Here is a 226,792-nt window from a genome sequence, read left to right on the forward strand (position 1 = left end):
CCCCAAAGACATGGTGAGGCAGGCCGGATATTCCAGAAGGTATGGGGGAGATGGGTATATTATTGCTGTGTGCGCTGCAAGATCATGGCAGGCATGGCCTACTTACGTCGTAGACTGATCGTTAAGCCGGCCAAGGCTCTCCTGGCGTCCCAGCACGTCCAAAACCTCGAATATACCAGGCGACGTCGTCCGCCCCGTCAGCGCGGCCCGCAACGGCTGCGCGACCGCACCGAGCTTGAGACTATTTTCCTCGGCGAAAGCACGTAGCGCGGCTTCGGTGGCGGCGCCGCTCCACGTCTCGACTTTCTCCAGCGCGGAATGAAGCTGGCCGATCAGCTTGCGGTTTTCCGACGTCAGCAGCGCCGCAGCCTTGGGATCGAGCTCCAGAGGGCGGTCGGCGAAGATGAAATAGGCGCTGTCGATCAGCTCGATCAGCGTCTTGGCGCGCTCCTTCAGGGCCGGCATCGCCTTGAGAAGCTGAGCCCGCGTGCCGTCGTTTAACTTGGCCTTAATCTCGTCGCGGCTCGGCACCACATGGTCGAGCACGTCCTCGAACATCTTCACGAGTGATTGATCGTCGGCGTGGCGGATGTAGTGACCGTTGAGGTTTTCCAGCTTGGCGAAATCGAAGCGGGCGGCGGCGCGGCCGACGGAGGCAAGGTCGAACGCGGCGATCATCTCCTCGGTCGAGAAGATCTCCTGGTCGCCATGGCTCCATCCGAGACGGACGAGGTAGTTGCGGAGCGCAGCCGGGAGGTACCCCATGGCGCGGTAGGCATCGACGCCGAGCGCGCCGTGCCGCTTGGAGAGCTTCGAGCCGTCCGGGCCGTGGATCAGGGGGATGTGGGACATGCTCGGCAGCGCCCAGCCCATCGCGTCGTAGATCTGCTTCTGGCGGGCGGCGTTGATCAGATGGTCGTCGCCGCGAATGACATGGGTGACGCCCATGTCGTGGTCGTCCACCACCACCGCGAGCATGTAGGTCGGGTTGCCATCGCCGCGCAGCAGGACGAGGTCGTCGAGGTTCTCGTTCTGCCAGACCACGCGGCCCTGGACCTGGTCCTCGATCACGGTCTCGCCGGTCTGCGGTGCGCGCAGGCGGATGGTCGGCTTGACGTCGGACGGCGCGGTGGCCGGATCGCGGTCGCGCCACAGGCCGTCATAGAGGCGGGTGCGGCCTTCCGCGCGCGCCTTCTCGCGCATCGCGGTGAGTTCCTCGGCGGTGGCATAGCAACGGTAGGCCTTGCCGTCGGCCAGCAGCTGCTCGGCGACCTCGCGGTGACGGGCGGCGCGGCTGAACTGGTAGATGACGTCGCCATCCCAGCCGAGCTCCAGCCATTTCAGCCCGTCGAGGATGGCGCCGATCGCGGCCTCCGTGGAGCGCTCCCGGTCGGTGTCCTCGATCCGAAGCAGCATCTTGCCGCCGTGCTTCTTCGCATAGAGCCAGTTGAACAGCGCCGTACGGGCGCCCCCGATGTGGAGGAAGCCGGTCGGGGAGGGAGCAAAGCGGGTGACGACGGGAGAGGTCATTCTTGGCAGGGCCTATGCATTGGAGGCGGTGGTATATAACAGGACCGGAGCATAACTAAAGCCCGGCAGCGGACCGCCAAAGCCTTGCTTAAGCCCTTGGCTCAGCCACGCGGATTTGGCAGAAGGACCGCTGATTTCCCTACAGGATTCCAGGATGAGCACAGAACCGGTGGCGACTGAGGTTGGGCGCGATTTCATTCGCGACATCATCCAGGCAGACCTCGATCAGGCCAAATACAAGGAGATCGTGACCCGGTTCCCGCCGGAGCCGAACGGCTACCTGCATATTGGTCACGCCAAGTCGATCGCGCTCAATTTCGGCATCGCCCAGGAGTTTCCGGGCCGCTGCCATCTGCGCTTCGACGATACCAACCCGGTCAAGGAAGAGCAGGAATATATCGATTCCATCCAGGCCGACGTGCGCTGGCTCGGCTTCGACTGGGGCAAGAACCTGTTCTTCGCCTCGGACTATTTCGATCGTCTGTACGAATGGGCCGAGAAGCTGATCCGCGACGGGCTCGCATATGTCGACGACCAGACCCAGGAGGAGATCCGCACTTCGCGCGGCACGCTGACCGAGCCCGGCAAGAACTCGCCGTTCCGCGACCGCTCCGTGGACGAGAATCTCGACCTGTTCCGCCGCATGAAGGCCGGCGAATTTCCCAACGGCGCGCGCGTGCTGCGGGCGAAGATCGACATGGGTGCGGGCAACATCAATCTGCGAGACCCCGTGCTGTACCGCATCCTGCATGCGCACCATCCGCGCACCGGGACCAAGTGGAGCATCTATCCGAGCTACGATTACGCGCACGGCCAGTCGGACGCCATTGAAGGCATCACGCACTCGATCTGCACGCTGGAGTTCGAGGACCATCGGCCGCTCTACGACTGGTTCATCGAAAAACTGCCGGTGCCGTCGAAGCCACATCAGTACGAATTCGCGCGGCTGAACCTGACCTACACGCTGCTGTCCAAGCGCGTGCTGACCCAGCTCGTGCGCGACGGCCATGTCGCCGGCTGGGATGATCCGCGGATGCCGACCATGGCGGGCATGCGCCGCCGCGGCGTGCCGCCGGCCGCCTTGCGCGAATTCGTCAAGCGCATCGGCGTCGCCAAGGCAAACAGCGTGGTCGATGTCGGCATGCTCGAGTTCTGCATCCGCGAGGAACTGAACCGCACCTCGCAGCGGCGCATGGGCGTGCTGCGGCCGCTCAAGGTGGTGATCGAGAACTATCCGGAAGGGCAGACCGAGGAGCTCGAGGCGATCAACCATCCCGACGATTCCAGTGCGGGCACGCGCAAGATCACCTTCGGCCGAGAACTCTATATCGAGCAGGACGACTTCATGGAGAACCCGCCCAAGAAGTTCTTCCGCCTGTCGCCGGGGAACGAGGTACGGCTGCGCTACGCCTACTTCGTCAAGTGCACCGGCGTGATCAAGAACGATGCGGGCGAGGTGGTGGAGCTGCGCTGCACCTATGATCCCGCGACCAGGGGCGGCAACGCGCCCGACGGCCGCAAGGTCAAGGCGACCATGCACTGGCTGCCGGCGGCAACGTCCAGGCCGGCGGAGATCCGCATCTACAACCAGCTGTTCGCCAATCCGAGCCCGGACGCCTCGAATTTCGCAGCCGACCTCAATCCGCAGTCGCTGGAGATTTTGGCGGACGCCCGGATCGAGGCATCGGTTGCGGAAAGCAATTCGATGGAGCCGATGCAGTTCGAGCGCCAGGGCTATTTCGTGCGCGACAAGGACTCGACGCCGGGCAAGCCGGTGTTCTCGCGCACCATCGGCCTGCGCGACACGTTCGCGAAGGAAGTCGCCAAGGGCTGAGAAGGGCTGAGGGACGACAATGGGCAGTGAAGCCGACGCCATCGTTTCCGCCATCATCGCGAAATGGTGCGCCGGCTTCGCTACGCTCGACGCCGCCGCGCTGTCGTCGCTCTATGCCAAGAATGCCTTCTTCTTCGGCTCCAACCCAAAGCTCTACAGGGGCAAGGAAGGCGTCGCCGACTATTTCAACGGCCTGCCGCGCTGGCGCAAGCCGGGCGCTTTGTTTTCCGAGGTGCAGGCCGCGCAGGCCGGCCCTGATCTGATCAACATGGGCGCGACCATCTCGTTCGATCTTGCCGGCGAACGCCCCGATCTCGTCGTCAAGATGAGCTGGGTCATCATCCGCGAGGACGGCGACTGGAAGATCGTCAATCACCACGCCTCGGCGAAGGCGCCGCTGATCTAGTCGCAACTCCATCGGCATCGTCATTCCGGGATGGCCCGAAGGGCCAGGCCCGGAATCCATAACCCCAGCTGGTGGTTATGGATTCCGGGCTCGCGCCAAGTGGCGCGCCCCGGAATGACAATAGCAGGCAACGAACGCCGCTCCCGTGCGTTGTGTGGGTCCAGAAGAGGATCCCACCATGCAGAACATCGCAGAGCATATGGAAGTCATCGGCGCCGATGGCGTCCACGTCGGCACCGTCGACAAGGTCGAAGGCAACCGCATCAAGCTGACCAAGAAGGACAGCGGCGAGGGCAGCCACAAGGGCCACCATCACTTCATCGACAAGGGCCTCGTCGCCGGTGTCGAGGGCAACAAGGTGCGGCTGTCCGCCAAGGCTGACGTCGCCGTGACGATGGAAGAGGAAAAGTAGGGCTCGCGCCGGCTCGTTCCTGATCCGTACCGCTATTCGCGCGCCTGCACGTTCCGGTAGCCTCTGGCCCCGTCGCGTATCGCAAGGTGCAGGGAATGGCGGAGCCGGGCCGGCCAGTGCGGTCCCAGAGTGTGGCGGGGACTTGGCCCGCCGGCCGACCTGCGTCGGTTGGCGGCCTCGCGCCGGCAGGGTCTGGGCTTTGGCCGGCCATCGTCGAGACGCTGCGCGAATGGGGGCGCGCCGAGGCCGGCGCCGGGCGGCTGTTGCCGTGGGTCCCCATCGCCTTCGGCGGCGGCATTGCGCTGTACTTTGCCGCCGATCATGAGCCCGTGCTTTGGGTCGTTGCCGCGACGGCCATCGCGCTCACGCTTGGGGCGGTTCTGCTGCGACGAAGCCGGCTGTTTGCGCCCGCGATCATGATCGCGGCGGTCGCGGCCGGCTTTGCCGTGGCGACCTGGAAGACGGCGCGCATCGCGCACACCGTGCTGGCGAAACCGCTCTATTCGGTGGCGCTGTCAGGCTTCGTCGAGACCCGCGACATCCGCGAGCGCACCGATCGTTTCGTGCTGCGCGTGACGTCGATGGAGGCGCAGCGGAGCGACGTCAGGCTGGAGCGGGTGCGTCTCTCGGTGCGCAAGGGGACTGCGCCCGAGGTCGGCAGCTTCGTGCAGCTGAAGGCGCGGTTGATGCCGCCGATTTCGCCGGTGCGCCCGGGCAGCTACGATTTCTCCCGCGACATGTTTTTTCAGGGCATAGGCGCGTCCGGCTTCGTGATGGGCGCGATCGCGACCTCGGTGCCGCCGGATGCCGGCGGACTGCGGCTGCGCTATGCCGCGATCATGCAGGGCCTGCGCGACGCGATCGATGCGCGCATTCGGGCCACGCTCGACGGCGACAACCGCGCGATCGCGACCGCGCTGCTGACAGGTCGGCGCGATGCGATCACCACGCCCGTAAACGATGCGATGTTCATCTCGGGGCTCGGTCACGTGCTCTCGATCTCCGGCTACCACATGGCCGTCGTCGCCGGCGTCGTCTTCTTCGCGGTGCGCGCACTGCTCGCGCTCATTCCGGGGCTGGCGGTCGGCTTCGCCATCAAGAAATGGTCGGCGGCAGCCGCACTGGTCGCAGCAGCGTTCTACCTGCTGCTGTCGGGCGCGGAGGTCGCGACGCAGCGCTCGTTCTTCATGACGGCGGTGGTGCTGATCGCGGTGATGGTCGATCGCCGCGCCATCACTTTCCGCACGCTGGCGGTGGCCGCATTGATCGTGCTGGCCGTTGCGCCGGAGGCGCTGGTGCATCCGAGCTTCCAGATGTCGTTCGCGGCAACGCTCGGGCTCGTGGCGCTGGTGCAGATCGGCATGCCGAACCTGTTTGCCTCGCCCGATCATTCGACGACCGCACGCATCGCGATGTGGGGCGGCCGCGAGATCGCGATGCTGTTCCTGGCCTCGCTGATCGCGGGGCTTGCAACCACGCCCTATGCGGCCTTCCACTTCCACCGCGTCACGCCCTACGGCGTGCTCGCCAATCTCGGGGCGATGCCGGTGGTCTCGGCGCTGGTGATGCCGGCGGGACTGCTCGGATTGCTCGCGGCGCCCTTCGGGCTCGACAGCCTGTTCTGGTGGCTGATGGGGATCGGCATCGACTGGATGATCGCGGTGTCGCGCTGGGTGGCGGCGTTGCCGGGCGCGATCGGCCGCATCCCGGCTTTCGGCATCGCGCCGCTGATCGCGGCCAGCCTCGGGATCATTGTGATGGGCCTGCTGCGCACGCCGCTGCGCTGGTCGGGCGGGCTGCTGCTGTTGGCCGCGATCGCCTGGGGGCTATCCGCCCGGCAACCCGACATTCTCATCGCTGGTGACGGCCAGAGCGTTGCTGTGCGGGGCAGGGACGGGCAGCTGCATCTGATGAGAACCAGCAAGGACAGTTTTCTGCTGAAGGAGTGGCTGGCGGCCGACGCCGATCCGCGCGGCGCCGGCAGCGCCTCGCTTGGCGACGGCGCGTCCTGCGACGAGTCGGGTTGCGTGACGCCGCTTGCCGACGGGCGCCTGGTCGCGCTGGCTTTGCGCATCGATGCACTGGCGGACGATTGCAGCCGCGCCGCGCTGGTGGTGACGGCGCGGCGGGCGCCGCCGGATTGCGCGGCGATGGTGGTCGACCGGCAGCGTCTTTCGGCCCAGGGCGCGCTTGCACTGACACAGCGAGGGGATGGTTTTGCGGTTCAGGCGATGAAGGCGAGGGGCACTGACCGCCCGTGGTCGCCGGCGACCGCCGGTGAGGCTGATTTCGGCGCGAGCCTCGCACCGCAGGCGGCCGCTCCCCGCAACCGGGACGCGACACCGTCCGAGGCGGACATGCAGGCCGAGGATTGAGCGGGCCGGCTAGAGGTACCAGGCCAGCACGGCTTCGAGCCCGGCGTTCCCGATCACCGGCAGGGCCACCAACTGGCTCAATCCGGCTGCGCGAGCTTGAGCTGCCGCGATCGAGCCGTCATGCGCCAGATCATCGTTGAGCGCGGGCATGCCGGTGGCCCAGGCGCCGCCGATGCTGCCGTCGCCCCTGGCGATGGGTTTATCTGCATAGAGCGCGGCGAGGTCGGTCTGCGCGCTGCAATCGCCGGCGCGAAACACCAGCGCCGAGCGGGCCTCGTTCGGGACCCAGATCTCGAAGCGTCGCGCGATTGGCGTGGCCTGCGCCGAGAGGAAGGTCAGGACCCAGGTGTGGCCGGTGCCGGTCCGGTAGGGCACGCCGACGCCGAGATTGATCCCGACCTTGGCGGCGTCATCCCAGCGCAGGAAGCTCCTGGCGTCGTGCAGATCCTTGATGATCAGCGGCAGGCCGGCTTTCCAGGTGCGGCCGGGCAGGCCGAAGCCGCGCGGAAACTTGGTGTGGCGCGAGTTGAATTCGAACATCTCCGCCGCGCCGTAATAGCCGTCGACCAGCCCCATCTCGTGGGACACCTCGGCATCGTTGTGCCAAAGCTCGATCGCGCCGACATGCGCCTCGTCGTCGCCGCAGAACAGCACCATCACCGCTTGCAGGAATTCGCCGGCGTATACCGGCACCGCCACGCCGCAGGTCAGGCCGGCCGCCAGCGCCTGATCGGTCCGCTTGAAATAGGAGTTGGCGAATTTGGTGAGGATCACGGGATGGCCGCAGGCCCAGGCCTTGCCGGGAAGGCCCTCGTCATATCCGAAGCGCAAATCTTCGCTGGCGGCCTTGAACGCTGACAGCCCCTCGCTGTAGAGGCCGCCGCCGAATTCCAGCCGCGTCCGCGTCCGGTCGGGCACCCAGAGTTCAACGACGCGAATGAAGGTCTTCATCGAACGTGTCCGCCGCCAAGAGCCAAGACACCAGCCAAGACGCCAACCGGGACAGCATCGGCCATTTGCTTGCGGAACGGACGTTCAAAATTCAGGCAGGACCGCGCAAACTTCGTGCGGCGGGGAGGGATGGTGGGCTGGCTTCGCCGCCTCGGGTTTTGGAGACACAAACCATTCTGTGTCGCCGGCCTCGGCCGGCGATGGGAATTTCCATCCTGTGTCCCGACCCGAAGGGAAGGCCGGGGATCGCTGCGTCAGCCGATCGGCAAGCGGGTGATGCTCTGTCGGCCGTCGGCGCTGGACTGCGGCCTGCCCTCGCCAAGGGGCTGTGTCACCGGCAGTTGCAGCACGGTCGCGTGCTGGCCTTCGACGAGCTGTGTCACCAGCACGTATTTGCCGTCGGGGAATTCGATCGCGTCATGATGACGGTCGGGAATGTGCGGATCGATCTTGCCGAACTTGCCGACGCGGGAGTTGACGCTACGCGTCCAGATCCAGCGATTGTCGTAGCGGACGTTGTCGGCGAAGGCGAGCTCCGTTCCCGGCAACAGGCAGACCGCAACGGCCGGATCTGCTGCGGAGGCAAAGCCGCGCGTCGAGGTGCCGCGGAAGGTTGTCGAGACGATCGTCTCGCCGACTTCCGCGGGACGCGATGCGACGGCATGCAGGCTGTAGTCACACATCGGGGGGCTCCTCATGCGAGATAGCGGCCCGCGCCTCTTCTGAGGCACAGGCCTCTATCAGAGTGGAAGCACCAAGCGTCTGCCCGGTTGTAGGCAAATCTGCGGCTCGCCGCCGCAGTCTGCGATCACATTATCTTTTTCCGGATGCACCGGACCAATGCCTGCTTCCGTGCATAAGGGCCGCGCGTGTCAGCGGCCAGCAGGTGCCGACCAGCCGGAATATTGCCAGCCCGGTTGCGAGGGCTGCTCGACCGCGTTGTGGGCATTGCGGATTGGCTGGCTGGCCACCGTCTCCTTGCGGATCGGGTGCTGTGCCTGTGCGGCAAAGGCCTGCGACGCTGATGCTGCGATCAGCGCCGCCGCGATCGTGCTTGAGATGATCTTGCGCATGGCTTCTCCTCGAACCTGAGGCCGCAAAGCAACGTTGCTTCGTGCGGCGTGTCGAGGATGTAGCGCTGGAAGAGGGGCCGGATAATCTGCGCGAAACCAGAAAGACTATCCAGCGGGAGCGGACAATCGTCCGCTCCAATCGTTCAACGCGCGGCCGTCGATCGGCAGTCGCGCGACAGGCTCAGGACTCGCTCAGTACTTGCGATAGAGCCCGATCAGCTTGCCCTGGATCTTCACCCGGTTGGGCGGCAGGATGCGCACTTCATAGGCCGCATTGGCGGGCTCGAGAGCGATCGAGGCGCCGCGGCGGCGGAAGCGCTTGAGCGTCGCTTCCTCGTCGTCGATCAATGCCACGACGATATCGCCGGTGTCGGCGCTCTCGTTGCGCTGGATCAGCGCCATGTCGCCGTCGAGGATGCCAGCCTCGACCATGGAATCGCCGCGCACTTCCAGCGCGTAATGTTCGCCCGAGCCGAGCATGTCAGGCGGTACGCTGATGGTGTGGCTGCGCGTCTGCAAAGCCTCGATCGGCGTGCCGGCTGCAATCCGGCCCATCACGGGCACGGCGACGGGGCGCTCGCCCTCATCCGCGGATGCGCTTGAGGTGGTGCGCACCTTGCCGAGATTGCCCTCGATGACGCTCGGCGTGAAGCCGCGGCGGCTGCCGGCGGCGGCCTGAAGCTCGGGCAGCTTGATCACCTCGATGGCGCGGGCGCGGTTCGGCAGCCGGCGGATGAAGCCGCGCTCCTCGAGCGCGGTGATCAGGCGATGGATGCCTGATTTCGAGCGCAGATCGAGCGCGTCCTTCATCTCGTCGAAGGAGGGCGGCACGCCGCTTTCCTTCAGCCGTTCGCTGATGAATCGCAGAAGCTCGTATTGTTTGCGCGTTAACATCTCGACCAAAATCCCCCGGTTGATGTCGTCCGATTCCGAGACGCTGAATTCAGCAGTAAGTCGCTACATGCTCGAAACAAATCATGAACGGACACTATATGTTCGATACATGTTCCGCAACTGCTTAATTTACCGTGAACGCTGCAAAGTTCGCGGAACGCATGCGAACGAGGCGGTCAGACGGGCAGTCGCAGCACCTCGCAAGGCGTGCCGGATTCGGCCTTCGCCGCGAACGGCGCTCGCACGAGAAGTGCCTGTGCCGCAGCGAGATTCGAAAGCAGCGAGGAATCCTGGTGATTGACGGGAATGGCAGCGAGCGTGCCGTCGTCACGCAACTCGAGGCGTGCGCGCAGATAATCCTCGCGCTGGTCATTGGCGCCGATGTCGCGGCCGAGCACCGCGCGCTCGCGGCGATGATGAATCACCGAACGGCCCGACAGCGCACGAATCAGCGGCACCATGAACAGGAAGCCGCAAACGTAGGATGACACGGGATTGCCGGGCAGGCCGATCACGCGCATCGACCCGAGCCGCCCGTTCATCATCGGCTTGCCCGGCCGCATCGCGATCTTCCAGAACGCCATCGAGACGCCTTCGTCCCGCAGCGCCTGCTGGACCAGATCATGGTCGCCGACCGAGGCACCGCCGGTCGTGATCAGGATATCGGCGCCACTCTCGCGGGCACGCCGGATGCCGGCTGTGGTTGCTGCAAGCGTGTCGGCGGCAATACCGAGGTCGATGGTGTCGGCGCCCTCGCTGCGGGCGAGCGCGTGCAGGGCGTAGCCGTTGGAATAGACGATCTGGCCGGGACCCGGCGTGCTGCCCGGCATCACCAGCTCGTCGCCGGTGGCGAGGATGGCGACCTTCGGACGGCGGCGGACGGGCAAATGCGGGTGATTCATGCCGGCGGCGAGCGCGAGGTCGCGCTCGGTGAGGCGGGCTCCCTGGTGCAACAGCACGTCGCCTTCCGAGAAGTCGACGCCAGCGGGCCGGATGTGACGCCCGATCATGGCTGCTTCCTTGATCGTGACGCGCTTGCCCTCGGCAACCGTATCCTCCTGGATCACGACGGCGTCGGCGCCATCAGGAACGACGCCCCCGGTGAATATCCGCACCGCTTCGCCGGCGCTGACCGTTCCTGCAAACGGGCGGCCCGCCGCGACCTCGCCGATCACGGTCAGTTGGGAATCGATCCCGGCCGCATCGGCCGCGCGCACCGCATAGCCGTCCATCGCCGACATCGCCTGCGGCGGCTGCGTCCGCCGCGCCGCGACATCGCGCGCGAGCACACGGTGAAAGGCCTGGTCGAGCGCGATCGTTTCTTCAGGCAGCGGCTCTGTACCCGCGAGCACCGCGGCAAGCGCGTCAGAAACCGGCATGAGGGCCACGAGTGAAAACTCCAGCTACGCCCGCTTGGGCAAATCAGCGGCGAGAGTTCTAACCGAGCGCGGGCGCGGAGGCAAAGTAGCGACGAGCAGGATGAAATATCCTGCTTCAGCATTTACTGTTAGCGAGGAAGCGTCAGATCCGCCTCGGCATGATCCCGAAGGCGAGACAGACCGGCACGGGAATAGCCGCGGCAAGGACGAGAACGACGAGCGCCACGGCCAGCATCGGTCACGTCCCCGGCTGCTTGACCGGACTGACATCCGGCGCTGCGGCGCCCTGGTCCCTGTCGGGCATCGGATCGGCCTGGGATTTCAGGTCGGCGGCTTTGCTGATCAGTTTTGCGGAAAGGTCAGAATCCGAGGTGGTTCTGGCGAATTTCATCAGCAGGGAGGCCTGCTTGGTGAGGTAGGTTTTGCCCAGCACGATGATACGTCCGATGTAGAATTCCCAACGGAGTCATGAGTCCGGAAGCGGGCATTCGTTCCCGGAACTGCGTATAAAATTGCACAAAGTGTTTTGGTTCCTCATGCCCGGCCAAAATTGTTCCGGGACTTGGCCGTTGGTCCAGCTGTCAGATGCCGAGTGCCCTCAGCGCATTCCCGACATCGGTCGGCGAGGTCACGTGCACGGCGGTCAGGCCGCATGCCCGCGCTCCCTCGATGTTCTCGGCAAGATCGTCGAAGAACACGATCCGGTTCGCCGGCACGCCCATCGCCGCCACGACATGGTCGAAGGCCTCCGCATCCGGCTTGCGCAGGCCGATACTGGACGACAGGTACACATCGCGGAAGTGGTCGAGCAGGCCGGCATACTCTTTCGAGAAATAGTCCACATGCGGCCGGTTGGTATTGGAGAAGGCGTAGAGCGGCATCCGCTTCGCCGCGCGCGGCAACAGCTCGGCGATGTCAGGCATCTCGCCCGCGAAGATCGCGTTCCAGCCCTCCAGGAACTGCGCATCGGAGATGCCGATCCCGAGCGAGGTGCGCAGCGAGGCGAAGTAGTCCTCGTCGCTGATCTTGCCGACCTCGTGCAGCCGGTAGGCCTCGTCGCGCACATAGCGCGCGACGATGGCTTCGGGCCGACAGCCGGCATGTCCCGCCCAGCAGGCGATCGCCTTGGAGAAGTCGATGTCGAGCACCACGCGCCCGAGGTCGAACAGAAGCGCGTCCGCGCTGCCGGGAGAGAGCGAGCTCACCTGCATCCTTTCTTCAGTAGCGATACGGGTCGTGGTCGAACAGCGGGAACGCGCTGAACACGCTCGGTGCATTGGTTGCGGTGGCCTGGTGCAGGCAGGACTTGTCGACTTCGGCGAACGAGGTGGCGCCGAGCAGGCCGAGGCAGCGCAGCACCTCGTCCTCCAGCAGCTCCAGCATCCGCGTCACGCCGGCCTCGCCCGCCGCGGCCAGCGCCCAGCATTGCAGCCGGCCGATGCCCACCATGTCGGCGCCGGCGGCGATCGCCTTGACGATGTCGGTGCCACGGCAGAAGCCGCCGTCGACCATGATTTTGGCGCGGCCCTTCACGGCATCGACGATCTCGGGGAGCACGTGCATGGCGCCGCGGCCGTGATCGAGCTGGCGGCCGCCATGGTTGGAGACGTAGATCCACTCGACGCCATGATCGACCGCGATCTGTGCGTCCTCGGCGGTCGCGATGCCCTTGAGGATCAGCGGTATTTTGAATTTGTCCTTGACCATCTTCACGGTCCACCACTCCAGGCCCTTCTGGTAGTCGCCGCCGGTGGCGCGCAGGCGGCTTTCGCGAACATAGCGCTTGGCGATGTCACGTTCGCGACGGCTGTAATGGGCGGTGTCAACGGTGAGGCAGAAGGCGGCGTAGCCGTTCTTCTCGCTCCGGCTGACCACATCGGCAACGAAGGCGTCGTCGCCGCGCACATAGAGCTGGTAGAGCCGCAGCGCGTCGGGGGCGGCTTCGGCGGTCTTCTCGAGGCCGGGCTCGGACACCGAGCTCAGCATGTGCGCCGCACCGAAGGTGCCGGCGGCGCGCGCAACGCTTGCCGCGCCGTCCGGATCGAAGATCTCGAGCGCGCCGACGGGGGCGAGTACCACCGGCAGCCGCATCCTGCGGCCGAACTGTTCGACCGAGCCGTCGACCTTGCGGACGTCGCGCAGCACGCGCGGTCGGAAGGCGATCTCGTCCAGCGCCATGCGATTGCGGCGCATCGTGGTCTCGGTCTCGGCGGCGCCGACGATATAGTCCCAGGCATTCTGGTTGAGGTTGGCGCGCGCCTTGCGGATGAATTCGTGCAGGTTCTGGAACGGCTCGTTGCTGGAGCCGAGCTCGACGTTCCTCTCCTGCCGGATGCGGGGCGCGTCATTCATTTGTTGTCCTCCCGAGAATTTGAAGTCTTATTGTCATCGCCTATCGTGTCCGGCCTTCCAAAACCATCCTAAAATCGCATAGCTGCGAGGCGCGGCCGGCCGATTCCCGCTTTGCGCGAAACAGCCTGCAAATGTTGCCAAAAGTTTAGGTCCGGGCGAAGGGATTTTTGCGCTGTACTGGCCTGCGTGTCGGGCCGGCCTTGAAGAAACCAGAATGGTATTGTGAGAGACGGGTTGGATCGCCATTTGCATGGCGGCTTAACAGCCCCAAGTGAACTGCCCCAGAACCGCGAAGCAAAAAGGCTACCTGACCCATGCGGAAATCCCTGCTGTTCCCCCTGGGGGCGCTCACCGGAGCGTGCCTGACCCTTCTGGTAGCCAGCCCGCACGGCGGCGTCTGGGCGGCACGGGCGGCGGCAAGCGCGGATGATGCCTATTCCCAGCTGAATCTGTTCGGCGAGGTGTTCGAGCGGGTGAAGGCGAGCTACGTCGAGAAGCCCGACAATGCCAAGCTGATCGAGGGCGCCATCACCGGCATGGTGACCTCGCTCGATCCGCATTCGCGCTACATGAACGACAAGGCCTGGACCGAGATGCAGGAGACCACCTCCGGCGAATTCGGCGGGCTCGGCATCGAGGTCACGATGGAAGAGGGCTTGGTCAAGGTCGTCTCGCCGATCGACGACACGCCGGCCTCCAAGGCCGGCATCATGTCCGGCGACCTCATCAGCAAGATCGACGGCGATGCCGTGCAGGGCATGACGCTCGAGCAAGCGGTCAACAAGATGAAGGGTCCGGTCGACACCCAGACCAAGCTCACCATCGTGCGCAAGGGCGCCGACGCCCCGCTCGATGTCGCGATCAAGCGCGAGATCATCCATGTGCGTCCGGTCCGCTTCCACGTCGAGAACGGCGACATCGGCTATATCCGTGTCAGCTCGTTCAACGAGCAGACCACCGACGGCCTGAAGAAGGCGATCGCCGCGATCTCCAAGGACATTCCGCAAGAGAAGCTGGTCGGCTACGTGATGGACCTGCGCAACAATCCGGGCGGGCTGCTCGATCAGGCCGTGTCGGTGTCGAGCGCGTTCCTGCAGCGCGGCGAGGTCGTCTCGACCCGCGGCCGCAATCCGGAAGAGACCCAGCGCTTTACCGCGCATGGCGGCGATCTCATCAAGGGCAAGCCGCTGGTGGTGCTGGTCAATGGCGGCTCGGCCTCGGCTTCGGAGATCGTGGCCGGCGCGCTGCATGATCACAAGCGCGCCACCATCATCGGCACGCGCTCGTTCGGCAAGGGCTCGGTGCAGACCATCATTCCGCTCGGCACCGGCAACGGCGCGCTGGCGCTGACCACGGCGCGCTATTACACGCCGTCGGGCCGTTCGATCCAGGCCCAGGGCATCGCGCCCGACATCGAGATCCTCCAGGACGTGCCGCCCGAGCTGAAGGGCCGGATGGACACGATGGCGGAGTCGCAGATGCGCGGCCACCTGCAGGCCGCCGACGGCACCGAGCAGACCGGATCGCAGTCTTACGTCCCGCCGGAAGAGAAGGACGACAAGGCCTTGCACGCGGCTTACGACTTCCTGAACGGCGTCACCGCGAACGCGGTCGCGGCGAAGCCAGCGCCGAAGGCGGCTGTGCCGAACTAGCTGATCGCCTGTCGTAGGGTGGGCAAAGGCGCGTAAGCGGCGTGCCCACCATTCGACACGGGCGACGAGAAAGCCGGTGGGCACGCCTTCGCTTTGCCCACCCTACGAACCATCCACTTGCGAACAAGTGAGCTTGCTAACCCGCCTCGCGGCGGCGGCTTTCCGCGCCGTCGCGCTGGGCGAGGCGGCTGCGATGCAGCGCGAACAGCTCCATCACCTTGTCGGCCGGCTTTGCGGCGCTGAACAGATAGCCCTGCATCTCCGAGCAGCCGAGCGTCCGCAACAGGCGCTGCTGCTCCTCGGTCTCGACACCCTCGGCCGTGGTGGTCATGCGGCGGGCGGCCGCGAGGTTGACGACGGCCTGCACGATGCTGGCGGAGCCGTCGGGGCCGGCGATGTCGTTGACGAAGCAGCGGTCGATCTTGATCTTGTCGAACGGGAAGCGGTGCAGATAGCTCAGCGAGGAGTAGCCGGTGCCGAAATCGTCGAGCGCGATGCGCACGCCGATGGCGCGGAGCTGATGCAGGATCGCAAGCGCGGTGTCGTCGTCGCGGATCAGCACGGCTTCGGTGATCTCGAGCTCGAGCCGGCTCGCGGGCAGATTGGAGCAGGCCAGCGCCGACATGATCTTCAGGGCCAGCGTGCCGCTCTTGAACTGCACCGGCGAGACGTTGACGGCGAGGCGGATGTCGTCGGGCCAGGCGGCCGCATCGCGGCAGGCGGTTGCCAGCACCCACTCGCCGATCTCGTTGATCAGGCCGGTGTCTTCGGCGATCGGGATGAATTCCGCGGGCGAGACCATGCCGCGCTCGGGATGGCGCCAGCGCACCAGCGCCTCGCAGCCGGTGATGCGGTCGTCCTTCAGGCTGAGGCAGGGCTGGTAGTAGACTTCGAGGCCGCCTTCGAGCCCGCCTTGGGCGATGGCGTGGCGCAGGTCGATCTCCAGCTGCCGCCGCTCGCGGACCTTGGCGTCCATCTCCGGCTCGAAGAACCGGTAGGTGCGGCGTCCGGCGGCTTTGGCGGCATACATCGCCATGTCAGCGTTCTTCAGGATCTGGTCCAGCGCCGTCCCGTGGCCCGGCGCCAGCGCGATGCCGATGCTGGCATCGGTGGTGAGATGATGGCCCATGCAGTCGAACGGCGTACGGATCGCCTCGAACACCCGCGCAACGAGATCGTTGACCCGGTCCAGTGATGTCACCGCGCCCTGGACGATGGCGAATTCGTCGCCGCCGAGCCGCGCCACGAAATCCGCCGGGCCTGCGCACCGGCTCAGGCTCATTGCGACCGACTTCAGGAGCTCGTCGCCGACGAGGTGGCCGAGCGCGTCGTTGACGCCCTTGAATTCGTCGATGTCGATGTAGTGCACCGCGAGCTCTTCGCCGTCGACGAGGGTGGCGAGCTCCTCGCGCAGATGTTCGTGGAACATGGTGCGGTTGGGCAGGTCGGTCAGCGCATCGTAATGGGCCAGATGGGTGATGCGCTCCTCGATGCGCCGGCGCTCGGTGATGTCCTCATGCGTCGCCACCCAGCCGCCGTCCGCGAGCGGCTCGTTGAGGATATGGATCGAACGGCCGTCGGCGGTGTCCACCACCATGGAGTTGCGCACATGGATGTCGCGCAGCACGCGGGCGACGTAGTCGTCGGTGTCTCCGGTGAACGAGCCGGTCGCCTTGCGATGGGCGATGATGTCGTGGAAGCTGCAGCCGGGCTTCACCACGTCGGCCGACAGGCCGTACATTTCGATGTAGCGCTGGTTGCACACCACGAGCCGCTGCTCGGCGTCGAACAGCAGCAGGCCCTGGGTCATGTTGTTGACGGCGCGGTCGAGACGCAGCTTTTCCAGCGTCAGCCGTTCGCGGGAGGCGCGATGCTGCTCCAGCAGCTTGCGGACGACCGCGATCAGCACGCCTGCGATGGCGAGCGCGGATGCGCCGGCAACCGAGATCAGGATGCCGATCTGTTCACGCCAGTCCATCAGCGCCGCGGCGCGCGTCGTCGTGGCCATCATCAGGATCGGGAAATGGGGCAGGGCGCGGGCCGAGATCAGCCGGTCCTCGCCATCGACGGGGCTCATGAAGCGGCCGGCGAAATGGTCGAGGCCGAAAACCCGCTGCTGCTCGAACGGACCGTTCCTGAAATTGCGCCCCATCAGCTCGCTGGAATGGGGATAGCGTGCAAGCAGCGTACCGTCACGATGCAGCATCGAGATCGTGGCGCCTTCGCCGAGCATGACGGACTCGAAGAATTTCTCGAAATTCGCCGGCTCGATTCCGCGCCCGACGACGCCCATGAATTCGCCGCCCGGTCCCACGATCTTGCGGACGATCAGGATCGTCCAAGCCCCGGAAATGCGGCTGTGCACCGGCTCGATCAGGACGTCGGGCGCATTGGGGTCATAGCGAAAGGTGCGGAAGTAGGCGCGGTCGGCGACGTTGACCTTCGGCGCCGGCCATGTCGTCGACGAGTTGACCACGTTGCCTTCGGCATCGACGACATTGACGCCGCCCATGTAGGGCAGCGCCTCGATCTTCGCGCGCAGCATCCGGTGGATGTCCTGACCGGCGAGACGCTTGCGATAATCCTCCGCGGTGCTGATGCCGGCGGCGCGGACGTGGTCGACGAAATCCTTCTGGATGACCGCGAAATCCTGCAATTGCTGATCGAAATGATGAGCAAGCAGCAGCACGGTGTTCTCGAGCTCGCGCTCGCTGTTGCGCAGAGCGCGCTCGCGGAAATTCTGCGCCATCAGGACCGAGCCGATGGCGATGGCCGCGATCAGCAGCGTGCCGCCCACCACAAGCCAGCGGATCGGGCCGCTGCGCGCGAAGGCCTGGTCAAAAAGGCGGCTGCCGTAGTTCGTCATGATAAGGATCGCTGCCGTGCACACGTCAGGATCAGTTCTTGATCCCCGGAACATCCGTTGGTTTACGGACACGATGTGGAGGCGAAGTTAGCAAGTGCGGTTAACGCGACATGAAATGCCGTGCGCAAATGCGATCGATGCGCGGGACGTCGCTGCAACGACTGCGCTGTTCAGGCGCGGTAGTGGCCGGACTTGCCGCCGAGCTTCTCGACGAGGTGGATGCCCTCGATACGCACGCCGCGCTCCACCGCCTTGATCATGTCGTAGATGGTGAGGCAGGCGACCGTAACGGCCGTGAGTGCCTCCATCTCGACGCCGGTCGGTCCGCTCACCTTCACGCTGGCGCGGACGAGGCAGCCCGGCAGCCTTGCGTCCGGCTCGATATCGACCGTGACCTTCGACAGTGCGAGCGGATGGCAGAGCGGGATCAGCTCCGAGGTGCGCTTGGCGGCCATGATGCCGGCGATGCGTGCCGTGCCGAGCACGTCGCCCTTCTTGGCATTGCCCGACACGATGAGGTCAAGCGTCGCCCTGGTCATGACGACGCGGCCTTCGGCGACCGCAAGCCGCTCGGTCGCCGGCTTGTCCGAAACGTCCACCATACGCGCCTCTCCGGAGGCGCCGATATGGGTGAGCGCAGGGCCGGCCTTTGTCTTCGGCTTTGTTGTTCTGGCCTTTACCGGCTTGCGCGCCATGTCAGCGCGTGCCAGTGGCGCGAGCGGTCTCGCGCGTAAGCAGCGTGCGCGTGGCGGCAGTGACGTCGGCCTGCCGCATCAGGCTTTCGCCGACCAGGAAGGTCGACATGCCGACGCGCTCGAGCCGGGCGAGGTCGGCGGGCGTGAAGATGCCGCTCTCGCCGACCATCAGCCGTTCCGCGGGGATCAGCGGCGCCAGCGCTTCACTGGTCGCGAGCGTAGTCTCGAAGGTGCGCAGATTGCGGTTGTTGACGCCGATCATCGGTGAACGCAGTTTGAGCGCGCGGTCGAGCTCGGCGCGGTCGTGGATCTCGATCAGGACGTCCATGCCGTAGGCCAGCGCGGCGTCCTCGAGATCTTTGGCAACTGCATCGTCGAGCGCGGCCATGATGATCAGGATGCAGTCCGCGCCATGTGCGCGCGCCTCGACCACCTGATAGGTGTCGAACATGAAATCCTTGCGCAGCACCGGCAGCGACGTCGCCGCGCGCGCCGCCACCATGAAGTCGAGATGCCCCTGGAACGAGGGCGTGTCGGTCAGCACCGACAGACATGCTGCACCGCCGGCCTCATAGGCCTTGGCAAGCAGAGGCGGATCGAAATCGGCGCGGATCAGCCCCTTCGACGGTGAGGCCTTCTTCACCTCTGCGATCAGGGCGTAATCACCGTTGGCGTGCTTGGCCCTGATCGCGCGCACGAAGCCGCGCGGCGCGGCTTGCGCCTTGGCCTTCGCCTCGACCGCCGACAGCGGCAGCGCACGCTTGGCGGCGGCGATTTCCTCGCGCTTGTACGCTTCGATCTTGGTCAGGATGTCCGACATGTCAGGCTCAGCCGTTCGAGACCGCGATCAGATGTTTCAGCCGTGCACTCGCCGCGCCGCTGTCGAGTGACTTCGTGCCGATGGCGACGCCTTCCTTGAGGTCCTTGGCGCGTCCCGCCACGATCAGTGCGGCGGCCGCGTTGATCAGCGCCACATCGCGATAGGGGCTCGGCTTGCCGTCGAGCACGCCCTGCAGTGCGATCGCGTTGGCGTCGGCGTCGCCGCCCTTCAGTGCGCCGGGCTCGCAGCGCGGCAGCCCCGCTTCCTCGGGGGTCACCTCGAAATTCCGGATCTCGCCATTGTGGAGCGCGGAGACGAAGGTCGGGCCGGTGAGGGTAATCTCGTCGAGCCCGTCGGAGCCGTGCACCACCCAGGCGGATTCCGAGCCGAGGTTCTTGAGCACTTGGGCCAGCGGCTGAACCCATTGCCGCGAGAACACGCCGACCATCTGCCGCTTCACGCCGGCAGGGTTCGACAGCGGGCCGAGCAGGTTGAAGATGGTCCGCGTCGCGAGCTCGACCCGGGTCGGGCCGACGTTCTTCATGGCGGGATGGTGGGCGGGGGCGAACATGAAGCCGATGCCGCATTCGCGCACGCAGCGGCCGACCTGATCGGGCCTGAGGTCGATCTTGACCCCGAGCGACGCCAGCACGTCGGCGGCGCCCGAGCGCGACGACAGCGCGCGGTTGCCGTGCTTGGCCACCGGCACGCCGGCGCCCGAGACGATGAAGGAGGCGCAGGTCGAGACGTTGACCGAGCCGGAGCCGTCGCCGCCGGTGCCGACGATGTCGACGGCATCGGGCGGCGCCGTCACCGTCAGCATCTTGGAGCGCATCGCCGAGACCGCGCCGGTGATCTCCTCCACGGTCTCGCCGCGCACCCGCAGCGCCATCAGGAGGCCGCCCATCTGCGAGGGGGTGGCCTCGCCGGACATCATGGCGTCGAAGGCGGAGGCCGCTTCGTCACGCGACAGGCTGGCGCCGGTCGCCACTTTTCCAATGATCGATTTCAGGTCGTCCATCGCGTGCTTTCAACTCACTGGTTCGCGCCGGTCACCTGCGCGAAGGCGGCCTGATTAATGGTGGTCCCGATGTCGGTTTGAAGCTTGTTGACATAGGAAGCGACCTGCTCGTCGGTGAGCGCCCGGTCGAGGCTGTCCTTCAGCTTCTTCGCCGCCTCGGAAGCGGCATCGGCCGCGGGATCGACGATGTCGGTGACGCGGAAGACGACGACTTCGCCGCCGCCCGCGGCGGTCTGTCCAACGCCGTCCTTGGCGGTGCGGAACGCGGCCGACACGACGGTCGCGGGCACGCCGGCGGGCGAGTCGTCACGCTTGAAGCCGCTGGCGGTCTCGACCTTGGCGCCGACCGCGGCGGCTTCGTCGGCGAGCTTGCCGCCCTGTTCGAGCTTCTGCACCATCTCGGTCGCCTTGGCCTTCAGCTTGGCGGCGATCTGGTCCTGGCGCCAGCGCGCCTCGACCTGGTCGCGGACCTCGTCGAGGTTGCGATCGCGCGAGGGCGTGATGGCGAGCACGTCGTACCAGACGTAGCCGCCCTTGAACGAGATCGAGTCGTTGTCGACGCCGACATCGGTGTTGAAGGCCTGCGACACCACATCGAGGCCCTGCGGGATGTTGGCGACCGGCTGGCCGTTCGGCGCGCGGCCGGAGCGGTCGACGGCATCGAGGGTCACGGCGGTAAGGCCAAGCTTCTGCGCCGCGTCGATCACGCTGGAGCCGCCGCCGCGCTCGTCTTCCATCTTGTCGCGGAGATCGGCGACCTTGACGCGCGCCCGTTCGGTGGCGATCTCGCGCTTGATGTCACCGGCAAGGCTCGCATAGTTCGCCTCATTGCCCGGCTCGATCTTGTCGACCTTGACGATGGACGTGCCGAGGCGGCCCTGGATCGGTTGGCTGATCTCGCCGGCGGGGAGCGCGAAAGCCGCATCGCCGACCGCGGGGTCGAGCGAGGATTTGGTCACCAGCCCAAGGTCGACGTCGGAGGCAGTCAGCCCGCGCTCCTTGCCGAGGTCCTCGAACGAGGTGCCACCGGCGAGGCGCTCGCGTGCTGTCGCAGCTTCAGCGGGGGTGGGGAACACGATCTGGTGGATCTGGCGCTTCTCCGGCGTGCCGAGCCGGTCCTTGCGCTGCTCGAACACCTTCTTGGCGTCCTCGTCCGAGACGTCGCTCCATTTGCCGATCTCTTCCGGCGAGACCACGACGAAGGAGATCTTGCGATATTCGGGCGCGCGGAACTGGACCTTATGATCCTCGAAGTAAGCGGCGAGCGCCTCGGGCGAGGGGGCGTCGATGGCGCCGGCCTGCGCGGCGTCGAGCTTGACGAATTCGACCGCGCGCTGCTCGTTCTGGAAGCGCGTCAGCACGTCCAGCATGGCCTTCGGCGGCTCGAGGCCGGCGCCGATCGTGCCGGTGATCTGGCGGCGCAGCGACACCTTCCGCTGCTCGGAGACGTAGCGCTGCTCGGTGTAGCCGAAATTGCGGATCACCGCCTGGAATCGGTTCGCATCGAAATTGCCGCTGACACCCTTGAAGTTGGGGTCGCTCATGATGAACTGGCGGATCTGCTCGTCGGACTGGCCGAGCCCGAGCCGGCGCGCTTCTTCATCGAGCGCGGCTTCCGCGATGGTCTGCTGCAGCACCTGACGGTCGAGGCCGAAGGAACGGGCCTGGTCGGGCGTCAGCGGCCGGCCGACCTGGCGGCTGATCTGCTGCAGGCGGTCGGTGTAGATCTGGCGGAACTCGTTCAGCGAAATCTCGGTGCCGCCCACCTTGGCCACCGTGGACTGCCCGAACCCCTTGAAGATGTCGGCGATGCCCCAAACGCCGAAACTGATGATCAACACGCCCATCACGATGGCCATGATGGTCTTGCCGACCCAGTTTGATGAGGCCTTGCGCATTCCTCGAAGCATTTGGTCCAACTTGTTTGGCAGAAAGGGGAACGGGAGCGCGTCTTAATGCAGATTCCGCAAAAGCGCGTCACCAAATTGATCAATCATCATAAAGTGGCGGCTTTCCCCCCGCAACCTCAGGTCACGTGGCCGCTTTAAGCTGCGGTAAAAGGCCCCAAAGCGTTTTTCAGCGAAGTGGACCCCGGTTCGCGACAGGAAAACGCGTCAAAACAAGAATCTGGAACTGCCGCGGCAGCTCTGCTAGCGCATGCACAAACCTCATTTCGCTGGAAATTGACATGACCGACGCCATCCGACCGCTGATTGCCGGCAATTGGAAAATGAACGGCCTGAAGGGCTCGGCTGCCGAATTTGACGCCATGCTCAACGGTGCGGCAGACGTGGCCGGGAAGGCCGATCTCCTGGTCTGCCCGCCGGCGACCCTGATCGCGGCCTTCGCCGACCGGGCACATGGCCGAAAGGTCGCGGTGGGCGCGCAGGATTGCCATCCCAAAGCCTCCGGCGCCCATACCGGCGATGTCGCCGCCGAAATGCTGGTGGATGCGGGCGCGACCGCCATCATCGTCGGCCATTCCGAGCGCCGCGCCGACCATGGCGAGGGCGATGCCCTTGTCAGGCAGAAGGCCGAGGCCGCCTGGCGCGCCGGGGTCATTGCGATCGTCTGCATCGGCGAGACGCAGGGCCAGCGCGATGCCGGCCAGACCCTGGACATCCTGCGGGGCCAGCTCGACGGCTCGCTACCGGACGGCTCGACCGCCGCCAACCTGGTCGTGGCCTATGAGCCGGTTTGGGCGATCGGTACGGGTCTCACCCCCACGGCCCAGGATGTTGAGCAAATTCATGGCTTTATACGGGAGTTCCTGACCTCCCGGTTCAAGGCCGACGGCGCCAGGATGCGAATCCTTTATGGCGGCTCGGTCAAGCCCTCCAATGCGGCCGAGCTGATGGCGGTCAAGAACGTCAACGGCGCCCTGGTCGGTGGCGCCAGCCTGAAGGCGGCCGATTTCCTTGCGATTGCGAAGGGCTGCCCCTAGCTAATTCAAACCGTTGGTTATTCGAAGCGGGGTGTTGGCCGATCGGGGGTGGCAATGCCGTTTCCGATCGTGTAACACCGCGCAACTTCAGGAAAACCCGCGAAGCGCGATCGGCCGCCGTCAGGCGCCGCCCGCTTGTGACGGAAGGGCACTATGCAGACTGTTGTCATCGTCATCCACCTCATGATCGTCGCCGTCATGATCGGCGCCGTCCTGCTCCAGAAGTCGGAAGGCGGCGGCCTCGGCATGGGCGGAGGCGCGGGCTTCATGTCGAGCCGAGGTACTGCGAACCTCTTGTCGCGAACCACCGCGATCCTCGCCGCGGGCTTCTTCCTCACCAGCCTGTTCCTGTCCTGGCACGCCGGGTATAGCCGCGCGCCGTCGTCGATCATCGGCGCGCCTGCGTCGCAGACCCAGCCGGCCGGTGGCGGGCCGATCGCGCCGCCGACGTCGGGCGGCATCCTCGATTCGCTGAAGAAGGCCGATGAGCAGCAGCAGGCCCCGGCACCGAGCGGCCCGCAAGTGCCCCGTTCGCAATAAAGCAGGGGGCCATGCAGGGCGACTGCTACCGTCCTGCATCAACAATCCCCATCAAGGCTCTGTCACCACTCTTAGTTCTGGCTCACCCACAGGCCCGCAGAATCTTTCGGGCGGAATACGAATCGCTTTGGCGAATCGAATTCGAGGGATTAGAGGTTAAGCCCCATGGCGCGGTACATATTCATCACCGGCGGCGTGGTTTCTTCGCTCGGCAAGGGTTTGGCTTCAGCGGCACTCGGTGCCCTGCTGCAGGCCCGGGGCTACAAGGTCCGCCTCCGCAAGCTCGACCCCTATCTCAACCTCGATCCCGGGACGATGTCGCCGTATCAGCACGGCGAAGTGTTCGTGACCGATGACGGCGCGGAGACCGATCTCGATCTCGGTCACTACGAGCGCTTCACCGGGCGGCCTGCGACCAAGCAGGACAACATCACCACGGGACGCATCTACCAGGACATCATCTCCAAGGAGCGCCGCGGCGATTATCTCGGCGCGACCATCCAGGTGGTTCCGCACGTCACCAACGCCATCAAGGAATTCGTCCTCTCCGGCAATGACGATTACGACTTCGTGCTGGTCGAGATCGGCGGCACCGTCGGCGATATCGAGGGCCTGCCGTTCTTCGAGGCGATCCGCCAGCTCAAGAACGAGCTGCCGCGCGACCACGCCATCTACATCCATCTCACGCTGCTGCCGTACATCCCGAGCGCCGGCGAGCTGAAGACGAAGCCGACGCAGCACTCGGTGAAGGAGCTGCGCTCGATCGGCATCCAGCCGGACATCCTGCTTTGCCGCACCGATCGCGAGATTCCAAAGGAAGAGCGGCGCAAGCTGGGGCTGTTCTGCAACGTGCGCGAGAGCGCCGTGATCGAAGCGCGCGATGCCGACAGCATCTACGCGGTGCCGGAAGCCTATCACGTCGCGGGTCTGGATGACGAAGTGCTCGCGGCCTTCGGCATCGAATCGCGAATCCCGCCGGTGCTCAAGAGCTGGCAGCAGATCAACGAGCGCATTCGCAATCCCGAGGGCGACGTCACCATCGCCATCGTCGGCAAGTACACCGGCATGAAGGATGCGTACAAGTCGTTGATCGAGGCGCTCTCGCATGGCGGCATCGCCAACAAGGTGAAGGTCAATCTCGACTGGATCGAGAGCGAGATCTTCGAGAAGGAAGATCCAGCTCCGTTCCTCGAGCACGTCAACGGCATCCTGGTGCCCGGCGGCTTTGGCCAGCGCGGTGCGGAAGGCAAGATCCGCGCGGCGCAATTCGCCCGTGAGCGCGACGTGCCGTATTTCGGCATCTGCTTCGGCATGCAGATGGCGGTGATCGAGGCCGCGCGAAATCTCGTCGGCATCGAGGAGGCCAACTCGACCGAATTCGGCCCGACCAAGGAGCCCTTGGTCGGCCTGATGACGGAGTGGCTCCGCGGCAACGAACTCGAGAAGCGCTCGCAGGCCGGCGATCTCGGCGGCACGATGCGCCTCGGCGCGTATCCCGCGGCGCTGAGCCGCGGCAGCCGCGTTTCCGAGGTCTATGGCGGCGCGACCGAGATTTCCGAGCGTCACCGCCACCGCTACGAGGTCAACACCGCCTACAAGGACCGCCTCGAGCAGCACGGGCTGAAGTTCTCCGGCCTGTCGCCCGACGGCGTCCTGCCTGAAATCGTCGAGTACGAGGATCACCCCTGGTTCATCGGCGTCCAGTTCCACCCCGAGCTGAAGTCGCGCCCCTTCGAGCCGCATCCGCTGTTCGCCTCGTTCATCCAGGCGGCGATGGTGCAGAGCCGGCTGGTGTAAGGCCCCAGTGCACTGTTCAGGCTAGACCCGCGAAAGCATCGGCTCTGGCTCGATCGGCGTTGAGGCATCGGGCGCCGGCGATCTGGTGGCGAGCTTCATCTGTGGCCGTCGCGTCAACTTGTAGACGGCAGCAGGCGGCACATTGAGAATGGCGCGGTCCACGAGCGTTGCGCGCAGGCCCAGCCGGTCGAGTACGGGCCGCGGGACTGGGCAGCTCATGCCGTAGGTGAACTGGTAGAAGGCGCCGCCGGGGCGGACATAGCTGAACGCGCCACCGATAATCGAGACGACCTTGCGCGTCGACATGTTCAGCAGCGGCAGGCCGCTGACGACGGCGCCAACGGGTGCGCCGTCGTAGAGGCGCTCCGTCGTCAACCGCCCCGCATCCATCCACAAGACGCGCGCATTGGGAAAGCGCATCTGCAGGATTTTCATGAAGTCGGAGCCGTATTCGATCAGCGTGAGGTCCTGCTGGCGGACGCCGCGCTTGAGGAGCTTGTAGGTAAAGGCGCCGGTGCCGGGGCCGAGCTCGAGAATTGGGCCGGTCGACGCGGTGATCTCGCGGGTGATGAGATCGGCCAGCGCCGCGCCCGACGGAGCGATCGCGCCGACCCGGCGCGGGGCCGACATCCAGGACAGGAAGAAGGACAGGAAATCGTTGGGCATGTGCACTCCGGCATCTTGGTTGCGCCTCGCGGATCAGAGGTGAGGCGGTCGAAGAGTCGCCGGAGTGCATTGCGACAGCATTGCGCTTGGGATGCCGAGGTGGAATTGAATCAACTGTGCCGGATTGGCGGCAGAGAGATCCTGAAGCACGTGCCGCCGCCTGGACCGTCCGCAACCGAGACGTAGCCGCCATGCAGCAGCACGATCTCGCGCACCATGTTGAGGCCGAGGCCGGCGCCGCGATCGAGCGGCGCGAGCCGATAGAACGGCTCGAAGATCGCCTCGCGCTGATCGGCCGGAATGCCGGCGCCTTCGTCCGTGACTTCGATGCTTGCGGGTCCAGCCACACAAATCCCGATCGTGCCGCGACGAGGGCCGTGCTGAATCGCATTCTGCACGAGGTTGGTCAGCGCGCGCTCCAGTGCGGCTGCATCGCCGGTCGTCTCGACCGGCGTGGCTGGCGCATCGAGCGCCAGCTCGTAGCCGGCGGCAATCGCGAGCGGCGCGAGGTCGGCAGCCACGCCTTGCGCGATCTGAACGAGATCGACGCGCGCGAACGGATGGCCGCAGCGGTCGAGCCGCTGGATGTCCAGCAATTGCTCGGCGAGCGTGGCCAGCCGCGCGGCATCCTCCAGCAAGCGGGTCTTGTCCGGCCCGGGGGCAAGCGATTCCAGCCGCGTGTTCAAGATTGCGATCGGCGTGCGCAGCTCGTGCGCGGCATCAGCGACGAACCGCTTGTGGCGGGCATAGCCCTGGTCGAGCCGTGCAAGCGCGTCGTTGACTGCAGTCACGAGCGGCACGACCTCCAGCGGAATCCGGTCCACCGACAGCCTGGCGCCGCGCTGATGGATATCGATCCGCCGTGCCTGCTCCGCCGTGGTATCGAGCCCCCTGAATGCGCGCTGCAGGATCATCGGTGTCGCGATGAAGGTTGCCGTTCCCATCAGGAGAAGTCCGGGCAGGGCGATGCCGAGAAACGCAAGCGAAGTCATGACCAGCGCCTTGGCGCCGGTCAGCCGTCCTTGCGTCGCGGTGATGATCTGCACGTTGCCGGCCTCGGTGTCGACGCGCTTCAGCCGTGCCGCCGGCTTGCGCGGATCGTCCTCGAAAAGCTGCCAGCCGAGCCGCGCCTGGCTGATCTGGTCGAGGCCGCCGCCGATCGCCGCGAATTCGGCGGGCACGGCACCTTCGGCAAGCGAATGTCCCTGGCGGTCGCGGACCAGAAACCAGAGATCGGGAGCTTCGCTACGCAATTGTTTCAGGTCCGACGTCGGCCGCAGGGTCAGGCTCCCTTGCGTGTCCCGCGCGAGCGCGCGCTGAACCGCCTCGATCACGCGATCCTCGTCGCGCTCGGCGAGCACGAAGCCCGACGCGCACAATGCTCCGACGACGACGGCAACGAGCGCGAGCAGCAGCGCGGCCTGGAGCGAGAGCAGGCGCCAGCTCAGCCGCGAGCGCAGGCAATAGGCATCGTCGTGCTTGCTCATGGCACCTTCTTCAGCAGATAGCCGACGCCGCGAATGCCGTGGATCTCGACGCCGGCATCCGCCTCGGCGAGCTTGCGGCGCAACCGCGAGATGTGCGTGTCCAGCGCGTTCGACTGGACTTCGTCGTCGAAATTGTAGACGGCCTCTTCCAGTGCCGAGCGCAGCACGGTTCGGCCCAGGCGGCGGATCAAGGCCTCCAGCACCAGCAGCTCCCGGCGCGGCAGCTCGAATGGCTGACCGTCGATGCTGGCTTCGCGATGGCCGATTTCGAAGGCGAGGCGGCCGGCACGGATGATGTCAGGAGAAAGGCCGGCAGGCCGCCGCAGCACGGCGCGCAGCCGTGCCAGCAATTCCTCGACCGCGAAGGGCTTTGCCAGATAGTCGTCGGCGCCGCCGTCGAGCCCGGCGACGCGGTCGGCGAGTTCACCACGTGCGGTCAGGACGATGATCGGCACGCCGCCGGCACGCGCGCGAAGCTTTGGGATCAGGGCGAGCCCGTCTCCGTCGGGGAGCTGGCGGTCGAGCAGGACGGCGGCATGGACATCGGCGGAAATGGCCTCTTCTGCTTCCGCAAGCGTGGGGGCGTGGTCCACCACCATGTCGTAGCGCTTCAGCGCAGACGCCAGCGCACGGGCCATCTCGGCCTCGTCCTCGACAAGCAGAATCCGCATGATCCGGTACCTCGGCCTTGATGGAGGCATTCTACCGGCCGTAACATTGCGGCAGCATTGCGGGAACCGGCTGCGACCAGGTGGAACGCAGCCATGGACTTGCAGACCGATATCGTCGACCAATCCTAGGAGACGTTGCCCGCCGCAACCGCAAAGCTCCGCGGTGGCTCGCCGCGCTGGGCAATCTCCCACATCTGCAAGTAGGCCGCCTCGATGTGGTGGCGGAAGCGATCGGTGTCGAACAGCGGCTGGGTCAGGCGGTTGGCGGCGAGCCGGTCGCGGAGCTCGCCGAGACGCGCGGGGGTCGTGGCAAGCTGCAAAGCGAGCGTCTCGTAGTCCGCAGTGCTCTGCGTCACCAGCTCCGGCAGTCCGGCGGCGTTCAGCAGGCTTGCGCCGACGCGGCCGGCAAAGCCTTCGCCGAGCTGCGTCACCACGGGCAGCCCGGCCCAGAGCGCATCGCTGGCGGTGGTGTGGGCGTTGTAGGGCAGCGTATCGAGAAACAGGTCGGCGAGACAGTGCCGTGCCAGATGATCCTCCGGCGGCAAGGGCGACGCGAAGACGAGACGCGTCGGAAGGACGCCGCGCTTTTCGGCCTCCCGACGCAGGTTCTGTATCGTCGGCGCATGATCGCCGAGCAGCCACAATACGCTGCCCTCGACAGTGCTGAGCAGCCGCATCCAGACGTCGAATGTCTCAGGGCCGAGTTTCCAGCTCTGATTGAAACAGCAGAACACAAAGCCCTGTTCGGGCAGTCCGGCGTCCTGGCGCCTCAGTGTCTGCGCCGCGATGCGCCGCGCGCTGTCGTTGACCTGGTAGGAATGGGGCAGGTGGACCAGCTTCTCCGTATAGAACCCCTGGTGCGCGAACGGCGCGACCGTCGCGTCGGCGATGACATAGTCGATGAACGCTGCGCCGGTGGTGCCGGGATAGCCGAGATAGCTGACCTGAACCGGGGCAGGGCGGTGTGCCAGGATCTCGAGCCGGGCATCCTTGGTATGCCCCTTGAGGTCGACGAGGATATCGATCTCCATCTCATGCAGCATGCGCGCGACCGCGTCATCGCTCATCGCCCGGATATCGCAGAAGCGATCGAAGGCCGCGACCAGACGCTGTCGATAGGCGCTGCCGTCATCCGGCCCCGACGAGACCGCGATGATCTCGAACCGCGAACGGTCGTGCCGTTCGAACAATCCCGCCATCAGATGCGCCGTGGCGTGGTTGTGGAAGTCGGCTGAGAGGTACGCGACACGGATGCGATCGTGCCGGCGGATCGCGCCGGTCCAGAGCGGCGGCGCCGGCGGCATAAGGTTTCGGGTGCTGCGAAGTTGCAGGTCCATGTCGCCGGTATAGCCGAGCAGGGTGAAGGGCATCACGCCAGGCTTGCTCTCCCTGATCCGCTCGATTGCGGCACCGGCGAGCTCGCTCCTGCGGTCCCAGTCGCAGAGCGCGCCGGCGCATAGCATCATGCCGCTGAGTGCATTCGGGTGATCCGGCGCGAGCGCATGCGCGCGCGAGAAACTGTCCAGCGCCTGTTCGAACTGCTTCAGCTCCTGAAGCGCGACGCCGCGGCTGTTGAGCGCATCGACATAGTCGGGCTTGAGCGCGACGGCCCTGTCGAGGCTCGCCAGCGCCTGCCTGAACTTCCTCTGTTCCATCAGCACGCAGCCGATGTTGTGATGGGCCTCGACGAAGTCGGGCGCAATCGTCACCGCACAAGCGAGGCTCTTCAGCACCTCCTCGTGCCGCTTCATCTCAAGCAGCGCGATGGCGCGGTTGTTGTGGGTATCGGCATGATCGGGGCGGAGCGCCAGCGCGGCATCGAAGCTTGCCAGTGCGTCGTCGAGCCGGCGCAGGCGCTGAAGCACCACGCCGCGATAATTGTGGGCCTCGGCAAAGTCGGGCGCGAGCGCCAACGCCTGGTCGTAGGCGGCGAGGGCCTCGTCGAGCCGCCCCAATTCCTGAAGCGTGATGCCGCGGTTGAAAAACGCCTCGGCGTAAGACGGCTTGAGCGCCAAGGCCCGGTCGAAGCTCGCGATGGCGCGATCGAACTGCTGCATCTGCTGCTGGAGGACGCCGCAATTGTTCCAGGCCTCGGCGAAGTCGGGCTCGAGCGCCAGCGCGCTTTCAAGACTGGCGAGTGCGTCGTCGAACCGGCCGAGAGCTTTCAGGACCAGGCCACGATTGTAGAAGATGTCCGCATGCTCCGGGAGCAGCGCCAGCGCCCTGTCGTAGCTCGCCAGCGCCTCGTCATATCGCTCCAGCTCCTGCAGCGTGGTCGCGTAATAGAGGAAGTAGAGCGGATCGGTGCGCTTGAGCTTGATGGACTTGCCGAGCAGATCGAGCGCGACGTCGGCGCGTCCGGCCTGGCGCGCGAGCAGGGCCAGATGATAGAGCGCGTCCGGATGATTGGGCTGCGCGGCGAGCGTCTGCCGATAGCAGGCTTCCGCCTCCGTCAGCCGGCCCGCCTGATGATGCCAGATTCCGGCTTCGAACTGTTCGGCGGCGCTCGTGCTGAGCGCGCGCGTGAAGCTCGTTGCCTGACCGGGCGAAATCTGCCCGCGCTTGGCCGCAGACCGGCGCTCACTGCGATTCATCCGCGGTCCCCCTGACGGAATTTGCGATTGCCGGCGTTTGGCGCCGACCTCTCCGCATGGTGAAGACCTCCCAAGCCGAGCCTCTTGAGAATATTTCCGATGCATGTCACGACGGTGACTGGTTGGCGTTCAGGCGCTCGCGTTCACTCACCCGGCCGCGCCAGATGGCCGCACGACAAAATCAGGGAGACCACCGATGATCTACGAGATGCGCATCTACCGCTGCGTGCCCGGCCGCCTGCCGGCGCTGTTGAAGCGGTTCGAGGCGGTGACGCTCAAGCTGTGGGAAAAGCACGGCATCAAGCAGGCCGGCTTCTTCACCACGCTGATCGGTGAATCCAACCAGGAGCTGACCTATTTCCTCGCCTGGGACTCGCTCGCCGACCGCGAGAAGAAGTGGACGGCGTTCCAGAGCGATCCGGACTGGATTTCCGCACGGGCGAAGACCGAGGAAGACGGCCAGATCGTCGCCAACATCGTCAGCCAGATCCTGGCGCCGACCGCTTTCTCGTCGGTCAAGTAGTCGCTTTCCTGCACAGGGCGCGCCGGGATCCCCCGGCGCAACCCTGATATTCTGACGGCCCGGGCCGAATGGGGTTGATCCACCCCTCATCGCAGCTATGGTCGCGGCGAAACGAGGGAATTTGCCTTGAGCTCTTCGCATTCAGCGGCGCCGGTCGTCACCATTGGTTCGGTCAAATTCGGCAATGATCTGCCGATTTCGATCATCGCAGGACCCTGCCAGCTCGAAAGCCGCCAGCACGCGCTGGAGGTGGCCTCCGCGCTGAAGGAGATCGCCGCGCGGCTGAAGGTCGGGCTCGTCTACAAGACCTCGTTCGACAAGGCCAACCGCACCAGCGCATCCGCGGCGCGCGGCCTCGGCCTTGCGCAGTCGCTGCCGATCTTCGCCGAGATCCGTTCCTCGCTCGGCCTGCCGGTGCTGACCGACGTGCACGATGCCGCGCAGTGCGCCGAGGTGGCGCAGGCGGTGGACATCCTGCAGATCCCGGCCTTCCTGTGCCGGCAGACCGACCTGCTGCTCGCGGCCGCCGCGACGGGCAAGGTCGTCAACGTCAAGAAGGGCCAGTTCCTCGCGCCTTGGGACATGGCGAATGTCGTGGCCAAGATCACCAGCGCGAACAATCCCAATGTGCTCGTCACCGAGCGCGGCGTCTCCTTTGGCTACAACACGCTGGTCTCCGACATGCGCGCGCTGCCGATCATGGCGCGCACCACCGGCGCGCCCGTGATCTTCGACGCCACCCATTCGGTGCAGCAGCCGGGCGGGAAGGGAGCGTCTTCCGGCGGCGAGCGTGAATTCGTGCCGGTGCTGGCGCGTGCGGCCGTCGCGGTCGGCGTCGCCGGCGTCTTCATCGAAACCCATCCGGATCCCGATCGCGCGCCGTCGGACGGGCCCAATATGGTGCCGCTGCGCGAGTTCGAAGCACTGATCCGCAACCTGATGGCTTTCGACGCGCTGGCCAAAAGCACCACGCGCTGATGCAGCAGCCTGTGGTCAGGCCGTCCTCCGAGCAGAAGTTTCCGCCCGCGATCAATATCATCGCGCTCGCCGGCTTCTCGGCGGCGTTGTCGACCCGGGCGCTCGATCCGGTCCTGCCGCATGTCGCGGAGGATTTTTCGATCAGCATCACGACAGCCGCGAGCATCGCGGCCGGCTTCGCCTTGATCTACGCGCTGGTTCAGCCCGCGATCGGCGCGGCGGCCGATCTGTTCGGCAAGGCGCGATTGATGACGTTGTGCCTGGCGCTACTCGGCGTCGCCTGCATCCTGGGCGCGCTCACGACCACGTTCTCCGGCCTGTTTGCGACCCGCATCCTCGCCGGTATCGCCTCAGGCGGCGTGTTTCCGGTGGCGCTTGGTCTGACCGCCGATCTGGTAGCGCCCGCCAAACGACAGGTCGCGATCGGGCGCACGATGGCGGGTTCGATGACCGGCAACCTGCTCGGCGCATCCGCCAGCGGGATCATTGGTGATTTCATCGGCTGGCGCGGCGTGCTCGTCATCCTCGGGGCGCTCGGCCTGATTGCCGCCGTCGCGGTTGCGGCAGGTTTTCGCGGAGCCGCGCTGACGCCGCCGCCGAAGACCGACCTGAAAACCCTGCGGCAGGGCTACCGCACCATCTTCGCCAATCCCAACACGCGCTATTGCTATTCGGCCGTGTTCGTCGAAGGCTGCTGCGTGTTCGGCTTGTTTCCCTTCATCGCCGCGTTCCTGTTCGATCTCGGCGAGAAATCATTGTCGATCGCGGGCATCGTGATTGCCGGTTTTGCGGTCGGCGGGTTGCTCTACACCTTCACCGTCTCGCGCATGCTGCCGCGGCTCGGCGTCAAGGGCATGATGATCGCCGGCGGATGCCTCGTGGCATTGCAGCTCGGTGCGCTCGCATTTGGTCCGGGCTGGAAGCTGCAATTCGCCAGCATGCTGGCGATGGGCTGGGGCTTCTACATGATCCATGGCTGCTTGCAGGTGTTCGCCAGCGAGCTGTCGATCGGCGCAAGGGCGACGGCGATGTCGCTGCACTCGTTCTTCTTCTTCATGGGACAAACCGTCGGGCCGCTCGCCTATGGCCTCGGCCTCCAGCATGGCGGCAAGACGCCGACGCTGCTCGCAAGTGCGGCGATCATGGTTGTCCTGGGCCTTGTCTGCGCGCGGCTGCTCCGGCAGAGGGCGCCTTTGGACGCGCGGGCCTGAGGTGAGTATCGAATTGCCGGTCTCCGTATTTCTTCGGGATAAATCGGTAACCGGGTCCCGTCGACATTAAATCAAATCTCACCGTTCGTTCCGTAGATTGCCGGAAACCGCTAACCGGCGGCAACATCTGTGGATCAGTCGATGCAAAAGCAGCGTTCGGTCGCCCGTATCCTCGGGGCGGTGGTTGGATCTCTCGGTCTCGTCCTCATCGTCATCTGCGCCTATGCGCTGAAGCTGGCGGTCACGCGCTATTCGGACAGCAACCGCATCGTCTCGCTCGCGATCGCCAGCCGCGACCTGACCAGCACGCTGGTGATCTTTCGGCTGGAGCGCGGCGACACGCTGAGCTATCTGGCGGCGGCCGCACCCGCGCCCGACAGCGTCATGAGCAGCCTCGCCGGGCAGCGCGCCACTGTGCAGAAGAATTACGCGCAGGCCTTGCAGAGCCTCGCCTCCGTCGAAGCACCCGGTCTTGCCGACAAGCTCGACAAGCTCCGTGGCATCTGGGCCCAGCTCGAGGAGCTGCGGCCGCGCGCGATTATCGCTCTGAAGCAGGAGAAGGGGGCGCGTGAAGCCAGCCTGACGCCGAGCTGGGCCAAGATCAGCGATGCCTATATGGACGCGATCGGCGACGTCACCGCCCATGTCGACAACGCGATGACGCTGATCGACCCCGTGGTCGATCGCCTCCTGATCGCCAAGCAGGCGTCCTGGCAGGCCCGCGCCAATGCCGGCCAGAGCATCCTGGTCCAGTTCTCCTCCATCCTCGCCAACAAGACCTGGACCGCGGCTGATGGCGTTCTGTTCGCCGATCTGCGCGGCCGCATCCAGCAGTCCTGGCTGGTGGTGCGCGACCTCAGCCCGGACGTCGCCTCGCCGGAGCTGCTGCAGGCGATCCGCAACGCCGAGCCGGAAATCTCCGGCGCCCTCAGCGACGAGCGCAACGCGATCGCGACCAAGCTGCTCGCCGGTGAGCCCGCCGGCGTCGCCGGCATCGACTACCGCGATCGCCAGCTGGTCGGCGCCAACAATGTCGTCATCGTCACGCAGACCGCGCTCGCCAACATGATCTCGCGGGCCGAGGAGGGCGCCTCGCGCGCCCGCTTCAGCCTGATCCTGTTCGGCCTGCTGGTGCCGGCTTCGCTCGCGCTGACTGTCGGCGGACTGATGCTGATGCGCAACCGCGTCACCCGGCCGCTGACCGCGATCACCGGCGTGATGACCCGCTTCGCCGCGCATGATTTCGCCGGCGAGGTACCGGGCCTCGACCGCAACGACGAGATCGGCCGCATGGCCGCGGCTCTTCAGGTGTTCAAGGAGGCCATGATCAACGCCGAACGCCTGTCCGGCGACCAGGCCGCCGAGCGCGCCGACAAGGAGAAGCGCGCGTCCGAATTGTCCGGCCTCGTGCGGCAGTTCGAGGGCCGGATCGGCCAGATGGTGCAGGCGCTGTCGAGCGCCACGGGCGAGCTGGAGACGACGGCGCGCTCGATGTCGGGCACCGCAGCCGAAGCCCAGACCCAGGCCGGCTCGGCCTCGACCCTTGCCGAACAGGTCGGCGGCGGCGTGCAGACCGTCGCGGCTGCGGCGGAGGAGCTCAACGCCTCGATCCGCGAGATCAACCGCCAGGTCGAGCAGGCGACGCGCGCCACCGAGCAGGCGGTCGTCACCGTCAAGGAGACCGACAGCACGATGCGCGCGCTCGCCGACGGTGCCGGTCGCATCGGCGAGGTCATCGGCCTCATCACATCGATCGCCGGTCAGACCAACCTGCTGGCGCTGAACGCAACCATCGAAGCGGCGCGCGCCGGCGAATCCGGAAGGGGCTTTGCGGTCGTGGCGAGTGAGGTGAAGAACCTCGCCTCGCAGACGGCGAAAGCCACCGATGAGATCAGCACCCAGATCACGGAAATCCAGGGTGCGACACAGAAGGCGGTCGCGGCGATCGACGGCATCGTCAAGACCATCGAGGAAGTCTCCAGCATCAACCGCGTCATTGCCGCCGCCATCGAGGAGCAGAACAAGGCGACCGCCGAGATCGCAAACACCGTGCAGCACACGGCGGAGGCGACCTCGACCGTGACGCGCAACATCGCAACGGTATCGTCGGCCGCGAACGAGACCGGCCGCGCCGCATCCGGCGTGCTGAAGGCCGCCGCGAACCTGTCCGGCCAGTCGACCTCGCTGACCTCGGAGGTGGACGGATTCATCAGCAAGGTGCGTGCGGTGGCGTGACGCGCTGGCAACACGGCCCAATCCGACCGGCCGTCGCGGCCTCCGGCTGCGGCGGCCGTCGTCTTTTCGTGGCATCGTGCCGCGGCGCCCTGCGGTATACATGGCACAAGGATTGCTTTGATTTTGGGCAAACCGAGGTGCGAGATCGTGGACGCCCAGACCAGCCGTTCGCCCAGCCCAGCCAGCGCGCTACGATCCACCGGATATCCCACCAAGCCGCCGCTGCGGCGTTTCCTGACCGATTGCTATGAGGAATTTCGCGTCGACAATTCCGGCGAGCTGGCCGACTACATCCCCGAGCTGAAGCGCGCCAATCCCCGACCATTTCGGCATCGCGCTCGTCACCATCGACGGCCATGTCTACGAGGTCGGCGACAGCGCAGTCCCGTTCACGATCCAGTCGGTCTCGAAAGCCTTCGTCTTCGCACTGGCGCTGGAGATGGTGGGCGAGGAGCGGGTGGCGGCCACCATCGGCGTCGAGCCGAGCGGCGAGGCTTTCAATTCGATCCGGCTCACCAACGACAACCGGCCTTTCAACCCCATGGTCAACGCCGGCGCCATTGCCTGTTCGGGCCTGATCTACGCGGTGGACGGGAAGGGCGCCTTCGAGCGCGTCCGCTCAAAGCTCGGCCAGTTCGCCGGCCGCGAGCTCGGCGTCGACGAGGCCGTTCATGCCTCGGAGACCGCGACCGGCAACCGCAACCGCGCCATCGCCTGGCTGCTGCGGAATTATGCGGTGCTGCCTGACGACGTCGATGCCGTGCTCGACGTCTATTTCCGCCAATGCGCGATCCTGGTCACCGCGCGCGACCTCGCGGTGATGGCGGCCACGCTCGCCAATCGCGGCATCAATCCGGTGACGGGCGTGCAGGTGATCACGCCGCACGTCGTCGCGCGCACGCTGTCGGTGATGACGAGTTCGGGCATGTACGATTATGCCGGCGAGTGGACCTATCGGGTCGGCATTCCCGCCAAGAGCGCCGTCGGCGGCGGTATCGTGGCGGCGCTGCCCTCGCAGCTCGGGCTCGGCAACTTCTCGCCGCTGCTCGACAATCATTTCAACAGCGCGCGCGGCCTGAAGGTCTGCGAGGCGCTGTCGGCCCGGTTCGACCTGCACATGCTCAACCGCAATGCCGACGTCCGCTCCAGCATCATGGCGGACTACGACATCTACGGCATCTCGTCGCGCCGCAGCCGCCAGCCGCGCGAGCAGCAGACCCTCGACGAGCGCCACAGCGACATTCGCGTGCTCGAATTGGTCGGCGCGATGAACTTCGGCACCATCGACTACGTCACGCGAAGGCTCGCCAGCGAGCCGCCGAATGCGCCGCTCCTGATCATCGATTTCCGCCGTGTCCCTGATATCACCGCGGCCGGCGCCGAGCTGCTGGGCGAAACTCTGACTGCGCTCGGCAATGCCGACATCACCACGATCCTGTCAGGATTCGAGGAGACCTCGGCGGTGTGGGCGGCGATCTCGGCGCGGACGGCCGATCCGCGACGGCTGCTGCGCTTCGCGCTGCTCGATGATGCCATCGAATGGGCCGAGGACCAGGTGATCTACCGCTTCGGCGGCTTCACCGACGTGAAGGAGAGTTCGCATCTCGGCGAGCAGGCACTGCTGGCCGAGCTCGACACGGGGGAGATCGCCGCCATCATCAGTCTGTCGACCACGCGCCGTTATGCCGCCGGCCAGCGCATCATCGCCGCCGGCGAGCCCGCCAATTCGCTGTTCTTCCTCCAGAGCGGCATGGTCAGCGTGAAGCTGCGGAGCGGCGTGCGGCTGGCGTCGCTTGGCCCCGGCATGGCGTTCGGCGAGATGGCGATGCTCGAGCAAAGCCGCAGCGCCGACGTCTTTGCCGATACGCCTGTGGCCTGCCTCGAACTGCCGCTCGACAGCTTTGCCGACTACCGCCGCGTGCATCCCGAGGCCTCGCTGAAGATCATGCGCAACCTCGCCGCGATTTTGGCGCGGCGGCTGGTGCTCGCGAATGCGAAGGTCGATTTGCTCAGCGCTTACTGATCTGAAGCTGACACAATCAACGAGACCGATGCGCGCGTGCTGCGATCGCTTGCGCGCGTTCGAGCAGCGCTTCGGCCCGCTGAACGATCGGGATGTCGATCATCTTGCCGTCGATGGCGAAGGATGCGCGCCCCTCGGCAGCCGCTTGCTTGTTCAGGGCAACGACGCGCTCGGCGTCCGCCACCTCCTTGTCGGATGGGCTGAAACCCGCGTTGAGGATCGGCACCAGTGACGGGTGGATACAGGCCGAGCCGACGAAGCCAAAGTCCGCCGAGCGCCTGACGATCCGGGTGTATCCTTCCAGATCGGAGAAATCGGCAACCGAGCCGATGGTGCCCAGCGGCATGATGCCGGCGGCTCGCGCGGCCTGCACAATCTGCTGCTTCGGCATCAGCAGGGTCTCCTCGGTCGGCTTGGCGCCGATGGCGGTGGCGTAATCTTCGGCACCCAGCGAAATGCCGGCCAGCCGCGGGATCGAACGTGCGATGTCGTGGGCTCGCGCCAGCGGACCAGGCGCCTCGATCAGGCCGACAAACCAGATCTTGCCGACGGGCAATCCGCGATCAATCTCCAGTCTCGTCACCATCTCGTCGAGCAGGCGCAGATGTTCGGCGCCTTCGACCTTGGTGATCTTGATCGCGTCCACGCCGGCGATGACCGCGGCTTCGAGGTCAGGCACCGCCAATTCGAGCGGCTGGTTGATCCGCACCATGACGTCCGAATTTCCGGTGTCGCGAAACCGTTTCACGATGCCCGGGATCAACTTTCGGGCGGTCGCTTTTTCAGCAAGCGGCACGCTATCCTCGAGATCGATGATCAGTGCGTCCGCGCCGCGCTCGACGGCTTTGGCGACGAACCGCTCGACGTTCGCGGGGACGAACAGCGCAGAGCGCCAGACCGGGAATGTTCGCTGAAGTGTCATTTGCTGGTTTCCTTCACAACGCCCGAGGCGAGGGCGGCATCGATATCGTCAGGGCTGAGGCCGGCTTCGGCCAGGATGGTGCGGCTGTGTTGTCCGAGGCGAGGCGCGGGCGTCCGGATGCTTCCTGGCGTCTCGGACAGGCGCACAGGAACGGCGTGCATGGGGAACGTTCCCATGTCCTCGTCGGGATAGTCGGCCAGCAATTCCCGGGCCTGCACGTGGCGATCGCTCATCAACCGGACGGTGTCGTTGACCGGGCCGATGGTGACCTCGGCAGCTTCGAAGAACGTCACGTTGTCGTCGACAGTCCGGGTCGCAATGAAGTCGCCGATGATCTTGTCCAGTTCGGTGACGTGGACGAGCCGCTGTTCGTTGGTCTTGAACCGCGGATCATCGCAAAGCTCGGGGCGGCCGATCGAGCGCAGCACCCGCATGGCCATGCCTTGCGTGGAAGCCGACAGGCAAACCCAGCCGCCATCGAGTGTGCGGTAGACATTGCGCGGGACGGAGCCGCTCGAGCGGCTTCCGCTGCGCGGCTTCACCGCGCCGGTCAAACGATAGTTTGCCGCCTGAGGCCCCAGCGAGTTTACGATGGGATCGAGCAGCGGCAGGTCGATGACCTGTCCTTTGCCGCCGTTGATCTCGACCTCCCGTAGTGCCGCCATGGCCGCGAACGCGCCGGTGAGGCCGGACAAGGCGTCGGCCAGATACATGGGCGGCAGAACCGGCTCGCGATCAGGGAATCCGTTCATCTCGGCAAAGCCGGAAAAGCCTTCCACCAGCGTCCCGAAGCCGGGCCGGCGATGATAGGGGCCGGTCTGTCCCCATCCCGAGATGCGCACGATCACGAGCCTGGGCTCGAGCTTGAGCAGTTCTTCCGGCGAAAGCCCCATCTGCTCGAGCGTCCCCGGACGAAAGCTCTCGATCAGCATCGCCGCGCCGGGAATGAGCTTGCGGATCAGCGGCACCGCCTCTTCGTGACGAAATTCCAGGCAGATGCTGCGCTTGTTGCGCGAATGGATCTTCCAGTTCGTCTCGACGCCCTTGGTGCGCCAGCCGCGCAGCGTATCGCCTTCGCGCGGCTCGACCTTGATGACGTCGGCGCCGAAGTCGGCAAGGTGTTGCGTGAGAAGATTGCCCGCGACCAGCCTCGAAAGGTCGATGACGCGGAGTCCTGTCAGCGGGCCGCGGACGCCGGGCGTATAGTCAGCCCGGTGCAGTCCGCTTTCGGGAGTGGCGGCGTCAGTGGGATTTGCCATGGTTCCGTTCCGTAAACAGGATGCCGCCGGTCACGGGCAGCCACAGACGCAACTGGCGGTCAGTTGTTGCATCCTGGGTTTCGATGCGGATCTGGTTTCCGCCGACGCTCAATCCAATTTGCCAACGGCCGCCAACGTAGGAGTGACTGACCACATCGGCATCGACGATCGAACCTCCGACGGCCTGATCGTTGGCCGCGGCGAGGCGCATCTGCTCGGGACGATAGGCAAACGTGACCTTGTCGCCGAGTGATGGACGTTTGTCGGACTTGATCAGGATGCGCTGGCCGTCGGCGAGACTGACCAGCGTCTGTCCGTCGCCGTCGGGCGCCCCGACCACGTCGCCGTTCAGGAAATTCGTCGTTCCGATGAAGTCGGCCACGAAACTGTCCGCTGGCCGCGTGTAGATCTCCTGGGGAGAGCCGATCTGGCTGATGCGGCCGCCGTTCATGACCACGATGCGGTCGGATAGGGCCAGGGCTTCGACCTGGTCGTGCGTCACGTAGATCGTCGTCAGGCCGAGACGCGTGCGCAGTTCGGCAAGCCAGGTCCGGGCGCGGTCGCGCAGCTTTGCGTCGAGATTCGACAAGGGTTCGTCGAGCAAGAGGATTTCAGGCTGGTACACCAATGTTCGCGCGAGCGCGACACGTTGCTGCTGGCCGCCCGAGAGTTGGTGCGGATAACGATCCTGAAAGTGCTCCATCTCGACGAGAGCAAGACTCTCCTCGACGCGACGCCTGCAATCGGCCTTCGACACTTTGCGCAGCTTGAGCGGAAACACGACGTTGTCGTACACGGTCATGTGCGGCCACAATGCGTAGCTCTGGAACACGAGCCCGCAATGGCGGGCTTCCGGCGGCAGAAAGATCCCCTTTTCGCCGTCGAAATAGATCTTGTCGCCGACGCGAATGCGTCCGCTCGTCGGCTGATCCAGTCCGGCAATGGCGCCGAGCGTCGTTGACTTGCCGCACCCCGACGGTCCCAGCAGTGTGACGAACTCGCCATCCGCAACATGGATGTTGACGTCGTCGATCGCTTTGACCGGCCCGTACCGCTTGTGCAGGTTCTCGATCAGCAACTCAGCCATAAAGCTTTACTCCGAGAAAAGCGCGTGCCGCCGTGACACAGACTCCAATCACCAGGATCTGCACGGTCGCCAGCGCGGACACCAGGCCGACCTCGCCCTGCGTCCATGCCTGGAGCAGTGTGGTCCCGATCACTTCGCTGCCGGGAGCGAACAGGAAGATCGCGGTCGTATACTCCTTGAAGAACGTGATGAAGAGGATGATGAAGCAGGCAACCAGCGCCGGCCTCAGCAAGGGCAAGACGATGTGCCGGCTCGTCGTCCACCAGTCCGCGCCTTGCGTGCGGGCGGCGCGATCGAAATCCGGGCTCATCTGCAACAACATCGGCGCGATCGCACCGAGCCCCACGGGGATGAAGTGCATCGTGAAGGCGGCAACCAGAATCCAGATCGTGTTTCGAACGCCCCCCAGGCCCGGAACGAGTGCAAACGCATAGAAGAACCCGATGCCGGCGACGACGCCCGGGACCGCGCGGGGAAACAGTGCGATGTAGTGCAGTGGCCCGCGCCAGCGGAAGTCGGAGCGCAGCACGATGATCGCGATCAGGGCGACCATCGCAGTGGCAATGACGCCGCCGACCGAACTGACGACGAGCGAGTTCCAGATCGAGCGCGGGTAGACCGGGTATTCGAGCATGTTCGCGAAATTGCCGAGCGTCAGCACCTCGCTGATCGGCACCATCGGCGACAGCAGGCTGGTGAAGGCGCGCAGCAACAGAGCGCCGATCGGCATCACGACCGTTGCGACGATGTAGATCGCCGAGAGGATACAAAGCGGCCAGCGCAGATTGTTCAGGCGGAAAGGGCGTGGACGCGTGGCCTTGCCGCCGAGGGTGACGAAACGTCTTGTGTTGCCAAGCAAACGTCCTTGCAGCCAGACCAGCACGCAGACGACGGCAAGCATCACGACGGCGGCTGTCGCCACCAGGCCGTGATCGGGGCGGGCCGACGCCACGCCGTTGTTGTAGAGGAACGTCGTCAGCACGGTGATGCCGGCGGGATCTCCGAACACCAGTGGAATGGCGAGCAGCTCCAATCCCACCGTGAAGTTCAGCACGGCACTGTAGGCGATCGCCGGCATCAGCAGAGGCAGCGTGATCCGCCACAATGTCCTCAAGGTGCCGGCGCCAGCGACGCGCGCGGCTTCCTCCAGTGTCGGATCGGTGATCGAGGCCGATGACATGCAGTAGATGTAGGCGACCGGCGCCTGCGAAACGCCGGCGATCATCGCCATTCCCGGCAGAGAGTAGAGATTCCACGGTGCGCCGTCGAAGATCGACTGAACCAGAAGCGTCAAGTAGCCGGCCGGTCCGTAGATCGTGTACCAGCCGAACGAGAGCACCAGCGCCGAGAGATAGATCGGCCACAGGAAGAGTTCACCGAACAACCGCGCGAACGGCATGTCGGTGCGGCCGAACAGCACTGCCGCCAGCGTGCCGAGCGCCTGCGATATCACGGTGGTGAGGGTGGCGAACACGAACGTGTTCCAGATGACCAGCGCGAAGCCGTCGGTGCGAAGCAGGCGGCCGAAATTGGCCAGCGTCAGCTGCTGACCGGAATCGTAGAGCGCGCGATCCAGGAAAGACTGATAGAGAACCGGGAGGAGAGGCGCTGCGATCAGGACAAGTGTAAGCAGGGCCATGCCGTACTGGATGACGGTATCGCGGCCGGGCAGTGGCTTCGGCAGCTCGTCCGCGGCCGTCGCCCCCAGAGCGCGGCTTGCGTCAAGCGACATTGAAGGTCTTTTTCCAGCGTGCCACGAAGCTGTCGTAGTCCCGCAAGGCGTCCCGATCGTAGCCGATGTAACAGATGTTCTGCTCGCCGACGGCTTCCACGATCGACGAGTAGGTGTGGCGGATTCCGTCGCCCGGCTTCACACCGGGACGCGCCGGCGTCAGGCCGCCCCGTCCGAATGCGCGCTGGCCGTCCTCCGAGACGACGTAGTCGAGCATCAGCTTGGCGGCGTTGACGTTCTTGGATCCCTTCGGAATGGCGATGCCGCGCAGCACGACCGGTTGACCATCGCCGATGAAGCTCCAGCCGAGGATCTTGGCCCGCGCCGGATCGTTCAGGCGCGGCCAGAAGGTGATGGCAGAAACGAAGAAGCCCATGGTGTATTCGCCGGAGGTCACCTTCTCGGTCATCGGGCCGCCGGAGCGCTCGAAGCGGGGCGAAAGCTTTGCAAGCTGTGCGAACTGCTCCCAGGCTTTCTCGCCGTGCTTTTTCACGTAGGCGTAGGCGATGCCGTAGCCGAAGGTCGTTTGATGCACGCCGTAACTGGTGATGCGGTTGCGCCAGGCCTTCTCGTTTGCCATCGCAAGCTCGATGAACTCCGCAAGTGTCTTGGGACGCTTGCCGTCCGGCACCAGCGTGTTGTTCCAGATCAGCGCCATCGGGTCGGACGAGACGGTGTAGACGCCGGGAATTGGTTTTGACCAATCCGGCCAGGCCTTCGCTTCGGGCGAGGCATAGTCGAGGATTTCGCCGCGCTCCTGGAAGTCGATCCATCCGCCCGGATCGGCCGTCGCGATGAGGTCGCAGGTGCGGCTGTTGGTGCTCCGCTCGGCCAGATAGCGCTCGAAGCTCTCGCGCGAGGCGGGGAGATCCAGGGTCTCGACCTTGATTTTCGGGTAGAGCTTGTTGAAGCCCTCGATCACAGGCCGCCAGTTTTCCGGCGACATGATCGAATAGATCAGCAGGCTGCCCTCGTTATGGGCGTCGTCGATGATCTTCTGATAATTCTCGGGATATCCGGTCGGCGCAGCCTGGGCGGTGCCGCGCAGCCCCACCGTGGCGCCGAGAACCGACATCACCATTAAGCTTCTACGATCGATGCCGGACATCTAGTGTTCCTCCCGTCGATGCGATTTGTTATGCGTATTTATTGGCGCCAATTTGTGCGCAATAATTTTGACAAGTCAAGCGGTCCAAACGAGGAAGCAGCCATGAAAGTACGGAAGGAGCAGAAGCGGTTGTTGGCGGCCGAAATCGGTGCTGCCATCCTCCAGGGCGACTATCGGCCCGGCGAATGGTTGCGCCAGATCGATCTGGAGGAGGCTTTCGCTGCGAAACGGTTCGATGTCCGGAGTGCGCTGACACAGCTCGCCGCGAGCGGGATGGTGAGCCATGTCGAAAATCGCGGATACCGGGTCGCGCAGCCAGACTTGACTGTCGTGCGCGAGATATTGGCGATCCGCATGTTGCTGGAGGTTGAAGCGGCCACGCAGGCGCTACCGAATATCGGTCCGGGCGAACTCGAGAAGATCAAGCAAACCCAGAAAATCTTTGAAGATGCCGTGGCGCGCGGCAGCAAGGCGGACCAGGCGAATACCAACGCGGCCTTTCACGACGAGATCTATCGCCATGCGGCGAACCAATCGCTCGCCAGGCTCATCGTCGAGATCCGCAACCGCGCCAGACCCGGACCGATCGCGCTGTGGCCGTCGAATGCCGAGCTGCAGAGGAGCGCCGCGCACCACGTCGAGATCGTCGACGCGATCGAGTCTCGCGATCTCGCCGCGCTCGTTGCAGCGGTGCGGCGACACATCGTCGAGTCCGGCGCCAACTATCCGGCGCGCTGAGACAGTCGTGCCTGAGAGAAACTAACCCCGCCCGCGATAGGGCGCGACGCCTTGCTCCGGCACCCACAGGCCCTTCGGCACCCGGCCGGTCTGCCAGAACACGTCGATCGGGATGCCGCCGCGCGGATACCAGTAGCCGCCGATGCGCAGCCATTTCGGCTTGATCTCGGACGCGATGCGCTTGCCGATCATCACGGTGCAATCCTCGTGGAAGGCGCCGTGGTTGCGGAAGCTCGCGATGTAGAGCTTCAGCGATTTCGACTCCAGCAGCCACGGGCCGGGCGCGTAGTCGATCATCAGATGCGCGAAATCCGGCTGGCCCGTCACCGGGCAGAGCGAGGTAAACTCGGGCACCGTGAAACGGACCAGATAATCGGTGCCGCCTTGCGGATTTGGCACGCGGTCGAGCTTCGCCTTCTCGGGCGTCTCCGGCCATTCCACGGCGCGGCCGAGCTGCAGAGCAGGGGAGTTGTTCGATTTGCTGGGTTTTTTCGACATCAGGCCGCCTCCGTGTCGCCCTCTTAGCCAATCATGCGAGGGCCGTCACCCGGCCTTTTCCGCTTCGATGCATTGCGGTAGAAGCACCGCCAACTGCCCCCTTTGTTCCCCGAAAAGAGGCCCTCATGACCGCCATCATCGACATCATCGGACGCGAAATCCTGGATAGCCGCGGCAATCCCACCGTCGAGGTCGATGTCGTGCTGGAAGATGGCGCGCTCGGCCGGGCCGCCGTGCCCTCCGGCGCCTCCACCGGCGCCCATGAAGCCGTGGAACTGCGCGACGGCGACAAGGCCCGCTATCTCGGCAAGGGTGTCACCAAGGCGGTCGGCGCCGTCAACGGCGAGATCTTCGAGGCCCTGAGCGGCCTCGATGCCGAGCAGCAGGCCCAGATCGACCAGATCATGATCGACCTCGACGGCACGGCGAACAAGAGCCGGCTCGGTGCCAACGCCATCCTCGGCGTCTCGCTCGCCGTCGCCAAGGCGGCCGCGAACTCGCTCGACATGCCGCTCTATCGTTACGTCGGCGGCACCTCGGCGCGGCTGCTGCCGGTGCCGATGATGAACATCATCAATGGCGGCGTGCATGCCGACAACCCGATCGACTTCCAGGAATTCATGATCCTCCCCGTCGGCGCATCGTCCTTCGCCGAGGGCCTGCGCTACGGCGCGGAGGTTTTCCACACCCTGAAGTCCGAGCTGAAAAAAGCCGGCCACAACACCAATGTCGGCGACGAGGGCGGCTTTGCCCCGAATCTGCCATCGGCCGACGCCGCGCTGGAGTTCGTCATGAACGCGATCGGCAAGGCCGGCTACAAGGCGGGCACCGACATCGTGATCGGCCTCGACTGTGCCTCGACCGAGTTCTTCAAGGACGGCAAGTACGTCTATGAAGGCGAGGGCAAGACCCGCTCGATCTCCGAGCAGGCCAAATATCTCGCCGACCTCGTCGGCCGCTACCCGATCGTCACCATCGAGGACGGCATGTCGGAAGACGACATGGACGGCTGGAAGGAGCTCACCGACCTCATCGGCAAGAAGTGCCAGCTGGTCGGCGACGATCTCTTCGTCACCAACGTCAAGCGCCTCGCCGAAGGCATCAAGGCGGGCCGCGCCAACTCCATCCTGATCAAGGTCAACCAGATCGGCACGCTGACCGAAACGCTCGCCGCCGTCGAGATGGCGCACAAGTCCGGCTACACCTCGGTGATGTCGCACCGTTCCGGCGAGACCGAGGATTCCACCATCGCCGACCTCGCGGTCGCCACCAATTGCGGTCAGATCAAGACCGGCTCCCTTGCGCGATCCGACCGCACCGCCAAATACAACCAGCTCCTGCGCATCGAGCAGCAGCTCGGCAAGCAGGCGCTCTACGGTGGCAAGGCGGCACTGAAGGCGCTGGCATAAGCCGGCGCCTGGCAAGGACAAGGGAGGATCGACATGAGCGATGGCACAACCGGCCTGCAACTGCGTTCGCTGATCAAGAAGAGCGGTGAGCTCGAGATCTCGCTGCTCGACGTGCCGACCCCCGAACCCGGCCCGGACGAGGTCGTCGTCCGCGTTGAGGCGGCCCCGATCAACCCGTCCGACCTCGGGCTCCTGATCGGCGCAGCCGACATGAGCACGGCGAAGGCATCCGGCACGAAGGAAGCCCCTGTCATCACCGCGAAGGTGCCTGAGGGCGCGATGCGTGCGATGGCCGGTCGGCTCGACGAATCCATGCCGGTCGGCAACGAAGGCGCGGGCGTGGTCATCAAGACCGGCTCGTCCGATGCCGCCAAGGCGCTGATGGGCAAGACCGTTGCGATGATCGGCGGCGCGATGTACGCGCAGTACCGCACCCTGAAAGTGCGCGAGTGCCTGCCGCTGCCCGAAGGCACCACGCCTGCCGAAGGCGCCTCCTGCTTCGTCAATCCGCTGACTGCGCTCGGCATGACCGAGACCATGCGGCGCGAGGGCCACAAGGCGCTGGTGCACACCGCCGCCGCCTCCAATCTCGGCCAGATGCTGAACAAGATCTGCATCAAGGACGGCATCCCGCTGGTCAACATCGTGCGCAGCAAGGAGCAGGCCGACATCCTGCACAAGATCGGCGCCAAATACGTCGTCGATTCCACCGCGCCGAGCTTCCTTGCCGATCTCACCAATGCGCTGGTCGAGACCGGCGCCACCATCGCCTTCGACGCCATCGGCGGCGGCAAGCTCGCCGGCGACATCCTCAACTGCATGGAAATCGCGATCAACAAGACCGCGAAGGAATACAGCCGCTACGGCTCCAACGTGCACAAGCAGGTCTATGTCTACGGCGGGCTCGATGTCCGCCCGATCGAGCTGCCGCGCGGCTTCGGCATGGCCTGGGGCGTCGGCGGCTGGCTGCTGTTTCCGTTCCTGATGAAGATCGGGCCGGCGGACGGCGCCAGGCTGCGCCAGCGCGTGGTTGACGAATTGAAGACCACCTTCGCCAGCCACTACACCAAGGTGGTGTCGCTTCAGGAAGCACTCGATCCCGCCAATATCGCGGTCTACGCCAAACGGGCCACCGGCGAAAAATTCCTCATCGCCCCAAATAAATAATCGTGATGTGCGACGGCACGTCACCCAAAGGAGGTCTTGCCTTCTGAGCGAAGCGGGAGATTATTCCGCCGCCATTCGCAAGCGGAGAAACCGCAGGCGCTCAGAAGGGGACATCTGCATGACCGATCTCAATCGCCGCCATTTGCTCGCAGGCGCCGCTGCCGTCGGTGCGGCCGCCATGGCCGGCCTCCGGCCGACCGCCTCCAGCGGCGCAGTGCCGCAAGCCGGGGCGCAGGCACCGGGCTTCTACCGCTACAAGGTCGGCGCTTACGAGTGCACCTCGATCAATGACGGCGCGCGCACCTTCCCGATGCCGGACAAGTTCGTCGCCAACGTGCCAAAGGACGAGGCGCTGGCCGCCGGCGAGGCGTCCTACATGCCCAAGGGCATGGTGACGGTGCCGTTCAATCCGCAGCTCATCAACACCGGCTCCAAGCTCGTGCTGATCGATGCCGGCAACGGCGTCGCCAATCTCGAGCCGAGCAAGGGCGCGGTCGGCCGCACCCTGCAGAACCTCGCCGCCGCCGGCGTCGACCCGAAGAGCATCGACGTCGTGCTGCTGTCGCATCTGCATCCCGACCACACCAACGGCATTCGTCTCGCCGACGGCGCGCTCGCGTTCCCGAACGCGGAGATCATGGTGCCGGGCAAGGATTGGGAGTTCTGGACCAGCGAGGACAACGCCGCCAAGGCCGAGTCCAACGGCATGATGAAGAACTACTTTGCCAACGTGAAGAAGACCTTTGCCGGCCTCGAGTCCAAGGTGACGAAGTTCGAGTGGGGCAAGGAAGTCGCGCCCGGCATCACCTCGATCGCGACGCCCGGCCATACCCCGGGTCACACGTCCTTCGCTGTCGCCTCGGGCGATGCCAAGGTGCTGATCCAGTCCGACGTCACCAACATTCCGGAATTCTTCCTGCGCAATCCGGACTGGCACGTGGCTTACGATGCCGATCCCGCACTGGCCCAGGAGACCCGCCACAAATTCTACGACATGGCGGCCGCCGAAAAGGCGACCGTCATCGGCTTCCATTTCACTTTCCCCTCTGTCGGCTATGTCGAAAAGGACGGCGCGAAGTACCGCCTGATCCCGAAGGCGTGGAATCCGACGATCTGAGCCGTTTTGCAGAATCGCACGAAACATCAGGCCGCCGCTCGGCGGCCTGATTGTTTTGGGAGACCATCTGCTTTCGTGAAACTCAGCGTTTCCAAACCGGGCCGGTTCATGCACTTGCATCCATCGGCCCGGACCGCTTAAGTGCCGGTCCGGCACTCCCGCTCAAGCCCTCAAGGACAATTCATGGCCTACAACATCGTCACGATCGCCGGCAGCCTGCGCAAGGACAGCTTCTCTCTGAAGATCGGCAATGCGCTCGCCAAGCTCGCGCCTGACACGCTCAAGCTCGAGGTCATCACGCCCGCGGGGATCTCGTTCTTCAACCAGGACCTCGAGGGTGCGCCGCCGGCCGACTGGCTCGCTTTCCGCGAAAAGCTCCAGAAGTCGGACGGCGTCCTGTTCATCACGCCTGAGTATAACCGCGCGATCCCGGGCGTGCTGAAGAACGCTATCGACGTCGCCTCGCGGCCGTATGGCAAGAGCTCGTTCAACGGCAAGCCGGTCGGCATCATCTCCAACTCGCCGGGCCCGCAGGGTGGCGTCAGCGCCGCCAAGTCGTTGCAGAACATCCTGCCCGGCATTGCCGGTCCGATCCTGCAGCAGCCGGAGACATACCTGAACGCCGTTGGCGACGCCTTCGATGCGGATGGCAATCTGGTGAAGGACTCCCTGAAGACCGTGCTCCAGGCCTATATCGACGCCTTCGCGGCGCACGTGGCCAAGCACCACGGCTGAGGCCCTTGATCGTCATGCGCGGGGCAGGCCCGGGCATGACGATCGACGCAGCGGGCAGGGGAAATTAGCGCGCTCTTAACCAACCTGTCCCATCTTGCCAGGATGGTCTCCCGCGCCCGCCTGAAATCGATCCTGACCGGCCTTGCCCTCTATGCGATGGCGGCCGCGATCGTCGGCTATTTCGGCGTCAACGCCTATACCGGCAAATACGGCCTCAACGCGCGCCAGGAGCTCGATCAGGAGATCATCGCGCTGACCAGCGAGCTGGCGCAGCTCAAGCGCGAGCGCGCCAGGAACGAGCAGCGCGTCTCGCTGCTGCGCACCGCGAAGATCGACCCCGACATGCTGGACGAGCGGGCGCGATTCCAGCTCGACTATGTCAATCCGCGCGATCTTGTTCGGATGATCCCGGCCAAGTGATGCGCCGACGCAGGCTGCTGCCTGCGCGTGCACGGCGACCCGTCACTGATTCCATCGATCCGTCACGACCGAGACATGCGCAAGGCGCGTTGCCGTCGTGCTGTTGACGCCGGCATGTCCGCGATCCGGCATTCCACACACCTTGGCGTGAGCACGCGGAGCTAATGTTGCCCGATCAGAGCCAAACATTGTGCAATATTTCGACCACGTTGCAGTGCGGCATAACGAAACTTGCGCCGCGTCGCCGCGGTGCTTTCGCGCGCGTTTGAACTGGGTTAGAGAGGTCGAAAGTTTTCTCTGACCCGGAATTCCCATGGCCGCACCCAAGAAAGCCGCCGCAAGCACTCCACAAGACAAGACCAACGGCGGTTCGCCTCCGGAATTCACCAGGGAGCAGGAGCTCAAGGCGCTCCGCGACATGCTCCTGATCCGGCGGTTCGAGGAAAAGGCCGGCCAGCTCTACGGCATGGGCGCGATCGGCGGCTTCTGCCATCTGTATATCGGCCAGGAGGCCGTGGTGGTCGGCATGCAGATGGCCCTGAAGCAGGGCGATCAGGTCATCACCGGCTATCGCGATCACGGCCATATGCTTGCCACCGGCATGGAGGCCAACGGCGTCATGGCCGAGCTCACGGGCCGCCGCGGCGGCTATTCCAAGGGCAAGGGCGGCTCCATGCACATGTTCAGCAAGGAGAAGCACTTCTACGGCGGCCACGGCATCGTCGGCGCCCAGGTCTCGCTCGGCACTGGTCTCGCCTTCGCCAACAATTATCGCGGCAACGACAATGTCAGCGTCACCTATTTCGGCGATGGCGCGGCCAACCAGGGCCAGGTCTATGAGAGCTTCAACATGGCGGAGCTCTGGAAGCTGCCGGTGATCTACGTGATCGAGAACAACCGCTACGCCATGGGCACCGCGGTCTCGCGCGCCTCGGCGCAGCAGGATTTCTCCAAGCGCGGTGCGTCCTTCAACATCCCCGGCCTGCAGGTCGACGGCATGGACGTGCGCGCCGTGAAGGCCGCCGGCGACGAAGCCGCGGCCTGGTGCCGCGGTGGCAACGGGCCGATGATCCTGGAAATGCAGACCTACCGCTATCGCGGCCACTCGATGTCCGACCCTGCAAAATACCGCACGCGCGAGGAGGTCGAGAAGGTCCGCCACGACCAGGATCCGATCGAGCAGGTGCGCAATCGCCTGCTGGCGGCCAAGGTCAGCGAGGCCGATCTCAAGGCGATCGACGCCGAGGTGCGCGACATCGTCAACGCGTCTGCCGACTTTGCCCAGCATGATCCCGAGCCGGATGCCGCCGAGCTCTGGACCGACATTTACCGCTGAACGCGCGCAAGCTTTCTCTTGGAGACGATATGCCAATTCAAGTGCTGATGCCCGCGTTGTCGCCCACGATGGAAAAGGGCAACCTTTCCAAATGGCTGAAAAAAGAAGGCGAGACGATCAAGTCGGGCGATGTGATCGCCGAGATCGAGACCGACAAGGCGACCATGGAGGTCGAGGCGACCGATGAGGGCACGCTCGGCAAGATCCTGATCCCCGAAGGCACCGCCGACGTCGCCGTGAACACGCCGATCGCGACCATTCTCGCCGATGGCGAGAGCGCCGCCGATCTCGCCAAGGCGCCTGCGCCGGCGAAGCCGGCAGCTGAAGCAGCTCCGCCCGCCGCTGCAAGGGCCGAAGCGCCTGCGCCCAAGGCCGCTGCGGCACCGCAGGCCGTTGCTGAACCCGATCCGGAAGTGCCCGCCGGCACCGAGATGGTGACGCAGACCATCCGCGAAGCGCTGCGCGACGCCATGGCCGAAGAGATGCGCCGCGACGCGGATGTCTTCGTGATGGGCGAGGAAGTCGCCGAATATCAGGGCGCCTACAAGGTCACGCAGGGCCTGCTGCAGGAATTCGGACCCAAGCGCGTGATCGACACGCCGATCACCGAGCACGGCTTTGCCGGCGTCGGCGTCGGCGCCGCCATGACGGGCCTGAAGCCGATCGTCGAGTTCATGACCTTCAACTTCGCCATGCAGGCGATCGACCAGATCATCAACTCCGCGGCCAAGACGCTCTACATGTCCGGCGGCCAGATGGGCTGCTCGATCGTGTTCCGCGGGCCCAACGGCGCCGCCGCCCGCGTCGCCGCCCAGCACAGCCAGGACTACTCGGCCTGGTACTCGAGCGTTCCGGGCCTCAAGGTCGTCGCACCGTTCTCGGCTGCCGATTACAAGGGCCTGCTCAAGGCTGCGATCCGCGATCCCAATCCGGTGATCTTCCTCGAGAACGAGGTGCTCTACGGTCACACCGGCGAGGTGCCCAAGCTCGACGATTTCGTGATTCCGATCGGCAAGGCGCGCATCGCGCGCAGCGGCAGCCACGTCACGATCATCTCCTGGTCGAACGGCATGACCTACGCGCTGAAGGCGGCCGACGAGCTCGCCAAGGACGGCATAGAGGCCGAGGTGATCGACCTGCGCACGCTGCGACCGATGGACACCGAAACCATCATCGCCTCGGTCAAGAAGACCGGGCGCGCCGTCACGGTGGAAGAGGGCTGGGCCCAGAGCGGTGTCGGCGCCGAGATCGCCGCGCGCATCATGGAGAACGCCTTCGACTATCTGGACGCGCCTGTCACGCGCGTCTCGGGCAAGGACGTGCCGATGCCCTATGCCGCGAACCTGGAGAAGCTCGCGCTGCCCTCCGTGGCCGAAGTGGTCGAAGCCGCCAAAGCCGTCTGCTACAGGTAGATCATGGCGGGCCCGAAGGAGCAGCCATTGCCGCCCGACGTCCTCGCCCGCGATGACGCGGTCGAGATCCTGCGCGTCTTCGTGCTGGACGGCGGGCTGTCGATGGCGTTCCAGCGCGCCTTCGAGGAACCCGACATGTGGGGCCTGCTGCTGGTCGATCTCGCCCGCCACGCCGCGCGCGCCTATGCGCGTGAGAGCGAGTATACCGAGGAAGACGCCATGAACCGGATCCTGGAGATGTTCCAGGCCGAGATCGAGCGTCCCACGGACACCGGCACGACGACACCGCGCGGGAAGGGACACTGACCGTGGCGATCGAAGCCCACCATTTCGATTTCATGCTGGAGGCGATCCGCGAGGCGGAGGCCTCGATCGCGCAAGGCGGCCTGCCGATCGGCGCCGTGCTGACGCGCGACGACAAGATCATCGCCCGCGGCCACAACAACCGCGTGCAGGAGAACAACGTGATCCTGCATGGCGAGATGAGCTGCCTGCGCGAGGCCGGCGCGATCTCGTTTCACGACACAATCATGTACACCACGCTGTCGCCATGCTCGATGTGTGCCGGCGCGCTCGCTCTGTTCAAGGTCAAGCTGGTGGTGATCGGGGAATCCGTCACCTTCGAGGGATCCAAGGACATTCTCGACAAGTTCGGCATCCCCTGGATCGATCTTGCCGACGACCGCTCCATCACCATGATGAAGAACTGGCGTTCCATCCCGGCCAATGAGCGCCTGTGGCAAGGCGACATCGGCAACTAAATCTTACGTCCTGTTCGTCCTCGCTTCCGGGGGCGAATTTTTGAAAAGTTTGTCTTGAGGTCAGCATGCCCATCAACATCCTGATGCCCGCTCTCTCGCCGACGATGGAGAAGGGCAACCTCGCCAAGTGGCTGAAGAAGGAAGGCGACAAGGTCAAATCCGGCGACGTCATCGCCGAGATCGAGACCGACAAGGCGACCATGGAGGTCGAGGCCATCGACGAGGGCACGATCGCCAAAATCCTCGTACCCGAGGGCACGCAGGACGTCCCGGTCAACGACGTGATCGCGGTGCTCGCCGGCGAGGGCGAGGACGTGAAGGCCGCAGGTAGCGCGAAACCCAGCGCGTCGGCTGCACCGCCGAAAGCCACCGAGAAAGCTGCAGAGGCTCCCGCTGCCGCGCCGGCTCCGGCCGCTGCGCCTGCCGCCCCCAAGGCTGCACCGCCGCCCGCTGCTGCGGCACCGCAGGCCGCTGCTCCCGCCGCGCAGAGCAACGGCCATGGCGGCCGCGTGTTCTCGTCGCCGCTCGCCCGCCGTCTCGCCAAGGACGCCGGCATCGACGTGTCGATGGTGTCAGGCACGGGCCCGCACGGCCGCGTGGTCGCCCGCGACGTCGAGCAGGCCAAGTCCGGCAAGGGCCTCAAGGCGCCCGCGGCGGCACCGTCCGGCGGTGCGCCCTCGATCGCGCCGACCATGTCGGACAAGCAGATCCTGTCGCTGTTCGAGCCAGGTTCCTACGAGATCATCCCCCACGACGGCATGCGCCGGACCATTGCGCAGCGCCTGACCGCGTCGATCCAGAACGTCCCGCACTTCTACCTCACCATCGACTGCGACATCGGCAAGCTGCTCGCCGCGCGCGAGGAGATCAACGCCGCTGCACCGAAGGACAAGGAGAAGAAGCCGCTCTACAAGATCTCGGTCAACGACTTCGTCATCAAGGCGATGGCGGTGGCGCTGCAGAAGATCCCGAACTGCAACGTCAGCTGGACCGAAAGCGGCATGGTCAAGCATCACCATTCCGACGTCGGTGTTGCCGTGGCGATGCCCGGCGGCCTGATCACGCCGATCATCCGCAAGGCCGAGACCAAGACGCTCTCGACCATCTCCAACGAGATGAAGGATTTTGCCGCGCGCGCGCGTTCCCGCAAATTGAAGCCTGAGGAATACCAGGGCGGCACCACCGCCGTCTCGAACCTCGGCATGTACGGCATCAGCCATTTCACCGCCGTGATCAACCCGCCGCATGCAACCATCCTGGCGGTCGGTACCAGCGAGGAGCGTCCCGTCGTGCGCGGCGGCAAGATCGAGATCGCGCACATGATGAGCGTGACCCTGTCCTGCGATCACCGCGCCATCGACGGCGCGCTCGGCGCCGAGCTGATCGGCGCCTTCAAGCAGCTGATCGAAAATCCCGTCATGATGATGGTGTGAGCCGGGAACGGTGAATTCGTAGGGTGGGCAAAGGCGCGAAGCGCGCCGTGCCCACCTTATTTCATAGCGTTGGAAGGCGGTGGGCACGCTTCGCTTTGCCCACCCTGCGAAGTTCAGTTGAATGGGAGCCGCAATGGCCGACACATCCTTCGACGTCATCATCATCGGCTCCGGCCCCGGCGGCTACGTCGCCGCGATCCGCGCCGCGCAGCTCGGTCTCAAGACCGCGATCGTCGAGAAATCCTATCTCGGCGGCATTTGCCTGAACTGGGGCTGCATCCCGACCAAGGCGCTGCTGCGCTCCGCCGAGATCTACCACTACATGCAGCACGCCAAGGATTACGGCCTGTCGGCGGACAACATCTCGTTCGATCCGAAGGCGGTGGTGCAGCGCTCGCGCGGCGTCTCCAAGCGGCTGAACGACGGCGTCGGCTTCCTGATGAAGAAGAACAAGGTCAGCGTGATCTGGGGCGCCGCCTCGATCGACGCGCCCGGCAAGGTCACCGTGAAGAAATCCGACGCCGAGGCGCCGAAGGGCGTGCTCGGCGAGGGGAGCTACCAGGCCAAGCATATCATCGTCGCGACCGGCGCGCGGCCGCGCGTGCTGCCGGGGCTCGAGCCCGACAAGAAGCTGATCTGGACCTATTTCGAGGCGATGGTGCCGGAGAAGATGCCGAAGTCGCTGCTGGTGGTCGGCTCCGGCGCGATCGGCATCGAGTTCGCCTCGTTCTTCCGCACGATGGGCTCCGACGTGACCGTGGTCGAGGTGCTGCCGCAGATACTCCCGGTCGAGGACGCCGAGATCGCGGGCCTCGCGCGCAAGCGGCTGGAGAAGCAGGGCATCAAGATCATGTCCTCGACCAAGGTGACCAAGCTCGAGAAGAAGGCCGACAGCGTCGTCGCCACCATCGACGACGGCAAGGGCAAGCCCGTCACCACCGAGTTCGAGCGCGTGATCTCGGCGGTCGGCGTGGTCGGCAACATCGAGAATCTCGGCCTCGAAAAACTGGGTGTGAAGACTGACCGCGGCTGCATCGTGATCGATGGCTACGGCAAGACCAACATTCCCGGCATCTACGCCATCGGCGACGTCGCGGGACCGCCCATGCTGGCTCACAAGGCCGAGCATGAGGGCGTGATCTGCGTCGAGGCCATCAAGGGCCTGCATCCGCATGCCATGGACAAGCTCCTGATCCCCGGCTGCACCTATTGCAATCCGCAGGTCGCCTCGGTCGGTCTGACCGAAGCCAAGGCCAAGGAGGGGGGCCGCGAGATCCGCGTCGGCCGCTTCCCCTTCGTCGGTAACGGCAAGGCGATCGCGCTCGGCGAGGACCAAGGCCTGGTCAAGGTGATCTTCGACAAGAAGACCGGTCAGCTGCTCGGGGCGCACATGGTCGGTGCCGAAGTCACCGAGCTGATCCAGGGTTACGTCGTCGCCATGAATCTGGAGACGACGGAAGAAGAGCTGATGCACACGATATTCCCGCATCCGACCCTGTCGGAGATGATGAAGGAAGCCGTGCTGGACGCCTATGGGCGGGTGCTGAATATTTGATGCCAAAGCCGTCATCCCTTCGCAAACGGCAAAGCCGTTTGTCGCTGGAGTTGCGAGCCTTGCGGCGCAATTGCGCCGCTGGGCGAGCCTCGAAGGATGCACGGCCGAGATGTAGCAGTCGGGCTCGTCGCCCTTCGAGGCCTCCGCTTCGCTTCGGCACCTCAGGGTGACGAGTTCAACAGCAACCAAGTAGAACAAAAATCGGGAAACACCCCATGCACGACAACGACAATCTCACCATCGAACGCCCGACCTTCGTCACCCATCTTGAATGCGCGATGGAGGGCGATCATTACGCCGCTGATCAGGTCCACAATCTCTCCAAGGCCGGCAAGCCGCTCTTGGTGCGCTACGACCTCGCCGGCGTGAAGACCGCGCTGACCAAGGACGCGCTGGCACAGCGTCCCGCCGACATGTGGCGCTACCGCGAACTGCTGCCGGTGCGCAAATGCCAGGACATCGTCTCGCTCGGTGAAGTCACCACGCCGCTGATCCGGCTGCCCAAGCTCGGCAAGAAGCTCGGCGGCGGTGAGATCATCGTCAAGGACGAGGGACGGCTGCCGACCGGCTCGTTCAAGGCACGCGGCCTCGTGATGGCGGTGTCGATGGGCAAGGCGCTCGGCATCAAGCATATGGCGATGCCGACCAACGGCAATGCCGGCGCGGCGCTCGCGGCCTACGCGACCTCGTGCGGCATCAAGACCACGATCTTCTGCCCGGCGGATACGCCTGAGGTGAATGTCAGCGAGATCGAGCTGCAGGGCGCGACCGTCTACCGCGTCAACGGCTATATCGACGATTGCGGCAAGATCGTCGGCGAGGGCAAGGCCAAGGTCGGCTGGTTCGACACATCGACGCTGAAGGAGCCGTATCGCATCGAAGGCAAGAAGACGATGGGCCTGGAGCTCGCCGAGCAGCTCGGCTGGGACGTGCCCGACGTGATCTTCTATCCGACCGGCGGCGGCACCGGCCTGATCGGCATGTGGAAGGCTTTCGACGAGCTGGAGAAGATCGGCTTCATCGGCAGCAAGCGTCCGCGCATGGTTGCGGTGCAGGCCTCCGGTTGCGCGCCGATGGTGCGCGCCTATGAGGCCGGCACCGAGCATGCGACGCGCTGGGAAGACGCTCACACCATCGCGTCGGGCATCCGCGTGCCGCAGGCGATCGGCGACTTTCTGATTTTGCGCGCGGTGCGGCAGAGCAAGGGCTTTGCGATAGCGGTCGACGACGACAAGATCTCGGCCGCGCTGAACGAGGTGGCGCGCGAGGAGGGGCTGCTGCTGTGCCCCGAGGGCGCCGCGACCTACGCCGCCTACAAGGACAGCCTCGCCGACGGCCGCGTCAGCAAGACCGATCGCGTGATGCTGTTCAACTGTGCCATCGGCCTGAAATATCCGCTGCCGCCGGTCACCCGTACCCTCGATCGCCACAAGCCGATCGACTACGCGCAGTTCTGACTTGCTTCCCCCTCGCCCCGTTCTTACGGGGGCGCGACGAGCTTCGCTCGCGCTGGGAGGGTGGGGTGAGGGGCCTCTCTCCACGAATGAGATATTCGTGAGACCTGTACCCCTCACCCGAATTGCTTCGCAATTCGACCTCTCCCCGCAAGCGGGGCGAGGTAAAGAAAAACAAAAATGACATCGCTGGGAGAAAACAATGAAGAAGGCCGCCTGGGCTGCGCTGATCGGCATTGTCGTGTTCACCGGCGCCGCGCGCGCCGACGACTATCCCTCACATCCCATCACCGTCATCGTGCCGTTCGCGGCCGGTGGTCCGTCCGATGCGATGGCGCGCGTGCTGGCCGAGCGGATGCGGACGTCGCTCGGCCAGCCGCTGGTGATCGAAAACGTTACCGGCGCGGGCGGCTCCATCGGCGTCGGCCGCGCCGTGCAGTCGGCGCCGGACGGCTACACTGTCTCGTTCGGCCATCTCGGCACCCACGTTGCCAACGGCGCCGTCTACAAGCTCAAATACGATCTCGTCGCCGATCTCGAACCGGTGGTGCTGCTGCCCAGCAACCCCATGATCGTCGTCAGCAAGACCGCAGTGCCCGCGACCTCGCTGAAAGAGTTGATCGAATGGCTGAAGTCGCGGCCGTCGCCGCCGACCGCGGGCACGGCCGGCGCAGGCTCCGGCAGCCACATCGCCGGCGTCTATTTCGAGAGCGTGTCCGGCATCAAGCTGCAATACGTGCCGTACCGTGGCACTGCGCCCGCGCTGAACGATCTCATCGCAGGCCAGATCGACGTCATCGTCGACCAGACCTCGAACTCCATCACCCAGGTCCGCGCCGGCACCATCCGCGCCTACGCCATCACCGACGACAAGCGCCTCGCCTCGGCGCCCGAGATTCCGACCGCGGGGGAGGCGGGGCTCAAGGGCTTCAACATGACGCTGTGGTCTGGCCTGTGGGTGCCGAAGGGCACGCCGAAGGAGATCGTCACCAGGCTCAACGCCGCAGCCGTGGAGGCGCTGAACGATCCCGCCGTGAGGAAGCAGCTCGAAAGCCAGGGCCTCGAGATGACGCCGCAGGATCAACTCACGCCCGAAGCGCTCGGTGCGCGCCAGAAGGCCGAGATCGCCAAATGGTGGCCGATCATCAAGGCGGCGAACATCAAGGTGGAGTGAGCGGGGACGTCGCTGCGTAGGGTGGATTAGCGAAGCGTAATCCACCACCTTCTTTGCTGCACGAGAAGAGGTGGATTACGCCTTGGGCTAGTCCACCCTACGAATCCGGTGTTTATTCTACGGGCGCCGCCACCGCAGCGGCATCCTTCGTCACCACGCGCTGGTCGCTCTTGCCGGCGACCGCGCCGCTGCCCTCGAACCGCGCGCGGTAGACCAGCACGTTCTCGATCACGCGCTGGACGTAGTTGCGCGTCTCCGACAGTGGAATCCGCTCGACCCAGTCGACCGGATCGATTTTGGGATCACGTGGGTCGCCTCGCGCCTGCACCCATTCGCGGACACGTCCGCGGCCGGCATTGTAGCCGGCGAAGGTCATGATCTGGTTGCCGCGATATTCCGACAGCAGCGCGCTGAGCTCGGCCGCGCCCATCTGCGTGTTGTAGACGGGATCGGAGACCATCTTGTCCCAGTCATAGGTCAGGCCGAAGCGCTTCGCGGTGTCGCGGCCCGCTTCCGGCGTCACCTGCATCAGGCCGACGGCGTTGGCGGGCGACTTGTCGCGCTGGTCGAACGAGCTCTCGGTGCGCGCTACCGAATAGATCACGCTGGTCTCGATCGCGGGCGCGACCTGCTTGTGCTCGGGGATGCCGATGGTCGGGAAGGCGTAGTGGTCGAGCGCGAGCCCGCGCGCCAGCGCCGACTTGCCGACCTCCAGCATCACGCGCGCATCGTTGCGACGGCTGGCGAGTTCGCCGAGCGCCTCCAGCGCCGCAACGTCGGTGCTCTCCCTGGCGAAGTCCTCGGCGTAGGTGAACACCATGTCGCGCTCGCCGATGCCGTAGAGCATCTCGGCGGCGCGCACGCGCTCGTCCGAGGGCGGGGTGTCGGCTGCGGCCAGCACGGGCGAGGGCGGACGAAGCTCGATGCGGTCGAGGCCGAGCTTCGCGCGGGCCAGCTGGCCGTAATAGGCGGTCGGATAGCGCGCCGCGGCCTGATAGCTCTGGCGCGCGTCTGCCGCTGCATTCATCGCCTCGGCGGCGCGGCCGCGCCAGTAATGCGCACGCGACAGCGCGAGCGGATTGGTGGAGCCTTCGTCGATGGCGGCGAAGTGAGCCAGCGCCGTCCTGGGATCGTCGAGATAGCGCAGCGCGATCCAGCCGCACATGAAATGATGGTCGACCCGGTAGACTTCCATGGCCGGGACGGCCGCCGTGCGAACCACGTCGTAGGCGGTTTTCGACTTGCCCTGGTCGAGCAACTTGCGCGCGAGCAGGCGCCGCTCGCGCCACCAGGCGTCGGTGTCCTGCGCCGCCATCGTGTCGGGCGCGGCGGCCAAAATCACCTCGGCTGCGTCGTCGATGCGGTCGTTCTGGAGATGCCATTGCGCGCGGCAGAGAACATAGCCGAGATCGCGGCGCGCTTCGGTCGAGACGTCCTCGAGATAGTCCTTGGCTTTGCTGGCCTTGCCGGTGACAGCGGCGCAGGCCTTCACGATCGCAAGCGCATCCTCGCCGAGGCGCTTGGCGGCGCGCCGCGCACCGGCATAGTCCTTGGCGCCAAGGCGCTTGTCCATGCGGGCGCGATGGTCGTCTGCAGTCAGCAGATCGCGGAACGCTTCGTAAGAATCCTCCTCGCTGCGTTCCGACAACTCGTCGGTGCGCCAGGCCTCGCGGACGAGACGCGCGGCTCTGTCGCTGTCGCCTTCAGCGAGTAGCACGCGGGCGAGCGCGAACTTGCCCTTGGCGCTGGTCGGCCGGTCCATGGTGAATTTGTGCACGATGGCCGCATCGCTCTTCTCCTGCCACAGCCGCGCCTCGGCGCGGCGGCGGAGCAGGGCGCGGCTCGGCCAGTCCGGATTGGCGGCGAGGAAGGCGGCGTAGCGCTTGAAATTCGCGGTGCTCTCGGAATGGCGCAGCATGAACCAGTCGGCCAGCTTCTGCCCGGCGGGATCGGCAATGCGCTCGCGCGCCGCGCTCGCCTCATCGGTCTTGCCCTTGCGCGCTAGATCGATCGCGTCCTTCAGCGCGGCGAGATCGCCGGTGAGCGGCGGCGCCGCCGGCTTGTCCGAGGCCTCGTCGTCGCTCTTCGACTTGCGTTTGGCTTCGGCGTGCTTGCCGTGGCGCGACTTCGCCGCAGCGTGACGCTGCTTGCCTGCTTTCGCCTCATGCGTCTTCTTCGACGCGGACGATTTGTGACTGCTCTTAGCCGCCAGCTCGGCGGGAAGGAGGGCCATCGCGGCCACGGCAACGACACACGCGAGCGAGCGTAGGCACTGGTTCATTGCGTGGTCCCCCTGCGAAACCAGTACAAACCAAAGTCCGCGACGACATGCGGCTCGAGAATCAAAGACGACAACCAGACGATGTCGCGACATCGTTTCGCATTTCTCACGCTCCCGCAACAATGCGGCAAAATACAGATGGGAACTCTGGAACTTCCGAAATCGGAAAAGACAGCGATTTTAACCTTTGTTAACGAATGGGGCTCGCGCGACGGTTGCGCACGGCCCACGGCGCCGTGAACGGACAGATTGCGCGTGTTCCCGCGGCGAAATCCGGTGTAATGAGTTCCCTGAACCTCCTTTCAGCGTTTGCCCAGCCCCCATGCCGCTTTTCAACCAGTCGATCCGGCGCAAAATCGTCGGCATCGCCCTCGGATTGATCGTCCTGATGCTCGTCACCTCGATCCTGTCGATGGTGATGTCGAGCCAGGTCGGCGTCCTCCTCGGCGAGCTGACCGATCGCTACATCCCGGCCTATAGCCATCTGGCGCGGGCCAATATCCGCTCTCTGGAGCGGGCGCTGTCGCTACGGCGGATGGTCATGACCCGGATGGAGTCGCCGTCGGACGAGGACGCCTATGCGGCGCGGCTTCGCGACTTCAATGCCTTGGACCGCAAGTTCGAGGAGGAGGCCGAAACGGCGCGTAAGCTCATCAACGCCATCATTGAGGATCCCAGAACCTATTCCGACAATGCCGCGCTGGCCCGGCTCGACGTCCGCATCGAGAACGCCGTCACCGAGCTGCGCCGCGATCTTGACGAGGGCAATGCGAGACTTCTCAAGCAGGTGGAGGCCAAGGAGAGGACCGAGGCCCGGGTCACGCTGGAACAGCTTGACACGATGCGCGATGCGTTCAACCGGAAGGTCGATGCGATCCGCGCCGATATGCTGACGCAGGTCTTCTTCTCGACCTCGCAGGTGATCAGCCGGCAATATCAGGCGATCATCGTGTCGGGAGCCGTGACCCTGCTCGCAGCAATTGTCGGATTTGCCTTCGCGCTGCTCGTCTCCAGCGGCATCACGCGGCCCGTGCGCCTCTTGCTCGCCGGCACCCGCGAGGTCGAGGCGGGCCGCTTCGACAAGACCATCACGGTCTCGACCCAGGACGAGATCGGCGAGCTCGCCGCCGCCTTCAACCGTATGACCGAGCAGTTGCGGCACAACGAGCGCATCCGCGAGACCTTCGGCCGCTACGTCGATCCCAAGGTAGTGCAGGGTCTGATAGACCGGCCCGAAGTCGCCATTGATGGCCAGCGCCGGGTGATGACCATCATGTTCTCCGACATGAGCGGCTTCACCTCGATGAGCGAGGGCATGACCCCGCGCGGCCTCGTCAAGGTGATGAACCACTACTTCACGGTGATGTCTGCTCCGATCAGGATGCACCGCGGCGTGATCGACAAATATATCGGCGACGCCATCATGGCCTATTGGGGCCCGCCCTTCATCGAGGAGGACGAGCCGGCGCTGCTCGCCTGTTTCGCCGCCATCGACATGGCCGACCAGGTGCCCGCGCTGCAGAAGCAATTGCCCGACCTGCTCGGCATCCGCGCCATGCCGGCGCCGTGCGACTTGCGGATCGGCATTGCCACCGGCGAGGTCCTGACCGGCAGCATCGGCTCCGAGCTGATGATGAGCTTTACCGTGATGGGCGACGCCGTGAACCTCGCCTCGCGCCTGGAAGCCGTCAACAAGACCTACGGCACCCGCATCCTGATCGCGCAGGCGACGGCGGCTGCGATCGGATCGAACCTCGAATTGCGCGAGATCGACCATGTCGTGGTCGCCGGCCAGAGTGTGCCGCAGCCGATCTTCGAGGTGATGGGCAGGGCAGGCGATCTCAGCACGGCGCAAGCGAGCCTGCGCGCGCGCTATGCCGAAGGCCTCGCTGCCTATCGCGCCCGCCGCTTCGACGAGGCCCGCGTCGCCTTCAACGCCGCGCTCGAAGCCGTCCCCGGCGACGGTCCCTCACGCACGCTGCTCGCCCGCATCGCGCAGTTCGAGGCCAGCCCGCCGGACGAAGGGTGGGACGGTGCCTGGCGGCTGGAGCAGAAGTAAGCGGCCGCGGCGGTGTCTCCACGCCGCCTGCGCCGACGAAAATTGATTCTACTCCATAACGATGTTCGCCGTGACCTATTTCCCGGGCTTAGGTTTGCTGTCCTTGAGGCGTTTGATGGGGATACGCCGATGACAGATCTTGAGGACAGGCTGGAACGGTTCGAGACGCTCACCGCCGAATGCGAGTTGATCACCCAGCTCGCCACCGACAGCACCAAGCGCGAGTTCTATCTGAAGCTGGCGGAGCAGTGTCGCCAATTGGCGGTCGATCTGCGGCAGGAGATTGCCACCAAGGCCGACGCGACCAAGACTGCTGCGACCAAGGCTGCGGCTTGAGGTCGATCCTGACATAAGCGCCGGACATGCAAAGCGCGGCATGAAGCGTGGAACCATTGCGGTGCCGCGCAGTCGAAATCCGTTTTTAACGTTTGTCACGCATCCTTGACGCGTGGAGATGTTTGCCGGGTTGCTCCGCTGCGGGAATGCCGGGGGCTCGTTGCAATGCAGCGCGACTCGCGGATGTCGTTTGATCGTGCCTCACAGGGCCCTCCCATGCGTCTGCTTGCGGTGATCGTGCTCGCGCTGATGACAGCAGCCTGCAACCAGGAGCAGGACATCACCGGCTCGACCCCGGTCTGCGCGTTGCGGACCTACAGCCCGTACAATCCCCGCGACATCAGTCAGTGCGTTGCGGCCTGCAAGGCGTGCGACCACGGCAACACCGTGACCTGCTCGACGTCCTGCACGCTCAAGGGCGCGCGCTGAGCGGCGCCCGTTCCCCCGTGACTGGACTGACGGTGCCCCGGCACCGGAACGATTGCGTCGGATCATCATTAGAACAGGCAGGCAGGTCACGGAGTCCAATGGAATGGGGATGCTTGATCCCGGTCGGTTTCTGGTGTCGTGCTCGCATTGCGAGGCCTGGCCGATGGCCGCCAATGTGAAACGCGCGAGCTGGTCGGCGTCCCCGCACGAAGTCCGCTTCATGTGCCCGCGCTGCCGCCGCGAGGAGACCGCCATCATTTCCGCGTCCGGTCAACTGATGCCGATCAAGCGCGCTGACATCCCGACGCACGACGTGGCCGCGGCCCAGGCCCAGCGGTCAAGAGGGCGAGCGTAGCTTGCCCGTATGCCGGCGAGCGGGCGGTGGTGCGGACGCGCTTCGGAATGGAACCTGCCTGATTGCGCCAGCTCAATCTTCGGTGCGGGGCTTCGGCGCTCATGCAACCGGCCGATTGACTCCCTGCTTGCCCGGCTCGTAGATTGCTCGGTGACGGTTCTCCTCACGGAGATCAAAAGGGAACGTGGTGCGCGAATGTCCCAACTCCGGGATTTTTCTCAATGCCATGGCTGCCCCCGCAACTGTAAGCGGTGAATCTCTCGTCATATGCCACTGGGAATCTCGGTCCCGGGAAGGCGACGCAGAGGTAACGACCCGCGAGCCAGGAGACCTGCCGTCAGCCGTGGTCACACGCGAAGATGTCGGTCGGGGAGTACAGACATTGGTTTCACCGGAGCAGTCCATCGCTCCGACCTGAAACCTCGTTCGCTGTGACGTGCCACTGACGTCACACCGAGGTTACAATTGTGTCCCGTATTGTCTCTGCCGCCAGGCGCCTCAGCGCCGGCCTGTTCGCGACCACGTCCCTTTATTCGCTTGATCCATCGATCGCCCGCGCGCAGCAAGCCGTCGCCGAGCAGCTGCCGCCGATCGAAGTGACGAGGCCCGACGATCCGAACCGCACGCGCGCCCGGGCCACTGGCGACGGCGATACGACGAGCCGGCGCGCGCCCGCGAATGTCGCCCGGAGCGGAGCGCCGGCGGCCGGCTCCTCCGGCGCCGCCAGTGAAGCCGTCGCCGGCAACGGCGGCATTGTCGGGGCCGCCACGACCGTGATCACGGCCGCGGACATCGCACATGCGCCGTCGCAGACGCTCGCCGAGATCATCGCGGTGCAAGTCCCGGGCGCTCAGATCACGACGCTCTATGGCGGGCCGGTCGCCGCGAAGACCGGCGTCGATTTGCGCGGCTTCGGCGCCTTCGCCACCGCCAACACGCTGGTGCTGGTCAACGGCCGGCGGCTGAACGACATCGACATGGCGCAGGTGGACCTCTCCACCATCCCGCTCAATTCGATCGAGCGCATCGAGGTCACGCGCGGCAATTCCGGCGCGGTGCTCTACGGCGACAATGCGGTCGGCGGCGTGATCAACATCGTCACCAGGAACGGCGTCGGCGCACCGCCCGTGGCCGCGCGCATCGAGGCCGGCTTCGGCTCGTTCAACACCAGGCTTGCCAACGTCTCGACGTCGCTCAATTCCGGGCCGTGGTCGACCTCGTTCTACGGCAATGCCGTCAGTACCGACGGCTACCGCGACAACAATCGCTATGTTCAGAAGAACGGTGTCGGCAATCTCAACTACACGACATCGGGCCTGACCGCTTTCCTGACCGTGACAGGCGACGATCAGGAACTGCGGTTGCCGGGCGGCCGCACCGTCGATCCCTCCATCGGCCTCGACGAACTCGCAACCGCCCGAAGGGGGACCAGCACGCCCTTCAACTACGCCAACCAGCAAGGCTTCAGCGCCACCGCGGGCTTCACCAAGACCCTGGTCAACGGCGTCGATCTCATCGTCGATGGCGGCGTGCGCGACAAGAAGCAGCAGAGCGCGTTCTTTGCGAGCCCGATTCCGGTGCCCGCGTTGTTCACGTCGACCTATGTGGGCGCGGATCTGACGACCTGGTCGATCACGCCGCGGCTCAGCGTGAAGAGCCTGCTGCTGGGACTGCCGTCGCAACTGTTGACCGGCATCGACTATTACGATGCGAGCTTTCGGCAGAACCGCGGTGCCGGGCAGGGGCTCGCGCCCTGGCACACTTACGACCTCAGGCAGCAGACGGTTGCGGGCTATTTTCAGCACACACTGGGCGTCGCGCCGGCCACTGACGTCTCCTACGGCGCGCGGGTGCAGACCATCAGCCTTTCGGCACGCGACAAGTTCGATCCGGCAGCCCCGTTCAACGCCGATATCGGCGCGCTTCCGCTCAGCAGCAACGAGACCCAATACGCGCTGCATCTCGGGGCCGAGCATCGCCTCAATGACACGGTCTCGTTGTTCGGCCGTGCCGCGCGCGCCTTCCGCACGCCCGACGTCGACGAGCGCGTGTCTTCAGGTCCGTCGTTCGACCCCTTCACCTTTGCAGCGATCCCGCAGACGTTCCAGCTCAAGACCCAGACCTCGCAGGACGCCGAGGGCGGGCTGCGCATCAAGGCGGGCGGGCTGCAATTGCAGAGCAGCCTCTATCTGATGGATCTCAGCAACGAGATCCATTTCAACCCGATCCTGTTCTACAACACCAATCTCGATCCGACCCGCCGTTACGGTTCGGAGACCAGTCTGTCCTACCGCGTCAACGATACGCTGCTGCTGCGTTCCGGCATGGCCGTGACGCGGGCCGTCTTCCGCGAAGGCGTCTGGACCGGCAACGACGTGCCGCTGGTGTCGCGCTACACCGCCAGCGCGGGTGTCACCTGGAACATCTGGCAGAACTATGTGGTGCTCGATGCCACCGCCCGATTCTGGAGCGAGCGGCGGATGGACAACGACCAGGCGGGAACCCAGAAGCCGATCCCTGCCAACGGCACGATCGACCTCAAGCTCAGCGGCCGGGTCGAGCGCTATTTCTGGTCGCTGAGCGTCAACAATGTGCTGAACGCGCTCTACTACGACTATGCGATCGCAAGCACCTTCACTGACGGCCGCTTCAGCGCCTATCCGCTGCCCGGCCGCACCTGGCTGCTCAAGGCCGGCGCCACGTTCTGACCTCGGGTGGGGCTGTCATACGCCCTCAAATGGACTAGAATTCAAACAGAAGGAGATTATCCATGGCTCTCGACATCCTGCCGTCTCATGGCGACCGTCTGCGGCTCCATCCGGTCGCGCCGCGGCTTGCGCCGATGTTCGGCTTCGTGCTGCTGACATTGTCATGCGCGCTCGCAAGTTTTGCGTTCGCTTGTGCCACGCCGTTCGCGGCTTTCGCCGTCGTCGCCGCGGCGATGCTCCCGCTGCGTCCGGCGCTGCTCGTCGTCACCGGCGCCTGGCTCGTGAACCAGAGCATCGGCTTTGGTGTGCTGCACTATCCCATCGATGGCAGCACCATCACCTGGGGCCTTGTCATCGGAGCCGCTGCGCTTCTCGCGACCATTGCTGCGTCGGGCATCCTGCGCATGCTGCCGCAGGGCCGCACGCCGCTGATGCTGGCGATCACGCTCGTCGCCGCCTATGCGGTCTACGAGCTCGCACTGTTTGCCGTGACGCCGTTGCTCGGCGGCGGGGGCGCCTTCACCGCCGCCATCGTGACGCGCATTGGCCTGACCAGCGCTGCCTGGCTCGCCGGCCTCGTCGCTACCTGCGAGATCGTCCGCCTGGTCGATCCGTTCGGGCGCAAGGGCGCGATGTCGACCTGAGTAGCGCTCCATCCGGGCTTCTGTAACGGGCCCTGGTTAGTCAATCCCTTTTTGCGTCGTCCACTCGCCGGGAACCTGCTTCTGTACGGGATCGGCGCGGTGGCCGTCGCCTGATGGGGTTCTAGAGAGGAGCAGGTCGGCCAATCTACGGAAGCGTGATCGCATCGACGGATGCGTCGACAACCCGGATGACGGCCTGGCCTGATCCATCGTCCCGGCGAAGGGACTTCGCTTCGGGGAGGCTGGTGTGATGCCCGCCCGAATCTGTGTGCTCTTGCTTTAAGCCATGGCAGTCGTCCTGAACGGTGCGTTGTCCTTGAGCATGCGCAGCATGATCACGGCGAGCTTGCGTGCTAACGCTACCTTGGCCTTGTTCATGCCGGCGCGCTTGGCGATCCGCATGGCCCAGCTCTTGAGCGGCGCGCAGCCCTTGATCGGCTTGGTCAGGATGATGTGGGCGGCTTCATAGAGCGCCTCGCGCACGGAGGCGTCGCCATTTTTACTGATGCGGCCGCAGTAGTCGGTCTCGCCTGACTGGTACTTCTTCGGCGTCAAGCCGAACAACGGTCCCGCGCGCTTCGCCGAGTTGAAGCGCGAGGGGTCATCGATGGCGCTGGCAAAGGTCAGCGAGATGATCGGTCCCACGGCCGGTGTCGACATCAGCAGCTTGGCTTTGGCATCCAAAAGCGACATCGCCCGCACCCGCTTCTCAAAGCCGTTGAACTCGCGCAGTAGCACTGCATGAACCGCCAGCGTCGCAGTAGCGATCGTCTCGAGGGCCGGATGGCCGGCCACCAGCTCACGGATGCGTGCCGCAAAACTGCGCTTCGTCGTTTTGCCAACCTTCAATCCGAAGCCGCGCAGGATCCCGCGCAGGCTGTTCTCGATGTCCTGAAGCTTGGCCTGGATCAGCTTGCGCGCCGTCAGCATCGCACGGGTCTCCTGGGCACTCATCGACTTGCAATGCACCGGCCGGAACCAGCCGAGCCGCATCAATTGCGCGATGTTGCGGGCGTCGTTACGGTCCGACTTCACCGGCATCGCCTTGAAGGCATCGCTCACGTGCCGCGTTTCCAGGAGCTCGACCGCGAGGCCCTCGTGCTTCATGGCTGTATAAAGCCACTGAGACAGCGGTCCGGCCTCCAGCCCGATCCTGGCGAGTTCGAACCCGAGCGAGCGGAACCAGCCAATCAGCGCCACAGGCTCGCTGGCAACCTTGACCTCCCGAACGATCTTTCCGCTCGCGTCGACAATGCACACGCTGGAGCATTCCAATGACACGTCGATTCCGGCATAGTAGTCCATGGTCGTTCCTCCTTGATGCTTGGAGCGAAGCTTAGGCCTCGACTCCGCTACACCATCAATGTGAGGGACGACCGCAAACCTTCCAGTCAAGCCGGGCGACGCGCGCAATCAAAATAGCGCCGTAGCTAGCGCGGCTTGACTGGAAGGCCTCCGGGGCCCGTTACCCCATCTACCGAACCTTGCTCCACCGCCGCAAGGCGACCGCTGTCCAGACCGTCTCGACAAGCCCGAACGGCCAGGCGCCCTGGAGAAAGCCGTAGATCCCGCTCAGCGCGCACGCCGCCGCGAAGGCCAGCACATAGTGCGGCCCGCGCGGCTCGAGCGCGTAAAACAGCAGCATGGCGCTGACCGACAGCAGCCCGAAGATGGTCAGGGCGTCCATCAGTTCGCGGACGGCTTCGGTTTCTTGACGACCCCGAGGGCGTGGAAGACGACTGGCTCCAGCACCGGCCACAGCGCCGCCGTCGCCGTCAGCACGGTCGCGGCGCACATCGCCGCCAGCACCGACGATCGAATTTTCAGGCCCGTCGTCCGCGATCGCCACACGATCCAGCCCCAGGCGCAGAGCACCACGGCGAGCGACAGCTTCGTCATCAGCCCGTGCGCGTGGTCGAGCACCGCGATCAGGCTTCCTGCGCTGGCGAGCACGACGGCAGGCAATGTGAAGGGCAGCACACAGCACGCCGTGCAGGCCGCGGCGACAACTGCGGTCGCGACAGCGGTGCCAGCGGCCTTGCCTCCGCTTGGTTCGGTCTTCGCCGCGCAGCCGCATCCTGGCGATGTCTCGGACGGAATGTTGCAGGACGGTCCAATAACGCTCATGTGATTCTCCTCATGCTTGTGCGTCGTGGACCGGATCGCTACGCCCTCAAGCCACTTGAGGTTCAAGCGAAAAGTGAGAGCTTCCATGCGAATTGGCGTCCTCGCCAGCACGGCCGGCGTTTCGGTCCCCACCATCCGCTATTACGAAAGCATCGGTCTTCTTGCGCCGCCGGCGCGCCAAGGCGGCCAGCGCATCTATGGCGTTGACGATCTGAAAGCGCTCAGCTTGATCCGCCACTGCCGTGAGCTCGACTTCTCGATCGACGAGACGCGCGACATCCTCGCATCGGTTCAGAAGCGATTGCCCTGTAGTGAGACCAAGACCTTCGCGGAGACGCATCTCGGATCGATCCGGCGAAAGATCGCAGAACTGCGCGCGCTGGAAGCGACGGTGGCGTCGCTGGTGAGTGGCTGCGAGACGACGTGCTGCAATGGCGCGGCGCCCGATTGCGTGATCCTGCGGCCGTAGGATGGGTAGAGCCCTTGCGAGACCCATCATCCTCCGCGAGGCGAGCGCGTGATGGGTTTCGCTTCGCTCTACCCATCCTACGAGTGCTGCGCTCGCAATGACGAGGAGGAGAGAGCGCGCGTTACACGCCGACTCACCTGGCCGCGCTCAATCCCCGAACCAAACGCGGGTGCGCCGTGCCCGCCACAAAACCGGAGATTGTGACTCCTCATTTTCGCGAGGTATCGAAGTAAGCCAGTCCGTGTCCTCCGGGCCACGATTGTGCCGTCCATGCAACAGTTCCGGGCGATTTAACCGTTATCGCAGTCCGTTCGTATCAACGCCGCTTTTTGGCCACACCCGAACATGAATAAAATCGCTCTAATGTTTAGGGCTGCGGTGCGCCCATGGCAGGCGAAGGGAAATCCCAAGGTCGATCCAAAAGGTCGATTCAAATCTTGGGTCTGATTTTCCCGGTCTGACAAGGGTTAGCCAAGGAAACTGGTCGCGATGGACGCGAAGACCAACATCAAGCAGAGGCTGCCGAGCCGTCACGTGACGGAAGGCCCTACGCGCGCGCCCCATCGGTCCTACTTCTACGCCATGGGTCTGACCACCGAGCAGATCCACCAGCCCTTCGTCGGTGTTGCCTCGTGCTGGAACGAGGCCGCTCCCTGCAACATCTCCCTGATGCGCCAGGCGCAGGCGGTGAAGAAGGGCGTGGCGTCCGCCGGCGGCACGCCACGTGAATTCTGCACCATCACCGTCACCGACGGCATCGCCATGGGCCATGACGGCATGCGCTCCTCGCTGCCGTCGCGCGAATGCATCGCCGATTCCGTCGAGCTGACCGTGCGCGGTCATGCCTATGACGCGCTGGTGGGCCTTGCCGGCTGTGACAAGTCGCTGCCGGGCATGATGATGGCGATGGTCCGCCTCAACGTGCCTTCGATCTTCATCTATGGCGGCTCGATCCTGCCCGGCAATTTCCGCGGGCAGCAGGTCACCGTGCAGGACATGTTCGAGGCGGTCGGCAAGCACTCGGTCGGCGCGATGTCGGACGAGGACCTCGACGAGATCGAGCGCGTGGCCTGCCCGTCGGCGGGCGCCTGCGGCGCGCAGTTCACCGCCAACACCATGGCGACCGTCTCTGAAGCCATTGGCCTGGCGCTGCCTTACTCGGCCGGCGCGCCGGCCCCTTATGAAATCCGCGACGCCTTCTGCATGACCGCGGGCGAGAAGGTGATGGACCTGATCGCCCAGAATATCCGGCCGCGCGACATCGTGACCCTCAAGGCGCTGGAGAATGCGGCCGCCGTTGTCGCCGCCTCTGGTGGCTCGACCAATGCTGCACTGCACCTGCCGGCGATCGCGCATGAGTGCGGCATCAAGTTCGACCTGTTCGACGTCGCCGAAATCTTCAAAAAGACACCTTATGTCGCGGATTTGAAGCCGGGCGGCCGTTATGTCGCCAAAGACATGTTTGAAGTAGGTGGCATACCGCTTCTGATGAAGACGCTGCTCGACAACGGGTTTCTCCACGGCGACTGCATTACGGTCACCGGTCGAACGATCGCCGAAAACCTCAAAAGCGTGAAATGGAATCCGCACCAGGATGTGGTGCACCCGGCGGACAAGCCCATCACCGTGACTGGCGGTGTGGTCGGTCTGAAGGGCAATCTGGCGCCAGAAGGTGCGATCGTGAAAGTCGCGGGAATGTCCAACCTCAAATTTACCGGTCCGGCCAGGTGCTTCGACCGCGAGGAGGATGCTTTCGAGGCGGTCCAGAAGCGCACCTACAAGGAAGGCGAAGTCATCGTGATCCGCTACGAGGGGCCCAAGGGCGGCCCCGGCATGCGGGAAATGCTCCAGACCACCGCGGCTCTGACCGGCCAGGGCATGGGCGGCAAGATCGCGCTCATCACCGACGGCCGCTTCTCCGGCGCCACCCGCGGCTTCTGCATCGGCCATGTCGGGCCGGAAGCGGCCATCGGCGGCCCGATCGGGCTGCTGGAGGACGGCGATATCATCGAGATCGACGCAATTGCCGGAATTCTTAACGTAAAATTGAGCGATGCCGAGCTCGCCCAGCGCAAGACCAAATGGAGCGCTCGCGCGACTAACCACACGACGGGCGCGCTCTGGAAATATGCTCAGCAGGTTGGACCAGCGGTCGGTGGGGCAGTGACCCATCCGGGCGGCGCGCACGAGAAGCAGTGTTATGCGGACATCTAGGCGTGCCATTGTTGCGTTTGTGTTGGGGGCCAGTGCGCTGGCCGCGCCGGCGTTTGCCTTCGACGGCTCGCCGGCCAACAACAAGGACGCCACCATCCCGGTCGTGACCACCTTGCCGGGCACTGCGGGGACGGTCCGCAGCAAGGTTCCGGCGGCGACCCAGGAGACCTCGCTCAGCGCGCTGCAATATGCCGCCGAGGGTGGCCATCCGATCGCGCAGTGGAGGCTCGGCCGCATGTACGCCAACGGCGACGGCGTGGCCCAGGACGACGTGCGCGCCTTCGAATATTTCAGCCGGATCGCCAATGCGCATGCCGAGGACAGCCCGTCGGCGCCGCAGGCGCAGATCGTGGCCAATGCCTTCGTCGCGCTCGGCCGCTACTATCTCAGCGGCATCCCGAACTCGAAGATCAAGCCGGACCAGGACCGGGCGCGGGAGATGTTCTCCTACGCGGCCTCCTATTTCGGCAACGCGGACGCCCAATACGATCTCGCCCGGCTGTACCTGAATACGCCGGACGCCTCGCGCGAGGATTTCCGCTATGGCGCGCGCTGGCTCGGCCTCGCCGCCCAGAAGGGCCAGCATGAGGCCCAGGCGCTGCTCGGCCAGATGCTGTTCAACGGCGACCGCCTGCCGCGGCAGGCCGCGCGCGGCCTGATGTGGCTGACGCTGGCGCGCGACAGCGCCGGTGCCGAGGAGACCTGGATCAAGGAAAACTACAACCGGGCCTTCGCCAAGGCCTCCGACGACGACCGCGCCATGTGCCTGCAAATGCTGGAACAGTGGGTGCAGGGCCGCCGCGAATAGGCGCCGCGACCTCGGTGCCGTAGGGTGGGCAAAAGCGCCTTGGCGCCGTGCCCACCATCGTTTCGGGATTTCGGCCTGAAGTCGTGGGCACGCTGCGCTTTGCCCACCCTACGGCAGTGGTGACTGCCGCGCGCTCCTACCAGCTCCGCGCAAGGTCTATGCCGCCTCGAGATCCAGATCCGCCCACACCGGCACGTGGTCCGACGGCTTCTCCCAGGCCCGCACATAGCTGTCGATCCCGACATTGGCGAGCTTGTCGCTGGCCTGCGGCGACAGCAGCAGATGGTCGATGCGCAGGCCATGGTTCTTCTGCCAGGCGCCGGCCTGGTAGTCCCAGAAGGTGTAGAGCCCGGGCTCGTCGGTGACGGCCCGCAGCGCATCGGTCAGGCCGAGGCCGAGCAGGGACTGGAAGCTCTCCCGGGTCTCCGGCTTGAACAGGGCGTCCTCGGTCCAGGCAGCAGGGTTGTGGACGTCGCGGGCGTGCGGGATGACGTTGAAGTCGCCGGCGAGGATCAGCGGCTCCTCGGCCTTGAGGCGCTCCTTCGAATACTCAAGAAGCCGCGACATCCATTTGAGCTTGTAGGGATATTTCTCGGTCCCGACCGGGTTGCCGTTGGGCAGGTAGAGGCAGGCGATGCGCAGCACGCCGCGCTTCAGCGTCACCACGCCTTCGAGGAAGCGGGCATGGGCATCCTCGTCGTCGCCGGCCAGCCCCGACTTGGTCTCGTCGAACGGGAGCTTGGAGAGCAGGGCGACGCCGTTGAACGTCTTCTGCCCGTGCGTGACCACGTTGTAGCCGAGCGCCTCGATCTCCAGCCGCGGGAAGGCCTCGTCGACGCATTTGATCTCCTGGAGGCAGACGATGTCCGGCTGGCACTCCTTCAGCCAGGTCAGGAGGAGATCGATCCGCTGCCGGACCGAGTTCACGTTCCAGGTGGCTACTCTGATGGGCATTTGGGCGGCTCCGGACAGGGGCCATGGTTAGAACAAACTGCAAACGCGCCCGTCAAGGACGCCGCAAAATCTCCCACAAAATTAACCCGGCTTAAGCCGCCGCTGCGCCATTGATATCGAAGAGGTTTTCGAATGGGATGGCCGGACAAATCCATGAAGCGAAGCGAGCCGCGCGACGGGCTGGTCGGCGCGTTCCTGTACTGGCTCGGCGGCTTCGAGATCGAGGACGGCCTGACCGCCGATCTCAGCGAGCGCGAAATGCGCCGCATCCGCGCCAAGCAGATCGACGCGGTGACGCGGCTGATCCCGGTGACGATGGGCGTCACCCTGCTCAACGTCGCCATCGTGCTGATCCTGTTCTGGGGCAAGGGCTGGAATGATTTCCTCGCGATCTGGGGCCTGACGCTCGCCGCCACCGTCTCGCTCGCGGTGCGCTCGTGGCGCCGGTCGCACAAGAACCCGCCGCAGGAGGCTTCGCCGCGTGCGGCGCGGCACATGCTGCGGCAGGCATTCTTCCTCGCCGCGATCTGGGGCACGCTGCCGCTCGCGCTGTTCAGCCGCATCGATCCGACCAGCCAGCTGATCCTGGCCTGCCTGATGGTCGGCATGATGTCCGGCGGCGCCTTCACGCTGTCGACCTTCCCGCGTGCCGGCCTCGTCTATCTCGCCACCATGACGGTCGCTTGCGCCGGCGCGCTGTTGCTGTGCGGCACCGGACCTTATCTCGTGACCTCGGTGTTCCTGCTGCTGTTCGCGTTCTTCATGGCGCGCAACATCGTCTCGCAAGGCAATTTGTTCCTCGGCAATCTCAAGGCCCAGCTCGAGCTCGAGCGGCAGACCGAGATCATTTCGCTGCTGCTGAAGGATTTTCAGGAGAACGCCAGCGACTGGCTGTGGCAGACCGATGCCGAAGGGCATCTGGTCGACGTGCCGCAACGCTTCGCCGATGTCGCGCAGATGCCGCTGCCGCTGCTGAAGGGATCACTCTTCGCCGACGTGCTCGACATGCTCTGCCCCGAGGACAAGAGCGCGGCCTACAACATCGTCGGCCTGATGGAGCATGCCGAACCGCTGCACGAGATGAACCTCAAGGTCGTCGCCGGCGGCGAGGCGCGGCTGTGGTCGTTCACGGCGAAGCCGGCCTATGACCGCGACGGCCAGTTCCTCGGCTATCGCGGCTTCGGCCGCGACGTCACCGAGCGCTGGCGCGCCGAGAAGGCCGAAGCCGAGAGCCGGGCCAAGTCGGATTTCCTCGCGGTGATGAGCCACGAGATCCGCACGCCCATGAACGGCGTGCTCGGCCTTGCCAGCATGCTGCTCGAAACCAAACTCGATTCCGAGCAGCGCGAGGCCGTCATCACGATCCGCGAGTCCGGCGACAACCTCCAGCGCATCCTCAACGACATCCTCGATCTCTCCAAGCTCGAGGCCGGCCGCTTCACGTTCGAGGCGGTCGATTTCGCCCCGCAGACGCTGGTCGAAACGGTCGCGACCGTCGTGCGTGCGGGGGCCAAGAGCAAGGGGCTCGCGGTCAATGTCGTGCTCGACCCGAACCTGCCGCCGACGCTGCGCGGCGACGTCGCGCGCATCCGCCAGGTGCTGCTCAACCTCGCGTCCAACGCGGTGAAGTTCACCGATGCCGGCGAGGTGACGATAGCGGCGACCTGCCAGGCGCGCCGTGATCTGCTCGCGACCGTCGAATGGACCGTGACCGACAGCGGCATCGGCATCGCCCCCGACAAGGTCGGGCAGCTCTTCAGCGACTTCGCCCAGGCCGATGCCTCGATCAGCCGCCGCTTCGGCGGCACCGGGCTTGGGCTTGCGATCTCCCGGCGTATCATCGAGCAGATGGGCGGCACCATCGGCGTCACCTCGACGCCGGGCGAGGGCTCTACCTTCCGCTTCACGCTGGTGCTGCCATGGAGCCAGGCGCAGGCGTCCGACCAGGCGACAGACCGCGACGAGGCCGACGAGCTGAAGGCGCGTATCGCCGAGCTCGAGCGGCCGCTCAGGGTCCTGGTCGCCGAGGACGATGCCGTCAACCGGATGGTCGTGAGCAAGATGTTGGGCGGCTTCGATGTCGATCTGCGTGTGGTCACCGACGGCATCGCAGCCGTCGCGGCTGCGTCCGAGCACGACCATGATGTCGTGCTGATGGACGTGCGCATGCCCGGCATGGACGGCCTTGCCGCGACCCGCGCGATCCGTGCGCGGGGCGGAGGCTTCGATGCCTTGCCGATCATTGCGCTGACTGCCAACGCCTTCCCTGAGGACGTCAAGATCTGCCGCGAAGCGGGCATGTCGGACTTCCTGGCAAAGCCGCTAAGGAAGCCCGCGCTGGTCGCGGCCTTGCTGCGCGCGCTGGACGGCTTCGTTGCACCCCAGGAGGCGCCGCTTCAGCCGGTCCTGATGCCGGTCGAGGTGGAGTGGACGGACGAGGAAAGGCAGATGACGGGCGCTTAGGTGCTCAGATCGAGAAGCTGGTGCCGCAGCCGTCACAATTTTCCATAGACCCGCGCGGCGACCGCCTTCAGCCGTTCGACCGAGCCGGACTCCGGGTGTGGCTTGACCGGCGCGAACAGGATCGAAGCCTGCCGGCCGTTCTTCCAGACAAAGATGTTGACGGCATTGCCGTTGCCCTTGGTGCAGGAATGCTCGCCGAACGCTTCACTGCCGAGCTCGGGGATCGCCACGTGCTGGCACGGGCCCGCGCGCTTCATCATGCCGATGACGGTGTCGCGCGACATCGAGATCACCGCGACGGCCATGGTATTGGCCTCGCGATCGAACATCATGCAGCTGCCCGCGCCGGTCCGCTGGACCTGCAGCGTGCTCTTGTCGAGGAAGCCGTCGGCATCCGCGGCCGTGAGCCACTCGCAGTCGCCGAACCGCTCGCTGGTCTTGGTCACATTTGCGATGGCAATGCGCGCGGCTTCGGTGGCCGGTCCGAGCAGCACGTTGTCGGCACGCCGGCCAGCTGGATAGACGCTGATCTGCAGAATGTAATTGCCGGACAATGCCACGACCGAGGCCTCCTGGCGCTGCGCGTCGGCAGCGGTCGTTCCGCCCTGGCTTTCATCGCCGATCCCGGATAGCGCGCTCAGCGGTATGCGCTCACTGAGAGTCTTTACGAAGGTCGCATACAATTCCCTGGCGCGGTCCTTGTCGGGATTGCGGAACACGGTCAGCATCATCGTGTCGCCGCGTCCGCCTTGATAGATGCAGCCGCGGCCGTCCTGATTTGAAATCAGCGACCATTTGAGCGCCGGCATCGCGCCGGCGAGCTCCTTGGCGCTGATGAACGGGCAGGTTTGGGCAGCATGCACGGGAGGCGCGGGGAGGGCTGAGACTGCGAGGAGTAGGACGAGGCAAGAGAGCAGGCGAACGATCATGCGCATTGGAAATTGACTACCGCTATCGGCGCCGTTGACGATGTTTCATTTTTCGAAGGACTAAACTGCGGGCAGGGGCCGCTTCGGCAACTAGGCTGCATCGAACCCGCCGCGCGTGTGCCTGGTCGAGATCCCCGCCATTTGGAATCTCGCGATGATCCCACCTTACCCCTGTTTTGCCCGACGCGTCAATCGCCATTCGTAAAAGCCGAAATACATCCCGCCGGCCTGCCGGCTACTGTGCATGGGGTTGTTTTTCCGATTTTGAGTCGGATCAGATCGAGAAGCTGGTCCCGCAGCCGCAGGACGCCGTCGCGTTCGGATTGTTGACGCGGAACGAGGCGCCGATCAGATCGTCGACGAAATCGACCTGCGAGCCCGCCAGGAACGGTTGCGAGGCGGAATCGACCAGCACCACGGCACTCTCCTGCTCGATCACGAGATCGTCGTCGGTGCGGGCGCGATCGATGTCGAACTTGTACTGGAAGCCGGAGCAGCCACCGCCCTCGACGGAGATGCGCAGCATCGCGCCTGTGCCTTCGCCCTTGAGGATCTCCCCAATCCGGCGTGCGGCGCGGTCACTGATGGTCACGTCTGTCGTCATGGCTCGTCTCCGATAGGCCCGCGGTCATACCAAGTTCATTTGCCCAATTCATTTGGTATCCCGCGTCCGGCATAGTTAAGTGCAAGGATACGCAGAATCAAATGGATAGGGACTAAATTCGTCGTGTCCGTCGGAATGGCAGCCCCCCGTGCGCCCTATGCCTGCGACCCCGATCGCAGCCGCGGCCGGCTGGTCGCCGAGCCCCCGAGCCGGACCCGCAGCCCGTTCCGCCGGGACTGCGACCGGGTGATCCATTCCACCGCGTTCCGCCGCCTGAAGTACAAGACCCAGGTCTTCGTGTTCCACGAGGGCGACCATTACCGCACCCGGCTCACCCATTCGCTGGAGGTGGCCCAGATCGCCCGGGCGCTGGCCCGGCAGCTTGGGCTCGACGAGGACCTCACCGAAACGCTGGCGCTCGCCCATGATCTCGGCCATCCGCCGTTCGGGCATGCCGGCGAGCGGGCGCTGGACGCCTGCCTGAAGGATTTTGGCGGCTTCGACCACAATGCCCAGACGCTCCGCGTCGTCGCCTCGCTCGAGCACCGCTATCCCGAGTTCGACGGGCTCAACCTGACCTGGGAGTCGCTGGAGGGGATCGTCAAGCACAACGGCCCGCTGACCGATCGCAGCGGCGCCCCGGTCGGGCGCTATCGCGAGCATGGCATTCCCGTCGGCATCGCCGACTACACCAGGACATACGACCTCGAACTCTGGAGCTTCGCGTCTCTCGAAGCGCAGGTCGCCGCGATCGCCGACGACATCGCCTATGACGCCCACGATATCGACGACGGGTTGCGCGCCGGCCTGTTCCACCTCGACGACCTCAAAGTGATGCCGCTCACGGCGGAGATCATCGACGAGACTTCCGCGCATTACCCTGACCTCGAAGACGTCAGGCGCGGTGCCGAGCTGGTGCGCGAGCTGATCTCTCATTTGATCGGCGCGGTGTTCGCGGAGGCGCAGAAGAACCTCGCCGCGGTCAAACCGCAATCTGCCCAGGACGTGCGCCAGCAGAGCCGGGCGCTGGTCGTGTTCCCCGCTGAGGTCGCCGAGGAGGAGGCCGCCATCAAGCGCTTCCTCTATCAGCATATGTACCGCCACAAGCGGGTGATGCGGGTGATGGGGGAGGCCGAGCAGATCCTGTTCGACCTGTTCGCGAAATACCTGAAGGTGCCGGCCGAGCTGCCGCCGGAATGGCTGGCGGGGGCGGCGGCGGACGACGAGGGCGACCGGGCCCGGCGGATCGGCAATTTCATTGCCGGAATGACCGACCGTTTCGCCCTAACCGAACACCAGCGGCTCTTTGACTCGACCCCCGATTTGCGTTAGGCGGCGGCCATGCCCGACACATCCTCATCCCTGCATTTGTTCGCCGACGTGCTCACACGCGTGCACGCCGCCTGCCGCGCGCTCGCGGCGGACGCCAGCTGGCCCGAGGGCATCGATTTCTCGCGCGTGGTGGTCGAGCCGCCGCGCGATGCCTCCCATGGCGACATGGCGACCAACGCCGCGATGGTGCTTGCGAAAGAGGCAAAGGCCAAGCCGCGTGATCTCGCCGAGCAGATCGCCGAGCGGCTGCGCGCTGATGCGCTGATCGCCAAGGTCGACGTCGCCGGTCCCGGCTTCATCAATCTGACGCTGCAGCCGGCCGCCTGGGCCGAGGCGCTGCGTACCGTGCTGCGTGAGGGGGCCGACTACGGCCGCGTCCGGGGCGGCTCCAAGGTCAACGTCGAATACGTCTCGGCCAATCCGACCGGGCCGATGCATGTCGGCCATTGCCGTGGCGCCGTATTCGGCGACGCGCTGTCGAGCCTGCTGGATTTCGCGGGGCACGACGTGACGCGCGAATATTACATCAACGATGCCGGCGCACAGGTCGACGTGCTCGCGCGGTCAGCGTTCCTGAGGTATCGCGAGGCGCTCGGCGAGGATATCGGCGCCATTCCGGAAGGCCTCTATCCCGGCGACTATCTGAAACCGGTCGGGCATGCTCTTGCAAAGGAACACGGCGACAAGCTCCGCGCGATGAGCGAGGCGCAATGGCTGCCGACGGTGCGCGCCAAGGCGATCGCGATGATGATGGACGAGATCAAGGGCGATCTCGGCGCGCTCAACATCCGCCACGACGTGTTCTTCTCGGAGCGTTCGCTGATCGAGAGCGGCAACAACAAGGTCGCCGAGACCATCGATTTCCTCAAGGCCAAGGGCGACATCTACGAGGGGCGCCTGCCGCCGCCGAAGGGCGCACCGGTCGAGGACTGGGAAGACCGCGAGCAGCTGCTGTTCAAGGCGACCGCCTACGGCGACGACGTCGATCGTCCGCTGATCAAGTCGGACAATTCCTACACCTACTTCGCCTCCGACATCGCCTACCACAAGAACAAGTTCGACCGTGGTTTTGCGGAGATGATCGACGTCTGGGGCGCCGATCATGGCGGCTATATCAAGCGCATGCAGGCGGCGGTGAAGGCGACGACCTCCGGCAAGGGCGCGCTCGACGTCAAGATCGTCCAGCTCGTGAAGTTGCTGCGCAACGGCGAACCGGTGAAAATGTCGAAGCGGAGCGGGGACTTCGTCACCTTGCGTGAGGTGGTGGATGAGGTCGGCCAGGACGCCGTCCGCTTCATGATGCTCTACCGCAAGAACGACGCGGTGCTCGACTTCGACCTCGCCAAGGTCATGGAACAGTCGCGCGACAACCCGGTGTTCTATGTGCAGTACGGCCACGCCCGCGGCCACTCCATCTTCCGCAATGCGCGGACGGAAGTGTTCCCGGATTTGCCCGAGGACTCGGACAAGCGGATCGCCTGGCTCGGTGAGTCGGCGGTAGAGCGGCTGTCAGACCCCGTCGAGCTTGACCTGCTCAAGCGTCTCGCAATTTATCCGCGCCTGCTGGAAGCGGCCGCCGCGGCCCATGAGCCGCACCGTATTGCCTTTTATCTCTATGACTTAGCGAGCGAATTTCACGCACTTTGGACGAAGGGGCGGGATTTGCCCTATTTACGCTTCATTATCACTAATGATGCAGAGCTAACGAAGGCGCGGCTGGCCATGGTCCAGGGCGTCGTCTCTGTCCTGGCATCGGGCCTCGCCATCCTCGGCGTCCATGCTCCGGACGAGATGCGGTAGTTTGGGGCGAACTACTTAAGGGGAATTTGGGGGTAACCGGCAGAAGCCGGATCGCTTAGACTTTGTTCAAAGCCTTGTGGGTCGAAGGCCGTGCCTTGGTCGAGGGGCGCGCGGCTTTCCCGAAGGGACGCATCATCACGATGGCCGAACGATATCAGGACAAACGATTTCCTTCCGACGACTATGGTCGCGGTGGCGACCAGCATGGCAAGGCGGAAGCCGATCCCTTGGCCGAGCTCGCCCGCCTGATCGGACAGACCGATCCGTTCGCGGCGCAGGGGCGGCCCAGTGCACCTCCGCCGGCTGCTCCAGCGCCCACCCAGAACTATCAGGACGACGATTATCCGCAGGACGACTATCAGCAGGATTACGCCGAGCAGGCCCCGCCGCCGCCCGGGCCGCCCTCATGGATGCGGCGCGCCAACGTGCAGCCGGCGCCAGCGCCTGAGCCCGACTATCCAGTCTCCGTGAACCCGGTTCATCCATTGCATCGCTATTCAGCCCAGCCGACGGCGCCCGAGCCTGATTTTCATCAGCCGCAAGCCTATCAGGACCAAGCCTATCAGGATCAGGCGTATCAGGGGCATACGCTCCAGCCGCAGGATCAGGCGTACCAGGAGCCAGCCTATCAGGAGCCGTATCAGCAGCCCGATCCGGCGCGCTACGACGATGCGCTCTACGGACGGCTTGAGGCGGGCGAGCAGGACTATCAGCGCGATCCTGCCTTTCCCGACGATCCCTACGCCTTTCAGAGCGATTATCCCGAGGCGGATCTCGACGAGCCGAAGAAGCCGCGCGGCGGCATGATGACGGTCGCGGCGATCCTCGCGCTCGCCGTGGTCGGCACCGGTGCGGCCTTCGCCTACAAGACCTATGTCGGGTCGCCCCGCAGCGGCGAGCCGCCGATCATCAAGGCCGACAACACGCCAACCAAGATCGTGCCGGCGCCGACGGACTCCGCGGGCAAGGTGCCCGATCGCATGGCGAGCGGCGATGGCTCCGAGAAGATCGTGCCGCGCGAAGAGGCACCCGTCGACGTCAACGCCAGGGCGGGCGGTCCTCGTGTCGTGTTTCCGCCGCTGAACCAGAATGCGAACCCGCCGCCAGTATCGAGCGTCTCACCGTCCGCGGCGTTGCCGCCGGGCGCAGGTTCGCAGCCGAGCAACGGCACGTTGCCGAACAACTCGCCGCGCCCGGTCAGGACCGTGGCCGTGAGAGGCGATCAGACCGATAGCGCCGTGCCGCAGTCGGCTGCGGCCAAGCCGGCCACTGCACCGAAGCCCGTGGCTGCGCCCGCAGCGCCGCGCAATCCGCCGACCTCGGCCAATGCCAGCGCCAATCAGCCGCTCTCGCTAGCCCCGCAATCGGCGCCCGCGGCCGAGCCGCCGCAGCGGATGGCCGCAACCAACCCGACACAGCTCGCACACGCCAGCAGTGGCAGTGGCGGCTACGTCGTGCAGGTCTCCTCGCAGCAGAGCGAAGACAGCGCGGCTGCGTCCTACCGCGTGCTTCAGAGCAAGTATGGCAGCGTGCTGGGCTCCCGCTCGCCTGTCATCAAGCGGGTTGACCTCACCGACAAGGGCAAGGGGGTCGTCTACCGCGCCTTCGCTGGGCCCTATGGATCGGCCGAGGAGGCGACGCAGGCCTGCAACAGCCTGAAGTCTGCGGGCTTGTCGGCCTGCTTCGTCCAGAGGAATTAACGGCCGTTTCCTTGACCCCCTCGCGGGGCAGGGTTAATCGGCCCTTATGAGCACGCGGGCCTTCATTACCGGCGTAACCGGAACGGAACTGACCGCCGCCGAGCGGGAGTTTATCCGTACCGAGCGCCCATGGGGCTTCATCCTGTTCAAGCGCAATGTCGCGACACCGGCTCAAGTTGCTGCATTGGTTGCGGAATTGCGGGCAGTGGCAGGGGCCGCTGACGCGCCCGTCCTGATCGATCAGGAGGGTGGACGGGTGCAGCGGCTGGGTCCACCGCACTGGCCGGTGTACCCGCCGGGCGCCGTTTTCGCGAATTTGTATGACATTGATTCGGCGCTCGGGGTCACCGCAGCGCGTCTCAGCGCGCGGCTGATAGCGGCGGATCTCGCCGATCTCGGCATTACCGTGGATTGCTTGCCGCTGGCTGATGTCCCGGTCGCGGGCGCAGACGCGGTCATCGGCAACCGGGCCTACGGCACCGAGCCGGGCAAGGTTGCCGAAATTGCCCGCGCCGTCACCGAGGGCCTGGAGCAGGGCGGTGTGCTGCCGGTGCTCAAGCACATCCCCGGCCACGGCCGGGCCACCGCCGACACCCATTTCAAGCTGCCGACGGTCGATACGCCCTGGGACGAGCTCGAACGGACCGACTTCGCCGCGTTCAAGCCGCTGGCGGACCTTCCGATGGCCATGACTGCACATGTTGTGTTTAGCGCGGTCGACCCCGCCCATCCGGCGACGACTTCTGCGACAATGATCGCTCAGGTGATTCGCGGCGTGATCGGGTTCCAGGGTTTGTTAATGAGTGATGACGTGTCGATGAACGCGCTGTCGGGGAATATCGCCGAGCGGACCCGCGCCATCTTCGCGGCCGGCTGCGACGTCGCCCTGCATTGCAACGGCAACATCGAGGAGATGCGCGAAGTTGCCGGCCAGACGCCTGAATTGTCCGGCAAGGCGCTGGAGCGGGCGAACGCCGCGCTCGCCGCACGCAAGGCGCCGCAGCCATTCGACCGGGCAGCCGCACGCGCCGAACTGGACGCATTGATCGCACGGGCAAACACGGCATCCGCATGACCGCAGAAATCCTATCGTTTGAAACCGGGCGGCCCGCAGAGCTCGCCGAGGGTGAGCCGGCGTTGGTGGTGGACGTCGAGGGCTATGAGGGCCCGCTCGACCTGCTGCTCGCGCTGGCGCGGCAGCAGAAGGTCGACCTCGCCAAGATCTCGATCCTGGCGCTGGCCGACCAGTATCTCCACTTCATCGAAGCCGCGCGGAAGATCCGGCTCGAGCTTGCCGCCGACTATCTCGTGATGGCGGCCTGGCTCGCCTTCCTGAAGTCGCGTCTGCTGCTGCCGGAGCCGCCGAGCGCGGAAGGTCCGAGCGCGGAGCAGATGGCAACCGCGCTAGCCAACCGCCTGCGCCGGCTGGAAGCCATTCGCGAAGCCGCCAACCGTCTGATGAACCGACAGCAATTGCTGCGCGACATCTTCCCGCGCGGCGAGCCCGAGCAGATCGCCGAGATCAAGCATCCGAAATATACCGCGACGCTGTACGACCTGCTCACCGCCTATGCCTCGCAGCGCCAGTCGCGCGTGCTGGCGAGCGTGCATCTGGCCAAGCGCACGGTGTGGTCGCTCGCCGAGGCGCGCGCCACGCTGGAGCGGTTGGTCGGCAGCATCAGCGAACAGGATGACTGGGGCGTGCTCGACGACTTCCTGGTCCGCCACGTCGCCGATCCGACGCAGCGCGCGACGGTGTTCGCCTCGAGCTTTGCGGCGGCGCTCGAGCTGGTGCGCGAAGGTCAGCTCGAATTGAACCAGAAAGAGGCGTTTGCGCCGATCTATTTCCGCAAGGGGCGTCCCAAGCCTGTTCCGGACGCAGCTCCTGCGCCCGACGCGCCGGTCGCTTAAGTGCAAGAAGGAGAATCTGCCATGGCAAGCCTGGCTGAAGTGCGGGTCGACGAGGCCGAGCCGATGGAGAACGAATCCCAGGCGCGTCCCGAGGAATTGCGGCTGCTGGAAGCGCTGCTGTTTGCGTCGAGTGAACCTCTGGATACCGCGACGCTGGCCAAGCGCATGCCGGAGGGCGTGGACGTCAAGGCCGCGCTGGAGCAGCTGCAGGCCGACTACTCCCTGCGCGGCGTGAATCTCGTGCGGGTCGCCAACAAATGGACCTTCCGCACCGCGGGTGATCTGGCCTGGCTGATGACGCGGGAGAGCACCGAGACCCGCCGGCTGTCGCGCGCCGCGATCGAGGTGCTCGCGATCATCGCCTATCACCAGCCGGTGACGCGCGCCGAGATCGAGGAGATCCGCGGCGTTGTCACGTCGAAGGGTACGCTCGACGTGCTGCTGGAGACCGGCTGGATCAAGCCACGCGGCCGGCGCAAGACGCCCGGCCGTCCCTTGACCTTCGGAACAACCGAGGACTTCCTGTCGCAGTTCACCCTGGAACAGCTCGGCGACTTGCCGGGTCTGGAGGAGCTGAAGGGCACGGGTCTGCTGGATTCGCGGCTGCCGACCGGCTTCAGCGTGCCGACGCCGTCGGATGACCCGCAGTTGCGCGAAGACGAGGATCCGCTGGAACCCGGCGAGGAGCTCGATCTGGCGCTGGCGCCTGCGGTCGAGCCCGAGACGCCTGAGGAGGCGCCGGAAGGCGGCAATGAGGGCGGCAGCGAGGACTGACGTCCCGGCCTTTCTCAGGTCCCCTGCGACAGGTTAACACTAGCAAGATTACGTAGCGCCAACAGCGAATTGGCGCTGCCTTGGTCCTTGTTTTTGACACCTGCCAAGCCTACGTTCCGGTCAAGATCGGCCGGGTCCCGGCCATGGTTGTTTGGAGGGTTGCAGGATGGGTTCGCTTAGCATTTGGCACTGGATCCTGGTGATCGCAGTCGTCCTGCTGCTGTTCGGCCGCGGCAAGATTTCGGATCTGATGGGCGACGTGGCGCAGGGCATCAAGGCGTTCAAGAAGGGCATGCAGGACGACGACAAGGTCGCCGACAAGCCCGAGCCGGCCAAGTCCATCGAGCACACTGCCGCGCCGACCGCGGCACGGTCCGACGTCGGCAGCAAGGCCGTCTGAGCCAAAGCGTGGACGGACGCGGACGGCCCCCGATCCTGCGCGGAGAGGATTGGGCCGGTCGCGGCTGGCCTGAACGGAAGACCTCATGTTCGACATCGGGTGGAGTGAACTGGTCCTGATCGGGGTCGTGGCCTTGGTCGCCATCGGCCCGAAAGAGCTGCCGGGCGTGCTGCGCATGGTCGGGCAGTGGATGGGCAAGGCCCGCAAGATGGCCGCCGAATTCCAGGGTCAGTTCCAGGAAGCGATGCGCGAGGCCGAGATGGCCGACCTCAAGAAGAGCTTTGACGAGGTCAAGGAAGCCGCCTCCGGCTTCGCCGGCAACAATCTGATGACCTCGCTCCAGAAGGACGTCAGCGACGCGCTCCGCGTCGATCCGCTGGACAAGCCGGCCGAGACGCCCACAACCGCTGTTGTCGAGCCTCCGGTGACGCCAACCACCCCCGAAGCGCCGACACCGGAAACCTTCGTGGAAGCCGAGGCGCATGCGGCGGTGAGCGAGCCGCTCGCGATCACGCGTGAGATCGAGCAGGCGCAGGTCGCTCAAGACACCGTGCCACCCGAAGCGATCAAGGACGCCAAAGCGTCATGAGCGACGCCGATATCGAGGCCAGCAAAGCCCCTTTGATGGACCATCTGATCGAGCTGCGTTCGCGGCTGATCAAGGCGCTGCTCGGCTTTGGCGTGGCCTTCATCCTGTGCTTCTTCTTCGCCAAGCAGATCTACAACGTGCTGGTCTGGCCGTTCGTGTGGGTCGCGGGTCCGGAGAATTCCAAGTTCATCTATACGGCGCTGCTGGAATATTTCATCACCCAGCTCAAGCTCGCGCTGTTCGGCGCCGGCTTCATCTCGTTTCCAATCGTCGCGACGCAGATCTACAAATTCGTCGCGCCTGGCCTGTACAAGCACGAGAAGAACGCCTTCCTGCCGTATCTGGTCGCGACACCATTCTTCTTCGTGCTGGGCGCGGCGCTGGTCTATTTCGTCGTGCTGCCGATGCTGGTCCGCTTCTCGCTCGGCATGCAGCAGGCCGGCAGCGATGAGACCGCGCAGATCCAGCTGCTTCCCAAGGTCGGCGAATATCTGTCGCTGATGATGTCGCTGATCTTCGCGTTCGGCATCGCCTTCCAGCTTCCGGTGATCCTGACGCTGCTCGGCCGGATCGGCATCGTCTCGGCAAAAATGCTGCGCGAGAAGCGGCGCTATTTCATCGTGATCGCCTTCGTCATCGCGGCCGTGTTGACGCCGCCCGACATATTGAGCCAGTGCTCGCTCGCGATCCCCTTGCTCCTGCTGTACGAGGGCTCGATCATCGCGGTGGGGATGGTGGAGAAGAAGGCGGCGGCCGCGCAGACCACCCCCGGCACCGACGTGTCGACGCCGGCCAATCCGGCGGAGTAGGGGCCACAACCGCGGTGTCATTCCCCGCGAATGCGGGGAATCCAGTACGCCGTTGCCTCTCGGAGAATTACCGGCGTCTCTGGAATACTGGATCGCCCGCTTTCGCGGGCGATGACAGCTGTGCTAGGGGGAAGCCCGTCAGTGTAAACATACAACGTTGACGTTGACTGTTTGCACGCTGCTCCAGGACCACGGCCATGCACGACATCAAATCGATCCGCGACAATCCGCAAGCCTTCGACGCCGGCCTTGCCCGGCGGGGTCTGAAGCCGTTGTCGGCCTCGCTGCTCGCGATCGACGAGAAGCGGCGTGCGGCGATCCTGGCCTCGGAGCAGGCGCAGGCGCGGCGCAATGCGGCCTCCAAGGAAATCGGCGACGCCAAGAAGGCGAAGGACGAGGCGCGCGCGGCCAAGCTGATGGCCGAGGTCGCCGAACTCAAGACCACGATGCCGGAGCTCGAGGCCGCCGCGAAGGCTGCCGACGAGGAGCTTGCGAAAGAGCTGTCCGCCATTCCGAACATTCCGTTCGACGAAGTGCCTGACGGTGTCGACGAACACGGCAACGTGCAGCACCATGTGTTCGGCAACAAGCGCAACTACAGCTTTGCGCCGAAGCTGCATGACGATCTCGGCGTCGCGCTCGGCTACATGGATTTCGAGGCGGCGGCAAAACTCTCCGGCGCGCGCTTCGTCGTGCTGAAGAAGGGGCTGGCGCGGCTCGAACGCGCGATCGGCCAGTTCATGCTCGACCTGCATACGACCGAACACGGCTACACCGAGATCAACCCGCCGCTCCTCGTGCGCAACGAGGTGATGTTCGGTACCGGGCAATTGCCGAAATTCGAGGACGATCAGTTCTGGGCGATCAGCGGCGAACTGCTGGCTGCACCTGATCTTGAGCGGCTGAAGACCGAACGCCTCGGCCTGATCCCGACCGCGGAAGTCTCGCTGACCAACCTGGTGCGCGAATCCATTCTCGACGAGAAGCAATTGCCGATGCGGCTGACCGCGCTGACGCCATGCTTCCGTGCCGAAGCGGGCGCGGCCGGGCGCGACACCCGCGGCATGATCCGACAGCACCAGTTCACCAAGGTCGAGCTGGTCTCGATCACGACGCCCGAGGCGAGTAAGGACGAGCTGGAGCGGATGCTGTCCTGCGCCGAACAGGTGTTGCAGAAGCTCGACCTGCATTATCGCGTGATGACGCTATGTGCAGGGGATATGGGCTTTTCGTCGCAAAAAACCTATGACATCGAGGTCTGGATGCCCGGGCAGGGCGACGGCGGCATGTTCCGCGAGATCTCGAGCTGCTCGATCTGCGGCGACTTCCAGGCGCGGCGCATGGACGCGCGCTCGCGCGGGCCGGACGGCAAGCCGCGCTTCGTGCACACGCTGAACGGCTCGGGCACCGCAGTCGGTCGCGCGCTGATCGCCGTGATGGAGACCTATCAGCAGGAGGACGGCTCGATCGCGGTCCCCAGCGTGCTGCAGCCCTATATGGGCGGCCTGAAAGTGGTGGCGCGCGACTAATCGCGTTGCCAGTCTGAAACGCGGAAACGTTTGGTTGCGTAGATCGGGCGGCCGGCTATCCTGCTGGCCACCCGACAACGCGAACCACCGTGCATGGCTTTACACCGCGACATCTTCTGGGTCGGCAGACAATGGGCGGTGACGGGTGCCGGCATCCAGGCCGTCGACCAGCGGCTGCGCGGCGTGCTCGACATCGATGTCGCGCGGCTATGGGACGACGCTCTGGTGCAGAGCCGGCGCGCCAAGCCGGGAGTCAACGCTGCGGATTTCGACAAGGCCCTGACGATGGCGCGCGAACGCTTTCCGCAGACGGTGGAGGCGGCTCCGATCGTGGCGCAGCTGGAGGCGCTCGGTGTCATCGAGGCGCCCGTCGTGTGCCCGGTCGTTCCGGCGATGACGCTGCGTGCCGAAGGCCGGCTCGCGCGCTTCCTGCCGCAATGGCGCATCCGCCGTTAATGCGGCACCTCGCTCGTCCAGGGTAGCGTGCTGCGCCGCCGCAATGACCTGGCTCCCGGGTTGCCACCGGTTTGCCTCCCCGGCCATAGACGGATAAGACGGCCCAAACAGGAATTGATCTTTCGCATGCGCATTCTCTGCACCAATGACGACGGCATCCACGCTCCCGGCCTCAAGGTCGTGGAGGAGATCGCCAAGGCGCTGTCCGACGACGTCTGGGTGGTCGCGCCCGAGCTCGACCAGTCCGGCGTGTCGCATTCGCTGTCGCTGAACGATCCCTTGCGCCTGCGCGAGGTCGGTCCGCGGCACTTCGCCGTGCGCGGCACGCCGACCGACTGCGTCATCATGGGCGCGCGGCACATCCTGGGCACCCAGCCGCCGAACCTCATCCTGTCCGGCGTCAACAAGGGCCGCAACGTCGCCGAGGACGTGGTCTATTCCGGCACCATCGCCGGCGCTCTGGAAGGCACCATTCTGGGGCTGCCGTCGTTTGCGCTGTCGCAGGAGTTCAGCGTCGAGACCCGCGACCGTCCGCCGTGGGACACCGCGCGCAAGTTCGGGCCCGACATCCTGCGCAAGGTGATCGCCGCCGGCATCCCGAGGGACACCGTCATCAACGTCAATTTTCCGTCCTGCGCGCCGGAAGACGTGCTCGGCATTCGCGTCACGCGCCAGGGCAAGCGCAATCTCGGTTTCCTCCGGATCGACGAGCGCAGGGACGGCCGCAACAATCCCTATTTCTGGATCGGCTTCGAGCGCGCCGCGATGATGGATACGCCGGCTGAAGGCACCGATCTGGCAGCCCTCCGCGAGCGCTACGTCTCGGTCACGCCGCTCAGGCTCGACCGCACCAACGAGGCGTTTTCGGAAGCGCTGAGCGCGACGCTGAAGTAATCGCTAGCCGCCGCGAAGCGCGGCTTCGATGGTCTTGCCGAGCGCGTCGAGCTGGAATGGCTTCTGAAGCGCCGGCCGGTCGCGGTACTGCTCGGGCAGGCCGGAGGAGCCGTAGCCGGTGGCGAAGATGAACGGGCAGCCCTTCGCCTTGATCAGGTCGGCAACCGGCGAGATGACCTTGCCGTTGACGTTGACGTCGAGGATGGCGATGTCGAACTGGGTCGCTTCGGCAAGCCGCATGGCCTCGGCGACATCGCCGGCTTCAGCCGCCACCTTGTAGCCGAGCTCTTCGAGCATATCCGCGACCATCATCCTGATCATCACCTCGTCCTCGACGAGGAATACAGAGCGGCCCGAAAGCCCTGTCGCGGTCATTGTCGTTGAGTCCTTGCCCATTTGTGGAAAACGTTCGCAGATAACGCGAATCGACGCAATGCGCGTTTCGGCGAACGATCGAAAATGGCCCTTGCGGCTAACCCGCCGCAAGCCAATTTGTGGTCAAATACAGCAGGCAAAGGCTATCATGGGTTCCTTAGCAGGAACAAGATTCTTGGACCGGGCTTTGGGCTCCGCAAGCGACGATCCGGACGACACAAACAGCGATGACCTCCAATCAGCCTCCGCCGGAAAAGATGATGTTTCAGCTCTCGCTGAGGCGTCGGGGCATCAGCGACCAGGCGGTGCTTCGGACCATGGAGGAGGTGCCGCGCGATCAGTTCGTCGAGGAGGCCGATCGCGAGGGGGCCTATCGTGACAGCGCGCTGCCGATCGCCTGCGGGCAGACCATCAGCCAGCCCTTCGTCGTCGCCTACATGACCGAGCAGCTCCAGCTCCAGAAGCAGCATCGCGTGCTGGAGATCGGCACCGGCTCCGGCTATCAGGCCGCCGTGCTCTCGCGGCTCGCCGGGCAGGTATTGACGGTGGAGCGCTACCGCAAGCTGGCGGACGTCGCGCGCGCCAGGATCGAGAAGCTCGGCTACCACAATGTCGAGGTGATGCTGGGCGACGGGCTCAATCTGCCCGCCACTATCGGTCCGTTTGACCGCATCATCGTCACGGCCGCGATGGAGCAGATCCCGGAGAACCTGGTCGAGCGGCTCGAGGTTGGAGGCATCCTGATCGCGCCGGTCGGTCCGCATCAGGGCGTGCAGACGCTGATCCGGCTGAGCCGGACCGAAGCCGGGATCGAGCGCAAGGAACTCGTCGAGGTCCGCTTCGTGCCGGCGCTGCCCGGCGTGGCGCGGGAGCTGTAGATTTCCGGACTGGCTGTGCGGCCAACATCTTATTGGGAGGGTTAAGCCGTTATTTACTCGGCGCGTGTTTACTTAAAAGACCAGTTCTGTTGCGTACGAGTGAGTAACCATGTCAGTTGTCGCCGAGTTGCTTTACTCGCGCCGCGTGCCGCAGGTTGCGGTGCTGGCGCTGATCTCGTTCAGCTTTGCAGGGTGCAGCGCCGACATGCAGTCGCGGCTGTCCCAGTCGAATTTCTCCAATCCCTTCTCGTCTGATCAGACCGGCACGGTGCAGCAGGCGCCGCCCGCGCAGCGTGAGCTGCCGCAATATTCGCGGCCGCAGACGCAGCCCGGCTATTATCAGTCGCAGCCCTTGCCGCCGCCTTCGGTATCCGCGCCGCAATCCTATCCGGTCGCTGCAGGTGGCGGCGTGTCCGGAGGTGGCCGCGGCGTGAGCTCCTACGCGCCCCCGGCGCAGCCGCATCTGGAGACCACGGCCACCGTGCCGCCGCGCTCGGTCGCGGCTGCCCAGCCAGCGGGCGGGACCAAGATCATCGTCGGCACCAGCGACACGCTCGACGTGCTCGCCAAGCGCTATCACGTCACGCCGCAGGCGATCATGGCGGCTAACGGCTACAAGGGCCCGCGCGCACTCTCGCCCGGCCAGCAATTGATCATCCCGCATCCGGGCGCGACCGCTGCTGCGCCCGCGCCGGTGTTGGCTCCCGTCGCGGCGGCTCCGGCGCCTGCTGCCAGGCCGGTTGCAGCCATGGCTGCGCCGTCGAGCATGCACTTCATCAACCGCGGTGATACGCTCGCCAGCATCGCGCGCAAGAACCACATCTCCGCGGCTGAACTTGCCCGCGCCAACGGTCTCGATCCCTCGGCGAAACTCAAGCTCGGCGCCAAGCTGACCGTGCCAGGTGCAAAGACTGCCGCTGTCGCAGCGCCGGTTGCTCCCGTCATGGCTGCTCCGGTCGCCGGCACGCTGCAGCCCGTTGCTGCTGCTCCCGCGCCTGCCACCAAGATGGCTTCCGTCGTGGCGCCGGTGCAGAGCGCGCGCCTGGCTCAGGCTACGGCCAATGTCGAAGAGAAGCCGGCCGAGGCGCCGGCAAAGGCTGCGGAAGCCACCGGCGCGCTGCCGACCTTCCGCTGGCCGGTGCGCGGCAAGGTGGTCACGAGCTACGGCGCCAAGACCAACGGCAAGTCCAATGACGGCATCAATCTCGCGGTGCCCGAGGGTACGCCGGTCAAGGCGGCTGAAGACGGCGTCGTTGCCTATTCCGGCAACGAGCTGAAAGGTTATGGCAATCTGGTCCTGGTTCGGCACTCCAACGGCTACGTCACCGCATATGCCCATGCGAGTGAGCTGATGGTGAAGCGCGGCGATACCATCAAGCGCGGTCAGGTCATTGCCAAGTCGGGTCAATCCGGGGAGGTGGCGTCGCCGCAGCTCCACTTCGAGATCCGCAAGGGATCGAGCCCGGTTGACCCGCTTCAATTCCTGAACGGGGCGTGAGGCCTAATTTGCCTCCACGCTGAAGCTGTCGTCGTCCGGCTTGACCGGGCGACCCAGTACGCCGCGGCCCCTCGATTGATCACAAACGTCTCTGCAATACTGGATCGCCCGCCTTCGCGGGCGATGACAGTTGTGAGTGCGGCTGCAGTTCGGGCTACGTCCCCGTCAGCTTGACGCCCAGCCGTCCCGCAAGCTCCTGCACGAACTGCCAGGCGACACGGCCCGAGCGCGAGCCGCGCGTCGTCGACCATTCCAGCGCCTCTCGCTCCAGCGCCTCGTCGTCGAGCTTGACGCCGAAATGGCTACAATAGCCGCGCACCATGGCGAGATATTCGTCCTGGCTGCAGCGGTGGAAGCCGAGCCACAGGCCGAAGCGATCCGACAGCGAGACCTTCTCCTCGACCGCTTCGCCGGGATTGATCGCGGTCGAGCGCTCGTTCTCGATCATCTCGCGCGCGAGCAGATGACGGCGGTTCGAGGTGGCGTAGAGGACGACGTTCTCGGGCCGGCCCTCGATGCCGCCTTCGAGCACCGCCTTGAGCGACTTGTAGGACGCATCATTGCCGTCGAAGGAAAGGTCGTCGATGAACACGATGAAGCGGAAGGATGAGGCGCGCAGCTGCTCCATCAGAGCCGGCAGGCTCTCGATGTCCTCGCGGTGGATCTCGATCAGCTTCAGTCTGTCGGAGGCCTTGCGCTCCGCGTTGATGGTGGCATGCGCAGCCTTCACCAGCGACGACTTGCCCATGCCGCGCGCGCCCCAGAGCAGGGCGTTGTTGGCGGGCAGGCCATTGGCGAAGCGCTCGGTGTTCTCCATCAGGATGTCGCGCATCCGCTCGACGCCCTTGAGCAGGAACAGCTCGACGCGGCTGACGCGCGGCACCGCCGCAAGGCGACCGTCGGGGTGCCAGACATAGGCATCCGCTTGCCGGAACGACTCGCGTCCGGCGGCCGGCTTGCCCTGGGCTGCGAGATGCGCCGCGATGGTCTCCAGCGCGCGGACGATGCGGTCCTGGGCGAGGGCGGGGGTTGCCTTGGAAGCTGCCTTGGAGGCCACCGTGGGGCGTTTTGCCGCGACGCGGGCGGGCTTCCTGGCAGGGGTACGGGGGCCTTTGCCGGCCGGGCTTTTGCTTGGTTTTCTGGGCATGTCCGAAGTTCCTGAGAATGCAGCCTTATCGGGCCTGAGGCCGCGCCGCAAGGTGACCAAAAGGGCGGTCTGGCAGCGTTGCAATTGGGACGGTGGCCGCTATAGTCCGCGCGAATTTGACCGAACCGGTCGCCTTTGAGGGCCTGACCGGCTTTCCCCCGTTTCCACGAGGATCGTTCCGAATGCTGATTACCCCTGCGTATGCCCAGGCCGCGGGCGCCGGCGACACCAACAGCATGTTGATGTCGCTGCTGCCGTTCGCCCTGATCTTCGTGATCATGTACTTTCTGATTCTGCGCCCGCAGCAGAAGAAGGTGCGCGACCACGCCGATCTCGTGAAGAACATCCGCCGCGGCGACACCGTCGTGACCTCGGGCGGCCTCGTCGGCAAGGTCACCAAGGTCGTCGACGACGACCAGATCGAGTTCGAGATTGCCGACGGCGTGCGGGTGCGGCAGATGCGCTCGATGGTCTCCGGCGTGCGCGCCAAGGGCGAGCCGGCGAAAGACAGCTCGAAGGAAAGCGCCAAGGAAAACGCAAAGGACGACGCCGCGTCGAAGTGAGCACTTCCGCGAGTCTCTCCCCAGTCTCCTGATCTGACAGGTCCAGTCGATGTTGTATTTCACGCGGTGGAAGGCGCTGGGGATTATCCTGACGGCGCTGATCGTGTGCCTCTGCGCGGTCCCGAATTTCTTCCCGGAGTCGCAGGTCAAGACCTGGCCCGCCTGGGCGCAGCGTCGGCTCGTGCTCGGCCTCGACCTCCAGGGCGGCTCCTATCTGCTGCTCGAGGTCGATTCCGCCTATGTGAAGAAGGAGCGGCTGGATCAGGTTCGCGACGACGTCCGCCGGACGCTGCGTGATGCCAAGATCGGCTTCACCGGCGGCGTCACCGTGCGCAACGACGCGGCCGAGGTTCGCATCACCAAGGAAACCGACGTGCAGCCGGCGTTCGCCAAGCTGCGCGAGCTGTCCCAGCCGCTGGGCGGCCTGATGGGATCCAGCGGTCAGCGCGACCTCGAGGTGACCGATGCCGGCGGCGGCGTGATCCGGCTGACCGTCCCGCAGGCCGCGATGCTCGACCGCATGCGCAAGACCATCGAGCAATCGATCCAGATCGTGGAACGCCGCGTCAACGAGCTCGGCACCGTCGAGCCCGTGATCCAGCGCCAGGGCAACGACCGCATCCTCGTGCAGGTCCCGGGTCTTCAGGACCCGACGCGCCTCAAGAAGATACTCGGCGAGACCGCGAAGATGGAATTCCGCATGGTCGACACGACCGTGTCGCCGGACCAGGCCCAACAGGGCAGGTTGCCGCCGGAATCCGAGTTGCTGATGAGCGCGTCGCCGCCGCCTACGCCCTATGTGGTGAAGAAGCAGGTGCTGGTCGCCGGCGGCGATCTGATCGACGCCCAGGCGACCTTCGACCAGCGCACCAGCGAGCCGGTCGTCAGCTTCAAGTTCAATACGTCGGGCGCGCGCAAGTTCTCGCAGGCTACACAAGAGAATGTCGGGCTGCCGTTCGCGATCGTGCTCGACAACAAGGTGATCTCTGCACCCAGGATCAACGAGCCGATCACGGGCGGGCAGGGACAGATCTCGGGCAGCTTCACGGTCCAGTCCGCCAACGATCTGGCGATCCTGATGCGCGCCGGCGCGCTGCCGGCGCCGCTGACCGTGGTCGAAGAGCGCACCGTCGGTCCGGGCCTCGGCCAGGACTCGATCGAGAAGGGCGAGCTTGCGGCTTACGTCGGCTCGATCCTCGTCGTGATCTTCATGCTGTTGACCTACCGGCTGTTCGGCGTGTTCGCCAACATCGCGGTGGCCATCAACGTCGCCATGATCTTCGGCCTGCTGTCGCTGCTCAACGCCACGCTGACACTGCCCGGCATCGCCGGCATCGTGCTCACCGTCGGCATCGCGGTCGATTCCAACGTGCTGATCTACGAGCGTATCCGCGAGGAGCTGCGCGGTGGCCGCAACGCGATCTCGGCGATCGACGCCGGCTTCAAGCGGGCGCTGGCGACCATCCTCGATTCCAACATCACGACTTTCATCGCCGCCGCCGTGCTGTTCTACATCGGCACCGGCCCGGTACGCGGCTTCGCCGTGACGCTCGGCATCGGTATCATCACCACGGTGTTCACCGCCTTCACCCTGACCAGGCTGATCGTTGCCTGGTGGGTGCGGTGGAAGCGGCCCCAGAACGTGCCGATCTAGGAGCCTGATCGTGACTCAGACCGTTCTCATCGGGCTCGGCGTCCTCATCGCCATTCTCACCGTGGTCGCAGCCCTCGGCCTGCTGCCGTCGCTGCGTATCGTCCCGGACGACACGCATTTCGACTTCACGCGCTTCCGCCGCATCAGCTTCCCGATCTCGGCGGCGCTGTCGATCGTCGCCATCACGCTGTTCTTCACCCACGGACTGAACCTCGGTATCGACTTCAAGGGCGGCACGCTGCTGGAGGTACGGGCCAAATCCGGCGCCGCCGACATCTCGGCGATGCGCACGACGCTGGAAGGCTTGCGTCTTGGCGAAATCCAGCTGCAGCAATTTGGCGGCCCCGAGAACGTCTTGATCCGCGTCGCCGAACAGCCCGGCGGCGACAAGGCGCAGCAAGATGCCGTGCAGAAGGTGCGCACCGCTCTTGGTGATTCCATTGAATACCGCCGGGTCGAGGTGCTTGGCCCGCGCGTCGCCGGCGAGCTGCTTGCCTACGGCATGCTCGGCCTGATGCTCGCGATCGTCTCGATCCTGATCTATCTCTGGTTCCGCTTCGAATGGCAGTTCGCGCTCGGCGCCATGATCGCGAACGTGCACGACATCGTGTTGACGATCGGCTTCATGTCGGTCAGCCAGGTCGATTTCGACCTGACCAGCATCGCCGCGCTTCTGACGATTCTCGGCTATTCGCTCAACGACACCGTCGTCATCTACGACCGCATCCGTGAAATGCTGCGGCGGTACAAGAAGATGCCGATGCCGCAGCTGCTCAACGAATCGATCAACTCGACGCTGTCGCGCTCGATCATCACCCACTTCACGGTGACGCTGGCGCTGCTCGCGCTGCTGCTGTTCGGTGGTCACGCTATCCACAGCTTCACCGCGGTGATGATGTTCGGCGTGGTGCTGGTCGGTACCTACACCTCGATCTTCATCGCGGCTCCGATCCTGATCTATCTCGGCGTCGGCGAGCATCGCGAGGATGCGCCCGATACGGCTACGCCGGCGAAGAAAAACAAGGCATGATCCGAACCGCACGCCCTCGCATGAGTTTGCGAGGGCAGTAAGCTCATTCGGACGAGGCTGATGGCCGGCGATCCCAACGCACCACATTTCCCGCGCTCAGCGCCAATCGAGGCCTACGGCAAGGGCGGCTTTGCCTTTGCGGGCATGTCGCATCGCGGCTCGCTGCTGTGCCTGCCGGACGCGATCTGGGCCTGGGACGTGACCGACCCGGCGAAGATCGATCGCTATTCGCTGGATCGGGTGTTCACGGCCGCAAACAGCATCGACACGCTTCTGATCGGCACTGGAACCGGCGTCTGGCTGCCGCCGCCTGAGCTGCGCCAGGCCTTGAAGGCGGTGAGGGTGGTACTGGACACCATGCAGACCGGCCCCGCCGTGCGCACTTACAACATCATGATCGGCGAACGCCGGCGCGTCGCGGCCGCGCTGATCGCCGTGCCATGAGCAGCGCTGCTGTTCCGGCCGATTCCGTCACCTTCTGCGCCGATCTCGTGCGCAGTCATGACTTTCCGCGCTATGCCGCGACCCTGTTCGCGCCGGCCACCGAGCGCCGCGCGCTGCTGGCGCTCTATGCCTTCAACGTCGAGATCGTCCGCGTCCGCGACCAGGTGAGTCAGCCACTGCCCGGGGAAATCCGCCTGCAATGGTGGACCGACATGCTGTCGGGCCAGGTCCATGGCAGCGCCGAGGGCAATCCGGTAGCGGCCGAGCTGCTGCGTGCGATCCGCGATTTCGACCTGCCGGTCGAGCCGCTGTCGCTGCTCGCCGACGAGCACCAGTTCGATCTCTACAACGATCCGATGCCGACGTTGACGGCGCTGGAAGGCTATCTGGCGGCGACCTGTTCGGCGCTGTTCGCGCTCGCGGCGAGGATCATGGCGCCGCCTTCGGAGGCAGCCGAGCATCTGGCAAGGCATGCCGGGCTGGCCCAGGGCATCGTGCAGATCGTCACGAGCCTGCCGCGCGATGCTGCGCACCGGCAGTTGTTCCTGCCGCAGCAGCTTCTGACGAGCCATGGCTGCAGCATGGAGGACGTGTTCGCCGGCAATGAGAGCGCCAAGCTCGATGCCGTGCTGGACCAGCTCATCGGCGAGGCGCGGCAACATTTGACCACCGCCTTGTCGCTGTTGGCGGAGGTGCCGGTATCGGCGCGGCCTGCGTTTCTGCCGCTCGGGCAGGTTCGGGCCGACCTCAAGCGCCTGTCGCAGCCGGGACGTCATCCGTTTACACCGCAGCCGTCGTCGCGGCTGCGCACGCTCTGGACGTTGTGGCGGGCGTCACGATCGCGGGAATTTACCAAATAGAGGTTGGCTTATCGCCTCGATTTGCCAAATGCTCTATGCTGTTCCATGGCCGAGTTGTCCCAAAGCATGTCCTCCGATCCGAGCGATTTTCCGGTCGCACCTGATGACATTCGTGCCGCCGCCGAGACCATCCGGGGCGCTGTCGTCGAGACGCCTTGTAGCTACAGCCGGACGCTGAGCAATATCTGCGGCTGCGACATCTGGCTGAAATTCGAAAATCTCCAGTTCACGTCCTCGTTCAAGGAGCGCGGCGCGCTCAATCTCCTGACCGCACTGACGGCGGAGGAGCGTGCGCGCGGTGTCATCGCGATGTCGGCCGGCAACCATGCGCAGGGCGTCGCCTATCACGCCAAGCGGCTCGGCATTCCCGCCACCATCGTGATGCCCGTGGGCACGCCGATGGTGAAGGTCGAGAACACCAGGCACCACGGCGCCGAGGTGGTGGTGACGGGCGCGACGCTGGAGGAGGCGGCCGCGTTCGCGCGCAGCCACGGCGAAGCCCGCGACATGATCTTCGTCCATCCTTACGACGATCCGCTTGTCATCGCGGGGCAGGGGACGGTCGGGCTCGAGATGCTCAAGGCCGTACCGGAGCTCGACACGCTGGTCGTCCCGATCGGCGGCGGCGGCCTGATCAGCGGCATCGCCATCGCCGCGAAATCGATCAAGCCCTCGCTGCGGATCCTGGGCGTCGAGGCCTGGCTCTATCCCTCGATGTACAATGCCATCCATGGTGGCACTCTGCCTGCGCGCGGCGATACACTCGCCGAAGGCATCGCGGTGAAATCGCCGGGCAAGATCACGACCGAAATCGTCCGGCGCCTTGTCGACGACATTGCGCTCGTGAACGAAGCCGAGCTCGAGCGCGCGGTTGCGACCCTGATCTCGATCGAGAAGACCGTCGTGGAGGGCGCCGGCGCCGCCGGCCTCGCCGCGCTGATGTCCGATCGCTCCCGGTTCGCCGGCCAGAAGGTTGGCCTGGTCCTGAGCGGAGGCAATATCGACACGAGGCTGATCGCATCGGTGCTCACGCGCGAACTGGCCCGCGAGGGACGGCTGACCCAGCTGTCGCTCGACATCCCCGATCGGCCGGGCCAATTGGCCGCGGTGGCCGCGCTATTGGCCGAGGCCGGCGCAAACATCATCGAGGTCTCGCATCAGCGGACCTTCTCCGACCTTCCGGCCAAGGCGACTCTGCTGCAACTCGTCATCGAGACCCGCGACAGCGCGCATCTCGACGAGGTCATGACACGGCTCAGTGCATCCGGATTGAGCGCGCGCTGCACCTGAGTGGCGCGCGGCCATGCGCTACCGCGGCGCCAGGCCCGCCAGATGGCCGATCAGCCGATCGATCTCGGCTTCCGTGTTGTAGTAATGCGGTGAGGCGCGCATGAGCGGCGGCAGCGCGCGGACTTCGGCATCGATGCGTGTGCTCGCGGGATCCGAAGCGCCGATGATGATGCCGGCGGCGGCTGCGCTTTTGACAATGGCGCCCGCCTCATGCCCATCGACCGTGAAGCTGACGATGGCGCCCGGACGTCGACCGAGGTCGCGAATTGTGACGCCGCGAATGGAGGCGAGGCCGCCGCGCAGACGGTCCGCAAGCAGTCGGCAGCGCTGCTCGATGGGACCCATACCGATGTCGAGCGCGTAATCGACGGCCGCGCCGAGTCCAAGCCGGGCGGCGTAATTGTTCTCCCAGGTCTCGAAGCGGCGTGCGTCGTCGCGCAGCCGATATTGATCGCGCGAGACCCATGGTGCCGCGAAGTGGTCGATCATCGGCGGCTCGAGTCGCTGCAGCAGCGCCCGGCGGACATAGAGAAACCCGGTGCCGCGCGGGCCGCGCAGGAATTTGCGGCCGGTGGCCGACAGCATGTCACAGCCGATGGCTTCGACGTCCACCGCCATCTGGCCGACCGCCTGACAGGCGTCGAGCAGATAGGGAATGCCCCGCGCTCGCGCGATCCGGCCGATCGCCGCCGCCGGATTGACCAGTCCGCCATTGGTCGGAACCCAGGTGATCGCGATGAGCTTCACGCGCTCGTCGATCATGCGCTCCAGCGCGCCGATATCGAGCTCTCCGCTGGCGTCGCTCGGCACGACGTCGATGACCGCGCCCGTGCGCTTGGCGACCTGAAGAAAAGCGACATAGTTGGCCGCATACTCTGCCTCGGCGGTCAGGATACGGTCGCCTTGACGAAATTGAAGCGCGTAGAACGCCATCTGCCAGGCAACGGTGGCGTTCTCCACGAGTGCGATTTCATCGGGCGCGGCATTCAGAAGTCGGGCTACCGAGCCATAGACCGCTCCGAGCCGATCGGACTCGCGGTCGGCGGCGGCGTAGCCTCCGATCTCGCTCTCGAGATCGATGTGCTGCTTCATCGCCTTAACGACGGGTGCCGGCATCAGAGCCGCGCCCGCATTGTGGAGATAGGCAAGCCGCGAGGTGGCTGGCGTGTCGGCCCGAATTCGGTCGATGTCGATCAAGGACGCCTCTACCTTTCGCGATGCTTCTGCATGAATTAGGCGCAGTCGAGAAGGCTAGCAAGACGGCGGGCCGCAAGGGACAATGCCCGGTTTCGTCTCAGATGCAGAGCCCGAGCAGCTTGACGTGGCAGCTGCTCGTTTTCGGCTTGCGGGCGGGCGCGGCCTCGCGCTTCACCGCAACCAGCGGCTCGGTGTCCTTCTTGCCCTTGCCCTTCTTTGGCTCGTAGTCGCCGGCGATCACCATCGCCCAGTAAGTGCGCTTGCCGCTGGCGTTCCTGGCGTTCGCGATTCCGACGCGGGAAGCGTTGTGCAGCAACAGGTTCTTGCGGTGCCCGGACGAGTCGATCCACTGTCCCAGCGTCTTCTCGAAATTGTCGTAGCCATAGGCGATGTTCTCGGCGGCGCGGCCCGCGCCGGCCGGCGCGACGCGGCGATTGAACGGGCCAAGTGCATCATGGCTGAGGTCGTCCTTCGCCGCCATCGCGCGGGCCTGATCCATGGCAATGCGATCGAGGGTGGCATCGCGCACCACGCGGACTTCACCATGCTTGAGGCGGAAGCTGGAGATCAATTCGGCCGGGGATTCGGCCATCGCGGGCGCTGCCGCAAGCAGAACAAGGCCGGCGATCATGCCGCCAACCACCCGATGTGTCGTTCCCTGAGTACCCATAAGCCCGCCAAGCCGCATGATCCCAGCTTCTCTATCGCCAATGTGGAGGCTTCATGGCGCGGACCACGGAGCTAGCTCGCCGGCAGGTCCGCCTCGAAATTGAAGCGGTCGCGCAGATTCTTGCGCTGCTCCAGGATGTCCTTGAGGAACGCGCGGTCCTGGTCGTTCTTCATCATCGGCTCGATCAGATCGAGCTGGTTCATGGCGACCAGCTGCAGGATCTCGGTGCGGGGCTTGCCGCTGCTGTCGCGCGGCAGCGCATGCACGACCTGGATGTGTTCCGGCGGCTTCGGGCCCTTGACGGCGGCAAGCTCGTTGTGGAGCTGGCCTTCAAGCGCAGCCTGATCGCCTTCGACGAACGCGTAGAGCCCGACGCCGGACCGGCGATCGGCGAACGCGACGATGGCCGTGTCGCGCACGGCCGGGTTCTTGCGGATCAGTTCCGCCAGCACCGGGGCATCGTTGACAAGCCGGCGGCCGCCGCCCTCACGGTCGGTGAAATTGAACAGGCCGCGTGTGATCGCCCGGTAGACCTTCTTGCCGGTGGCGAGCCACAGGCTCGCGGCGAAGGATTTCTTCGCCAGGATCTTGCGCTCGCGCGGTGTCAGTGCTTCGGGTGCGTAGGAGCGCTTGTGCTTGAGCAGATGCCGGAGATCTTCATAGGCCAGGATGCGATAGAGCCGGCCGCGCCGTTCGAAGCAGGCCGCGAGCTGGAAGTCGGTGACATAGGCGTGGCCGTCGCGTCCAACCAGCCAGTTCTGTTCCTTGGCCAAATCGTTGTGGCAGATGCCGGCACGGCGCAGCCTGCGCAGCGCCGCCTTGGCCGAGCGGAAATAGGCGAGGTCGCCATGTGGTTTTGCCAGATGCAGCGCGACGCCGTCCACGAAGCCGCGCACCAGCGCCCGGCGGCCGGCCCACAGCAATTCGGGACCGACGTTCAGGCCCTTGGCCAATCTCAACGCATACTTCTCGCGCGCGAACAAATGCCGCGCCAGCAGGAACGACCACCACGGCACCTCGTCAAGCCGGCGCAGCACGGCGTCGACCTCGCCATTGTCACTACGAAAGCGGCCGCGCTCGACGGTCGAGAATACGTCGCGCTTGAGCAGCACGCCCTCGGTCCAGCGCGCCGACAGTGTCGCGGCGTCGTCTTTCGGGAGACTCATGAGGCTCACGCTGCTGCGGCGATGCGCAGGTGATCGGCGATCCAGCGATCGAGATCGGCGAGCGCCAGCGCGCTCATCGCCTGCTTCTTGGCCACCGTCTTCTCGTTGCCGCGCAGGCGGGTCCCGTCCGGCTTCCTCGTCGGAGCGCTCGCAAGCGGCGGGAACAGGCCGAAATTGATGTTCATCGGCTGGAACGAGCGGGTGCCCGGCTCGATAGCCTCGATATGGCCGCCCGTGATGTGGCCGAGCAGGGATCCCAGCGCCGTCGTGCCGGGCGGGCTCGCAAGGGTCTCGCCGCGGGCGTCAGCTGCCGCATAGAGGCCGGCGATCAGGCCGACGCTGGCCGATTCCACATAGCCCTCGCAGCCCGTCATCTGGCCGGCGAAGCGCAGCCGCGGCTGCGCGCGCAGGCGCAACGAACTGTCGAGCAGCTTCGGCGAGTTGAGGAAGGTGTTGCGATGCAGGCCGCCGAGGCGGGCAAATTCGGCCTTCTCCAGCCCCGGAATGGTGCGGAAGATGCGCTGCTGCTCGCCGTACTTCAGCTTCGTCTGGAAGCCGACGATGTTGTAGAGCGTGCCGAGCTTGTTGTCCTGCCGGAGTTGCACGATCGCGTAGGCTTTGGTCGCGGGATCGTGCGGATTGGTGAGGCCGACCGGTTTCATCGGGCCGTGGCGCAGCGTCTCGGGGCCGCGCTCCGCCATCACCTCGATCGGCAGGCAGCCGTCGAAATAGGGCGTGTTGGTTTCCCACTCCTTGAACTCGGTCTTCTCGCCGGCAATCAGCGCGGCGACGAAGCCGTCATACTGCTCCTTGGTCATGGGGCAGTTGATGTAGTCGGCGCCGGTGCCGCCGGGACCGACCTTGTCGTAACGCGATTGGAACCAGGCCACCGACATGTCGATGGATTCGCGGTGCACGATCGGCGCGATCGCGTCGAAGAACGCGAGCGCGTTCTCGTCGGTCAGCTCGCGAATGGCGTCGGCGAGAGGTGCCGAGGTGAGGGGGCCGGTCGCAACGATGACGTTGCTCCAGTCGGCCGGCGGCAGGCCTGTGACCTCGCCGCGGGCGATCTCGATCAGGGGATGGTCGTTGAGCGCCTTGGTGACGGCCGCAGAGAAGCCGTCGCGATCGACCGCCAGCGCGCCGCCGGCGGGCACCTGATTGGCATCGGCCGCACGCATGATCAGCGAGCCCAGCCGGCGCATCTCGGCATGGAGCAGGCCGACAGCGTTGTTGGCGGCATCGTCCGAGCGGAATGAATTGGAGCAGACGAGCTCGGCGAGCCCGTCGGTGCGGTGCGCCTCTGTCATGCGGCTCGGCCGCATCTCGTGGAGCACCACGGGCACGCCGGATTGGGCCACCTGCCAGGCGGCTTCCGAGCCGGCAAGGCCGGCACCGATGACGTGCACGGAATTGGATTGGGGTCCTGTCATGGGCGGACAGGTAGCGCTTTTCGGCGGTCAGTGGAATCGCCGAGATCGAGTTTTCTGCCACCGGATACGACAACGCCCGCACGAGGCGGGCGCTATCGGCTGGTCCGGTGAGGGCTGAACGATATCAGCCCTGGTACTGACCGGCGGCAACGCGCGGGATGTCCGAGCGATCGAGGCCGATATCGGCCAGCTCGCGATCGCTGAGCTGGGACAGCTCGGCAACATTGCGCTGATAGTCCCGGAACGCCTGGATCATGCGGATGAGCGAGAGCAGCATTGGTAGTCTCCTGTAGTTCGATTCAGCCCTTGCCCGGGCGTCATCGTTGAAATGAATATAGATGAGTGTGGTGCACTGCGAAAGTTCCGATGTTGCGATGCAGCTAAGCGAAGAGCGCATGGCATCGGTAACCAACGATTAACCCGCGGGCAGTCCCGCCCAAACGCTGGGCGGAACGGGGAGGAAAATGCTATAAAGTCCCGTGAATTCACTGGGTTATAGCTACGTCGATCGTTATGGTCGAAGGAGAAATAAGTTGCGCGTTGGTCGCTCGCAAGCCGATCAATCAGCTCCTAAGCTCAAGTCTCGCATGCGCAAATCGCATGATGCTGGAACCGTATAAATGAATATATGTTCATTTATGGCGATGTTGGGATTTGGTCTGGATTCTGACGGACGACCGATTCGCCACGCTCCCACCAAGGCAATCGATCCAGCGAAGGCGGCGGATTGGCGGGGCTAGCTGGATTCGCTCCGATTTGCCGCCGGAAATCCACCCTGGTGCAGTGCACGCGCCTGGAACACGCGCTGTTGATTACACAGACGTAATGAAAATCAGAAATTTCGCATGCGGCTCTGCGCTTCACGCAACATCACGCAATTCTCGTGAGGATTTTATTGCGACATGTTGCCGCGTCGGGAGGAAAGTCATGTCGCAGATTCCGACAATGTCGCTGGTTCTGTCCCAAGAAGAAGAGAAGGAAGGTAACATCATGACGAAGTTGCTCGGGGTTATCGCAATTGCCGCCGTCGCATTCGCCGTCGCGCCGGCCCAGGCCGCCAAGCACGCCATGGGCGGCTGCAGCTCGGCTAATCTGGAGAAGACCGAGACCGCGATCGAGAACATGGCCGACGGTGACGGCAAGATGGTCGCGCAGAAGGAGATCGCTTCTGCGCAGGACTCCATGCTCAACGGAAAAATGGGTGCGTGCGGCGCGCACCTGAACAAGGCGATGCACGCCACCATGGGCAAGTAAACGGATAGGCAAACGCACCCAAAAGAGGGCCGGTCGCCGGGCGATCGGCCCTACGCGTCTTGCACGCCGCCTATGGGGCGCGCGCGAGCTGGGTCGCGAAAGAGGCAACGGTCTTGGAGTAGACCTCGCTCTTGTTCCACTGCTGGAGCACCGCAAAATTCGGAGCGCCGGGCTGCCAATCCTTGCCCTTCTGCCAGCCATAGCCGGCGAGATAATTGGCGGTGGAGGCGAGCACGTCTGGTGCGTTGTGCAAGAGGTCGCGCTTGCCATTGCCGTCAAAATCAACGGCGTATTTCATCCAGGACGACGGCATGAACTGGGTCTGGCCGAGCTCGCCGGCCCAGGCGCCCTTCATGTCGGCCGGCGCGAGATCGCCGCGCTGGACGATGCGCAGCGCATCCAGCAACTCGGCGCGAAACTGCTCGGAGCGGCGGCAGTCATAGGCCAGCGTCGCCAGCGAGCGGATCGTCGCGAACTTGCCGGTGTTGACGCCGAAATCCGTCTCGAGACCCCAGATCGCGACCAGCACTTCGCCCGGCACGCCATAGGTCTGCTCGATGCGGGAGAGCACCGAGCCGTATTGCTTCATCATGTTGGAGCCGCGCGTCATGCGCGGCGGCACCATGCGGCCGGAAAACTCCTCGAAGGTCTGGGTGAAGACCTTCTGCGAGCGATCGCGATTCAGCACGGCCTGGTCGAGCGTCACCCCGGCAAGCCCTGAGGCAATGGCCTGCTGAGAGATGCCTTTGGCTGCGGCATCGGTTTTGAAGTCCGCAAGCCAGGCGTCGAAATTGCCCGATCCGCAAGCAACGGCGGCGAGCGCGGGCTGGGCTGACAGGATGGATGCGGAAAGGGCGAGGGCTGCGAGAGCGAGACGAGAAATCGTCGGTGTCATCAGATGAAATTTATTCCGTGAAGTGATCTGACCGGCGTGTGCAATCTCGATTGTAACCGCGGCCAAAGCAAGGCGTATGACAGCGCGCGGTCCTGCCCGAGCCGGGCCCGGGCAGGATCCCATGTCACGATACCGTCAGGCGTCCGTCCGATTGCGCCAGGGGAAGAGGTTGGCGGGGAAGTCGGCGGCCGGCTTGCGCGGGCGATGCGGCGGAGGCGGCGCCGGACGCGCACCGGGATCGGAGACGATCACCTTGCGATAGAGGTGCCATGTGGCATGGCCGAGCAGGGGAATCACCACGGCAAGCCCGAGGAAGGCCGGGATCGTGCCGAGCGCCAGCAGCACCGCGACGATCAGGCCCCAGGCCGCCATCGGCACCGGGTTTTTCGCGACGACGCGCAGCGAGGTGACCATGGCCTCGAATGCACCGGCATGGCGGTCGAGCATCAGGGGGAACGACACAGCGCTGATGCAGAGCGCGGCGAGCGCGAACAGGAAGCCGGTGCCGCATCCGACCACGATCAGCCACCAGCCTTGCCGGGTGGTCAGCACGCGCGTCAGAAAATCGGAGACGCCGGACGCGCCCTCGTAGCCGAATGCCGCGATGTAGATGGCCTGCGCCGTCGCGACCCAGGTCACGAACAAAGCGAGAAGCAGCGTGCCGAGGCCGAGCATGGCGCCGAACGAAGGCGAGCGCAGCACCTCCATGGCATCCCAGGCGCTGGCCTCCTCATAGCGTTCACGGCGGCTGGAGAGCTCGTACAGACCGAGCGCCGCGAAGGGCCCGATCAGTGCGAAGCCCGCAGCCAGCGGGAACAACAGCGGCAGCACCGAGTAGCCCATCACCACGCGGGCGAGCACGAGGCCGAGCACCGGATAGATGACGCAGAGGATAATGGCGTGGCTCGGAACCGCCTTGAAATCCTCCCAGCCGCGCCTGAGTGCGTCGTGAAGGTCGGAGAGCTGGATGGTTCGGATCACCGGTCCCGCCGCTTCCGCGGGCGGGGCCATCGTGGGGACATTGCCCTGGTAGAGTGTGGCCATTGTCGCTAGCTCCCTTGCCGGCGGCCGAATCCGGCGCCGGCAGACGGCGCGAGCGGCCGCTCTTCTCTGAGGTTCGCGATTCCAACCAGACGCGAATTCCGGACGGGATCGCGAGTTGTTCGTGAAGGCTACTCCCAATTCCGAGTCCTGTCCCTCACGCTTGGGTGAGATTCGATGCCGCAGTGCAACCTCGGCGATGTCATTCGGTCGTCATTTCGCCGCAGATAAGCTGATGCTGTTTCGTTGTTCGCAGAACTTCGCGGGCGCATCGCGGTAACTTCGTCTATAAGTGCCACTCACGGCCCTTCCAACGGATCCATTTCGGGGAGCAGACATGAGCATTTTCGGGAAAATCATGGGCGCGATCTTCGGCAGCAACCCGGCTTCCGCCGCGCCTGCCGGTGGCGCACCCGCAGGCGGCGCGCCCGCAGGTGCCGCGCCGGGCGGATCGGCACCCGCAGCAGCGCCGATGGCAACCGTGGACGTGGCGGCCATCGTCGACAAGCTGGTAGCAGCCCAGAAGGAGAAGCTGGAATGGCGCACGTCGATCGTCGACCTCATGAAGGCGCTCGACATCGACTCCAGCCTCGCTGCGCGCAAGGATCTCGCCAAGGAGCTCGGTTACAGCGGTGACACGAACGATTCGGCGAGCATGAATGTCTGGCTGCACAAGCAGGTGATGTCCAAGCTCGCGGCAAATGGTGGCAAGCTGCCGCCGGAGATCAAGCACTGACCGATCGCTCGGTCGTCGCCAGGGGCCCGCGATCTCGCGGGCCCTTTTGCGTTCAGGCGACGAGGTCCGCGTCCTCCGGATGCTTCTCGAGATAGTCGACGACGAAGCCGCAGCCGGCGATGACCTTGTTGCCGTCGCGGCGGATCAGGTCCAGCGCGCCCTTCACCAGCTCGGAGGCGATGCCGCGGCCGCGCAGCGCGTGCGGCGTCTCGGTGTGGGTGATGATCACCGCCGACGGCGTCAGCCTGTAATTGGCGAAGGCGAGGTCGCTGCCGACATCGAGCTCGAAGCGGCTCCTGTCCTTGTTGTCGCGTACCGATGGGGCCATGCGCGATCCTTCCGAAGCGGTGTGTGTGCTTTCCGATCTAGTCAGTCTCGATCGCTTCGCAATGACGGCTAGGTCTTCACCAGATCCTGATAGTCCGGGTGCTTCTCGATCCACGCCTTCACGAACGGGCATTCAGGAATCACTTTCAATCCGGCTGCGCGGACCTGGTCGAGCGCACCTTGCACCAGCTTCGAGCCGACGCCCTTGCCGCCGAGCTCCTTCGGCACGTCAGTGTGCTCGAACGTGATTATCTTGCCGTCGAGCTTGTAGTGCTCGGTCGCAAGATGGCCCTCGACCTCCAGCTCGTAGCGGTGATGGGCCCTGTTGTCGATAATTTCGCTCATGGCGTCTCCGGTCAGCTCTTCAGCGAGTCCGTCAGCATCTTGCGGATCGACCAGGCTTCGCCGTCGGACGAGCCCCTGATGTCGTCGATCCGCCAGCTATTGGCCTCGCGCACGAAGTCGTAACGCACGATCAAATCGGCGGGTTTGCGGTCGTTGCGATGGCCGGTGATGGTCACCGCGATGATCGCCTTGTCGGCCTCCATCTTCTCCGCGTCAACCTTGAACGATTTCACGTCCGGTTCCTGCGAATTGGTGACGGGATCGAAATCGACCGGCCCGACGTCGCCCTTCGGCGTATGCGCATCCGCTTTGGCCCACAGCGCGATCAACGCCTTGGAGAGATATTGGCTCTTGGCGGCCTTGTTCTCGATGATGAAGGCACCGCCGGCATCGCCTTTGCCCTTGGCCGCGCGGGTGTAGATCGCGGTCAGGATGGCGACGGGATCGCCGGGGGCAGGCATCACGGCGAATGCCGGGGAGGCAGTGGCAAGCAGGGAGGCGGCGACGAAGGTCCGGCGGGTGAGCATGGCGTTCCTCTGGATAGGCGCGTGATCATGGACCGAGTTGGTCCGCGCGTATCTCAGTAGACCAGCCCGAGAGCGGATCGGTTCAATCGGCCGCTTTGGCCAGGCGCGCGTCTTTCGGCTGCTGCTGCTGTTGGCGCAGGCAGCCCTGGCAGATGACCAGCGATCGGTTGAGATTCGCGTCCAGGTCGGTCTCGATGACGTTCTCTGCAGACCGTGTTGCAGCCCGCGCCGCGCGTCTCGGTTCCGCCGCGCGGTTGGGCTGATTTGGGTCCCGGCCGGCGCCGTCCCAGGCGTATCGCGCGGGCTTGAATGCGGGATCTGGCGCCAGTTGGGCTTGCGGAGCCATCGCACATCCGGCAAGCGCCATCGACAACAGGAAGACGGCGGGCGCTTTGACCATGATGCTGCACTCTGTAGGCGGAGACTGACCAAGGTTGCCCCGATCATGTTTAAGATTCCTTGAACGAACGTGTGGCCGACGCAGCTTCTGACGGTCTTGCTAGGCTGTTGGCGATGACGATAAATGGGCTGCAATGAGCGGGCGGCCGGTGTGCCGTCTGCCGTCGAAGAGGAAGCCCGATGCAGCCCCTGCGCATGTCCCGCCGCGTCATGAATCTCGCTCACATGCTGACCCAGAATGCGCGGCGGCATGGGGCGCGTCCCGGTTTCGTTTGGGGTGACATATCCTGGACGTGGCACCAGATCGAGGCCCAGGTCTCGGCGCTGGCGGCGGCGCTCGCCGCGCGCGGCATCGCCAAGGGCGACCGCATTCTCGTCCATTCCAAGAATAGCGACGAGATGTTCTTCTCGATGTTCGCCGCGTTTCGGCTCGGCGCGGTCTGGGTGCCCACCAATTTTCGCCTGATGCCGGACGAGGTCACCTATCTCGCGCAGGCCTCCGGCGCGAAGGCGTTTCTGTGCCATGTCGATTTTCCCGAGCACGCGGCGGCCGTGAAGGGCGGTGCGCTGGAATTCACCTGGAGCCTCGAGGGCAAGGCCGCGTTCGGCGAGACGTCGGTTGCCGACGCTATCGCCTCGCAGGCAGGCCGCGTTGTCGCGAACGTCGCGGTCGAGCACGACGATCCCTGCTGGTTCTTCTTCACGTCCGGCACCACTGGCCGCTCCAAGGCCGCGGTGCTGACCCACGGCCAAATGGGCTTTGTCGTCACCAACCATCTCGCCGATCTCACCCCCGGCGTGACGGAAGCGGATGCGTCGCTGGTGGTGGCGCCGCTGTCGCACGGCGCCGGCGTGCATCAGCTGGTGCAGACCGCGCGTGGCGTCTGCACCGTTCTGCTGCCGACCGAGAAGTTTGACATCGACGGGGCCTTCCGCCTGATCGAGACGCACCGCGTCGCCAATCTCTTCACCGTGCCGACCATTCTGAAGATGATGGTCGAGCATCCTGCCGCCGACAAATACGACCACTCCTCGCTGCGGCACGTGATCTATGCGGGCGCACCGATGTATCGCGAGGACCAGAAAGCCGCGCTGAGGAAGCTCGGCAAGGTCATCGTGCAGTATTTCGGACTCGGCGAGGTCACCGGCAACATCACGGTGCTGCCGGCGGCGCTGCATGATCCCGAGGACGGGCCAGATGCGAAGATCGGCACCTGCGGCTTCGAGCGTACCGGCATGCAGGTCTCGATCCAGGACGACGAGGGCCGCGAGCTCGCGGCCAACCAGAGCGGCGAGATCTGCGTGATCGGTCCCGCCGTTCTCGCCGGCTATTACGACAATCCGGAGGCCAATGCGAAGGCGTTCCGCAATGGCTGGTTCCGCACCGGCGATCTCGGCCATATGGACGAGGAAGGCTTTCTCTACATCACGGGACGCGCCTCCGACATGTACATCTCCGGCGGCTCCAACATCTATCCGCGCGAGATCGAGGAGAAGATCTTGACCCATCCCGCGGTCGGCGAGGTCGCCGTGCTCGGCGTGCCCGACGCAACCTGGGGCGAGGTCGGCATCGCCGTCTGCGTTGCGCGCGAGGGCGAGACACCGGTGAGCGAAGCGGAGATGGCGGCGTTCCTGCTGCCGAAGGTGCCGCGCTACAAGATGCCGAAACGGTTCTTCTTCTGGGAAGCGTTGCCGAAGTCCGGCTACGGCAAGATCCCGAAGCGCATGGTGCGCGACGAGCTCGAGGCGCGCGGGCTGCTCGATCTCGACAAGACGAAGTCGGGTTGAACGTAAGCGATGCGGAGCATCAAGCAGCCGGGCCTGCCGGTCACCGAGCGCATCCAATGGGTGGAGGCGAGGGGACGCGCATTCTCGTTCACGCTTCAGGCAGGATTGCCGCTGCTGGAAGCCGCACGCCGCGGTTTTGCCGCGGAGGGCTTTGCGGGTGGCGTGCTGAATTTCGGCAGCGGCACGCTCGCGCCGTTCGCCTACGTGATGCCGGCGCTGTCGAAGACCGGCGAAAACGCCGCGTTCTACAGCGATACGTACCGGCCTGGCGGCGTGACGCGGACCAGGCTCGGCAGCATGACGCTCGGCACGCGCGACGGTGCGCCGTTCTTTCATTGCCACGGGCTGTGGCTTGAGGCGGACGGCAAGGCGAGCGGCGGCCACATGCTGCCGGACGAGACTGTTGTCGCCGAGGCGTTCGAGGTCGCGGCCTTCGGCCTCGATGGTGCGATCTTCACCGCCGAGCCCGATCCTGAGACCAGCTTCAAGCTGTTCGGACCGGTCGCTGTTGCGAGCACCGGCGCACGCGCGACGAACCGGGCGTTTGCGCTGCGGCTGCGCCCGAATCAGGATTTCGCCGGCTGCCTCGAAGAGTTTTGTCGCGCGCATGGCATCGCGCACGCGAAGATCCACGGCGGCGTCGGCTCGACCATCGGCGCGCGCTTCATCCACGGCGGCGTGACCGAGCCGTTCGCAACCGAACTGGCGATCACTGCCGGTGCAATCGAGCCGGGAGATTCCGGTGCGCTCGAAGCTGCGCTCGACGTCGCGCTGATCGACTACACCGGCGGCATTGCGGAGGGCCGTTTGATCCGTGGCGACAATCCCGTGCTGATGACGATGGAGCTGGTGCTCGAGGTGCTGGGCTAGTGAGCCCGCAATCTGGCGATGGCCAGATACGTGGCATCGCTCATGCCCGAGATGCCTGAGCCCGATCCCTGAAAGAGATTGAGCAGGGGAGATTGACCTTGACCGGTGCTGTCGCTGTTCTTGACGTCATACATGGCTGAGAACCGGCTCAGCAGCTTCTCGACCTTGGCGGGATCGGAGAGATCCTTGATCTTCATGAATTTGTCCACGAACTTGGCTTGCTGGTCGATCGGCATCGCCGCCATCGAATCAGGCAAGTCGAAGGCGGTCCTGAACACCTCCGAAAGAGCCTTGTCGGCCAGGATGTCGTATGCCGACGTGATGTCTCCCGCCTTGCGCTGGAAATACAGCGCCAGGCGCACGCCGGGATTCGTATCCCCCTGCTGCTGCTCCAGGCTCTGCTCGAGATAGTTGGTTTGTGTTTCCAGGAATTGATCGCGCTTCTGCGGACCCATCGTCGGGAGGCGCGCGACGTTGCCCTTGGCGTCGAAGTTGAACGAGGCCACGATCTCGGCAAAGCGGGGATCGCTCTGCGTGTTCACGAAGCTCTTCTTGTCGTTCAGGTCGGAGGCGAAGACCTTCTTGAGAAAGTCGTCGCTGACCTTGCTGGGGTTCAGACCCTTGGCGAGAAGAATGAAATCGACCATCGGCCGGTTTGCAAGCAGATCGGAAACCTTGTCGATGCCTGCGATCGCCTGCTGATATTCCGTCGCATCCTTGGTGGCTTGTGCCTTGACGGCCGCCTGCTGCTGGGTGGTCGCCGTGCTTGCGCTCTTCACCGCTGAAATGATGTAGTCCCTCGCAATCTGGAGGACTTCCGCCGAGTCCTGCGCGACCAGGGGGGTCGTCAGATTGCCCTTTGCATCGAAGTTGAAGGCGCGCGCGAGCTGAACGTAGCGATCGTCCTTGAGGGTATACACGTAGCTCTTGGGATCGGTGAGGTCGCTTTCGAGGACTTTCTTGATGGTATCCTGCGGGACCTTGTCGGGGTCGAGGCCGACGGCGCCCAGCGCAAAATCATACACGCCTGGTGTGGATACGAAGGCCTGGACCGAATTGATCTTCAGGAGTTCCGTTCTGAATTGCTTGATCGCCACAGCTTCGTAGATCGGGCTTGCCGCCGCGTAGACATCGGCCTTGCTGTCGTCGAACTGTTTCTTGGTGAGCGTGATATTTGCGGCGGTCTGTGCAGGCGTACCTGCCGGAAGCGACCCGTCGGGCAGGAACTCGAACGCGCCGGCCAGGTCTTTGAAATTGCCGATCGTTCCGATCTGGTCGTTGAGGCTGGAGACGTTCTTCGTTGCCGTCTCCAGATGATATTTCTCGACCAGGATCTGGACCTGCAACTGGGGCACGTTGGCGCCTGGCTGCGAGAGTTGGGCGGTATAATTGGCGATGTTCGAATTGGCCGTGCTGACGTCCGATTGCGCCTGGGCGAGCGACGCGTTGAGGCCGCTCAGCTGGGACGTGAAGGTGGTGTTCACGTAGCTGGCTGGATCGGATGGGTCGCTGCGCAGGACCTGGCTGATCGTGCTGGCCGGCCACTTGCTCTCGTCGATCCCGAATGCCGAATAGACATAGTTGCGAAGTCGATCGTCGTTCAGAATCTGGTCTGCGTTGGTGATGCTGCCGATCTTGGCGCTGTAGTAGTTCGTGTCGCTGGCAATCGCATCGACCTGGTTTTTCTTGGTCGCCGTGTACAGACCGATCATCTCGTCGGTCTGGTTCGCCGATTGCGCAACCGGCGTCGCGCTGCCATTGAAGGAAAATGCCGCGGCAAACTCGCGGTAACGCTTGTCGACCAGCTGGTTGACGAAGCTCTTGGAGTTGTTGAGGTCGCTCTGCAGCACTTTTTTCATGAAGGCCTTGGCGTAAGCCATGTCTTCCAGGCCATATGCCTTCATCGCGTAATGATAGAGTCGATGATCCTTCATGAGATCATCGACCGTCTTCACCTTGCCGATGTTGGCCTTGTAGTAGGCGGCCTCGCGCGCGACGTCCGTTTGCTGTTCGACCCGCGTCAGGGACTGCTTGAGATTGCGCGTGATGTAGTTGAAACCGAAATACGTTGATACCATCGCGCACTCCTCGCGGCTTCTTACGTTCCCGGACGTCCGTCAATCATTGCGGGGTCGCGAGGTGCGGAGCCGGCCTCATGCCGGCGAACTGTCTCGTAGCCAGGTTTTCTTAACCCGGGCCGGTGGACGAGCAGCGGGTTTGTTTCAATTTGTTTCCGCATGTTTCTCAGATGCAGCTTTCGCGAGGGTTTCGTTCCTGATATGTTCATGTCGTGGAATTCGTCGGGAATGGGTTGGCGGTGAGGGATGAGGCGAGGAAGCGTTCGAACGATCAATCTGCCGGCGCCCTACCTGAAGCGGGTCTGGCTCGACCCGTCGAAAGTTCACGATCGCGAGGCCTATCCGTTTTGCCTGCCGATTTTTCCCGATGATTTCGAGCTCAACTTCGAGGCTGCCATCACGATCATCGTCGGAGAGAATGGCACCGGGAAGTCGACGATCCTCGAGGGGATCGCAGCTCTCGCCGGTTACGACGATGCCGGTGGCGGGAAGGGATACATGCCCGTCGACCATTCCGAAGCGCGGGAGACAATGGGCGGACAACTCTCCGAAGCCTTGCGGGCAAGCTGGCTGCCGAAGATCACCAATGGCTGGTTTTTTCGCGCCGAGAGTTTCTTCTCGGTGGCGCGGTATCTCGACAAGGCCGCACGCGATGCCGGGCAGGTCGGCCCCGATTTCCTGTCGCATTCCCATGGCGAGGGCTTCCTGCGCTTCTTCGAGGAGCGTTGCCAGCGTCAGGGCATCTTCATCTTCGACGAGCCGGAATCGGCGCTGTCGCCGGCGCGACAGCTCGAATTCCTGAAGCTCCTGCGACGCATGGAAGACTCCAGCATCTGCCAGGTCATCATGGCAACCCATTCGTCGCTGCTGATGGCCTATCCCAATGCGCAACTGCTGCGGCTGGGGAAATACGGCCTGGAGCCGACGACGGTGGAAGAGACGGATCATTACCGGGTGATGCGGGAGTTCTGCGACGATCCGCGCGGGTTCGTCGAGGCGACGCTGGCGGAATGAATGTGCCATGGTCGCAAAACCGTTGCATCGGACTCTCATTCCGACCAGTGCGGGACACACCTTCGCCCCCTCGCGGCCTATTCGGCCCGAGCTTTGCCAATGGGTTCGCCCCCAGAAGTGCCGAGGGCGCAGGGAAGGCCGGGTGCCGGCTGGCACCCGCGGTCCACTGTGCGAAGGTTGCGCTACAAGAGGCTGCACAGCGGCATACAGGTGAAGCCAAACATCCGGCCTTCCCTGCGCAGTGGTTTGACGGCTTATGTCGTGCTCTCCCCGGGGAGCGATGCACTATTGCCCCCGTCGCCTTGCGGATGACTGATGGACGCGCCCGGTCGGGCCGCCACATCACCGCAACGCTTGACGCCAGCCTGCGGGCGCCAGGACCACACGATTTTGCCGTACGCAGGCTGCACCGGTCGTATGCGCGCCGCGTTTGCTCACGGTGTGACCCGCCCTGCAATCACCTTCGCGCCGACGCAGCCCAGCGTCCACCACGTCCCATCCCGCGTTCGTGACGATCGCGATAACGCCCCTCGGCCCGGGACGGGATGTGTTTATCTACGATAATCCGAAATTCGTATAAAGAGAATTATTTCCACTCGGTGGTCTTGACCCTCCCATTGGGTGTTTTGCCCGCCGGGCAACGCAACAGCTTGTGGGCGCGTGCAGGCGTTCCGCCGCAACCGTGCCACGAACGGGTCTCCCCATGGCCGCAAAATGCGCTACGATGAGGCCAGCGCGCACCAAGTCGCGCAGATTCAAGGGTGAGGAAACGACATGCGGATGCGAAGCGGAACGGCGATCGCGGGAGTGGCGGCGCTGGCGGTGGCGGGAATGGCTCTGGGCGCCGCGTTTGAGCCGGTTTCGGCCCACGGCCCGACCCGGCAGAAGGTGCGGGAATCCATCGAGATCAATGCTCCCCAGGCCAAGGTGTGGGCCGCGATCGGCAATTTCCAGGACATGAGCTGGCTTCCGCCCGTCACCAAGACCGAGGGCGAGAAGGGCAACGAGATCGGCGCGACACGCAAGCTCACGCTCGAGGGCGGGGCAACCGTGGAGGAGGAGCTCTACAAATACGAACCCGACATGCTCAGCTATTCGTACCGGATCACCAAGGTCGACGTGAAGGTGTTGCCGGTCACCAACTACTCCTCGACCCTGACGGTGTCGCCGGCGCCCGACGGCAAGGCGAAGGTGGAATGGGCCGGCGCGTTCTATCGCGGCTTCCCCAACAACGATCCGCCGCCGGAACTGAACGACGAGGCTGCGGTGAAGGCGGTGAGCGGGCTCTACAAGGTCGGCCTCGAGGCGCTGAAGAAGAAGATCGAGAGCGGAAGCTGACCGTGCGGGCGCGGGTCCTGGCGGCGCTCGCCGCCAGCCTTTGCCTCGCCGGGTTTGGCTGCGCCTCCGCCGAAGAGGCGTTCGTCACCAACCAGCTCAGCGACGACCTGATGGTGGTGGACCTCGCCACCGCGCGCAGCGTCGCGACCATCCCGATCGGCGGCAAGCCGGCCGGCGTCGCTGTCAGCGCGGACGGGCGCTTTGCCTATGTGACGAGCCCCGACGCCAAGGCCGTGACGGTGGTGGACGCGGCAACGCGACAGGTCGCCGGCCGCATCGAGGTCGGCGGCGGCCCGCTCGGCATTGCGGTCGCGCCCGACGGCCGGACCGTCTATGTCGCCGACTGGTACGCGGCGGCGGTGCGGGTGATCGACGCGGCGACGCGCAGCGTCACGGCCAGCATCGCGGTCGGGGCCTCGCCGTCGGGCCTCGCCGTGACGCCGGATGGCAAGCTGCTGCTCTCGGCCGACCGCGACGACGACAGCGTCTCGGTCGTGGACACGGTCACGCGCGTGCGCAAGGCGACCGTCAAGGTCGGCACCCGGCCGTTCGGCGTCACCATCGATGCCGAGGGCAGGCGCGCCTACACCGCCAATGTCGGCTCCGACGACGTCTCCGTGATCGACATCGGGGAAGCGCGCGAGATCGGCCGCTTGCCGGTCGGGATGCGTCCCTACGCGGTGGCGCTGACGCAGGGGCGCGGCTTCGTCACCGATCAATATGGCGGCACCGTCAGCGTGTTCGACCTGGCGACGCTGAAGCCGGTGAAGCGCATCAATGTCGGCGACTATCCCGAAGGCATTGCCGCGACCGCCGACGGCAAGCGCATCGTCGTCGCCTGCTGGGAAAGCAACACGCTCGTTATTATCGACGCGGCCGAGCTGAAGGTGATCGGCGAGGTCAAGACCGGCGACGGCCCGCGCGCGTTCGGGGCGTTTTTGCGGAGGACGGAATAGGGCTCTGTAGGGTGGGTTAGCGTTAGCGTAACCCACCAACTTCGTCCCGCAATCGCGGAGGAATGGTGGGTTACGCCGAGCAGATGCGCTTCGCGCATCTGCAGGGCTAACCCACCCTACGATTTCGGCGGACCGCGTCCGCGATCTCGTCCATCCGCTCGAACACGTAATCCGGCGCCCGCGCCCGCAGCGCCGCCGGCGCCGCATAGCCCCAGCACACCGCGCCGCAGGCAACCCCCACCGCGCGCGCCGCCTCGATGTCGCGGACCTCGTCGCCGATGGCGATGACCTTGCCCGGCTCGACGCCCGCGCGCCGGACGAGGCGGCGAAATTTCGTGGGCTTGCCGAACAGCGACGCCGAGCAATCGAAATGCGAGAACAGCGCGGCGGAATGGCCCAGCTTCTCGCGCGCATTGGCCTCGCTGTCCGACGTCACCAGCGCAAGCTGCACGCCATTTTCAGTCAGCGTCCGCAGCATCGCCTCGACGCCGGTAAACAACGAAATCTCTGCCGCCGCCTCAGCCTTCAGCCGCCGCGCATGCCGCGCGATCGCCGGCAGCTTCCACAACGGCACCTCGAGCCGGCTGAGGATCTCTCGCGTCGACGCATGGCGCAGCTCCTCGACATCCTCATCAGCTACGCGACGAAAGCTGAAGTGATCCGCGATGTCGTTGATGGTGCGCAGGAACCACGGAAAGCTGTCGGCGAGGGTGCCGTCGAGATCGAAGATGGCGAGGGAGTAGGGCATCGGGCTGGGTTTGGAGCTCGCTGACAAGTGAGACGTCGCGTGCTATTATTGGGCAGAATTCGAGGAAAGCCATGCGGCACGAGCGGATTGAAATCAACCCGGCGATCATGGACGGCAAGCCTGTCATCCGCGGAACGCGCGTGCCGGTCGAACTGCTGCTGCGCGAACTGGGCGCGGGCATGACGGCCGAGACCATCATCGCGGAGCATCCGCGGCTTACGCCTGATGATATTCGGGCGGCCCAAGCCTTCGCTGCCGACTATTTGGCCGACGAAGACATCATTTATCGCTGATCATGCTCTGGCTGGCGGACGAGGGTGTCACAGCCTCTCTGGTTCGAGAGCTGCGCGGCGCTGGTCACGATGTGCTCTCCATTGCCGAATTCGCGGCCAGTCTGAGCGACGTGGAGGTCATCGCGTTGGCGTCCCGGGAAGGTCGTCTTCTCCTCACGGCCGACAAGGATTTTGGCGAGCTTGTCTTTCGCCGCGGCCACCCCGTTCCCGGCCTGATCTTGCTGCGTATCGATCCGGGTAACGGGCCGCTTGTGCTGGCGCGGCTACTGGAGGCCATCAACGAGTTCGCTCAAGGCCTCCACGGCCGTTATGTTGTGATCGACGAGATTCGTTTCCGATCTCGTTCGCTATAGCGCGCCCACACGGCGGGGGTATCACTCCGCCGCCTCGCTCGTCCTGTCGCGCTTCGGCTTCCGTGCTTTCTTCAGCACCGGCGCCAGGAACTTGCCCGTATAGCTCCGCGGCGCCTTCGCGATATCCTCCGGCGGGCCCCAGGCGACGATCTCGCCGCCGCCGTCGCCGCCTTCGGGGCCGAGGTCGATGACCCAGTCGGCGGTCTTGATGACTTCGAGATTGTGCTCGATGACGACGACCGTGTTGCCCTGCGCGACCAGCTCGTGCAGCACTTCCAAGAGCTTCTTGACGTCGTGGAAGTGCAGGCCGGTGGTGGGCTCGTCCAGGATGTAGAGCGTGCGGCCGGTGGCGCGCTTGGACAATTCCTTGGCGAGCTTGACGCGCTGGGCTTCGCCGCCGGACAGCGTAGTGGCCTGCTGACCGACGTGGATATAGTCGAGGCCGACGCGGTGCAGGGTCTGGAAGGTTTCGCGCACGCGCGGCACCGCCTTGAAGAACTCGGCGGCTTCCTCGACGGTCATGTCGAGCACGTCGGCGATGCTCTTGCCCTTGAACAGGACCTCCAGCGTCTCGCGATTGTAGCGCTTGCCCTTGCAGACGTCGCAGGTGACGTAGACGTCAGGCAAAAAGTGCATCTCGATCTTGATGACGCCGTCGCCCTGGCACGCCTCGCAGCGGCCGCCCTTGACGTTGAAGGAGAAGCGCCCTGGCTCGTAGCCGCGCGCCTTGGACTCCGGCAGGCCGGCGAACCATTCGCGGATCGGCGTGAAGGCGCCGGTATAGGTCGCGGGGTTGGAGCGCGGCGTGCGGCCGATCGGCGACTGGTCGATGTCGATGATCTTGTCGATGTGCTCGAGGCCCTCGATGCGGTCGTGCGGCGCGGCGCCTTCGCTGGCATTGTTCAGCTTGCGGGCGATGGCCTTGTAGAGCGTGTCGATCAGCAGCGTCGACTTGCCGCCGCCGGAGACGCCGGTGACCGCGGTGAACAGGCCGAGCGGAATCTCGGCCGTGACGTTCTTGAGATTATTGCCGCGCGCGTTCACCACCTTGATGGTGCGGCGATGGTTGGGCGGGCGCCGCTCGGGCACCTCGACCTCGAGCTCGCCGGTGAGGTACTTGCCGGTCAGCGATTTCGGGTTGCGCATGATTTCGGCGGGCGTGCCTTCGGCGATGATGTTGCCGCCGTGCATGCCGGCGCCGGGGCCGATGTCGAGCACGTAGTCGGCGAGCAGGATGGCATCCTCGTCATGCTCGACCACGATCACGGTGTTGCCGAGGTCGCGCAGCCGCTTCAGGGTGTCGAGCAGGCGCGCGTTGTCGCGCTGGTGCAGGCCGATCGAGGGCTCGTCCAGCACGTAGAGCACGCCCGTCAGGCCCGAGCCGATCTGCGAGGCCAGGCGGATGCGCTGGCTCTCGCCGCCGGACAGCGTGCCGGAGGAGCGCGACAGCGTGAGGTAGTTGAGGCCGACGTCGAGCAGGAAGGTGAGGCGCTCGCGGATCTCCTTCAGGATACGTCCGGCGATCTCGTTCTGCTGCGTGTTCAGCGCCTCCGGCACGGTCTCGAACCAGGCGCCGGCGCCCTTGACCGACAGCTCCGAGATCTCGCCGATATGCTTGCCGCCGATCTTGACGCAGAGCGCCTCGGGCTTCAGGCGAAAGCCGGTACATGCGCCGCAGGGCACGTCGTGGAAATATTTCGAGAGTTCCTCGCGCGCCCATTCGCTCTCGGTCTCGCGGTAGCGGCGGTTGATGTTGGTGATGACGCCTTCGAACGGCTTCTTGGTGTCGTAGGAGCGCACCCCGTCCTCGTAGGAGAACTTGATCTCGTCCTCGCCGGAGCCATGCAGGATCGCGTCCTTGGTCTTCTTCGGCAGATCCTTCCATTTGGTGGTCAGCGCGAACTTGTAGTGCTTGCCGAGCGCCGTCAGCGTCTGCACGTAATAGGGCGACGACGACTTGGCCCAGGGCGCGATCGCGCCCTTGCCGATGGCGAGTTCCTTGTCGGGGATGACGAGGTCTTCGTCGACATGCTGCTCGACGCCGAGGCCGCCGCAGGCCGGACAGGCGCCGTAGGGGTTGTTGAACGAGAACAGGCGCGGCTCGACCTCGGGGATGGTGAAGCCGGAGACCGGGCAGGCGAATTTCTCCGAGAACAGGATGCGCTCGGGCCCGCTCTTGTCGTGGATCTTCGCGGTCTTCTTCTTCTCTTTCTCTTCCGCAGGTGCAGTCGCCGGCGCGTCGGCGAACTCGACGACGGCGAGGCCTTCGGCAAGCTTCAGCGCGGTCTCGAAACTCTCGGCGAGGCGCTGGCCGATGTCGGCGCGCACCACGATGCGATCGACCACGACGTCGATGTCATGCGGAAATTTCTTGTCCAGCGTCGGCGCCTCCGCCAGCTCATGGAAGCTGCCGTCGATCTTGACGCGCTGAAAGCCCTTCTTGAGCCATTCGGCGAGCTCCTTGCGGTACTCGCCCTTGCGGCCGCGCACGACCGGCGCGAGCAGATAGAGCCGGGTGCCTTCGGGCAGCGCCAGCACGCGGTCGACCATCTGCGAGACGGTCTGGCTCTCGATCGGCAGGCCGGTGGCGGGCGAATAGGGCACGCCGACGCGCGCCCAGAGCAGACGCATGTAGTCGTAGATCTCGGTGACGGTGCCGACGGTGGAACGCGGATTCTTCGATGTCGTCTTCTGCTCGATCGAGATCGCCGGCGACAGGCCGTCGATCTGATCGACGTCGGGCTTCTGCATCATCTCCAGGAACTGGCGGGCATAGGCCGACAGCGACTCGACGTAGCGGCGCTGGCCCTCGGCATAGATGGTGTCGAAGGCGAGCGAGGATTTGCCGGAGCCTGACAGCCCCGTGAACACCACGAGCTTGTCGCGGGGAATCTCGACATCGATGTTCTTCAGATTGTGCTCGCGTGCGCCACGGATCGTAATTGCGCGCAGGCTGGAGCCCGCGTTCTGCTGTTGGCGCTTCGCCTTGATCACTTCATCCATCCCGCTGGTCCTCAAGGAATCCCAAAAGCGCGCGATCGCGCCAATGTTGAAGGCGCGCTTCGCCCGGAACCGGGATCGGCGCCGATGGGGTTGTCAGCGAACGTAGGAAGAACGAGGACGGATTTCCAGTGGGACTTGCGAATCGTCAACGGATTGTTGGCGCGCTGGCGGCATCTGGCAGGAGCGGAACAGGCGAGGGGCCGGCGCACGGCCGGCCCCTCGTTCGCGTTCGGACGCGGACCTGGGGGATCCGCGTGTGAGCAGGACCTGGAGGAGTCCTTGGGGCTTCGTAATGGGCTCAGTATTTGGCGACGAGCGGACCGCCCCAGCGGTAGTTGATGCGGATCAGGCCCATGTCGATGTCCTGGCCGATCCGGTCGGTGCGCGCGAGGAATCCGCCGGTGAGGGTGGCGAAGTCGGCGCTGTGATGGCCGAGGAACACATGATTGTACTCGCCGCCGACAGACCAGTTCTCGGCAAAGCCCCACTCCACGCCGATGCCGATGGTGTAGCCCCAGCGGGTCTGGTTGACGCTGTTGAACGCGAGCGCAGGCACGCCCGGGAAGAAGGTGTCGTATTTGTCGTGCGCCACGGCCGCGCCGGCCTTGCCGTAGAGCAGCAGGCTGTTGACGGCGTAGCCCATCTGGCCGGTGAAGAGGCCGAAGGCGTCGATCCTGGTCTGGTTGGTCAGCGGGGCCAGCGCTACGCTGACATTGTTGCCCTTGAAGTCGGCCCAGTTGCCCTGGCCCTCGATGCCGAACACCCAGCGCGACTTCTGCCAGCGATAGCCGACCTGTCCACCGATCGTGCCGCCGCCTGCGTTGTGGCAGCCTTCGCCGACGGCCGGGTCAACCGCGACGCCGAGCGCGCCGGTTACGTTCCAGCAGGCATGGGCCCAGCCGCCGCCACCGTTGATGCCGGCATAGATGCCGCTCCAGTCATAGGTGAGGACAGGCGCGACCGCCGCCTTGGGATAGAGCGGCAGATCGGCGGCCGCCGCTGGCGCGATCGCGCCGAGTGCGAACAAGCCGGCCGCGGCCAGCGCACAAATCTTCATGTCGGATCCCCAACTCACCAAGCCAATGCGCGGGTGCGATTCTCGCCCCACGATTCCTTGACGGTTGGATGTTCGTTAGCGCGAAAACAAAAAGGCCGGCACAAGGCCGGCCTTTCGTAACGCGATGGCGTTGGAGGCGAAGCTCAGTACTTCGCAACCACCGGGCCCCCGAAGTGATAGTTCACGCCGACCTGCACGGTGTGGAAGTTGAGCGTGCCGGTGGGCAGGGCGCCCGAGAAGTAGGTCTCGCCGCCGAGGCTGCGATAGAGGTACTCGCCCTTGACCGACCACTGCGGCGCGAAGAACGCTTCGACGCCGGCGCCGACGGTCCAGCCGGAGTGCCACTTGCTGTCCGACGCGGTCACGCCGAGCGCGGAAAGGGAGATCTTGTTGTCGATCCAGGCGTAGCCGCCGGTGCCGTAGAACAGGACCTGGTTGACGGCGTAGCCGATGCGGCCGCGCACGGTGCCCATCGCATCGGTCTTCGAGGTTGCGGTCGCAGTCACGACACCGAAGCCGGGGACAACGGTCGCGCCGGTCGCCGAAGCGCTGACGTCAGCCCAAGCGCCGTCGGCCTCGACGCCGAACACGACGTTGCCGGTCTGCCAGTTGTAGCCGGCGGTGCCGCCGACGAAGCCACCCTTCATCTTCGGATCGCCCGAGCCGTTCTCCCAGGCGCCGCCACCGACGATACCGAGGTAGAAGCCGGTCCAGTTGTAGACCGAGGCCACAGCCACCGGTGCCTTGGTGTAGGGGCGCGCTGCGAGATCAGCGGCCGAAGCCGGAGCAGCGAGAGCGAACAAACAGGCCGAAGCCAACAAAACCTTCTTCATTATCAACCTAATCCCAGTCCCGTTTCTGTTGTTGCCTTCCGTGCGTTCGGAAGGGCATCGGACGCTGTGGTCCAACTGATGTCGGCTTACACCATTGAAGCCGCAAGTTGTGTCTCTCAAAAGCCACAGCAGTTGCACAATGTAATGGTCCCTGACCCATTGTTCCGGCAGCCTGCGCGCAGCAAAAAGGCCGGCGCGAGGCCGGCCTTTGATCTGCAAGTGATATCAGAAGGATATCAGTACTTCGCGACGACCGGGCCGCCCCAGTTGAAGTGATAGTTCACGCCAGCCTTGATGGTGTGGACGGTGTCGGTCCACTCCGAGCGGTTGGTGGGCACAGCGGAGTACTGGATCGAGCTCTTGCCGAAATCGATGTAGTTGTACTCGACCTTGGCCGACCAGTTCGGAGCGAACATGTATTCGGCGCCGGCACCGATGGTCCAACCCCAGCGCCAGTCGTTCTGGACGAAGACGTTTCCGGGAACGCCATCATAGCGGTGCTGGATGTCACCGACCGCGGCACCGCCGCTGACGAACCAGAGGGCGGGACCGGTCGAATAGCCGAGACGGCCCTTGATATCGCCGAAGCCGCGGATCTTCGTGAAGTAGGTGTCGCCGACGCCGGCATTGATCTGGGCAGAACGGCCGCTGATGTCAGCCCAGTGATAGTCGCCCTCGATGCCGAACACGGCCGGGCCGGACTGCCAGTTGTAGCCGAACACGCCGCCGACGAAGCCGCCGCTGGTGTCGTACTTCTGGGTCCCGGCGAAGATCGCCGTATTCGGTGCGCCGAAGAAGGTCTCGTCGCTACGGCCCCAGCCGCCGCCGCCCTGCACACCGACATAGAAGCCGGTCCAGTTGTAGATGGGCGCGGGCACGGCCATCGGCGCCTTGGTGTAGGGGCGTGCGGCCAGATCTGCCGCGCTCGCCGGAGCAGACAGGCCCAACGCAGCGGCACCAAATGCAATTGCCAGAATCTTGTTCATTACGGTCTCTCCCATATCTTGCCCGCTTCTCGTGAAATCCCCGAAGCGGTCGGTCAGGCGCGACGCCCATATGATCTAATTCCGCAGCAACCGTAGCCCGCATTGTCGCCAGAGTCCGTCTCCAAAATACAACAGTCCGGGACGAACTGAGGGGGCGATAAGTAAATGAATGTTAAGTGATTTTTCCTGTGCCGGGGAACCCAAAAAAGTTCCATCGGGTTCCGCCGAAATCCGCGTTTTTTTTGCTGCCTAGCCCTGCTGTCGAGCAACGGGTGTTTCGAATGTCGGCGGAGAACAAATCTGGAACGAGCCCGCCGTCGATGCTATATATGGGGATAACCTGAGGGGTGACGGGCTGATCCGTGCTCGCAAGCGTATAGGTTCGCCTCAACAGGGTGGCAGAGGACCGTTTGGCGCGGACCCCGCCTTTGGACATTCAGTGGCATTCGGAGTGGAGAGCGGCATGGCGGGAAGCGTCAACAAGGTCATTCTGGTTGGAAATCTCGGCAAGGATCCTGAAATCCGCCGCACCCAGGACGGGCGGCCGATCGCGAATCTGAGCATCGCGACTTCGGAAACCTGGCGCGACAAGAACAGCGGCGAGCGCAAGGAAAAGACCGAGTGGCACCGCGTCGTGATCTTCAATGAAGGGCTCTGCAAGGTCGCCGAGCAGTACCTGAAGAAGGGCGCCAAGGTTTACATCGAAGGCGCACTTCAGACCCGCAAATGGACCGATCAGGCCGGTGTCGAGAAGTACTCCACCGAGGTCGTGCTCCAGGGCTTCAACTCGACCCTGACGATGCTCGACGGCCGCAGCGGCGGCGGAGGCGGCAGCTTCGGCGACGAGCCGGGCGGCGATTTCGGCGCGTCCGGTCCGGTCAGCAGCGCACCGCGCCGTGCGGTTGCCGCCGGCGGTGGCGGTGGTCGCAACAGCGACATGGACGACGACATCCCGTTCTGAGAACGATAATCGCGAGACGAGGACGCGCCTACCGGATCGGCGGCGCTTCCCATCTCGTGTGAGCAAATCTCGCTAATCGGCAGGAAGGGCTCGGGATTCCCGGGCCCGCTTCATGTTTGGGGTGAGCTTGGATTGCGTCGTGGCAAACGGGCTGACGGGGGCAGGCGCGCCGTGCTGCCCGGCCGGCGGGGCGGACGGTTTGGCAGGTCAATTCCAGGTTCGTCCAGCGCGTCGCCTTTCAGGCCTTAAGTCGTTGGAAAAATAAGCGGAAAAAGCGCTTCCCTTGACCCCCGCGAGGGTGGTTATCAGGGGGGCGATGCGCTATATGATTCCCAGATAAAACCTCACCGGATTCCCCCTTGGCTGACGACGACGACAAGCCCGGCGACCAGCCGGCGCAACCCTCGGATATTCGACCCGTCTCCATCTTCGAGGAGATGAAGAAGTCGTATCTCGACTACGCCATGAGCGTGATCGTGGCGCGTGCGCTGCCCGATGCCCGCGACGGCCTGAAGCCGGTGCACCGGCGCATCCTGTACTCGATGCACGAGCAGGGCCACACGCCCGACAAGAAGTACGTCAAATCCGCCCGCGTGGTCGGCGACGTCATCGGTAAGTATCATCCGCACGGCGACCAGTCGATTTACGACGCCATGGTCCGCATGGCGCAGGACTTCTCGATGCGGGTGCCGCTGATCGACGGTCAGGGCAATTTCGGCTCGGTCGACGGCGATCCCCCGGCCGCCTATCGTTACACCGAGGCGCGGCTGACCAAGTCGGCGCTGGCCCTGCTGGCCGATATCGACAAGGACACCGTCGACTTCCAGCCGAACTACGACAACAACGAGACCGAGCCCTCGGTTCTTCCGGCCAAGTTCCCGAACCTCCTGGTCAACGGCGCGGGCGGCATCGCGGTCGGCATGGCCACGAACATTCCGCCGCACAATCTCGGCGAAGTCATCGACGCCTGCGTTGCGCTGATCGACAACCCCGCGCTCACCATCGAAGAACTCATCAACATCGTGCCAGGACCTGATTTCCCGACGGGTGGCGTCATTCTCGGGCGCGCGGGCATCCGCGCCGCCTATCACCTCGGCCGCGGCTCGATCATGATGCGCGGCAAGGTCGCGATCGAGGCCATCCGCAAGGAGCGCGAGGCGATCATCATCACCGAGATTCCCTACCAGGTGAACAAGGCGACGATGGTCGAGCGCATCGCCGAGCTGGTCAAGGAAAAGAAGATCGAGGGCATCGGCGACCTGCGCGACGAATCCGACCGAGACGGCTACCGCGTCGTCATCGAATTGAAGCGCGACGCGGTGCCGGACGTGGTGCTGAACCAGCTGTACCGATTCACGCCGCTGCAGACGAGCTTCGGCGTCAACATGGTGGCGCTCGACAGCGGCCGTCCGCGGATCATGCATCTGAAGGACCTGCTGGCGATCTTCGTCGACTTCCGTGAGCGGGTCGTCACGCGTCGCACCAAGTTCCTGCTCGCGAAGGCGCGCGATCGCGCCCACATCCTGGTCGGTCTCGCCATCGCGGTCGCCAACATCGACGAGATGATCCGCGTCATCCGGACCTCGCCCGATCCGACCACCGCGCGCGACACCCTGATGTCGCGCGACTGGCCGGCCCGGGACGTCGAGGACATGCTGACGCTGATCGACGATCCGCGCCACCGCATCAGCGAAAACGGCACGATCCGGCTGTCGATGGAGCAGGCGAGGGCCATTCTCGACCTGCGTCTGCAGCGCCTTACCGCTCTGGGCCGTGAGGAGATCGGCGACGAACTCTCCAAACTTGCCGTTGAAATCGCCGACTATCTCGACATCCTGCGCTCGCGCGAGCGCGTGCTCGGCATCATCAAGACCGAGCTTGCCGAGGTGAAGGCCGAGTTCGCAACCCCGCGCAAGACGTTGATCATCGAGCAGGAAGGCGAGGTCGAGGACGAGGACCTGATCCAGCGCGAGGACATGGTCGTCACCGTGTCCCATGCCGGATACGTCAAGCGCGTGCCGCTGTCGGCCTACCGGGCCCAGCGCCGCGGCGGCAAGGGCCGCGCCGGCATGCAGACCCGCGACGAGGACTTTGTCAGCCGCCTGTTCGTGGCGTCGACGCATACGCCGGTGCTGTTCTTCTCCTCGCGCGGCCAGGTCTACAAGGAAAAGGTCTGGCGCCTGCCGATGGCTGCGCCCAACGCGCGCGGCAAGGCGCTGATCAACATCCTGCCGCTGGAGCAGGGCGAGCGCATCACCACCATCATGCCGCTGCCCGAGGATGAATCGACCTGGGGCAACCTCGATGTGATGTTCGCGACCACCGGCGGCAACGTCCGGCGCAACAAGCTGTCCGACTTCGTCGACGTCCGCCGCTCCGGCATCATCGCCATGAAGCTCGACGAGAACGAAGCGATCGTCGACGTGCAGATCTGCACCGAGCACGACGACGTGCTGCTCACCGGCGCCGGCGGCCAGTGCATCCGCTTCCCCGTCACCGACGTTCGTGTGTTCACCGGGCGCACCTCGATGGGTGTGCGCGGTATCGCGCTTGCCGAGGGCGACAAGGTGATCTCGCTGGCGATCCTGCGTCACGTCGAGACGTCCTCGGACGAACGCTCGGCCTATCTGAAGATGCGCCGCGCGGTTGCCGGCGAAGCCACGGCCGAGGAGCCGGCAGTGGATGCCGAGGCTGAAGAGACGACCTCCGGCAGCTTCCAGATTCCGTCGGAACGCTATGTCGAGATGTCGGCGGCCGAGCAGGTCGTGCTCACCGTCTCCGTCAACGGCTACGGCAAGCGCACATCGTCCTACGAGTACCGCACCACGGGCCGCGGCGGCAAAGGCATCGTCGCCATGAGCGTCAACAACCGCAACGGCAATCTGGTGGCGTCGTTCCCCGTGGAAGACGCCGACCAGATCATGCTGGTCACCGACAAGGGCCAGCTGATCCGCTGCCCGGTCGAGGGCATCCGCGTCGCCGGCCGCTCGACCCAGGGCGTGATCGTGTTCGACACCGCCGAGGACGAGCACGTGGTGTCGGTCGAGCACATCACGGAAGAGGCTGAGAGCGGCAACGGCGCGAATGGGGAGACGAGCGGGGAGTGATCATTCAGCCCTCGTAGCCCGGACGGCGCGAAGCGAAATCCGGGCTACGAATTTCGCTAAATCTCAAGCTCCGTCCCGAACTCCACCACCTGCTTGGTCGGCACGCCGAAGAACGCGGCGGAGCGTTCGGCGTTCCGCTGCAGGAATGCGAACACGCCTTCGCGCCAGACCCACATGCCCGGGACGTCCTCGCGCGGGATGATGGTCTCGCGGCCGACGTAGTAGGTGACGTCGGAAAGGTCGATGCCGGGCAGCTTGCCCTGGCGGCAAGTGAGCTTGAGCCCATCATAGATCGTCGGGTTCTGCATGAAGCCGTAATGCAGGATCACGCGGGTGATGCCGGTGATGATCTCGATCACCTCGGCGCGCTCCTCGTCGGCAATGTGAGGGGCGTCTTCGATCAGGACCGTGACGAGGATGACGCGCTCGTGCAGGACGTGGTTGTGCTTGACGAATTGCGTGAGTGTCAGCGGCACGCCTTTCGGCGCGGAGGCGAGGAACACGGCGGTCCCGGGCAGCCTTGCGCTGCACTTGTTCACTGCGGTCTCGATCAGATCCTCCTCGGGTTGTCGCAGCTTCGCGCGCGCGGCCTCGACCAGCTTCACGCCGGCCCGCCAGGTCAGCATCAGGAAGGCGACGAGCGCGGCGAGCAGCAGCGGAAACCAGCCGCCCTCGAACAGCTTGATCGAGTTGGCCGAGAAGAAGATCATGTCGATTACGAAGAAGAAGCCGTTCACGGCGACGACGAGCCAGGGCGAAAAACCCCACTGGATCGCGAGCAACGCGGCGAGCAGCGTGGTGATCGCCATCAGCAGCGACACCGCGATGCCATAGGCGCCGGCGAGCGCGTCCGAGGTGCCGAAGCTCAACACGGCGCCGAGCGTTGCGGCGGCGAGCAGCCAGTTCACCAGCGGCACGTAGATCTGACCGATGGCGTCGCTCTGGGTGTGGCGGATCTGCATGCGCGGCAGGAAGCCGAGCTGGATCGACTGCTGGGTCAGCGAGAACACGCCGGAGATGATCGCCTGCGAGGCGATCACGGTCGCAACCGCCGAGAAGGCGACCAGCGGATAGTGCAGGGCGTCCGGGCAGAGCTGGAAGAACGGATTCTCGATCATGGTCGGATCGGTGATCAGCAGCGCGGCCTGCCCGAAATAGTTCAGCACCAGCGCCGGCAGGCAGATTGCGAACCAGGCGAGCCGGATCGGGAAGCGGCCGAAATGCCCCATGTCGGCATACATGGCCTCGCCGCCGGTCACCGCCAGGAAGGCCGCGCCGAGGATGGCGAAGGAGACGTGGAAATCCTGGTGGATCAGGAACTCGAAGGCATAGACCGGGCTGAGCGCGGCCAGCACCGCCGGTGCCTTGACGATGCCGTGGATGCCGAGCGCGGCGAGCACGACGAACCAGGCCAGCATGACGGGTCCGAAGATGCGGCCGATGAAACCGGTGCCCTGCTTTTGCATCATGAACAGCCCGATCAGGATGGCGACAGTGACGGGCACGACCACCGGCGCGAGTGAGGGGGCGTCGACCTTGAGGCCTTCAATGGCTGATAGCACCGAGATCGCCGGCGTGATCGCGCCGTCGCCATAGAGCAGCGCGGCGCCGATCAGGCCCACCACCAGCAGATGGGCGCGCCAGGTGCCGGGTTGGGCGTGGCGGGCATGCAGCAGCGCCAGCAGCGCCACGATGCCGCCTTCGCCGCGATTGTCCGCGCGCAGGATCAGCAGCGCATATTTGAACGAGATGATGAGCAACAGCGCCCACAGGATCAGCGAGGCAATCCCCAGAACAGCGTCGTGGCTCAATGTGCCGCCATGAGCAGCCGCCTTGGCGGCTTCCTTGAGGGCGTAGAGGGGGCTGGTGCCGATATCGCCATAGACCACCCCGAGGGCGCCCATGGTCATTGCTATCGGGAGAGGGGCCGGATGATGGCCGGAAGCGACCGCGGGCGTGCTGGACAAGTGCAACCCCTCAATGGGATCGCGCCCGGCGGGCCATTCCGACGGGCGCGGGCATCAAGTAGTCTGCGACGGGACGTCGCAAATATCCATGGGATTTATGTGACGCGAAGCTGACAGCCCGCCTACGGCGTGCGGTCAGCCGTCACCAGGCGCGCCTCGCGGATGTTGGCCTTGGTGCCGGCGCGACGCAGGCACGAGGCTTCGAAGTTCGGCCAGGCCTGCTGCGAGCAGTCCTTGCCGATGGTGCGGACATCGAGCCGGTCGCCCTTGGCGAGCGGCTGCGGGACGCTGGCTTCGACGGCCGGAGCGAAGCCGGGAAGGACGGTGAGGGCAGCAGCCACAAAAGCGGCGATCGCAATCGCTGAGAGGGTCTTGATCATCGACGGTCCCCTGTGATGCGGCCGCTACGCCCAGTATGCGGCCCGTCATTCGTTGGGTGGATTAGTAACCATGGCCAGTTTCCGGACGTCTTCGCGGAGGCGGGAAATGGTTTCGTTCGCGCTCCGTTTTGTTTCGTGGCCACCCTCAGGACGAAACAATCGGCGCGATTCCGACATGGCCTGGCGGAATGGCAGGCGGGAACCGGTCCGGCTTGCCGGGCCGGGCGGGGCGCGGTAGGACGGGGCCATGCCGCGCATTGCCTTCTATCCAGGTTCCTTCGACCCCATCACCAACGGCCATCTGGACGTGGTCCGGCACAGTGTCCCCCTGTGCGACCGGCTGGTGGTCGCCATCGGGGTCCATCCCGGCAAGAAGCCGCTGTTCACGACCGAGGAGCGGCTGACCATGCTGCACGAGGTCTGCGGGCCGGTGGCGGCCGCGGCCGGCTGCGTGCTGGAAGCCGTCACCTTCGACGATCTCGCGGTCACCGCCGCTCGCAAGCACGGCGCGACCATCATGATTCGGGGCCTGCGCGACGGCACCGACCTCGATTACGAGATGCAGCTCGCCGGCATGAACGGGACCATGGCGCCCGAGGTGCACACGGTGTTCCTGCCGGCCTCTCCGGCGGTCCGCCCGATCACCGCCACTTTGGTGCGTCAGATCGCCGGCATGGGCGGCGACGTCTCGGCCTTCGTACCGCCGCTCGTCGCGGCACAGCTCAAGGCAAAATTCGCCTGATACGGGCGCGTTTCCTCTCTCATCTCTGATCCGGAGTTCTCATGATCCGAATTCTCGCAGTTCTTGCCGCGCTCGTGTTCGCGGTGCCGGCGGTGGCGCAGCAATTGCCGGCCAACCTCGACAAGGCCAACGCCATCGTCATCGACACCACCAAGGGCCGCATCGTCATCAAGCTGCGGCCCGACCTCGCACCCCAGCACGCCGAGCGCATCAAGCAGCTCGCGCGCGAGGGCTATTACAACAACGTGCCGTTCCACCGCGTCATGGACGGCTTCATGGCGCAGACCGGCGACGGCCAGAATTTCAACGGCACCGGCGGCTCGAAATATCCGAACCTGAAGCAGGAATTCTCCAAGGTGCATTTCGCGCGCGGCATCGTCGGGATGGCCCGGCGCGGCGACAGCGTCGACACCGCCAACTCGCAGTTCTTCATCATGTTTGCCGACGGCGGCAGCCTGGACAACCAGTACACCGTGATCGGCGAGGTCGTGCAGGGCATGGACGTCGTCGACAAGCTGAAGAAGGCGCCGCCCGGCTCACCCAGCGGCAGCGTCACCGACCCCGACAAGATGGTGAAGGTGCAGGTCGCCTCCGACATCAAATAAGGTGAGCGATGGCGCGTTGCGGCAACAGGGTTCTGCTGGCTGCCGCGATGCTGTTATCCGGTGTCTTTGGCGCCGCTGCAGAGGACGCGCAGGTCGATACGATCCAGGACGTCTTCCGGCATTTGCGGACCTGCTGGAAGCCGCCGCCGCCCGCCAGGGCTCGCCCACTCGACATCACCGTCGTCGTGAGCTTTAACCGGTCCGGAAACATTCTGGGCCATCCGAGGATTACCTATGAATCCGCGGAGGCCTCCGACAATGACCGGCTGCAATACCGGATCGCGGTGATGGAGGCGTTGCAACGCTGCACACCGATGCCATTTACCGATGCAATGGCCGGCGCCGCCGCGGGGCGTCCATTCGCGATCCTGTTCCGTAACCGCAAAACGTCACCCGACAAGACTTCACCTCCAACGCAAGAGAGACGAGCATGAGCGCCACCGAAAACACCTTGATCCTCGAGACCACTCAGGGGCCCGTCACCATCGAGATGCGCCCCGACCTCGCGCCCGGCCATGTCGCGCGCATCAAGGAACTGGTCCGCGAGGGCTTTTACGACGGCATCGTGTTCCACCGCGTGATCGAGGGCTTCATGGCGCAGACCGGCTGCCCGCAGGGCACCGGCACCGGCGGCTCCGGCAAGAAACTGAAGGCCGAGTTCAACAAGGAACCGCATGTGCGCGGCACCACCTCGATGGCCCGTGCCGCCAGCCCCGATTCCGGCGACAGCCAGTTCTTCATCTGCTTCGACGACGCCCGCTTCCTCGACAATCAGTACACGGTGTGGGGCAAGGTCACCGAGGGCATGGAGAACGTCGACAAGATCAAGCGCGGCGAGCCGGTGCAGAACCCCGACAAGATCGTCAAGGCGCGGATGGCGGCGGACGCGGAGTAAACCACGAGCCGTCATTCCGGGGCGCGCGCCAGCGCGAACCCGGAATCTCGCGCCTCATTCCGAGATTCCGGATCGCCGCGCTTGAGGCGCGGCGTCCGGAATGACATTGGTTGTGTGAGGGATGCGCACCGATCTCTTCGATTTCGACCTGCCCGCCGAGCGTATCGCACTGCGCCCGGCAAGCCCGCGCGACTCCGCGAAAATGCTGGTGGTGGAGGGCGGCGCGCTGCGCGACCAGACCATCGCCGACCTCGTACAATGGCTCAGGCCGGGCGACCAGCTCGTCGTCAACGACACCAAGGTGATCGCGGCGCAGCTTAGGGGCCGCCGCATCGGCCGCGAGACCGAGCCGAAGATCGAGGCGACCCTGATCAAGCGCCTCGACGGCTCGCGCTGGCAGGCGCTGGTGAAGCCGGCGAAGAAGCTCATAGCCGGCGACCGCATCCGCTTCGGCAATGAAGGCAAGGTCTGCCTGCTCGGCCATCTCGATGCCGAGGTCGAGGCCAAGGGTGCGGAGGGCGAGGTGACGCTTGGCTTCTCGTTCCACGGCCCCACGCTCGACCAGGCCATCGCCGACCTCGGCAGCCCGCCGCTGCCGCCCTACATCGCTTCCAAGCGCACGCCCGACGATCAGGACCTCGCCGACTACCAGACCATGTTCGCGGCGAACGAAGGCGCCGTTGCCGCACCGACCGCTGGCCTGCATTTCACCCCGGCGCTGGAGCAGGCGCTGCGCGAGCGCGGCATCGGTATCAACCGCATCACGCTGCATGTCGGGGCAGGGACGTTCCTCCCCGTGAAGGTGGACGACACCGAAGGCCACAAGATGCATGCCGAGTGGGGCATGATCTCGGCCGAGACCGCGGAGCGGCTCAACACCGCGCGGAAGAATGGCGGCCGCATCATCGCCGTCGGAACCACATCATTGCGGCTGCTTGAAAGCGCCGCCAGCGAGGACGGCGCCATCCAGCCGTTTAGCGCCGAGACCTCGATCTTCATCACGCCCGGCTATCGCTTCCGCGCCGTCGATATCCTGCTGACCAATTTCCACCTGCCGAAGTCGACGCTGTTCATGCTGGTGTCGGCGTTCTCAGGGCTCAAGACGATGCAGCAGGCCTATGCGCACGCGATCGCGCGCGGGTACCGGTTTTATTCGTATGGGGATGCGTGTTTGTTGTTTCGGGCGGTGGATTGATCGTCCGGACATAGCTCTATCACCGTCACCCCCGCGCAACGGCGTAGCCGTTGTCGCTGGAGGTACTCGTCTCCTCGGCGAGCCTCGAACGGCGACGGCCCCGCCGCTGCGTCGCGGCCGTGCATCCTTCGAGGCTCACCCAGCGGTGCGTTGCACCGCCGGGTTCACGCCTCAGGATGACGGATTTAGAGTGCGTTACGCCATCACCCGCTGCGGCAGCAGCTCGGCGATCTGCACCGCGTTCAGCGCTGCGCCCTTGAGCAGCTGATCGGCCGCCACGAACATCGAGATGGAATGGCCGGAGGGATCGCTGAGGTCCTTGCGGATGCGGCCGACCAGGACGTCGTCCTGGCCCGAGGCGTCGATCGGCATCGGGAAGTAGTTCTTCACGCGGTCGTCGATCACCTTAACGCCGGGCGCCTGCGCCATGAGGCTGCGGACCTGGTCCTCGGTGATCGGCTTCTCGCATTCGAAGGTGATGGCCTCGCAATGGGCGCGCAGCACCGGTACGCGGATGCAGGTGACGCCGATCGCGATCTTGTCGTCCTCGAAGATCTTGCGGGTCTCCTTGATGACCTTGGTCTCTTCGTCGTTGTAGCCGGTGTCGGGATCGACCGCGGTGTTGTGGTTGAAGAGGTTGAAGGCGTAGGGGTGCGGCATCACCTTGGGCGTATAGACCTGCCCGTTGAGATTGGCGCGGGTAGACTCGACGAGTTCCTCCATCGCGGCGGCGCCGGCGCCGCTTGCCGCCTGATAGGTCGAGATGATCACGCGCTTGATGCGGTTCTTCTGGTGGATCGGCCACAGCGGCACCAGCGCGGTGATCGCGGCGCAGTTCGGGTTGGCAATGATGCCCTTGTGGTCGCGGATACGGTTGGCGTTGATCTCGGGGATCACCAGCGGCACGTTCGGGTCCATGCGGAAGGCGGAGGAGTTGTCGACCACGACCGCGCCGGCCTTGACCGCGAGCGGCGCGTACTTCTTCGAGATGCTGCCGCCGGCGGAGAATAGCGCGATGTCGACGCCCTCGAAGGCGCGCTCGGTCAGCTCCTCGATGACGACGTCCTTGCCGCGGAACGATACCGTCTTGCCGGCCGAGCGGGCGCTTGCGAGCGCCTTGAGCTTGCCGACGCGAAAGCCGCGCTTGTCCATGGTGGCGATGAATTCGGCGCCCACCGCACCGGTGACGCCGACAATCGCGACGACGGGATCGTTACTCACTTTGTCCTCCATTGCGTTGAAATCCAGACAACAAAAAAGCCCCGGACCATCATGGGCGGGGCTTCGGTAGAGCTGATTGCGTTCTAGTCGACGACTACAAGCGCACGCCTCCCCGGGCCCCGAAGGCCGTGGTGGTTTTGGTCGTGCGTTTGGTGGTCGTGAACATGGCGGCGACTTATGCGGGAGACTCTGGCGCCCGTCAATGGCTATTCGGGCGGGATTGTGGCCGGCGCTATTTCGCCCGGGCGCCCGGCGGCTCCAGGATGACCTCCTTGAGGTCATCGCCGCTGATGACGACGATCGCGAAATTGAGCCGGCCGCGTTCGCGCACCAGCCCGCCGCTGATCGCTTTGCCTGACGCCGCCTGCTCGGCGACGCGGACCGCGTCCGCAAGCCGGTGCCGGATTGCGCCGAGCGCTGCGAGATTGCTGCGATCGTCCAGCTCGAGCTCGGTCAGGGGCAGGGCGGCTTCGCCGCCGATGAGCTCGCCGGTGGACGCATTGATGGTGTGCCGCCAGATCCGGTCGTTGTGCAGGGTCTTGACCCGGTAGACCGGCACGCCGGAGGCGCCGTCGAAGCTGACATCCGCGGTCATGGCGCCGGCGTGGCGCGCCTCGGCAATGGCCATGGCCTGGCCGATCGAGACGGTCGAGCTGCGGAAGCGCTCGATCTCGCGGCTGACCGCTTGCCGGTCGGCCTCGGCGCTCCCATCTGTCTCACCGTGAAGGGCGGTGGGCGTGCCACCGGCCGAGACCACCGCCTGCACCGGCGCAGCAATGAGCAGCGCCGACAGGGCGAATGCAGACAACGTCCAAAGGTGTTGTCGTGCTGCCGTCATGCTCGAAACCGTTGGTACGTTCGAAGATCCGGCACGTTCCAAAATGGCCATGCTCGTAACCTTGGCCGGCGAGTGTGCCGGATGATCGTAAAGAATTCGCGGCCGACCATGGGCAACGGCCGGCCGCGGAGCGCTGCGGCGGGCTGTACCCGCTGCGGCGATCTTAGCGGTGCGGACCACCTTGGGGCTGGTGAAAAAGCGGTCCGTATCGCTTATAACTAAACCATACCGTATCGTTTTATTCTGGTCAATGCCGCGGACGTGCCCTCGTAGGGGACAGGGCGCAAGCTCACGGAATTGTCAGCGGGAGGGGCGGCGCCGCGGGGCGGCTTTGGCGGCATCCTTGACGCGGCCGGCCGGTCCCAGCGCGCCGGCTAGGAACAGCTTGATCGCGACGCGCATCCGCTTCTCGGCGAATTTGATTTCCATCGGCGTGCCGAACGTCGCCATGCGGTGGGTGTGGCCAACGACGACGTCGAGGAACACCTCGGCCGCAATGGTGGTGTCTTCGATGTCGAGGGCGCCTTGCGCCACCAGGTGATCGAAGAAGCGCGCGGTGGTGGCGACCGCCTTCAGCCAGCCCTCTTCCATGCCGAGCTTGGCGATGTCGGGGAAATTGATGGCCTGTGACGTCATCATGCGGCTGAACGCCATGGCGTCCGGCCCGCAGGTGAATGTCAGCATTTCCCGCCCGATCTCGACCAGCCGCTGCTCGACGGAGATGTCGGACGATCTGCCGAGCTGCGTCTCGGCCGCCGCGGACAGCGGGGCAAGCCAGCGCGTAATCTCACGCCTCAGCACCGCCGTGAACAGTCCGCGCTTGTCGCCGTAACGGGAATAGACGGTCGGTTTGCTCACGCGCGCCGCTTCGGCGACCGCATCCAGCGAGGTGGCGTCAAAGCCGCGATCCAGGAACAGGCGGGTGGCGACCTCGATCAGCCGCTGGTCGCGCTCGATGGCGGCGCTTTTCGTTGGCCGTCCGCCGCGCGATTTCGGCACTTCGCGCCGTGACGCTGCCCGTCTTGTCCTGGTCGCAGCCAATCCCATGCCCAATGATTCCTGCGGGGTCGTAACAATGGTCATTCGCTCTATAACGCGCAGGAGCGGGGGCGTCATCGCCAATCTGGCCGAATTGGCCGTATCGTCAACGGTCTTCGAAGGACGTCGTTCCGGCGCGTCAGTCCTAGGGGAGCGTCGACGTCCAGGCCTGTCCCGCCGCCGCTTTCTCATAACCGTATTGATACAGCGCCCGCATGTAGGCCGTGTCGAACCCTTCGGAGGGCGGCGCCGGATAATCACGTGCGATGTAGGAGAGGTGGAAGCCGAGATTGTTGCGCTTGGCGAAATCATAGGTCGAGAAGATGATGGACCGCGTCTGCGACTGGGTGATCGACGACAGGCTGCGTGAGGCGACGTCAATGGTGCTGTTGGAGACCAGCTCGAAGTTGCGCTCGATCTTCTTGTTGACGAGAATGTAGATGTTCGACTTCGTGTTGCCGGGCAGACGTCCCTGGAAGAGCAGGGCCTCCGGCAGCGTCAGCACCGGTGCCGTCACGCCGCCGTCGACATGCATCTCCTGGAATCTGCGCCCCTGGCCTTCGGCTTCGATCAGGATGGGCGGAAACACCAGCGGGATGCTGGCGGAGGCTGCCATCACGTCGCGAAACAGTTTGAGCGCCTCGGGCGTGCCCACGGCGGCGATCTTGCCCATGTCCCAGATGGCGGTTCGCTGGGTGTCGAGATCGGTCGTTACGATCAGCAGCCGTCGGCCCTTGGCGTTTTCGCGCGCGACCTGCTCGAGGATCTCCGGCCCGACGTAGCGCGCCACCAATTCGCGCAGCCGCTTATTGCCGAACAGGCCGGAGCTGAACAGCACGCGCATGATGCTGGGATCGTTCAGCAGGCTTTCGGCAATGCCGCTGGTGTAGACCTCCCTCAACGTGTCGTCGTATTGCGATCCAAGAAACGCAAAGGGCGCGATCAGGCCGCCGGTGCTCACGCCGGACACGACCGAAAAGGTCGGGCGAGTGCCGGCCGCGCTCCAGCCGTTCAGCACGCCCACGCCATAGGCGCCATCCGCGCCGCCGCCGGAGAGCGCCAGATAGCTCCTGGTCAGGGGGAAGCTGAATTTCGTGACGGGGTCGTCGGTGTAGCGGCGCAAGCCGTCGATATCGAGCACGCGCGACGTGGTGGCGTCGGCGGCCGTATAGGGCGTGCGGGGCAGGGAGGTGCAGGCGGAAAGCGCCAGGCTGCAGGCTAGCGCCAGAAATCCGATCAGGCGGGCGCCTGTCTGCCTCGTCTGGCCACGCGAGGCGCGGGACATTTCGGTCGAACATGAAGCGGAGGGCATTGGCGGTGGCTGGCGATCACGTATCTGCGGCCGCTGGCAAATCTGCCGCAGCATCCCGTCCAGCGCCCAAGAAAAAACTACACTGTATCGTTTTATTTTGCAAGCTGCGGCTCGATCAAGTCCGCATCACAAATGTGTCCCACTCTGATGCATTGCGCGGTCAGAGCGGGTTGATCGGCCCCGCCCGACACGCAATAAGCACGGCCATGACTCCACCCAATAACGATCTACCCAATCATTTCGAACTGCTCGCGACCGATGGCGCCGCCCGCACCGGTCGCCTGACCACGCCCCACGGCGTGGTGCGGACGCCAGCCTTCATGCCGGTCGGAACCGCCGGCGCCATGAAGGGTATGCACTGGCGCGAGGTGCGCGATGCCGGCGCCGATATCGTGCTCGGCAACACCTATCATCTGATGCTGCGTCCCGGCGCCGAGCGGATCGCCGCGCTCGGCGGCTTGCAGACATTCACCGGCTGGAACGGTCCGATGCTGACGGATTCCGGCGGCTTCCAGGTGATGTCGCTGTCTGACCTGCGCAAGGTGACCGAGCACGCCGTCACCTTCCGCTCGCATATCGACGGTGCCAAGGTGGAACTGTCGCCGGAGCGCTCGATCGAGGTGCAGCGCCTTCTCGGCTCCGACATCGCCATGCAGATGGACGAATGCGTGCGGTTGCCGGCCGAGCGCGACGACATCGACCGCGCGATGCAATTGTCGCTGCGCTGGGCCGAGCGAAGCAAGCGCGCCTTCGAGAGTGCTCCTGAGGGTTACATGCTGTTCGGCATCGTGCAGGGCGGCGATATCCCGCAGCTTCGTCATGCCAGCGCCGAAGGCCTCACTGCGATCGGCTTCCACGGCTATGCGATCGGCGGCCTTGCCGTCGGCGAGCCGCAGGCCGTGATGCTGGCGATGATCGACGAGACCGCGCCGGCCCTGCCGGCCGACCGGCCGCGCTATTTGATGGGCGTCGGTACGCCGGACGATATTCTTGAAGCCGTCAAGCGCGGCATCGACATGTTCGATTGCGTGATGCCGACGCGCAACGGCCGGCACGGCGTGGCCTTCACCCGTTTCGGTCAGGTGAATTTGCGCAATGCGCGCCATGCCGACGATCCGCGTCCGCTCGACGAAGACAGCTCATGGCCGTCGGCGCGCAACTACGCACGCGCCTACCTTCATCATCTCGTCAAGGCCGGCGAGACGCTCGGAGCGATGCTGCTGTCGGAAATCAACATCGCTTACTACCAGTTCCTGATGCAGGGCATCAGGAACGCGATCGCACACGGAACGTTCGAGGAGTTCTACCAGCGTACGCGCGAGGACTGGGCGAGGGGCGATATCGCCCCGCGCTGAAGCGTGACGGCCGTCAGTTGCAGACGATCCGCTGCTTGACGGCGTGCTTGGTCACGAAGCCGTAGCCGCACGTGTCGCAGGTCCAGAGATAGCTGATCACGTGGTCGGAGACGTAGGCGGAGGCTTCTGCTGCGACCATGGAGTCGGCGCATACGGGACAGGTGGGCAATTCGCTGCAACGCGGATCGCGCCTTGGCGTTACGGTCGACAACACTTCAGCGATTGCTGACATCGTGGTGACCTCCCTGTTCTGAGACCTAAGTCTAACATAAGCAGAATCAATTGACGAGGTCGCAACACAAATGCGTTGGTTTTCTGCTAATTACAGATCACGCGATTTTGCGACGCAGCGTATTTAACATGTGCCGCATTGTCGCTTGCGTGTCGCCGCTAGCTGTCCGTAACTGCGGAAAGAGCCGCGATCAAAGCGCAATTGTCGTCACAGGGAGTTCATCATGGACGCATCGTCCACAACGGGTGCAGCGCACCAACCCGGCCGCGGCCGGATCTATGACTCGATTGTCGAGGCTTTTGGCGACACCCCGATCGTGCGCTTGCGACGGTTGCCGGGCGTGCACGGCGTGAACGCGATCATTCTGGCAAAACTTGAATATTTCAATCCGGCCGCGAGCGTGAAGGACCGCATCGGCGCGGCCATGATCATCGCGATGGAGAAGGCCGGCATCGTCAAGCCGGACACCGTGCTGATCGAGCCGACCTCCGGCAATACCGGCATTGCGCTCGCCTTCGTCGCGGCGTCGCGCGGTTACCGGCTGAAGCTGGTGATGCCGGAATCGATGTCGATCGAGCGGCGCAAGATGCTCGCCTTTCTCGGCGCCGAGCTGGTGCTTACGCCGGCCGCGCAGGGCATGAAGGGCGCGATCGCGACGGCCGAGGAGCTGTTGAAGACGACTCCGAACTCGGTGATGCCGCAGCAGTTCAAGAACCTCGCCAATCCCGAGATCCACCGCCGCACCACCGCGGAGGAGATCTGGAACGATACCGGCGGCAACATCGATTACTTCGTCGCCGGCGTCGGCACGGGCGGCACCATCACCGGCGTCGGCCAGGTGCTGAAGCCGCGCAAGGCGTCCTTGCGCGTCGTCGCGGTCGAGCCGGAGGAGAGTCCCGTGCTGTCGGGCGGCCAGCACACGCCGCACAAGATCCAGGGCATCGGCGCCGGCTTCGTGCCCGACATTCTCGACCGCTCGGTGATCGACGAGATCGTGAAGGTCAGCTCGACGACGGCGATCGAGACCTCGCGCGCGCTGGCGCGGCAGGAGGGCATTCCGGGCGGCATCTCCTCGGGCGCGGCGATCGCGGCGGCGCTCCAGATCGGCAAGCGGCCGGAAGCTGCCGGAAAGACCATCCTGGCTATAGTGCCGTCCTTCTCCGAGCGGTATCTTTCGACCGCTCTGTTTGAGGGAATCTAGGACATGGCGGATCAACCCCCGAGGCGACCGCGTACGCTGGGCGATGCCAGGACCGAGGCCGAGGCGGCCTTCAAGAAGGTGACGGCCAAGGTGGTCGTCGCGCCGCCGAAACAGAACGTGGCGCCGGGGATCAAGGAACAGGTCAGCCTGCGGATCGACCAGGACGTGCTGGAGTTCTTCCAGGAAGGCGGCCCCGGCTGGCAGGACCGTATCAACGAGGCGCTGCGCAAGGCCGCGGGGAAGTAACCAACCTCGTCATTGCGAGCGCAGCGAAGCAATCCAGGCTGTCACGGCGGAGAGATTCTGGATTGTTTCGCTGCGCTCGCGATGACGGAGTATGCGGCGGGCACCGTCGCCACAAAAAGAAAAAGCCCGGCGCGAGCCGGGCTTTTGCATGTTGTAGCTTGCGTGCCTCAGCGGCGGAACATGCCGCCCATCATGCCGCCGACGACGCCGCCGACGAAGGCCGCGCCGGCATCGCCGCCGCCACCGCTGTTGCGATGCTGCGCCGGTGCCGGTGCGCTCTGGGCCTGGGCCGGAGCACGCCGCGCTGGCTTCGGGCTGTCGTCGCTCGCGGTGGCCGGGGCCGCCACGATCTCGGAGAGCAGGGCCTTGTGCTGGAGCTTGTTGAGGTAGCCGGTCGACGGATAGCCGCGGGCGGCCTGCCAGCGCTTCAGCACCGTGCGGGTGTCGTCGCTGAACACGCCGGTCACCTTGGTGTCGAAGCCGAGCCCGGTCAGGCGGCGCTGCACGTCGCGGCGCTGGCCCTTGTCGAGGCCGATCTGGTCCTCGGTGAGCTGGGTCGAGTCATCGGTGAAGGTCGCCGGATCGATACCCGAGTTGAGGTTGCGGGTCGCCGTGGACGGGCCGCTCTTGATCGCAGCGAGCCGGGCCAGAGCCAGCGCCTTGAACTGGCCGTTCGGATAGGCCGAGAGGTAGGCGTTGAGCTCTTCCGGCTTGTTGGATTCCTTGACCGAGCGCCAATACTCGAGCTCGACACCGTCAGAGCTGCTGGCCGCCGCCGGCACGACGCCGGAAGCGGTCGGCGCCGCGTTGGCCACCTGTGTCTGCTGCGAAGGGTTGAGATAGACCGCGCCGATCAGGTTGGTGTGTCCCCAGGGCAGCTGGCCCTTGCGGGTCTCTTCGTTGACCTGGGCGCGCACCGACGTCATCGCCTGCTGGATCTCGACGCCTGGCTTGGTGATGTTGTCGATCAGCGCGCGGGTGAAGGGACTGTTGTTGCCCTCCTGGCCGTCGAGCGCGGTCTGGCCCGGCCCGGTGGCGAACGCGATCAGCGTGCCTTCGCCGGACTTCATCTCGGCAAGGCCGCTCTGCACGTTGACGCTGCGGGTGGCGGAGTTCGACTTGATCTTGGCGGCGAACGGATTGTCGCGGCAGGCATCGAGGAAGACGAGCTTGACCTTGGCATCGCCCATGGTCTGCTCGAGCGTCAGGTCGATGTTGATGGCTGCGCCGAGCTTGACGTCCATCTCCGACTTGATGTCGGCATCGACCGGCAGGAGATAGTTGCTGCCGCTCACCGCGATGCCGTGGCCGGCGTAATAGAACACGGCGACGTCGGAGCCCTGCGCCTTCCGGCCGAAATCCAGCAGCTTCTCGGTCATCTGGTCGCGGGTGAGGTTGGATCCTTCGATCACCTCGAAGCCGACATTGCGCAGCGTCGACGCCATCGCCTTGGCGTCGATCGGCGGGTTCGGCAATTGCGCGACGTTCTTGTAGGAGCCGTTGCCGACGACGAAAGCGACGCGGCGGTCGGCCTTCGCGGCGCTGACCGACAGCGCCATGCACATCAGCGAAGCGAGGAGGGTGAGATAGCGCATCTGAAATCCCCAGAATCGAATTGCAGGCAGCAACAAATTGGCAACGAACTTACACGACACGGCCGGTTTCGCGCTAGCGAAACGACAGTTCGCCCAACCCATTGCTTCGCGGCCGAATGTGCACGATGGAATGCCCCTCCAACGTGATCCAAATCACGCTCGACCACCTTGTTTTGTCGCGCGAGGCGGCGTCCGGTTCACTGCGCGCGGGCTGGAACCGGCGGTGCGGGCTTCAAATTCAGGAGATTGCCGCACAGGATCAGCGCGGCGCCAAATACCGTCCAGGCGTCGAGCCGCTCTGAATACAGCAGCCAGCCCACGGTTGCCGTGAGCGGAACCCGCAAGAAGTCCATCGGCACCACGATGGTCGCATCCGCATAGCGGAGCGCACTGGCGAGGCAGTAGTGCGAAAATGTGCCGCAGACCCCAATGACGAACAGCCAGACCCAGAGGGTCGCTGACGGCCAGGTCCAGACATAGAGCGTCGGCAGCAGGCCCACGACAAACTGCACCACGATCATCCAGAACAGGATCGCCAAGGCGCTCTCGGTCCGGGTCAGCGATTTTGCCAGGGTCATGGAGATGCTGAAGCCGATTGCAGCGCCGAGCGCGATCAGTTGGCCCGGATTGATCTCGCCGGTGGCGGGCCGCACGATCATGATCACGCCGACGATGCCGAGCACGATGGCGGCGATCTTCCAGACGGTCATGCGCTCGGCGAGGAATGTTGCGGCCAGCAGCGCGGTCCAGATCGGCATGGTGAATTCGATCGCCACCACCTGGCCGATTCCGATCAGCGTCAACGCATAGAACCAGCCGAGCTGCGCGAAATAATGCACCCCGTTGCGTGCGAGATGCTGGGGCAGGCGTTTGGTCGCGACCGCCTTGAAGCCGCCGGACCGGTAGATGATCGGCAGGAGCAAGCTGAACCCGATCACCGACCTCACTTCCATGATCTCGAACACGTTGAGCTCGCGCGTGGTCTCGCGTCCGGCGACCACCATGACCAGCATCAGGGCCAGCCAGCCGGCCATCCACAGTGCAGCCATCGTTTTGGACGGTGTCGCGGTCATCGGTGCAGGTGTTGGGGATCGATCCTGAGGGAGGGTGGGTATCGGCGACATCGCTGCCGTTTGCAACGGCAAATCTGCGGATGCAGCGACGCGGGGCGGCGTGGTAAGGCTTGGGCGAACAACGACAAAAGACGGGAGATCTTCGCTCATGCGCATCTTGCAGCCGGCCGAATGGAAGAAACCGCGCGGCTTTTCCCATGGCGTGGTGGCGGAAGGGCCGGGTCGCTGGGTGGTGCTGGCCGGACAGACCGGCGGCGACGAGACCGGCAATTACGCGCCCGACATGGCGGCGCAGGTTGCAACCGCGCTGACGCGGATCATCAAACTGTTGGGTGAGGCCGGCGCAGGTCCCGAACACGTCGTCCGCTTGACCTGGTACCTCACCAGCCGCAGCGAATATGAGGCCGCGGGTGCCGGCATCGGCGCGGCCTGGAAGGAAACGCTGGGGCGCAATTTCCCGCCTTCGACGCTGCTCTACATCAGCGGTCTCGTGGACGACCGGGCCAAGGTCGAGATCGAGGTCACGGCGTTCGTCCCGAACGCAAAAAAAAATCGACCCGGCGATCTCGCCGGGTCGATTTGTCATTCGGACGTGTCGGCTTAGCGCGACATCGAGATGTTGGCGCCGCGGAACTGGCTGTCCGCGCGCATCGTGACGTTCTGCCTGTTGCCACTGGTCTTCAGCGCGATGTTGGCGTTGAAGCCGGCGGCCGAGGCGACCACCTCGAAGTTTCCGCCGCCGCCGCGGCCCTGGAGCGAGCCGGAGATGTTGCGGCTGGTCTCGGACCAACTGCCGGTGATGGCGCTGCCCTCGGCCTTGACGCTGGCGCCGAGGTTGAACTTGTAGGCATCGCTGGCGCAGGTCAGCGACATTTCCATGGTCGGTCCGATCGGGGCATATTTAGCCCGGCAGCGGATCCGCTCGGTCGAGCCGTCATCCAGCATGACGGTGCCGCCGCCGCTCCAGTTGCCGGCCATCGGAGCAAACGGGCCGGACTGGGCCTTGCTTTCCGAGCTGACGATCCCCGCAGCAAACAGAACCGCGGCCGCGATCAGCAGCCGCCAGTTCCAGGCGCGAGCCTCGATTGGTTTATTGGCGCGATGCTTCCCACCGCCCGCTGCACGGTATGCCTGCAGATGCTCCATTCCACTTCCCCGATCCGGCGTTGCCGTTGAGTTGACCGTTGGCATATGCACCATTGATCGAAACTTTCACAAGACCCTCACGGCCAATGGTGCCGGAAACGTTAGCGCCGGGCGCGGTGATCCTGCCGTCGGCAACCGTCAGCAAGGAACTTGCGGTCGGCTCGCAGGTGCCGCTCTTGGTGACGATGGTGACCTGCCAGTTGCCGTCATAGGGGCTCTGGGCGAAAGCGGGGGCGGCGAGGGTGCCGGCGAAAACTGAAGCGGCACAGAACGCCGCGATGCGAGCAAAACGCATAAATTCCGTCCTTCAATGTGTCTGATATGCTGACGCTTATTCGGACGAAATGTGACGGAAATTTGTTGCGATGCCAAAGCGAAAATTGTTCCTTTGGGAACAATGGTTTATTTGCGTTTTTCACTCCGATTTTTGAAGTAAAATCAACGCGGCTTCACGTTAAGGGTAAACGTCAGGAGAGACTCGGCGCGGAGGTCGCGAACTGCTCGTCCTGAGTCTTGGAGGGCAGCGCCTTGTGGACCTTGGCATAATCGATCACGTCGGCCAGCAGCTTGAGCCCGAGCGGGGCGAGGGCGCGCTCCCACAGCTCCCGCGCGGTCTCGCCCTTCTTCACGAAGCACCACTCCTGGGCGGCGATCGCGCCGGCGTCCATGCGGTCGGCGAGATGATAGATGGTGCCGCCGGCGATCGGATCGCCCTCCTTGATGGTCCACTCCACGGCGGCCTTGCCGCGGTGTCGCGGCAGCAGCGAGGGGTGGTAGCCGATTCCGCCGAGCCTGGCGGCGGCGAGCGCGTCCTTGCCGATCCGGGCGTGGCTGTGGGCGGTGATGATCAGGTCGGTGTCGGGGGCGATCTCGGAGGCGACCACGAGCTTCGGATCGGCCTGCACCACCACCTCGATTCCAGCCGCCTTCGCGGTCGCGGCGAGGCGATCCTCGGCATCGGCCACCACGACCCGCACGATCGAGACGCCGTGTTCCCGGAGCATGTTCAGGGTGGTCACGCCGAAATGGCGGGAGCCGACAAGGGTAATGCGCATGGGTGTCCGATCCGTCTCGCAGCTGCGTCATCCTCCCGATAACACGTCCGCACGCCCTGTCACCACCCGCCCGGCGTTTGCGCCGGTTATCAACAATGCGCCGGGTTCGGGACGGAGCGAACTCCGCGATTGCACGGCCGCGCGTTCCGGTGCTTGCATGCGCGCATGGCACCGTATCAGGAGCGAGCGGATGCGAAGCGCGTGGTTTTTCCTTCTCGCGGCACTGGCCGTGGCAACTCCCGCCCACGCCGGCGGGCCATACCCGGCGGTGCCGCCCGAGACCGGCGTGGCGCCGTTCATCGGTCCGACCTGGGACAGCTATCGCTGCGCCCGGGCACCCGTCACCAATTTCTATCACGACGCCTATTACGGCGAGGAGCCGCCGGCGCTTGATCGTGGCTACGCCTACCGGCCGTATTATCGCTACAGCGCATATCGCAGGTTGCCGCGGACGTATTTCTGCGTCACGGACTAGCGTTGCCGCTCCGCCACGGTGGAGGACAAACCGACAGCGCGAGGGTTCCTGTGTTTCAATTTTAACAGAAGGAATCCGTCGTGCGCCGTTAGAACATGCCCCAACCGGGGCTGGCCAAATTTCATTCCGGATCCGTTTTCAAACCCGGCTTTGGCCGCTGGCATGATCGCCAGCGGCTTTTTTCATGCCGCGCATCACGAAATCATGTGACGGTAACGCGTTCTCAACCAGCCCGGCGTATCGACGAATCCGTCGCGGATTTGTATTGCGTACCGCGACACCAAAAATGTCCCGCCGGCGCGGGTGCGCCGCGCGGGCTTTTTTGCCGGGACCGATTTCATGCCGAACGCAATTGAGCAGATCGTCAACGCCTATGTGCGGCTGAAGAACCGCCGTGGCCTCGACGCGCTGATGATGCACAGGCAGCGGCTCGCGGTCGATCTGAAGAGCAAGTCCGGCTACGATTTCAGCCTGCCGATCGGCCAGATCGACGAGGAGATCGCGATCATCGAGGAGGGGCTCAGTCGGCTGAAGGCTGAATCCGCGGATCCCGGTGCGACACATCCGGTCTGACGTGATCAGTCGCGCCGGCCGCCGTCGATGACGGTGAACAGCGGCCGCGCCGGGGTCGGCTCGACCAGCAATTCCTCCACGAGCGCGGTGGCTGCATCGACATATTTCCGCGTCGGCTTGTCCAGCGCACGCTTGGCTTCGTCGTCGAGCGCGACTTTCGCGGCCTCGACCAGCTTGCGCATCCGCAGCGCATGCTCGTCGCCCGCCGTCAGCGTCGCGCGCGCCAGCGAGCGCAGCACGAACAGCTCGCCCTCGAGGCGGAGCAGGCGGTCGTTGAGCCTGGTGAGGACGGCGTTGAGGTCGGCCATTTCTGGTGCTCGTCGCGAAGGATCCATCCTGATCTAGCGGCGATCGGTGAACGGATTCCAAATGCCGCTGGCGCAATTGCGGCGATCCTCATTCCGGTCGGCTCGCGCGCCGGCACTCACGCCGCGGTTCTGGCGAGATAGTCGCGCGCGAAGGCGAGATACCAGTCGAGGCAGCCGGGATTGGCCATCGCCTCCTTGTTGATGACCTTGTCGACCGGGTGGCCGAGCAGCAGCTTCTTGATCGGCAGCTCCTGCTTCTTGCCGGAGAGCGTGCGCGGGATCTCGGCAACGGCGAAGATGTCGTTCGGCAGGAAGCGCCGGGACAGGCCGGCCTCGATCGCCTTGTTGATCCTGGCCCGCATCGCGCCGTCGAATACGACGCCCTCGCGCAGCACGACGAACAGCGGCATGTAGCTGTCGCGGCCGAGATATTCGAGGTCGACGACGAGGCTATCGAGCACCTCCGGCAGCGCCTCGATCGCGGAATAGAGTTCGCTCGTGCCCATGCGCAGGCCGTGCCGGTTGATGGTGGCATCGCTGCGGCCGTAGATGATGCAGGAGCCGTCCGGATTGACCTTCAGCCAGTCGCCGTGCCGCCACACCGGTCCGCGGCCGCTGCCGTCGAAATTGTCCGGATAGGTCTCGAAATAACTGGAGCGATAGCGCGCGCCGTCCTTGTCGTTCCAGAAATAGAGCGGCATCGACGGCATCGGCTCGGTACAGACGAGCTCGCCGACCTCGTCGATCACGGCATGGCCCTGCTCATTGAAGGCTTCCACCGCAGCTCCGAGCGAGCGGCACTGCATCGCGCCGGGCGTCTGCGGCAGCTCGCGATTGCCGCCGATGAAGGCGCCGGCGAAATCGGTGCCGCCGGAGATGTTGGCCCACCAGATGTCGGCCTGCGCCTTGCTGCCGTTGATCTTCGACAGGCCAGCGAAGCGGTCGTTGAACCAGGCCTGGGTGTCGGCGCTGAGCGGCGAGCCGGTCGAGCCGAGGCAGCGCAGCCGCGAGAGGTCGCCGGCGGCAGCGAGATCGATCTCGGCCTTGGCGCAACTGGCGAAGAACGCCGCGCCCGCGCCGAAGAAGGTCGCTTTCGCCTGCGCCACGAAGCGCCACAGCGTGGTCCAGTCCGGCTTGTCCCTGGTGCCGCCGGGGCTGCCGTCGAAGATGCAGCAGGTGGTGCCGCTGAGCAGGCCGCCGACTTGGCTATTCCACATGATCCAGCCGGTCGAAGAGTACCAGTGATAGCGCTCGCCGAACGAGTTCTCGTGATAGGAGCAGCCGAGATCGTTGTGCAGGCCGAGCAGCGCCAGCACGACGATGACGATGCCGCCATGGCCGTGCACGATCGGTTTCGGCAGGCCGGTGGTGCCGCTGGAATAGACGATCCAGAGTGGATGATCGAACGGCAGCCATTCCGGCTCGAACGCTTCGATCGCCGCGCCCGTCGTCGCGACGATGTCGGCGAGCAGGGCATCCGGCGCCGCCGGCGCGCCGGTCTCGCTGTGCAGGATGACATGCTCGACCGTGGGCAGGGAGCGACGCAGCTCGGCGACAACGTCGTTGCGGTCATGCCGCCGGCCGGCATAGGTGACGGCGTCGCAGGCGATCAGCACCTTCGGCTCGATCTGCTTGAAGCGGTCGATCACGGCGGGCGCGGCCATGTCGGGCGCGCAGACGCTCCAGATCGCGCCGAGGCTGGCGGTTGCCAGGAACGCGATGATGGTCTCGGGGATGTTGGGCAGATAGGCGGCGACACGATCGCCGGGCTTGATGCCGTGGTCCTTCAGATGCAGCGCCAGCGCAGCCGCCTTGCGCCGCAGCTCGGGCCAGCTGGTTTCCGTCAGCCTGCCGTCTTCGCCGCTGCTGACGATCGCGGGCAGACCGGCGGCATGCGCCGCCTCCACATGCCGGAATACTTGCCGCGCATAGTTCACCTGCGCACCGGGAAACCAGACCGCACCGGGCATCTTGCGCTCGGTGATCACGGCGGCAAACGGCGTCGGCGATTGCAGATCGTAATAGTCCCAGATGCTGCGCCAGAAGCCGTCGAGATCGCGCACCGACCACTGCCGCATCTGCTCGTAGTTCGCGAAGGTGAGGCCACGCTGCTCGGCGAGCCAGTTTCGATAGAGGGCGATCTGGGGAATGAAGGGAATGGTCATGTTCTTACGACGTCAGTTGATGGCAGGGCAGTTTAACGGCAGCCACCTCACAGCGGAAGCTGTGCCTGATGGTCGAATGGCGCGACCGCGTCATGCGATTTGCAAGACTCTTGCTTCTGCTGACGCCCCATTCGATGAGGCGGCCAGCATCTCGCACGTTTCGTCGGATCGAAGCGATATTGGCTTGCGAGGGCTCCGGAATTTGCGGACGCAAAATTCTGCGCGGCGGAAGGTCTGGCCATGAGCGTCCTGCGCTGAAGCAGAACATCCGGCTGAAGACCCGGAAATTGTCGCAGTAGTCCAACCGCAAGGCGCCGCAGCCCATCTCCAGACACCTATTCCAGGCTGTGTTGCTTCACTGCACTAGGCGGGATGATCGACGACCAGTACAACTTACGGGAGTTTCTCCTATTGCGTCCTGAAACGGGAATTACATCAATGAAAACGAAACTTGCTATTGCAGCAATTCTTTTGGCATCGACGTCCATTGCCTCTGCGGCCGATATGGCCATGAAGGCACCTTACGCAGCGCCTGCCGCAGTCTGGAACTGGACGGGCTTTTACGTCGGTGCCAACGCCGGCGGCGGCTGGGGCACCACCGAAACGACCCTGGCCAGCGCGGGCGGCCTGCCTGTCCCCGGCGGGATTGCTCTCACCCAGAACAGCCGAAGCGGCTTCCTCGGTGGTGGCCAGGCGGGCTACAACTTCCAGTCCGGATGGGCGGTTTTCGGCGTCGAAGGCACCATTGATGGGCTTGACGTCAAGGGCACCATGCCTTGCTTCGGCGTTGCTGTTGGCTTGTCCTGCACGGCGAAAAGCGATTGGCTGGCGACCGTAACCGGTCGTATCGGTGGCGTCGTCGGCGATCGCACCCTTGTTTACGTGAAGGGCGGCGCGGCTTGGCTCAACTCCAAACACACCCTCAGCAGTGTCGCCGGGTTTGGCGGCGGTGGTGCCGCGTTCTCCACGTCGGCGACCAGCACGACGTTTGGCTGGTTGCTCGGCCTTGGAACAGAATACGCGTTCGACCACAACTGGAGCGCGTTCGTCGAGTACAACTACATGGAGTTCGACAAGAAGACGATCAACCTCGACTTCGGCGTTGGCGGCCCCGGCGCGATCGGCGTCGACGTCAAGAACAAGCTGTCGGTTGCCAAGGTCGGCGTGAACTACAAGTTCGGCGGCCCGGTCGTCGCCAGGTACTGATCCGATCCTGATCGAGCGTCAAAGTCCCGGCCTCGGCCGGGACTTTTTTCTTTTGCGTCCGGCGATGCGGTCCGCAGAAGCCTACCACTGCACACCGGACCATCGCCGTCCGAACACAGGCGGCTTGGTCTTCACCGCTGTCCAGCCGAAGAAGTGATGCTTGCCGGACCAGGCGTGCACCTCGCCGCTGCAGATGCTGCATTTGAAGCTGCCGGTGTGCAGCTCGCTGTGCTCTTCCCGTGTCGCAGTGTAGTTCATGCCGCAACCGGTGCAGGTGAATTCTTCGGTCGTCCAGATGCTGTTGGCCATTGCACATCAGTGTTTTTGAAGACTTGGCGGGAAGTGCTTGGCGCAAAGCGTAGGTGCGGGGCTTTGCATCGGCGTAAACCGGCCTCGCGAAATCCGGTTAATCGCCGTTAGTCAAACCGGACTCCGGTTGCGGCATTGCTGAATTATCCCGGCTCTTGCGAGCGCCCATCAGTCCAGATCGCGCCGCCGACCGGTCCAAGCGCAAGCTAGATCGCGCAGCTAGATTTCACCCGTTGCCCCGGTCGGGCGGGGCGCAGATCAATGGGGGGGGAGAGGTCATGAGGAAGGAACTGGTTCTGGCGTCTGCGCTACTGTTGCTGGCGACGCCCGCATTTGCCGCTGACATCATCGCGCCCGCGCCGGTCAAGGCGCCGGTGGCAGCCCAGATCTTCAGCTGGACCGGCTTCTACATCGGCGCGCATGGCGGCGGCGCCTGGAGCAAATGGACCGGCATCGATCCGACCGATCCGACCTCGACCTGGAGCTCGGTCACGGCCAGCGGCGGCATCGTCGGCGGCCAGATCGGCGGCAATTATCAGGTCGGCAATTTTGTGGTTGGCCTCGAAGGCACCGGCGCCTGGTCCAGCGTCACGTTGAACGCCGGCGGCCCGTTCGGCGGCGGCGGCGCCGGCTTCAACCTGTCGCTCAAGAACGACTATATCGCCACGGTCGCGGGCCGCTTCGGCGTCGCCTTCGATCGCGTGCTGCTCTACACCAAGGGCGGCGCGGCCTTCACCCGGGACGAGTACAGCGCCAATAACGGCCTTGCCGGCCCGCTGGCCGGCTCCGCCTCGGGCAGCTTCAACCGCACCGGCTGGCTCGCCGGCGGCGGCGTGGAATGGATGTTCATGCCGAACTGGTCGGTGCGGGCCGAGTACAACTATCTCGGCTTCGGCGCGATCACCGAGCAGCCGGTGACGACAGGCAATCTGGCGGCGACGCCGGCCAATGTGAAGCTGAACATCCAGACCGGAACGGTCGGCGTGAACTATCATTTCTGAGCGAATGGAGCGCCATCGCTCGGCCTGCCGGGCGTATCCGCCCTGCGATGTTTGACGACGCGCCGGGCGGCGCGGCGGTCCGGTCGCTTGCGCCGGCGCGGGCCCCGTCGTCTTGACGCCGGATGCGGGGCTGGCAATAACGGCTGCCCGCGCAAGTGCCGGAACCCGCGTCAATGCCGCAAGGAAAGCCGTGGCCGTGAAAAGTCTCCGTCAGCTCCTGACGGGAGAGGACATCATCCAGCTCGTGATCCGGCTCGGCCTGCTGGCCCTGTTGATCATCTGGACCTTCCTGATCATCCGTCCGTTCGTGCCGATCCTGGCCTGGAGCGGCGTGCTCGCGGTGGCGTTCTACCCGGCCTTCAGCTGGGTCGCCAGGATGCTTGGCGGCCGGCCCAAGACTGCCGCCGCCATCCTCACCCTGATCACGCTCGGCATCGTCATTGGCCCCGCGACCTGGCTCGGCATCAGCGCCGTCGACGGTGTTCGGGAGCTGGCGCGTCAGCTCGGCACCGGCGACCTAGCGCTCCAGTCGGCGCCGGAGCAGCTCAAATCCTGGCCGGTCGTCGGGCCCTGGCTGTTCGACCTCTGGGAGCAGGCCTACGCCAACATCCGCGCGGTGCTGCGCGAGGTCGCCCCCTTTCTCCAGCCGCTGGCGGGACCGCTGTTGTCGCTGGCGGGCGATGCCAGCCTCGGAACGCTGCAGTTTCTCGTCTCGGTCTTCGTGGCCGGATTCCTGTTTCCGCACGGGCCCCGGCTGGTTGCGGCCAGTCGCGGTTTCCTGTTTCGCATCGTGCCCGAGCAGACCGAGCATTTCCTGGGACTTGCGGGCGCCACCATCCGCGCGGTGGCGCAGGGCGTAATCGGCGTCGCGATCGTGCAGGCGCTGCTGGCCGGCATCGGCTTCAAGCTCGCGGCGGTGCCGAGCGCGGGGCTTCTCGCCTTCATCGTGCTGCTGCTCTCGATCGTTCAGATCGGCGCCTTCCTGGTCCTGCTGCCGGTCATCATCTGGATCTGGACCGCCAAGGACGTCACCACGGCGCTGCTGCTCACGGTGTTTCTCGTCCTGGTCGGCTTCATCGACACCATGTTGAAGCCGCTGGTGATGGGGCGGGGCCTCACCACGCCGACCATCGTGATCTTCGTCGGCGTGATCGGCGGAACGCTCGCCCACGGCATCGTCGGCCTGTTCATCGGGCCTATCATCCTCTCGGTGGCCTGGGAGATGATGATGGCCTGGATCAGGACGGAGGACCGGGCGGGAGCGGGAAAGACGGCGGACGAAGGCTGATCCCGGCCTTGAAAGGCGCGATCTGCCCGCCATGTTCCGAAAAGTCCTCGCGGCCCGCGGCCTGTGGTCAACTGGCCCCCGTAACTTGTCTATTCGACTAGACAAGTTACGATGGGACGATTCTGTTTTCCATTTACGGCAGCAATGGCGAAGTCTTCCAAGCTGGTTGCTGCGAAACGCGGCAAGGTATTGTTGGTCAGGCGGCGGTCGGACGGCCTTTGGATGTTCCCGGGCGGCCGCAAACGCGCGCGCGAGTCCGACAAGGACTGCCTGCGACGGGAGATCAAGGAGGAACTGCCCAAGCTGAAGCTCGGGAGGATCAGCCTCTGGAAGGAAGTGAAGGCCAGGAACAAGCGCTCCGGCCGCAAAATGAGCGACGCGATCTTCATCGCCAAGGGCGCCAAGGGCAGGCTTGCGATCGGCGACAAGAACGAGATCGACCGCGCCGCCTGGCAGAAGCCGCGCGGTATCCGTTTGACGCCGACCTCGCGCTATATCCGCGATCGTCTGTTTCCGCGGAAGTCACGCAGCCGGTGAACGGGGCGGTCGTTGACTGGCGGGTAGCTCTGGCGAACAAGCCGCGCCCTACTCGGATCGGCCCGCCGTTCGCCTGCGGCCCTCGGACGAGCGCGATGTCGCGGTCGGCGCCTCCGGAGCAAGGCGTCTCGCGGCCTGGGCCTGGCGCAGCTCCTTGCGGACCTTGCGTGCGTCGCGCATCGCGCGCTTGATGAAGGGATGTTGCGAGTCCTCGGCGAAGAACAGCACCACTTCGCAACCCGGACATTGCCTCGAATAGCCGTCCTGCAATCGTCCGGCGCGATCACGAAACACGCCCTTGCAGCGCGTGCACTGAATCTGGACGGAACTCATCGGACAACAATGATCAATGGAAATGGATCGTCAGGTGAGCCCAAATGTCTGAAGAAAGATTGAATGGTCAGGTGACCTGACCGGTCTCGCGACCGCACGTCATCGCCCCACGCCTGATAGGCCGCAGGCATCGTGCGCCGGTGTTGATCCGACCGCAGCTTAGGCCTGAACTATTGCTTGGCCGCGATCGTATCCAGGCAATGGTTGAGATAGTCGGTGCGATCGCGCGGCAGCACCTTCTCGAGATCCGCCTTCAGCGCGCATTCGCGCTGGCGGATCTGCTCGGCCCGCCGCTTCTCGGCCGCCTCCCGAAATTCGGGAGCGACCTTGTTGGGATCGACCAGCGGCTGTGCGCGGGCAGGGGCGATTGCAAGCAGCGCGATAGCGGCGATGAAAATGACTGGTCTCAAATGAGCCTCCGTAAAAAGGCTCATGCTAGCGCGCTGCGTTCGATCTCACAAACTGGTCAGGAGTTCTGCACGTTGGCGGTCATTGGCGCTGCCGTGTGAAGCAGTTCACAAACGTCCGGCCCGATCGCTGCTATCAACGTGCCATTGCTTGACCAGCCGATATTTCACCAATCGATATTTATCGATCGATATTTCGAAAACGCCCCAGCGCTCCACCAAGCGCTGGGGTTTTTCACGCCGGTTGTCGGAAGGCCCGGAGCGTGCGCGGTTAAGCGGCTTGCTCCTCGAACGACGTGTAGACTTGGCCACCGGGATCAACGACTTGAACGTCCCAGCATCCGTCCTCGACAAGCTCCCTGGCTTTCTTGAGGGCGGCGGCGAGTGTCGGCCGCTTGAGGCTGACGACTCCAGCCGTGTCGAAACCACTGATTTCAAACATGCCGTTCCTCCTGATTTTCGTGAATCCTACACTTTCTGCAGGCGTTGTCTGCAGCTTTGTAGCGCTTCGAAGCAGGTTGCCCATGACTCATTCCGTCGCACAGACTCCGTATTCGGCCGGGGTGGCCGGGCATGACGGGCGGCCACGTCGCTAACGTGGAATTAAGCCGAAAAGCCCACAATTCTGGATAGTTGTACGTAAGTGGGTGCTGCGTAGAGGGAGCGTCGCGAGGACGTTTCGGCGTCGGCTTCCTTTTGCTCTCATTTGAGGTCAATGCCCGTGACCACGACATCCGAAGCGCAAGGCCTGGTGGAACAGTTCGACCCCGCCGCACTCGCACTCGCACTCGCAGCCGCAGCTGCAGCACCCGACCATGCAATTCCGGAAGCATCGGAACCGATCAAGCGGTCCAGCCGGAAATCGATCCTGGCGCTTTCGGTGTGTGCCCTGGCCATCAATGGCTCGGCGGCCGTCTACACGTTGCCGTCCGATTTTTCGTCGCTGAATGTCGGCAGTCTGGCTGAAATGCTTCCGCGCCTGGAAGCCTCCGTGCCAAAGCCGGATCCGGTTGCCGCTGCCTTGAAGGACATTCAGTCCGCCCAGCAGCAGCACACGGCTTCGCTGCAGGAGAACAACCAGGCATTGCAGCAAAATGCGGCCCTGCTGCAGCAGGATTCGATGGTGCTGCTGTCGCTGCGGCAGAGCATCACCGACGAACGGGTCGACGTGAGGAAGATATCTTCGCAATTGTCCACGCTCATCGCGAAGGTGGACTCGCTGCAAAATGCAATGCTGTCGGACGTCACCTCCTCCATCCGGCGAGCGAACGCGCGCTACGGACTGTCCGCGGCGATGCGCAAACGGATGGTCCGGCAGTCGAAATCCGTCGGGCCCGTTTCGGTTGGTGGCGCTCCTTTGAGCATGCCGGCCACGGTTTCAGCCCCGGAAAGCTGAAGACGGCTCACTTTGAGGCTTGATCGATCTTGCGCCCCAGATGCCCTGTGTCGTGATCGCGGCGCAACTGGCTGAGCGACGTCTCGTTCAATTGAGCCAGGACTTCACTGAGCTGTTTCGCATCCGGATACCCGGCTGCAAACCCCTTGCCGTAGATCTTGCGCAGCGTGCCGACCAGCGTGTTGCCGTGCTTCTTGCCGATCGTGCCATCCTTGTCGCGGTGGCGGCCGTCCAGGCCCCGTTCCTTCATGTCTCTCTCCCTGAGCTGCGTCTCACGCGCCGGCACAGCGTGCGCCCATTGGAGTTGATTGGCAACGGCGTGGCGCGCGGGAGTTGAGGGGCCCTCGATGGGGCTGGATTGAGCGCAATTTCTAATTGTTTTCAAGTGTGTCTGCTTGTATCTGAAGTTTCATCGGATAGAGGTATATGCGCAGTTTCTTCAGATCCATTCCCCAGCTTCGAAGGCTTCGATACCGCGCCATGCGGCTAAAGCGTGGCGCCCGAGGCGAGGCTGACGAGACAAACATCCTCCGCGACCTCGTCGCAAAGACTGGTGCGCCGAAGACATTCATCGAGTTCGGCTTTCATCCGGTCAAGTTCAACTGTGCGGCCTTTGCCTACAGCCCGGATTGGCAGGGTCTTCTCATCGACGGCTCGGCCGAGCAGGTCGAAGACGCGAAGGTGTTGCTTCCGAGCCGTATCGATATCCGGAATGCCTTTCTTTCGTTGGACAACCTTGATTTCATCCGGACCAGGTTCGAGCGCGTCGGCGTTCTCTCCATCGATGTCGACGGTAACGACTATTGGTTTCTGGAGCGATTGATCGACATCGAACCATCGATCATTTCGATCGAATACAATGCAAGCTTTGGACAGGCATCGGTCACCGTCCCGTACGATCCGACCTTTGTGCGCCACGAGAAGCATCCGACGGGCTGGTACCATGGCACGTCGCTGGCTGCGGTTGCCAAGCTCTGCCGGCGTTCGGGCTACGGGCTGGCGGAGGTCTCCTCCTACGGGGCCAACGCGTTCTTCACGAAATCGGGCAATCTCGATCCGGCAACCGCCTGGAAGCCCAATCGCGATCGCGACGAATGGTCCGGCACCACGGCCGCGCAGCAATGGGACGCGATCAAGTCGCTGCCCCTCGTGACTGTCTGAGGGATTTCGTTCCCGCCCCGGTGCTGAAGGTCTTCGGTTGACGGCCAGTTGGTGAGCGCGCTGGGGCTCGATACGATTTCTCGCCGAACTTTTACGCGTCATGGGCCCGCCGGTTCACGCTGGCGGGCCTACCATGTTGGTTGATTTCGCCCTGCGGTTGGATGCCCGCAATACTTGCTGGGGGGAACGTTTTAATGCGCGTGGTCGCGATCTTGGTGCTTAGCTTGTCTTTGGGCGGATGCCTCACCGGCGAACAGCTTATTGCGGAGCGCAATGCCAAAGACGATCAAAAATGCCAGAGCTATGGCGCTCGGCCTGGCACTGATTCCTACGTGAATTGCCGTGCTCAGCTGGATAGCGCGCGCACGACGGCGAGAGCCATTGACGGTGCGACCCCGGCCCAAACGACCGTAGTGGTGCGGTCCTCCGATGTGCCGACGCCTATGCCTTCGACGGTCCCCGGACAGCGCTGTACGTCGCGCGGGTCTTTTTGCTAACAGACCAACTCGACCTGGTCAGCCCAGTCGCGGCAGATTTGCTCCATGTCTTGATGGCCTCGCGCGCGGTTCTGGCGCGCCCAGAGCTCGCGCGCGGCGACACCGATCAATATGCCCAGCACCAACCCATTGAGCGCGATCGTCAGGTGTGCTCGCCGAATTTTAGGCTTCGTTTCCGGCGTCTATATTCTGGTTTAAGTCTTTGATTTGGCTTGGTGAGCGCGCTGGGGCTCGAACCCAGGACCCCGTGATTAAAAGTCACGTGCTCTACCGGCTGAGCTACGCGCTCCCATGGCCGCTGATGGCTTTGCGATCGATCGCCATCGTCTTCGGACATTCGAGAAGCATGTCTTGCCGCTGCGCTCAATTTGCGTCGCGGGGAAAACCGGCTGTTTCCGGATCATGCTTTCGGCCCGCGCTGTGTAGGGGGATGGGGCGCTGAGGTCAATAGCAGGGGCGGCTGCCGAAACTCGCGGCAGGGGCGGGGAATCGCTCGTGCTATCCGCAGCTTAAGCGCGGATTTTCAACCCGGTTGACGGGCCGTCATCCACGCCGAACTGCTCATCCCCGTCACTTCGCCTCGCGCCGGACCTCGCTCGGCACCGGCTGCACGGTGCCGACAGGGGTCGGCAGCGCGACCGGGCGCAGGCCGATCAGCTCGGCGGTGCGGATCGCGCTGTCGCGCCAGAACTGGAACGAGTTGATGCGGCTGAGCTCGAGGATGGCGATCGCCACCGCCGCCAGGAACGGCAGGCTCTGCAGCACCAGGACGCCGGCGAAGATGTAGATCTCGGTGATCTGCCGGAAACTGTTGGAGGCGATCAGGACGCCGGCGCCGATCAGCAGCAGCGCGCCGATCACGGCCTCCCAGAATGCCTGGAACTCGATCGACATGCTGGACAGGCCGCCCTTGGAGGTGCGCGCGAACGCGATGTGCTCGGTGATGAGGCCCTGCGCCACCGCGCGCGACACCGTCCACTGCACGCTCATCGCGGCGATCATGGCGCCCAGCATCTGGCCGGGTTTGATCGCGACGCGCGCGCGATACATCGACAGGAAGTGCGCGAGCGAGACGATGAAGGCGCCGATGATCGGCAGCGTCAGGATCTTGTCGGGGATGGCGATGTCGGCGAAGGCGACGATCGGCACCCAGATGAGATTGAGCAGCGCCACGACCACGCCGAGGCTTTCGGCGCCCAGCCAGTTCAGCCAGCCGAGGCCGTATTCGTGCTTCTGGTTCGGCGTCAGCCGGCTCTTGCCCGGCAGGAAGTGGCGCCAGTGCTTCTTGACGATCTGCAGGCCGCCATAGGCCCAGCGGTGACGCTGCTTCTTGAAGGCCTCGTAGGTGTCGGGGAGCAGACCCTGGCCGTAACGGTGGTTGGTGTAATGGGTGGTCCAGCCGAGCTCCTGGATCGCCAGGCCGAGATCGCTGTCCTCGCAGATGGTGTCGCTCGACCAGCCGCCGGCCATGTCCATCGCGGCGCGGCGGATCAGGCACATCGTGCCGTGCACGATGATGGCGTTGACCTCGTTGCGCTGGACCATGCCGATGTCGAAGAAGCCGGCATATTCGCCGTTCATGATGTAGTGCATGATCGACAAATCGCCGTCGCGATGCTCCTGCGGCGCCTGCACGAGGCCGACGCTTGGATCGGCGAAAGCCGGCACCAGGTCCTTCAGCCAGTCGGGATCGACGACATAGTCGGCATCGAGGATGCCGATGATCTCGGCATCGACGGCGGTGCGGTCCATCGCGATGCGCAGCGCGCCGGCCTTGAAGCCCTGCACCTTCTCGGCGTTGATGAACTTGAAGCGTTCACCGAGCGCGCGGCAATGATCCTGGATCGGTTGCCAGAAGGCGGGATCCGGCGTGTTGTTGATGATGACGACGCATTCGTAGTTCGGATAGTTCAGCCGCGACAGCGCATCGAGCGTCTGCTTCAGCATCTCGACCGGCTCGAAATAGGCGGGGATGTGGATCGAGACCTTCGGGCAGTAATTCTCCGGCACGTTCGCGATCGGCTTGTCCTTGGTGAGCAGCCGCTGCGGCGGCCGGCCGAAGGCGACCGCTGCGATCTCGTCGATCCGCGCCATCGCGATGAGGACGAGCGGAACGAGCAGGATCATGCCGAGCGTCAGCGCGAAGGCCGAGCCGAAGATGAAGTAGTGACCGTTCCAGAACGCGAACACGGTGGCGGCCCAGGCGCCGACGCCGTTGGCGGTGGCCGATAGCAGGAACGCCTGTCGCGCGGTCGGCTGCTCGATCCGCAGGATCGGCAGCGACAGGAGAACGCCCACCAGAAGCGCGATCGTCATCAGCTTCCAGTAATCGGGATTCTCCACTGGGCCGGTCCAGGCGAATTTTGGCTCGCGGCTGGCGTTGAGAATGCCCCAATACGGGCCGACGCCGCCCTCGAAGAACTTCCAGGGCTGATCGATCGCTTCGACGATGTTGTATTCCATGCCGATGCCTTCGGCGCGGCTGACGAAATTGCGCAGGGTCAGCGCCTGCTGGAACGGGCCGGGGTCGGCGTTGCGCAGATTGTAGCCCTGGCTCGGCCAGCCGAACTCGGCGATCACGATGCGCTTGCCGGGGAACAGGTTGCGCAGCAGGTTGTAGCGGTCGACGGCTTGGTCGACGGCCTGGTCCGAGCGGAAGTTTTCCCAGTAGGGCAGCACGTGGGCGGCGATGAAGTCGACGTTGGAGGCAAGGTCAGGATTGTCGCGCCAGATGTTCCAGATCTCGCCGGTCGTGACGGGCACGCGCACCGAGCCCTTGACCTTCTTGATCATCTCGATGAGGTCTTCGACCTTCTGCTCGCCGCGATAGATCACCTCGTTGCCGACGACGACGCCGTTGACGTTGCTGTTCTTGCGGGCAAGCTCGATCGCGGCCTTGATCTCGCGCTCGTTGCGGTCCTTGTCCTTGTCGATCCAGGCGCCGACGGTGACCTTGAGGCCGAACTCGGCCGCGATCGGCGGCACCAGCTCCACGCCGCCGGTCGACGAATAGAGGCGGATCGCGCGCGTCATCGTCGACAGCGTCTTCAAATCGGCGCGGATTTTCTCGACGGTCGGAATGTTGTCGATATCGGGGTGGGCCGAGCCCTCGAACGGCGCGTAGGAGACACTGGGCAGCAAGCCCTTGAAGTCCGGCGCGGGTTCCTTGTCACGCAAGACTCCCCACAGCCCAGCGTGGAGCGCGGTCACGAGCAGCAGAACGGCGGCGACAACGCGCATCGCGGCTAAACCAAAAGGGGCTGAGGTGGCAGGGAAGCGGATCCGACCCCGAGATCCGACCGAGTCCGCGGCAAATGGAGCATACCTCTGCCGCGCGGTTTCACAACTGTCATGGCCTCATGACGGTATGAGGGCATGTCTTTCTGCAAACGCGCGGCAGTGCCAACCAAAGATATCGCCGATCATTCCTGAACGGCGGCTGAAACGATCGCGGCTATTTTGGGGGCGCCGGTGTCGGGCTCGCCGCGGGCGAGGGGCTGGCGGCCGGCTGCGGCTGTGCGCTGCCTGACGTCGGCGCTGCCGGCTGGGAAGCTGCGGCCGCCGCCTGCTGCGGCTGGGACGCCGGGTTGATCCAGCAAGCGTGCACGCGGCTGTCCAGGGTCTCGGCGACCTTGGGATCGATCTGGCCACCGAAGCGGGTCAGGCAGCGAAAGACCGCCTGGATGTGACCGCCGGGGCAGCCGAAGCGGTCGTAGAGGTCGAGATGGCGGAACGCGGTATCGAGGTCGTCACGCCACATCAGCCGCACCACGCGCCGGCCGAGCCAGACGCATTCGGGATTGCCGGCCGGGCCGTTGATGACCTGGGCGGCTTCGGCGAACTCGTCGGTGCGGCGCTGGTTCTGGGCGGCGTCCTTGGCGGCGGCGTCGGCGGGCTGGGCGGCGGCCTTGCCCTGGTCGGGGGCAGGCGTACCGCTCTGGGCGGAAGCGCCGCCGAGACTGACCATCATGACCAGCGAGGAGGCGGCCAAGGTGGCGGCGAACTGCCGCAGGACCGCATTTCGTAACTGACGCACCCGTTGCCGCATGAATTCCCCAATATCTCCGCTGACCGCCCGCGCGTCAGGATCCCGCGGACGCGCCGGTGATGACGTCCAAATGGGTCTCCAATGGGGCGGAAAAGTCCCGCAAAATCCCATGACCTGTATTTCGAATTTTGTCCAGCAAAGTCACGATCCTAGGCCTCGGTCGAACGGCCGCAGCCGAATTCACTGGGGGAGGAGCGGATCGGTCGCCCGTTACCCCCTTGGCAGATGGCGTGTGAGCAGGTAATCGACGGCGCTCCGCGGAGGATGGAACCGATTTCACTTCGTACGCCACTGGCGCTTCTGCTCGTCTCACTGGGCGCGATTGCGGCCGCGTGGTGGTGGCTTGCCACACCGATCACGCTCGCGCGCGCGCCCATCGATCCCAGCGACAAGGTTCAATGCGTCTCCTATGCGCCGTTCCGCGGCGAGCAGTCGCCGCTCAACGCATGGACCCATATCGAGGCCGACCAGATCGAGCAGGATCTGCGCCAGTTGAAGGAGATCACCGACTGCGTCCGCACCTATTCGATGGAAAACGGGCTCGACCAGGTGCCTGCGATCGCGGCGAGGATCGGCGGGCTGAAGGTGCTCCAGGGCATCTGGCTCTCCAGCAACCGCAGCAAGAATTTTGAGCAGGCCGCGCTCGCGGTCCGCCTCTCCAAGGATTTCCCCGGCGTCGTCACCAGCATCATCGTCGGCAACGAGGTGCTGCTGCGCGGCGAGATGACGACGGCGGATCTCGTCTCCATCATCCGCTCGGTGAAGGCGCAGGTCAGCGTGCCCGTCACTTACGCCGACGTCTGGGAGTTCTGGCTGCGGAATCGCGAGGTCTATGACGCCGTCGATTTCGTCACGATCCACATCCTTCCCTATTGGGAGGATTTTCCGGTAAAGGCGAAATTTGCAGCAAGCCACGTCGAGGCGATCCGCGAGCGGATGGCGGTGGCCTTCCCCGGCAAGGAGATCCTGATCGGTGAGACCGGCTGGCCGAGCGAGGGACGCATGCGCGAGGGGGCGCTGCCGTCGCGCGCCAACCAGGCCCGCGTCGTCTCGGAAATCCTGAGCCTGGCGAAAGCGCAGAAGTTCCGCGTCAATCTGATCGAGTCCTACGACCAGCCCTGGAAGCGCAAGCTGGAAGGCACGGTCGGCGGCTATTGGGGCCTCTACGACTCGGTTCGCCGCAACCTGAAATATCCGCCGGGCCAGCCGATCAGCAATTTTCCATACTGGAAATGGTACATGGGCGCCGGCATGGGCCTGTGCGTGCTGGTGTTCGCGGTCGCGGGCCTGACGCTGCGTCGGCGGCCCTGGACGCCGCGCTTCTCGGCCTGGCTCGGTGTCGCCATCTCGGCGACGTCAGCGGGCATCCTGCTCGGGGTCGGCGCCGACAAGATGTACTATGAGAGCTACGGCTGGGCGGGCTGGCTGCATTGGGGCGCGCTGCTGCTCGCCGGCATCCTGTCGCCGATCTTCTGCGCGCAGGCTATGGTGATCGGCCGCAGCCTTCCGACCTTCCTCGATCTGCTCGGGCCGCGCGAGGGCCGCAAATGGTCGAAGCTGACCGCCGTGCTCGGCTTGACGCTGGCGGTGACAGCGGTGATCGCGGCGCAGACCGCGCTCGCCTTCGTGTTCGACCCGCGCTACCACGACTTCCCCTACGCCTCGCTGACGATGGCGGTGGTGCCGTTTGCGCTGCTGATGCTGAACCGGCCGCAGATCGGCCAGCGTCCGATCGCGGAGTCCGTATTCGCCGGGGTGCTGGCGCTGTCGGCTGTCTATGTGTTCTTCAACGAGGGCCGCGACAACTGGCAGTCGCTGTGGACCTGCGCGATCTATCTCTTGTTCGCGCTCACGCTGTGGCGGGCGCGGGCCGAGCAAATCCAAGAATGAACAGGCCGATCGCAAGGCCCGCCAGCACCACGTTGTAGAGCACGATGCCGAGGCCGGCAGCGATGATACCGACGGTGAGCAGCACGATCGACGGCCGCATCAGGTTGAGCGTCGCCGCCACCAGTGCGACGATGCCGAACACCGAATTCTTGAACAGCACCGTCGAGACCGCGCGCGCCTTGCAGATCAGCGTCTGCAGGCCGGCGTCGCAGGCGAGCCCGACCGTCGACAGTTCGATCCCGAGATAACGCAAGTAAAGCGCATAGCCGACGGAGGCGAAGCCGACGACGATCAGGAACTGGACCTGGTAGGGCGTGAGGCGGAATGGCTTTTTTGTCATGGCCGCAATATGGTCGGGATGGCGCGGAGGGGCAACAGGGCAGGTGGATTTTTCTGTCCAGCCGGCCGCGCACGCATCGTTGTTTCCGCCGGCCGATCCGAACGACGCTAATTGGCGAACGCGTTGCCGTCTTGCACCGAGCATGACGCCGGCCCGGCCGACACGGATTCAAACTCGAGCATCTTGCCGGTCAGCACCTCGGCGCTGCATGACGAACCGCCGTCGAACGTGATGCGGATTCTGCGGCCGAGACCGTGATTGTTGCCGGTCGAGATCAGCGTGTTGCCCTGGAAGGTCACGGCACCGGCGCCGTCGGCGCCGCTTCCCGCGTCGCCGACGCGGTCCTTCGACCCGGAGGCACGTCCGGACGCTGTCGTGGAGGTCAAGCGTTTGAACAGCTGGCCTTTGGAGCTGACATAGACGGTGAACGACAGCGGGATGGAGACCGATTTGAAGGCGCCTTCGCCCTGCACGCGCTGGCTTCTCGCTTCGTTCCAGCTGACGCTCAACGTCTTGCCGTAGAAACTTTGCGGAGCGGCTTGCGCGCTGCAGGCAAAGGCCATCCCGGCAACGGCAATGAGAGAATTCAGGCCACGCATTGAAGGTAATTCCTTCTCAAATGGACGACTCGCAAATTGCAGCTCGCAGAGATCCAAGAGGGTCTGCGATCGATCGTTCCGCCTTCTCGCCGTTCTTCGCTACCGCCTGAAGAACGACGACAACGTCGATCCCGCCGACGCCGTCTCAGGCTTTGCGGGCGCAGGCTGTGGGGCCGCTGGCGCAGGCGCGGGCTCTTCGCGCTTCGATGAGCGCTTGGAAGAATAGCTGCGGCGGCGCTTGTCCGGTTTGGCGGTGGGGGCGAGCGCCGGTGCGGTCTCGGCTTGCGGCGCCGAGTCTGGGTTCTTCTCGGCGTTCTTGTCCTGAACCCTGTCCTGCGTCTTCTCCTGTCCCTTTTCCTGGCCGCGCAGCGACAGGCGCTGGCCGTCGAATACGGTGGTCTCGCAGTGACGGTCGTTCTCGGCAAGGCCCGCGCAGAGCTTTGCGGCCGCGGCGGCGTTGACGAGCGGGCCGGCCCCCAGGCGCAGCTGCATGCCGAGGCCGGTGGTGCCTTCCTTGATCATGATGATCGGCCGCAGCGCGGCAATCTCCGGATTCGATTTGCTCAGGCCGCGCCACAGCGCACGCAGGCCGTCGATCGAATTGGCGCCGCCGAGATCGATCGCAAAGCGCGTCTGCTGGACGGCGATCGCCGGAGACTCGGTCTCGGCGGCTTCGGGCGGCTTGGCTGCTGCTGCCGCGACTTCGGTCGGGGTGGGCGCCGGCTCGGGCTTCTTCTCGGTCGACTTCTCGGTTGTCTCGGGCTGAACCAGTCTGGACGCGGCGGGATCAGGCGGCGCCATCATCGACTTGGACGGCACCAGCGGCAGCATCGGCAGCGCCGACGTCGTTGCCGGCGCCTGCGATACGAGCGAAGCGGCGGAAGCGGTTTGCGGCGGCGGGCCCGACGGCTCCTTGGCCGAATCCTTCACAGCGTCCTTTGCCGGTTCCTTCGCCTGGTCCTTTGACGCGCGCGGCTTGTCGGTGGATGGCGCCGGCATCGAGGCGACCGGTGCGACGCTGGGCGCCGCGGGCGGTGTCTGCGCATCAGCTGCCGGTGTGTCCTGCGGCTTCGCACCCTGCCTGGCGATGGCGCCGGTGACGGAATCGAGCCCTTGCTCCAGCACGGTGACGCGCGAATAGAGCCGGTCGCGATCGGTGTTCAGGGTCTCGATGGCGGAGGCGAGGCGGCGGGCCTCGTTCTGGCTTTCCTTGGTCAGCAACTGCAGCCGGTCGGCCTGGCGCGCGAGATCGGCGGCCGCGATCTGGTCGCGGTGCCAGCCGAGCTGGGCCTGGTTGGACATGACCGCGACGGTGATCGCGACGATGGCGGCAAAGCCCCACGAGCCCAGCCGCCACATCGTGCGGCGGTCGAACTCGTTTTCCTCGGCCAAGAGTCCGGAGAACAGCCCGCCGGTCTCCTTGTCGCCGAAGGCGTCCGCCAATGGGTCGGAATCCTTTGCCATGAACGTTAAGTGCCCAGCCCCGAACAGCTTCCCCGAATCAATCAGGGAACATTAACAGGAAAAGCGTGTCGCACTTGAACTCCGGGCGTTTGCGGGGGTAGCAAGGCAGGCAGCTCATGACGCCGCTGGCCCCGCCGCCCATTGATTCGGCCGCATCTGACAGGATTTCGATGACCGTCCGCTCCAGCCTCACGATCGTGCTCGCCGCCGGTGAAGGCACGCGCATGCGCTCCCAACTGCCGAAAGTGCTGCATCCGGTCGCGCACCAGACGCTGCTCGCGCACGTGCTCGCCGCAGCACCGAAGGGAACCGGCACCTCGCTCGCCGTCGTGATCGGCCCCGACCACCAGGCGGTCGCGGACGAGGCGAGGCGCATCCGGCCGGACGCGCTGACCTTCGTGCAGAGCGAGCGCCTCGGCACCGCGCATGCGGTGCTGGCGGCGCGCGAGGCCATCGCGCGCGGCGTCGATGATCTGCTGATCGCGTTCGGCGACACGCCGCTGATCTCGGCCGAGACCTTTGCGCGGCTGCGCGTGCCGCTCGCCGGAGGTGCTGCGATTGCCGCGCTCGGCTTTCGTGCCGCCGATCCCACCGGCTATGGCCGTTTCATCGTCGAGGGCGACCGCCTGGTCGCGATCCGCGAGCAGGCCGACGCCAGCGAAGCGGAGCGCAAGATCGATCTGTGCAACGCCGGCGTCATGGCGATCGACGGCCGCCGCGCGCTGGCGATCCTCGACAAGATCGGCAATGCCAATTCCAAGGGCGAATATTATCTGACGGATGCGGTTGGCATCGTCCGCGAACAGGGATGGGAGTCCGTGGTGATCGAGACCGGCGAGGACGAGGTACGCGGCATCAACACCAAGGCGCAGCTCGCCGAGGCGGAAGGCGTGATGCAGGCGCGGCTGCGCAAGGCTGCGATGGAATCCGGTGTGACGCTGATCGCGCCCGAGACGGTTTACCTGTCCGCCGACACGGTGTTCGGCAAGGACGTGACGATCGAGCCGTTCGTGGTGATCGGCCCGGGCGTGTCGATCGCCGACGGCACCGTGATCCATTCCTTCTCGCACATCGTGCAGACCACGCTCGGCAAGAACGTCTCGATCGGACCATATGCTCGCTTAAGGCCCGGCACCTCGCTCGGCGACGGCGCGCGGATCGGCAATTTCGTGGAGACCAAGGCGGCGACACTGGAGGCCGGCGTCAAGGTCAACCATCTCTCCTACATCGGCGATGCCACGATCGGCGCCAATTCCAACATCGGCGCCGGCACCATCACCTGCAACTACGACGGCTTCAAGAAGCACAAGACCATCATCGGGCAGGGCGCCTTCGTCGGCACCAATTCCTCGCTGGTGGCGCCCGTGACGATCGGCAACGGCGCCTATATCGGCTCCGGTTCGGTGATTACGCGCGACGTGCCAGACGACGCGATGGCGCTGGAGCGCAACCAGCAGACCATCCGGGAAGGCGGCGCCGCGCGCTATCGCGAACTGAAGACGGGCGGCAAGAAGCCGGAGAAATAAGCGGTCGAGTCCCAGCCATTCCTCCGTATCGCTAGGGTTGCGCGCTCGTGGACCAAGACACCTATATATTCGACGTCTTTGTCCAACACGTCATTGCGCCGCCGGGACGATGGGTGCTGGAACAGATCGGCGTACGCCATCCGCAAGACCACGCGCTGGCATCTTTGGTGATCGGAATAGCATTCTGGGCCTTCGTTGTCGTCCTGGGGGTTGCTCTGGTGCTTGGGTGGTGAGCTTTCACTAGTCGTCGTCGGCGACGTCCGAGAACATCGCACGATTCAGACGCCAGCCGCGCGGCCTGGCGCGCTTTGCCGGCTCGCCGGCAGCCTGCGTGACGAGGACGGGCTTGCTGTCCTTGCCGCGCTCCATGGCGCGCTGAGGCGGCGGCCAATGCGCCAGGTGCGTGCCGGTGGTTTCGCTGGTGTGCATCGATGACAGACCTTTGCGGTCGGACGAGCTTTTCATGGCCTTCTCTCCTCGACACGGAAGGGTTGGCCAAATTTGTTGACAAGACGTTAATGCGTGCGGTCTAAGGCCTGCCAGTTCGACGCAGGCGAAGCACTGGCCGCCCGATGCTGTCTCAATCAGCAATAATTATTGAGTATCTGGTTCCTTACGAACTTCGCTAAAAACCGAGCGCGTCGTTTAGGCGATTTTTCGACGATTTGGGGGATATTGATCCGCATGTGCGGGATTGTCGGCATTCTCGGGCGCCAGCCGGTTGCAGAGCAATTGGTGGATTCGCTCAAACGTCTTGAATATCGCGGCTATGACTCCGCGGGCGTCGCCACGCTCGAGGGCAAGCATCTCGAGCGCCGACGCGCCGAGGGCAAGCTGAAGAATCTGGAGAAGCGGCTCGAAGCCGAGCCGCTCAAGGGCACGACCGGCATCGGTCACACCCGCTGGGCCACCCACGGCAAGCCGACCGTCAACAACGCCCATCCGCATGCGACCGAGCGTGTCGCCGTGGTCCACAACGGCATCATCGAGAATTTCCGCGAGCTGCGCGAGGAGCTCGAGAAGAAGGGCACGGTCTTCCACACCCAGACCGACACCGAGATCGTGCTGCATCTCGTCGACGACCTGCTGAGGCGCGGCAACAAGCCGGTCGAAGCAGTCAAGCTGACGCTGGCGCGGCTGCGCGGCGCGTTCGCGCTGGGCTTCATCTTCGCGGGCGAGGACGATTTGATGATCGGCGCCCGCAACGGCCCGCCGCTCGCGATCGGTTACGGCGACGGCGAGATGTATCTCGGCTCCGACGCCATCGCGCTCGGCCCCTTCACCGACACGATCAGCTATCTCGAGGACGGCGACTGGGTGGTGCTGACCCACAAGAGCGCCACGATCTTCGACAAGGACGGCCACGCCGTCCAGCGCGAGAAGATCAAGCACGCCGCCTCGACCTCGCTGGTCGACAAGGCCAATTACCGCCACTTCATGGCCAAGGAAATCCACGAGCAGCCGGAAGTGGTCGGCCATACGCTGGCGCGCTATGTCGACATGGCGACCGAACGCGTCGCGCTGCCGGTCAAGCTGCCGTTCGACTTCAAGACCATCCAGCGCATCAACATCACCGCGTGCGGCACCGCGAGCTATGCCGGCTTCGTCGCAAAGTACTGGTTCGAGCGCTTTGCGCGCGTGCCGGTCGAGGTCGATGTCGCCTCCGAATTCCGCTATCGCGAGGCGCCCTTGCGCAAGGGCGATCTGGCCATCTTCATCTCGCAATCGGGCGAGACCGCCGACACGCTGGCCGCGCTGCGCTATGCCAAGGCCGAAGGCGTGCACACGATCGCCGTCGTCAACGTGCCGACCTCGACCATCGCGCGCGAGAGCGAGACCGTGCTGCAGACGCTGGCCGGCCCCGAGATCGGCGTTGCCTCGACCAAGGCCTTCACCTGCCAGCTCATGGTGCTGGCAAATCTCGCGATCGCGGCCGGCAAGGCCCGGGGCGAGCTGTCCGACGAGGACGAGACCAAGCTCGTTCATGGTCTCGTGGAGATTCCGCGCCTGATGTCGGATGCGCTGACCACCGAGCTGCAGATCGAGAAGCTGGCGCGCGAGATCGCGAAATCGCGCGACGTGCTCTATCTCGGTCGCGGCACCAGCTTCCCGCTGGCGCTCGAAGGCGCACTGAAGCTGAAGGAGATCTCCTACATCCACGCCGAGGGCTACGCCGCCGGCGAGCTCAAGCACGGCCCGATCGCGCTGATCGACGAGACCATGCCGGTCGTCGTGATCGCGCCCTACGACCGGGTGTTCGAAAAGACCGTCTCCAACATGCAGGAGGTCGCCGCGCGCGGCGGCAAGATCATCCTGATGACGGACGCCAAGGGCGCGGAGGAGGCGACGGTCGAATCCCTCGTCACCATCGTCATGCCCGACATGGCGGCGGCGTTCACGCCGATGGTCTACGCCGTCCCCGTGCAGCTGCTCGCCTACCATACGGCTGTCATCATGGGCACTGACGTCGACCAGCCGCGCAACCTCGCGAAATCGGTGACCGTGGAATAGGCAGAAGGGATCCGGCCGGAACGCTAGGTGGTCTTCCAAAACCTGCTAGAAGACCCTAGCTTGACTGCAGCGACCGACCTGGAACCCGAATGACCGCCCGCGACGACACGCCTGCGCCGCTTGATCCTGCGCCCGAACCGCATACCGGCCTGATCGGCCGCTTCCGTAACTATTTCCTGACCGGCCTCGTTGTCACCGGGCCGGTCGCGATCACCTTCTATCTGGTCTGGTGGTTCGTCACCTGGGTCGATGGTGTGGTGCGACCGTTCATTCCGCAGGCCTATCGGCCTGAAACCTATATGCCGTACGTCATTCCCGGCTGGGGACTGATTGTCGCATTCTTCACGCTGACGCTGGTCGGCTTTCTCGCGGCGAACCTGATCGGCCGAACGCTGGTCGATGTCGGCGAGACCTTCCTCGGCCGTATCCCGGCCGTGCGCGCCATCTACCGCGGCCTGAAGCAGGTGTTCGAGACGCTGTTCTCGGGCAAGGGCTCGAGCTTCCGCAAAGTCGGCCTGGTCGAGTTTCCCTCGCCCGGCATGTGGTCGATCGTGCTGATCTCGCAATCGCCGAACGAAGAGGTCGCGCGCAGCCTTCCGGGGCAGGAGGAGCACGTCTCCGTGTTCCTGCCGTGCTCGCCGAACCCGACCACGGGATTCTTCTTCTACGTGCCCAAGAGCAAGATCGTCGAGGTCGATATGAGCACCGAGGATGCCGCGACCCTGATCATGTCGGCCGGCGTGGTGCAGCCCGGCGCCGCGCCCGACCCGAAGAAGGCCGCCGCGCTCGCGGGCATGGCGAATGCCGCGCGAATCGCCAATGCGGCCGCGCTCCAGCCCCAGCCTGCGAAGGTGGAGTAGGGCCATTCCCGTTTCGGATGGCGGTCGGTCACGCGGGCGTTCGCATCCTCTGCTAGTGTTCCGGTTGACCTGAGCGCCTCGCTCGGAATTCGACTTGGAGTGCACGATGTCCAAAACCATTGCGATCCTCGCGCCCGGCGCCATGGGCAGCGCGGTGGCCCGCCGCCTCAGCGAGAATGGCGCGCGCGTGCTGACGTCGTTGAAGGGGCGCAGTGCAGCCACGCTGAAACGTGCCGCAGACGCCGGCATGATCGGCGCCGAGGACGACGCGATCGCGGATGCCGACATCATCCTTTCGATCGTGCCGCCGGGCGAGGCCGTGGCGCTGGCCGAGCGGCTGGCGGCGATGATCATCCGGCGCGAGAAGAAGCCGGTCGTGGTCGATTGCAACGCCGTCAATGTCGACACCGTGCAGCGGATCGAGGAGATCATCGGCTCGGCGCAGGCCCCGTTCGTCGATGGCGGGATCATCGGCTTCCCGCCGCAGCCCGGGGCTAAGAGCCCGGCGTTCTACCTGTCGGGCGAGCACGCCAGGGACGTTGCGGTGCTGAAGGATTTTGGCCTCGACGTTCGGATCGTCGAGGGACCGGTCGGCGCGGCCTCCGCGCTCAAGATGTCCTATGCCGGCATCGTCAAGGGCCTCGCCGGCATCGGCTCGGCCATGGTGGTCGCGGCAACGAAGGCGGGCGCGGCGGACGCGCTACGTGACGAGCTCGCGCTGAGCCAGCCGGCCGTTCTGGCCCGGCTCGAAGTGGCCCTGCCGGACATGATCCCGAAAGCCTATCGCTGGGTCGCGGAGATGCGGGAGATTTCCGGCTTCCTTGGACCCGATCATCCCGCCAGCCAGATCTACGAGGGATTTGCGCGCTGGTTCGAGCATCTCGCTGACGACGCGAAAGGTGAGGCGGCGGATACGGAGTTGATGAAGGCATTCGCGGCAGGTATCGCGCGGAAGAAGAGCTGACCCAAGCCCTGAATTCAAATCCAGTCGAGGGGAAGGGGGCAGCTTCTAAACAAGCTCTCTCCACGCGTCATTGCGAGCGCAGCGAAGCAATCCAGACTGTCTCCGTGGAAAGACTCTGCATTGCTTCGCTGCGCTCGCAATGACGGGGAGGAGACGTCGCGGGTACCATCTGTTATTGTTTCTGCTGAAGCCGGAATGGGAGTTCGAATGAGATTGCTCGTCATCGGCGCGGGAGCGCTGGGAGGATATTACGGCGCTCGCGTGGTCAGGGCCGGTGGCGACGTGACCTTCCTTGTTCGCGCGAAGCGCGCCGAGCAACTGCGCCGGGATGGACTGCAGGTCGTGAGCCCGCATGGCGACTTTGCCGTGCAGCCGAAACTCATCGTGGCTGACGATCTCAAGGAAGCGTTCGACGTCGTGCTCGTCGGCGTGAAGGCGTATTCGCTCGACGACGCCATGAGCCAGTTTGCGCCGGCCGTCGGGTCCAGCACGATGATCCTGCCGATCCTCAACGGGTTGAAACATATCGACGCCCTGACCGCGCGGTTCGGCGCGAGCCGCGTCCTCGGCGGGCTCGCGAATGTCAGTGCCGGGCTCGATGCGGAGGGGCGCGTCGTTCAATTCATGGCCAATCAGACCATTGTCTTCGGCGAGATCGATGGTTCGCTGAGCGAGCGGGCGCTCGCGCTGGAGACACTGCTCCACGTTCCCGGTATCGACGTGCGCGCCAGCGAAGCGATCATGCAGGACATGTGGGAGAAGTTCGTCCAGCTCTCGACGCTCGCCGGCATCACCTGCCTGATGCGCGCGAGCATCGGCGACATCCTGGCCGTGCCGAACGGCGAGCAGTCGATCTTCCGCCTGTTCGCGGAGTGCTGCGCCGTCGCGACGGCTTCGGGCTTTGAGCCGCGCGCGCCGTTCATCGAGTTTGACCGAAAACTCTTCACTACCCTGGACTCGCCGCTCAAGGCCTCGATGCTGCGCGATATCGAGCGCGGTTCGATCACGGAGGCGGAGCACATTCTCGGCGATATGGCCAACCGTGCCCGCACGCTCGGCATCGACACGCCGCTGCTGGATCTGGCCCGCGCGCATGTAGCAGCTTACGAAGTCGGGCGCCGAAGGGCAGCAGGCTAACCGGCGCCGATCAACGGGATCGCCTCGTCGCGCTCGTAGAGATACAGCAGGCAGCGCAGCGCCTCGCCGCGCTCGCCCTTGAGCTTCGGATCGTCCTTGAGGATGCGCAGCGCCTCGTCTCTCGCCTGGGTGATGAGCTGGCCGTGGACCTCCGGGCGCGCGATCCGGTAGCCGGGCAGGCCGCTCTGGCGCACGCCGAGCACGTCGCCTTCGCCGCGCAGCTTCAGATCCTCCTCGGCGATGCGAAAACCGTCGGTGGTTTCGCGGATCACCTTCAGCCGCGCCTTCGACATCTCGCCGAGCGGCTCGCTGTAGAGCAAGAGGCAGGTCGAGGCTTCCGAGCCGCGTCCGATCCGGCCGCGCAACTGATGCAGCTGGGCAAGGCCGAAGCGTTCGGCATTCTCGATCACCATGATGGTGGCGGCAGGCACGTCGACGCCGACCTCGACCACGGTGGTCGCGACCAGCAGGCCGATCTCGTGGGCGGCGAACTGGCCCATCACGCGGTCTTTCTCGGTGCCCTTCATCTGGCCGTGGACGAGGCCGACGCGATCGCCGAAACGCTGCTGCAGGCTCTCGAAGCGTTTTGTCGCGTTGGTGAGGTGCTCGGTGCCCTCGGCCTCGGATTCCTCGACCAGCGGGCAGATCCAGTAGACCAGTTTACCGGCCTCGAGCGCGCGGCCGATGCTGTCGGTGACCTCGCCGAGGCGGCTCATCGAAATGGTGCGGGTTTCGATCGGCTGACGGCCGGCGGGCTTTTCGCGCAGCTCGGAGATGTCCATGTCGCCGAAATAGGTCAGCACCAGCGTGCGCGGGATCGGGGTTGCGCTCAGCACCAGCACGTCGACCGCTTCGCCCTTGGACGTCAGCGCGAGGCGCTCGCGCACGCCGAAACGGTGCTGCTCGTCGACGATGGCGAGCGCGAGATCATGGAAGATCACATCGTCCTGGATCAGCGCGTGCGTGCCGACGAGCAGGTCGATCTCGCCTTCCGCCAGCTGCGCGATGATTTCGCGCCGCTCCTTGCCCTTTTCGCGGCCGGTGAGGATCGCGACCCGCATCCCCGCACGCTCGGCGAGCGGCGCGATGGTTTTGATGTGCTGGCGCGCCAGGATTTCGGTCGGCGCCATCAGTGCGGCCTGCTTGCCGACCTCCGTGACGGCGGCGGCAGCGAGCAGCGCGACCACGGTCTTGCCGGAGCCGACGTCGCCCTGGAGCAGCCGCAGCATCCGCACGGGCTGCTGCAGATCATTGGCGATCGCCGCGGCCGCTTCGCGCTGGGACAGCGTCAGCGCATAGGGCAGGGCGTCGATGATCTTGCTGCGGAGGTGCCCGTCGCCGGCGTTGCGCACGCCGGCCGGGCGGCGCAATTGCGCGCGGATCAACGCGAGCGCGAGCTGGCCGGCCAGCAGCTCGTCGAAGGCAAGGCGCGACCAGAATGGTTTCTCGGGCAGGATGTCCGTAAGCTCGATCGGCTGATGCACGCGATTGAGCGCTTCAGTGATCGGCGGGAAGCTGCAGCGGCGCATCACCTCCGGGCTGATCCACTCCGGCAAGGCCGGCAGCTTCTGCAGCGCCTGCGCGACCGCCCGGCGCAGCGAGCCGAGCGCGAGGCCTTCGGTCAGGGGATAGACCGGGTCGATGCCAGAGAGTTTCGAGATCGCCTCTTCGTCCAGCACGCGATCGGGATGCACGATCTGCGGGATGCCGTCATACATCTGCAGCGTCCCGGAGATGAAGCGCTTCTCTCCGACAGGCAGCAGCTTCTCGACATAGCCGGGCTTGGCGCGGAAGAACGTCAGCACGACGTCGCCGGTGTCGTCGCTGGCATGGACCAGATATGGCGCGCGCGCGTTGCGGGGCGGGGGCGGGCGTTGACGGTCGACGGTGACCTCCAGCGTCACCATGGTTCCCTGGACGGCGTCGCGAATCTTCGGCCGGGCCCGGCGGTCGATGACCTGGCTCGGCAGATGCAGCAGCAGATCGACCAGCCGCGGCGTCTCGTTGCGGCTGAGCAGGTACTGCAGCAGCTTGTCCTGCTTCGGACCGACGCCGGGCAGGCTGGTCACGGGAGCAAACAGCGGATTGAGCAGGCTGGGGCGCATCAGGTGAATCTAGGATCGTTTCGCCCCGTCATGCCCGGCTTTATGCCGGGCATCCACGGCTTTTTTCGTGGCCTGCGGCGGTGGCGAGCCAGACTAGGTCGAAAGCGCAAATCGCGGGCTGACACAGCCGGTCGCAATGGCTATATCACCCCGGCCCGGCATGTCCGGGCTTTCGGCGTTTGACTGGATCAGAGACATGACGGGAACGACACGATCGAGCAACGGGCTGGACGACCGCCGCAAGCGGCTTCTGTTCCGCTGCTGGCACCGCGGCACGCGCGAAATGGACCTGATCCTCGGCCGCTTCGCCGATGCCGAGATCGGCAATCTGTCCGACGATGAGCTGACCGAGCTCGAGACCCTGCTCGAGGAGTCCGATCCCGATCTCTATGCCGCCATCACCGGTGACAAGGTGCTGCCGGCTCATGTCACCGGCCCGCTGTTTGCCCGCATCAAGGCGTTTCCGATTACGGACGGCGATCTATGAAACCTGGTTCGAAGTCGCCGGCCGAGCTGCTGACGCCCGGCCGCGCGCTGACGCTTGCCAACGTCGCCGAGGGCGCCGAGGGCCTCGTCATCTCCGATCTCGCGCGCGCCATCGCGGCGCGGCCGAAGAAGCCGACGGTCAGCCTTGCCGTCGTCTGCCGCGACGGGGCGCGGATGCAGCAGCTCGAACGCGCGCTGCAATTCTTCGCGCCCGATCTGCCGGTTCTGCAGTTCCCGGCCTGGGACTGCCAGCCCTATGATCGTGTCTCGCCGCATGGCGGCATCCTGGCGCAGCGCCTGACCACGCTGGCGCGGCTGGCGCCGCTGACCGGCAGCGACAAGCCGCTGATCGTGCTGACCACGGTGAACGCCATCGTGCAGCGCGTGCCCGCGCGCGAGCTGGTCGCGGCGCAGGCGCTGTCGGTCGCGCCCGGCAACGTGGTGCCCATGGATACCATCGTCGCCTGGCTCGAGCACAACGGCTACAACCGTTCCTCGACTGTGCGCGAGCCCGGCGAATATGCCGTGCGCGGCGGCATCCTCGACCTGTTTCCGGCCGGCCTCGACCAGCCGGTTCGTTTCGATTTCTTCGGCGACAGCCTGGAATCGATCCGCACCTTCGACGCGGAGACCCAGCGCACGCTGCTCGACATGCGCGCGCTCGACCTCGTGCCGATCTCGGAATTCCAGCTCGTCACCGACACCATCCGCCGCTTTCGCATGGGCTATGTCGCCGAGTTCGGCGCGCCTGAGCGCGACGATGCGCTGTACGAGGCCGTCAGCGAAGGCCGCCGCCATCCCGGCATGGAGCACTGGCTGCCGCTGTTCCAGGACCGCATGGACACGCTGTTCGACTATCTGCAAGGGGCCGCCGTCGCGATCGAGCCGCAGGCCGAGGACGCCGTTCGCGAGCGTTTCAAGCAGATCGCCGACTATTACCAGGCCCGCCGCGATGCGATGGAGCTTCCCGGCGGCGGCGCCATCTACAAGCCGCTGCCGCCTGACAGGCTGTACCTGACCGAGGAGGAGTGGACCAGGCGCCTCGGCGACATCCCGCTGGCGCGGCTAACGCAGTTTTCCGTGCCGGCCGATGGCTCCAGCGTCGTCGATGCCGGCGCACGCAAGGGCCGCGACTTCGCGCCGGAGCGCAACGACAGCAGCGTCAACGTGTTCGCGGCGGTGGTCAGCCACGTCATGGCCTTGCATGCCCAGCGCAAGAAGGTCGTGGTCACGCTGTGGAGCGAAGGCTCGCGCGACCGCATGACCTCGATGCTGCGCGACCACAAGCTGACCCACACCACCAGCGTCAACAGCTGGCGCACGGTGCAGGCGACCCCGCGCAACGAGACTATGCTCGCCGTACTCGGCTTGGAGGCCGGTTTCGAGACCGACGAGATCGCCATCATCAGCGAGCAGGACATCCTCGGCGACCGCCTGGTGCGGCCACGCAAGGCCAGCCGCAAGCTCGACAATTTCATCTCGGAGATCACGAGCCTCACCGCCGGCGACATCGTCGTCCACGCCGATCACGGCATCGGCCGCTTCGTCGGCCTGCAGACGCTCGACGTCGCCGGCGCGCCGCATGATTGTCTCGAGCTGCACTATGCCGCCGAGGCAAAGCTGTTTCTCCCGGTCGAGAACATCGAGCTATTGTCACGCTACGGCTCCGACCAGACCGCGGTCGAGCTGGATCGTCTGGGCGGCTCCGGCTGGCAGACCCGCAAGGCGAAACTCAAGAACCGCATCCGCGAGATCGCGGGCGAGCTGATCAAGATCGCCGCCGCGCGCCATCTGCACGAGGCGCCCAAGCTGCCGGTGCAGCCCGGCCTCTACGACGAGTTCTGCGCGCGCTTCCCCTATGACGAGACCGAGGACCAGCTCGGGGCGATCGAATCCACCCTGAAGGATCTCGAGCTCGGCCGTCCCATGGACCGGCTGATCTGCGGCGACGTCGGCTTCGGCAAGACGGAAGTCGCCTTGCGCGCGGCCTTTGCCGTCGCGCTCGAAGGCAAGCAGGTCGCCGTCGTGGTGCCGACCACGCTGCTGGCTCGCCAGCATCACCGCACCTTCACCGAGCGCTTCAAGGGCTTTCCGGTGAACGTGGCGCAGGCCTCGCGCCTGGTCCCGGCCAAGGAGCTCAACCTGGTCAAGAAGGGCATCGCCGATGGCTCCGTCGACATCGTCGTCGGCACCCACGCGCTGCTCGGCAAGGCGATCAAGTTCCGCGACCTCGGCCTCGTCATCGTCGACGAGGAGCAGCATTTCGGCGTCACCCACAAGGAGCGGCTGAAGGCGCTTCGCGCCGAGGTGCACGTGCTGACGCTGTCGGCGACGCCGATTCCGCGCACGCTGCAACTGGCGCTCACCGGCGTCCGCGAGCTCTCGATCATTGCCTCGCCGCCGGTCGATCGCCTCGCGGTGCGCACCTTCGTCGCCCCGCACGATCCCCTGATGATCCGCGAGGCGCTGCTGCGCGAGCGCTATCGCGGCGGCCAGGCTTTCTACGTGGTGCCGCGCATCGACGACCTCGCCGAGGTCAAGGACTTCCTCGACAAGAACGTGCCTGAGATGAAGGTCGCGGTCGCGCACGGCCAGATGCCGCCCGCCGTGATCGAGGACATCATGACCGCGTTCTACGACGGCAAGTTCGACATCCTGCTGTCGACGACGATCGTCGAGTCCGGCCTCGACATTCCCAACGCCAACACGCTGATCGTGCACCGCGCCGACATGTTCGGCCTTGCCCAGCTCTATCAGCTCCGCGGCCGCGTCGGCCGTTCCAAGCTGCGGGCTTACGCACTGTTCACGCTGCCGGCGCAGCAGAAAATCACGGCGCAGGCCGAACGCCGGCTCACCGTGCTGCAATCGCTGGAGACGCTGGGCGCAGGCTTCCAGCTCGCCTCGCACGACCTCGACATCCGCGGCGCGGGCAATCTGCTCGGCGAGGAACAGTCCGGCCACATCAAGGAGGTCGGCTTCGAGCTTTACCAGTCGATGCTGGAGGAGGCGATCGTCAACCTCAAGGCCGGCGTCTCCGAGCCCGCGGCGGACCGCTGGTCGCCGTCGATTACCATCGGCATGCCCGTGCTGATTCCGGAGGACTATGTCGGCGATCTCTCGGTGCGGCTGTCGCTGTATCGGCGGCTCGCCGATCTCGACAGCGAGGAGGAGATCGAGAATTTCGGCGCCGAGATGCGCGACCGCTTCGGCGTGCTGCCGGACGAGGTGCGCTATCTGTTCAAGGTCGCCGCCATCAAGGCATTCTGCCGCCAGGCCAATGTCGGGAAGATCGACGCTGGCCCAAAGGGCGCCGTCATCGCCTTCCGCGACAATTCCTTTGCGCATCCCGACCGCCTGGTGTCGTTCATCCGCAGCTACGGCCAGGCCGCCAAGGTGCGGCCCGACATGAAGGTGGTGTTCCTGCAGGACTGGGAGACGCCGGAAGAACGCCTCGCCGGCACCACCGAGATCATGCGGCAGCTCGCGCAACTTGCGCAGAGCAAGAAGGCGGCGTAATCGCTTATTTCGATGCGAGAGGCGACGCAGCCAGAGCGATGCGGAGGGGCGTCGATTCCGGCAACGAAATGATCTCTTGCGGAATGGTCGAACAGTCCCTATGTTGTGATCATCGAGTTTCGGCCGAACGACTTGGCCTCGCCGCTTTCAAGCGCGCCTGACTGACGACCCTCCCTCCAGATCTCGACGACACGGACCGCGCTTTTCAGCGCGGTCAAACGCTTATCTATCTCAAAGGACGACCCCCATGACGACGGGAACTGTGAAGTGGTTTAACAGCCAAAAGGGTTTCGGATTCATTCAGCCGGACCAGGGAAGCCAGGACGTTTTCGTTCATATCAGCGCCGTTGAACGCGCCGGTCTGAGCACCCTCAACGAGGGGCAGAAGGTTTCCTTCGAAATCGTCGCAGATCGCCGCACCGGCAAGTCTGCTGCGGAGAATCTGCGGGCCGACTAGGCCGCCGCAATCGAAATGACGTTGCTTTGACCACGGATGTACTGGCAGAGCTTCGGATCTCTTGACCCGCGACCGTTCATCGGCCGCGGGTTTTTTGCGACGCCTGCCGCCTCTTTGCGAATAAGCATGCGAATGCTGGCATTTCGCGTGAAGATACCCATATAGACTCCATGAGCAATTGGCAGAAGTCGACCACGCGACAAGCACCGATGAGCAAGGCAGAGCTTCGCCTGATGCTGACCGAGGCTGTCCGCAATACGCAGCCCGGCCTCGAGCCGGAGCAACTGTCGAGAGTCAGGAAGATCGCGGCCGGGACGGCTCCCGCCGATCTGGCTTCCGGGGTCGCCGTACCGGTTCGCTGAGCCCCAGAAGGAACAGCATGCGCAAGCTTCCCAAGCCCACTGAGCAAGAGCTCAGGGAGGGGCCCCAAGCGGTATCCTTTTTGATCGCTAATGGGAACGCGCGGCAGAGCTGTATTCTGCAAACCAGTTTTCCCACCAAAGTGCAGGCGCAGAGATACCTGCTGACGAACTGGCCGGCCGTCGAGAAGATGGCGCGCGACGCTCTCGCGACGGGGGCCGTTGAGGACGGCCAGATCAAGCTCGTGATGCCTTGAGCGATCGAGCCGGCAGCTTCGTAGGGGCAAAGGCGCCCTTGCGCCGTGCCAACCATTTTTATCGGATGGATGTGATGGGCACGCTTGGCTTTGCCCAACCTAGGACTGCGAAGCTGTAGCTACGACGCCGCCCGTGACGCGTCGGCCGACAGCCGCGCCAGCAGCGATCTTGCCGTGTCCGACGGCGACAGCGAGTCGACGCTGACGACCGGATCGCTGCGCATCTCGTGCTTGCCGTTCGAGGTGTGCCGCATCACCGCTGACAGGCGGCGGGCAATCATGTGCGCTGTCCGGAAATCGGTCTCCGCGAACACCACGATCACCGAACCGTCCTTCTGCGCCGCGCCGAAATCCATCTGCCGCATCAGGCGGCTCAGGATGCGCGCGGCATCGAGCTGGGCGCGTGAATTGCCGGGGTCGAAGGCGAAGCGGGCGACCGAGAGGCCGCCGCCGCGGGCGAGCGTCTGCTCGACCGCCTTGGCGAAATCGCGGGCGAAGGCTTCCACCGTGAGCAGGCCGCTGCGCGGATCGAGCCAGCCGCCGGCATCGATCGAGCGCAAGGTGCGGCTCATCTGGCCTTCCATGGCGCGCTGGCGGATCAGCGGCAGCGCATTGGCGGCGACCTTCGCCGGCTCGCCCGGGATCAGCTCGAGATTGGGCAGGTCATAGCTCTGCGCGAGCTGGTGCGCGGTGACCACCACGGGCAGGTTGCGGAAGCGGGTGTCCTCGGCGAGCACCGTGAGGAAGGCATCGGTGACGCGCGCGGTAAAACCTTCGGCGAGCACGACGCCGTCGATCTCGCGGGTGTTGAGATGCTTTGCGGCGGCCTCGATCGAGAGCGCGCCGACCACGCCGACGCGCTCGCCGAGTGCGACGGAAAGCGCGGGATAAGCCGAACCGCGCCCGATCAGGAGCACGGTGGCGTCGCGCACGGGATCGCCCTCGGGCAGAGCGACCTTCGCCTCCGGCAGCCGGCGCATCACGGTGGCATGAAGGGTGCGGACGCGCAGTGCGGCACGGAGCCGTGCGATCAGGCGGTCGGAATTTCCGCTGCGCGAGGAAGTCGAAAAGGGCAGGGCGTTGTGCGGCAGCGTGCCCGCCGCATCGAGGGCCACGAAGGGCAGGTAAGGCGATTGGTCCGCGATCTTGGTCGCGAGCGCCGCCAAGTGCGGCTCGTGGTCGCCGGACATCGCCGCGAGAACCACGGCGGGCTGCACCTGCTCGACGGCGCGCGCCGCGCTGGCCCAGTCGCTGTCGACCACGGGAAAGAGGCGCGCCTCGTCCAGCGCCGCAAGGAAGGCCGGCCGTTCGGCACCGGACACAAACAGGATCGGGCCCGCCTGGGACATCTCGCACTCTGATCACGCAACAGATGCTGCGCAATCTAGTCCGGCCGCCTTAATGCAGCGTCAATGGTGCAGTCAAAACTGTGCCTAGATCGCCCCGGAGCGGTCGCGAAAAGCCTCGACCATCAGGGGGTTAAGGCCAAGTTCGCTGAGCGCTTCGCGGGCCCGGGCATTGTCCTGGGCCCGGCCTGCCAGCCGGTGACCCGAGAGCCGGTCCGGCAGCGCGGTGAGCAGGGCGCCCTGGCCGAGCCGCCGCGCCCATTCCTGCAGGTCGTTGGAGAGGAAGCGGTAGCCGCCGACAGCCATGATGCCGGAGGGCGGCGCGGTGATGCAGATCGCGCCGCTGGGGCGGTCGATCCGCGCGGCATAGCCGGTGTCGACATAGTCGCGCGGCGGCTGCGCGATCAGGGTGTCGCCGGCCGGCTGCGGCGGGGCGTAGGCCGCGATCGGCGCCATCGGGCCGCGCAGGCCGAGCGTGCCCTTCGGCGTCAGCAGGATCTCGCCGGCGATCGAGGAGCCCGACTGCTCGCGCGGGGCGCCGTGCGGGCCGGGCATGACAGGCACCGGCATGCCGTCCTCACCGCGGCGGGCGCCGAACAGGCCGGCCTCGCCGAACAGGTAGACGTCGGTCAGCGGCGCATGCGGCGAGGTCCAGGCCTCGCTCGTGGCCACCTGCTCGGGCGCACGCCACAGGCCGATGACGTTGCGCAAGCTCGGCAGCCGTTCCGCGAGGTTGGAATCGCCGAGCCGCAGCGCGAGCTGCGCCGGTGCGATCAGCACCTCGCATTCATGCTCGTTGATCTGCTGCTCCAGCACGTCGTTCTCGAACGGATGATGCAGCGCCAGCGCGCCGCCGCACAGCAGCCACACCGCGAGCGAGGAGGCGAGGCCTGCGAACGACATCGGCGTGAACGCCGCCATCACCGTCGCGCCCTGCCTGATGTCGGCTTCGAGCGACATCGCAAGGCCACCGGCGATCAGGCTGAAATGCGGCCGCGGCACCGGGCGAAAACCCTCCGCGGTGACGTCGAACGAGATCATCGCCGCCTTGCGGCCGTCCTGGATCACCGCGCGCGCTGTGCCCGGCGGGCGGGCCAGCACGTCGTCGAGCGAGGCCATGCCTTCGGGCAGGTCGGTGCCGAAGCCGCAGACATAGCGAATCGAGAAGGCTTCGGCCGCGGCGTGCATCGCGAGGTCGGCATAGCTGACGCCGTCGACCTTGCTCATGGTGACGATGGCGCGCGCCGCGGTGCGGTTGAGCGCCGCGGTCAGTTCCGCATGGCGCCACAGCAGCGGCAGCACGGCGACGACGAGCCCGGCGCGATGGGCGGCGAGCACGGTCAGCACGAACTCGACCGTATTCGGCAACTGGATCGCGATGACGGAATTGGCCGGCAGGCCCGATTCGACGAAATGCGCCGACAGCGCCTCGATGGCGGTGTCTGCCTCGGCATAGGTCATCCGCCGCGGCTGATGGCCGGTGATGCGGGCCTTGTTGAGGGGGTCGAGCAAAGCGGGCGCGTGCGGCTGCCGCATCAGCGTGCGCTGAAACAGCGTGTCGAGTGTCGGCGATACGGCTGGCGCTGGCTGGTTCACGGCGTCACTTCGCTTGCGGCTGCGACCACCAGGTCTCCGGCAGGTAGCCGGACAGCGCGGTGGCCTTTGGTCGTTCTATCCGATTCCAGCGCGCGATCCATTGCTCGGATACGTTAAACAGGGGGATTGTGTAGAAACCGGAGATCAAGGCGCGGTCGAGCGCCCGTACCGCCGGGACGAAGTCCGTATGATCACGGGCCTCCAGCAAGGCACCGATCATGGCATCGACCGCCGGGTCTCTGGCGCCCATGTAGTTGCGGGTGCCCGGATTGTCCGCGGCCGCGCTGCCCCAATAGAAATACTGCTCGTTGCCGGGAGACAGCGACTGGTCCCAGCGATTCTGGATCATGTCGAATTCATAACTGAGCCGGCGTTGGTCGAACTGCACGGGATCGACCGTCCGCACGCTCGGCTCGATTCCGGCGCGCCTGAGGTCGCGCTGGAACGCGAGCGCGATGCGTTCCTGGTCGCGGGTCGTGACCAGCATCTCGAAGGTGAAGGGCGCCTTGGTGGCGAGGTTGCGCAGCACCGTGCCGTCGAGCTCGTAGCCGGCCTCGGATAAGAGCTTGAGCGCGGCGCGCAGCGTGGTGCGGTCGCGTCCCGAGCCGTCAGTGACGGGCAGGCGGTAGCTTCCGTCCATGATGTCGGGCGGGATCTGCGCGGAGAAGGGCTTCAGCAGCTCGCGCTCGCGCCCATCGGCGGGCCGGCCATAGGCCGAGAGGTCCGAGCCGGCAAAATAGCCGGCGACGCGCGCATAAAGCCCGAAGAAGTAGTTGCGGTTGACCAGCTCGAAATCGAACAGCAGCGTCAGCGCCTGGCGCACGCGGATGTCGGCGAATACAGGACGGCGCGTGTTGAACACCAGGAATTCGGACGGTTGCGGGACGCCCGGCCTGATGGTGTCGCGGATCACCTCGCCGCTTTTCGCGGCCGGAAAATCATAGCCGTCGTGCCAGCGCAGCGGCTCGTGCTCGACGCGGAAATCATAGAGGCCGCGCTTGAAGGCTTCGAACTGGCCGTTCGCCTCGCGAAAATAGTCGAGCCTGATCTCGTCGAAATTGTAGAGGCCGCGATTGATCGGCAAATCGCGCCCCCAATAATCGGGATTGCGGGTCAGGGTCACGCTGGCGCCGGGCCTCACCGCCGTGACGCGATAGGGGCCTGAGCCGATCGGGGCCGCCAGCGTCGTCTCCTCGAAGGTCGCGACATCGACGGCATGCTTCGGCAGGATCGGCATCAGGCCAAGGATCAGCGGCAGCTCGCGGTCGTTGGCCCCGGTGAGGTCGAAGCGGACGGTGAGGGCATCGGGCGCCTCGGCCTTGGCGACCTTGGCGTAATATTGCCGGTGGTTCGGCCTGCCGTGATCGCGCAGCAGCTGCCAGGAGAACAGCACGTCTTCGGCACGCACCGGCTTGCCGTCGGAGAAGCGGGCGCGGGGATCGAGGCGGAAGGTGACATAGCTCCGCTCGTCGTCGGTCTCGACGGTTTTGGCGAGCAGGCCGTAGAGCGTGAAGGCCTCGTCCTGGCCGCGTGCGAGCAGGCTCTCGACCACGTAGTTTCGCGTCTGTTGCACCGCCAATCCCTTGACGATGAGGGGATTGAGGCTGTCGAAGGTGCCGAGAATGCCCCAGGTCAACCGGTCGCCCTTGGGGGCGTCGGGATTGGTATAGGGCATGTGGGTGAAGTCGGCGGGCATCGCCGGCTTGCCGTGCATGGCGATGGCATGGGCTTCCTCGGCCCGTGCCGTACTCGCCGACAACGCGACCGCCAGTGCGAACGCGCAGAGACGGACGCCGGAGCCCTCGAAAAGGCGCTGGAACATGAACATAGGCACACGTTGATTCGAGGACCGGCGGGGCTTGAATCCTATCACAGGGAATTTCACCGGGAGCAGGTCTGGATGCAGTCAAAAATGGTTGTCGGCATTGATCTTTCCGTCGGCCACGCTAAGAAGGCGGGCAATCGCGCAAGAGCGTCGAGCCCGTCACTTATCCGCCTCAATTGACGGGGAGAGAGCCGCGCCCAAGGCGGCCAGGTTCGGCGCTTCGGAGCGGTTCGGGCACTTCCCGTTCAGAAAGGGTTTTCCGCAATGAATTTCCGTTACTTGGCCGCGTCCGTCCGGCCGCGCGGGCGACTTCTCGCCTTGTTGACGGCGACGGCGTTGGCTGTTCCGTTTGCCGCCGAGGCCCAGACCCCGGCTCCGGGCGCGCCCGCCGCGCCCAAGGCTGCCCCCAAAGCCGCCCCGAAGGCTGCCCCCAAGGCTCCCGCGCCGGCGGCCCAGGCGCCCGCTCAGGCTCCCGCTGCAGGTGCTCCGGCGCAGCAAGGCGCGGCCCAGCCGGCCGATCAGCAGATCCAGCTGATCTACGCCCCCTGGACCAAGTTCTGTCTCAAGGGCCAGGACGCCAACGCCAAGCAGGTCTGCTTCACCGGCAAGGACGGCCGCATCGAGTCCGGCCAGCCGGTCATCGCGGCGGTCATCATCGAGCCGGAAGGCGAGCCCAAGAAGATCCTGCGCGTGACGCTGCCGCTCGGTATGCAGCTCGTGCACGGCACCCGCATCATCGTGGACAACAACGCACCGCTGCAGAGCCCGTATGTGATCTGCTTCCAGAACGGCTGCATGTCGGATTACGAGGCCACGCCCGAATTCATCAACAGCATGAAGAAGGGCCAGAATCTCGTTGTCCAGGCAATCAATGCCAACGGCGCGCCCCTGACCCTGCCGCTGCCGCTCGCCGGCGAATTCCAGAAGGCCTATGACGGCCCGCCGACCGATCCGAAGGTGTTCGAGGAAACCCAGAAGAAGCTCCAGGAAGAGCTTCAGAAGAAGGCCGACGAGCAGCGCAAGAAGCTCGAGCAGGGCGGCGGTGCGCCCGGCGCGGCTCCGGCCGGTCAGAAGTAATCGGGAAGTTCAGGTCCAGACATGAAAAAGGCGCTCGGTTCGAGCGCCTTTTTTGCTGATCCATCGGATCGGGCGAAACTCAATTCAGCGACGGATTGCGCTGGCGATAGCCGCCGGCCTTGTCCTTGATGAAGATCTCGGCGACCTGGGAATGCCGGATCGGCTCGCCGGAATCGTCCGGCAGCAGGTTCTGCTCGGAGACGTAAGCGACGTATTCCGATTCCGCGTTCTCCGCGAGCAGGTGGTAGAACGGCTGGTCCTTGTGGGGCCGCACCTCCTCGGGGATCGACAGCCACCACTCCTCGGTGTTGTTGAACTCCGGATCGATGTCGAAAATCACCCCCCGGAACGAGAAGATCCGGTGGCGAACGACCTGTCCGATCTGGAATTTCGCGGTCCGCGCTTTAATCATTTCCCGTCGATAGACCAGGATTGTGGCCGATGCTAGTGCCCTTGTCTGGAATTAACCCGCGGTTGCCGGGCAGATAGCCCCAAGGTCTTCAGAAAACACTTCATCAATGGCCGATATCCTCAATCTTGCTCTACCTTATTTCGGCTTGATCTTTGTCGGTTTTGCCTGCGGCAAGGTCAAATCCCTGCCGGAATCAGGCCTCGCCTGGATGAACTTCTTTCTGCTCTACGTGTCGCTGCCGGCGCTGCTGTTTGCGATCATGTCGAAGACGCCGTTCTCGGAATTGAACAACCCGCCGTTCCTCGTCGCGACCACGCTGTCGACGGTTGCCGCGTTTACCCTGGCGCTGGTCGTGGGGAAGGTTTTTGGCCGTCTGACGCTGCGTGAGGCGACGCTCGCCGGGCTCTCCGGCGGCTACGGCAATATCGGCTATATGGGGCCGGGGCTCGCGCTCGCGGTGCTCGGAACCAAGGCATCGGCGCCGACCGCGTTGATCTTCTGCTGCGACAGCATCTTCCTGTTCACGATCGTGCCGCTGCTGATCGAGCTCTCCGACCGCGATCATCCCTCGATCGTGCATGCCTTCGGCGTCGTGCTGAAGCAGATCGTGCTCAACCCGCTGATCATGTCGGCCTGCTTCGGCGTGGCCTTCGCATCGCTGCATATCGAGATGCCGGTGGCGCTCGATCGCACCATCACCTTCCTCCAGAACGCGGCGGCGCCGACCGCGCTGTTCGTGCTTGGCGTGACGGTGGCGCTGCGCCCGTTCGACCGGGTGCCGTGGGAGGTGCCGGGCGTGATCGCAATCAAGCTGCTGTTTCACCCGCTTGCCGCGTTCGGGCTGATGCTGGCGTTCGGTCCGTTCGCGCAGCCTTGGGCTGCGACCGCCGTGCTGATGGCCTCGCTGCCGCCGGCGCTGAACGTGTTCGTGATCGCCCGGCAGAACGACGCCTGGATCGAATCCGCCTCCGTTGCCGTGCTGCTCGGGACGTTTGCATCGGTGGTCACGCTGACCAGCGTGATGTGGCTGCTGCAGACCGGCCGGCTGGCGTTCCCCTGATGCGCGCTAGCTAGCTAGCTAGCGTCGCCAGCTAGCGTCGCCACGTCGGCGTCAGACCCTCGCGCATGGCGAAGCGCCGGAGCGGGCCGATGGCACCGAGCAGGTGCATGCCGACCGCGCGGACCGGCTGCAGCGGCAGGAAGTCGTTGAGCAGGGAGCGGTTGGCGATATCGATCGCGAAGGTGCGGCTCAGGATATCCGGGCGCCGCGCGCGGTCGTAACGCTTGAGCACCTCGTCCGAACCGGGGTCCTGTCCCGCCGCGAGCGCTTCGCCCGCGAGCCTGGCGATGTCGGCGGCATCGCGCAGGCCGAGATTGAGGCCCTGGGCGCCGATCGGCGGAACCACATGGGCGGCCTCACCGACCAGCGCGATGCGGTCGCGGCCGAAGGACTTTGGGCGCTCGATCGCCAGCGGAAACAGGTTGCGTCCGGGCTCGACCGTCATGCGTCCCAGGATGGAATGCGACTGCTTTTCGATCGCGGCGGAGAGCTCCGCGTCGCTCAAGCCGCGAAGCCGCTCGGCCTCCGCGGGCGCCGAGACCCAGACCACGCTGGAGCGGTCGCCGGGCAGGGGCACGAACACGCAGGGACCATGCGGCGTGTGGAACTCGGTCGAGACATTGCGATGCGGACGTGCGTGGCCGACGTTGAAGGTCAGCGCGGTCTGCGTCAGGTCGCGCCGCGTCACCTCGATGCCGGCGGCCTCCCGGCACAGCGAGTGCCGTCCGTCGGCGCCGACCACGAGCCGGGCCGAGAGAAATTGCGCGGAGGCGGTGCGGATGGCGACATCGTCGGCGCCGATGACGATGCTCTCGGCCTCGTCGTCGAAGCGCACGAGGCCGGGCAATTCGGCGGCGCGCTCTTCCAGCGCCAGCATCAGCGAGCGGTTATCGATGTTGTAGCCGAAGGCGTCGCGCGCGATCTCGTGACAGGAGAACCGGACCTCGGGACTGCGGAACAGCCGGCCGGTATCGTCGACCAGCCGCATGACCTCGAGCGCGGCCGCCTTGTCCTTGCAGCGCGGCCAGACATCGAGGCTCTCCAGCAGATCGACGGAGGCACCCAGCAGCGCGGTGGTGCGGTTGTCGGAATACGGCACACGCCGGGCCACCAGCGCGGTGCGCGCGCCCGCCTGCGTCAGCGCGATCGCCGCCGCGAGTCCCGCCGGTCCGCCGCCGATCACGGCCGCGTCGAAGAGTGTCGATGCCTCTGTCATGGGAACGACATTTGACACGCTCTGCGGCAAATTCAAGCCCGGCTGTTTTTCCTTGATTTTGGGGCCGATTGTGCGACGGAGCGCCGCAATGGCTTATGTGCAAACCGGCCCCATTCTGATAGCAGAAGCCATGGATATTCAGCAGGATTCCCTGAAACCGAGACCGGCGATCCGCGCTGCGGCCTTTTCGGTGCACATCTTCACCGCCTTCGGTGCGGCCATCGCGCTGCTGGCGATGCTGGAGGCCGTGCGCGAGCATTGGGCGAGCATGTTTCAGTGGCTGGGCGTAGCCCTGATCATCGACGCCGTCGACGGTCCGATCGCGCGGCTGCTGAAGGTCAAGGACGTACAGCCGAACTGGTCGGGCGACGTGCTCGATCTCGTGGTCGATTTCGTCACCTATGTGTTCGTACCTGCCTATGCGATCGTGGCGAGCGGCCTGCTGCTGCCGGTGGCGGCGCCGCTGCTCGGCATCGCCATCATCGTCACCAGCGCACTATATTTCGCCGATCTGCGCATGAAGGCGGACGACAACCATTTTCGCGGCTTTCCGGCATTGTGGAATGCGGCGGCGTTCTACCTGTTCCTGCTGCACTGGCCGCCGCTGTGGTCGACGCTGCTGGTGGCGGCGCTGGTGGTGCTGACCTTCGTGCCATTCCATGTGCTGCATCCGGTCCGCGTCGTGCGGCTGCGCTGGCTGACGATGTCGCTGATCGCGGTCTGGGCGGTGCTCGGCCTCTACACGCTGGAGATGGATTTTCGCGTCGGCACCGGCGTGACCGTCGCGCTCTGCGCCATCGCACTGTGGATCAGCTTCAGCGACGCCATGATCCGCCTGGCAAGATCCTTGGCATGATGCATCTGCTCACCAGCCCGGAAGCCTGGGCCGCGCTGCTCACCTTGACCGCGCTCGAGATCGTGCTCGGCATCGACAACGTCATCTTCCTGTCGGTGATCGTCTCGCGCATCCCCGGGAAGCAGGCGCACCAGGCTCGTCAGATCGGGCTCGCGCTGGCGCTGGTGTTCCGCATCATCCTGCTCAGCGTGCTGGTCTGGCTGATCGGCCTGACCGCACCGGTGGTCTCGTTTGCCGGTTACGACTTCTCCTGGCGCGACCTCATCCTGATCGGCGGCGGCCTGTTCCTGATCGCGAAGGCGACGCACGAGATCCACGCCGAGGTCGAGGCCGATGACGGGGAGGGCGAGCGTGAATCCGGCGGCCGCGCCTTCTTCTGGGTGATCGTCCAGATCATCGTCATCGACATCGTGTTCTCGCTGGACTCGATCATCACTGCGATCGGCATGGCGCAGGACATCGAGATCATGATCGCGGCCGTCGTGATCGCCTGCCTGATCATGTACATTTCGTCGGGGCCGGTGTCGCGATTCGTCGCGGAGCATCCCACCACCAAGATGCTCGCGCTGGCATTCCTGGTGCTGATCGGCGTCGCCCTGGTTGCGGACGGATTCCAATTCCACATCCCGCGCGGCTACGTCTATTTCGCGATTGCGTTCTCGGCGGCGGTCGAGTTCTTCAACGTGCTGGCAAAGCGCAACCGCAGGCAAGCCGGCAGATAGTCGCGTCCGATCCGTTCCTGCAGGCGTCGAGTTGACAAGGCGAGCGCGATGTCTTTCGCTCGTCCGTGACAAGACCGAGAGGAGGTCAGGTAATGACCAAAGCCGTCCGTGTACACAAGGTTGGGGGCCCCGAAGCCCTGGTCTATGAGAGCGTCGACGTGCCGGCGCCTGGACCCGGCGAAGTGCGCATCCGCCAGCATGCGGTCGGCCTGAACTTCATCGACGTCTATTATCGCACCGGTCTCTACAAGGCGCCGGGGCTGCCCTTCATCGCCGGCAACGAGGCTTCGGGCGAGGTCATCGCCGTCGGACCGGGCGTGACCAATTTCCATCCCGGCGACCGCGTCGCCTACTACCACAATCTCGGTGCCTATACCGGCGAGCGCAACATTCCCTGGGAGAAGCTGGTCAAGCTGCCCGATCACATCACCTACGAGCAGGGCGCCGTGCTGATGCTGAAGGGGCTGACCGTCTGGTATCTGCTGCACAAGACCTTCAAGGTCGAGCCGCATCACCGCGTGCTGATCCACGCCGCCGCCGGCGGCATCGGGCTCTTGGCCTGCCAATGGGCGAGGGCGCTCGGGGCGCATGTCATCGGCACGGTCGGATCGCGCGAGAAGGCCGAGCTTGCGGAGGCCAATGGCTGCGACCACGTCATCCTGTACAATGAAGAAGATTTCGTCGCGCGCGTCAAACAGATCAGCCGCAACGAGGGCTGCGACGTCGTCTATGACGGCGTCGGCAAGGCGACCTTCCCGGGCTCGTTGTCGTGCCTCAAGCCGCGCGGCATGTTCGTCTCGTTCGGCAATGCCTCGGGGCCGGTGCCGCCGTTCTCGATCGCCGAGCTCAACAATCACGGCTCGCTGTTCGCGACGCGGCCGAAGCTCAACGACTATGTCGGCACGCGCAAGGAACTGCTGGAAGGCGCCGACACGCTGTTTTCCGCCGTCATCAACGGCAAGCTGCACGTGCCGATCAACCACGCCTACGCGCTGAAGGACGCCGCCAAGGCGCATATCGATCTCGAAAGCCGCAAGACCACTGGCGCGTCGATCCTGAAGCCGTAGCTCGCGTGTCCCGGACAAGCTGCAACGCGCAAGCGTTGCGGCGCAGAGCCGGAACCCAGAAGCGGCACCCGGTGCGGAGGGATGGGCCCCGGCTCTGCAGCGCACCGCCGAAGGGGCGCTGCGCTGCGTCCGGGGCACGAGACCGGCATCAAGCCACGCGCCGGGCCGCTCCCGCTTTCGTCAATATCCCGTCCAGGCAATCGACCATCTCGGTGATCTCCGCCCGCGTGACGTTCAGCGCCGGCATGAAGCGCAGCGTGTCGATCTGCGGCGCGTTGAGGAGCACACCGGCCTCGAACGCCTGTGCGACGATCCCGGGCGCGATCGGCAGCTTGAGGTCGAGCGCGAGCAGCAGGCCGCGGCCGCGCACGCCGCCGAGGCCGTGCCGGGCCGAGACCTTCTGCAACTCGCTTTCGAGCAGCAGGCCCGTCTCGGTGACCGCCTTCAGGAAGTCGGGCTGGCTGACCTTTTCCATCACCGCGAGCCCCGCGGCGCACATGATCGGGTTGCCGTTGAACGTGCCGCCCTGGTCGCCGTGCTCGAAGCAGGAGGCGCGTTCGGTTGCGAGCAGGGCGGCTAGCGGGACACCGCCGCCGATGCCCTTGCCGAGCGTCATGATGTCGGGCGCGATGCCGGTGTGCTCGTAGTGGAACAGCTTGCCGGTCCGGCCCATGCCGGTCTGGATCTCGTCGAAGATCAGCAGCAGGCCGTGCGCCTCGGTCAGCGCGCGCAGCTGCTGCAGGAACTGATCGGTCGCCGGCCACACGCCCGATTCACCCTGGATCGGCTCGAGCATCACCGCGACGGTGTTGGCGTTGATCAGGCTTTCGACCGAGGCGATGTCGTTCAGCTTCGCCTTCTTGAATCCGGCGACCTTCGGCTCGAACAGCGGCTCGAACGCCTTCTTGCCCGAGGCCGACATCGTCGCCAGCGTGCGGCCGTGGAAGCCGCCCTCGAAGCTGATGATCTCGAACGCGCCGCCTTTGTGCAGGCTACCATATTTGCGCGCGAGCTTGATCGCGCCCTCGTTGGCTTCCGCGCCGGAATTGGTGAAGAACACCTGGTCGAAGGCACTGTTGTCGACCAGCGCCTTGGCGAGGTTGAGGCTCGGCGCGTTGTAGAAGGCGGGGCTCGGATTCAGCAGCCGCTTGGCCTGTGCGGTGAGCGCATCGGCGATCGCCGGCGGCGAATGGCCGAGGCAGTTCACGGCCCAGCCCTGCACGAAATCGAGATAACGCTTGCGGCTGTCGTCCCAGAGGTAGGAGCCGGCGCCGCGGACGAACACAGCCTTGGGCCGTGCGGTGATGTCCATCAGCGCGTCATACGGATGCGTGGCGGTGGTCATGTCGAACTCCTCTGGGGGCGGGTGGAAGCGGGGGTGCGAAAAGCAGAAAGGCCGCACCTTGCGGGTGCGGCCTTTCTCGAAAACTTCGCTGAATTCAGTGCTTCAGCGGCGTCGTCGGACATGGCGCACCCTCTCATCGTCGCGGAAGCGACGACGGAGCATTTCGGTGCGCTGATGGGTCCGAGCGTTGATCATGGGGCGCGGCAATACATGCCAATGGCAGGGCTTGTCAAGCGGGCGTTTTGCGAAACACCCGCCCGGCGTGCATCGGTCAGGTCAGATGCGCGGCTCCCTCGGCATCTTCGTCGCCCCAGTCCGCATCGGCAATCGCGCTGTCGATGAGCTCGCCGCGCAGCAGCTTGAGCGGCGATTTCCAGTACAGCGCGATGTTGTGGAAGGGATCGGTCAGCACCTTGAACGCCCACACCAGCCCGGTGGTGACGTCGCGCGTGACGAACAGCTGGAGCATGCGCGCAAGGGCGCCGCCGATGCCGATCGCGAGCCAGAGCGCGCCGACATGGCGGACGAAATCGAAGCGGTCGGTGGGAAGATCGAACAGTCCGAACAGTGTGGGATAGGCGTACAGTGCGATCGGCGCGCTGCCCCAGACCAGCAGCAAAACGATCTTGCGGGTCTGGTTGTAGCCGACCTTGACCGCTTCCTTGTAGTCGTTGCTGACGTCGTTGACCGCGTCGTAGCCGTTCGGCTCGAAGAAGAAGTGCCCGGTCTGCCGCGTCAGCATCGCGAGCCAGCCGACGATGCCGGCAAGCGCCGGGTCCTTGAACAGCAGCGCATAGCAGCCGAGGAAGATCACGGCACTGAACAGGTGCAGCGTCTGGTTCACGGTGCTCTGGTGGTAGAAGCGGTAATCGTCGAAGCGCTGCGTGCGCAGCATATCCGAGAGGTGGCTCATCCTCGTTCCTCGCTCGCGTTGAAAAGCGAGCGAGAGTTAGGACGAGTCCGTGACCCCTGCGTGAATGCAATATAGTGTCACATTGCCTGCCCATGCCGTCGCACGCGACGATGATGCGCGAGAGAATTGTGATAACTTCAGCGTACCCATCGGGAGCGAATCTCAACGCGCTTTTCGACGGAAACTTTCATGCCTCTAGCGCGTTTGTGATCGACGCGCGAAAATTGGCTCGAACCGGATCTCGTCCGGGACAGACCAAGAGGGGCGGGACCAACAGATAGTTTTGAACCTTGTCCGAGACGCCTTACCCGATCGACCTCGACAGCATTCGCGGCGCGTTTCCGCCGGGCATCGAGGCACCATCCCTTCTGGTCGACTTTGCCGATTGGCTGAAGGGGCGACCGTGGGGCAGCGTCGGCTGCTTCTCCCTGCAAGGCCAGTTCTCCGATCAGGCGCCGATCTTCGACGGCAGTCCGTTGCGCGACAGGTTCTCGCTGTTCATGCGGCTGCCCGACGGCTCGGCCGTCGGCGGCTGGTATGGCGCGGGTCTGGATCGCGACAATCCGCCGATCGTGGGGCTGGGCTCCGAAGGCGACCATGAGCTGCTGGCGCCAAGCCTTGATGCCTTGCTGGCAAAACTCACGTCACAGCAATTCGGCAAGGCGTGGAGCGATCTCAAGCCGCATGACGAGGTCGAGTGCCAGACGGTCGAGCTGGCGCGATGGCTCGCCGGACAGCCGGCCGGCGACAAGGCGGCGTGCGATGACGGCGCAGCGGAGATTCCGGATTTTCGCGGCTTCATGGAAAAGTGGAGCCGGGACCGCGAGGACTATTGGGCCAATCACCGCCTGATGGCCGAGCTCGGCTGGCGCCTGGCTGCGCATCTGCCGAAGGGCAAAAATGCCTGGGACAAGACGCATTTCCAAGTCGCGATATCAGGCAAGCAGTACGAGGCTCGCGTGCTGTCGCGTGGCCCGCAGCCGTTCGAGGAGGCTGCCTCGGTCGAATCGTTGCTGCGCGATCTGCGCGAGGACATGCTGAAAGCCCAGCCAGAGCTCGGACTTTGGTATGCGATGAAATTCGGCCTCTACGCCGACGGCCGTGTCATGCCGAATTTCGAATACGATGTGCGGCCGACCATCGGCGGCGAGCCGGCGCTGCTGTCCGAGGCGAAAGCCGATCTTGCCCGTGCGCCAAGGCCGGAGCGCTGGGTGCCGAAATGGCTGGCGTGATTGCCTCCACGGCGTCATTGCGCGAGCGGCAAAGGCAATAGAGGACCCGTCATCCTGAGGTGCGAGGCTTGCGATGCAAACGCATCGCGAGCGGAGCCTCGAAGGATGAGTGGCCTGGATGCAGCCGGGCCGTCGTCCTTCGAGGCTTGCTCTACGGCGCGATCGCGCCGCAGAGCAAGCACCTCAGGATGACGGTGATGGAACGGAAATCGCTATGCGGCCCGATTGTCGTGAGCGAAGTAATCCAGAATCTTTCCGCAGCGGCAGTCTGGATTGCTTCGCTGCGCTCGCAATGACGGAGGAAGTCAGAATCCCGCGACGCTGCCGTGCAGATCGTACTGATCCGCACGCTCGATTTTCGCGGTGACGATCTCGCCGACGCGCAACGGCCGGCGGCTGGTCAGATACACCGCGCCGTCGATCTCCGGCGCATCGGCCTTGGAGCGGCCCTTGGCCACGGTCGGTCCGACCTCGTCGATGATGATCTGCTGGCGCGTGCCGACCTTGCGCTTCAGCCTGCGCGCCGAGATCTTCTGCTGGCGGGCCATCAGCGCGTTGTAGCGCTCCTGCTTGATCTCCTCCGGCACCGGATTCTCGATTGCGTTCGCCGTGGCGCCGGCAACCGGCTCGTATTTGAAGCAGCCGAGGCGATCGATCTCGGCTTCATCCAGCCAGTCGAGCAGATATTGGAAATCGGCATCGGTCTCGCCGGGGAAGCCGACGATGAAGGTCGAGCGCAGAGCAAGATCAGGGCATTCCTCGCGCCAGCGCTTGATGCGCGCCAGAGTCTTGTCCTGTGCGGCCGGGCGCTTCATCGCCTTCAGCACCTCGGGGCTCGCGTGCTGGAACGGGATGTCGAGATAGGGCAACACCTTGCCCTCGTTCATCAGTGCGATGACCTCGTCGACATGCGGGTAAGGGTAGACATATTGCAGCCGGACCCAGGCGCCGAGCTCGCCGAGCTCGCGCGCAAGGTCGAGGAATCTGGCGCGGACCTGGCGATCCTTCCAGGGGCTCTCGGCGTATTTGAGATCGACGCCGTAGGCCGAGGAGTCCTGCGAGATCACCAGCAGCTCTTTCACACCGGCGCCGACCAGGCGTTCGGCCTCGCGCAGGACGTCATTGGCCGGGCGCGAGACCAGATCGCCGCGCAGCTTGGGGATGATGCAGAAGGTGCAGCGGTTGTTGCAGCCCTCGGAGATCTTCAAGTAAGCGTAGTGCCGCGGCGTCAGCTTGATGCCCTGCGGCGGCACCAGGTCGAGATGCGGATTGTGGGCGGGCGGTAGCGCGCGGTGGACGGCGTCGAGCACGCTCTCATATTGCTGCGGGCCGGAGATCGAGAGCACGCCGGGATAGGCCTGCTCGATCGCTTCCGGTTCGGCGCCCATGCAGCCTGTTACGATCACCTTGCCGTTCTCGGCCATGGCCTCGCCGATCGCCGAGAGTGACTCCTGCTTGGCGCTGTCGAGGAAGCCGCAGGTGTTGACGATGACGATGTCGGCCCCGTCATGCTTGCGGGCAAGCTCATAGCCCTCGGCGCGCAGGCGCGTGATGATGCGCTCGGAATCTACCAATGCCTTGGGACACCCGAGCGACACGAAGCTGACCTTGGGCGCAGCCGTCTGATCCATATCCAAATCTGCCTGATTGACAGGCCTGAGCTAGTCCCAATTGCCCATAATTACAACCCTTTGCATCGCCCTCCGGCATGCTATGGATGACTCGCCGGTGGTGAGTGAGCAATGAGCGCCGAACAGTCGCCTAAAATCGTGATTGTCGACGAGAGCCCGATCCGGGCCGCAATCCTCCAGGAGGGACTGCGGGAGGCCGGGTTCACCCAGCTCGTCCATATCAGCGAAATGCAGAGCCTGCTGGCCCGTATTTATGCGGTCGACCCTGATATCATCCTGATCGATCTGGAAAACCCCAGCCGCGACGTGCTGGAAGCGATGTTCCAGGTCAGCCGCGCCGTGCGGCGGCCGATCGCGATGTTCGTCGACCAGAGCGATTCCGCCTCGATCCAGGCCTCGGTGGAGGCGGGGGTGTCCGCCTACATCGTCGATGGATTGAAGAAGGAGCGCATCAAGCCGATCCTCGATCTCTGCGTGTCCCGCTTCAATGCCTTTGCAAAACTCCAGGAGGAGCTGGAGCGCACCAAGTCGCAGCTCGAGGACCGCAAGGTCATCGAGAAGGCCAAGGGCATCCTGATGAAGGTGAAAGGCCTCAACGAGGACGAGGCCTACGTGCTGCTGCGCTCCACCGCGATGCGCGAGAAGAAGAAAATCGGTGAGATCGCCCAGTCGATCATCACCGCGTCGGAGATGCTGAAATGACCGCTCCCCTCCGCATCGGGTTCATCCCGCTGGTCGATGCCGCGGCCCTGATCGTCGCCGTCGACAAGGGCTTCGCCGCCGCCGAGGGGCTCGACGTCACGCTGGTGCGCGAGGTGTCCTGGTCCAACGTCCGCGACAAGCTCAATATCGGCCTGTTCGACGCCGCGCATCTGCTGGCGCCTGTGGCGATCGCGTCCTCGCTCGGGCTCGGCCACGTCAAGGTTCCGATCGCCGCGCCCTTCAATCTCGGTATCAACGGCAATGCGATCACGGTCTCGCCGGCGCTTCATGCGGCGCTGATGGAGGAGATCGAGGGCGACCGTTTCGATCCGCTCGTCACGGCGAAAGCGCTGGCGAAGGTGGTCGCCAAACGCCGCAAGGCCGGTGCCGAGCCGTTGACCTTCGGCATGACCTTCCCGTTCTCGACCCACAATTACCAATTGCGGTTCTGGATGGCGGCCGCCGGCGTCGATCCAGACGAGGATGTGCGGCTCGTGGTGCTGCCGCCGCCCTATATGGTGGACAGCCTCAAGAGCGGCCATGTCGATGCGTTCTGCGTCGGCGCGCCCTGGAATTCGGTCGCGGTCGACCTCGGCATCGGCCACATCCTGCATTTCGTGTCCGACATCCTGGTGCGCGCCGCCGAGAAGGTGCTGGCAGTTCGCCAGGTCTGGGCCGACAAGAATCCGGATGTGGTCGCGAGCCTGGTGCGCGCGGCGGTGAAGGGCGCCGCGTTCATCGAGGATCCCGCGAACCTGACCGAAGCGGCGCAGCTTCTGGCGCAGCCCGAGCGGATCGGCGTCGATGCCGAGGTCATCAAGCGCACGCTCACCGGACGCCTGAAGATCTCGCCCGACGGCACCTTCCGCGAAAGCGCCCGCTACCTGCTGGTCGGGCGCGAAGGGGCAGGGCGCCCCGATCCGGTCCAGGCCGCCTGGCTCTATGCCCAGATGGTGCGGTGGGGGCAGACCGCGCTGACCCCCGATGGCGTCAGGACCGCCATGGCCGTGTTCAGGCCGGATCTCTACGACGCCGCCCTCGGCCAGCAGCCGCCCAGCGAAGCTCCGGCGGCGTTCGGCGCGTTCGCCGGCCCCACCTTTGATCCCGACAACATTCGGGGGCATCTGGAGGCCTTCGAGGTCGGGCGCTGGAGGCCCTGATTCGGCCTGCATTATTTTTGGGCGCGCGGGTCCAGCGGCTAAATTTTGAGCTGGCTGCCCGAATTTCGTGAGAGTTTCCGCCCGGAAGTTTGCGGAAGCCTCCGTAATCCACTGAAAATACATCGACTTTCAGATCATCGCAGCTGGCACGCAACTTGTATGTTGCAGTGCGGCCAGCTTGTCGCAGGTGCCTGCTGAGCCAAGTCCCACAGCAACGAAGCTGATTGGACCGTTGGGTGGCGAAGCAGGCTTTGGGGCCAGCTGAGTTCCTCGCGGATCGTTCTTCATTCCGTCGATCCACCCAGGTGGCCGCAGGAGCTTCGTTACCGACCATGAAAATCGATACGCTCTCAGTCGACTTTACCGACGAGCAGAAACGCTATCTCGAAGGTTTCACGACCGGTCTGCAGATCAGCAAGGTCGGTCGCGGTTTTGGCGGCGGCGGCAAGGCGAATGCCGAGCCTGTGGGTCCCGATGCCGTGCACATCAAGGCGCAGGACAAGGTCATCGCGTCGGGCAAGAAGCTTGCCGACCAGGAGAAATTCAAGCGCGACGAGCATCCCTTCGATGCCTATCCGCGGCTGCGCCAGCAGGCGGCCGACAACGCGCCGCCGAGCCCTGCGGACAATTTCCGCTGGCGCTATTACGGCATCTTCTACGTCGCGCCGACGCAGGATTCCTACATGTGCCGGCTGCGTATTCCCAACGGCATCATGAAGCACTGGCAGCTGTCGGGCCTCGCCGATCTCGCCGATGAGCTCTGCGGTCCCTACAGCCACGCCACGACGCGATCCAATCTCCAGCTGCGCGAGATCCCGCCGAAGAACGCTGTTCTGCTGATCGAGGGCATCCAGGACCTCGGCCTGTGCTCGCGCGGCTCCGGCGCCGACAACATCCGCAACGTCACGGGAACGCCGACGGCCGGCATCGACCCGCAGGAGCTGATCGACACGCGCCCCTATGCGCGCGAGTGGCACTACCACATCCTCAACGAGCGCTCGCTCTACGGTCTGCCGCGCAAGTTCAACGTCGCCTTCGACGGCGCCGGCAAGATCGCGGTGCTGGAAGAAACCAACGACATCGCCTTCACCGCGTATGAGGTGAAGGACGGGTTCGGCGTCGAGCCCGGAATCTGGTTCCGCCTCGGACTCGGCGGTATCACCGGCCACAAGGACTTTGCAAAATACTCCGGCATCATCGTCAAGCCGGAGCAGGCGACCGCCGTCGCTGATGCCATCGTGCGCGTGTTCATCGATCATGGCGATCGCACCAACCGCAACAAGGCGCGGCTGAAATATGTGCTCGACGCGATGGGCCATGACGGCTTCCTCAAGCTGGTCGAAGAGCGGCTGAAGACGCCGTTAACGCGCGTGCCGGAAGAGGCGTTTGCCCCACGGCCCGCGTCGAACCGCATGGCGCATATCGGCGTGCACAAGCAGAAGCAGGACGGCCTGAACTGGATCGGCGTGTCGCTGACACTCGGCAAGATGACCTGCGACCAGATGCGGGGCCTCGCCAAGGTCGCGCGCGACCTCGGCGACGGCGAGATCCGCCTGACCGTGTGGCAGAACCTGCTGATATCGGGCGTGCGCGACGAGAATGTCGAGCTCGCCATTGCCGCGATCAAGCAGATCGGACTCGCGGTCCATGCCTCGCATATCCGCGCCGGCCTGATCGCCTGCACCGGCAATGCCGGCTGCCGTTTCGCGGCCTCCAATACCAAGCGCAATGCGGCCGAGATCGGCGACTGGTGCGAGCCGCGCGTCGCCATGGACAAGCCGGTCAATATCCACGTCACCGGCTGCCACCATTCCTGCGCGCAGCACTACATCAGCGACATCGGCCTGATCGGCGCGCGCGTGCCTGTGAACGACGAGGACACGGTCGAGGGCTATCACCTGTTCACCGGCGGCGGGTTCGGTCCGGCCGCCGACGTCGGGCAGGAGGTCTATCACGACCTCAAGGCCGAGGACGCCCCGAAGACGGTCGAGGGTCTGCTCAAGGCCTACATCGCCCACCGCGCTTCGCCCGACGAAAGCTTCCTCGCCTTTGCGCGCCGCCATGACGGCGAGACGCTGCGCAAGCTTGCCGATGCACAGGTGTCCGCATGAACCAGATCACGCCTCCGCCGAAACTCGACATCATTCCCGCCAGCGCGCCGTTCTCCGACGCGCAGCGGTCGTGGCTGAACGGCTTCTTTGCCGGGCTGCTGTCGCCTGACGTGGCGACGCCGCTGTCAGCGGAGCAGGGCGCCGCGGTCATGCAAGCCGGTGACGGCGACGACGGCGAAGCGCCGTGGCACGACCAGACCATGCCGATCGCCGATCGGATGAAGCTCGCCGAAGGCCGGCCCGTGCGTCGCAAGATGATGGCGGCGATGGCGCAGCAGGATTGCGGCCAGTGCGGCTACAATTGCAACGACTATTCGGATGCGATCGCCAGCCGCAGCGAAGCGCGGCTCAATCTCTGCGTTCCCGGCGGCAAGGAAACCGCGCGGATGCTGAAGTCGCTGTACGAGGAGCTGGACAAGGCGCCGGCGGCCAAAGCGCCCGACAAGGCGGATGCGGTGGCGGCACCCGCCGTGACCGTGACGATCGCCGAGCCCGGCCGCTCCCGTGACAATCCGGTTGCGGCGACCTTCCTGTCACGGCGCCTGCTGAACAAAGGCGCCTCGGAGAAGGAAACCTATCACGTCGAGTTCGATCTCTCCGAGAGCAAGCTGGACTACGTCGTCGGTGACAGCTTTGGCGTGTTCGCGCGCAACGATGTCGGCCTCGTCGATCAGATCATCGCGCTGCTCGGTGCCTCCCATACCACCAAGGTCAACGGCAAGACGCTGCGCGAGGTGCTGACCGACGACGTCTCGCTGTCGCCGGCACCGGACTCCCTGTTCGAGCTGATCTCCTTCATCACCGGCGGTGCGCAGCGCGAGAAGGCGCGGGCGCTGGCGCAGGGCGAGGATCCCGATGGCGATGCCGCGACCCTCGACGTCATGGCGGCGCTGCAGAAGTTTTCCGGCACGCGGCCGCATCCCGAGGCCTTCGTCGAGGCGCTGGAGCCGCTCCAGCCGCGACTCTATTCCATCTCCTCCTCGCACAATGCAACGCCGGGCAAGCTGTCGCTGACGGTCGATTCCGTGCGCTATGTGATAGGCAAGCGCAAGCGCATCGGCGTCGCCTCGACCTTCCTCGGCGAACGCATCTCTGAGGGCGAGAAGCTCAAGGTCTATGTGCAGAAGGCGCACGGCTTCGGCCTGCCCGAGGATCCGAAGACGCCCGTCATCATGATCGGCCCGGGTACCGGCATCGCGCCGTTCCGCGCCTTCCTGCTCGACCGCAAGGCGACCGGTGCGCCCGGCAAGAACTGGCTGTTCTTCGGCCATCAGCGCAGCGATTGCGATTTCTTCTACCAGGAAGAGCTCAACGCGATGAAGATTTCGGGCCAATTGACGCGGCTGTCGCTGGCCTGGTCGCGCGACGGCGACAAGAAGTTCTACGTGCAGGACCGCATGCGCGAGGTCGGCCGTGAGCTGTGGACGTGGCTCGCCGCGGGCGCACATCTCTATATCTGCGGCGACGCCAAGCGCATGGCCAAGGACGTCGAGCGTGCGCTGGTCGATATCGTCGCCCAATTCGGCGCGCGCTCGACCGACGAGGCCGTCAGTTTCGTCGCCGAGCTCAAGAAGACCGGCCGCTTCCAGGCCGACGTCTACTAAGGCCCTGTGAGATCGCCTTGAATCGCCGGAGCGGAGCAATGCGCCGGCGGTGGCCGCCTACTGTGCATGGGGTTGTTTTCGGCTTTTTGAGTTGGATGACCCAAACAAGGCCCGAGTCGGTTCCAGTCGGCTCGGATTTTAACGAATAAGATTCTCGGAATTCAGAGGCGGGGAGAATTTGCTCCTGCGATCTGGCTCCTTCAGAGAACCCTCATCGCTATTTCCGCGACCGTCTTGCCCGCACCCCGGGTTGATCCTTCATATTCCCGCGAATGGGGCGTTGGAGATCGACCATGCGCGAACTATCGGCGGAAGCCAGGCTGCACTTCTACGCGCGCTCGCTCTCGCGCCGGACCGCGGCGAGCGTTCATCATGCCGCGCTCTACAGCGCGTTTGCGGTGATCGCGGCCATCGTGTTCGGCACGCTGTCGGTGCATCCGTTCTGAGTTGTCGTTCCGGGGCGGCGAAGCCGAACCCGGAACCTCGAGATTCCGGGTCTGATGCTTCGCATCATCCCGGAATGACGGCAAACCTCACCCGCGCTTGAACGGCGCCACTTCGATCCCCGCATCCTTCAACGCCTGACGCAGGGTGCGCGCGATCTCGACGGCGCCTTGCGTGTCGCCGTGGATGCAGACGGTATCCGTCCGCATCTTGATGACCTTGCCCGTCACCGACACCACCGCGCCGTCCTGCACCATGCGCACCACGCGGTCGGCAATCGCCTTGGCATCGTGCAGCACCGCGCCGGGCTTCTTGCGCGAGACCAGGTTGCCGTCGTCCTCATAGGCGCGGTCGGCGAACACCTCGTGCACCATCGGCAGGTTGGCGTCTTCGCCGGCCTTCACCAGCTTCGAATTGGCGAGCACGACGAAAATGAGATTGGGGTCGACCGCCCTGATGCCGGCGGCGATCGCCTTGGCGGTCATGTCGTCTTCGCAGGCGACGTTGGACAGCGCGCCATGCGCCTTCACATGCGTCACCTTGTGCCCGGCCGCGGTCGCGATCGCCTGCAGCGCGCCGATCTGGTAGGCGACGAGGTTCTCGATCTCGGAGGCCTTCATGCCCATGATCGGATGCCGGCCGAAGCCGTGCAGGTCGCGGTAGCCGGGATGGGCGCCGACCGAGACGCCGCGCGCCTTCGCGAGCTCAACCGTCCGGCGCATGATGTCGGGATCGCCGGCATGGAAGCCGCAGGCCACGTTGACCGAGCTTGCAAGGTCGATCATGGCGGAGTCGTTGCCCATCTCCCACGCGCCAAAACCTTCGCCGAGGTCGCAGTTGAGATCGATCGTCTTCATGGGGTGCTCTCCGCCTTGGGTCGTCTTGTCGTTTACGGCTCCACCGCGACCTGCCAGGTCCCGGCATCCACGGCGCTCACAGCATCGCCCGCAACGTTCGCATCGCTGAGCGCCTCGATATTGAGTTCGACGGTGTCGGACGAGCGCAGGCGATCGGGCAGGTCTTTGATGAGCCGCGTAAACTTGCGCGCCTCGTCCTGGGCCTCGGCCATCGTGACCTCTCGGAAGCGGAACGCCGTTCCCACCGAGGTCTGCGCAAGCCGGCCAACGTCGGCCGTGATCACGGTCGCGATCTTCGGGTAGCCGCCGGTGGTGCCGCGATCCATCATCAATGCGATCGGCGAGCCGTCGCCGGGCACCTGGATGCTGCCGATCACGGTGCCGTCGGAGACGATGTTGTGGCCGTGCAGATGCTTGATCGCGGGGCCCTCGAGCCGGTAGCCCATACGGTCGGAGGTCGCCGAGATCTTCCACTCGCTGTCCAGGAACAGCGCCTTGTTGGCGTCGTCGAACTCGTCGTCCTGCGGTCCCAGCAGGACACGGATCGGGCCGCTCACCGGCTTCGGCAATTCGATACGCAACTCCGGCGCGCCGCTCGCGGCATCGACGGTGAATTCGTCGCCAGCCTGGAGCGGGCGCGGGTAGGGGCTGCCGAGACCGGCCCGGGCATTCACCGCAAGACTGCCGAACACGAGCTCGCCCTTGATGGCGCCTTCGATCGCAAGATAAGTGAACGCACCGCCACGGGCAAAGCCCAGCGTCAGCGTCTCGCCGTCCTTCAACGTCACCGATGTATCCATTGCCACCGGTTTCCCGGCGACGTCGGCATTGCGCGGCGCGCCCGCGATCGCAACGCGCACAGCGCCGTCACGGGCGGTGAAGGTGGCGCCGAACGGGCCGATCTCGACAGCGGCTGCGAACGGCTCGTTGCCGAGAAGCGTGTTCGCGGCCGCCAGCGACAGCCGGTCCATCGCGCCGCTGACCGTGAGGCCGTAGCGCTGCGCGCCGTGGCGGCCGCCGTCCTGGACGGAGCTTGCCGGCCCAATGGAGGCGACGACGAGCCGGCTCATGCCATCACCTGCTCGGCGACGATCTCGCCGGCTTCGGCGGCGCGGTCGAGTTCCTCAAAGGTCTTGTGGTCGATGGCGAAAAACGTCACGCGATCACCGGGTTCGGTCAGGAAGGTCGGATTCCGGTGGAGCTGATAGGTCCGCACCGGCGTGCGGCCGAGCAGGTGCCAGCCGCTCGGCGCGGCCAGGCACTGGATCCCGGCCTGGATGCCGCCGATCGAGATCGTGCCGGCAGGCGTCAGCAACCGCGGCGACTGCCGCCGCGACATCTGCAGGGATTTGTCGAGGCCGCTGAGATAGGACCAGCCCGGCGTGAAGCCGATCATGGCAACCCGATAGTCGCCCCCGGCGTGGCGGGAGATGATGTCCTCGGGCGTGGTGTTCAGCGCCTTGGCGACATCCTCCAGATCGATGCCGTGCTCGCCGCCATAGGCGACGGGAATGCGCCAGCGCCGCGCCTTGGTGGCCGGCGGCAACGGCTGGCTGGCGATCGGGAGGATCTTTTCGCAGAGCGCGTCGAAGCCGATCTTGCCGGGGTCGTAGTGCACCAGCAGCGAGCGATAGGTCGGCACGGTCTCGGTGATACCGTCGATGGGGCTTGCCGCCAGCGCCTTGTCGAGCGCGAGCACGCGCTCGTTGGCGGCGTCGTCGATGGTGCGGCTGAACTCGACCGTGACGGCACTGTCGCCACTGGGCAGAAGGCGGGGCGGGGGAAGCGTCGCGGCCATGAGTTGTCGAAATCGGGCTGCTGGAGAAACGCGGGCTCATCCTTGAGTTCCGCGCTGTCCTGCTTCGCGTAAATGCGCCCGCAAGTCCAATAAATTAATGCAGGGGTCCGCGATAAAGCCTTGTTATCGCGTCGCATAACTGCGCTGCACCCCTGCGTTTCCAGTACCGTCTTGGCCCTTGACGGCAAGCGCCCGGCTCGCAAGATGCGCGGCGTTCTTTCCCGCCCATCCGGAGCTCGTTTTCGTCCATGTCGCTGTCCCCCGAAGCCCGCAAGACCCTCGCCGGCATCACCACTGCCACCATCACCACGGTCCTGCTGAAGAAGGGCCTGCGCAACGTCTGGATGCGCGGTGCGCGTCCGCTGCGCCCGGGCCTGCCGCGCCTGGTGGGACCGGCCTTCACGCTGCGCTTCGTGCCGGCCCGCGAGGATCTGGCGACCCCGGAATCCTGGTCGTCGCCGATCTCGACCCGCACCGCGATCGAGGCGATGCCCGAGGGATGCATCGCCGTGGTCGACGCCATGGGCATCACCGACGCCGGCATCTTCGGCGACATCCTCTGTGCCCGCATGATGAAGCGCGGCGTGACCGCGCTCGTCACCGATGGCGTGGTGCGTGACGTCGAGGGCGTGCTTGGGACCAACCTTCCGGTGTGGTGCGACGGCTATGCCGCGCCGCCCTCCGTCGCGGGCCTCACCTTTGTCGGCTGGGGCGAGCCGATCGGCTGCGGCGGCGTCGCGGTGTTCCCGAACGACGTCGTGGTCGCCGACCAGGACGGCTGCGTGCTGATCCCGCAGGCGATGCTCGACCACGTGCTCAACGAGGGCGTCGAGCAGGAACGGATGGAAGCCTGGATCGTCAACGAGGTGAACAACGGCGCGGCGCTGCCGGGCCTCTATCCCATGAACGCCGAGACCAAGGCGCGCTACGCCGCCAGCAAGAAGTAACCAGAACAGAAGCGAGGACGACCCCATGGAGATCACTGTCGCAGGCACGCGGCCGACCCGCCGCGCGCCCAAGGACCACTTCACCGGCACCGTGTTGCAGGACCCCGTGATCATGGCGCCCGCGCCGGCGCGGCTGAACTGCTCGCGAGTCACTTTCGAACCGGGCGCACGCACCAATTGGCACCATCATCCGCTCGGGCAGACGCTCTACGTCATTTCAGGCGTGGGTCGCGTCCAGACCAAGGGCGGTCCGGTGAAGGAAATCCGGCCCGGCGATACCGTCTGGATTCCACCGGGGGAACTGCACTGGCACGGCGCGACGCCTGACAACAGCATGTGCCACATCGCCATGCAGGAAGCGCTCGACGGCGTGTTCTCGACCTGGCTGGAGCCGGTTACGGATGCGGAGTATGGCGCGCCGCTGGGCTAGCTCTCGTGCCCCGGATGCAATGCAGCGCGTAAGCGGTGCATTGCTGATCCGGGGCCGAGATCTACTGCCGCTCCGCCGTCCATGTGCCCGTGCACATGGTGCCGCGCCAGGTGCCGGAGCCGGACGTGCCGCTCAGCCGGCCGAACCCGACCGCGCGCTTGATGCCGGTGCTCAGGGTGACATTGATGCTGCCGGCATCGGCCACCCGGCCCGACGCTGTCACCATGGCGCTGCTCGAGGCGATCTGACCGTTGTTGATGCCGATCGAGACAGTCGCGCCGTTGCCGCAGGTCTCGCTCGACGACGAGATCCGGACATTCCATGCGCCGTCGAACGTGCTGGCGCTCGCCTGCGCGGCCGGTAATGCGATGGCGACGATGGTGGCGAAAAGGCACTTGCGAAAGCCGTTCATGGCACGCCCCTTTGGTTGAGCCTGCGGAGATCGTGCCATCGGCGAGGGGCGGGCGATGTGAGAGGTGTCACGCCCCAGGAGGGCTCTGTGACGTAGCGCACCTTGGGTCAGCTCTTGATCCGATCGACGAGACGGGCGAGCAGGCGGGCTTTTCGGGGGGCGGGCGGCGGCTCCCGCTCGACCGCTGGCTCGGTCGAAACGGAGGCTTGCTCGGTCATCGAAAGCCTGCACAGCCCCAATCCGAGATCGCGCCTGTCATGGCTCAGTCCCTCGGCATAAGGCGAGGATGCGCCGTCAATTTCGAAGACGAAGTGCAGGACATCTCCGAGCTGTTCGGGCGCGGGAAGCAGTGCCGAGACCCAGCGCGGTTCACCGCCTCGTACTTCTGCCGGCGTGAACGTCCACTCCGCGATCGGTTCGTCGCCACAGTAAACGCGTACGCTGACGCCTTCGTGATCTTGCCTCGGCAAATGCGCAAAGGCGAACGCGTTGAGGAAAAGTTGTCGGTCCGGCTTCGCAGCGAGCTTCACCGATAGTTCAGCGCGGCCGCCAACGCTCCACGTGCCCCATGGTTCGGTGTCCGACCAGCCGTTCCCCATGAAGCCGCGTGAATCGAGCGCATCGCCGAAATCGATCTCCTCGCCAATTCCGTAGCCCGGCTCCATGTCGGGAGCGGTTTTGGCGAGTGACACCATGGTTTCGACGAAGCGCCGCAAACCGGTCTCCTCGGCCAGGCGCGGGGCGAGCTCTCGTGCCGCGGTGCCAAGCTGATGCGAATGCCCAAGACCTTCCAGAATGACGTCAGCCAGCGTCTGCGTCGCACGCTCTGCAAACGACAGGCCGACGCCGTAGCCCTCTGCGATCTTGTCGGCCATCCAGGTGCCTTCCGGCACGATCACAGGCTTGCCCAGGCTGGCGGCTTCCGTGAAGACGCCGGAGGTCAGAAATCGATACGGCTGCGCTTCGTAGGCCAACACGACCAGCGTCGATCGCGCGAGGTATCCAAAATATTCGCTCGTGCTCATTTGCAGAGGAAGAAGCTCGACCAGCGGATCGCTGCCAAGATCGAGCGTGGCGATGCTTTGCGCGATATCACCGGCCGGCTTGATCAGGAATCTGGTAGCGGGGGCGCGCGCGTGAACGCGCCTGATGGTCTCGCCGAGATCGGTCAGGCATCGGCCCGATCTGCCGTTGACGTGGACATAGACCGTTGAGTCCGCAGCTTCCGGCGCCGTGGTGACGTCCGGCGGCCTGCCGAAATGGTGCTGCATCATGAAGGGGCGCCGGCGAAGCACTCGGGAGACGGAGCGCGCCTTGGCCTTCGAGTTCACCAGGAAGAACACGCGCTCACGCGCTGAGGCATTGTCGAGATCAGCGGACGCCAGTCGGTAGAACGCGGCCCGGGGCTTGAAGCGCCCCGTGTCCAGGTCGGTCAATTCGTCGCCGATGATGCGGAAGAACACGGCCGGGCGCTTGCCGGCCGGTTGCTCCGCGAGCCACCTGCCGATGCCGCTGATGAGGACCGGGTGCCCTCGCGGAAAGTAAATGATGTCGGATGAATCGAGGCCTTCGGCATCGAGCCAGGACCGGAAGGGCGCGAAGAGACGGGCAGTGTCGGCAAATGTCACTGTGGACTGAACGAAATTCTCGACGCTGACCTCGAACGCCGGAAGCGGCTTCAGCACACGATCCGCCCCGATGTCCGCTGCAAGCCGCTCGTCAGTCGTGCAAAGCACCAGGATTCGGGGTGTCAGGCCGATATCAGAGCTTTCGTTCCTGAAATGCAGAAGCTCGTTGAATGAATGGCCTGATACGCCAAAGCTCGCAAAGGCCGGAATGACGATCCTGGGCCCGGCGGGACCTTTTCGAGCGGGTGGCGAAGTCATCAAGGGGCCCGGCAAACGTGCATGCGCTTGCGGATGTGTACGTCAATCCCCCAATTTCAGGAAGTTATTCGTAAGACCGCCGGCAGCGGGATCGAGTGAGATCCCGCCGCCGCTCGGCCATTTGCAGGCTCAGGGGAGAACCGGCGGATGATACGTAAACGTCGACATCAGGATCGCCGCCACGATCATCACGATCGGAAAATGGATCAGGAACTGGATCGACGTGTAGCCGATCAGATCCTTCGACTTCAATCCGAGGATCCCGAGCAGCGGCAGCATCCAGAACGGGTTGATGAAGTTCGGCAGCGTTTCGGCGATGTTGTAGACCATGACGGTCCAGCCCAGATGCGCCCCGACCGAATTTGCCGCCTTCATGATGTAAGGCGCTTCGATGATCCATTTGCCGCCTGCTGACGGAATGAAGAATCCGAGCACGGCGGAGTAGATGCCGACCAGGAAGGAAAACACGGTCGAGCTGGCGGAGGCATCGACGAACCAGTGCGCGATGGTGTCCGACAGCGTCACGCCTTTGGCGTTCGGCACCTTGGTGAGCATCTGGGCGATGCCCGCATAGAACGGAAATTGCAGCAGCACGCCCGACACGCTCGGCATCGCCTTGGAGAACGCTTCGAGCAGGCTGCGGGGACGCCAGTGCAAGAGGATGCCGAGGATCAGGAAGACGAAGTTGTAGGTGTTCAGGCCCGACAGCGTGATGAGCGGATTGCCGGACTGGAAGGTCTGCCACAGCCAGCCAAGGGCGAGGACGACGATCAGGATGGTCAGGATCGGGCTGAATTCGAGGAAGTCGCCGGGCCGGGCGGGAGCCTTCGGCTTGATCGTGTCGTCTTCAAGCGAGACGCCGAGGTCCTGCGCGGTTCGGGTCTCGGCCGCGTTGGGCGCGGTCAGATAGCAGATGACGGCCGACACGACCGTCACCAGGATCGTCGTGACCAGATTTTGCCAGGTCAGGATCGTCTCGGAAAACCCGATGACGCCGGTGATCGGCAGCAGCGAGCTCGGAATGCTGGCGGCGTTGGCCTGAAGCTGCGCGGCCGACGAGGTGATGCCGAGCGTGAAGCCGCAGCCGAGGCCGAGATAGCCGGCAGCTCCAGCGGCCCGGTAGTCGAGCTTGATGTCCGTGCGCCGCGCGATCTCGCGGACCAGCAGGCCGGAGAAGATCAGGCTGAGCCCCCAATTGACCAGCGACAGGAGAATGCTCAGCACCCCGACGAAGACCACGGCGCCGCGTCCGGTGGAGGGCACCGCGGCCAGGCGGCGCAGCGCGGCCGCGATCGGCGGCGACATCGCCACGACGTAACCTCCGATCGCGACCAGAGCCATCTGCATCGTGAATGGAATGAGATTCCAGAAACCGTCACCGAACGCACGGCTGACCGCGAGCGGGGAGCCGCCATGGACGATCGTGCCGATCGCGATGGCGATCACGGCGATCAGCACGAAGACATAGGCGTCCGGAAACCAGCGCTCGGAGAAGACCACCAGGCGCTGCGAGAATCTCGCGAGCAGATTGGTCTCGGTCGGTGTAGTCCCGTTGAGAGAGTCTCCGGAAACGGTCGTCATTATCAGCCCCCAATTTGACAGTGATGGTCGTGGTTGAAAGTCATGCGGCGTGGTCAGAGCGCGAGCGTGAGCTCGGACAGCGGGACCGCCTGACAAGTCAGGCAGTGCTCGGTCAAGCTGTCGCCGCCGCCGAGCTGTGCGACGCGGCCATCGACGATGCGCATGGCGCAGCTCTCGCACTGACCGACGCGGCAGCCGCTGGGCAGCGGCACGCCCGCGGCATGCGCGGCATCGAGCAGCGTGCCCAATTCAGGCGACCAGAGAAAACTCCTGTCGCTGCCGGCGAGGTGAACCGTCTGCGGCTCCAGCGTCGCAGGCACTTCGGGCGGCGATACGAAGGCTTCCGCAAAGATGTCGAAGCGGGCAACTCCGCGCTCGGCGAGCTGCGTGGCCATCGAAGACGTGAAGTCCGGCGAGCCGCAGAGATAGGCAAGGGGGCTTTTGGAGAGCAATGGATCAATGGCGGACAGGTCCAGCCGGCCGGCATGGTCGTAATTGTCGTGCAGCCGGTCGGATGGGCGAGGTGCCGTAAAGGCCGTAATGAGCTTCAACTGCGGCAGCAGCGCCCGGAGCTCCCGAAGCCGCGCGGCGAAAGGATGCTCGTTGCCATTGCGGCAGGTGTGGATCAGCAGGACGTCCTTGACGCGCTCGGCCGGCGTCATGGCGAGCAGCGCCTCAAGATGACTCATGAACGGCGTGATGCCGATTCCGGCCGCCAGAAAGATCAGGGGGCGATGGCTCTGCAATGGCGGGGTGAAGATCCCGCCGGGAGCTTCGAGCTGGACCTCGTCGCCAATCGCGAGGCGATGAATGTGTTCGGAGAGATGAAGGCCGCTGTCGGAATGCTGCTTCTTGACGGCGACGGACAGCACGTTCTCGCCGCCGGGTCCGATCAATGAGTAGGCCCGGGCGATGTTCACGCCCGGCAAATTCAGCAGGACGTGCTGCCCCGGCCGGTACGCGGGAAGCGCATCGCCGTCCTTCGGAGCAAGGTCGATGGCGACGACGTCATCGGCCTCGCGGCGGACGCTCGCGACTGAGAATGTGCGCCGCCCGGCCCAGCGCCCGCGGTTCGCGGCCTGGTCGCGCCTGATGTCGCAGAGCGTGGCGCGCAGAGGAACCGAGCCGCTGACCGGGTCGCGCGACGCGTCGCTCAATGCGTCGTTCATGTTCGACGTCGCGACGCCCGCGGACGGCGTCACGCCGAGTCCAAGCGGCGGACAACCCTCCCACCAGCCGAACTCGGCCAGCACGACGCGGTCGTCGAGCGCATCGTTCAGGCGGACCCGGAGCCGGACCTGACCGGATGGCGTTTCGACGATCGCCCAATCGCCGTCTTCGAGGCCCTGCCGCGTTGCGAGCGTCGTGCTGATCTCCACGGCGGGATCGGGCGATTTCCTGCGAAGCGATGCCACGTGCCGATGCGAGCTGTGGACGTACCAGCCGCTCTTGGCGGTCGTCAGCACCAGGGGAAACCGCTTGCCGGAGGTCGTCGCCATCGGACTCTCGGCCGGCTCGACGTGGCCCGCGAGCGGCGCATAGCCGTGATCGAGCATCAGCTCGGAATAGATCTCCACGCGCTGCGTCGGCGTCGCGAAACCGGCGATCGTCCCGTCGTTCTTCCTGTCGGCGTATTTTTCGTGATGGAATGGCTGAGGAAAGCGCATGCCCTCGGGCTGCTTACGCAAGTCGTCGACGGTGATGCCGAGCGTGGCCAATTGATAATTCCAGCCGGCACGAATGTCGCCGCCGAAGAACTGCTCCGCCATCCCCATGCGCACAGCCAGTTCCGCGACGATCTCGTAGTCGGCCTTGCTCTCGCCGTGCCGTGGCAGCATCCGCGGCCGGAACTGGATCGTCTCGACGGCCTCCTGCGTGATCTCGAAGCCGATCTTCAGCGCATCGCGTTCCCAGGGCATGCCGGCCGGCAGCACGATGTCGGCATTCTCCGCGGTCGGATTCATGAACATGTCGACATGGACATGGAAGTCGAGCGCGCGCAGCGCTTCGCGATTGCGCGAAGAGTGTCCCTGCGACACCACGAAGTTGGTGCCGAAGCTCATCAGCGCGTTGACGCGGTAGGGCTCGCCCTTGAGCACCGCGCGACTGAAATCGCGCGCCGTGATCCACCCGCGGCTCGGCGGCCCCAGCGGCAATTCGTCGAGGCCCAGCGCCTTCGCTTTCTGGCCCGGCGGCAGCAGGCTGATGTCGTTGACTGCGCGTGTCGGTGGCGGGACCGGCCAGACATTGCCGCCGGGCCGGTCGCAGGCACCGGTGAGGGCATAGAGCGTCGCAATGGCCCGCTCGGTGGCGGTCGCATTGGTGTGCTGACCGACGCCGGTCCACGAATGATAGGCGAGCTTCGGACTGTTCTCGAACAGCGCGCAGAACGCGGCGACTTTCGATTCATCGAGCCAGGTGGTCGCGGCGACGCTGGACGTCGTGTAGGAGGCAGCCTCGGCTGCGAGCCGCGAGAAAGCGGTTCTCGCGGCGATCACGCGTCCGCCCACGCCATCAAGCGTTGCCTCGGCGTCGAGGACGCAATTCGCCGGATCGAGCACCTCGACGCGCGGGTCGTGCGGTCGCGCCTTGCCGGATGGATCGATCACGACGAACGCGTCCGGCGACTGATCGGGCCACAGCTCGGTTGCCCGGACGAAACGTCCGGTGTGCGTGTCGACCAGAAACGGGCCGTTGGTCCAGCGCGTGACGAAATCCTGATCGTACGTGCCGGTTGCAATGAGATGCCGGATTGCCGCCATCGCCAGCGCCCCATCGGCGCCGGGACGGATGCGCAGCCAGAGGTCGGCCTGCTGTCCCGACCCGTTCGGCTTGGGATCGACGACGGCCACGCGCGCGCCGCGACGGCGCGCGTCCGCGATGCGGGTGGCCTGCGCAAGCCAGGTCCGCGCGGGATTGTGTCCCCACAGCACGATGGTGTCGGCTCTGTCGTAGTCGGGGAAGCCGATGCCGCGGCCGAACGTCAGCGCGTGGGCGAAATCCTTGTGCCAGCCGCAGACTTCGACGGCATAGATCAGGTTGGGACTGCCGAAACATCGGATGAACCGCTCGACCCATTCGAAGCTGTCGACCATGGGGGTGCCGCTCGGTGTCGTGACGGCGAACGCGACGGCTTCCGCGCCGGCAGTGCTGCGGATCCGCCCAAGCTTCTCGACAATCTCGCCGAGAGCTTCGTCCCAGGAAATCCGGACCCAGCCAGGGTCGGCGGCATCGCGCGGCGCCGTCCGGCGGAGCGGGTAGGTCAGGCGGCGCGGGCTATGCACCATCTCGGGCGCGGCGCGGCCCTTCGAGCACAGCGCGCCGCCGGTAGGGTGCGCCGGCGCATTCTCGACCGCGACCATGCGGCCGTTCTCGACCACGGTCGTCGAACCGCACCGCGAACGGCAGAGCGTGCAATAGCCGGGATAGCGTTCTGCCATGGACAGCCCAAGAGTAGTGCATTACAGTAATGCGCTACATGCTCGGCGATGGCACCTTCCTGGTCAAGTGCATTCTTTGGGCGGTGCTGATAGATCGAGCAGCAGGCGGCAAGTCGGAGGGGACATGGACCAGAATCTGCGCGAGCAGGTCGTGCAGCAGGTGCGCGCGGAAATCATTTCCGGTCAGAGCCTGCCCGGCACGATGTATTCGGTTCCGACCTTGGCCGCGAGCCTTGGCGTGTCATCGACGCCGGTCCGCGAAGCGCTGCTGGAGCTGAGCCGCAGCGGCCTGATCGAGCCCGTCCGCAATCGCGGCTTCAGGGTTGTCGAGCCGACCTTGATGGAGCTTCGCAACCTGTTCGATCTGCGCGACGTGCTCGAGCTCCATGCCGCGTCATTGGTTGCGCGCAAGCCTGACAAGGATCTGAGTGAGCTTTATCCGTGGGCCGAAGCCATCGCGCGCGCGGTCAAGACCGAGGATATCGGGCTCTACATCGAGGCGGACCGAACCTTCCATCGCTTGCTGACGGACGCCGCGGGCAATCCGCGCCTGACCGAGATGGTGATGGGATTGCGCGACCAGATGCGGCTGTACGGGATCAATTCACGCGCGGGCCTCGCGCGTCAGAACGACTCGGCTCCCGAACACTTCCGGATCATCGAGCTGGCAAGCGCGGGCAAGGAGGAGGCGCTCACCAATCTTCTGCGCCATCACATCCGCGCCTGGGAGCCGATCTTCGTCGAAGCGCTCTCCCAGGTCGGGGCTGGTCGCGAACCGATCGCTGCCGCCCGCAAGCGGCAGTTCTCGCCAACTTAGCTCAGTTCACCCGCGTCCAGGTCTGGCCGCCGCAGAACATGCCGCCGAAGGCGCAGCCCTGCACGCGGAGCCGATCCGTGCCCTTCATCGCGATCGTCGAATCGTAGGTCGATCCGGTGTTGGGATCGAGGATGCGGCCGGACCATTTCTGCTCCTTGCCGGGCTTCATGTTGATCAGGACCTGCTCGCCGTTCTGGTTCGATTTGCTGTCGACCGAATAGCCGCAGAGATTGTTGCCGCACTGCTCGATGCGGACCTTGCCTTCCTTCTCCTCGGTGAGCCAGATGCCGAGCGGTGAATTGAGGTCGCGGGTCGGCGCGGCTGCGGGCGCCGGCGGGGCGACGGCGGCGGACTGAACCGGGGCAGGAGGCGGAGGTGGCGCCGCGGGCGCGGTGGCTGCAGTCGGAGCGGGCGGCGGCACGGCGGGAGCCGCCTGCTGCTCGGCCGGAGCGGGGGCCGGGGGAGGCGCGGGCGGTGGCAGCACGGCCGTTTCGGCGGGAGCATTGCTGGCGGTCGCTGCCGGAGGCGGCGCGGGTGCGGGCGGAGCTGGCGGCGGCACTGCAGCGGTTGGTGCGGGTGCCTGTTCTGCTGCCGGAGGTGCTGCGACAGGCGCCGGTGCGGCCGGCGCTTGCGGATTGGCTTTGGCCTGCTGCGGCGTCTGCTGGCCCGGGGTCGTCTCGTTGTTCTTGGTCTTCTTGGCCTTGCCCTGGCCGGTGTTGTCATACACCCCGGGGATCTGCACCGTGCCACGGTCCGGATCGATGCGGATGGTGCGTCCGCCATATTCGAAGGTGTACTGCGCCTGGGCAGCTGTGCTTGCCAAAAGGAATGCGGCCGCGGCCAACAGCTTCCTCATTTCGCTCTCCTGAACAGGTGGTCCCCGCACCGAGGCTTAGGCCCCGGTTCGATCGCAAAAAGTGATCTAGATCACTGTTGTCCGTATGAGTCGTCGTCCGGTGGTTCCGGGTTCAATACGCTCGGAGCGGGTCCAAAGTTTGGCCGGGGCAAGCGGCAGGAGGACGCAGCCTAATCGAACCAGGCGGCGTAGATCTTCCTGTAGCTGCCGTCCTCCATGGAGATGTGCAGCCACTGGTCGACGAAGGCCTTCAGCGCCACGTCGCGCTGGAGCCAGTAGGCTTTCTCGGAGAAGTCGAACGGCTTTTCGGGATGCACCGCGCAGAGCACGCCGGAATGCTGCTTCTGCTGGTAGCGGGTCTCGGAGGCGTCCGTCATCATCAGGTCGGCATTGCCCTTGGCAATCTCGTCGAAAATCACGGTGTTGTCCGGGAAGACGGTGATGTCGGCGTCCTTGATGTTGGCGCGCGCGAAGCGCTCATTGGTGCCGCCGGGATTGACGATCACGCGGGTGCCCTTCTTGTCGATGTCGGGAAGCGTCTGGTATTTGCCGACATCGGCGCAGCGCGTGATCGGCGTCTTGCCCTCGCGCATGATCGGCGTCGAGAACAGGCCCTTCTTCTGCCGGTCGAGCGTGACCGAGACGCCGCCCATCGCGATGTCGAACTGGTCCGCCTCGAAATCCTTCATCAGTTTCGGCCAGGCCGTCGGCACGAATTCGACTTTGACCCCGAGCGCCTTGCCCAAGGCTTCCGCCATGTCGACGTCGAAGCCGCTGAACTGCTGCGTGGCCTTGTCGAGATAGGTGAACGGCTTGTAGTCGCCGGTCATGCCGACGCGCAGGGTGCCGCGCTTGACGATCTCGTCGAGGCGGGAGGGCGCCTGCTGTGCGTGAGCCGAAAGGTTTGCCAGCAACGCCACGGCCAAAGCCGCCAGGATTCGAACAGGCCTTCGAACGATCATCTCTTTTCCACCCCTGCGCGAGCTGTCATTGTGCAGCTCTTGGTGTGGGATTTAGATCAGATGTCACCCGCTGGCGAGATGGAATTGAGAGGAATTTTGAAGTGGCGATCTCGATGTACGAGGCCTCGGTCGGTCTCTTCGTGCCGTATCTGCGCAACCTGTCCGCACTGCTCGACAAGGGCGTTTCCTACGCCGAGGCCCGCAAGTTCAATCCTGCCATTCTGCTGGGGATGCGGCTGTCGCCGGACATGTACGATCTGGCCCAGCAGATCGGCGAAGCCTGCCGCCACGCGACGGTCGCGCCGGCCCTGCTGGCGGAGCGCGAGCCGGTGGCGCTGCCGGCGCTGGAACACGACATGGCCGGGCTTCAGGCGCGCATCGCGACGTCGATCGAGTTCATCGAAAACCTGCCGCGCGCCGCGATCGATGGCGCGGCGGAGCAGCAAGTCTTCTTCAGGCTGAAGAACGGGACCGAGCTGCCCTTTACCGGGCGGACGCTGCTGCTGACCTTCAGCGTTCCGCAATTTTTCTTTCACGTCACGACGGCCTACGACCTGTTGCGGCACGCAGGCGTCGAGCTGGTGAAGAAGGATTATCTGGGCAGGAAGTAGTTACGCTTCGCCCTTGCGCTCGTAGTCGGCGAGCGAGCTGCGGCCGGCGATCTCGCTGCGCAGCAGCTCGAAACGCCGATGGGCTTCTTCCTCGTGGGCATCGACGAACTGCACGGCGGCCTCGCTCGTCATCGGGCCGCTGATCACGGGCGCGGATTGCTCGCCGATGGTCTCGTGAACGTAGTACTGGCTGTCGTCGCCACGATGGACCGTCCATTTCAGGCGGATCGCCACCATCGGCCCGGGACCGACCTTGCTGTAGCCGTCGGCGTCGGTGTGGTCCGGCACCAGCGGTTGCTCTTCGACCACGGGATGCTCGTCGATGACTGCATGATGTTCTTCATGCTGTTCGGCCGGCTGCTCGCCGACGACGTACTCGGTCTCGCGGATGATTTCCGTTTCGCGGACGACGAGGGCCGGCTCGGGATGCTCCAGGATGCTGGCGATGGTCGCCAGCGCGTGGTCGGTCGGGTCGATCTCTGACAAGGGGCCATCCTCCAGCTCGACGCGGCCGGCAAGTCTGTCCCACTGCCGCCGCGGCCGGGTCTATTACGCGGGTTTGATTAAGGCTGAGTTTGGGCTCGATCTGCACCAAAATGGGACGCATTCTGGCGCTCCGAAGGCGGGCAGATGGGCCCGCCTTCGGGGCTGCCTTAGCCCAGCACGTCCTGATTGATGATGTTCTGCCGGATCGGATCGCCATCCAGCACACTCAGGATGTTGCGTGCGGTCTGTTCGCTCATGCGGCTCACTGCCTCGACCGTCACGCCGGCCACGTGCGGAGCCATGATGACGTTGGGGAGCGCGAACAGCGGGTTGCTGACCGGAGGCGGCTCCGCCTCGAACACGTCGATGCCGGCGCCGGCAAGCTTGCCGGAGACCAGCGCGTCGTACAGTGCCGCTTCCTTCACGATGCCGCCGCGCGCGGTGTTGATGAGATAGGATTTCGGCTTCATCCGGCCGATCCGCGCGGCGTCGAACAGGCCGACGGTTTCCGGCGTCTTCGGGCAGTGGATGGTGACGAAATCGGCATTGGGCAGCGCGGCGTCGAGATCGGCGACCGGCTCGCAACCGGCGGCCTTGATCTCGGCGGCGGGCTTGTAGGGATCGTAGACCTGGACCTTCATCTCCATCGCCTGGCAGCGCTTGGCGGTCCGGGTGCCGATGCGGCCGAAGCCGATGATCAGGACCGTCTTGCCGTAGAGGTCGAACGGCAGCATGCCGAGCCGGTTCGCCCATTGGCCGTCCTTGACGCAGGCGTGCATCTCATTTGCGCGCTTGGCCAGCGTCAGCATCATGAACAGTGCCTGCTCGGCGACCGAAGGCGAGTTCGCGCTGCCGGCGACCATCAACGGCACCTTGCGGCGGGAGAGGGCGGGCACGTCGACGGCGTCGTAGCCGACGCCGATGCGGGTGACGACCTTCATGTCCCTGGACGCCTCGAGCTCGGTCTCGCCGAAGGCGGTGGCGCCGAGCGCCACGCCATGGACCGGCGCATGACTCTTCAGCAAGGTCTCGAAGTCCTTCGCCGAGATCAGGTTCGGAAACTCGACGAGCTCGATATCGTCCCGCTGGGTGAGGAGGGCGCGTGCCCCTTGCGACAAAGTTTGTGTAACGAAAATCTTCTTCTTGTTGGTCGCCATCACTCCCCGCCTGCTTCAAGTTTCTTGAGCCGGCGTCACAACACGACGCCGGTCTCCTCGTTTAGCAGGTGCATGTTGTTGAGGTCCATCGCCAAACGCATGGAAGCCCCGTCCGCAGCGCCGGCATTGGGATCGACGCGGCCGCAGACGGGGGTGCCGTCGAGGGCGAAATAGACCAGCGTCTCCATCCCCATCGGCTCGGTGACGTCGAGCACGGTGTCGAAGGTTTCTTCGCCGGGCTCGAGGTGCGCGTGGGCCTCGGTGAGATGTTCGGGCCGGATGCCGAGCAGCAGCTTGTCGGTGCGCGGCAGTGCATTGTAGCGCGCCGCGCGGGCCGGCGGCAGCGGGAAGGCGATGCGGTCGCTGAGGCGGATCTGCAGCGTGCCGCCGGCATCCTCGAGCCGGCACGGGATGAAGTTCATCGCGGGTGAGCCGATGAAGCCGGCGACGAAGCGGGTCGCGGGCTTGTGGTAGAGTTCGTTCGGCGTGCCGATCTGCTCGATGCGCCCCTTGTTCATCACCACGACGCGATCGGCCAGTGTCATCGCCTCGACCTGGTCGTGGGTGACGTAGACGGTTGTGGTGCGCACCTTCTGGTGCACCTTCTTGATTTCGATCCGCATCTGCACGCGCAGCTTGGCGTCCAGATTGGACAGCGGCTCGTCGAACAGGAAGACCTTCGGGTTGCGAACGATGGCGCGGCCCATGGCGACGCGCTGGCGCTGGCCGCCGGACAACTGCTTCGGCTTGCGGTCGATCAGGTCGGTGATGTCGAGCAGGCGGGCGGCTTCCGTCACTCGCGCCTTGATCTCGGCCTTGGGATAGTGCTTCAGGCGCAGCCCGAACGACATGTTCTCCGCGACCGTCATGTGCGGATAGAGCGCGTAGTTCTGGAACACCATCGCGATATCGCGGTCCTTCGGCGGCACGTCGTTGACGACGTCGCCGCCGATCATGATGTCGCCGTCGGTGATGTCTTCGAGCCCTGCGATCATCCGCAGCGTCGTCGACTTGCCGCAGCCGGAGGGGCCGACCAGCACGATGAACTCATGGTCTGAAATGTCGAGATCGATGCCGCGCACGGCCTCGACGTCGTCATAACGCTTGATGACTTTCCGCAGAGCAACTTCGGCCATACGATATCAACCCTTTGTCGCGCCGGCGGTCAGGCCGGCAATGTAATAGTCCATCAGGAAGGCGTAGATGATCAGCGGCGGGGCCGCGCCGAGCAGTGCCCCGGTCATGATCTGCCCCCAATTGAAGACATCGCCCTTGATCAGCGTGGTGGTGATGCCGACCGGCAGCACGAGCTGGTCCACTGACGTCGTGAATACCAGGGGATAGAGGAACTGGGCCCAGGACACCGTGAAGGCGAAGATGGTCGCGGCGATCAACCCGGGCAGGGCCACGGGAATGAAGATTCGCGTCAGCGTCTGGAGCCAGGAGGCGCCGTCGATCAGTGCGGCCTCGTCGAGTTCTTTCGGGATCGAGGCAAAATAGCCGATCATGATCCAGGTGCAGAACGGCACCGTCAGGGTCGGATAGATGAAAACCAGCACGTACCACCGGTTCAGCAGCGTGATGCCGGTGAACTCCTGGACAACAGCGAGCATCTTGAACAACGGAATGAACAGCAGGCTGTCCGGGATGAGATAGGTCAGGAACACGCCGGTCGCGAGCGTCGCCGAGCCCCAGAACTTCATCCGCGCCAGCGCGAACGCCGCGGGGATGCTGATCAGCATCGTCACGATGACGACGATGATCGAGATCATCGACGAGTTCCAGAAGAAGCCCAGGAACTGGTTCGAGGTCAGGAGCTCGACATAGTTCGACAAGGTGGGATGAAACACCCACCAGGGATTGGTCGCTGCCGAGATCTCCGCGCTGCTCTTGAGCGAGGTGATCAGCATGTAGACCGGGGGCGTCAGGAAGAAGATCGCGAACAGCACCAGAAAGAAATAGGACCAGCGCAGTGCCCAGGTGCGGTCCCGGCTCATGCTTCGAAGCTTGACCTTGCGCGACGGTCCGGCCTTGTCGATTGCGAGCGTGCTCATCAGGCTTCGTTCCCACGTTTGTTGACATCGCGCAGGATGAAGATCGCTGCCACGGCGAGGATCGGCACCATGAACAGCGAGACGCAGGCGCCGAGCGGAATGTCGCTGCTCTGGATGCCGACCTGGAACGCCCAGGTGGCGAACAGATGTGTCGTGTCCAGCGGTCCGCCCGAGGTCAGGATGCGCACGATGTCGAAATTGGCGAAGGTGACGATCAGCGAGAACAGCGTGGTGATGGCGATGATGTTGCGCATCATCGGAAGGGTGATGTGCCAGATCTTCTGCCACCAATTGGCGCCGTCGATCGACGCCGCTTCGTAGAGCTGGTCAGGCACGGATTTCAGCGCGGCCAGATACATGATCAGGAAGAACGGCGCGCCGTACCAGACGTTGACCAGGATCACGGAGAAGCGTGCCCAGAAGGTGTCGCCGAGCCAGGGGATCGGACCGACGCCGAAGAAGGACAGTGTGTAGTTGAAGGCGCTGTAGGATGGGTCGAACAGCCATAGCCAGGCCAGCGTGCTCATCGCCGGCGGGATCACCCAGGGCACCAGCAGCATGCCACGCCATTTGCGTTGCTTCTTGCCCGGAATGTTGTGGACGAAGTGCGCGACGATGAACCCGATCAGCGCCTTGAAGATCACGGCGGTGACGGCGAAGATGCAGGACTGCTTCACCACCATCCAGAACGTCTCGCGCTTGAACAGGAAGGTGAAATTGCCGAGGCCGACGAATTTCGTCATCGCCTTGTTCAGCGTCGCCAGATAGAGCGAGTAAAAGGCGGGATAGAGCACCAGAAGCACGATCAGCAGGATCAGCGGCAGCGTCAGGAAGAACGCCACGGTCGATTTCCGCCCCAGCACATTGCGCAGGCTCGTACCTCTTTTGCGCGGAGTGGCAATACGGGCGAGGCGGCCTTGCTCAACGACGACATCAGCCATGAGTCAAACTCTCTGAGGCAAACGTTTTCAACGAAGGTTCAACGGTGAAGCCGGCAACCGCTCGGCTTCACGGCACGCGGACTGAATCCGGATGCACCTCGGCGGCGCATGCCCGAAGGCATGAACCGCCATGGCACACACCCGGCCTCAACTCCGCATGAAGCCTTCACATTCGCTTTCAGCCCACGCGAGCGCGGTTTCCAGCTTCTCGCCCTTCGCGTAACGCAGCGCCAACTTGGTCAGCGTCGCCTGGAAGTAGATCTGTTGTGCGATCTTGGGCGGGGCAGGCGAGGCCGCGATCGAAAGCGTCTGACGGTGATGCGGATCCGGATAGCTGTAGAGCGTACCCTTCGGCGGCCCTTCCTCCGCCCATGTCTTCAGCTTCGTCATGTTCGCGTAGGCTGGGAGATCGTAGCCGCCGCTCGCGGCGACGAATTTCTCGATTGCGGATGGCGATGACAGATGAACGAGCAGGCTCTTGGCGGCCTCCTTGTTCTTGCCGAAACTCCAGACGCCCCAGAAGTAGGGCAGGAAGGGCGCGAAGCGGCCTTTCGGACCCGCCGGCATGCCATGCGTCCAGCACTGTTCGGCAACTTGCGGGGCATCGCGCTTGGCGACCGCCCATGCGCTCGGCGGGTTCAGGATCATCGCGCCACGGCCCGAGATCAGCCATTTGTTGTTGGACGCGTCGTCCCAGGAGGGAGCGTCCGTCGGAAGAACGGCGATCAGCTTCTTGTAATATTCGAGGGCTTCGCGCACCGCGTCGGTCTTCACGGTGATGTCGCCCTTGGCATTGACGAGCTCGGCGCCGTACGACTGGAAGATCGCGCCGGCCGTATCGACGCTGTCGGTGGTTTCGCCGAGGCCGATCCCGAATGGGACGCCGGCCTTGTGACAGGCTTCGGCGGCCTTGAGAAAGGCCTCCATGGTCCACTTCTCATCCTTCGGCGCGCTGCCGACCGGATACATCTCCTGAACGTCGATGCCGGCATGCTTCTTCATCAGGTCGATGCGCGAGCAGGGACCTTTGATCTGGCTGCCAGGCGTCGCCGGCACCGCGAGCCACTTGCCGCCGGACTGTCCGAGATATTTGACGGTGCCGTTCACCTCGCCATTCTGCTTGATGAGCGGCTCCATGACGTCGTTAAGCGGCTCGAGATTCTCCGAATAAGCGTGCGGCCACCAACTCGGCATCTGGAGAATGTCGTGACCCGACTTGGCTTGCGCTTCGGCCGCCGCGGTAAGCTCGATTTTCTTGTTGTTGCTGGTGATGTAGTCGATGGAAACCTCGACCTTCTCCTTCTCGCCCCATTCCTTGACGAGCGCGGTGGAGGCATCGTTGGCGCCGGGGACCCAATGGTCCCAGAAGCCGATCGAGAGTTTGCCGGCGGCGTAAGCGCCTCGGACATAGGGCGCCGCGATCAGCGCCGTGGAGGACATTGCAGTGGCAGCAACAAATTGACGTCGCGTCAGTGTCTTGCGTGACATCTCGTTTCCTCGCTTGGGTGTTTTATTGTTCTGGCGTTTCCTTTGAATTCCCGAGTTTGCTTCTTGCTTTTGTTGTTGGCGTTTCTTCGTGCCGTTTCTTGTTGATGCCGTCACCGCGCGGCAAATCACGCGAGGCGCAGCGAATTGGTAGCGCGATCAGATCATGATTGATCGCCTCTGTCGAGGAAGCCGAACGCGCGCCGTCTAGAACTAACGTTGTGGCCGGGCGTGCGGCAGCGCCGGCGGGCGGGGCGGGCCTGCGTGGACCTTCGCCGCTCATTTTGCGACGCACACTTCGGGCAAGGCGTGTCGGACAGGACGTGCGCAATTACGCCGCAGTTTCGAATAAGCCTGCATAACCGCTTCGCGCGAATGAGTTTTCGGACGTGGACAGCACGCGTCCGCGCCTAGACCTCGGTGGCGAAAACGATAGAGTTGCAACCGGCGGGCGGCTTCCACCCTGCCAGAACAATCGGATCGACGATGGAGACCAGAATGACCAACCCGGCACCGCCCGCACGGCTTCACTTGCGGCGATGGCTCGCGCTGGGCTGCGTGCTCACATTGCTGCTCGGTGCATCCGCGGTCGCGCATGCACAAGGCCTGGTCAAAGGTGTTCAGGACGGCGCCGCAGCCGGCAACAAGGCCGCCGGTCCCGTCGGCGGCGTGCTCGGCGGTGCGATCGGCGGCGTGGTCGGCGTCTTCACCGGCGTGCTCGGCGTCAACAATAACAACAATCAGGCGCCGCCGCCCGCCAAGGATACGAGCAAGGATACGAGCAAGGACGCCGGCAAGGATTCCAAGCAGCCGGGCGCCGGCAAGGACAAGGACGCCAAGAGCGCCAAGGAGACCGCCAAGGCGGGCAAGGGCGCCAAGGCGAGCAAGGAAGCCAGGACCACGCCACAGGAGAACAAGGACAACAAGGACGTCACCGTCCTCACCCAGACTGGCACGCCGCAACAGAGTGCCGAGCAGATCGTCGCCAACAGCGATTCCTATATCGAGCGGATCAAGACAGAGTTGAACCTCACCCCCGATCAGGAGAAGCATTGGTTCGGCTTCTCGAGCGCGATGCACTACCTGGGGCACAATGGTGCAGAGCGGCTCAACCTGCGGGTTGCCCGCGCCAAGCGCGATCCGCCGGATGACATCATCGAGCAGATGCGCAACGAGTCGCAGTTCCTGATCGACCGCGCTGCCGACCAGCGCAACGTTGCCGATGCCGCCGAGCCGCTTTACTCGAGCCTCGACGACAAGCAGAAGCAGGTCTTCATTCAGGAGATGGTGCGCCTCAGCCACGAGCGCGGCCTGGATTGATCAAGTTGAATCGGATTGCGGGCGCCTGAATTAACGGCGCCTGCCACGAATTCGTGAATGCTCTCTGCAGCTGAGGTATGATTAGCTTCGCAAGCTGACTGCGGGGTTGATATGGCGGACGGACTCTCCGTTTTCCTGGTCGAAGACGAAGCGTTGATCCGGATGATGATGGCCGACATGGTCGCGGAACTCGGCCATCATGTCGTCGCGGAAGCGGACAATGTCCGT

The 226,792-nt window shown here is 64.9% G+C and carries 212 protein-coding genes, 1 tRNA gene, 1 pseudogene and 1 riboswitch (1 of these 215 only partly in view); of the genes and pseudogenes, 113 read left to right on the top strand and 101 right to left on the bottom strand.

All coding sequences use genetic code 11. The features are described 5' to 3' along the window. Positions 1–102: 102 nt before the first annotated feature. The gene (gene gltX, locus F8237_RS31525; RefSeq protein WP_151649985.1) at positions 103–1,530 is read right to left on the bottom strand and encodes a glutamate--tRNA ligase; all 1,428 of its coding nucleotides are present in this window, start codon (positions 1,528–1,530) and stop codon (positions 103–105) included. Positions 1,531–1,684: 154 nt separating this feature from the next. On the opposite strand from gltX, the gene F8237_RS31530 reads away from it, so the two are divergent. The 4 genes from F8237_RS31530 to F8237_RS31545 all read left to right on the top strand — a co-directional run bounded on the left by F8237_RS31530 (position 1,685) and on the right by F8237_RS31545 (position 6,557). Beyond that, the gene (locus F8237_RS31530; RefSeq protein WP_151649986.1) at positions 1,685–3,364 is read left to right on the top strand and encodes a glutamine--tRNA ligase/YqeY domain fusion protein; all 1,680 of its coding nucleotides are present in this window, start codon (positions 1,685–1,687) and stop codon (positions 3,362–3,364) included. 19 nt (positions 3,365–3,383) lie between these two features. Next, positions 3,384–3,770, top strand: coding sequence for a YybH family protein (locus F8237_RS31535; protein ID WP_151649987.1), 387 nt, complete (start codon positions 3,384–3,386; stop codon positions 3,768–3,770). A 178-nt stretch (positions 3,771–3,948) separates the two neighbouring features. Beyond that, positions 3,949–4,182 (top strand): DUF2171 domain-containing protein, encoded by a 234-nt coding sequence (locus F8237_RS31540; RefSeq protein ID WP_015685840.1) that lies wholly within the window; start codon positions 3,949–3,951, stop codon positions 4,180–4,182. A 95-nt stretch (positions 4,183–4,277) separates the two neighbouring features. Beyond that, positions 4,278–6,557: a ComEC/Rec2 family competence protein gene (locus F8237_RS31545; protein ID WP_162006293.1), complete on the top strand. Its 2,280-nt coding sequence runs from the start codon at positions 4,278–4,280 to the stop codon at positions 6,555–6,557. 9 nt (positions 6,558–6,566) lie between these two features. On the opposite strand, the gene F8237_RS31550 is transcribed toward F8237_RS31545, so the two are convergent. From F8237_RS31550 to F8237_RS31585, 8 genes are all read right to left on the bottom strand, one after another. Further along, positions 6,567–7,508: a GAF domain-containing protein gene (locus tag F8237_RS31550; protein WP_151649989.1), complete on the bottom strand. Its 942-nt coding sequence runs from the start codon at positions 7,506–7,508 to the stop codon at positions 6,567–6,569. 254 nt (positions 7,509–7,762) lie between these two features. Then, positions 7,763–8,191 carry a hypothetical protein gene (locus tag F8237_RS36155; protein ID WP_162006294.1) on the bottom strand — a complete coding sequence of 143 codons (429 nt, stop codon included), beginning with the start codon at positions 8,189–8,191 and terminating at the stop codon, positions 7,763–7,765. A gap of 189 nt (positions 8,192–8,380) precedes the next feature. Beyond that, positions 8,381–8,581 (bottom strand): hypothetical protein, encoded by a 201-nt coding sequence (locus F8237_RS31560; protein WP_151649990.1) that lies wholly within the window; start codon positions 8,579–8,581, stop codon positions 8,381–8,383. Between the two features lie 192 nt (positions 8,582–8,773). Further along, positions 8,774–9,475 (bottom strand): transcriptional repressor LexA, encoded by a 702-nt coding sequence (gene lexA, locus F8237_RS31565; RefSeq protein ID WP_151649991.1) that lies wholly within the window; start codon positions 9,473–9,475, stop codon positions 8,774–8,776. A gap of 176 nt (positions 9,476–9,651) precedes the next feature. Then, on the bottom strand, positions 9,652–10,863 hold the full coding sequence (locus F8237_RS31570) for a molybdopterin molybdotransferase MoeA (protein ID WP_151649992.1): 1,212 nt from the start codon (positions 10,861–10,863) through the stop codon (positions 9,652–9,654). Positions 10,864–11,092: 229 nt separating this feature from the next. Then, a complete protein-coding gene (locus F8237_RS31575; protein WP_151649993.1) occupies positions 11,093–11,287 on the bottom strand; it encodes a hypothetical protein in 195 nt (64 codons plus the stop codon). A 148-nt stretch (positions 11,288–11,435) separates the two neighbouring features. After that, positions 11,436–12,065, bottom strand: coding sequence for an HAD family hydrolase (locus F8237_RS31580; protein ID WP_162006295.1), 630 nt, complete (start codon positions 12,063–12,065; stop codon positions 11,436–11,438). A 7-nt stretch (positions 12,066–12,072) separates the two neighbouring features. Then, positions 12,073–13,206 carry an alpha-hydroxy acid oxidase gene (locus F8237_RS31585; protein ID WP_151649995.1) on the bottom strand — a complete coding sequence of 378 codons (1,134 nt, stop codon included), beginning with the start codon at positions 13,204–13,206 and terminating at the stop codon, positions 12,073–12,075. 314 nt (positions 13,207–13,520) lie between these two features. On the opposite strand from F8237_RS31585, the gene F8237_RS31590 reads away from it, so the two are divergent. Further along, on the top strand, positions 13,521–14,858 hold the full coding sequence (locus F8237_RS31590) for a S41 family peptidase (RefSeq protein ID WP_151649996.1): 1,338 nt from the start codon (positions 13,521–13,523) through the stop codon (positions 14,856–14,858). Between the two features lie 136 nt (positions 14,859–14,994). On the opposite strand, the gene F8237_RS31595 is transcribed toward F8237_RS31590, so the two are convergent. The 5 genes from F8237_RS31595 to F8237_RS31615 all read right to left on the bottom strand — a co-directional run bounded on the left by F8237_RS31595 (position 14,995) and on the right by F8237_RS31615 (position 22,170). Continuing rightward, entirely contained in the window at positions 14,995–17,727 is a 2,733-nt protein-coding gene (locus F8237_RS31595; protein WP_162006434.1) for a bifunctional diguanylate cyclase/phosphodiesterase, read from the bottom strand. Positions 17,728–17,894: 167 nt separating this feature from the next. Continuing rightward, entirely contained in the window at positions 17,895–18,419 is a 525-nt protein-coding gene (moaC, locus tag F8237_RS31600; RefSeq protein ID WP_151649998.1) for a cyclic pyranopterin monophosphate synthase MoaC, read from the bottom strand. A gap of 1 nt (position 18,420) precedes the next feature. Then, complete coding sequence (gene trpC, locus F8237_RS31605; protein ID WP_151649999.1) at positions 18,421–19,239, bottom strand: indole-3-glycerol phosphate synthase TrpC; 819 nt, start codon at positions 19,237–19,239, stop codon at positions 18,421–18,423. 7 nt (positions 19,240–19,246) lie between these two features. Further along, positions 19,247–20,260, bottom strand: a complete 1,014-nt coding sequence (gene trpD, locus F8237_RS31610) for an anthranilate phosphoribosyltransferase (RefSeq protein ID WP_151650000.1) — start codon at positions 20,258–20,260, stop codon at positions 19,247–19,249. Between the two features lie 14 nt (positions 20,261–20,274). Then, positions 20,275–22,170 (bottom strand): SurA N-terminal domain-containing protein, encoded by a 1,896-nt coding sequence (locus F8237_RS31615; RefSeq protein ID WP_151650001.1) that lies wholly within the window; start codon positions 22,168–22,170, stop codon positions 20,275–20,277. A gap of 278 nt (positions 22,171–22,448) precedes the next feature. Between F8237_RS31615 and tpiA the strand changes: the two genes are divergently transcribed. The 3 genes from tpiA (at position 22,449) to F8237_RS31630 (ending at position 25,541) form a co-directional block, all read left to right on the top strand. After that, positions 22,449–23,204 carry a triose-phosphate isomerase gene (gene tpiA / locus F8237_RS31620; protein WP_151650002.1) on the top strand — a complete coding sequence of 252 codons (756 nt, stop codon included), beginning with the start codon at positions 22,449–22,451 and terminating at the stop codon, positions 23,202–23,204. Positions 23,205–23,357: 153 nt separating this feature from the next. Next, positions 23,358–23,744, top strand: coding sequence for a preprotein translocase subunit SecG (gene secG, locus F8237_RS31625; RefSeq protein WP_151650003.1), 387 nt, complete (start codon positions 23,358–23,360; stop codon positions 23,742–23,744). Positions 23,745–23,909: 165 nt separating this feature from the next. Then, positions 23,910–25,541 carry a CTP synthase gene (locus F8237_RS31630; protein ID WP_151650004.1) on the top strand — a complete coding sequence of 544 codons (1,632 nt, stop codon included), beginning with the start codon at positions 23,910–23,912 and terminating at the stop codon, positions 25,539–25,541. Positions 25,542–25,562: 21 nt separating this feature from the next. Here the strand turns inward: F8237_RS31630 and F8237_RS31635 are convergent, their stop codons facing one another. The 4 genes from F8237_RS31635 to F8237_RS31650 all read right to left on the bottom strand — a co-directional run bounded on the left by F8237_RS31635 (position 25,563) and on the right by F8237_RS31650 (position 30,959). Further along, on the bottom strand, positions 25,563–26,207 hold the full coding sequence (locus F8237_RS31635) for a class I SAM-dependent methyltransferase (RefSeq protein ID WP_162006296.1): 645 nt from the start codon (positions 26,205–26,207) through the stop codon (positions 25,563–25,565). Between the two features lie 110 nt (positions 26,208–26,317). Then, positions 26,318–27,694 carry a sensor histidine kinase gene (locus tag F8237_RS31640; protein WP_151650006.1) on the bottom strand — a complete coding sequence of 459 codons (1,377 nt, stop codon included), beginning with the start codon at positions 27,692–27,694 and terminating at the stop codon, positions 26,318–26,320. Next, positions 27,691–28,365, bottom strand: a complete 675-nt coding sequence (locus F8237_RS31645; RefSeq protein ID WP_151650007.1) for a response regulator — start codon at positions 28,363–28,365, stop codon at positions 27,691–27,693. The genes F8237_RS31640 and F8237_RS31645 overlap by 4 nt, the downstream gene beginning before the upstream one ends. A gap of 125 nt (positions 28,366–28,490) precedes the next feature. Further along, on the bottom strand, positions 28,491–30,959 hold the full coding sequence (locus tag F8237_RS31650) for a tetratricopeptide repeat protein (RefSeq protein WP_162006297.1): 2,469 nt from the start codon (positions 30,957–30,959) through the stop codon (positions 28,491–28,493). A gap of 196 nt (positions 30,960–31,155) precedes the next feature. Between F8237_RS31650 and F8237_RS31655 the strand changes: the two genes are divergently transcribed. The 5 genes and pseudogenes from F8237_RS31655 to glsA all read left to right on the top strand — a co-directional run bounded on the left by F8237_RS31655 (position 31,156) and on the right by glsA (position 37,929). After that, the gene (locus tag F8237_RS31655; RefSeq protein WP_151650009.1) at positions 31,156–31,482 is read left to right on the top strand and encodes an NIPSNAP family protein; all 327 of its coding nucleotides are present in this window, start codon (positions 31,156–31,158) and stop codon (positions 31,480–31,482) included. 126 nt (positions 31,483–31,608) lie between these two features. Further along, on the top strand, positions 31,609–32,460 hold the full coding sequence (gene kdsA, locus F8237_RS31660; RefSeq protein WP_151650010.1) for a 3-deoxy-8-phosphooctulonate synthase: 852 nt from the start codon (positions 31,609–31,611) through the stop codon (positions 32,458–32,460). Beyond that, the gene (locus F8237_RS31665) at positions 32,460–33,671 is read left to right on the top strand and encodes an MFS transporter (RefSeq protein WP_151650011.1); all 1,212 of its coding nucleotides are present in this window, start codon (positions 32,460–32,462) and stop codon (positions 33,669–33,671) included. The genes kdsA and F8237_RS31665 overlap by 1 nt, the downstream gene beginning before the upstream one ends. A gap of 141 nt (positions 33,672–33,812) precedes the next feature. Beyond that, on the top strand, positions 33,813–35,906 hold the full coding sequence (locus F8237_RS31670; protein WP_151650012.1) for a methyl-accepting chemotaxis protein: 2,094 nt from the start codon (positions 33,813–33,815) through the stop codon (positions 35,904–35,906). A gap of 147 nt (positions 35,907–36,053) precedes the next feature. Next, positions 36,054–37,929, top strand: a pseudogene (gene glsA / locus F8237_RS31675) (glutaminase A). 16 nt (positions 37,930–37,945) lie between these two features. Here glsA and F8237_RS31680 read toward each other — a convergent pair. Genes F8237_RS31680 through F8237_RS31700 form a run of 5 tightly spaced genes read right to left on the bottom strand, consistent with a single transcriptional unit; the run spans position 37,946 to position 44,037 of the window. Continuing rightward, positions 37,946–38,851: an HpcH/HpaI aldolase/citrate lyase family protein gene (locus F8237_RS31680; RefSeq protein WP_151650013.1), complete on the bottom strand. Its 906-nt coding sequence runs from the start codon at positions 38,849–38,851 to the stop codon at positions 37,946–37,948. Further along, on the bottom strand, positions 38,848–40,110 hold the full coding sequence (locus F8237_RS31685) for a CaiB/BaiF CoA transferase family protein (RefSeq protein ID WP_151650014.1): 1,263 nt from the start codon (positions 40,108–40,110) through the stop codon (positions 38,848–38,850). Before F8237_RS31685 ends, F8237_RS31680 begins: the two co-directional genes overlap by 4 nt. Beyond that, positions 40,094–41,197, bottom strand: a complete 1,104-nt coding sequence (locus F8237_RS31690) for an ABC transporter ATP-binding protein (protein WP_151650015.1) — start codon at positions 41,195–41,197, stop codon at positions 40,094–40,096. Before F8237_RS31690 ends, F8237_RS31685 begins: the two co-directional genes overlap by 17 nt. Continuing rightward, entirely contained in the window at positions 41,190–42,929 is a 1,740-nt protein-coding gene (locus F8237_RS31695) for an ABC transporter permease (protein ID WP_151650016.1), read from the bottom strand. The genes F8237_RS31690 and F8237_RS31695 overlap by 8 nt, the downstream gene beginning before the upstream one ends. Next, on the bottom strand, positions 42,919–44,037 hold the full coding sequence (locus F8237_RS31700; RefSeq protein WP_244626028.1) for an ABC transporter substrate-binding protein: 1,119 nt from the start codon (positions 44,035–44,037) through the stop codon (positions 42,919–42,921). Before F8237_RS31700 ends, F8237_RS31695 begins: the two co-directional genes overlap by 11 nt. A gap of 30 nt (positions 44,038–44,067) precedes the next feature. Here F8237_RS31700 and F8237_RS31705 point away from each other — a divergent pair, with 30 nt between their 5' ends. After that, positions 44,068–44,775 (top strand): GntR family transcriptional regulator, encoded by a 708-nt coding sequence (locus F8237_RS31705; protein ID WP_162006298.1) that lies wholly within the window; start codon positions 44,068–44,070, stop codon positions 44,773–44,775. A gap of 21 nt (positions 44,776–44,796) precedes the next feature. Here the strand turns inward: F8237_RS31705 and queF are convergent, their stop codons facing one another. Further along, complete coding sequence (gene queF / locus F8237_RS31710) at positions 44,797–45,273, bottom strand: preQ(1) synthase (RefSeq protein WP_151650018.1); 477 nt, start codon at positions 45,271–45,273, stop codon at positions 44,797–44,799. A 125-nt stretch (positions 45,274–45,398) separates the two neighbouring features. Between queF and eno the strand changes: the two genes are divergently transcribed. The 13 genes from eno to F8237_RS31775 all read left to right on the top strand — a co-directional run bounded on the left by eno (position 45,399) and on the right by F8237_RS31775 (position 59,246). Next, positions 45,399–46,682, top strand: coding sequence for a phosphopyruvate hydratase (gene eno, locus F8237_RS31715; protein WP_151650019.1), 1,284 nt, complete (start codon positions 45,399–45,401; stop codon positions 46,680–46,682). Positions 46,683–46,715: 33 nt separating this feature from the next. After that, positions 46,716–47,849: a zinc-binding dehydrogenase gene (locus F8237_RS31720; protein ID WP_151650020.1), complete on the top strand. Its 1,134-nt coding sequence runs from the start codon at positions 46,716–46,718 to the stop codon at positions 47,847–47,849. Positions 47,850–47,967: 118 nt separating this feature from the next. After that, entirely contained in the window at positions 47,968–48,966 is a 999-nt protein-coding gene (locus tag F8237_RS31725) for an MBL fold metallo-hydrolase (RefSeq protein WP_151650021.1), read from the top strand. Between the two features lie 183 nt (positions 48,967–49,149). Further along, complete coding sequence (locus tag F8237_RS31730; RefSeq protein WP_151650022.1) at positions 49,150–49,701, top strand: NADPH-dependent FMN reductase; 552 nt, start codon at positions 49,150–49,152, stop codon at positions 49,699–49,701. Positions 49,702–49,803: 102 nt separating this feature from the next. Further along, positions 49,804–50,121, top strand: coding sequence for an FtsB family cell division protein (locus F8237_RS31735; RefSeq protein WP_151650023.1), 318 nt, complete (start codon positions 49,804–49,806; stop codon positions 50,119–50,121). A gap of 313 nt (positions 50,122–50,434) precedes the next feature. Beyond that, entirely contained in the window at positions 50,435–51,457 is a 1,023-nt protein-coding gene (gene pdhA, locus F8237_RS31740; protein ID WP_151650024.1) for a pyruvate dehydrogenase (acetyl-transferring) E1 component subunit alpha, read from the top strand. Positions 51,458–51,486: 29 nt separating this feature from the next. Then, entirely contained in the window at positions 51,487–52,869 is a 1,383-nt protein-coding gene (locus tag F8237_RS31745) for a pyruvate dehydrogenase complex E1 component subunit beta (RefSeq protein ID WP_151650025.1), read from the top strand. A gap of 3 nt (positions 52,870–52,872) precedes the next feature. Continuing rightward, positions 52,873–53,175 carry a DUF5076 domain-containing protein gene (locus F8237_RS31750; RefSeq protein ID WP_015685879.1) on the top strand — a complete coding sequence of 101 codons (303 nt, stop codon included), beginning with the start codon at positions 52,873–52,875 and terminating at the stop codon, positions 53,173–53,175. A 2-nt stretch (positions 53,176–53,177) separates the two neighbouring features. Continuing rightward, positions 53,178–53,630 (top strand): nucleoside deaminase, encoded by a 453-nt coding sequence (locus tag F8237_RS31755; RefSeq protein WP_151650026.1) that lies wholly within the window; start codon positions 53,178–53,180, stop codon positions 53,628–53,630. Between the two features lie 65 nt (positions 53,631–53,695). Then, positions 53,696–55,063, top strand: a complete 1,368-nt coding sequence (locus F8237_RS31760) for a pyruvate dehydrogenase complex dihydrolipoamide acetyltransferase (RefSeq protein ID WP_151650027.1) — start codon at positions 53,696–53,698, stop codon at positions 55,061–55,063. Positions 55,064–55,196: 133 nt separating this feature from the next. Next, on the top strand, positions 55,197–56,618 hold the full coding sequence (gene lpdA / locus F8237_RS31765) for a dihydrolipoyl dehydrogenase (RefSeq protein ID WP_151650028.1): 1,422 nt from the start codon (positions 55,197–55,199) through the stop codon (positions 56,616–56,618). 215 nt (positions 56,619–56,833) lie between these two features. Continuing rightward, positions 56,834–58,075 (top strand): threonine synthase, encoded by a 1,242-nt coding sequence (locus tag F8237_RS31770; RefSeq protein ID WP_151650029.1) that lies wholly within the window; start codon positions 56,834–56,836, stop codon positions 58,073–58,075. A gap of 199 nt (positions 58,076–58,274) precedes the next feature. Next, positions 58,275–59,246 carry a tripartite tricarboxylate transporter substrate binding protein BugD gene (locus tag F8237_RS31775; RefSeq protein ID WP_151650030.1) on the top strand — a complete coding sequence of 324 codons (972 nt, stop codon included), beginning with the start codon at positions 58,275–58,277 and terminating at the stop codon, positions 59,244–59,246. 112 nt (positions 59,247–59,358) lie between these two features. On the opposite strand, the gene F8237_RS31780 is transcribed toward F8237_RS31775, so the two are convergent. After that, positions 59,359–61,527 carry a lytic transglycosylase domain-containing protein gene (locus tag F8237_RS31780; protein WP_151650031.1) on the bottom strand — a complete coding sequence of 723 codons (2,169 nt, stop codon included), beginning with the start codon at positions 61,525–61,527 and terminating at the stop codon, positions 59,359–59,361. Positions 61,528–61,849: 322 nt separating this feature from the next. Between F8237_RS31780 and F8237_RS31785 the strand changes: the two genes are divergently transcribed. The 6 genes from F8237_RS31785 to F8237_RS31810 all read left to right on the top strand — a co-directional run bounded on the left by F8237_RS31785 (position 61,850) and on the right by F8237_RS31810 (position 68,058). Next, positions 61,850–63,586, top strand: a complete 1,737-nt coding sequence (locus F8237_RS31785; protein WP_151650032.1) for an adenylate/guanylate cyclase domain-containing protein — start codon at positions 61,850–61,852, stop codon at positions 63,584–63,586. Positions 63,587–63,715: 129 nt separating this feature from the next. Next, positions 63,716–63,922 carry a hypothetical protein gene (locus F8237_RS31790; RefSeq protein WP_151650033.1) on the top strand — a complete coding sequence of 69 codons (207 nt, stop codon included), beginning with the start codon at positions 63,716–63,718 and terminating at the stop codon, positions 63,920–63,922. 216 nt (positions 63,923–64,138) lie between these two features. Next, positions 64,139–64,351 (top strand): hypothetical protein, encoded by a 213-nt coding sequence (locus F8237_RS31795; RefSeq protein ID WP_151650034.1) that lies wholly within the window; start codon positions 64,139–64,141, stop codon positions 64,349–64,351. 109 nt (positions 64,352–64,460) lie between these two features. Then, complete coding sequence (locus F8237_RS31800; RefSeq protein WP_244626029.1) at positions 64,461–64,706, top strand: hypothetical protein; 246 nt, start codon at positions 64,461–64,463, stop codon at positions 64,704–64,706. A 138-nt stretch (positions 64,707–64,844) separates the two neighbouring features. Beyond that, positions 64,845–65,059: riboswitch (cobalamin riboswitch) on the top strand. Between the two features lie 114 nt (positions 65,060–65,173). Next, a complete protein-coding gene (locus tag F8237_RS31805) occupies positions 65,174–67,414 on the top strand; it encodes a TonB-dependent receptor (RefSeq protein ID WP_151650036.1) in 2,241 nt (746 codons plus the stop codon). 62 nt (positions 67,415–67,476) lie between these two features. Next, positions 67,477–68,058: a hypothetical protein gene (locus F8237_RS31810; protein WP_151650037.1), complete on the top strand. Its 582-nt coding sequence runs from the start codon at positions 67,477–67,479 to the stop codon at positions 68,056–68,058. Positions 68,059–68,337: 279 nt separating this feature from the next. Here the strand turns inward: F8237_RS31810 and F8237_RS31815 are convergent, their stop codons facing one another. The 3 genes from F8237_RS31815 to F8237_RS31825 all read right to left on the bottom strand — a co-directional run bounded on the left by F8237_RS31815 (position 68,338) and on the right by F8237_RS31825 (position 70,185). Then, positions 68,338–69,363: an IS110 family RNA-guided transposase gene (locus F8237_RS31815; protein ID WP_151650038.1), complete on the bottom strand. Its 1,026-nt coding sequence runs from the start codon at positions 69,361–69,363 to the stop codon at positions 68,338–68,340. Between the two features lie 169 nt (positions 69,364–69,532). Further along, on the bottom strand, positions 69,533–69,745 hold the full coding sequence (locus tag F8237_RS31820; protein WP_151650039.1) for a hypothetical protein: 213 nt from the start codon (positions 69,743–69,745) through the stop codon (positions 69,533–69,535). Further along, positions 69,745–70,185, bottom strand: a complete 441-nt coding sequence (locus F8237_RS31825; RefSeq protein WP_151650040.1) for a hypothetical protein — start codon at positions 70,183–70,185, stop codon at positions 69,745–69,747. The genes F8237_RS31820 and F8237_RS31825 overlap by 1 nt, the downstream gene beginning before the upstream one ends. A gap of 85 nt (positions 70,186–70,270) precedes the next feature. On the opposite strand from F8237_RS31825, the gene F8237_RS31830 reads away from it, so the two are divergent. The 3 genes from F8237_RS31830 to F8237_RS31840 all read left to right on the top strand — a co-directional run bounded on the left by F8237_RS31830 (position 70,271) and on the right by F8237_RS31840 (position 73,676). Further along, on the top strand, positions 70,271–70,654 hold the full coding sequence (locus F8237_RS31830) for a MerR family transcriptional regulator (protein WP_151650041.1): 384 nt from the start codon (positions 70,271–70,273) through the stop codon (positions 70,652–70,654). A 489-nt stretch (positions 70,655–71,143) separates the two neighbouring features. Next, positions 71,144–72,868, top strand: a complete 1,725-nt coding sequence (ilvD, locus tag F8237_RS31835) for a dihydroxy-acid dehydratase (protein WP_151650042.1) — start codon at positions 71,144–71,146, stop codon at positions 72,866–72,868. Further along, on the top strand, positions 72,855–73,676 hold the full coding sequence (locus F8237_RS31840; RefSeq protein ID WP_151650043.1) for a tetratricopeptide repeat protein: 822 nt from the start codon (positions 72,855–72,857) through the stop codon (positions 73,674–73,676). The genes ilvD and F8237_RS31840 overlap by 14 nt, the downstream gene beginning before the upstream one ends. A 156-nt stretch (positions 73,677–73,832) precedes the next feature. Here the strand turns inward: F8237_RS31840 and xth are convergent, their stop codons facing one another. After that, positions 73,833–74,630 (bottom strand): exodeoxyribonuclease III, encoded by a 798-nt coding sequence (gene xth, locus F8237_RS31845; RefSeq protein WP_151650044.1) that lies wholly within the window; start codon positions 74,628–74,630, stop codon positions 73,833–73,835. Positions 74,631–74,762: 132 nt separating this feature from the next. On the opposite strand from xth, the gene F8237_RS31850 reads away from it, so the two are divergent. Next, positions 74,763–77,093: an ATP-binding protein gene (locus F8237_RS31850; RefSeq protein ID WP_151650045.1), complete on the top strand. Its 2,331-nt coding sequence runs from the start codon at positions 74,763–74,765 to the stop codon at positions 77,091–77,093. Between the two features lie 32 nt (positions 77,094–77,125). Here F8237_RS31850 and F8237_RS31855 read toward each other — a convergent pair whose 3' ends face one another. Both F8237_RS31855 and erpA read right to left on the bottom strand, forming a co-directional pair. Next, on the bottom strand, positions 77,126–78,028 hold the full coding sequence (locus tag F8237_RS31855) for a hypothetical protein (RefSeq protein ID WP_151650046.1): 903 nt from the start codon (positions 78,026–78,028) through the stop codon (positions 77,126–77,128). 268 nt (positions 78,029–78,296) lie between these two features. Continuing rightward, positions 78,297–78,626 carry an iron-sulfur cluster insertion protein ErpA gene (gene erpA, locus F8237_RS31860; protein WP_143845586.1) on the bottom strand — a complete coding sequence of 110 codons (330 nt, stop codon included), beginning with the start codon at positions 78,624–78,626 and terminating at the stop codon, positions 78,297–78,299. Between the two features lie 123 nt (positions 78,627–78,749). Here erpA and F8237_RS31865 point away from each other — a divergent pair, with 123 nt between their 5' ends. From F8237_RS31865 to surE, 12 genes are all read left to right on the top strand, one after another. Further along, a complete protein-coding gene (locus tag F8237_RS31865; RefSeq protein ID WP_151650047.1) occupies positions 78,750–79,958 on the top strand; it encodes a deoxyguanosinetriphosphate triphosphohydrolase in 1,209 nt (402 codons plus the stop codon). Positions 79,959–79,967: 9 nt separating this feature from the next. Continuing rightward, on the top strand, positions 79,968–81,758 hold the full coding sequence (argS, locus tag F8237_RS31870) for an arginine--tRNA ligase (protein WP_151650048.1): 1,791 nt from the start codon (positions 79,968–79,970) through the stop codon (positions 81,756–81,758). A 140-nt stretch (positions 81,759–81,898) separates the two neighbouring features. Beyond that, positions 81,899–83,458, top strand: a complete 1,560-nt coding sequence (locus F8237_RS31875) for an SPOR domain-containing protein (protein WP_151650745.1) — start codon at positions 81,899–81,901, stop codon at positions 83,456–83,458. Between the two features lie 46 nt (positions 83,459–83,504). Next, on the top strand, positions 83,505–84,533 hold the full coding sequence (gene nagZ, locus F8237_RS31880) for a beta-N-acetylhexosaminidase (protein ID WP_151650049.1): 1,029 nt from the start codon (positions 83,505–83,507) through the stop codon (positions 84,531–84,533). Next, positions 84,530–85,369: a segregation and condensation protein A gene (locus F8237_RS31885; protein WP_094890436.1), complete on the top strand. Its 840-nt coding sequence runs from the start codon at positions 84,530–84,532 to the stop codon at positions 85,367–85,369. Before nagZ ends, F8237_RS31885 begins: the two co-directional genes overlap by 4 nt. Before the next feature lie 21 nt (positions 85,370–85,390). Beyond that, complete coding sequence (scpB, locus tag F8237_RS31890; RefSeq protein ID WP_162006300.1) at positions 85,391–86,143, top strand: SMC-Scp complex subunit ScpB; 753 nt, start codon at positions 85,391–85,393, stop codon at positions 86,141–86,143. A gap of 166 nt (positions 86,144–86,309) precedes the next feature. Further along, positions 86,310–86,543, top strand: coding sequence for a twin-arginine translocase TatA/TatE family subunit (locus F8237_RS31895; RefSeq protein WP_143845580.1), 234 nt, complete (start codon positions 86,310–86,312; stop codon positions 86,541–86,543). A gap of 85 nt (positions 86,544–86,628) precedes the next feature. After that, a complete protein-coding gene (tatB, locus tag F8237_RS31900) occupies positions 86,629–87,132 on the top strand; it encodes a Sec-independent protein translocase protein TatB (protein WP_151650051.1) in 504 nt (167 codons plus the stop codon). Further along, a complete protein-coding gene (tatC, locus tag F8237_RS31905) occupies positions 87,129–87,941 on the top strand; it encodes a twin-arginine translocase subunit TatC (protein ID WP_151650052.1) in 813 nt (270 codons plus the stop codon). The genes tatB and tatC overlap by 4 nt, the downstream gene beginning before the upstream one ends. Positions 87,942–88,138: 197 nt before the next feature. Continuing rightward, positions 88,139–89,470: a serine--tRNA ligase gene (gene serS, locus F8237_RS31910; RefSeq protein ID WP_151650053.1), complete on the top strand. Its 1,332-nt coding sequence runs from the start codon at positions 88,139–88,141 to the stop codon at positions 89,468–89,470. Positions 89,471–89,563: 93 nt separating this feature from the next. Then, positions 89,564–89,926: a hypothetical protein gene (locus F8237_RS31915; RefSeq protein WP_151650054.1), complete on the top strand. Its 363-nt coding sequence runs from the start codon at positions 89,564–89,566 to the stop codon at positions 89,924–89,926. A 126-nt stretch (positions 89,927–90,052) separates the two neighbouring features. Beyond that, positions 90,053–90,820, top strand: coding sequence for a 5'/3'-nucleotidase SurE (gene surE, locus F8237_RS31920; protein ID WP_162006301.1), 768 nt, complete (start codon positions 90,053–90,055; stop codon positions 90,818–90,820). A gap of 3 nt (positions 90,821–90,823) precedes the next feature. Here the strand turns inward: surE and F8237_RS31925 are convergent, their stop codons facing one another. Then, a complete protein-coding gene (locus tag F8237_RS31925) occupies positions 90,824–91,195 on the bottom strand; it encodes a response regulator (protein ID WP_151650055.1) in 372 nt (123 codons plus the stop codon). A 227-nt stretch (positions 91,196–91,422) separates the two neighbouring features. Here F8237_RS31925 and F8237_RS31930 point away from each other — a divergent pair, with 227 nt between their 5' ends. Both F8237_RS31930 and F8237_RS31935 read left to right on the top strand, forming a co-directional pair. Next, the gene (locus F8237_RS31930; RefSeq protein WP_151650056.1) at positions 91,423–92,073 is read left to right on the top strand and encodes a protein-L-isoaspartate(D-aspartate) O-methyltransferase; all 651 of its coding nucleotides are present in this window, start codon (positions 91,423–91,425) and stop codon (positions 92,071–92,073) included. Between the two features lie 109 nt (positions 92,074–92,182). Further along, a complete protein-coding gene (locus F8237_RS31935) occupies positions 92,183–93,571 on the top strand; it encodes a LysM peptidoglycan-binding domain-containing M23 family metallopeptidase (RefSeq protein ID WP_151650057.1) in 1,389 nt (462 codons plus the stop codon). Positions 93,572–93,725: 154 nt separating this feature from the next. Here F8237_RS31935 and F8237_RS31940 read toward each other — a convergent pair whose 3' ends face one another. After that, complete coding sequence (locus tag F8237_RS31940) at positions 93,726–94,718, bottom strand: ATP-binding protein (RefSeq protein ID WP_151650058.1); 993 nt, start codon at positions 94,716–94,718, stop codon at positions 93,726–93,728. Positions 94,719–94,900: 182 nt separating this feature from the next. On the opposite strand from F8237_RS31940, the gene yajC reads away from it, so the two are divergent. Genes yajC through F8237_RS31970 form a run of 6 tightly spaced genes read left to right on the top strand, consistent with a single transcriptional unit; the run spans position 94,901 to position 100,559 of the window. Further along, on the top strand, positions 94,901–95,281 hold the full coding sequence (yajC, locus tag F8237_RS31945; RefSeq protein ID WP_015685917.1) for a preprotein translocase subunit YajC: 381 nt from the start codon (positions 94,901–94,903) through the stop codon (positions 95,279–95,281). A gap of 49 nt (positions 95,282–95,330) precedes the next feature. Further along, positions 95,331–96,935: a protein translocase subunit SecD gene (gene secD / locus F8237_RS31950; protein WP_151650059.1), complete on the top strand. Its 1,605-nt coding sequence runs from the start codon at positions 95,331–95,333 to the stop codon at positions 96,933–96,935. A 10-nt stretch (positions 96,936–96,945) separates the two neighbouring features. Further along, on the top strand, positions 96,946–97,965 hold the full coding sequence (gene secF / locus F8237_RS31955) for a protein translocase subunit SecF (RefSeq protein WP_151650060.1): 1,020 nt from the start codon (positions 96,946–96,948) through the stop codon (positions 97,963–97,965). A gap of 60 nt (positions 97,966–98,025) precedes the next feature. Then, positions 98,026–98,409 (top strand): Mth938-like domain-containing protein, encoded by a 384-nt coding sequence (locus F8237_RS31960; RefSeq protein WP_015685920.1) that lies wholly within the window; start codon positions 98,026–98,028, stop codon positions 98,407–98,409. Next, positions 98,406–99,269 carry a phytoene/squalene synthase family protein gene (locus F8237_RS31965; RefSeq protein ID WP_151650061.1) on the top strand — a complete coding sequence of 288 codons (864 nt, stop codon included), beginning with the start codon at positions 98,406–98,408 and terminating at the stop codon, positions 99,267–99,269. The genes F8237_RS31960 and F8237_RS31965 overlap by 4 nt, the downstream gene beginning before the upstream one ends. Before the next feature lie 45 nt (positions 99,270–99,314). Next, a complete protein-coding gene (locus F8237_RS31970; protein ID WP_151650062.1) occupies positions 99,315–100,559 on the top strand; it encodes a threonine ammonia-lyase in 1,245 nt (414 codons plus the stop codon). Positions 100,560–100,577: 18 nt separating this feature from the next. On the opposite strand, the gene F8237_RS31975 is transcribed toward F8237_RS31970, so the two are convergent. The 5 genes from F8237_RS31975 to F8237_RS31995 form a co-directional block, all read right to left on the bottom strand. Beyond that, positions 100,578–101,756, bottom strand: a complete 1,179-nt coding sequence (locus tag F8237_RS31975) for an aminotransferase class V-fold PLP-dependent enzyme (RefSeq protein ID WP_151650063.1) — start codon at positions 101,754–101,756, stop codon at positions 100,578–100,580. 97 nt (positions 101,757–101,853) lie between these two features. Next, positions 101,854–102,426, bottom strand: a complete 573-nt coding sequence (locus F8237_RS31980; RefSeq protein ID WP_151650064.1) for a CAP domain-containing protein — start codon at positions 102,424–102,426, stop codon at positions 101,854–101,856. A gap of 71 nt (positions 102,427–102,497) precedes the next feature. Continuing rightward, positions 102,498–103,592, bottom strand: a complete 1,095-nt coding sequence (locus F8237_RS31985; RefSeq protein ID WP_151650065.1) for a serine/threonine protein kinase — start codon at positions 103,590–103,592, stop codon at positions 102,498–102,500. Positions 103,593–103,597: 5 nt separating this feature from the next. Further along, a complete protein-coding gene (trmFO, locus tag F8237_RS31990; protein ID WP_151650066.1) occupies positions 103,598–105,025 on the bottom strand; it encodes a methylenetetrahydrofolate--tRNA-(uracil(54)-C(5))-methyltransferase (FADH(2)-oxidizing) TrmFO in 1,428 nt (475 codons plus the stop codon). 124 nt (positions 105,026–105,149) lie between these two features. Further along, positions 105,150–105,302, bottom strand: a complete 153-nt coding sequence (locus F8237_RS31995; RefSeq protein ID WP_007590701.1) for a DUF1127 domain-containing protein — start codon at positions 105,300–105,302, stop codon at positions 105,150–105,152. Positions 105,303–105,952: 650 nt separating this feature from the next. On the opposite strand from F8237_RS31995, the gene F8237_RS32000 reads away from it, so the two are divergent. Next, positions 105,953–106,279, top strand: a complete 327-nt coding sequence (locus tag F8237_RS32000; protein WP_162006302.1) for a hypothetical protein — start codon at positions 105,953–105,955, stop codon at positions 106,277–106,279. A 70-nt stretch (positions 106,280–106,349) separates the two neighbouring features. Here the strand turns inward: F8237_RS32000 and F8237_RS32005 are convergent, their stop codons facing one another. Together F8237_RS32005 and F8237_RS32010 are read right to left on the bottom strand one after the other, a co-directional pair. Beyond that, positions 106,350–107,174 (bottom strand): lytic murein transglycosylase, encoded by an 825-nt coding sequence (locus F8237_RS32005; protein ID WP_151650067.1) that lies wholly within the window; start codon positions 107,172–107,174, stop codon positions 106,350–106,352. A 135-nt stretch (positions 107,175–107,309) separates the two neighbouring features. Continuing rightward, the gene (locus F8237_RS32010; protein ID WP_151650068.1) at positions 107,310–108,218 is read right to left on the bottom strand and encodes a DUF2189 domain-containing protein; all 909 of its coding nucleotides are present in this window, start codon (positions 108,216–108,218) and stop codon (positions 107,310–107,312) included. A gap of 334 nt (positions 108,219–108,552) precedes the next feature. On the opposite strand from F8237_RS32010, the gene F8237_RS32015 reads away from it, so the two are divergent. Then, on the top strand, positions 108,553–108,951 hold the full coding sequence (locus F8237_RS32015; RefSeq protein WP_162006303.1) for a DUF3597 domain-containing protein: 399 nt from the start codon (positions 108,553–108,555) through the stop codon (positions 108,949–108,951). A 52-nt stretch (positions 108,952–109,003) separates the two neighbouring features. Here the strand turns inward: F8237_RS32015 and F8237_RS32020 are convergent, their stop codons facing one another. The 4 genes from F8237_RS32020 to F8237_RS32035 all read right to left on the bottom strand — a co-directional run bounded on the left by F8237_RS32020 (position 109,004) and on the right by F8237_RS32035 (position 110,550). Further along, on the bottom strand, positions 109,004–109,279 hold the full coding sequence (locus tag F8237_RS32020; RefSeq protein ID WP_151650070.1) for a GNAT family N-acetyltransferase: 276 nt from the start codon (positions 109,277–109,279) through the stop codon (positions 109,004–109,006). A 68-nt stretch (positions 109,280–109,347) separates the two neighbouring features. After that, positions 109,348–109,623: a GNAT family N-acetyltransferase gene (locus tag F8237_RS32025; RefSeq protein ID WP_151650071.1), complete on the bottom strand. Its 276-nt coding sequence runs from the start codon at positions 109,621–109,623 to the stop codon at positions 109,348–109,350. Positions 109,624–109,634: 11 nt separating this feature from the next. Continuing rightward, positions 109,635–110,150 carry a DUF3828 domain-containing protein gene (locus tag F8237_RS32030; RefSeq protein ID WP_151650072.1) on the bottom strand — a complete coding sequence of 172 codons (516 nt, stop codon included), beginning with the start codon at positions 110,148–110,150 and terminating at the stop codon, positions 109,635–109,637. Positions 110,151–110,232: 82 nt separating this feature from the next. After that, positions 110,233–110,550, bottom strand: a complete 318-nt coding sequence (locus F8237_RS32035) for a hypothetical protein (protein WP_151650073.1) — start codon at positions 110,548–110,550, stop codon at positions 110,233–110,235. Between the two features lie 179 nt (positions 110,551–110,729). Between F8237_RS32035 and F8237_RS32040 the strand changes: the two genes are divergently transcribed. Both F8237_RS32040 and F8237_RS32045 read left to right on the top strand, forming a co-directional pair. Next, entirely contained in the window at positions 110,730–112,337 is a 1,608-nt protein-coding gene (locus F8237_RS32040) for an acyl-CoA synthetase (protein ID WP_151650074.1), read from the top strand. A 9-nt stretch (positions 112,338–112,346) separates the two neighbouring features. Continuing rightward, complete coding sequence (locus F8237_RS32045; protein ID WP_151650075.1) at positions 112,347–113,207, top strand: PCC domain-containing protein; 861 nt, start codon at positions 112,347–112,349, stop codon at positions 113,205–113,207. On the opposite strand, the gene F8237_RS32050 is transcribed toward F8237_RS32045, so the two are convergent. Then, positions 113,204–115,285: a DUF1217 domain-containing protein gene (locus F8237_RS32050; RefSeq protein WP_151650076.1), complete on the bottom strand. Its 2,082-nt coding sequence runs from the start codon at positions 115,283–115,285 to the stop codon at positions 113,204–113,206. The two genes, F8237_RS32045 and F8237_RS32050, sit on opposite strands and share 4 nt — an antisense overlap. Positions 115,286–115,531: 246 nt before the next feature. On the opposite strand from F8237_RS32050, the gene F8237_RS32055 reads away from it, so the two are divergent. From F8237_RS32055 to F8237_RS32070, 3 genes are all read left to right on the top strand, one after another. Then, positions 115,532–116,299: an AAA family ATPase gene (locus F8237_RS32055; protein WP_151650077.1), complete on the top strand. Its 768-nt coding sequence runs from the start codon at positions 115,532–115,534 to the stop codon at positions 116,297–116,299. A 774-nt stretch (positions 116,300–117,073) separates the two neighbouring features. Further along, entirely contained in the window at positions 117,074–117,637 is a 564-nt protein-coding gene (locus F8237_RS32065; RefSeq protein WP_151650078.1) for an SRPBCC family protein, read from the top strand. 2 nt (positions 117,638–117,639) lie between these two features. Then, a complete protein-coding gene (locus F8237_RS32070; RefSeq protein WP_151650079.1) occupies positions 117,640–118,593 on the top strand; it encodes a YVTN family beta-propeller repeat protein in 954 nt (317 codons plus the stop codon). 106 nt (positions 118,594–118,699) lie between these two features. On the opposite strand, the gene F8237_RS32075 is transcribed toward F8237_RS32070, so the two are convergent. Beyond that, complete coding sequence (locus F8237_RS32075; RefSeq protein ID WP_162006304.1) at positions 118,700–119,341, bottom strand: HAD-IA family hydrolase; 642 nt, start codon at positions 119,339–119,341, stop codon at positions 118,700–118,702. A gap of 71 nt (positions 119,342–119,412) precedes the next feature. Between F8237_RS32075 and F8237_RS32080 the strand changes: the two genes are divergently transcribed. After that, on the top strand, positions 119,413–119,634 hold the full coding sequence (locus F8237_RS32080) for a DUF433 domain-containing protein (protein ID WP_151650081.1): 222 nt from the start codon (positions 119,413–119,415) through the stop codon (positions 119,632–119,634). A gap of 2 nt (positions 119,635–119,636) precedes the next feature. Next, complete coding sequence (locus F8237_RS32085; RefSeq protein ID WP_151650082.1) at positions 119,637–119,987, top strand: DUF5615 family PIN-like protein; 351 nt, start codon at positions 119,637–119,639, stop codon at positions 119,985–119,987. A 21-nt stretch (positions 119,988–120,008) separates the two neighbouring features. On the opposite strand, the gene uvrA is transcribed toward F8237_RS32085, so the two are convergent. From uvrA to F8237_RS32105, 4 genes are all read right to left on the bottom strand, one after another. After that, positions 120,009–122,990, bottom strand: a complete 2,982-nt coding sequence (gene uvrA / locus F8237_RS32090) for an excinuclease ABC subunit UvrA (protein WP_151650083.1) — start codon at positions 122,988–122,990, stop codon at positions 120,009–120,011. A 298-nt stretch (positions 122,991–123,288) separates the two neighbouring features. After that, positions 123,289–124,047 (bottom strand): outer membrane protein, encoded by a 759-nt coding sequence (locus F8237_RS32095; protein WP_151650084.1) that lies wholly within the window; start codon positions 124,045–124,047, stop codon positions 123,289–123,291. A 143-nt stretch (positions 124,048–124,190) separates the two neighbouring features. Next, a complete protein-coding gene (locus F8237_RS32100; protein ID WP_151650085.1) occupies positions 124,191–124,880 on the bottom strand; it encodes an outer membrane protein in 690 nt (229 codons plus the stop codon). A 236-nt stretch (positions 124,881–125,116) separates the two neighbouring features. Continuing rightward, the gene (locus F8237_RS32105; protein WP_151650086.1) at positions 125,117–125,866 is read right to left on the bottom strand and encodes an outer membrane protein; all 750 of its coding nucleotides are present in this window, start codon (positions 125,864–125,866) and stop codon (positions 125,117–125,119) included. Between the two features lie 463 nt (positions 125,867–126,329). Here F8237_RS32105 and F8237_RS32110 point away from each other — a divergent pair, with 463 nt between their 5' ends. Together F8237_RS32110 and gyrA are read left to right on the top strand one after the other, a co-directional pair. After that, positions 126,330–126,827, top strand: coding sequence for a single-stranded DNA-binding protein (locus tag F8237_RS32110; RefSeq protein WP_151650087.1), 498 nt, complete (start codon positions 126,330–126,332; stop codon positions 126,825–126,827). Positions 126,828–127,186: 359 nt separating this feature from the next. Further along, positions 127,187–129,934 carry a DNA gyrase subunit A gene (gene gyrA, locus F8237_RS32115; protein ID WP_151650088.1) on the top strand — a complete coding sequence of 916 codons (2,748 nt, stop codon included), beginning with the start codon at positions 127,187–127,189 and terminating at the stop codon, positions 129,932–129,934. 56 nt (positions 129,935–129,990) lie between these two features. On the opposite strand, the gene F8237_RS32120 is transcribed toward gyrA, so the two are convergent. Next, on the bottom strand, positions 129,991–131,844 hold the full coding sequence (locus F8237_RS32120; protein ID WP_151650089.1) for a potassium transporter Kup: 1,854 nt from the start codon (positions 131,842–131,844) through the stop codon (positions 129,991–129,993). Positions 131,845–132,023: 179 nt separating this feature from the next. Beyond that, the gene (locus F8237_RS32125; RefSeq protein ID WP_151650090.1) at positions 132,024–132,281 is read right to left on the bottom strand and encodes a hypothetical protein; all 258 of its coding nucleotides are present in this window, start codon (positions 132,279–132,281) and stop codon (positions 132,024–132,026) included. A gap of 247 nt (positions 132,282–132,528) precedes the next feature. Here F8237_RS32125 and coaD point away from each other — a divergent pair, with 247 nt between their 5' ends. The 5 genes from coaD (at position 132,529) to queA (ending at position 135,718) form a co-directional block, all read left to right on the top strand. After that, complete coding sequence (coaD, locus tag F8237_RS32130; RefSeq protein ID WP_151650091.1) at positions 132,529–133,023, top strand: pantetheine-phosphate adenylyltransferase; 495 nt, start codon at positions 132,529–132,531, stop codon at positions 133,021–133,023. A gap of 41 nt (positions 133,024–133,064) precedes the next feature. Continuing rightward, positions 133,065–133,628, top strand: a complete 564-nt coding sequence (locus F8237_RS32135) for a peptidylprolyl isomerase (protein WP_151650092.1) — start codon at positions 133,065–133,067, stop codon at positions 133,626–133,628. Positions 133,629–133,636: 8 nt separating this feature from the next. Beyond that, complete coding sequence (locus tag F8237_RS32140; RefSeq protein ID WP_151650093.1) at positions 133,637–134,062, top strand: hypothetical protein; 426 nt, start codon at positions 133,637–133,639, stop codon at positions 134,060–134,062. Beyond that, the gene (locus F8237_RS32145) at positions 134,059–134,523 is read left to right on the top strand and encodes a peptidylprolyl isomerase (protein WP_008131015.1); all 465 of its coding nucleotides are present in this window, start codon (positions 134,059–134,061) and stop codon (positions 134,521–134,523) included. The genes F8237_RS32140 and F8237_RS32145 overlap by 4 nt, the downstream gene beginning before the upstream one ends. 121 nt (positions 134,524–134,644) lie before the next feature. Next, positions 134,645–135,718 (top strand): tRNA preQ1(34) S-adenosylmethionine ribosyltransferase-isomerase QueA, encoded by a 1,074-nt coding sequence (gene queA, locus F8237_RS32150; RefSeq protein WP_151650094.1) that lies wholly within the window; start codon positions 134,645–134,647, stop codon positions 135,716–135,718. A 195-nt stretch (positions 135,719–135,913) separates the two neighbouring features. On the opposite strand, the gene F8237_RS32155 is transcribed toward queA, so the two are convergent. The 4 genes from F8237_RS32155 to F8237_RS32170 form a co-directional block, all read right to left on the bottom strand. After that, positions 135,914–136,951, bottom strand: a complete 1,038-nt coding sequence (locus tag F8237_RS32155) for an aspartate-semialdehyde dehydrogenase (protein WP_151650095.1) — start codon at positions 136,949–136,951, stop codon at positions 135,914–135,916. Between the two features lie 220 nt (positions 136,952–137,171). Beyond that, complete coding sequence (locus tag F8237_RS32160; RefSeq protein ID WP_244626031.1) at positions 137,172–137,828, bottom strand: PepSY domain-containing protein; 657 nt, start codon at positions 137,826–137,828, stop codon at positions 137,172–137,174. Between the two features lie 249 nt (positions 137,829–138,077). Beyond that, positions 138,078–138,824: a TetR/AcrR family transcriptional regulator gene (locus F8237_RS32165; protein ID WP_162006305.1), complete on the bottom strand. Its 747-nt coding sequence runs from the start codon at positions 138,822–138,824 to the stop codon at positions 138,078–138,080. A gap of 136 nt (positions 138,825–138,960) precedes the next feature. Then, on the bottom strand, positions 138,961–140,100 hold the full coding sequence (locus F8237_RS32170; protein WP_162006306.1) for a patatin-like phospholipase family protein: 1,140 nt from the start codon (positions 140,098–140,100) through the stop codon (positions 138,961–138,963). Between the two features lie 233 nt (positions 140,101–140,333). Between F8237_RS32170 and tgt the strand changes: the two genes are divergently transcribed. Next, positions 140,334–141,482: a tRNA guanosine(34) transglycosylase Tgt gene (gene tgt / locus F8237_RS32175; RefSeq protein ID WP_151650098.1), complete on the top strand. Its 1,149-nt coding sequence runs from the start codon at positions 140,334–140,336 to the stop codon at positions 141,480–141,482. Between the two features lie 13 nt (positions 141,483–141,495). On the opposite strand, the gene F8237_RS32180 is transcribed toward tgt, so the two are convergent. Then, positions 141,496–141,714 carry a hypothetical protein gene (locus tag F8237_RS32180; RefSeq protein ID WP_151650099.1) on the bottom strand — a complete coding sequence of 73 codons (219 nt, stop codon included), beginning with the start codon at positions 141,712–141,714 and terminating at the stop codon, positions 141,496–141,498. 223 nt (positions 141,715–141,937) lie between these two features. Between F8237_RS32180 and cysK the strand changes: the two genes are divergently transcribed. Continuing rightward, complete coding sequence (gene cysK, locus F8237_RS32185) at positions 141,938–142,915, top strand: cysteine synthase A (RefSeq protein WP_151650100.1); 978 nt, start codon at positions 141,938–141,940, stop codon at positions 142,913–142,915. A gap of 3 nt (positions 142,916–142,918) precedes the next feature. After that, on the top strand, positions 142,919–143,161 hold the full coding sequence (locus F8237_RS32190; RefSeq protein WP_151650101.1) for a BrnA antitoxin family protein: 243 nt from the start codon (positions 142,919–142,921) through the stop codon (positions 143,159–143,161). A gap of 167 nt (positions 143,162–143,328) precedes the next feature. On the opposite strand, the gene F8237_RS32195 is transcribed toward F8237_RS32190, so the two are convergent. Next, on the bottom strand, positions 143,329–144,756 hold the full coding sequence (locus F8237_RS32195; protein WP_151650102.1) for a caspase family protein: 1,428 nt from the start codon (positions 144,754–144,756) through the stop codon (positions 143,329–143,331). A gap of 197 nt (positions 144,757–144,953) precedes the next feature. Further along, positions 144,954–145,829, bottom strand: a complete 876-nt coding sequence (locus tag F8237_RS32200; RefSeq protein WP_151650103.1) for a DMT family transporter — start codon at positions 145,827–145,829, stop codon at positions 144,954–144,956. A 148-nt stretch (positions 145,830–145,977) separates the two neighbouring features. Between F8237_RS32200 and F8237_RS32205 the strand changes: the two genes are divergently transcribed. Further along, the gene (locus F8237_RS32205) at positions 145,978–146,433 is read left to right on the top strand and encodes a RidA family protein (RefSeq protein WP_151650749.1); all 456 of its coding nucleotides are present in this window, start codon (positions 145,978–145,980) and stop codon (positions 146,431–146,433) included. Here the strand turns inward: F8237_RS32205 and F8237_RS32210 are convergent. From F8237_RS32210 to F8237_RS32220, 3 genes are all read right to left on the bottom strand, one after another. Continuing rightward, on the bottom strand, positions 146,430–146,975 hold the full coding sequence (locus tag F8237_RS32210) for a hypothetical protein (protein WP_162006307.1): 546 nt from the start codon (positions 146,973–146,975) through the stop codon (positions 146,430–146,432). The two genes, F8237_RS32205 and F8237_RS32210, sit on opposite strands and share 4 nt — an antisense overlap. After that, positions 146,920–147,270 carry a hypothetical protein gene (locus F8237_RS32215; RefSeq protein ID WP_151650105.1) on the bottom strand — a complete coding sequence of 117 codons (351 nt, stop codon included), beginning with the start codon at positions 147,268–147,270 and terminating at the stop codon, positions 146,920–146,922. The genes F8237_RS32210 and F8237_RS32215 overlap by 56 nt, the downstream gene beginning before the upstream one ends. Before the next feature lie 172 nt (positions 147,271–147,442). Then, positions 147,443–148,030, bottom strand: a complete 588-nt coding sequence (locus F8237_RS32220) for a formyltransferase family protein (RefSeq protein WP_015685972.1) — start codon at positions 148,028–148,030, stop codon at positions 147,443–147,445. A gap of 190 nt (positions 148,031–148,220) precedes the next feature. Between F8237_RS32220 and F8237_RS32225 the strand changes: the two genes are divergently transcribed. Both F8237_RS32225 and F8237_RS32230 read left to right on the top strand, forming a co-directional pair. Continuing rightward, positions 148,221–148,505 (top strand): hypothetical protein, encoded by a 285-nt coding sequence (locus F8237_RS32225; RefSeq protein WP_151650106.1) that lies wholly within the window; start codon positions 148,221–148,223, stop codon positions 148,503–148,505. A gap of 339 nt (positions 148,506–148,844) precedes the next feature. Beyond that, positions 148,845–149,078, top strand: coding sequence for a hypothetical protein (locus F8237_RS32230; protein ID WP_151650107.1), 234 nt, complete (start codon positions 148,845–148,847; stop codon positions 149,076–149,078). A 5-nt stretch (positions 149,079–149,083) separates the two neighbouring features. Here the strand turns inward: F8237_RS32230 and F8237_RS32235 are convergent, their stop codons facing one another. Continuing rightward, complete coding sequence (locus F8237_RS32235) at positions 149,084–149,386, bottom strand: hypothetical protein (protein ID WP_151650108.1); 303 nt, start codon at positions 149,384–149,386, stop codon at positions 149,084–149,086. A 116-nt stretch (positions 149,387–149,502) separates the two neighbouring features. Then, positions 149,503–151,551: an acetoacetate--CoA ligase gene (locus F8237_RS32240; protein ID WP_151650109.1), complete on the bottom strand. Its 2,049-nt coding sequence runs from the start codon at positions 151,549–151,551 to the stop codon at positions 149,503–149,505. Positions 151,552–151,923: 372 nt separating this feature from the next. Here F8237_RS32240 and F8237_RS32245 point away from each other — a divergent pair, with 372 nt between their 5' ends. Then, complete coding sequence (locus tag F8237_RS32245) at positions 151,924–152,757, top strand: outer membrane protein (RefSeq protein WP_151650110.1); 834 nt, start codon at positions 151,924–151,926, stop codon at positions 152,755–152,757. A gap of 81 nt (positions 152,758–152,838) precedes the next feature. On the opposite strand, the gene F8237_RS32250 is transcribed toward F8237_RS32245, so the two are convergent. Continuing rightward, on the bottom strand, positions 152,839–153,066 hold the full coding sequence (locus F8237_RS32250; RefSeq protein ID WP_151650111.1) for a hypothetical protein: 228 nt from the start codon (positions 153,064–153,066) through the stop codon (positions 152,839–152,841). 278 nt (positions 153,067–153,344) lie between these two features. Between F8237_RS32250 and F8237_RS32255 the strand changes: the two genes are divergently transcribed. From F8237_RS32255 to F8237_RS32265, 3 genes are all read left to right on the top strand, one after another. Then, the gene (locus F8237_RS32255; RefSeq protein WP_162006308.1) at positions 153,345–154,067 is read left to right on the top strand and encodes an outer membrane protein; all 723 of its coding nucleotides are present in this window, start codon (positions 153,345–153,347) and stop codon (positions 154,065–154,067) included. A 190-nt stretch (positions 154,068–154,257) separates the two neighbouring features. After that, the gene (locus tag F8237_RS32260; RefSeq protein WP_151650113.1) at positions 154,258–155,355 is read left to right on the top strand and encodes an AI-2E family transporter; all 1,098 of its coding nucleotides are present in this window, start codon (positions 154,258–154,260) and stop codon (positions 155,353–155,355) included. A gap of 144 nt (positions 155,356–155,499) precedes the next feature. Further along, positions 155,500–155,892, top strand: a complete 393-nt coding sequence (locus F8237_RS32265) for an NUDIX hydrolase (protein ID WP_041748298.1) — start codon at positions 155,500–155,502, stop codon at positions 155,890–155,892. Between the two features lie 48 nt (positions 155,893–155,940). Here F8237_RS32265 and F8237_RS32270 read toward each other — a convergent pair whose 3' ends face one another. The 3 genes from F8237_RS32270 to F8237_RS36530 form a co-directional block, all read right to left on the bottom strand. Next, a complete protein-coding gene (locus F8237_RS32270; protein WP_151650115.1) occupies positions 155,941–156,225 on the bottom strand; it encodes a hypothetical protein in 285 nt (94 codons plus the stop codon). Between the two features lie 170 nt (positions 156,226–156,395). Continuing rightward, positions 156,396–156,635: a hypothetical protein gene (locus F8237_RS32275; RefSeq protein ID WP_151650116.1), complete on the bottom strand. Its 240-nt coding sequence runs from the start codon at positions 156,633–156,635 to the stop codon at positions 156,396–156,398. A 268-nt stretch (positions 156,636–156,903) separates the two neighbouring features. Next, complete coding sequence (locus tag F8237_RS36530; protein ID WP_167527501.1) at positions 156,904–157,074, bottom strand: hypothetical protein; 171 nt, start codon at positions 157,072–157,074, stop codon at positions 156,904–156,906. Positions 157,075–157,347: 273 nt separating this feature from the next. On the opposite strand from F8237_RS36530, the gene F8237_RS32280 reads away from it, so the two are divergent. Further along, positions 157,348–158,028, top strand: a complete 681-nt coding sequence (locus F8237_RS32280) for a hypothetical protein (protein ID WP_162006309.1) — start codon at positions 157,348–157,350, stop codon at positions 158,026–158,028. A gap of 7 nt (positions 158,029–158,035) precedes the next feature. Here F8237_RS32280 and F8237_RS32285 read toward each other — a convergent pair whose 3' ends face one another. After that, complete coding sequence (locus tag F8237_RS32285) at positions 158,036–158,278, bottom strand: hypothetical protein (protein ID WP_151650118.1); 243 nt, start codon at positions 158,276–158,278, stop codon at positions 158,036–158,038. A 230-nt stretch (positions 158,279–158,508) separates the two neighbouring features. On the opposite strand from F8237_RS32285, the gene F8237_RS32290 reads away from it, so the two are divergent. After that, on the top strand, positions 158,509–159,189 hold the full coding sequence (locus F8237_RS32290; protein WP_151650119.1) for a hypothetical protein: 681 nt from the start codon (positions 158,509–158,511) through the stop codon (positions 159,187–159,189). 710 nt (positions 159,190–159,899) lie between these two features. Here the strand turns inward: F8237_RS32290 and F8237_RS32300 are convergent. The 3 genes from F8237_RS32300 to F8237_RS32310 all read right to left on the bottom strand — a co-directional run bounded on the left by F8237_RS32300 (position 159,900) and on the right by F8237_RS32310 (position 163,734). Then, a tRNA-Lys gene (locus F8237_RS32300) sits at positions 159,900–159,975 on the bottom strand. A 281-nt stretch (positions 159,976–160,256) separates the two neighbouring features. Continuing rightward, a complete protein-coding gene (locus F8237_RS32305) occupies positions 160,257–162,926 on the bottom strand; it encodes a glycosyltransferase (protein ID WP_151650121.1) in 2,670 nt (889 codons plus the stop codon). A 214-nt stretch (positions 162,927–163,140) separates the two neighbouring features. After that, positions 163,141–163,734, bottom strand: coding sequence for a beta-1-3, beta-1-6-glucan biosynthesis protein (locus tag F8237_RS32310; RefSeq protein WP_151650122.1), 594 nt, complete (start codon positions 163,732–163,734; stop codon positions 163,141–163,143). Between the two features lie 264 nt (positions 163,735–163,998). On the opposite strand from F8237_RS32310, the gene F8237_RS32315 reads away from it, so the two are divergent. Beyond that, positions 163,999–165,624 (top strand): glycoside hydrolase family 17 protein, encoded by a 1,626-nt coding sequence (locus F8237_RS32315; protein ID WP_244626032.1) that lies wholly within the window; start codon positions 163,999–164,001, stop codon positions 165,622–165,624. On the opposite strand, the gene F8237_RS32320 is transcribed toward F8237_RS32315, so the two are convergent. The 3 genes from F8237_RS32320 to F8237_RS32330 all read right to left on the bottom strand — a co-directional run bounded on the left by F8237_RS32320 (position 165,584) and on the right by F8237_RS32330 (position 168,027). Continuing rightward, positions 165,584–165,964 carry a hypothetical protein gene (locus F8237_RS32320; RefSeq protein ID WP_151650124.1) on the bottom strand — a complete coding sequence of 127 codons (381 nt, stop codon included), beginning with the start codon at positions 165,962–165,964 and terminating at the stop codon, positions 165,584–165,586. The genes F8237_RS32315 and F8237_RS32320 overlap by 41 nt on opposite strands. Positions 165,965–166,071: 107 nt before the next feature. Beyond that, positions 166,072–166,620 (bottom strand): hypothetical protein, encoded by a 549-nt coding sequence (locus F8237_RS32325; protein ID WP_151650125.1) that lies wholly within the window; start codon positions 166,618–166,620, stop codon positions 166,072–166,074. A gap of 42 nt (positions 166,621–166,662) precedes the next feature. Continuing rightward, positions 166,663–168,027, bottom strand: a complete 1,365-nt coding sequence (locus F8237_RS32330) for a hypothetical protein (protein ID WP_151650126.1) — start codon at positions 168,025–168,027, stop codon at positions 166,663–166,665. Positions 168,028–168,197: 170 nt separating this feature from the next. On the opposite strand from F8237_RS32330, the gene glmU reads away from it, so the two are divergent. After that, a complete protein-coding gene (glmU, locus tag F8237_RS32335; protein WP_151650127.1) occupies positions 168,198–169,553 on the top strand; it encodes a bifunctional UDP-N-acetylglucosamine diphosphorylase/glucosamine-1-phosphate N-acetyltransferase GlmU in 1,356 nt (451 codons plus the stop codon). 240 nt (positions 169,554–169,793) lie between these two features. Here the strand turns inward: glmU and F8237_RS32340 are convergent, their stop codons facing one another. Then, positions 169,794–170,018: a hypothetical protein gene (locus tag F8237_RS32340; protein WP_151650128.1), complete on the bottom strand. Its 225-nt coding sequence runs from the start codon at positions 170,016–170,018 to the stop codon at positions 169,794–169,796. 219 nt (positions 170,019–170,237) lie between these two features. Between F8237_RS32340 and glmS the strand changes: the two genes are divergently transcribed. The 4 genes from glmS to panE all read left to right on the top strand — a co-directional run bounded on the left by glmS (position 170,238) and on the right by panE (position 175,025). Then, positions 170,238–172,064 (top strand): glutamine--fructose-6-phosphate transaminase (isomerizing), encoded by a 1,827-nt coding sequence (gene glmS, locus F8237_RS32345; RefSeq protein WP_151650129.1) that lies wholly within the window; start codon positions 170,238–170,240, stop codon positions 172,062–172,064. 89 nt (positions 172,065–172,153) lie between these two features. Next, the gene (locus tag F8237_RS32350) at positions 172,154–172,924 is read left to right on the top strand and encodes a DUF502 domain-containing protein (RefSeq protein WP_151650130.1); all 771 of its coding nucleotides are present in this window, start codon (positions 172,154–172,156) and stop codon (positions 172,922–172,924) included. A gap of 106 nt (positions 172,925–173,030) precedes the next feature. Further along, positions 173,031–173,888 carry an NAD(P)-dependent oxidoreductase gene (locus tag F8237_RS32355; protein ID WP_151650131.1) on the top strand — a complete coding sequence of 286 codons (858 nt, stop codon included), beginning with the start codon at positions 173,031–173,033 and terminating at the stop codon, positions 173,886–173,888. Between the two features lie 207 nt (positions 173,889–174,095). Beyond that, positions 174,096–175,025, top strand: a complete 930-nt coding sequence (gene panE, locus F8237_RS32360) for a 2-dehydropantoate 2-reductase (protein ID WP_151650132.1) — start codon at positions 174,096–174,098, stop codon at positions 175,023–175,025. On the opposite strand, the gene recG is transcribed toward panE, so the two are convergent. Next, the gene (gene recG, locus F8237_RS32365; protein WP_151650133.1) at positions 175,022–177,130 is read right to left on the bottom strand and encodes an ATP-dependent DNA helicase RecG; all 2,109 of its coding nucleotides are present in this window, start codon (positions 177,128–177,130) and stop codon (positions 175,022–175,024) included. The genes panE and recG overlap by 4 nt on opposite strands. Before the next feature lie 196 nt (positions 177,131–177,326). Here recG and F8237_RS32370 point away from each other — a divergent pair, with 196 nt between their 5' ends. The 3 genes from F8237_RS32370 to F8237_RS32380 all read left to right on the top strand — a co-directional run bounded on the left by F8237_RS32370 (position 177,327) and on the right by F8237_RS32380 (position 181,589). Then, complete coding sequence (locus F8237_RS32370) at positions 177,327–177,617, top strand: FAD assembly factor SdhE (RefSeq protein WP_151650134.1); 291 nt, start codon at positions 177,327–177,329, stop codon at positions 177,615–177,617. Then, a complete protein-coding gene (gene mfd, locus F8237_RS32375; RefSeq protein ID WP_151650135.1) occupies positions 177,614–181,132 on the top strand; it encodes a transcription-repair coupling factor in 3,519 nt (1,172 codons plus the stop codon). Before F8237_RS32370 ends, mfd begins: the two co-directional genes overlap by 4 nt. A gap of 247 nt (positions 181,133–181,379) precedes the next feature. Continuing rightward, positions 181,380–181,589 (top strand): cold-shock protein, encoded by a 210-nt coding sequence (locus F8237_RS32380; protein WP_151650136.1) that lies wholly within the window; start codon positions 181,380–181,382, stop codon positions 181,587–181,589. On the opposite strand, the gene F8237_RS36000 is transcribed toward F8237_RS32380, so the two are convergent. Then, positions 181,586–181,750, bottom strand: a complete 165-nt coding sequence (locus F8237_RS36000) for a hypothetical protein (protein WP_154696377.1) — start codon at positions 181,748–181,750, stop codon at positions 181,586–181,588. The genes F8237_RS32380 and F8237_RS36000 overlap by 4 nt on opposite strands. Before the next feature lie 48 nt (positions 181,751–181,798). Between F8237_RS36000 and F8237_RS36005 the strand changes: the two genes are divergently transcribed. Continuing rightward, entirely contained in the window at positions 181,799–181,951 is a 153-nt protein-coding gene (locus F8237_RS36005) for a hypothetical protein (RefSeq protein WP_154696378.1), read from the top strand. Between the two features lie 17 nt (positions 181,952–181,968). After that, positions 181,969–182,205: a hypothetical protein gene (locus tag F8237_RS32385; protein WP_151650137.1), complete on the top strand. Its 237-nt coding sequence runs from the start codon at positions 181,969–181,971 to the stop codon at positions 182,203–182,205. Positions 182,206–182,324: 119 nt separating this feature from the next. Here F8237_RS32385 and F8237_RS32390 read toward each other — a convergent pair whose 3' ends face one another. The 3 genes from F8237_RS32390 to F8237_RS32400 all read right to left on the bottom strand — a co-directional run bounded on the left by F8237_RS32390 (position 182,325) and on the right by F8237_RS32400 (position 186,975). Beyond that, entirely contained in the window at positions 182,325–183,554 is a 1,230-nt protein-coding gene (locus tag F8237_RS32390; protein WP_151650138.1) for a GGDEF domain-containing protein, read from the bottom strand. Between the two features lie 84 nt (positions 183,555–183,638). Continuing rightward, positions 183,639–185,147 (bottom strand): class I adenylate-forming enzyme family protein, encoded by a 1,509-nt coding sequence (locus F8237_RS32395; protein ID WP_151650139.1) that lies wholly within the window; start codon positions 185,145–185,147, stop codon positions 183,639–183,641. A gap of 4 nt (positions 185,148–185,151) precedes the next feature. After that, positions 185,152–186,975: an extracellular solute-binding protein gene (locus F8237_RS32400; protein WP_162006438.1), complete on the bottom strand. Its 1,824-nt coding sequence runs from the start codon at positions 186,973–186,975 to the stop codon at positions 185,152–185,154. A gap of 261 nt (positions 186,976–187,236) precedes the next feature. Between F8237_RS32400 and F8237_RS32405 the strand changes: the two genes are divergently transcribed. After that, positions 187,237–188,049 carry an invasion associated locus B family protein gene (locus tag F8237_RS32405; RefSeq protein ID WP_151650141.1) on the top strand — a complete coding sequence of 271 codons (813 nt, stop codon included), beginning with the start codon at positions 187,237–187,239 and terminating at the stop codon, positions 188,047–188,049. Positions 188,050–188,128: 79 nt separating this feature from the next. Here F8237_RS32405 and hspQ read toward each other — a convergent pair whose 3' ends face one another. Beyond that, positions 188,129–188,461, bottom strand: coding sequence for a heat shock protein HspQ (gene hspQ / locus F8237_RS32410; RefSeq protein WP_015686013.1), 333 nt, complete (start codon positions 188,459–188,461; stop codon positions 188,129–188,131). Positions 188,462–188,567: 106 nt separating this feature from the next. Here hspQ and F8237_RS32415 point away from each other — a divergent pair, with 106 nt between their 5' ends. Then, positions 188,568–189,521, top strand: coding sequence for an AEC family transporter (locus tag F8237_RS32415; protein WP_151650142.1), 954 nt, complete (start codon positions 188,568–188,570; stop codon positions 189,519–189,521). A 31-nt stretch (positions 189,522–189,552) separates the two neighbouring features. On the opposite strand, the gene F8237_RS32420 is transcribed toward F8237_RS32415, so the two are convergent. After that, entirely contained in the window at positions 189,553–190,737 is a 1,185-nt protein-coding gene (locus F8237_RS32420; RefSeq protein ID WP_151650143.1) for a UbiH/UbiF family hydroxylase, read from the bottom strand. Between the two features lie 88 nt (positions 190,738–190,825). Between F8237_RS32420 and pcsA the strand changes: the two genes are divergently transcribed. The 3 genes from pcsA to F8237_RS32435 all read left to right on the top strand — a co-directional run bounded on the left by pcsA (position 190,826) and on the right by F8237_RS32435 (position 193,382). Further along, a complete protein-coding gene (gene pcsA, locus F8237_RS32425; protein ID WP_162006310.1) occupies positions 190,826–191,593 on the top strand; it encodes a phosphatidylcholine synthase in 768 nt (255 codons plus the stop codon). Then, positions 191,590–192,315 (top strand): TerC family protein, encoded by a 726-nt coding sequence (locus F8237_RS32430; RefSeq protein ID WP_151650144.1) that lies wholly within the window; start codon positions 191,590–191,592, stop codon positions 192,313–192,315. The genes pcsA and F8237_RS32430 overlap by 4 nt, the downstream gene beginning before the upstream one ends. A gap of 92 nt (positions 192,316–192,407) precedes the next feature. Continuing rightward, positions 192,408–193,382 (top strand): quinone oxidoreductase family protein, encoded by a 975-nt coding sequence (locus F8237_RS32435; RefSeq protein WP_151650145.1) that lies wholly within the window; start codon positions 192,408–192,410, stop codon positions 193,380–193,382. Positions 193,383–193,530: 148 nt separating this feature from the next. Here the strand turns inward: F8237_RS32435 and F8237_RS32440 are convergent, their stop codons facing one another. Continuing rightward, positions 193,531–194,727 (bottom strand): acetylornithine transaminase, encoded by a 1,197-nt coding sequence (locus F8237_RS32440; protein ID WP_151650146.1) that lies wholly within the window; start codon positions 194,725–194,727, stop codon positions 193,531–193,533. 271 nt (positions 194,728–194,998) lie between these two features. Further along, complete coding sequence (locus tag F8237_RS32445; RefSeq protein WP_151650147.1) at positions 194,999–195,640, bottom strand: hypothetical protein; 642 nt, start codon at positions 195,638–195,640, stop codon at positions 194,999–195,001. A gap of 290 nt (positions 195,641–195,930) precedes the next feature. Here F8237_RS32445 and F8237_RS32450 point away from each other — a divergent pair, with 290 nt between their 5' ends. After that, positions 195,931–196,872 (top strand): hypothetical protein, encoded by a 942-nt coding sequence (locus F8237_RS32450; protein ID WP_151650148.1) that lies wholly within the window; start codon positions 195,931–195,933, stop codon positions 196,870–196,872. A 305-nt stretch (positions 196,873–197,177) separates the two neighbouring features. Here the strand turns inward: F8237_RS32450 and rimO are convergent, their stop codons facing one another. Further along, on the bottom strand, positions 197,178–198,503 hold the full coding sequence (gene rimO, locus F8237_RS32455; protein ID WP_151650149.1) for a 30S ribosomal protein S12 methylthiotransferase RimO: 1,326 nt from the start codon (positions 198,501–198,503) through the stop codon (positions 197,178–197,180). A gap of 111 nt (positions 198,504–198,614) precedes the next feature. Here rimO and F8237_RS32460 point away from each other — a divergent pair, with 111 nt between their 5' ends. The 5 genes from F8237_RS32460 to F8237_RS36535 all read left to right on the top strand — a co-directional run bounded on the left by F8237_RS32460 (position 198,615) and on the right by F8237_RS36535 (position 204,526). Next, positions 198,615–199,205 carry an ANTAR domain-containing response regulator gene (locus F8237_RS32460; RefSeq protein ID WP_015686026.1) on the top strand — a complete coding sequence of 197 codons (591 nt, stop codon included), beginning with the start codon at positions 198,615–198,617 and terminating at the stop codon, positions 199,203–199,205. Continuing rightward, positions 199,202–200,365 carry a CmpA/NrtA family ABC transporter substrate-binding protein gene (locus F8237_RS32465; RefSeq protein ID WP_151650150.1) on the top strand — a complete coding sequence of 388 codons (1,164 nt, stop codon included), beginning with the start codon at positions 199,202–199,204 and terminating at the stop codon, positions 200,363–200,365. The genes F8237_RS32460 and F8237_RS32465 overlap by 4 nt, the downstream gene beginning before the upstream one ends. Positions 200,366–200,697: 332 nt before the next feature. Then, entirely contained in the window at positions 200,698–202,476 is a 1,779-nt protein-coding gene (locus F8237_RS32470; RefSeq protein WP_151650151.1) for a NirA family protein, read from the top strand. After that, complete coding sequence (locus F8237_RS32475; RefSeq protein ID WP_151650152.1) at positions 202,473–204,080, top strand: sulfite reductase subunit alpha; 1,608 nt, start codon at positions 202,473–202,475, stop codon at positions 204,078–204,080. Before F8237_RS32470 ends, F8237_RS32475 begins: the two co-directional genes overlap by 4 nt. A 293-nt stretch (positions 204,081–204,373) precedes the next feature. Further along, positions 204,374–204,526 carry a hypothetical protein gene (locus F8237_RS36535; protein ID WP_167527503.1) on the top strand — a complete coding sequence of 51 codons (153 nt, stop codon included), beginning with the start codon at positions 204,374–204,376 and terminating at the stop codon, positions 204,524–204,526. A gap of 87 nt (positions 204,527–204,613) precedes the next feature. On the opposite strand, the gene F8237_RS32485 is transcribed toward F8237_RS36535, so the two are convergent. Genes F8237_RS32485 through pxpB form a run of 3 tightly spaced genes read right to left on the bottom strand, consistent with a single transcriptional unit; the run spans position 204,614 to position 207,179 of the window. Continuing rightward, the gene (locus tag F8237_RS32485; RefSeq protein ID WP_151650154.1) at positions 204,614–205,381 is read right to left on the bottom strand and encodes a LamB/YcsF family protein; all 768 of its coding nucleotides are present in this window, start codon (positions 205,379–205,381) and stop codon (positions 204,614–204,616) included. Between the two features lie 32 nt (positions 205,382–205,413). After that, positions 205,414–206,451, bottom strand: coding sequence for a 5-oxoprolinase subunit C family protein (locus tag F8237_RS32490; protein WP_151650155.1), 1,038 nt, complete (start codon positions 206,449–206,451; stop codon positions 205,414–205,416). Then, positions 206,448–207,179 (bottom strand): 5-oxoprolinase subunit PxpB, encoded by a 732-nt coding sequence (gene pxpB, locus F8237_RS32495; RefSeq protein WP_151650156.1) that lies wholly within the window; start codon positions 207,177–207,179, stop codon positions 206,448–206,450. The genes F8237_RS32490 and pxpB overlap by 4 nt, the downstream gene beginning before the upstream one ends. A gap of 248 nt (positions 207,180–207,427) precedes the next feature. Here pxpB and F8237_RS32500 point away from each other — a divergent pair, with 248 nt between their 5' ends. Next, positions 207,428–208,126: a ribonuclease activity regulator RraA gene (locus F8237_RS32500; protein WP_151650157.1), complete on the top strand. Its 699-nt coding sequence runs from the start codon at positions 207,428–207,430 to the stop codon at positions 208,124–208,126. Between the two features lie 25 nt (positions 208,127–208,151). Continuing rightward, a complete protein-coding gene (locus F8237_RS32505) occupies positions 208,152–208,556 on the top strand; it encodes a (R)-mandelonitrile lyase (protein ID WP_151650158.1) in 405 nt (134 codons plus the stop codon). A 61-nt stretch (positions 208,557–208,617) separates the two neighbouring features. Here the strand turns inward: F8237_RS32505 and F8237_RS32510 are convergent, their stop codons facing one another. From F8237_RS32510 to F8237_RS32525, 4 genes are all read right to left on the bottom strand, one after another. Then, positions 208,618–208,968 carry a hypothetical protein gene (locus tag F8237_RS32510; protein ID WP_151650159.1) on the bottom strand — a complete coding sequence of 117 codons (351 nt, stop codon included), beginning with the start codon at positions 208,966–208,968 and terminating at the stop codon, positions 208,618–208,620. Between the two features lie 107 nt (positions 208,969–209,075). Continuing rightward, the gene (locus F8237_RS32515; protein WP_151650160.1) at positions 209,076–210,854 is read right to left on the bottom strand and encodes a glycosyltransferase family protein; all 1,779 of its coding nucleotides are present in this window, start codon (positions 210,852–210,854) and stop codon (positions 209,076–209,078) included. Between the two features lie 129 nt (positions 210,855–210,983). Next, positions 210,984–212,435, bottom strand: a complete 1,452-nt coding sequence (locus F8237_RS32520; protein WP_151650161.1) for a short-chain fatty acid transporter — start codon at positions 212,433–212,435, stop codon at positions 210,984–210,986. Between the two features lie 53 nt (positions 212,436–212,488). Then, positions 212,489–215,875, bottom strand: coding sequence for a molybdopterin-dependent oxidoreductase (locus tag F8237_RS32525; RefSeq protein ID WP_151650162.1), 3,387 nt, complete (start codon positions 215,873–215,875; stop codon positions 212,489–212,491). Between the two features lie 124 nt (positions 215,876–215,999). Between F8237_RS32525 and F8237_RS32530 the strand changes: the two genes are divergently transcribed. After that, a complete protein-coding gene (locus F8237_RS32530) occupies positions 216,000–216,692 on the top strand; it encodes a GntR family transcriptional regulator (protein WP_151650163.1) in 693 nt (230 codons plus the stop codon). A 1-nt stretch (position 216,693) separates the two neighbouring features. Here F8237_RS32530 and F8237_RS32535 read toward each other — a convergent pair whose 3' ends face one another. Further along, positions 216,694–217,548 (bottom strand): DUF2147 domain-containing protein, encoded by an 855-nt coding sequence (locus F8237_RS32535; RefSeq protein ID WP_151650164.1) that lies wholly within the window; start codon positions 217,546–217,548, stop codon positions 216,694–216,696. Between the two features lie 170 nt (positions 217,549–217,718). Beyond that, positions 217,719–218,510: a transporter substrate-binding domain-containing protein gene (locus F8237_RS32540; protein ID WP_151650165.1), complete on the bottom strand. Its 792-nt coding sequence runs from the start codon at positions 218,508–218,510 to the stop codon at positions 217,719–217,721. 113 nt (positions 218,511–218,623) lie between these two features. Between F8237_RS32540 and F8237_RS32545 the strand changes: the two genes are divergently transcribed. After that, a complete protein-coding gene (locus F8237_RS32545) occupies positions 218,624–219,121 on the top strand; it encodes a DUF1993 domain-containing protein (protein ID WP_151650751.1) in 498 nt (165 codons plus the stop codon). Here the strand turns inward: F8237_RS32545 and F8237_RS36160 are convergent, their stop codons facing one another. From F8237_RS36160 to F8237_RS32575, 6 genes are all read right to left on the bottom strand, one after another. Further along, complete coding sequence (locus F8237_RS36160) at positions 219,122–219,607, bottom strand: hypothetical protein (protein ID WP_162006311.1); 486 nt, start codon at positions 219,605–219,607, stop codon at positions 219,122–219,124. Between the two features lie 167 nt (positions 219,608–219,774). Continuing rightward, the gene (locus F8237_RS32555; protein WP_151650166.1) at positions 219,775–220,764 is read right to left on the bottom strand and encodes a hydroxyacid dehydrogenase; all 990 of its coding nucleotides are present in this window, start codon (positions 220,762–220,764) and stop codon (positions 219,775–219,777) included. Positions 220,765–220,799: 35 nt separating this feature from the next. Further along, entirely contained in the window at positions 220,800–221,900 is a 1,101-nt protein-coding gene (locus tag F8237_RS32560) for an ABC transporter ATP-binding protein (RefSeq protein ID WP_151650167.1), read from the bottom strand. Between the two features lie 6 nt (positions 221,901–221,906). Next, the gene (locus F8237_RS32565) at positions 221,907–222,818 is read right to left on the bottom strand and encodes a carbohydrate ABC transporter permease (RefSeq protein ID WP_151650168.1); all 912 of its coding nucleotides are present in this window, start codon (positions 222,816–222,818) and stop codon (positions 221,907–221,909) included. Beyond that, the gene (locus F8237_RS32570) at positions 222,818–223,759 is read right to left on the bottom strand and encodes a carbohydrate ABC transporter permease (RefSeq protein ID WP_151650169.1); all 942 of its coding nucleotides are present in this window, start codon (positions 223,757–223,759) and stop codon (positions 222,818–222,820) included. The genes F8237_RS32565 and F8237_RS32570 overlap by 1 nt, the downstream gene beginning before the upstream one ends. Positions 223,760–223,906: 147 nt before the next feature. Further along, positions 223,907–225,247 (bottom strand): ABC transporter substrate-binding protein, encoded by a 1,341-nt coding sequence (locus tag F8237_RS32575; RefSeq protein ID WP_151650170.1) that lies wholly within the window; start codon positions 225,245–225,247, stop codon positions 223,907–223,909. A 495-nt stretch (positions 225,248–225,742) separates the two neighbouring features. On the opposite strand from F8237_RS32575, the gene F8237_RS32580 reads away from it, so the two are divergent. Both F8237_RS32580 and F8237_RS32585 read left to right on the top strand, forming a co-directional pair. Continuing rightward, positions 225,743–226,564, top strand: coding sequence for a Spy/CpxP family protein refolding chaperone (locus F8237_RS32580; RefSeq protein ID WP_151650171.1), 822 nt, complete (start codon positions 225,743–225,745; stop codon positions 226,562–226,564). Between the two features lie 111 nt (positions 226,565–226,675). Then, positions 226,676–226,792: the 5' portion of a response regulator gene (locus F8237_RS32585; protein ID WP_151650172.1), read on the top strand. It continues 261 nt past the right edge of the window; only the first 117 of its 378 coding nucleotides appear in the window; the start codon lies at positions 226,676–226,678; its stop codon lies beyond the right edge, outside the window.

The sequence above is a fragment of the Bradyrhizobium betae genome, assembly GCF_008932115.1.
Classification (GTDB): domain Bacteria; phylum Pseudomonadota; class Alphaproteobacteria; order Rhizobiales; family Xanthobacteraceae; genus Bradyrhizobium; species Bradyrhizobium betae.

Coding starts and splice junctions, on each gene's coding strand:
- F8237_RS32405 (WP_151650141.1), top strand. CDS start 187,237: ATGAATTTCCGTTACTTGGCCGCGTCCGTCCGGCCGCGCGGGCGACTT.
- F8237_RS32500 (WP_151650157.1), top strand. CDS start 207,428: ATGTCGCTGTCCCCCGAAGCCCGCAAGACCCTCGCCGGCATCACCACT.
- secG (WP_151650003.1), top strand. CDS start 23,358: ATGCAGACTGTTGTCATCGTCATCCACCTCATGATCGTCGCCGTCATG.
- F8237_RS31985 (WP_151650065.1), bottom strand. CDS start 103,592: ATGAGTCTCCCGAAAGACGACGCCGCGACACTGTCGGCGCGCTGGACC.
- F8237_RS32010 (WP_151650068.1), bottom strand. CDS start 108,218: ATGGCCACACTCTACCAGGGCAATGTCCCCACGATGGCCCCGCCCGCG.
- F8237_RS32195 (WP_151650102.1), bottom strand. CDS start 144,756: ATGCGCTATCTCACCCTCCTCGCTTCGCTGATGTGCATGGCGCTGTCG.
- pcsA (WP_162006310.1), top strand. CDS start 190,826: ATGGCTTATGTGCAAACCGGCCCCATTCTGATAGCAGAAGCCATGGAT.
- F8237_RS32120 (WP_151650089.1), bottom strand. CDS start 131,844: ATGACCATGGGCGCCCTCGGGGTGGTCTATGGCGATATCGGCACCAGC.
- F8237_RS32020 (WP_151650070.1), bottom strand. CDS start 109,279: ATGGCCCCATCGGTACGCGACAACAAGGACAGGAGCCGCTTCGAGCTC.
- F8237_RS31705 (WP_162006298.1), top strand. CDS start 44,068: ATGCGTATTTATTGGCGCCAATTTGTGCGCAATAATTTTGACAAGTCA.
- F8237_RS31535 (WP_151649987.1), top strand. CDS start 3,384: ATGGGCAGTGAAGCCGACGCCATCGTTTCCGCCATCATCGCGAAATGG.
- F8237_RS32540 (WP_151650165.1), bottom strand. CDS start 218,510: ATGATCGTTCGAAGGCCTGTTCGAATCCTGGCGGCTTTGGCCGTGGCG.
- F8237_RS32370 (WP_151650134.1), top strand. CDS start 177,327: ATGACGGGAACGACACGATCGAGCAACGGGCTGGACGACCGCCGCAAG.
- F8237_RS31530 (WP_151649986.1), top strand. CDS start 1,685: ATGAGCACAGAACCGGTGGCGACTGAGGTTGGGCGCGATTTCATTCGC.
- F8237_RS32565 (WP_151650168.1), bottom strand. CDS start 222,818: ATGAGCACGCTCGCAATCGACAAGGCCGGACCGTCGCGCAAGGTCAAG.
- F8237_RS31690 (WP_151650015.1), bottom strand. CDS start 41,197: ATGGCTGAGTTGCTGATCGAGAACCTGCACAAGCGGTACGGGCCGGTC.
- F8237_RS32530 (WP_151650163.1), top strand. CDS start 216,000: ATGGACCAGAATCTGCGCGAGCAGGTCGTGCAGCAGGTGCGCGCGGAA.
- F8237_RS31960 (WP_015685920.1), top strand. CDS start 98,026: ATGGCCGGCGATCCCAACGCACCACATTTCCCGCGCTCAGCGCCAATC.
- F8237_RS36155 (WP_162006294.1), bottom strand. CDS start 8,191: ATGTGTGACTACAGCCTGCATGCCGTCGCATCGCGTCCCGCGGAAGTC.
- F8237_RS32025 (WP_151650071.1), bottom strand. CDS start 109,623: ATGAGCGAAATTATCGACAACAGGGCCCATCACCGCTACGAGCTGGAG.
- F8237_RS31940 (WP_151650058.1), bottom strand. CDS start 94,718: ATGCCCAGAAAACCAAGCAAAAGCCCGGCCGGCAAAGGCCCCCGTACC.
- F8237_RS36000 (WP_154696377.1), bottom strand. CDS start 181,750: ATGGGTATCTTCACGCGAAATGCCAGCATTCGCATGCTTATTCGCAAA.
- F8237_RS31875 (WP_151650745.1), top strand. CDS start 81,899: ATGGCCGAACGATATCAGGACAAACGATTTCCTTCCGACGACTATGGT.
- F8237_RS32390 (WP_151650138.1), bottom strand. CDS start 183,554: ATGTCCCAGGCGGGCCCGATCCTGTTTGTGTCCGGTGCCGAACGGCCG.
- F8237_RS32265 (WP_041748298.1), top strand. CDS start 155,500: ATGGCGAAGTCTTCCAAGCTGGTTGCTGCGAAACGCGGCAAGGTATTG.
- F8237_RS36530 (WP_167527501.1), bottom strand. CDS start 157,074: ATGTTTGAAATCAGTGGTTTCGACACGGCTGGAGTCGTCAGCCTCAAG.
- F8237_RS32100 (WP_151650085.1), bottom strand. CDS start 124,880: ATGAAGAAGGTTTTGTTGGCTTCGGCCTGTTTGTTCGCTCTCGCTGCT.
- F8237_RS31655 (WP_151650009.1), top strand. CDS start 31,156: ATGATCTACGAGATGCGCATCTACCGCTGCGTGCCCGGCCGCCTGCCG.
- recG (WP_151650133.1), bottom strand. CDS start 177,130: ATGCGCCCCAGCCTGCTCAATCCGCTGTTTGCTCCCGTGACCAGCCTG.
- glmS (WP_151650129.1), top strand. CDS start 170,238: ATGTGCGGGATTGTCGGCATTCTCGGGCGCCAGCCGGTTGCAGAGCAA.
- F8237_RS31780 (WP_151650031.1), bottom strand. CDS start 61,527: ATGAACCAGTGCCTACGCTCGCTCGCGTGTGTCGTTGCCGTGGCCGCG.
- erpA (WP_143845586.1), bottom strand. CDS start 78,626: ATGACGACAGACGTGACCATCAGTGACCGCGCCGCACGCCGGATTGGG.
- scpB (WP_162006300.1), top strand. CDS start 85,391: ATGGCAAGCCTGGCTGAAGTGCGGGTCGACGAGGCCGAGCCGATGGAG.
- F8237_RS32240 (WP_151650109.1), bottom strand. CDS start 151,551: ATGACCATTCCCTTCATTCCCCAGATCGCCCTCTATCGAAACTGGCTC.
- F8237_RS32030 (WP_151650072.1), bottom strand. CDS start 110,150: ATGCTCACCCGCCGGACCTTCGTCGCCGCCTCCCTGCTTGCCACTGCC.
- trmFO (WP_151650066.1), bottom strand. CDS start 105,025: ATGACAGGACCCCAATCCAATTCCGTGCACGTCATCGGTGCCGGCCTT.
- F8237_RS32330 (WP_151650126.1), bottom strand. CDS start 168,027: ATGGCAAAGGATTCCGACCCATTGGCGGACGCCTTCGGCGACAAGGAG.
- F8237_RS31800 (WP_244626029.1), top strand. CDS start 64,461: ATGCTTGATCCCGGTCGGTTTCTGGTGTCGTGCTCGCATTGCGAGGCC.
- F8237_RS31775 (WP_151650030.1), top strand. CDS start 58,275: ATGAAGAAGGCCGCCTGGGCTGCGCTGATCGGCATTGTCGTGTTCACC.
- rimO (WP_151650149.1), bottom strand. CDS start 198,503: ATGGATCAGACGGCTGCGCCCAAGGTCAGCTTCGTGTCGCTCGGGTGT.
- F8237_RS31680 (WP_151650013.1), bottom strand. CDS start 38,851: ATGACACTTCAGCGAACATTCCCGGTCTGGCGCTCTGCGCTGTTCGTC.
- F8237_RS31615 (WP_151650001.1), bottom strand. CDS start 22,170: ATGCTTCGAGGAATGCGCAAGGCCTCATCAAACTGGGTCGGCAAGACC.
- F8237_RS32190 (WP_151650101.1), top strand. CDS start 142,919: ATGGCGGATCAACCCCCGAGGCGACCGCGTACGCTGGGCGATGCCAGG.
- F8237_RS32235 (WP_151650108.1), bottom strand. CDS start 149,386: ATGGCCGACCTCAACGCCGTCCTCACCAGGCTCAACGACCGCCTGCTC.
- F8237_RS31820 (WP_151650039.1), bottom strand. CDS start 69,745: ATGGACGCCCTGACCATCTTCGGGCTGCTGTCGGTCAGCGCCATGCTG.
- F8237_RS31785 (WP_151650032.1), top strand. CDS start 61,850: ATGCCGCTTTTCAACCAGTCGATCCGGCGCAAAATCGTCGGCATCGCC.
- F8237_RS31930 (WP_151650056.1), top strand. CDS start 91,423: ATGACCTCCAATCAGCCTCCGCCGGAAAAGATGATGTTTCAGCTCTCG.
- F8237_RS31810 (WP_151650037.1), top strand. CDS start 67,477: ATGGCTCTCGACATCCTGCCGTCTCATGGCGACCGTCTGCGGCTCCAT.
- mfd (WP_151650135.1), top strand. CDS start 177,614: ATGAAACCTGGTTCGAAGTCGCCGGCCGAGCTGCTGACGCCCGGCCGC.
- F8237_RS31670 (WP_151650012.1), top strand. CDS start 33,813: ATGCAAAAGCAGCGTTCGGTCGCCCGTATCCTCGGGGCGGTGGTTGGA.
- tatB (WP_151650051.1), top strand. CDS start 86,629: ATGTTCGACATCGGGTGGAGTGAACTGGTCCTGATCGGGGTCGTGGCC.
- F8237_RS32135 (WP_151650092.1), top strand. CDS start 133,065: ATGATCCGAATTCTCGCAGTTCTTGCCGCGCTCGTGTTCGCGGTGCCG.
- F8237_RS32110 (WP_151650087.1), top strand. CDS start 126,330: ATGGCGGGAAGCGTCAACAAGGTCATTCTGGTTGGAAATCTCGGCAAG.
- F8237_RS32245 (WP_151650110.1), top strand. CDS start 151,924: ATGATCGACGACCAGTACAACTTACGGGAGTTTCTCCTATTGCGTCCT.
- F8237_RS32485 (WP_151650154.1), bottom strand. CDS start 205,381: ATGAAGACGATCGATCTCAACTGCGACCTCGGCGAAGGTTTTGGCGCG.
- queF (WP_151650018.1), bottom strand. CDS start 45,273: ATGTCGAAAAAACCCAGCAAATCGAACAACTCCCCTGCTCTGCAGCTC.
- F8237_RS31760 (WP_151650027.1), top strand. CDS start 53,696: ATGCCCATCAACATCCTGATGCCCGCTCTCTCGCCGACGATGGAGAAG.
- F8237_RS31790 (WP_151650033.1), top strand. CDS start 63,716: ATGACAGATCTTGAGGACAGGCTGGAACGGTTCGAGACGCTCACCGCC.
- F8237_RS32005 (WP_151650067.1), bottom strand. CDS start 107,174: ATGACACCGACGATTTCTCGTCTCGCTCTCGCAGCCCTCGCCCTTTCC.
- F8237_RS32340 (WP_151650128.1), bottom strand. CDS start 170,018: ATGAAAAGCTCGTCCGACCGCAAAGGTCTGTCATCGATGCACACCAGC.
- F8237_RS32460 (WP_015686026.1), top strand. CDS start 198,615: ATGAGCGCCGAACAGTCGCCTAAAATCGTGATTGTCGACGAGAGCCCG.
- F8237_RS32015 (WP_162006303.1), top strand. CDS start 108,553: ATGAGCATTTTCGGGAAAATCATGGGCGCGATCTTCGGCAGCAACCCG.
- F8237_RS32380 (WP_151650136.1), top strand. CDS start 181,380: ATGACGACGGGAACTGTGAAGTGGTTTAACAGCCAAAAGGGTTTCGGA.
- F8237_RS32205 (WP_151650749.1), top strand. CDS start 145,978: ATGCGCATCTTGCAGCCGGCCGAATGGAAGAAACCGCGCGGCTTTTCC.
- F8237_RS32140 (WP_151650093.1), top strand. CDS start 133,637: ATGGCGCGTTGCGGCAACAGGGTTCTGCTGGCTGCCGCGATGCTGTTA.
- hspQ (WP_015686013.1), bottom strand. CDS start 188,461: ATGATTAAAGCGCGGACCGCGAAATTCCAGATCGGACAGGTCGTTCGC.
- F8237_RS32555 (WP_151650166.1), bottom strand. CDS start 220,764: ATGGCGACCAACAAGAAGAAGATTTTCGTTACACAAACTTTGTCGCAA.
- F8237_RS32125 (WP_151650090.1), bottom strand. CDS start 132,281: ATGATCAAGACCCTCTCAGCGATTGCGATCGCCGCTTTTGTGGCTGCT.
- F8237_RS32310 (WP_151650122.1), bottom strand. CDS start 163,734: ATGCGGCAACGGGTGCGTCAGTTACGAAATGCGGTCCTGCGGCAGTTC.
- gltX (WP_151649985.1), bottom strand. CDS start 1,530: ATGACCTCTCCCGTCGTCACCCGCTTTGCTCCCTCCCCGACCGGCTTC.
- surE (WP_162006301.1), top strand. CDS start 90,053: ATGCGCATTCTCTGCACCAATGACGACGGCATCCACGCTCCCGGCCTC.
- serS (WP_151650053.1), top strand. CDS start 88,139: ATGCACGACATCAAATCGATCCGCGACAATCCGCAAGCCTTCGACGCC.
- F8237_RS32440 (WP_151650146.1), bottom strand. CDS start 194,727: ATGACCACCGCCACGCATCCGTATGACGCGCTGATGGACATCACCGCA.
- F8237_RS31915 (WP_151650054.1), top strand. CDS start 89,564: ATGGCTTTACACCGCGACATCTTCTGGGTCGGCAGACAATGGGCGGTG.
- F8237_RS31995 (WP_007590701.1), bottom strand. CDS start 105,302: ATGCTGCTCTCGCTCATCCGCATGATCCAGGCGTTCCGGGACTATCAG.
- F8237_RS31770 (WP_151650029.1), top strand. CDS start 56,834: ATGCACGACAACGACAATCTCACCATCGAACGCCCGACCTTCGTCACC.
- F8237_RS32215 (WP_151650105.1), bottom strand. CDS start 147,270: ATGCGTTTTGCTCGCATCGCGGCGTTCTGTGCCGCTTCAGTTTTCGCC.
- F8237_RS32525 (WP_151650162.1), bottom strand. CDS start 215,875: ATGGCAGAACGCTATCCCGGCTATTGCACGCTCTGCCGTTCGCGGTGC.
- yajC (WP_015685917.1), top strand. CDS start 94,901: ATGCTGATTACCCCTGCGTATGCCCAGGCCGCGGGCGCCGGCGACACC.
- F8237_RS32465 (WP_151650150.1), top strand. CDS start 199,202: ATGACCGCTCCCCTCCGCATCGGGTTCATCCCGCTGGTCGATGCCGCG.
- F8237_RS31560 (WP_151649990.1), bottom strand. CDS start 8,581: ATGCGCAAGATCATCTCAAGCACGATCGCGGCGGCGCTGATCGCAGCA.
- F8237_RS31965 (WP_151650061.1), top strand. CDS start 98,406: ATGAGCAGCGCTGCTGTTCCGGCCGATTCCGTCACCTTCTGCGCCGAT.
- uvrA (WP_151650083.1), bottom strand. CDS start 122,990: ATGGATGAAGTGATCAAGGCGAAGCGCCAACAGCAGAACGCGGGCTCC.
- F8237_RS32065 (WP_151650078.1), top strand. CDS start 117,074: ATGCGGATGCGAAGCGGAACGGCGATCGCGGGAGTGGCGGCGCTGGCG.
- F8237_RS31635 (WP_162006296.1), bottom strand. CDS start 26,207: ATGCCCAACGATTTCCTGTCCTTCTTCCTGTCCTGGATGTCGGCCCCG.
- pdhA (WP_151650024.1), top strand. CDS start 50,435: ATGGCCGCACCCAAGAAAGCCGCCGCAAGCACTCCACAAGACAAGACC.
- F8237_RS32575 (WP_151650170.1), bottom strand. CDS start 225,247: ATGTCACGCAAGACACTGACGCGACGTCAATTTGTTGCTGCCACTGCA.
- F8237_RS31545 (WP_162006293.1), top strand. CDS start 4,278: ATGGCGGAGCCGGGCCGGCCAGTGCGGTCCCAGAGTGTGGCGGGGACT.
- F8237_RS32520 (WP_151650161.1), bottom strand. CDS start 212,435: ATGACGACCGTTTCCGGAGACTCTCTCAACGGGACTACACCGACCGAG.
- F8237_RS32505 (WP_151650158.1), top strand. CDS start 208,152: ATGGAGATCACTGTCGCAGGCACGCGGCCGACCCGCCGCGCGCCCAAG.
- F8237_RS31935 (WP_151650057.1), top strand. CDS start 92,183: ATGTCAGTTGTCGCCGAGTTGCTTTACTCGCGCCGCGTGCCGCAGGTT.
- F8237_RS32415 (WP_151650142.1), top strand. CDS start 188,568: ATGGCCGATATCCTCAATCTTGCTCTACCTTATTTCGGCTTGATCTTT.
- F8237_RS31850 (WP_151650045.1), top strand. CDS start 74,763: ATGGGATGGCCGGACAAATCCATGAAGCGAAGCGAGCCGCGCGACGGG.
- F8237_RS32535 (WP_151650164.1), bottom strand. CDS start 217,548: ATGAGGAAGCTGTTGGCCGCGGCCGCATTCCTTTTGGCAAGCACAGCT.
- F8237_RS31590 (WP_151649996.1), top strand. CDS start 13,521: ATGCGGAAATCCCTGCTGTTCCCCCTGGGGGCGCTCACCGGAGCGTGC.
- F8237_RS32320 (WP_151650124.1), bottom strand. CDS start 165,964: ATGACAAAAAAGCCATTCCGCCTCACGCCCTACCAGGTCCAGTTCCTG.
- cysK (WP_151650100.1), top strand. CDS start 141,938: ATGGACGCATCGTCCACAACGGGTGCAGCGCACCAACCCGGCCGCGGC.
- F8237_RS31855 (WP_151650046.1), bottom strand. CDS start 78,028: ATGCGCATGATCGTTCGCCTGCTCTCTTGCCTCGTCCTACTCCTCGCA.
- F8237_RS32270 (WP_151650115.1), bottom strand. CDS start 156,225: ATGAGTTCCGTCCAGATTCAGTGCACGCGCTGCAAGGGCGTGTTTCGT.
- F8237_RS32420 (WP_151650143.1), bottom strand. CDS start 190,737: ATGACAGAGGCATCGACACTCTTCGACGCGGCCGTGATCGGCGGCGGA.
- F8237_RS32315 (WP_244626032.1), top strand. CDS start 163,999: ATGGAACCGATTTCACTTCGTACGCCACTGGCGCTTCTGCTCGTCTCA.
- F8237_RS32045 (WP_151650075.1), top strand. CDS start 112,347: ATGCGGAGCATCAAGCAGCCGGGCCTGCCGGTCACCGAGCGCATCCAA.
- secD (WP_151650059.1), top strand. CDS start 95,331: ATGTTGTATTTCACGCGGTGGAAGGCGCTGGGGATTATCCTGACGGCG.
- F8237_RS31980 (WP_151650064.1), bottom strand. CDS start 102,426: ATGGGTACTCAGGGAACGACACATCGGGTGGTTGGCGGCATGATCGCC.
- F8237_RS32290 (WP_151650119.1), top strand. CDS start 158,509: ATGCGGCTAAAGCGTGGCGCCCGAGGCGAGGCTGACGAGACAAACATC.
- pxpB (WP_151650156.1), bottom strand. CDS start 207,179: ATGGCCGCGACGCTTCCCCCGCCCCGCCTTCTGCCCAGTGGCGACAGT.
- F8237_RS32000 (WP_162006302.1), top strand. CDS start 105,953: ATGTCGCAGATTCCGACAATGTCGCTGGTTCTGTCCCAAGAAGAAGAG.
- F8237_RS31580 (WP_162006295.1), bottom strand. CDS start 12,065: ATGCAGGTGAGCTCGCTCTCTCCCGGCAGCGCGGACGCGCTTCTGTTC.
- F8237_RS32545 (WP_151650751.1), top strand. CDS start 218,624: ATGTACGAGGCCTCGGTCGGTCTCTTCGTGCCGTATCTGCGCAACCTG.
- F8237_RS32385 (WP_151650137.1), top strand. CDS start 181,969: ATGCGCAAGCTTCCCAAGCCCACTGAGCAAGAGCTCAGGGAGGGGCCC.
- F8237_RS32095 (WP_151650084.1), bottom strand. CDS start 124,047: ATGAAGATTTGTGCGCTGGCCGCGGCCGGCTTGTTCGCACTCGGCGCG.
- nagZ (WP_151650049.1), top strand. CDS start 83,505: ATGAGCACGCGGGCCTTCATTACCGGCGTAACCGGAACGGAACTGACC.
- F8237_RS31825 (WP_151650040.1), bottom strand. CDS start 70,185: ATGAGCGTTATTGGACCGTCCTGCAACATTCCGTCCGAGACATCGCCA.
- tpiA (WP_151650002.1), top strand. CDS start 22,449: ATGACCGACGCCATCCGACCGCTGATTGCCGGCAATTGGAAAATGAAC.
- F8237_RS31645 (WP_151650007.1), bottom strand. CDS start 28,365: ATGCGGATTCTGCTTGTCGAGGACGAGGCCGAGATGGCCCGTGCGCTG.
- F8237_RS32355 (WP_151650131.1), top strand. CDS start 173,031: ATGTCCAAAACCATTGCGATCCTCGCGCCCGGCGCCATGGGCAGCGCG.
- F8237_RS32305 (WP_151650121.1), bottom strand. CDS start 162,926: ATGCGCGTTGTCGCCGCCGTTCTGCTGCTCGTGACCGCGCTCCACGCT.
- F8237_RS32075 (WP_162006304.1), bottom strand. CDS start 119,341: ATGCCCTACTCCCTCGCCATCTTCGATCTCGACGGCACCCTCGCCGAC.
- F8237_RS31665 (WP_151650011.1), top strand. CDS start 32,460: ATGCAGCAGCCTGTGGTCAGGCCGTCCTCCGAGCAGAAGTTTCCGCCC.
- tgt (WP_151650098.1), top strand. CDS start 140,334: ATGACTCCACCCAATAACGATCTACCCAATCATTTCGAACTGCTCGCG.
- F8237_RS32170 (WP_162006306.1), bottom strand. CDS start 140,100: ATGTCCCGCGCCTCGCGTGGCCAGACGAGGCAGACAGGCGCCCGCCTG.
- F8237_RS31895 (WP_143845580.1), top strand. CDS start 86,310: ATGGGTTCGCTTAGCATTTGGCACTGGATCCTGGTGATCGCAGTCGTC.
- F8237_RS31830 (WP_151650041.1), top strand. CDS start 70,271: ATGCGAATTGGCGTCCTCGCCAGCACGGCCGGCGTTTCGGTCCCCACC.
- F8237_RS32490 (WP_151650155.1), bottom strand. CDS start 206,451: ATGAGCCGGCTCGTCGTCGCCTCCATTGGGCCGGCAAGCTCCGTCCAG.
- F8237_RS31970 (WP_151650062.1), top strand. CDS start 99,315: ATGGCCGAGTTGTCCCAAAGCATGTCCTCCGATCCGAGCGATTTTCCG.
- F8237_RS31700 (WP_244626028.1), bottom strand. CDS start 44,037: ATGTCCGGCATCGATCGTAGAAGCTTAATGGTGATGTCGGTTCTCGGC.
- F8237_RS32470 (WP_151650151.1), top strand. CDS start 200,698: ATGAAAATCGATACGCTCTCAGTCGACTTTACCGACGAGCAGAAACGC.
- F8237_RS32155 (WP_151650095.1), bottom strand. CDS start 136,951: ATGGAGGACAAAGTGAGTAACGATCCCGTCGTCGCGATTGTCGGCGTC.
- F8237_RS32210 (WP_162006307.1), bottom strand. CDS start 146,975: ATGGAGCATCTGCAGGCATACCGTGCAGCGGGCGGTGGGAAGCATCGC.
- F8237_RS32220 (WP_015685972.1), bottom strand. CDS start 148,030: ATGCGCATTACCCTTGTCGGCTCCCGCCATTTCGGCGTGACCACCCTG.
- F8237_RS32080 (WP_151650081.1), top strand. CDS start 119,413: ATGCGGCACGAGCGGATTGAAATCAACCCGGCGATCATGGACGGCAAG.
- moaC (WP_151649998.1), bottom strand. CDS start 18,419: ATGGCGCGCAAGCCGGTAAAGGCCAGAACAACAAAGCCGAAGACAAAG.
- panE (WP_151650132.1), top strand. CDS start 174,096: ATGAGATTGCTCGTCATCGGCGCGGGAGCGCTGGGAGGATATTACGGC.
- F8237_RS32085 (WP_151650082.1), top strand. CDS start 119,637: ATGCTCTGGCTGGCGGACGAGGGTGTCACAGCCTCTCTGGTTCGAGAG.
- tatC (WP_151650052.1), top strand. CDS start 87,129: ATGAGCGACGCCGATATCGAGGCCAGCAAAGCCCCTTTGATGGACCAT.
- F8237_RS32475 (WP_151650152.1), top strand. CDS start 202,473: ATGAACCAGATCACGCCTCCGCCGAAACTCGACATCATTCCCGCCAGC.
- F8237_RS36535 (WP_167527503.1), top strand. CDS start 204,374: ATGCGCGAACTATCGGCGGAAGCCAGGCTGCACTTCTACGCGCGCTCG.
- glmU (WP_151650127.1), top strand. CDS start 168,198: ATGACCGTCCGCTCCAGCCTCACGATCGTGCTCGCCGCCGGTGAAGGC.
- F8237_RS32180 (WP_151650099.1), bottom strand. CDS start 141,714: ATGTCAGCAATCGCTGAAGTGTTGTCGACCGTAACGCCAAGGCGCGAT.
- F8237_RS31685 (WP_151650014.1), bottom strand. CDS start 40,110: ATGGCAAATCCCACTGACGCCGCCACTCCCGAAAGCGGACTGCACCGG.
- trpC (WP_151649999.1), bottom strand. CDS start 19,239: ATGTCGGACATCCTGACCAAGATCGAAGCGTACAAGCGCGAGGAAATC.
- xth (WP_151650044.1), bottom strand. CDS start 74,630: ATGCCCATCAGAGTAGCCACCTGGAACGTGAACTCGGTCCGGCAGCGG.
- coaD (WP_151650091.1), top strand. CDS start 132,529: ATGCCGCGCATTGCCTTCTATCCAGGTTCCTTCGACCCCATCACCAAC.
- F8237_RS31815 (WP_151650038.1), bottom strand. CDS start 69,363: ATGGACTACTATGCCGGAATCGACGTGTCATTGGAATGCTCCAGCGTG.
- F8237_RS32050 (WP_151650076.1), bottom strand. CDS start 115,285: ATGGTATCAACGTATTTCGGTTTCAACTACATCACGCGCAATCTCAAG.
- F8237_RS32055 (WP_151650077.1), top strand. CDS start 115,532: ATGAGGCGAGGAAGCGTTCGAACGATCAATCTGCCGGCGCCCTACCTG.
- F8237_RS31630 (WP_151650004.1), top strand. CDS start 23,910: ATGGCGCGGTACATATTCATCACCGGCGGCGTGGTTTCTTCGCTCGGC.
- F8237_RS32105 (WP_151650086.1), bottom strand. CDS start 125,866: ATGAACAAGATTCTGGCAATTGCATTTGGTGCCGCTGCGTTGGGCCTG.
- F8237_RS32570 (WP_151650169.1), bottom strand. CDS start 223,759: ATGGCTGATGTCGTCGTTGAGCAAGGCCGCCTCGCCCGTATTGCCACT.
- F8237_RS32255 (WP_162006308.1), top strand. CDS start 153,345: ATGAGGAAGGAACTGGTTCTGGCGTCTGCGCTACTGTTGCTGGCGACG.
- F8237_RS31540 (WP_015685840.1), top strand. CDS start 3,949: ATGCAGAACATCGCAGAGCATATGGAAGTCATCGGCGCCGATGGCGTC.
- F8237_RS31725 (WP_151650021.1), top strand. CDS start 47,968: ATGACCGATCTCAATCGCCGCCATTTGCTCGCAGGCGCCGCTGCCGTC.
- F8237_RS32350 (WP_151650130.1), top strand. CDS start 172,154: ATGACCGCCCGCGACGACACGCCTGCGCCGCTTGATCCTGCGCCCGAA.
- F8237_RS32145 (WP_008131015.1), top strand. CDS start 134,059: ATGAGCGCCACCGAAAACACCTTGATCCTCGAGACCACTCAGGGGCCC.
- trpD (WP_151650000.1), bottom strand. CDS start 20,260: ATGGACGACCTGAAATCGATCATTGGAAAAGTGGCGACCGGCGCCAGC.
- F8237_RS31840 (WP_151650043.1), top strand. CDS start 72,855: ATGCGGACATCTAGGCGTGCCATTGTTGCGTTTGTGTTGGGGGCCAGT.
- F8237_RS32515 (WP_151650160.1), bottom strand. CDS start 210,854: ATGACTTCGCCACCCGCTCGAAAAGGTCCCGCCGGGCCCAGGATCGTC.
- F8237_RS32160 (WP_244626031.1), bottom strand. CDS start 137,828: ATGGCCATTTTGGAACGTGCCGGATCTTCGAACGTACCAACGGTTTCG.
- argS (WP_151650048.1), top strand. CDS start 79,968: ATGCCCGACACATCCTCATCCCTGCATTTGTTCGCCGACGTGCTCACA.
- F8237_RS31585 (WP_151649995.1), bottom strand. CDS start 13,206: ATGAATGACGCGCCCCGCATCCGGCAGGAGAGGAACGTCGAGCTCGGC.
- F8237_RS31695 (WP_151650016.1), bottom strand. CDS start 42,929: ATGTCGCTTGACGCAAGCCGCGCTCTGGGGGCGACGGCCGCGGACGAG.
- F8237_RS31745 (WP_151650025.1), top strand. CDS start 51,487: ATGCCAATTCAAGTGCTGATGCCCGCGTTGTCGCCCACGATGGAAAAG.
- queA (WP_151650094.1), top strand. CDS start 134,645: ATGCGCACCGATCTCTTCGATTTCGACCTGCCCGCCGAGCGTATCGCA.
- F8237_RS32430 (WP_151650144.1), top strand. CDS start 191,590: ATGATGCATCTGCTCACCAGCCCGGAAGCCTGGGCCGCGCTGCTCACC.
- lexA (WP_151649991.1), bottom strand. CDS start 9,475: ATGTTAACGCGCAAACAATACGAGCTTCTGCGATTCATCAGCGAACGG.
- F8237_RS32580 (WP_151650171.1), top strand. CDS start 225,743: ATGACCAACCCGGCACCGCCCGCACGGCTTCACTTGCGGCGATGGCTC.
- F8237_RS32225 (WP_151650106.1), top strand. CDS start 148,221: ATGCGAAGCGCGTGGTTTTTCCTTCTCGCGGCACTGGCCGTGGCAACT.
- F8237_RS32035 (WP_151650073.1), bottom strand. CDS start 110,550: ATGGTCAAAGCGCCCGCCGTCTTCCTGTTGTCGATGGCGCTTGCCGGA.
- F8237_RS32560 (WP_151650167.1), bottom strand. CDS start 221,900: ATGGCCGAAGTTGCTCTGCGGAAAGTCATCAAGCGTTATGACGACGTC.
- ilvD (WP_151650042.1), top strand. CDS start 71,144: ATGGACGCGAAGACCAACATCAAGCAGAGGCTGCCGAGCCGTCACGTG.
- F8237_RS31720 (WP_151650020.1), top strand. CDS start 46,716: ATGAGCGATGGCACAACCGGCCTGCAACTGCGTTCGCTGATCAAGAAG.
- F8237_RS36005 (WP_154696378.1), top strand. CDS start 181,799: ATGAGCAAGGCAGAGCTTCGCCTGATGCTGACCGAGGCTGTCCGCAAT.
- F8237_RS31925 (WP_151650055.1), bottom strand. CDS start 91,195: ATGACCGCGACAGGGCTTTCGGGCCGCTCTGTATTCCTCGTCGAGGAC.
- F8237_RS32435 (WP_151650145.1), top strand. CDS start 192,408: ATGACCAAAGCCGTCCGTGTACACAAGGTTGGGGGCCCCGAAGCCCTG.
- lpdA (WP_151650028.1), top strand. CDS start 55,197: ATGGCCGACACATCCTTCGACGTCATCATCATCGGCTCCGGCCCCGGC.
- F8237_RS31885 (WP_094890436.1), top strand. CDS start 84,530: ATGACCGCAGAAATCCTATCGTTTGAAACCGGGCGGCCCGCAGAGCTC.
- F8237_RS31735 (WP_151650023.1), top strand. CDS start 49,804: ATGGTCTCCCGCGCCCGCCTGAAATCGATCCTGACCGGCCTTGCCCTC.
- F8237_RS31640 (WP_151650006.1), bottom strand. CDS start 27,694: ATGAGCAAGCACGACGATGCCTATTGCCTGCGCTCGCGGCTGAGCTGG.
- F8237_RS32280 (WP_162006309.1), top strand. CDS start 157,348: ATGCCCGTGACCACGACATCCGAAGCGCAAGGCCTGGTGGAACAGTTC.
- F8237_RS32510 (WP_151650159.1), bottom strand. CDS start 208,968: ATGAACGGCTTTCGCAAGTGCCTTTTCGCCACCATCGTCGCCATCGCA.
- F8237_RS31550 (WP_151649989.1), bottom strand. CDS start 7,508: ATGAAGACCTTCATTCGCGTCGTTGAACTCTGGGTGCCCGACCGGACG.
- F8237_RS32285 (WP_151650118.1), bottom strand. CDS start 158,278: ATGAAGGAACGGGGCCTGGACGGCCGCCACCGCGACAAGGATGGCACG.
- F8237_RS32400 (WP_162006438.1), bottom strand. CDS start 186,975: ATGTTCATGTTCCAGCGCCTTTTCGAGGGCTCCGGCGTCCGTCTCTGC.
- F8237_RS31730 (WP_151650022.1), top strand. CDS start 49,150: ATGGCCTACAACATCGTCACGATCGCCGGCAGCCTGCGCAAGGACAGC.
- F8237_RS32445 (WP_151650147.1), bottom strand. CDS start 195,640: ATGAGCCACCTCTCGGATATGCTGCGCACGCAGCGCTTCGACGATTAC.
- F8237_RS32200 (WP_151650103.1), bottom strand. CDS start 145,829: ATGACCGCGACACCGTCCAAAACGATGGCTGCACTGTGGATGGCCGGC.
- F8237_RS31750 (WP_015685879.1), top strand. CDS start 52,873: ATGGCGGGCCCGAAGGAGCAGCCATTGCCGCCCGACGTCCTCGCCCGC.
- F8237_RS32165 (WP_162006305.1), bottom strand. CDS start 138,824: ATGGGATTGGCTGCGACCAGGACAAGACGGGCAGCGTCACGGCGCGAA.
- F8237_RS31795 (WP_151650034.1), top strand. CDS start 64,139: ATGCGTCTGCTTGCGGTGATCGTGCTCGCGCTGATGACAGCAGCCTGC.
- F8237_RS31650 (WP_162006297.1), bottom strand. CDS start 30,959: ATGAATCGCAGTGAGCGCCGGTCTGCGGCCAAGCGCGGGCAGATTTCG.
- F8237_RS32040 (WP_151650074.1), top strand. CDS start 110,730: ATGCAGCCCCTGCGCATGTCCCGCCGCGTCATGAATCTCGCTCACATG.
- F8237_RS32230 (WP_151650107.1), top strand. CDS start 148,845: ATGCCGAACGCAATTGAGCAGATCGTCAACGCCTATGTGCGGCTGAAG.
- eno (WP_151650019.1), top strand. CDS start 45,399: ATGACCGCCATCATCGACATCATCGGACGCGAAATCCTGGATAGCCGC.
- F8237_RS32250 (WP_151650111.1), bottom strand. CDS start 153,066: ATGGCCAACAGCATCTGGACGACCGAAGAATTCACCTGCACCGGTTGC.